At 67.2% G+C, this 213,651-nt stretch carries 185 protein-coding genes, 1 rRNA gene and 2 pseudogenes (1 of these 188 only partly in view); 97 read left to right on the top strand and 91 right to left on the bottom strand.

The window, feature by feature from the left end:
* The first annotated feature begins 3 nt into the window (after window positions 1–3).
* Window positions 4–116 (top strand): 5S ribosomal RNA (gene rrf / locus QWJ38_RS20595).
* Between the two features lie 63 nt (window positions 117–179).
* On the opposite strand, the gene QWJ38_RS20590 is transcribed toward rrf, so the two are convergent.
* The 4 genes from QWJ38_RS20590 to QWJ38_RS20575 form a co-directional block, all read right to left on the bottom strand.
* On the bottom strand, window positions 180–845 hold the full coding sequence (locus tag QWJ38_RS20590) for a 2'-5' RNA ligase family protein (protein ID WP_290360989.1): 666 nt from the start codon (window positions 843–845) through the stop codon (window positions 180–182).
* Window positions 846–866: 21 nt separating this feature from the next.
* Window positions 867–1,760 carry an MBL fold metallo-hydrolase gene (locus QWJ38_RS20585; RefSeq protein ID WP_290360988.1) on the bottom strand — a complete coding sequence of 298 codons (894 nt, stop codon included), beginning with the start codon at window positions 1,758–1,760 and terminating at the stop codon, window positions 867–869.
* A gap of 50 nt (window positions 1,761–1,810) precedes the next feature.
* Window positions 1,811–3,550 (bottom strand): long-chain-fatty-acid--CoA ligase, encoded by a 1,740-nt coding sequence (locus tag QWJ38_RS20580; RefSeq protein WP_290361015.1) that lies wholly within the window; start codon window positions 3,548–3,550, stop codon window positions 1,811–1,813.
* A gap of 97 nt (window positions 3,551–3,647) precedes the next feature.
* Window positions 3,648–4,370, bottom strand: a complete 723-nt coding sequence (locus QWJ38_RS20575; protein ID WP_290360987.1) for a DUF8198 family protein — start codon at window positions 4,368–4,370, stop codon at window positions 3,648–3,650.
* 65 nt (window positions 4,371–4,435) lie between these two features.
* Between QWJ38_RS20575 and QWJ38_RS20570 the strand changes: the two genes are divergently transcribed.
* Entirely contained in the window at window positions 4,436–5,314 is an 879-nt protein-coding gene (locus QWJ38_RS20570; RefSeq protein ID WP_290360986.1) for an esterase/lipase family protein, read from the top strand.
* A 10-nt stretch (window positions 5,315–5,324) separates the two neighbouring features.
* Here QWJ38_RS20570 and hppD (QWJ38_RS20565) read toward each other — a convergent pair whose 3' ends face one another.
* Window positions 5,325–6,455, bottom strand: coding sequence for a 4-hydroxyphenylpyruvate dioxygenase (gene hppD, locus QWJ38_RS20565; protein WP_290360985.1), 1,131 nt, complete (start codon window positions 6,453–6,455; stop codon window positions 5,325–5,327).
* 119 nt (window positions 6,456–6,574) lie between these two features.
* On the opposite strand from hppD (QWJ38_RS20565), the gene QWJ38_RS20560 reads away from it, so the two are divergent.
* Entirely contained in the window at window positions 6,575–7,057 is a 483-nt protein-coding gene (locus tag QWJ38_RS20560) for an Lrp/AsnC family transcriptional regulator (protein WP_290360984.1), read from the top strand.
* Between the two features lie 3 nt (window positions 7,058–7,060).
* On the opposite strand, the gene QWJ38_RS20555 is transcribed toward QWJ38_RS20560, so the two are convergent.
* From QWJ38_RS20555 to QWJ38_RS20540, 4 genes are all read right to left on the bottom strand, one after another.
* Entirely contained in the window at window positions 7,061–7,909 is an 849-nt protein-coding gene (locus QWJ38_RS20555; RefSeq protein ID WP_290360983.1) for an HDOD domain-containing protein, read from the bottom strand.
* 114 nt (window positions 7,910–8,023) lie between these two features.
* Complete coding sequence (locus QWJ38_RS20550) at window positions 8,024–8,275, bottom strand: hypothetical protein (protein WP_290360982.1); 252 nt, start codon at window positions 8,273–8,275, stop codon at window positions 8,024–8,026.
* 37 nt (window positions 8,276–8,312) lie between these two features.
* Entirely contained in the window at window positions 8,313–8,501 is a 189-nt protein-coding gene (locus QWJ38_RS20545) for a hypothetical protein (RefSeq protein WP_290360981.1), read from the bottom strand.
* Window positions 8,502–8,903: 402 nt separating this feature from the next.
* Window positions 8,904–9,491 carry a hypothetical protein gene (locus QWJ38_RS20540; RefSeq protein ID WP_290360980.1) on the bottom strand — a complete coding sequence of 196 codons (588 nt, stop codon included), beginning with the start codon at window positions 9,489–9,491 and terminating at the stop codon, window positions 8,904–8,906.
* A gap of 49 nt (window positions 9,492–9,540) precedes the next feature.
* Here QWJ38_RS20540 and QWJ38_RS20535 point away from each other — a divergent pair, with 49 nt between their 5' ends.
* Window positions 9,541–10,125 carry an SRPBCC family protein gene (locus tag QWJ38_RS20535; protein ID WP_290360979.1) on the top strand — a complete coding sequence of 195 codons (585 nt, stop codon included), beginning with the start codon at window positions 9,541–9,543 and terminating at the stop codon, window positions 10,123–10,125.
* 8 nt (window positions 10,126–10,133) lie between these two features.
* Here QWJ38_RS20535 and fusA read toward each other — a convergent pair whose 3' ends face one another.
* Both fusA and QWJ38_RS20525 read right to left on the bottom strand, forming a co-directional pair.
* Window positions 10,134–12,239, bottom strand: coding sequence for an elongation factor G (fusA, locus tag QWJ38_RS20530; RefSeq protein WP_290360978.1), 2,106 nt, complete (start codon window positions 12,237–12,239; stop codon window positions 10,134–10,136).
* A gap of 112 nt (window positions 12,240–12,351) precedes the next feature.
* Entirely contained in the window at window positions 12,352–13,287 is a 936-nt protein-coding gene (locus tag QWJ38_RS20525) for a TolB-like translocation protein (protein ID WP_290360977.1), read from the bottom strand.
* 74 nt (window positions 13,288–13,361) lie between these two features.
* Between QWJ38_RS20525 and QWJ38_RS20520 the strand changes: the two genes are divergently transcribed.
* Window positions 13,362–14,294, top strand: coding sequence for a quinone oxidoreductase family protein (locus QWJ38_RS20520; RefSeq protein WP_290360976.1), 933 nt, complete (start codon window positions 13,362–13,364; stop codon window positions 14,292–14,294).
* Between the two features lie 13 nt (window positions 14,295–14,307).
* On the opposite strand, the gene QWJ38_RS20515 is transcribed toward QWJ38_RS20520, so the two are convergent.
* Both QWJ38_RS20515 and QWJ38_RS20510 read right to left on the bottom strand, forming a co-directional pair.
* Complete coding sequence (locus tag QWJ38_RS20515) at window positions 14,308–16,695, bottom strand: DUF6351 family protein (RefSeq protein ID WP_290360975.1); 2,388 nt, start codon at window positions 16,693–16,695, stop codon at window positions 14,308–14,310.
* 179 nt (window positions 16,696–16,874) lie between these two features.
* Window positions 16,875–17,495, bottom strand: a complete 621-nt coding sequence (locus QWJ38_RS20510; protein ID WP_290360974.1) for a GNAT family N-acetyltransferase — start codon at window positions 17,493–17,495, stop codon at window positions 16,875–16,877.
* 133 nt (window positions 17,496–17,628) lie between these two features.
* On the opposite strand from QWJ38_RS20510, the gene QWJ38_RS20505 reads away from it, so the two are divergent.
* Window positions 17,629–19,047: an amidohydrolase family protein gene (locus tag QWJ38_RS20505; protein ID WP_290360973.1), complete on the top strand. Its 1,419-nt coding sequence runs from the start codon at window positions 17,629–17,631 to the stop codon at window positions 19,045–19,047.
* Window positions 19,048–19,328: 281 nt separating this feature from the next.
* Here the strand turns inward: QWJ38_RS20505 and QWJ38_RS20500 are convergent, their stop codons facing one another.
* From QWJ38_RS20500 to QWJ38_RS20480, 5 genes are read right to left on the bottom strand one after another with little or no spacing between them, the layout of a single operon-like run.
* Entirely contained in the window at window positions 19,329–20,861 is a 1,533-nt protein-coding gene (locus QWJ38_RS20500) for an AMP nucleosidase (protein WP_290360972.1), read from the bottom strand.
* 6 nt (window positions 20,862–20,867) lie between these two features.
* Window positions 20,868–21,362: a CreA family protein gene (locus tag QWJ38_RS20495; RefSeq protein ID WP_290361014.1), complete on the bottom strand. Its 495-nt coding sequence runs from the start codon at window positions 21,360–21,362 to the stop codon at window positions 20,868–20,870.
* Window positions 21,363–21,387: 25 nt separating this feature from the next.
* Window positions 21,388–21,906 (bottom strand): GNAT family N-acetyltransferase, encoded by a 519-nt coding sequence (locus QWJ38_RS20490; protein WP_290360971.1) that lies wholly within the window; start codon window positions 21,904–21,906, stop codon window positions 21,388–21,390.
* A 38-nt stretch (window positions 21,907–21,944) separates the two neighbouring features.
* Window positions 21,945–22,289: an antibiotic biosynthesis monooxygenase family protein gene (locus QWJ38_RS20485; RefSeq protein WP_290361013.1), complete on the bottom strand. Its 345-nt coding sequence runs from the start codon at window positions 22,287–22,289 to the stop codon at window positions 21,945–21,947.
* A gap of 2 nt (window positions 22,290–22,291) precedes the next feature.
* A complete protein-coding gene (locus QWJ38_RS20480; RefSeq protein ID WP_290360970.1) occupies window positions 22,292–23,269 on the bottom strand; it encodes a cytochrome P450 family protein in 978 nt (325 codons plus the stop codon).
* Window positions 23,270–23,320: 51 nt separating this feature from the next.
* Between QWJ38_RS20480 and QWJ38_RS20475 the strand changes: the two genes are divergently transcribed.
* From QWJ38_RS20475 to QWJ38_RS20460, 4 genes are all read left to right on the top strand, one after another.
* Window positions 23,321–23,995: an ArsR/SmtB family transcription factor gene (locus tag QWJ38_RS20475; protein WP_290360969.1), complete on the top strand. Its 675-nt coding sequence runs from the start codon at window positions 23,321–23,323 to the stop codon at window positions 23,993–23,995.
* A 78-nt stretch (window positions 23,996–24,073) separates the two neighbouring features.
* Complete coding sequence (locus tag QWJ38_RS20470; protein ID WP_290361012.1) at window positions 24,074–25,810, top strand: carboxyl transferase domain-containing protein; 1,737 nt, start codon at window positions 24,074–24,076, stop codon at window positions 25,808–25,810.
* 55 nt (window positions 25,811–25,865) lie between these two features.
* Window positions 25,866–27,071: a GGDEF domain-containing protein gene (locus tag QWJ38_RS20465; protein WP_290360968.1), complete on the top strand. Its 1,206-nt coding sequence runs from the start codon at window positions 25,866–25,868 to the stop codon at window positions 27,069–27,071.
* Between the two features lies 1 nt (window position 27,072).
* Complete coding sequence (locus QWJ38_RS20460; protein ID WP_290360967.1) at window positions 27,073–28,743, top strand: magnesium transporter CorA family protein; 1,671 nt, start codon at window positions 27,073–27,075, stop codon at window positions 28,741–28,743.
* Window positions 28,744–28,768: 25 nt separating this feature from the next.
* Here the strand turns inward: QWJ38_RS20460 and QWJ38_RS20455 are convergent, their stop codons facing one another.
* Window positions 28,769–29,383, bottom strand: a complete 615-nt coding sequence (locus QWJ38_RS20455) for a YdeI/OmpD-associated family protein (RefSeq protein ID WP_290360966.1) — start codon at window positions 29,381–29,383, stop codon at window positions 28,769–28,771.
* An 87-nt stretch (window positions 29,384–29,470) separates the two neighbouring features.
* Here QWJ38_RS20455 and QWJ38_RS20450 point away from each other — a divergent pair, with 87 nt between their 5' ends.
* The 3 genes from QWJ38_RS20450 to trxC all read left to right on the top strand — a co-directional run bounded on the left by QWJ38_RS20450 (window position 29,471) and on the right by trxC (window position 30,999).
* Window positions 29,471–30,043 carry a YceI family protein gene (locus QWJ38_RS20450; protein ID WP_290360965.1) on the top strand — a complete coding sequence of 191 codons (573 nt, stop codon included), beginning with the start codon at window positions 29,471–29,473 and terminating at the stop codon, window positions 30,041–30,043.
* An 84-nt stretch (window positions 30,044–30,127) separates the two neighbouring features.
* The gene (locus QWJ38_RS20445; protein WP_290360964.1) at window positions 30,128–30,556 is read left to right on the top strand and encodes a DoxX family protein; all 429 of its coding nucleotides are present in this window, start codon (window positions 30,128–30,130) and stop codon (window positions 30,554–30,556) included.
* Between the two features lie 20 nt (window positions 30,557–30,576).
* Window positions 30,577–30,999, top strand: coding sequence for a thioredoxin TrxC (gene trxC / locus QWJ38_RS20440; RefSeq protein WP_290360963.1), 423 nt, complete (start codon window positions 30,577–30,579; stop codon window positions 30,997–30,999).
* A gap of 13 nt (window positions 31,000–31,012) precedes the next feature.
* Here the strand turns inward: trxC and QWJ38_RS20435 are convergent, their stop codons facing one another.
* The 3 genes from QWJ38_RS20435 to QWJ38_RS20425 form a co-directional block, all read right to left on the bottom strand.
* A complete protein-coding gene (locus tag QWJ38_RS20435) occupies window positions 31,013–31,822 on the bottom strand; it encodes an SDR family oxidoreductase (RefSeq protein WP_290360962.1) in 810 nt (269 codons plus the stop codon).
* Window positions 31,823–31,903: 81 nt separating this feature from the next.
* A complete protein-coding gene (locus QWJ38_RS20430) occupies window positions 31,904–32,248 on the bottom strand; it encodes a rhodanese-like domain-containing protein (RefSeq protein ID WP_290360961.1) in 345 nt (114 codons plus the stop codon).
* Window positions 32,249–32,377: 129 nt separating this feature from the next.
* Complete coding sequence (locus tag QWJ38_RS20425) at window positions 32,378–33,049, bottom strand: glutathione S-transferase family protein (protein ID WP_290360960.1); 672 nt, start codon at window positions 33,047–33,049, stop codon at window positions 32,378–32,380.
* Between the two features lie 75 nt (window positions 33,050–33,124).
* Here QWJ38_RS20425 and QWJ38_RS20420 point away from each other — a divergent pair, with 75 nt between their 5' ends.
* Window positions 33,125–34,282 carry a hypothetical protein gene (locus tag QWJ38_RS20420; RefSeq protein ID WP_290360959.1) on the top strand — a complete coding sequence of 386 codons (1,158 nt, stop codon included), beginning with the start codon at window positions 33,125–33,127 and terminating at the stop codon, window positions 34,280–34,282.
* On the opposite strand, the gene icmF is transcribed toward QWJ38_RS20420, so the two are convergent.
* Window positions 34,283–37,573 (bottom strand): fused isobutyryl-CoA mutase/GTPase IcmF, encoded by a 3,291-nt coding sequence (icmF, locus tag QWJ38_RS20415; protein WP_290360958.1) that lies wholly within the window; start codon window positions 37,571–37,573, stop codon window positions 34,283–34,285.
* A 184-nt stretch (window positions 37,574–37,757) separates the two neighbouring features.
* On the opposite strand from icmF, the gene QWJ38_RS20410 reads away from it, so the two are divergent.
* The 11 genes from QWJ38_RS20410 (at window position 37,758) to QWJ38_RS20360 (ending at window position 54,938) form a co-directional block, all read left to right on the top strand.
* Window positions 37,758–38,510, top strand: a complete 753-nt coding sequence (locus QWJ38_RS20410) for a MerR family transcriptional regulator (protein WP_290360957.1) — start codon at window positions 37,758–37,760, stop codon at window positions 38,508–38,510.
* Window positions 38,507–39,784 carry an MFS transporter gene (locus QWJ38_RS20405; RefSeq protein ID WP_290360956.1) on the top strand — a complete coding sequence of 426 codons (1,278 nt, stop codon included), beginning with the start codon at window positions 38,507–38,509 and terminating at the stop codon, window positions 39,782–39,784. Before QWJ38_RS20410 ends, QWJ38_RS20405 begins: the two co-directional genes overlap by 4 nt.
* A 30-nt stretch (window positions 39,785–39,814) precedes the next feature.
* The gene (locus QWJ38_RS20400) at window positions 39,815–40,417 is read left to right on the top strand and encodes an ANTAR domain-containing response regulator (RefSeq protein ID WP_290360955.1); all 603 of its coding nucleotides are present in this window, start codon (window positions 39,815–39,817) and stop codon (window positions 40,415–40,417) included.
* A 278-nt stretch (window positions 40,418–40,695) separates the two neighbouring features.
* A complete protein-coding gene (locus QWJ38_RS20395; RefSeq protein WP_290360954.1) occupies window positions 40,696–41,916 on the top strand; it encodes a CmpA/NrtA family ABC transporter substrate-binding protein in 1,221 nt (406 codons plus the stop codon).
* A 13-nt stretch (window positions 41,917–41,929) separates the two neighbouring features.
* On the top strand, window positions 41,930–42,829 hold the full coding sequence (gene ntrB / locus QWJ38_RS20390; protein ID WP_290360953.1) for a nitrate ABC transporter permease: 900 nt from the start codon (window positions 41,930–41,932) through the stop codon (window positions 42,827–42,829).
* 3 nt (window positions 42,830–42,832) lie between these two features.
* A complete protein-coding gene (locus QWJ38_RS20385) occupies window positions 42,833–43,648 on the top strand; it encodes an ABC transporter ATP-binding protein (RefSeq protein ID WP_290360952.1) in 816 nt (271 codons plus the stop codon).
* A gap of 32 nt (window positions 43,649–43,680) precedes the next feature.
* Window positions 43,681–46,137, top strand: coding sequence for a nitrite reductase large subunit NirB (gene nirB, locus QWJ38_RS20380; protein WP_290360951.1), 2,457 nt, complete (start codon window positions 43,681–43,683; stop codon window positions 46,135–46,137).
* Window positions 46,138–46,150: 13 nt separating this feature from the next.
* Entirely contained in the window at window positions 46,151–46,534 is a 384-nt protein-coding gene (nirD, locus tag QWJ38_RS20375) for a nitrite reductase small subunit NirD (RefSeq protein ID WP_290360950.1), read from the top strand.
* Window positions 46,535–46,544: 10 nt separating this feature from the next.
* Window positions 46,545–49,307, top strand: a complete 2,763-nt coding sequence (locus tag QWJ38_RS20370; protein ID WP_290360949.1) for a nitrate reductase — start codon at window positions 46,545–46,547, stop codon at window positions 49,305–49,307.
* The gene (gene cobA, locus QWJ38_RS20365) at window positions 49,304–50,077 is read left to right on the top strand and encodes a uroporphyrinogen-III C-methyltransferase (RefSeq protein ID WP_290360948.1); all 774 of its coding nucleotides are present in this window, start codon (window positions 49,304–49,306) and stop codon (window positions 50,075–50,077) included. The genes QWJ38_RS20370 and cobA overlap by 4 nt, the downstream gene beginning before the upstream one ends.
* A gap of 70 nt (window positions 50,078–50,147) precedes the next feature.
* Window positions 50,148–54,938, top strand: coding sequence for an NAD-glutamate dehydrogenase (locus QWJ38_RS20360; RefSeq protein WP_290360947.1), 4,791 nt, complete (start codon window positions 50,148–50,150; stop codon window positions 54,936–54,938).
* Window positions 54,939–54,967: 29 nt separating this feature from the next.
* On the opposite strand, the gene QWJ38_RS20355 is transcribed toward QWJ38_RS20360, so the two are convergent.
* Together QWJ38_RS20355 and QWJ38_RS20350 are read right to left on the bottom strand one after the other, a co-directional pair.
* Window positions 54,968–56,530, bottom strand: coding sequence for a methyl-accepting chemotaxis protein (locus QWJ38_RS20355; RefSeq protein WP_290360946.1), 1,563 nt, complete (start codon window positions 56,528–56,530; stop codon window positions 54,968–54,970).
* Window positions 56,531–56,606: 76 nt separating this feature from the next.
* Window positions 56,607–58,358, bottom strand: a complete 1,752-nt coding sequence (locus tag QWJ38_RS20350) for a methyl-accepting chemotaxis protein (RefSeq protein ID WP_290360945.1) — start codon at window positions 58,356–58,358, stop codon at window positions 56,607–56,609.
* 187 nt (window positions 58,359–58,545) lie between these two features.
* On the opposite strand from QWJ38_RS20350, the gene QWJ38_RS20345 reads away from it, so the two are divergent.
* Window positions 58,546–59,313 carry a type III pantothenate kinase gene (locus QWJ38_RS20345; protein ID WP_290360944.1) on the top strand — a complete coding sequence of 256 codons (768 nt, stop codon included), beginning with the start codon at window positions 58,546–58,548 and terminating at the stop codon, window positions 59,311–59,313.
* A 7-nt stretch (window positions 59,314–59,320) separates the two neighbouring features.
* Here the strand turns inward: QWJ38_RS20345 and QWJ38_RS20340 are convergent, their stop codons facing one another.
* Genes QWJ38_RS20340 through QWJ38_RS20325 form a run of 4 tightly spaced genes read right to left on the bottom strand, consistent with a single transcriptional unit; the run spans window position 59,321 to window position 67,752 of the window.
* The gene (locus QWJ38_RS20340; RefSeq protein WP_290360943.1) at window positions 59,321–59,809 is read right to left on the bottom strand and encodes a hypothetical protein; all 489 of its coding nucleotides are present in this window, start codon (window positions 59,807–59,809) and stop codon (window positions 59,321–59,323) included.
* A 14-nt stretch (window positions 59,810–59,823) separates the two neighbouring features.
* A complete protein-coding gene (locus QWJ38_RS20335; RefSeq protein ID WP_290360942.1) occupies window positions 59,824–65,226 on the bottom strand; it encodes an alpha/beta fold hydrolase in 5,403 nt (1,800 codons plus the stop codon).
* 33 nt (window positions 65,227–65,259) lie between these two features.
* On the bottom strand, window positions 65,260–67,071 hold the full coding sequence (locus QWJ38_RS20330) for a hybrid sensor histidine kinase/response regulator (RefSeq protein ID WP_290360941.1): 1,812 nt from the start codon (window positions 67,069–67,071) through the stop codon (window positions 65,260–65,262).
* Between the two features lie 3 nt (window positions 67,072–67,074).
* Window positions 67,075–67,752: a response regulator gene (locus QWJ38_RS20325; protein WP_290360940.1), complete on the bottom strand. Its 678-nt coding sequence runs from the start codon at window positions 67,750–67,752 to the stop codon at window positions 67,075–67,077.
* A gap of 266 nt (window positions 67,753–68,018) precedes the next feature.
* Here QWJ38_RS20325 and QWJ38_RS20320 point away from each other — a divergent pair, with 266 nt between their 5' ends.
* Together QWJ38_RS20320 and QWJ38_RS20315 are read left to right on the top strand one after the other, a co-directional pair.
* Window positions 68,019–68,681, top strand: coding sequence for a helix-turn-helix transcriptional regulator (locus QWJ38_RS20320; RefSeq protein WP_290360939.1), 663 nt, complete (start codon window positions 68,019–68,021; stop codon window positions 68,679–68,681).
* A gap of 140 nt (window positions 68,682–68,821) precedes the next feature.
* Window positions 68,822–69,148, top strand: coding sequence for a hypothetical protein (locus QWJ38_RS20315; protein WP_290360938.1), 327 nt, complete (start codon window positions 68,822–68,824; stop codon window positions 69,146–69,148).
* Window positions 69,149–69,227: 79 nt separating this feature from the next.
* On the opposite strand, the gene chrA is transcribed toward QWJ38_RS20315, so the two are convergent.
* The 4 genes from chrA to QWJ38_RS20295 all read right to left on the bottom strand — a co-directional run bounded on the left by chrA (window position 69,228) and on the right by QWJ38_RS20295 (window position 71,990).
* Entirely contained in the window at window positions 69,228–70,586 is a 1,359-nt protein-coding gene (gene chrA, locus QWJ38_RS20310; RefSeq protein WP_290360937.1) for a chromate efflux transporter, read from the bottom strand.
* Between the two features lie 283 nt (window positions 70,587–70,869).
* Entirely contained in the window at window positions 70,870–71,103 is a 234-nt protein-coding gene (locus QWJ38_RS20305; protein ID WP_290360936.1) for a hypothetical protein, read from the bottom strand.
* Window positions 71,104–71,133: 30 nt separating this feature from the next.
* Window positions 71,134–71,430, bottom strand: a complete 297-nt coding sequence (locus QWJ38_RS20300; protein WP_290360935.1) for a DUF4148 domain-containing protein — start codon at window positions 71,428–71,430, stop codon at window positions 71,134–71,136.
* An 83-nt stretch (window positions 71,431–71,513) separates the two neighbouring features.
* The gene (locus QWJ38_RS20295) at window positions 71,514–71,990 is read right to left on the bottom strand and encodes a hypothetical protein (RefSeq protein WP_290360934.1); all 477 of its coding nucleotides are present in this window, start codon (window positions 71,988–71,990) and stop codon (window positions 71,514–71,516) included.
* 233 nt (window positions 71,991–72,223) lie between these two features.
* Between QWJ38_RS20295 and QWJ38_RS20290 the strand changes: the two genes are divergently transcribed.
* Entirely contained in the window at window positions 72,224–72,853 is a 630-nt protein-coding gene (locus QWJ38_RS20290; protein ID WP_290360933.1) for a hypothetical protein, read from the top strand.
* On the opposite strand, the gene QWJ38_RS20285 is transcribed toward QWJ38_RS20290, so the two are convergent.
* Window positions 72,850–73,332, bottom strand: coding sequence for a hypothetical protein (locus tag QWJ38_RS20285; RefSeq protein WP_290360932.1), 483 nt, complete (start codon window positions 73,330–73,332; stop codon window positions 72,850–72,852). The two genes, QWJ38_RS20290 and QWJ38_RS20285, sit on opposite strands and share 4 nt — an antisense overlap.
* A 312-nt stretch (window positions 73,333–73,644) precedes the next feature.
* On the opposite strand from QWJ38_RS20285, the pseudogene QWJ38_RS24040 reads away from it, so the two are divergent.
* Window positions 73,645–73,926 (top strand): annotated as a pseudogene (locus QWJ38_RS24040) (PEP-CTERM sorting domain-containing protein); the annotation flags it as partial.
* Between the two features lie 26 nt (window positions 73,927–73,952).
* Here QWJ38_RS24040 and hslU read toward each other — a convergent pair.
* The 5 genes from hslU to QWJ38_RS20260 all read right to left on the bottom strand — a co-directional run bounded on the left by hslU (window position 73,953) and on the right by QWJ38_RS20260 (window position 79,720).
* Window positions 73,953–75,263 (bottom strand): ATP-dependent protease ATPase subunit HslU, encoded by a 1,311-nt coding sequence (hslU, locus tag QWJ38_RS20280; RefSeq protein WP_290360931.1) that lies wholly within the window; start codon window positions 75,261–75,263, stop codon window positions 73,953–73,955.
* Window positions 75,260–75,826: an ATP-dependent protease subunit HslV gene (hslV, locus tag QWJ38_RS20275; RefSeq protein ID WP_290360930.1), complete on the bottom strand. Its 567-nt coding sequence runs from the start codon at window positions 75,824–75,826 to the stop codon at window positions 75,260–75,262. The genes hslU and hslV overlap by 4 nt, the downstream gene beginning before the upstream one ends.
* 158 nt (window positions 75,827–75,984) lie before the next feature.
* The gene (locus tag QWJ38_RS20270) at window positions 75,985–77,799 is read right to left on the bottom strand and encodes a hypothetical protein (protein ID WP_290360929.1); all 1,815 of its coding nucleotides are present in this window, start codon (window positions 77,797–77,799) and stop codon (window positions 75,985–75,987) included.
* A gap of 43 nt (window positions 77,800–77,842) precedes the next feature.
* The gene (gene dksA, locus QWJ38_RS20265) at window positions 77,843–78,529 is read right to left on the bottom strand and encodes an RNA polymerase-binding protein DksA (RefSeq protein ID WP_290360928.1); all 687 of its coding nucleotides are present in this window, start codon (window positions 78,527–78,529) and stop codon (window positions 77,843–77,845) included.
* 135 nt (window positions 78,530–78,664) lie between these two features.
* Window positions 78,665–79,720: a CobW family GTP-binding protein gene (locus QWJ38_RS20260; protein WP_290360927.1), complete on the bottom strand. Its 1,056-nt coding sequence runs from the start codon at window positions 79,718–79,720 to the stop codon at window positions 78,665–78,667.
* A 131-nt stretch (window positions 79,721–79,851) separates the two neighbouring features.
* Here QWJ38_RS20260 and QWJ38_RS20255 point away from each other — a divergent pair, with 131 nt between their 5' ends.
* The 7 genes from QWJ38_RS20255 (at window position 79,852) to QWJ38_RS20225 (ending at window position 87,540) form a co-directional block, all read left to right on the top strand.
* Window positions 79,852–80,733, top strand: a complete 882-nt coding sequence (locus tag QWJ38_RS20255) for a CorC family transporter (RefSeq protein WP_434064007.1) — start codon at window positions 79,852–79,854, stop codon at window positions 80,731–80,733.
* Complete coding sequence (gene lnt, locus QWJ38_RS20250; protein ID WP_290360926.1) at window positions 80,733–82,190, top strand: apolipoprotein N-acyltransferase; 1,458 nt, start codon at window positions 80,733–80,735, stop codon at window positions 82,188–82,190. Before QWJ38_RS20255 ends, lnt begins: the two co-directional genes overlap by 1 nt.
* A gap of 61 nt (window positions 82,191–82,251) precedes the next feature.
* Window positions 82,252–83,172: a glycine--tRNA ligase subunit alpha gene (glyQ, locus tag QWJ38_RS20245; protein ID WP_290360925.1), complete on the top strand. Its 921-nt coding sequence runs from the start codon at window positions 82,252–82,254 to the stop codon at window positions 83,170–83,172.
* Between the two features lie 2 nt (window positions 83,173–83,174).
* On the top strand, window positions 83,175–85,271 hold the full coding sequence (gene glyS / locus QWJ38_RS20240) for a glycine--tRNA ligase subunit beta (RefSeq protein ID WP_290360924.1): 2,097 nt from the start codon (window positions 83,175–83,177) through the stop codon (window positions 85,269–85,271).
* Between the two features lie 14 nt (window positions 85,272–85,285).
* Window positions 85,286–85,930, top strand: coding sequence for a D-glycero-beta-D-manno-heptose 1,7-bisphosphate 7-phosphatase (gene gmhB / locus QWJ38_RS20235; RefSeq protein WP_290360923.1), 645 nt, complete (start codon window positions 85,286–85,288; stop codon window positions 85,928–85,930).
* Complete coding sequence (locus QWJ38_RS20230; RefSeq protein WP_290360922.1) at window positions 85,930–86,712, top strand: lysophospholipid acyltransferase family protein; 783 nt, start codon at window positions 85,930–85,932, stop codon at window positions 86,710–86,712. Before gmhB ends, QWJ38_RS20230 begins: the two co-directional genes overlap by 1 nt.
* Window positions 86,713–86,727: 15 nt before the next feature.
* Window positions 86,728–87,540 (top strand): M48 family metallopeptidase, encoded by an 813-nt coding sequence (locus tag QWJ38_RS20225; RefSeq protein WP_434064006.1) that lies wholly within the window; start codon window positions 86,728–86,730, stop codon window positions 87,538–87,540.
* 254 nt (window positions 87,541–87,794) lie between these two features.
* Here QWJ38_RS20225 and QWJ38_RS20220 read toward each other — a convergent pair whose 3' ends face one another.
* Window positions 87,795–88,856: an MBL fold metallo-hydrolase gene (locus QWJ38_RS20220; RefSeq protein WP_290360921.1), complete on the bottom strand. Its 1,062-nt coding sequence runs from the start codon at window positions 88,854–88,856 to the stop codon at window positions 87,795–87,797.
* 54 nt (window positions 88,857–88,910) lie between these two features.
* On the opposite strand from QWJ38_RS20220, the gene QWJ38_RS20215 reads away from it, so the two are divergent.
* A complete protein-coding gene (locus tag QWJ38_RS20215; RefSeq protein WP_290360920.1) occupies window positions 88,911–89,336 on the top strand; it encodes a MerR family transcriptional regulator in 426 nt (141 codons plus the stop codon).
* Window positions 89,337–89,515: 179 nt separating this feature from the next.
* Window positions 89,516–90,211, top strand: coding sequence for a TonB family protein (locus QWJ38_RS20210; RefSeq protein WP_290360919.1), 696 nt, complete (start codon window positions 89,516–89,518; stop codon window positions 90,209–90,211).
* Here the strand turns inward: QWJ38_RS20210 and QWJ38_RS20205 are convergent.
* Entirely contained in the window at window positions 90,208–91,164 is a 957-nt protein-coding gene (locus QWJ38_RS20205; RefSeq protein WP_290360918.1) for a LysR family transcriptional regulator, read from the bottom strand. The two genes, QWJ38_RS20210 and QWJ38_RS20205, sit on opposite strands and share 4 nt — an antisense overlap.
* Window positions 91,165–91,281: 117 nt before the next feature.
* Between QWJ38_RS20205 and QWJ38_RS20200 the strand changes: the two genes are divergently transcribed.
* The 5 genes from QWJ38_RS20200 (at window position 91,282) to QWJ38_RS20180 (ending at window position 95,806) form a co-directional block, all read left to right on the top strand.
* Window positions 91,282–91,905 carry an FMN-dependent NADH-azoreductase gene (locus tag QWJ38_RS20200; RefSeq protein ID WP_290360917.1) on the top strand — a complete coding sequence of 208 codons (624 nt, stop codon included), beginning with the start codon at window positions 91,282–91,284 and terminating at the stop codon, window positions 91,903–91,905.
* A gap of 42 nt (window positions 91,906–91,947) precedes the next feature.
* Window positions 91,948–92,820, top strand: a complete 873-nt coding sequence (locus QWJ38_RS20195) for a pirin family protein (RefSeq protein WP_290360916.1) — start codon at window positions 91,948–91,950, stop codon at window positions 92,818–92,820.
* A gap of 193 nt (window positions 92,821–93,013) precedes the next feature.
* Window positions 93,014–93,241 carry a glycine zipper domain-containing protein gene (locus QWJ38_RS20190; protein ID WP_290360915.1) on the top strand — a complete coding sequence of 76 codons (228 nt, stop codon included), beginning with the start codon at window positions 93,014–93,016 and terminating at the stop codon, window positions 93,239–93,241.
* 232 nt (window positions 93,242–93,473) lie between these two features.
* A complete protein-coding gene (locus QWJ38_RS20185; protein WP_290360914.1) occupies window positions 93,474–95,528 on the top strand; it encodes an AsmA family protein in 2,055 nt (684 codons plus the stop codon).
* 20 nt (window positions 95,529–95,548) lie between these two features.
* The gene (locus QWJ38_RS20180) at window positions 95,549–95,806 is read left to right on the top strand and encodes a hypothetical protein (protein WP_290360913.1); all 258 of its coding nucleotides are present in this window, start codon (window positions 95,549–95,551) and stop codon (window positions 95,804–95,806) included.
* Between the two features lie 27 nt (window positions 95,807–95,833).
* Here the strand turns inward: QWJ38_RS20180 and QWJ38_RS20175 are convergent, their stop codons facing one another.
* The 4 genes from QWJ38_RS20175 to QWJ38_RS20160 all read right to left on the bottom strand — a co-directional run bounded on the left by QWJ38_RS20175 (window position 95,834) and on the right by QWJ38_RS20160 (window position 98,569).
* Window positions 95,834–96,307 carry a hypothetical protein gene (locus tag QWJ38_RS20175; RefSeq protein WP_290360912.1) on the bottom strand — a complete coding sequence of 158 codons (474 nt, stop codon included), beginning with the start codon at window positions 96,305–96,307 and terminating at the stop codon, window positions 95,834–95,836.
* Between the two features lie 10 nt (window positions 96,308–96,317).
* A complete protein-coding gene (locus QWJ38_RS20170) occupies window positions 96,318–96,512 on the bottom strand; it encodes a hypothetical protein (RefSeq protein WP_290360911.1) in 195 nt (64 codons plus the stop codon).
* Between the two features lie 28 nt (window positions 96,513–96,540).
* Window positions 96,541–97,002, bottom strand: a complete 462-nt coding sequence (locus QWJ38_RS20165) for a BON domain-containing protein (RefSeq protein WP_290360910.1) — start codon at window positions 97,000–97,002, stop codon at window positions 96,541–96,543.
* Window positions 97,003–97,144: 142 nt separating this feature from the next.
* Window positions 97,145–98,569 (bottom strand): CHASE3 domain-containing protein, encoded by a 1,425-nt coding sequence (locus QWJ38_RS20160; protein ID WP_290360909.1) that lies wholly within the window; start codon window positions 98,567–98,569, stop codon window positions 97,145–97,147.
* A gap of 42 nt (window positions 98,570–98,611) precedes the next feature.
* Here QWJ38_RS20160 and QWJ38_RS20155 point away from each other — a divergent pair, with 42 nt between their 5' ends.
* Entirely contained in the window at window positions 98,612–99,244 is a 633-nt protein-coding gene (locus tag QWJ38_RS20155) for a response regulator (protein WP_290360908.1), read from the top strand.
* On the opposite strand, the gene QWJ38_RS20150 is transcribed toward QWJ38_RS20155, so the two are convergent.
* From QWJ38_RS20150 to QWJ38_RS20125, 6 genes are all read right to left on the bottom strand, one after another.
* A complete protein-coding gene (locus QWJ38_RS20150; RefSeq protein ID WP_290360907.1) occupies window positions 99,234–100,139 on the bottom strand; it encodes a pirin family protein in 906 nt (301 codons plus the stop codon). The genes QWJ38_RS20155 and QWJ38_RS20150 overlap by 11 nt on opposite strands.
* Window positions 100,140–100,144: 5 nt before the next feature.
* Window positions 100,145–100,705: an NADPH-dependent FMN reductase gene (locus QWJ38_RS20145; protein WP_290360906.1), complete on the bottom strand. Its 561-nt coding sequence runs from the start codon at window positions 100,703–100,705 to the stop codon at window positions 100,145–100,147.
* Between the two features lie 83 nt (window positions 100,706–100,788).
* A complete protein-coding gene (locus QWJ38_RS20140; protein ID WP_290360905.1) occupies window positions 100,789–101,199 on the bottom strand; it encodes an Hsp20/alpha crystallin family protein in 411 nt (136 codons plus the stop codon).
* A 13-nt stretch (window positions 101,200–101,212) separates the two neighbouring features.
* On the bottom strand, window positions 101,213–101,665 hold the full coding sequence (locus tag QWJ38_RS20135; RefSeq protein ID WP_290360904.1) for an Hsp20/alpha crystallin family protein: 453 nt from the start codon (window positions 101,663–101,665) through the stop codon (window positions 101,213–101,215).
* A 128-nt stretch (window positions 101,666–101,793) separates the two neighbouring features.
* Window positions 101,794–102,189 (bottom strand): Cu(I)-responsive transcriptional regulator, encoded by a 396-nt coding sequence (gene cueR / locus QWJ38_RS20130; RefSeq protein ID WP_290360903.1) that lies wholly within the window; start codon window positions 102,187–102,189, stop codon window positions 101,794–101,796.
* Between the two features lie 19 nt (window positions 102,190–102,208).
* Complete coding sequence (locus tag QWJ38_RS20125) at window positions 102,209–104,581, bottom strand: heavy metal translocating P-type ATPase (RefSeq protein ID WP_290360902.1); 2,373 nt, start codon at window positions 104,579–104,581, stop codon at window positions 102,209–102,211.
* A gap of 136 nt (window positions 104,582–104,717) precedes the next feature.
* Between QWJ38_RS20125 and QWJ38_RS20120 the strand changes: the two genes are divergently transcribed.
* Window positions 104,718–104,939, top strand: coding sequence for a heavy-metal-associated domain-containing protein (locus tag QWJ38_RS20120; protein WP_290360901.1), 222 nt, complete (start codon window positions 104,718–104,720; stop codon window positions 104,937–104,939).
* A 7-nt stretch (window positions 104,940–104,946) separates the two neighbouring features.
* Here QWJ38_RS20120 and QWJ38_RS20115 read toward each other — a convergent pair whose 3' ends face one another.
* Both QWJ38_RS20115 and QWJ38_RS20110 read right to left on the bottom strand, forming a co-directional pair.
* Window positions 104,947–107,103: a xanthine dehydrogenase family protein molybdopterin-binding subunit gene (locus QWJ38_RS20115; RefSeq protein ID WP_290360900.1), complete on the bottom strand. Its 2,157-nt coding sequence runs from the start codon at window positions 107,101–107,103 to the stop codon at window positions 104,947–104,949.
* A 2-nt stretch (window positions 107,104–107,105) separates the two neighbouring features.
* A complete protein-coding gene (locus tag QWJ38_RS20110) occupies window positions 107,106–107,576 on the bottom strand; it encodes a (2Fe-2S)-binding protein (RefSeq protein WP_290360899.1) in 471 nt (156 codons plus the stop codon).
* Between the two features lie 150 nt (window positions 107,577–107,726).
* On the opposite strand from QWJ38_RS20110, the gene QWJ38_RS20105 reads away from it, so the two are divergent.
* Window positions 107,727–108,032, top strand: coding sequence for a hypothetical protein (locus tag QWJ38_RS20105; protein ID WP_290360898.1), 306 nt, complete (start codon window positions 107,727–107,729; stop codon window positions 108,030–108,032).
* 21 nt (window positions 108,033–108,053) lie between these two features.
* Here QWJ38_RS20105 and QWJ38_RS20100 read toward each other — a convergent pair whose 3' ends face one another.
* Window positions 108,054–108,779 carry a TetR/AcrR family transcriptional regulator gene (locus QWJ38_RS20100; protein WP_290360897.1) on the bottom strand — a complete coding sequence of 242 codons (726 nt, stop codon included), beginning with the start codon at window positions 108,777–108,779 and terminating at the stop codon, window positions 108,054–108,056.
* Window positions 108,780–108,903: 124 nt separating this feature from the next.
* Between QWJ38_RS20100 and QWJ38_RS20095 the strand changes: the two genes are divergently transcribed.
* The 11 genes from QWJ38_RS20095 to QWJ38_RS20045 are packed head-to-tail and all read left to right on the top strand — an operon-like array spanning window position 108,904 to window position 120,100.
* Complete coding sequence (locus QWJ38_RS20095; protein ID WP_290360896.1) at window positions 108,904–110,511, top strand: carboxyl transferase domain-containing protein; 1,608 nt, start codon at window positions 108,904–108,906, stop codon at window positions 110,509–110,511.
* Window positions 110,512–110,514: 3 nt separating this feature from the next.
* Window positions 110,515–111,051, top strand: coding sequence for a GNAT family N-acetyltransferase (locus QWJ38_RS20090; RefSeq protein ID WP_290360895.1), 537 nt, complete (start codon window positions 110,515–110,517; stop codon window positions 111,049–111,051).
* A complete protein-coding gene (locus QWJ38_RS20085; protein ID WP_290360894.1) occupies window positions 111,048–111,827 on the top strand; it encodes an enoyl-CoA hydratase/isomerase family protein in 780 nt (259 codons plus the stop codon). The genes QWJ38_RS20090 and QWJ38_RS20085 overlap by 4 nt, the downstream gene beginning before the upstream one ends.
* Window positions 111,818–112,438, top strand: a complete 621-nt coding sequence (locus QWJ38_RS20080; RefSeq protein WP_290360893.1) for a DUF4126 domain-containing protein — start codon at window positions 111,818–111,820, stop codon at window positions 112,436–112,438. The genes QWJ38_RS20085 and QWJ38_RS20080 overlap by 10 nt, the downstream gene beginning before the upstream one ends.
* 22 nt (window positions 112,439–112,460) lie before the next feature.
* Window positions 112,461–113,753: an adenosylmethionine--8-amino-7-oxononanoate transaminase gene (gene bioA / locus QWJ38_RS20075; protein ID WP_290361009.1), complete on the top strand. Its 1,293-nt coding sequence runs from the start codon at window positions 112,461–112,463 to the stop codon at window positions 113,751–113,753.
* A complete protein-coding gene (gene bioF, locus QWJ38_RS20070) occupies window positions 113,741–114,955 on the top strand; it encodes an 8-amino-7-oxononanoate synthase (protein WP_290360892.1) in 1,215 nt (404 codons plus the stop codon). The genes bioA and bioF overlap by 13 nt, the downstream gene beginning before the upstream one ends.
* Window positions 114,955–115,653: a dethiobiotin synthase gene (bioD, locus tag QWJ38_RS20065; protein ID WP_290360891.1), complete on the top strand. Its 699-nt coding sequence runs from the start codon at window positions 114,955–114,957 to the stop codon at window positions 115,651–115,653. Before bioF ends, bioD begins: the two co-directional genes overlap by 1 nt.
* A 5-nt stretch (window positions 115,654–115,658) precedes the next feature.
* Window positions 115,659–116,735: a biotin synthase BioB gene (bioB, locus tag QWJ38_RS20060; protein ID WP_290360890.1), complete on the top strand. Its 1,077-nt coding sequence runs from the start codon at window positions 115,659–115,661 to the stop codon at window positions 116,733–116,735.
* A gap of 32 nt (window positions 116,736–116,767) precedes the next feature.
* A complete protein-coding gene (locus QWJ38_RS20055; RefSeq protein WP_290360889.1) occupies window positions 116,768–118,762 on the top strand; it encodes an acetyl-CoA carboxylase biotin carboxylase subunit in 1,995 nt (664 codons plus the stop codon).
* Between the two features lies 1 nt (window position 118,763).
* The gene (locus QWJ38_RS20050) at window positions 118,764–119,672 is read left to right on the top strand and encodes a hydroxymethylglutaryl-CoA lyase (RefSeq protein WP_290360888.1); all 909 of its coding nucleotides are present in this window, start codon (window positions 118,764–118,766) and stop codon (window positions 119,670–119,672) included.
* A 17-nt stretch (window positions 119,673–119,689) separates the two neighbouring features.
* On the top strand, window positions 119,690–120,100 hold the full coding sequence (locus QWJ38_RS20045; RefSeq protein WP_290360887.1) for a DUF1801 domain-containing protein: 411 nt from the start codon (window positions 119,690–119,692) through the stop codon (window positions 120,098–120,100).
* 16 nt (window positions 120,101–120,116) lie between these two features.
* On the opposite strand, the gene QWJ38_RS20040 is transcribed toward QWJ38_RS20045, so the two are convergent.
* Both QWJ38_RS20040 and QWJ38_RS20035 read right to left on the bottom strand, forming a co-directional pair.
* Window positions 120,117–120,776, bottom strand: coding sequence for a dienelactone hydrolase family protein (locus QWJ38_RS20040; RefSeq protein ID WP_290360886.1), 660 nt, complete (start codon window positions 120,774–120,776; stop codon window positions 120,117–120,119).
* A 14-nt stretch (window positions 120,777–120,790) separates the two neighbouring features.
* Window positions 120,791–121,243: a VOC family protein gene (locus QWJ38_RS20035; RefSeq protein ID WP_290360885.1), complete on the bottom strand. Its 453-nt coding sequence runs from the start codon at window positions 121,241–121,243 to the stop codon at window positions 120,791–120,793.
* 18 nt (window positions 121,244–121,261) lie between these two features.
* Between QWJ38_RS20035 and QWJ38_RS20030 the strand changes: the two are divergent.
* Window positions 121,262–121,855, top strand: a pseudogene (locus QWJ38_RS20030) (HAD-IA family hydrolase); the annotation flags it as partial.
* Window positions 121,856–122,008: 153 nt separating this feature from the next.
* Here QWJ38_RS20030 and QWJ38_RS20025 read toward each other — a convergent pair.
* Entirely contained in the window at window positions 122,009–123,223 is a 1,215-nt protein-coding gene (locus QWJ38_RS20025) for a 6-phosphofructokinase (RefSeq protein ID WP_290360884.1), read from the bottom strand.
* Window positions 123,224–123,439: 216 nt separating this feature from the next.
* Here QWJ38_RS20025 and QWJ38_RS20020 point away from each other — a divergent pair, with 216 nt between their 5' ends.
* The 3 genes from QWJ38_RS20020 to QWJ38_RS20010 all read left to right on the top strand — a co-directional run bounded on the left by QWJ38_RS20020 (window position 123,440) and on the right by QWJ38_RS20010 (window position 126,574).
* Window positions 123,440–124,993, top strand: coding sequence for a methyl-accepting chemotaxis protein (locus QWJ38_RS20020; RefSeq protein WP_290360883.1), 1,554 nt, complete (start codon window positions 123,440–123,442; stop codon window positions 124,991–124,993).
* Between the two features lie 104 nt (window positions 124,994–125,097).
* Window positions 125,098–126,213, top strand: a complete 1,116-nt coding sequence (gene ald, locus QWJ38_RS20015) for an alanine dehydrogenase (protein WP_290360882.1) — start codon at window positions 125,098–125,100, stop codon at window positions 126,211–126,213.
* A gap of 49 nt (window positions 126,214–126,262) precedes the next feature.
* The gene (locus QWJ38_RS20010; RefSeq protein ID WP_290360881.1) at window positions 126,263–126,574 is read left to right on the top strand and encodes an ElaB/YgaM/YqjD family protein; all 312 of its coding nucleotides are present in this window, start codon (window positions 126,263–126,265) and stop codon (window positions 126,572–126,574) included.
* A gap of 7 nt (window positions 126,575–126,581) precedes the next feature.
* On the opposite strand, the gene QWJ38_RS20005 is transcribed toward QWJ38_RS20010, so the two are convergent.
* On the bottom strand, window positions 126,582–128,840 hold the full coding sequence (locus tag QWJ38_RS20005; RefSeq protein ID WP_290360880.1) for a GGDEF/EAL domain-containing response regulator: 2,259 nt from the start codon (window positions 128,838–128,840) through the stop codon (window positions 126,582–126,584).
* A gap of 189 nt (window positions 128,841–129,029) precedes the next feature.
* On the opposite strand from QWJ38_RS20005, the gene QWJ38_RS20000 reads away from it, so the two are divergent.
* Both QWJ38_RS20000 and QWJ38_RS19995 read left to right on the top strand, forming a co-directional pair.
* Complete coding sequence (locus QWJ38_RS20000; RefSeq protein ID WP_290360879.1) at window positions 129,030–129,431, top strand: phage holin family protein; 402 nt, start codon at window positions 129,030–129,032, stop codon at window positions 129,429–129,431.
* Window positions 129,431–129,694, top strand: a complete 264-nt coding sequence (locus QWJ38_RS19995) for a hypothetical protein (RefSeq protein ID WP_290360878.1) — start codon at window positions 129,431–129,433, stop codon at window positions 129,692–129,694. Before QWJ38_RS20000 ends, QWJ38_RS19995 begins: the two co-directional genes overlap by 1 nt.
* A 13-nt stretch (window positions 129,695–129,707) precedes the next feature.
* On the opposite strand, the gene QWJ38_RS19990 is transcribed toward QWJ38_RS19995, so the two are convergent.
* Entirely contained in the window at window positions 129,708–132,023 is a 2,316-nt protein-coding gene (locus QWJ38_RS19990) for a YgiQ family radical SAM protein (RefSeq protein WP_290360877.1), read from the bottom strand.
* 72 nt (window positions 132,024–132,095) lie between these two features.
* Window positions 132,096–132,845, bottom strand: a complete 750-nt coding sequence (locus QWJ38_RS19985; protein WP_290360876.1) for a TetR family transcriptional regulator — start codon at window positions 132,843–132,845, stop codon at window positions 132,096–132,098.
* A 198-nt stretch (window positions 132,846–133,043) separates the two neighbouring features.
* Here QWJ38_RS19985 and QWJ38_RS19980 point away from each other — a divergent pair, with 198 nt between their 5' ends.
* The 3 genes from QWJ38_RS19980 to QWJ38_RS19970 are packed head-to-tail and all read left to right on the top strand — an operon-like array spanning window position 133,044 to window position 138,892.
* Window positions 133,044–134,300 (top strand): efflux RND transporter periplasmic adaptor subunit, encoded by a 1,257-nt coding sequence (locus tag QWJ38_RS19980; protein WP_290360875.1) that lies wholly within the window; start codon window positions 133,044–133,046, stop codon window positions 134,298–134,300.
* 18 nt (window positions 134,301–134,318) lie between these two features.
* Window positions 134,319–137,489, top strand: coding sequence for an efflux RND transporter permease subunit (locus QWJ38_RS19975; RefSeq protein ID WP_290360874.1), 3,171 nt, complete (start codon window positions 134,319–134,321; stop codon window positions 137,487–137,489).
* The gene (locus QWJ38_RS19970) at window positions 137,486–138,892 is read left to right on the top strand and encodes an efflux transporter outer membrane subunit (RefSeq protein WP_290360873.1); all 1,407 of its coding nucleotides are present in this window, start codon (window positions 137,486–137,488) and stop codon (window positions 138,890–138,892) included. Before QWJ38_RS19975 ends, QWJ38_RS19970 begins: the two co-directional genes overlap by 4 nt.
* Before the next feature lie 71 nt (window positions 138,893–138,963).
* On the opposite strand, the gene QWJ38_RS19965 is transcribed toward QWJ38_RS19970, so the two are convergent.
* From QWJ38_RS19965 to QWJ38_RS19935, 7 genes are all read right to left on the bottom strand, one after another.
* Window positions 138,964–139,179 (bottom strand): hypothetical protein, encoded by a 216-nt coding sequence (locus QWJ38_RS19965; protein ID WP_290360872.1) that lies wholly within the window; start codon window positions 139,177–139,179, stop codon window positions 138,964–138,966.
* 307 nt (window positions 139,180–139,486) lie between these two features.
* Window positions 139,487–139,693 (bottom strand): cold-shock protein, encoded by a 207-nt coding sequence (locus QWJ38_RS19960; RefSeq protein WP_290361008.1) that lies wholly within the window; start codon window positions 139,691–139,693, stop codon window positions 139,487–139,489.
* Window positions 139,694–139,945: 252 nt separating this feature from the next.
* On the bottom strand, window positions 139,946–142,165 hold the full coding sequence (locus QWJ38_RS19955; protein ID WP_290360871.1) for a molybdopterin-dependent oxidoreductase: 2,220 nt from the start codon (window positions 142,163–142,165) through the stop codon (window positions 139,946–139,948).
* Between the two features lie 72 nt (window positions 142,166–142,237).
* Window positions 142,238–142,753: a protein tyrosine phosphatase family protein gene (locus tag QWJ38_RS19950; RefSeq protein ID WP_290360870.1), complete on the bottom strand. Its 516-nt coding sequence runs from the start codon at window positions 142,751–142,753 to the stop codon at window positions 142,238–142,240.
* Complete coding sequence (locus QWJ38_RS19945) at window positions 142,753–143,526, bottom strand: LytR/AlgR family response regulator transcription factor (protein WP_290360869.1); 774 nt, start codon at window positions 143,524–143,526, stop codon at window positions 142,753–142,755. The genes QWJ38_RS19950 and QWJ38_RS19945 overlap by 1 nt, the downstream gene beginning before the upstream one ends.
* A complete protein-coding gene (locus tag QWJ38_RS19940) occupies window positions 143,523–144,647 on the bottom strand; it encodes a histidine kinase (RefSeq protein ID WP_290360868.1) in 1,125 nt (374 codons plus the stop codon). The genes QWJ38_RS19945 and QWJ38_RS19940 overlap by 4 nt, the downstream gene beginning before the upstream one ends.
* A complete protein-coding gene (locus QWJ38_RS19935; RefSeq protein WP_290360867.1) occupies window positions 144,644–145,741 on the bottom strand; it encodes a sensor histidine kinase in 1,098 nt (365 codons plus the stop codon). Before QWJ38_RS19935 ends, QWJ38_RS19940 begins: the two co-directional genes overlap by 4 nt.
* 235 nt (window positions 145,742–145,976) lie before the next feature.
* Here QWJ38_RS19935 and QWJ38_RS19930 point away from each other — a divergent pair, with 235 nt between their 5' ends.
* Window positions 145,977–146,825 (top strand): alpha/beta fold hydrolase, encoded by an 849-nt coding sequence (locus QWJ38_RS19930; RefSeq protein ID WP_290360866.1) that lies wholly within the window; start codon window positions 145,977–145,979, stop codon window positions 146,823–146,825.
* Between the two features lie 23 nt (window positions 146,826–146,848).
* Here QWJ38_RS19930 and QWJ38_RS19925 read toward each other — a convergent pair whose 3' ends face one another.
* On the bottom strand, window positions 146,849–147,238 hold the full coding sequence (locus QWJ38_RS19925) for a PilZ domain-containing protein (RefSeq protein WP_290360865.1): 390 nt from the start codon (window positions 147,236–147,238) through the stop codon (window positions 146,849–146,851).
* Window positions 147,239–147,263: 25 nt separating this feature from the next.
* Window positions 147,264–147,716 (bottom strand): hypothetical protein, encoded by a 453-nt coding sequence (locus QWJ38_RS19920; RefSeq protein WP_290360864.1) that lies wholly within the window; start codon window positions 147,714–147,716, stop codon window positions 147,264–147,266.
* 196 nt (window positions 147,717–147,912) lie between these two features.
* Here QWJ38_RS19920 and QWJ38_RS19915 point away from each other — a divergent pair, with 196 nt between their 5' ends.
* The 3 genes from QWJ38_RS19915 to QWJ38_RS19905 all read left to right on the top strand — a co-directional run bounded on the left by QWJ38_RS19915 (window position 147,913) and on the right by QWJ38_RS19905 (window position 149,419).
* Entirely contained in the window at window positions 147,913–148,512 is a 600-nt protein-coding gene (locus QWJ38_RS19915) for a DUF1134 domain-containing protein (RefSeq protein ID WP_290360863.1), read from the top strand.
* A 127-nt stretch (window positions 148,513–148,639) separates the two neighbouring features.
* Window positions 148,640–148,816, top strand: a complete 177-nt coding sequence (locus QWJ38_RS19910) for a hypothetical protein (protein WP_290360862.1) — start codon at window positions 148,640–148,642, stop codon at window positions 148,814–148,816.
* Between the two features lie 165 nt (window positions 148,817–148,981).
* Window positions 148,982–149,419, top strand: coding sequence for a globin family protein (locus tag QWJ38_RS19905; protein ID WP_290360861.1), 438 nt, complete (start codon window positions 148,982–148,984; stop codon window positions 149,417–149,419).
* 21 nt (window positions 149,420–149,440) lie between these two features.
* On the opposite strand, the gene QWJ38_RS19900 is transcribed toward QWJ38_RS19905, so the two are convergent.
* From QWJ38_RS19900 to QWJ38_RS19885, 4 genes are all read right to left on the bottom strand, one after another.
* Window positions 149,441–152,224, bottom strand: a complete 2,784-nt coding sequence (locus QWJ38_RS19900; protein ID WP_290360860.1) for a hybrid sensor histidine kinase/response regulator — start codon at window positions 152,222–152,224, stop codon at window positions 149,441–149,443.
* Window positions 152,211–155,096 (bottom strand): ATP-binding protein, encoded by a 2,886-nt coding sequence (locus tag QWJ38_RS19895; protein ID WP_290360859.1) that lies wholly within the window; start codon window positions 155,094–155,096, stop codon window positions 152,211–152,213. Before QWJ38_RS19895 ends, QWJ38_RS19900 begins: the two co-directional genes overlap by 14 nt.
* Window positions 155,097–155,783, bottom strand: a complete 687-nt coding sequence (locus QWJ38_RS19890; protein ID WP_290361007.1) for a response regulator — start codon at window positions 155,781–155,783, stop codon at window positions 155,097–155,099.
* A 61-nt stretch (window positions 155,784–155,844) separates the two neighbouring features.
* Window positions 155,845–156,177 carry a hypothetical protein gene (locus tag QWJ38_RS19885; RefSeq protein WP_290360858.1) on the bottom strand — a complete coding sequence of 111 codons (333 nt, stop codon included), beginning with the start codon at window positions 156,175–156,177 and terminating at the stop codon, window positions 155,845–155,847.
* Window positions 156,178–156,373: 196 nt separating this feature from the next.
* Between QWJ38_RS19885 and QWJ38_RS19880 the strand changes: the two genes are divergently transcribed.
* Entirely contained in the window at window positions 156,374–159,349 is a 2,976-nt protein-coding gene (locus QWJ38_RS19880; protein ID WP_290360857.1) for an adenosylcobalamin-dependent ribonucleoside-diphosphate reductase, read from the top strand.
* A 308-nt stretch (window positions 159,350–159,657) separates the two neighbouring features.
* Here the strand turns inward: QWJ38_RS19880 and QWJ38_RS19875 are convergent, their stop codons facing one another.
* Window positions 159,658–160,518: a hypothetical protein gene (locus tag QWJ38_RS19875; RefSeq protein WP_290360856.1), complete on the bottom strand. Its 861-nt coding sequence runs from the start codon at window positions 160,516–160,518 to the stop codon at window positions 159,658–159,660.
* 131 nt (window positions 160,519–160,649) lie between these two features.
* On the opposite strand from QWJ38_RS19875, the gene QWJ38_RS19870 reads away from it, so the two are divergent.
* From QWJ38_RS19870 to QWJ38_RS19855, 4 genes are read left to right on the top strand one after another with little or no spacing between them, the layout of a single operon-like run.
* Window positions 160,650–161,459 carry a hypothetical protein gene (locus QWJ38_RS19870; RefSeq protein WP_290360855.1) on the top strand — a complete coding sequence of 270 codons (810 nt, stop codon included), beginning with the start codon at window positions 160,650–160,652 and terminating at the stop codon, window positions 161,457–161,459.
* A 1-nt stretch (window position 161,460) separates the two neighbouring features.
* On the top strand, window positions 161,461–163,521 hold the full coding sequence (locus QWJ38_RS19865) for a TnsB C-terminal domain-containing protein (RefSeq protein WP_290360854.1): 2,061 nt from the start codon (window positions 161,461–161,463) through the stop codon (window positions 163,519–163,521).
* A gap of 13 nt (window positions 163,522–163,534) precedes the next feature.
* The gene (locus QWJ38_RS19860) at window positions 163,535–164,554 is read left to right on the top strand and encodes a TniB family NTP-binding protein (RefSeq protein ID WP_290360853.1); all 1,020 of its coding nucleotides are present in this window, start codon (window positions 163,535–163,537) and stop codon (window positions 164,552–164,554) included.
* Window positions 164,555–166,456, top strand: coding sequence for a TniQ family protein (locus QWJ38_RS19855; RefSeq protein ID WP_290360852.1), 1,902 nt, complete (start codon window positions 164,555–164,557; stop codon window positions 166,454–166,456).
* 10 nt (window positions 166,457–166,466) lie between these two features.
* On the opposite strand, the gene QWJ38_RS19850 is transcribed toward QWJ38_RS19855, so the two are convergent.
* The 6 genes from QWJ38_RS19850 to QWJ38_RS19825 form a co-directional block, all read right to left on the bottom strand.
* Window positions 166,467–167,378, bottom strand: a complete 912-nt coding sequence (locus QWJ38_RS19850; protein ID WP_341850510.1) for an asparaginase — start codon at window positions 167,376–167,378, stop codon at window positions 166,467–166,469.
* A gap of 18 nt (window positions 167,379–167,396) precedes the next feature.
* Window positions 167,397–168,728: a fumarylacetoacetase gene (fahA, locus tag QWJ38_RS19845; RefSeq protein ID WP_290360850.1), complete on the bottom strand. Its 1,332-nt coding sequence runs from the start codon at window positions 168,726–168,728 to the stop codon at window positions 167,397–167,399.
* The gene (locus QWJ38_RS19840) at window positions 168,725–169,264 is read right to left on the bottom strand and encodes a VOC family protein (RefSeq protein ID WP_290360849.1); all 540 of its coding nucleotides are present in this window, start codon (window positions 169,262–169,264) and stop codon (window positions 168,725–168,727) included. The genes fahA and QWJ38_RS19840 overlap by 4 nt, the downstream gene beginning before the upstream one ends.
* A gap of 45 nt (window positions 169,265–169,309) precedes the next feature.
* Window positions 169,310–170,383, bottom strand: a complete 1,074-nt coding sequence (hppD, locus tag QWJ38_RS19835) for a 4-hydroxyphenylpyruvate dioxygenase (RefSeq protein ID WP_290360848.1) — start codon at window positions 170,381–170,383, stop codon at window positions 169,310–169,312.
* Between the two features lie 615 nt (window positions 170,384–170,998).
* The gene (locus tag QWJ38_RS19830) at window positions 170,999–171,193 is read right to left on the bottom strand and encodes a hypothetical protein (protein WP_290360847.1); all 195 of its coding nucleotides are present in this window, start codon (window positions 171,191–171,193) and stop codon (window positions 170,999–171,001) included.
* Window positions 171,194–171,204: 11 nt separating this feature from the next.
* Window positions 171,205–172,383, bottom strand: coding sequence for a mandelate racemase/muconate lactonizing enzyme family protein (locus tag QWJ38_RS19825; protein ID WP_290360846.1), 1,179 nt, complete (start codon window positions 172,381–172,383; stop codon window positions 171,205–171,207).
* 111 nt (window positions 172,384–172,494) lie between these two features.
* On the opposite strand from QWJ38_RS19825, the gene QWJ38_RS19820 reads away from it, so the two are divergent.
* The 9 genes from QWJ38_RS19820 (at window position 172,495) to maiA (ending at window position 184,312) form a co-directional block, all read left to right on the top strand.
* A complete protein-coding gene (locus QWJ38_RS19820; RefSeq protein ID WP_290360845.1) occupies window positions 172,495–173,076 on the top strand; it encodes a MarR family winged helix-turn-helix transcriptional regulator in 582 nt (193 codons plus the stop codon).
* A gap of 473 nt (window positions 173,077–173,549) precedes the next feature.
* Complete coding sequence (locus tag QWJ38_RS19815) at window positions 173,550–175,058, top strand: M61 metallopeptidase family protein (RefSeq protein WP_290360844.1); 1,509 nt, start codon at window positions 173,550–173,552, stop codon at window positions 175,056–175,058.
* A 29-nt stretch (window positions 175,059–175,087) separates the two neighbouring features.
* Window positions 175,088–176,599, top strand: a complete 1,512-nt coding sequence (locus tag QWJ38_RS19810; RefSeq protein ID WP_290360843.1) for a S10 family serine carboxypeptidase-like protein — start codon at window positions 175,088–175,090, stop codon at window positions 176,597–176,599.
* A 216-nt stretch (window positions 176,600–176,815) separates the two neighbouring features.
* Window positions 176,816–179,134 (top strand): TonB-dependent receptor, encoded by a 2,319-nt coding sequence (locus tag QWJ38_RS19805; protein ID WP_290360842.1) that lies wholly within the window; start codon window positions 176,816–176,818, stop codon window positions 179,132–179,134.
* A gap of 13 nt (window positions 179,135–179,147) precedes the next feature.
* On the top strand, window positions 179,148–180,683 hold the full coding sequence (locus QWJ38_RS19800; RefSeq protein ID WP_290360841.1) for a S10 family peptidase: 1,536 nt from the start codon (window positions 179,148–179,150) through the stop codon (window positions 180,681–180,683).
* 32 nt (window positions 180,684–180,715) lie between these two features.
* Window positions 180,716–182,014 carry a spinster family MFS transporter gene (locus QWJ38_RS19795; RefSeq protein WP_290360840.1) on the top strand — a complete coding sequence of 433 codons (1,299 nt, stop codon included), beginning with the start codon at window positions 180,716–180,718 and terminating at the stop codon, window positions 182,012–182,014.
* Window positions 182,015–182,133: 119 nt separating this feature from the next.
* On the top strand, window positions 182,134–182,997 hold the full coding sequence (locus QWJ38_RS19790) for a helix-turn-helix transcriptional regulator (RefSeq protein WP_290360839.1): 864 nt from the start codon (window positions 182,134–182,136) through the stop codon (window positions 182,995–182,997).
* A 159-nt stretch (window positions 182,998–183,156) separates the two neighbouring features.
* Window positions 183,157–183,642, top strand: a complete 486-nt coding sequence (locus tag QWJ38_RS19785; RefSeq protein WP_290361006.1) for a RidA family protein — start codon at window positions 183,157–183,159, stop codon at window positions 183,640–183,642.
* A 25-nt stretch (window positions 183,643–183,667) separates the two neighbouring features.
* The gene (gene maiA, locus QWJ38_RS19780) at window positions 183,668–184,312 is read left to right on the top strand and encodes a maleylacetoacetate isomerase (protein WP_290361005.1); all 645 of its coding nucleotides are present in this window, start codon (window positions 183,668–183,670) and stop codon (window positions 184,310–184,312) included.
* Between the two features lie 314 nt (window positions 184,313–184,626).
* On the opposite strand, the gene QWJ38_RS19775 is transcribed toward maiA, so the two are convergent.
* The gene (locus QWJ38_RS19775) at window positions 184,627–185,064 is read right to left on the bottom strand and encodes a MerR family transcriptional regulator (RefSeq protein ID WP_290360838.1); all 438 of its coding nucleotides are present in this window, start codon (window positions 185,062–185,064) and stop codon (window positions 184,627–184,629) included.
* 79 nt (window positions 185,065–185,143) lie between these two features.
* Between QWJ38_RS19775 and QWJ38_RS19770 the strand changes: the two genes are divergently transcribed.
* The 6 genes from QWJ38_RS19770 to QWJ38_RS19745 all read left to right on the top strand — a co-directional run bounded on the left by QWJ38_RS19770 (window position 185,144) and on the right by QWJ38_RS19745 (window position 192,598).
* Window positions 185,144–186,025 carry a type 1 glutamine amidotransferase domain-containing protein gene (locus tag QWJ38_RS19770; protein ID WP_290360837.1) on the top strand — a complete coding sequence of 294 codons (882 nt, stop codon included), beginning with the start codon at window positions 185,144–185,146 and terminating at the stop codon, window positions 186,023–186,025.
* Between the two features lie 78 nt (window positions 186,026–186,103).
* Entirely contained in the window at window positions 186,104–187,081 is a 978-nt protein-coding gene (locus tag QWJ38_RS19765) for an acetoacetate decarboxylase (ADC) (RefSeq protein ID WP_290360836.1), read from the top strand.
* A gap of 39 nt (window positions 187,082–187,120) precedes the next feature.
* On the top strand, window positions 187,121–188,053 hold the full coding sequence (locus QWJ38_RS19760; protein ID WP_290360835.1) for an NAD-dependent epimerase/dehydratase family protein: 933 nt from the start codon (window positions 187,121–187,123) through the stop codon (window positions 188,051–188,053).
* 63 nt (window positions 188,054–188,116) lie between these two features.
* Window positions 188,117–188,581, top strand: coding sequence for a (2Fe-2S)-binding protein (locus QWJ38_RS19755; RefSeq protein WP_290360834.1), 465 nt, complete (start codon window positions 188,117–188,119; stop codon window positions 188,579–188,581).
* Window positions 188,578–190,818: a xanthine dehydrogenase family protein molybdopterin-binding subunit gene (locus QWJ38_RS19750; protein WP_290360833.1), complete on the top strand. Its 2,241-nt coding sequence runs from the start codon at window positions 188,578–188,580 to the stop codon at window positions 190,816–190,818. Before QWJ38_RS19755 ends, QWJ38_RS19750 begins: the two co-directional genes overlap by 4 nt.
* Window positions 190,819–191,347: 529 nt before the next feature.
* Window positions 191,348–192,598, top strand: a complete 1,251-nt coding sequence (locus QWJ38_RS19745; RefSeq protein ID WP_290360832.1) for an aminotransferase class V-fold PLP-dependent enzyme — start codon at window positions 191,348–191,350, stop codon at window positions 192,596–192,598.
* Window positions 192,599–192,957: 359 nt separating this feature from the next.
* On the opposite strand, the gene QWJ38_RS19740 is transcribed toward QWJ38_RS19745, so the two are convergent.
* From QWJ38_RS19740 to QWJ38_RS19730, 3 genes are all read right to left on the bottom strand, one after another.
* Window positions 192,958–193,794 carry a porin gene (locus QWJ38_RS19740; protein ID WP_290360831.1) on the bottom strand — a complete coding sequence of 279 codons (837 nt, stop codon included), beginning with the start codon at window positions 193,792–193,794 and terminating at the stop codon, window positions 192,958–192,960.
* 71 nt (window positions 193,795–193,865) lie between these two features.
* Window positions 193,866–194,849: a D-2-hydroxyacid dehydrogenase gene (locus QWJ38_RS19735; protein ID WP_290360830.1), complete on the bottom strand. Its 984-nt coding sequence runs from the start codon at window positions 194,847–194,849 to the stop codon at window positions 193,866–193,868.
* A 583-nt stretch (window positions 194,850–195,432) separates the two neighbouring features.
* Window positions 195,433–195,753, bottom strand: a complete 321-nt coding sequence (locus tag QWJ38_RS19730) for a helix-turn-helix domain-containing protein (protein WP_290360829.1) — start codon at window positions 195,751–195,753, stop codon at window positions 195,433–195,435.
* A gap of 715 nt (window positions 195,754–196,468) precedes the next feature.
* On the opposite strand from QWJ38_RS19730, the gene QWJ38_RS19725 reads away from it, so the two are divergent.
* The gene (locus tag QWJ38_RS19725) at window positions 196,469–196,696 is read left to right on the top strand and encodes an MbcA/ParS/Xre antitoxin family protein (RefSeq protein ID WP_290360828.1); all 228 of its coding nucleotides are present in this window, start codon (window positions 196,469–196,471) and stop codon (window positions 196,694–196,696) included.
* 388 nt (window positions 196,697–197,084) lie between these two features.
* On the opposite strand, the gene QWJ38_RS19720 is transcribed toward QWJ38_RS19725, so the two are convergent.
* Window positions 197,085–198,875: a hypothetical protein gene (locus QWJ38_RS19720; protein ID WP_290360827.1), complete on the bottom strand. Its 1,791-nt coding sequence runs from the start codon at window positions 198,873–198,875 to the stop codon at window positions 197,085–197,087.
* Window positions 198,876–198,900: 25 nt separating this feature from the next.
* Window positions 198,901–199,941, bottom strand: a complete 1,041-nt coding sequence (locus QWJ38_RS19715; RefSeq protein ID WP_290360826.1) for a hypothetical protein — start codon at window positions 199,939–199,941, stop codon at window positions 198,901–198,903.
* Between the two features lie 68 nt (window positions 199,942–200,009).
* On the opposite strand from QWJ38_RS19715, the gene QWJ38_RS19710 reads away from it, so the two are divergent.
* Both QWJ38_RS19710 and QWJ38_RS19705 read left to right on the top strand, forming a co-directional pair.
* Window positions 200,010–202,850: a M57 family metalloprotease gene (locus QWJ38_RS19710; protein WP_290360825.1), complete on the top strand. Its 2,841-nt coding sequence runs from the start codon at window positions 200,010–200,012 to the stop codon at window positions 202,848–202,850.
* A gap of 89 nt (window positions 202,851–202,939) precedes the next feature.
* Window positions 202,940–204,016 (top strand): trypsin-like serine peptidase, encoded by a 1,077-nt coding sequence (locus QWJ38_RS19705; protein WP_290360824.1) that lies wholly within the window; start codon window positions 202,940–202,942, stop codon window positions 204,014–204,016.
* A gap of 500 nt (window positions 204,017–204,516) precedes the next feature.
* Here the strand turns inward: QWJ38_RS19705 and QWJ38_RS19700 are convergent, their stop codons facing one another.
* From QWJ38_RS19700 to QWJ38_RS19680, 5 genes are all read right to left on the bottom strand, one after another.
* Complete coding sequence (locus QWJ38_RS19700; protein WP_290360823.1) at window positions 204,517–205,044, bottom strand: hypothetical protein; 528 nt, start codon at window positions 205,042–205,044, stop codon at window positions 204,517–204,519.
* A gap of 56 nt (window positions 205,045–205,100) precedes the next feature.
* Entirely contained in the window at window positions 205,101–205,469 is a 369-nt protein-coding gene (locus QWJ38_RS19695; protein ID WP_290360822.1) for a helix-turn-helix domain-containing protein, read from the bottom strand.
* A gap of 939 nt (window positions 205,470–206,408) precedes the next feature.
* Window positions 206,409–207,206, bottom strand: coding sequence for an IS21-like element helper ATPase IstB (istB, locus tag QWJ38_RS19690; RefSeq protein ID WP_290360821.1), 798 nt, complete (start codon window positions 207,204–207,206; stop codon window positions 206,409–206,411).
* A 26-nt stretch (window positions 207,207–207,232) separates the two neighbouring features.
* Window positions 207,233–208,744 (bottom strand): IS21 family transposase, encoded by a 1,512-nt coding sequence (istA, locus tag QWJ38_RS19685; RefSeq protein WP_290360820.1) that lies wholly within the window; start codon window positions 208,742–208,744, stop codon window positions 207,233–207,235.
* A gap of 236 nt (window positions 208,745–208,980) precedes the next feature.
* Window positions 208,981–209,256 (bottom strand): helix-turn-helix domain-containing protein, encoded by a 276-nt coding sequence (locus QWJ38_RS19680; RefSeq protein WP_290360819.1) that lies wholly within the window; start codon window positions 209,254–209,256, stop codon window positions 208,981–208,983.
* Window positions 209,257–209,343: 87 nt separating this feature from the next.
* Here QWJ38_RS19680 and QWJ38_RS19675 point away from each other — a divergent pair, with 87 nt between their 5' ends.
* The 3 genes from QWJ38_RS19675 to QWJ38_RS19665 all read left to right on the top strand — a co-directional run.
* On the top strand, window positions 209,344–209,991 hold the full coding sequence (locus QWJ38_RS19675) for a helix-turn-helix domain-containing protein (protein WP_290360818.1): 648 nt from the start codon (window positions 209,344–209,346) through the stop codon (window positions 209,989–209,991).
* Between the two features lie 3 nt (window positions 209,992–209,994).
* Window positions 209,995–210,558: a hypothetical protein gene (locus tag QWJ38_RS19670; RefSeq protein ID WP_290360817.1), complete on the top strand. Its 564-nt coding sequence runs from the start codon at window positions 209,995–209,997 to the stop codon at window positions 210,556–210,558.
* A gap of 221 nt (window positions 210,559–210,779) precedes the next feature.
* On the top strand, window positions 210,780–213,651 hold the 5' portion of the coding sequence (locus tag QWJ38_RS19665) for an HTH domain-containing protein (protein ID WP_290360816.1). It continues 1,631 nt past the right edge of the window; only the first 2,872 of its 4,503 coding nucleotides appear in the window; it begins with the start codon at window positions 210,780–210,782; its stop codon lies beyond the right edge, outside the window.

Genomic DNA, 213,651 nt, shown 5'->3' with positions numbered 1-213,651 from the left:
AAGCCTGATGACCATAGCGAGTTGGTCCCACTCCTTCCCATCCCGAACAGGACAGTGAAATGACTCAGCGCCGATGATAGTGCGGATTCCCGTGTGAAAGTAGGTCATCGTCAGGCTATTATCCCCAGCTAACCCCTCGCATCTCACCGGTGCGAGGGGTTTTGCTTTTGGGCGCCGATTCAATGAAGTGGCCAGCTGACCAAATGATCGTGGCGATGAAGGCCCACATGGCTAAGAATCAATACCAGACGTTCGGCAGGATATTCGATCGCGTTCATCGGCAAATCACCGACGCTATGTGGCATTCGATAGTGCAGCGTCATGTGAGGGTCGCCATTGCTCAGCGGTCGCTGACCAACGCGGCGCAATAGCGCGGTGACCAATCGGCGCAACTCGATAAAGCGTTGGCGGCTCCGCGCTTCACAGCGCAGAGTAAAGGCTTGATCCCTAAACCCTCGCAATCGATCGAAGCGCAGCTGGAGCGCTCCGAATCGGATGCCGCTCAGCGCTGCAACGATGGCGTCGATGACGAGTTGCGGGGGCAATCCGTCCGCGCCGAGTCCTTGATTCAGATTCAAGACGGTGGCGTGCAGGCGATCGGCCGACTGCAAGCCTTGCAAAGGTATGCCAAGTTGCTGGCGCAGCGGTTTGGTGTCGACCAGGATCTTTCCCGCGTCGGCCAGCGATGTCAGCACGGCGAGGAACAAGTTGTAGCCAAGCGGCTGACGCCTGGGTTCGCCAAAGCCGGCGTTCTGGTACGGTGGTGAATCTCCTTCAAAGCCGTCGAGTAGGCCTTGCCGCGCGCAGTCGAAGGGAAAGAGATTGCTGCTGAGGTCAAGCGCCATCGATACACCTCATCGATTGCTTCAAGGACGGCTGATGGTATCGCCCTCCAGTTTCAGCGTGCCGCCTCGCGCCAGTTCCCCCAGCAGGGTCTCGGTCCATTCCTGCAGCGGAAGGTTCGCAAAGTGCCGCGCCCACATCGTTCGATGAATCGGCGTCTGCTCGAGCCAGTCATTCAATTCGGCACGCGAACAACGGCCGAGCTCGAGCAGGTGATAAACGAGCAACGCCTTTGCCGCATGCCGTGTATGGCGCTCCGGATTCCTGCGGAAGAAGTCCAGCCGCGAACGCGCCTCGGCCAGCGCCGCTTGCACGTCGGTGAACGCACTCCCATGCCCGGGCACGACCACACGGACCGGCAGCGTTTCGATCAGATCCAGCGTGCGCTCCACCTCGTGGAAGCCCGTCTCGCCCTCCAACTCGGGGAAGACGATGCCGAAGCCGTGCTCCCACAGCGCGTCGGCCGAGACCAGCACGCCGGACTCCGGCTCGAACAGGATCAGCGAATGCGGATCATGGCCGGGTGCGGCCAGCACCTTCCATCGGCGGCCGGCTTGCTCCAAGGTTTCGCCGGGATTCAATGCTCGCGTGGGCGCGAATCGCTCGCAGCGCTGCCCGGTCAAACGGTAGCTGAGCTGCGCCTCGTCCCAATCGCGCGCCGCCTCGAAATGGCCTGGCGGAATCCAGATCGGGCAGTTGCCAAAGGCGGCGGCCAGATGCGCATTGCCGCCGCAATGATCGGAATGCAGATGGGTGTTGACGATCAGGCGCAGCGCGCCGCCTGGCCCCAGGGCCTCGCGCAGCAGGGCCAGGGTCTGTTCCTTGTGCGTGCAGTAGCCGCTGTCGACCAGCACCGCGCCACGCGGGTCGCCTTGCAGCAAGAGCGAGTTCGAGGACAGCCAGCCGCGCTCGAGCATCCGCATATCGGGCGGCAGCAGCGTCGCGGCAGCGCCCGAGACGGGGCTCGTCATGTCGTGCTGCGCAGCTCCCGGCGCAGGATCTTGCCGACATTGCTCTTTGGCAGCTCATCGCGGAACTCGATGTACTTGGGCCGCTTGTAGGCGGTCAGCTGCTCGCTGCAATAGGCCAGCAAATCCTCCTCGGCCAGGGCGAGGTCGCTCTTGACGACATAGAGCTTGACCGCCTCGCCCGACTTCGCGTCCGGAATGCCGACGGCCGCGCATTCGAGCACGCCCGGGTGCATGCTGACGACCTGCTCGATCTCGGTCGGATAGACGTTGAAGCCCGAGACCAGGATCATGTCCTTCTTGCGGTCGACGATGCGCACATAGCCCTGCTCGTCCATCACGCCGATATCGCCGCTCTTGAAGAAGCCGTCGGCATACATCACGTGCGCGGTTTCCTCCGGCTTGTTCCAGTAGCCGGCCATCACCTGCGGGCCGCGGATGCAGATCTCGCCGCGCTCGCCGATGGCCAGATCGCGGCCCGCATCGTCGCGGATCGCGATATCGGTTGACGGCACCGGCAGGCCGATGCTGCCGTTGAAGCTCTTTAGATCGAGTCGATTGATCGTCGCCACCGGCGCCGTCTCCGACAGACCATAGCCCTCGACGACCGGGCAGCCGGTGATCTTCAGCCATTTCTCGGCCGTCGCCTGCTGCACGGCCATGCCGCCGCCGTTGGAGATCACCAGTTCACTGAAGTCCAGCCGCGCGAAGGCGGGGTCATTGGCCAGCGCATTGAACAAGGTGTTCACCGCCGGGAACATATTGACCTTGTACTGCTGCAGAGTCGCGATGAAGCCGGGGATGTCGCGCGGATTCGGGATCAAGAGATTCATCATCCCCTGGCGCGCGCCGAGCATATAGCAGGCCGTCAGCGCGAAGATGTGATACAGCGGCAGCGCGCAGACGGTGGTCAGCTGCTTGCCGCCGAGCTGGCTCAGCATCGGCTGGAACCAGGCCTCGGCCTGCAGGATGTTGGCGACCACATTGCGATGCAGCAAGGTCGCGCCCTTGGACAGGCCGGTCGTGCCGCCGGTGTACTGCAGGAAGGCCACGTCATTGGGGCCCAGCTCGACGCGCTTCAGCGTCATCCGGCCGCCGTCCTCCAGCGCCTTGTTGAAGCGGGTCACGCTGCGGCCGGCATCGAGCGGCAGGCGGAACTCCGGCACCATCTTCTTCAGATGGCGCACCGCGAAATTGATCAGCGGCCCGCGCCACCAGCCGAGCAGGTCGCCCAGCGAGGCCAGCACCACATGCTTGACCTCGGTCTTGGCGATCACCTCCTCCAAGGTCGCGGCAAAGTTCTCCAGCACGATGATGGCCTGCGCGCCCGAATCCTTCAGCTGATGCTCGAGCTCGCGCGGCGTGTACAGCGGATTGACGTTGACCACCGTGTAGCCGGCGCGCAGGATGGCCGCGATCGCGACCATGTACTGCAGCACATTGGGCATCATGATCGCGACGCGCGTGCCCTTGGCCAGGCCCTTGGCCTGCAGCCAGGCACCCAGCGCCTGCGACATCTGGTCGATCTCGCCAAAGCGCAGGCGGCGATCCATGCAGGCGGCGGCATCGCGCTGCGCGTACTTGCGGAACGACTCCTCCAGCAACTCGACCAGCGAGCCGTAGACGCTCACGTCGATCTCGGCCGGCACGCCGGCCGGGTAGCTTTGCAGCCAGGGCTTGGCGCCCGCGTTCTGTGTGCCTGCCGCGGCGGCCGCCGCCGGTGCGCGATCTTGTGCCAATACTTCCACGACCCTGTCTCCTGATCTCGTTCGGTGTCTGTCTGCACGCCGCTTCTTGCGGTCGATCTTCGATGGTCGCGGCTGACCCGGGTGCTAGCTAGGGTAATTGCCCTAGTGGATCGTCGCCTGTGGGACAGGCGGCGGGCGCGGCGGCGAACAGCGCCTGCGCCAGCGCCTCTTCGCGCCGGCGCACCGTCTGCAGGAATTCGCCGGCGCCGCGCATCTCGCGGAAGGTGTCGAAGCCGCTTTCCAGAAAACGCTGCAGCTCGCCCATGCCGGCCGCCGTTGCCGGCCCGCGCATCATCCGCAGCGCCTGACGCAGCAGCGGCTTGCGCGTCAGCTGCTCCAGCGACTCCCCGACCGCCAGGCAGAGATCGATCTGCTGCTGGCGCAGCGCAGCCTCCCCGCTGGCCTGCCAGGCGCGCCGGTAGCTGGCCGCATCGGGCTGGTCCCGGCCCAGCAGCTGGCCCATCCGCGTGTCCAGCCGCTCGGAGATTGCATGCAGCAGCGCAAGCCGGCCGACGGTGGCGACGACCTCGGCCGGGAACAGCCGGGTCAGGGTCGGCACGACGCGGGCGAACTGCGCGTCGCGGCGCGTGTAGTCGCCGGGGCCGTAGAGCTCCTCGAGGAAGAAGCGGGTCGCGGCCGCATAGCGCGGCGTCGCCAGCAGATCGGCATAGGTCCTTGCAAAGCGGCGCTGCTGGTAGGCCTTCAGCGCCTCCACCCGCGCGGCCAGGCCGGGCTCGGCCTCCCGCAGCGTGCGCTGGCGCTCGACCTCGCGCAGCTGGCTCAGGATCTCATCGGCGTTGGCGAAATCCATGGCTGATGGTTGGGGCGGTGGACAGGCTGCGATTGTGCCTGCGGGGCTGCTCCTACACTGGGCGCATGAACGGACGTCTGCAACGCTGGCAGCTGCTGCTGCGCCTGCTGCTCGCGCTGGCGATCGCCGTCGCCGGCTGGCGCGCCGGCTCGCCGGGGCTGGGCCTGTTGCTGGCGGCCCTGCTGTTCTGGTTCCATGGCCTGGTGATGCTGGGCATGTTCCTGAGCCTTCTGCGCATCAACCGCGGCGCCAATGGCATCGTGTCGCTGCTGCGCGCCTGGGCACGCGAGCTCTGGGTCTGCGAACGGGTGTTCGGCTGGCAGCAGCCCTTTGCCGAGCATCGCGAGCCCGACTTCGTGCCGGCGCATGGCGAGCGCCGCGGTGTGCTGCTGCTGCACGGCTATACCTGCAACCGCGGCTTGTGGAATGGCTGGATGCGCCGGCTGCGCCAGCGCGGCCATCCCTTCATCGCCCTCAGCCTGGAGCCGGCCTTCGGCTCGATCGATGCCTATGTCGAGGCGATCGAGGCGGCGGTGCAAAGGCTCACGGCCAGCAGCGGCCGGCCGCCGCTGATCGTCGCCCACAGCATGGGCGGGCTGGCCGCGCGTGCCTGGTGGCGGCGCCATGGCGCGCCGGGCCGCGTGCAGCGCGTGCTGACCCTGGGTTCGCCCCATGGCGGCACCCTCACGGCTCGCTTCTCGCCGGCGCTCAATGCGCGGCAGATGCGCCCTGGCAGCGCCTGGCTGGCCGAACTGGCCGGCAGCGAAGCCCGTGCGCCGGGCGCCGGCTTCGACTGCTATTACAGCGCCGCCGACCAGATCGTCTGTCCGGCACCGACGGCGGTGCTGGACGGCAGCCGCGCGGTCGCGCTGGCCGGCGTCGGCCATCTGGCGCTGGTGTTCGAGCGCCGGGTCTTCGAGGACGTGCTGCGGCTGCTGGACTGAGCTTGCCAGCTCAGTTTTTGGCGTCGCTCAGCACGCCGCGGCGGATCTGGTCGAGCTCGATCGATTCGAACAGGGCCTTGAAATTGCCCTCGCCGAAGCCCTCGTTGCCCTTGCGCTGGATCAGCTCGAAGAAGATCGGGCCGATCACTTCCTTGGTGAAGATCTGCAAGAGCAGCTCGTTCGGCGCGTCCAGATGGGCGGCGCCGTCGATCAGGATCTTCAGCCGGCGCAGCTCGGCCACATTCTCGCCATGGCCGGGCAGGCGCTTGTCGATCAAGTCGAAATAGGTGTCGATGGTGTCCTGGAACACCACGCCGTCGGTCTTCATGCCTTCGACGGTCGTGTAGATGTCGTCGGTGCCCAGGGCGACGTGCTGGATGCCCTCGCCGTGGTAGAGGTCCAGGTATTCGGCGATCTGGCTCTTGTCGTCGCTGCTCTCGTTGATCGGGATGCGGATCTTGCCGCAGGGGCTGGTCATGGCCTTGCTCTTCAGGCCGGTCAGCTTGCCCTCGATGTCGAAATAGCGCACCTCGCGGAAGTTGAACAGGCGCTCGTAGAAATCGGCCCATTCCTTCATCCGGCCGCGGAACACGTTGTGCGTCAGATGGTCGATATAGGTCAGGCCATGACCGGCCGGGTTCGGGTCGACCGGCTGGCCGTTCGCGTCGAGCAGGGGCACGAAGTCGACGTCGTAGATCGAAATATTGCCGATCTGGCCCGGCGCCGCGCCGTTCTTGCCCTGCCAGCGATCGACCAGATAGATCAGCGAATCGCCGATGCCCTTGATCGCCGGGATGTTCAGCTCCATCGGGCCCGTCTTGTTGTCGAAGCCCCAGGCGCCCAGCTCCAGCGCGCGCTGGTAGGCCAGCGCGGCGTCCTTGACGCGGAAGGCGATCGCGCAGATCGACGGGCCATGCAGGCGCGCGAAGCGCTGCGCGAAGGCATCGGTCTCGGCGTTGATGATGAAGTTGACGCCGCCCTGGCGGTACAGGGTCACGTTCTTGTGGCGGTGCTTGGCGACGGCCTTGAAGCCCATCGTCTCGAACAACCGGCCGAGCGCAGCCGGATCGGGCGCGGCGAATTCGATGAACTCGAAGCCGTCGGTGCCCATCGGATTGTCCCAGGGGGTGAAGGTGGCCATGGCAGTGATTCCAGCAAGTCTTGTCAGCACCGAACTTTAGGCGCTGCTCCCCGCAGGATTCATGCGAACTCAGGCGCAGCCTTTTCCGCAGACGCAGGAATCCTGCAAAAATATCGCGTATGGAAAGCGAAATCCAGCTCGATGCGATCGACCGGCGCATTCTGCGGGCGCTGCAGGTCGACGGCCGCCTGACCTATGACGCGCTGGCCGCCCAGGTCAATCTGTCCGCCTCGGCGGTGCTGCGGCGCGTGCGCCGGCTCGAGGAGGCCGGCGCGATCGCCGCCTATGTGGCCCTGGTGCCGCCCGAGCGGGTCGGCCTGGGCCTGACCGCCTATATCAATGTGCGGCTCGAGAAGCAGACCGAGAGCCATAAGCGCAACCCGATGGACCTGTTCCGCGCCGCCGTGCAGACCTGGCCCGAGGTCGTCGAATGCGCCGCGCTGACCGGTGAGATGGACTATCTGCTGCGTGTCGTCGTGCAGGACATGGCGCATTACGCCCGCTTCATCAGCGAGACCCTGTTGAAGCACCCAAGCGTGCAGGACTGCAAGACCAGCTTCGTGCTGGATCGCTTGAAGAACACCACCGCGCTGCCGCTCTAGGACCTAGTCGTCGTACTCGTGCAGCAGCTTCAGCGTGTGCTCGGGGCTGAGGTTCAGCAGTTCGCCGATCTCGCGCAGATCATCGGGGATGGCGGCATCGTCCCAGCCCTCGGCCGTGTGCCGGGCCAGGCGCACGGCCAGCTTCACGCACAGCACCTGCGGATCGTTGGCGCGCTTGTCATTGGTGATATGGGTCAGGAGTTCGGGCAGGCGCCAGGCCTTCATCAGCGCCTGTTCCAGATCGGCCAGCTCGATGTGTAGCAACTCGCGCTGCACGACGGCGCTGCGCAGCTGCCGGTCCGCCTGCTGGCGCTGGCGGATCTGCAGCGCCAGCTCCGGCGCATGCAGCCACAAGAGCATCTCGGCGAAGTCGTGCAGCAGCGCCGCGCTATGGATCACCGCCGCGTCGGGGTCGAGCCGGTGCGCGGCAAAGGCCAGCGCATAGCGCGAGGCCCGCTCGGCCCGGCGCAGCACGCGCTGCAGGCCGGCCAGCGCCTCGGGCTGCCGGGCCAGCCGGTCCTCGACCGTGGGCTGCGAGCCGAACTCGCGGAAGAAGGGCGTGATGCCCATCAGCACCAGCGCGGCCGTGACCGTCTCGGCGTCGGTCAGCAGCCGGCTGCTGCGGTGCGAGGCCGCGTAGGCCAGCACCTTCAGTGTCATCAGCGGATCGTTGGCGATCAGCTCGCCGAGGCGGTTCGCGTCGACCGCGTCCTCATTCTGGCGCAGCAGCTCAAGCGCCGCGGCGGTGTCCGCCAGCACCGGGATCTCGGCGTCGCGGAGGGCGGCCGTCCAGCCGGCCAGATCCTGCGGGATCTGGCGCGGCGGCATGGCGGTCGGGGGCGATGAGCTCATCGTGGCGCTGGCCGCAGTGGGCGGATGTCGATGTCCCATCGTATACCGGCGCCGCCGGGCCGGAGGTCGATGAAAGCATCAGCAGCGTGCCCAGCGCGAGCAGCAGCACCGGCATCACAGCCGCCGGACGCCCGGCAGCTTGCCGACCAGACGCCCGTCCATGTACAGCGCGCCTTCCGGTGCGCCGGCCTCGGCATAGAACTCCAGCTCGGGCCGGCGCCGGCGCAAGGCCTGCACCCGGGCCAGCGCATCGGCCAGGCGATCAAGCATCGCGCTGGCCCCGCGCAGCGCGGTGGCGGCGCGGCCGCGCCAGGCTTCGTGGACCAGGGCTTCGTCTCCAGGGCCCTTCAGTTCGCTCAGTCTCATGATGTTCTCCGCGCCGGCGCTCGGGCCGGCCTAGGGTTCAGGGGCTGCGGTCGGGCTGACCGAGCTGCTGGATCTGCTTGAGCAGATCGCGACGCGCCGCCTGGCGCGCATTGCCGTCGGCGTGGCGGCCGGCCTGGCGAAGCAGGCTGGGGCCGACCAGCGGGTTGCGCGGCTTGCTGGTGCGCAGCGACAGGCGCAGCGGACGGGGAGCGATGAACTTGGACATAAGACTCTCCTGCGCGAGGACCGGCCTCGCTGGCTCTTCGGGAATGCGGCGGCGCCACTGCGGCGCTGCAGCGTCTGGCTGGCCACGAGGGCCGTCGATCAACAAGGGGCGTATGGCCGGCGAGCCGGCGCGGTGGGAGCTGGGCCGACCCCGGCGGCCGCTCCACGAGGGAGCGATGCGAGGCGGGCGGCGCCCGGTCAAGGCGTTGAGAAGACTTGATTCATTGCGGTGAACAACGCCGCAACTTGCGCAAATGATAAACGATCAATTATCTTGCGCAAGCGCTTTTTATCGAAGCTGATAAACAATTTAGGGGGTGTGGCGCCGTCGCCTACGGGCGTGCGCCGGCCCGCGCCGGCGGCGCGGAGCCGCCGCGCGATCGACGAGCGGGCGCGCGCTCGATCAGTGCTTCGGCTTCTTGGCCTTCAGCGGCGCGACGCCCTGCTGCAGGCGGCGCCATTCGTCCAGCTGGTCGGCCGCGCCGGCCGGGGCAGGGGCCGCTGCCGCCGGCCGGGCCGCCATCGCAGGCGCCGGCTCGGGCGTCAGCACCTCGCCGAGCAGGTCCAGCAGGCGCGTGCGTGCGCGCTGCGGATGACGGCGGTAATAGGTCAGCACCAGGCCGACGATGAAGCGCTCGTCATCGTCCTGCGGCACGCTAGGCGCGTTGCCGGCCGCTGCTGCGGCGGCGGCCGGTGCGACGCTGCCGGCGGCCGCTGCCTGCGCGCTGTTGTGCTCATGGTCCATCCAGCCGGGCGGCTTGTGGAACAGCTGCTCGAACTGCCGCGCCAGGCGCTCGCCGATCTGGCGGCTGCGGCTCTTGATCTGGCTCCAATAGCTCGGCTGGATCTGCAGACGCTCCGCGAAACGCCTTTCCAGGCCCCGCAGGGTGGCGGCATCGGGATGCTTGACCGTCGCGCTGACGAATTCTTCAAACAGGAGCAGCGCGTTGTCCAGGCGGATCGTGGCGGTGTCCCGGATCGGGGGTGACATGGGCCGTATGATAAAGCCTCGTTCATCGCCGAAGCGCCGAGGAGCCGCCATGCAGATAAAGAAGCCCGTTCTTCCTGCCGTCCTGTGCCTGGCTCTGCTGGGCGGCGCCGCCGAGGCGGCCGAGCGCAGTCTTGATAAAGAAGTGATCATCAAGGCGACGCCGGAGCAGGCCTGGCAGAGCTGGACCACCCGCGAGGGCATCGTCGGCTTTTTCGCGCCGGACGCCAAGATCGAGCCCAAGGTCGGCGGCGCCTTCCAGATCTATATCGACCCGAACGGCAAGCCGGGCGAGAAGGGCGCAGACGACATGCGCTTCATGGCGCTGCAGCCCTACAAGATGCTCAGCTTCGACTGGAATGCGCCGCCCAGCCTGCCTGAGGCGCGGGCGCAGCGCACCTTTGTCGTGGTGCGCTTCGCGCCGGTCGATGCGGCCCACACCAAGGTCACGCTCCACCACAGCGGCTGGGGCGAGGGCGGCGAATGGGACAAGGCCTATGGCTACTTCGACCGCGCCTGGGGCAATGTCCTGAACAACCTGAAGCTGCGCTACGAGAGCGGGCCCAAGGACTGGAGCGAGTGGCTCAAGCAGCTGGAGCAGTACCGCGCGCAGCAGGCAGCCTCCGCGCCCAAATAGCCCTCAGCTCACTCCTCCTCGCGCACCTTGTAGGCCGAGATAAGCGCCGACTGCTGGTTGGGCGGCACCGGCTCGTAATGCGAGAGCACGACCGTGTAGCGGCCCTGGCCGCTGGTCATCGCATTGAGCCGGGTCTGGTAGCTGGCCAGCTCGGCCAGCGGCGCCTGGCCCTGCACGATGATGGAGCCCGGCATGGTCGTGCGCGTGCCGTTGACCTGGCCGCGCCGCGAGGCCAGATCGCCGGTGATGTCGCCGATCGAGGCGTCCGGCGTGCTGATCTCGACCAGCACGATGGGCTCCAGCACCAGCGGCCGCGCCTCCTTGACGGCTTCCATCAGCGCGCGCCGGCCGGCGGTGACGAAGGCGATCTCCTTGCTGTCCACCGAATGGTGCTTGCCGTCGTAGACGGTCACCTTCAGATCGACCAGCGGATAGCCGGCGACCACGCCGGTCTCCAGCGCCGAGCGCACGCCCTTCTCGACGGCCGGCATGAACTGGCCCGGGATGGTGCCGCCCTTGACCGCGTCCACGAACTCGAAGCCGGCGCCGCGCGGCAGCGGCTCGATGCGCAGATAGACCTCGCCGAACTGGCCGGCGCCGCCGCTCTGCTTCTTGTGGCGGTAATGGCCCTCGGCCGGGGCCGAGATCGTCTCGCGGTAGGCGATGCGCGGCGGCTGGGTCTGCAGCTCGAACTTGTAGCTCTCGCGCATGCGCTCCAGCAGCATGCGCAGATGCAGCTCGCCGAGGCCGTAGACCAGGGTCTCGTTGGTCTGCGCCGCGCGCTCAACCTTCAGGCAGGGGTCCTCATCGACCAGGCGCGACAGAATCTCCCACAGCCGCTGCTCGTCGCCGTGCCGCGCCGGGCTGATCGCCAGGCCATGCACCGGCACCGGGAAGTCCAGCGGCTTCAGATGGATGTGCTCGTCCTCGGGCGCGTCGTGCAGCACCGCGTCGTAGTGCAGCTCCTCGACCTTGGCGATCGCGCACAGATCGCCGGGCAGCGCCTGCTCGACCTCGACATGCTTGCCGCCCTGCAGCATGAACAGATGGCCGACCTTGAAGGGCTTGCGCGCATGGCCGACGAAGAGCTGGCTGTTGCGCGTCAGCGTGCCCTGGTGCACGCGCAGGATGCCCATCTTGCCGAGATAAGGGTCGGCATTGACCTTGAACACATGGGCCAGCACATGGGCGCCCGGGTCGGGGCTGGCCTGCAGCGGCTGGGCTTCGGCGCCTTCGCCGCGCAGGAACTGCGGCGGGTTGCCCTCGCTCGGGTTCGGCAGCAGGCGCTCGATCACGTCCAGCAGTTCGGCCACGCCGGCGCCGCTCTTGGCCGAGGTGAAGCAGACCGGGATCAGATGGCCCTCGCGCAGCGCCTGCTCCAGCGGCGCATGCAGCTCGCGCGGGTCGACATCGCCCTCGTTCAGATAGCGGTCGACAAAGGCCGCGTCGACCTCGACGACCTGCTCGACCAGCGCCTGGTGCGCCTGGCCGACCGAGGAGAAATCGGTCTGGCCGGTGATGTTGAAGAAGCAGTCCAGCACCTTGGCGCCGCCTTCGGCCGGCAGATTCAGCGGCAGGCATTCGCGGCCGAACAGTTCGCGGATCTGGGTCAGGAGGCCCGGCAGGTCCAGCTCGGGCAGATCGATCTTGTTGATGACGATCAGCCGGCACAGGCCGCGCTGGGCGGCCGCATCCAGCATGCGCGAGGCCATCAGCTCCAGGCCGTTCTGCGCATCGACGACGACGACGGCCGTGTCCGCCGCCTCCAGCGCCGGCAGCGACTGGCCGATGAAGTCCGGCGCCCCGGGCGTGTCGATCGCGTGGATGCGGATGCCGCCATGGTTCATATGGACCAGCGAGGCATGCAGCGAATGCTGGGCCTTGCGTTCGAGCGGATCGTGATCGCTGACGGTGCTGCCGCGTTCGATGCTGCCGGGCTGTGCGATCGCGCCCGCCTGGTGCAGCAGCGCCTCCAGCAATGTCGTCTTGCCGGCGCCGGCCGGTCCCACCAGGGCCAGGCTGCGTATCTTGGCAATCTCTGCCGCGATGCCCTGGGAGCTGGGGACGCCGGCGCCGTCTAGGCTGCCGGCGGGGCTGCTGCTGTTGCTGGCCATCGCGCACTCCTTTGGAGCTGGTGCCGGCTGTCTCGGACCGGCCTGGCCCCAGCGTAGGGCATGCGCGCCGGGCTCGCAAGAGGGGTGGCGCCCCGCTCTGCCGGGGCGGCGCTCAGGGCCCGCAAGATGGCGGCCACGACGGCGCCGGATGGGACTCGAGGTCCAGCCGGAAGATCTCCCCGGAGCGGCGGCCCAGCGACTGCGCGAACAGCAGGCGGTCGCCCGAGGGCGACAGCGCCGGGCCGACCTGGAACACCGTCGGCAGCGCAGGCAGGCGGCGCTGCTCCACCCAGCGATCCGAAACGCTGGCCCGGCCGAACAGGTACAGATGCGAGCGGTCGCCGCGATCGGCAACCAGCACCAGCCGGCGCCCGTCCAGCGACACCTCGGCCTCGTACTCGTTCATGGGCGTGTTGAGCTCGGCCACGGCCGACACCGTCCAGGCTTCGTCGTGCTCCTGCCTGGCCATGTAGATGTCCGAGCCGCCCTGGCCGCCCGGGCGGGAGGAGCCGAAATACAGCACGCCCTCGCGGGTCAGCCGGGGCAGCAGCTCGGAGCCCTCCGAATTGACGGGTTCCGGCAGGCGCCGGGGCGTCTTCGACCAGCCGCCGCCCGGGAGCCGATCGGCGACCCAGATGTCCAGATCCTCATTGCCGCGGCCAGCCTGATGGGCGTGGCGCGAGGAGATGAAGTAGAGCTGCCGGCCGTCCGGCGTCACGAAGGGATCGCCTTCCAGCACCGGCGCCGGTGCCGGGAACGGCGGCGGCACCGGACGGGACCAGCCGCCTCGTTCGCAGCGCGACCACAGCAGCCGGTAGTTCTGGAAGCTTTTGTCGGCGCGCATGAAGAACATCTCGCGGCCGTCGGGGGTGAAGGCCGGCGAGGACTCGTAGTCCTCGGACGCGATGGCGGTCGGCGTCCATAGCACCGGCTCCGCCGCGAAGGCGCCGACCATGCCGGCCAGCAGCAGGACCTGCGCGAACAGCCGCCCGGCGCGCGCGGCTGTTCGCCCTCGTTCTCGGCACGGGATGCACTCGCTGGTCTTCATCGCTTCATCGGGTCGGCGCGGTTTCGGCGGGAGGCCAGCCCGGATGCTAATCGTCGTGGCGCTAGCATGGCGCGATGAAAGCACTGACCTTCTCCCGTTTCGGCGGCCCCGACGTCCTCGAATACATCGAGGTGCCCGATCCGCGGCCCGCACCCGGCCAGGCGTTGTTGCGGCTGCAGGCGATCGGCCTGAACTTCGCCGACGTCTACCGCCGCCAGGGCCGCTACCACCTGCGCGGCGCCCCGCCCTATATCGCCGGCTACGAGGGCGCCGGCGTGATCGTCGAGGCGCCGCCGGGCAGCGGCTTCGCGGCCGGCGATCGGGTCGGCTTCGCCGACGCGCCCTTTGCCAATGCCGAGCTGGTGGCGGTCGATGTCGAGCGCCTGATCCGGCTGCCGGACGCGATCACGGCCGAGACCGCCGCGGCGCTGCTGCTGCAGGGCCTGACCGCGCAGTTCCTGGCCAGCGACAGCCACGCGCTGCAGGCCGGCGAGCGCGCCTTGGTCCATGCGGCGGCCGGCGGCGTCGGCGGCCTCCTGATGCAGCTGGGCCGCGCGCGCGGCGCGAGCATGCTGGGCCTGGTCTCCAGCGAGGCCAAGGCGCAGGGCTTGCGCGAGCAGGGCTTCGAGGTGCTCTTGCAGGCGCCCGCGGCCGGCGCCGATCTCGACGTGGTCTACGACTCGACCGGCACGACGGTGCTCGATTCGCTGCAGCAGCTGCGCAGCGGCGGCACGGTGGTGTTCTACGGCATGGCCGGCGGCCCGCCGCCGGCCGTCGATCCGCGGATCCTGATGGACGGCTCCAAGCGCCTGGTCGGCGGTGACCTGTGGAATGTGCTGAGCAGCGCCGAGCAGCGCCAGCGCCGCGCCGACGAGCTGTTCGCGCTGGTCGCGGCCGGCGCGCTGCGCGTGCCCATCGCCGCGCGCTTTACGCTGGCCGAGGGCGCGCGGGCCCATGCGCTGCTGGAGGCCCGCGGCACTGTCGGCAAGCTGCTGCTCTTGCCCTGAACGGGCTGTGCGTCTAGGGCTTGGCCCGGTCGGGTTTGCCGTAGTCGCAGACGCCGTCCGGGAAGGCCTTCTTCAGGCTCGCGATCTCGGCCGCGCCCGGCTGCCAGGGCGCATACGTGCCGTCGGCGACGGCCGTGTCCACCGACTTCAGCGCGCACTGGTAGATGCCGCCGGCCAGCGGCGCGCCGGCCACCGTGCGCGATGTTCCATAGAGCGGGAAGGCCTGGGTGCAGGCGCCCGGCGGCTTGTTGTCGAGGATGCCGTCCCAGGCGTCAGCGCCGGCATAGATCAGCTTGCCGCTGAGGTCGAAGCAGCTGTCGACCGCGCGCGCCGGCCGGTTCTGTGCCAGCGTCTTGTCCGGGTTGGCGCGGATATTGGCCATCCACTCGTCCATCACCGCGATCGCCTCCATGCTCTGGCTGGCCTTGGGCACGCCGGGCCGGGTGTCGGTGAACCAGATGACGATGTGATCGGCATTGCCCATCTTCTCGAGCGCGCGCTTGCGGATCGCGAACGATTGATGGCTGTTGTGCATGTCGAGCTCGCGCTCCATGTACTGCCGATGGTCGATGGTCGGCAGCGGCATGAGGCCGCTGAACACCATGCCCGAGCTGTAGGCGGCCCGGGTCGCGATCGGGTCGCCCTGGGTGCGCGGCGCGGCCTCGCCCGGCGCAGGGCTGAGCCGCATATTGCGCCGGCTCCAGGGGTCGAAAGTGGCCGGGCTCAGCGGGCCGAGGAAGGGGAAGCCCTCCTGCACCATCTCACTCGGATGCTTCCAGCCGCCGACCTTCAGATTGACGTCGAGGAACTCGGCCGGCGTGATCTTGCCGCTCTTCAGCGCGTTCAGGCCGTACTGCACGCCGACGTTGTCCCAGGTCGGCCGCGCCGCGCCGCTGGCATCGACGCCATAGATATTGCGCAGATCGTCGTAATGGGTCCAGCGGATCGCGGCGATGTCGCTCTGCGGCTCGAACAGCGCCTGGTTCGGTGCCTGGCCGTAGAGCGGGTTCATCGCCAGCGGGCTCAGGCCGCGCCAGGACTTCACGCATTCGGTCGAGCCCGGCGCCGTGCTGTAGCCCAGCGCGGTCTTGGCGGCGGCGAGCGGATCGGCCACCGCGTCCTCGGCGTTCAGGCCGACCAGCAGCGAGCGGTTCTTGGTGATCCGCCATTTCGGGTTGGCGCGGTCGGTCGCGTCCATATAGTGCTCGAGCAGCTCGCAGTCACCGACGTGGATGGTCTGCGTGACCATGTCCGGATAGCTCTGCACCGGCAGCGCCGCGTCGAGGATGCCGGGCTCGTTCTGCGCCAGGATGTACTGCTGGATCGCGCCGCCGGAGCCGCCCAGGCCATAGGTGTAGAGCGGCCGGCCATAGCGCTCGATGAAGCGCTCCTTGGTCATCATCGCCGTCTCGGCCGCCAGCTGCAGGTTGTAGTGCGTGCCGGTGTTGTTGCCGCTGGAATGGACGATGGCCGTGCCGGTGGCCAGGATGTCGGCATTCATCGCGCCGCCATGCAGGGTGCCCTGCGAATGGCCGATCGCGACACCGCCCTGGAACCAGTACTGCAGGCGCTTGTTCCACAGGCTCAGGTCCGGCGCCGTGCCGGCCGCGGCGCCGGCCTCGCCGCGCGGCGCCAGCATCGCGAAGCTGTAGAGGAAGCGGTTGATCGTGCCACGCTCCTGGCGCACGACGAAGTCGACCTGGCGGCCGTCGGCCAGGGTCGTGCGCGCCATATCGGCCGGCGCGGCGCCGCCGCTGGGCAGCAGCTTCCATTGCCCGGCCGTGCTGCGGTACCAGTAAGTGACGAAGGTATCGATCGCGCAGCTGAGCGTGTAGCCGATCTTGTTGCCATTGGCGTCGAAGACCGGATGGCCGGGCGGCGCCGTCGTCTCGACCTTGGGCTGCTTGCCGACCGCGCCCTGCGTCGTCGTGCAGACGAACGGGTATTGCTGCGGGCCGGAGAAGATCGGCCCGTTGATCGGGTAGTTCCTCAGCGCCAGGCTGTCCATCAGCGGGCCGCTGCGGTGGCGCAGCTGCAGCACGTTGTCGCCATTGACCAGGCCGCTGACGACGCCTTCCAGCTCCTCGCCGAGCAGGCTCTGCGCATCGCCGAGCCGGCGGCCGTTGAGCCAGAGCTCCAGCTTGTTGCGCAGACCCGGCGGCGACTGCACGGCGATGCGGGCATCGCCGCCGGAGACGCGCTGCGCCGAGCCGGACACGATGCTCAGCGAGGCGGCGGCCTCATGATCCAGCGATTCGCTGTCGACCTTGGCGCCCAGCGGCTTGGATATCGATTCGCTGCTCTCGCTGCTGCCGCCGCCACCGCAGGCGCTCAGCACGAGCGCGGCGGCCAGACAGCTCGCCCAGCGGGCGCAGCCGCGGGAGGGGTGATGCTTCATCATCGGCTTGTCTCCTTGCTCTGGTTGGGGCCAGGGCAGGCGCCGATAGGCGCGGCGGGCCCGAGGCCGGCTTCACCATAGCGAGAACGACAGGCCGGCGCCATCGGGCCGGCGCGGCTCACCCCTAGATTGCCGGGCGGCTGGCGCACGCTCGCAGCGTGCTAACCGGGCGGCTCAGCGCGCTAGACCAGGCGCGCCAGGCGCTTGTAATACAGCGCGCTGCCATGCAGCCGCCCCTCGGCGCAGGCGTCGTAATCGGGAATCTCGCCGGCGCGCTGCCAGCCCAGATGCGCATAGACCGCCTCGGCCTGCGAGCCGGCCGGCGTCTCCAGCACCAGCAGGCTGCGGCCCTGCTCGGCGGCCGCGTACTCGACCCGGTGCATCAGCTGGCTGGCGATGCCGCGGCCGCGCGCGCCGCTGTGCACCATCAGGCGCTGCACCTCGCCACGATGGTGCGCATTGACCCGCGGGCACAGCGAGAGCTGGACCGCGCCCTGCAGCGGCCCCTCGTCGCCCGCCTCCGTGGTCTCGCAGGCGATCCACAGGCTTTGGTGTGCCCCGAGCCGGGCGAACACGCCATGCCAGTGGTCCAGCGCCGCATAGCGCGACAGCGGCGCCAGGAAGCCAAGGCTGGCGCCATGGTGGACGCCATCGATCAGCAGATCGGCCAGCGCCGGCAGCCATTGCAGATCGCGCGAATTGAGCTGGCGCACGGCGATCGTCGACGGTTGGCGAGAGCTTGCGGGGTCGAGCGTCGGGCGGCGATGGAGTCGCGAGGTGGCGGTGCTGAAGGAGAGAAGCATCGTGGGTCCTGCTTTCGGATGAGGGCTCCCGCCTTGTGGACGGGTTCTGGTAAATCCCGATGCAAGCGCTATGCCAGCGCGGCGCTGCCGCTGGCGACAATCGCGCGCAACTGTTCATTCTTCACGTCCTGCCATGCGCCCGACCCTCCGCAAACTGCTGTCCCTGCTGCTCCTGTCCCTGCCGCCGCTGCCGGCCCTGGCGCAGGCCGAACTCGACAAGCTGACCCTGTTCCATGCGCCCGTGCTGCTGCTGCGCAATGTGCAGCTGTTCGACGGCAGCGGCGCCGCGCCGCAGCCGCAGCGCGCTATCCTGATCCGCGACGGCCGCATCGAGCGCATCGCCGCCGATGCCGAGCTGCAGGCGCCGGCCGGGGCGGTCGTGCGCGATCTGGGCGGCGCCGCGGTCGCGCCGGGCTTCGTGCTGATGCACGAGCACCAGTTCTACCCGGTCGAATCGGGCAGCTATGGCGCGATGTTCCGCAGCTTCCCGCTGCTCTATCTGGCCGGCGGCGTGACGACCCTGCGCACGGCCGGCAGCATGAGCCCCTATGCCGACCTGAACGCGCGCCGCGACATCGAATCCGGCGCCGCCGCCGGGCCGGACATGGACGTCACCGCGCCCTATCTGAACGGCGCCACGCCCTTCGTTGCCCAGGTGCCGCGCATCAAGAACGCGGCCGATGCCGAGCGCATGGTGCGTTACTGGGCCGACGAGGGCGCGAGCTCGTATAAGGGCTATATGCACCTGACGCGCGCGCAGCTGGCCGCGGCGGTGAGCGCCGCCCACGCGCGCCAGGCGAAAATGACCGCCCATCTGTGCGCGGTCAGCTACCGCGAGGCGGCCGATGCCGGCATCGACAATCTCGAGCATGGCTTCATGGTCGCCAGCGACTTCGTCAAGGACCGCAAGCCCGATGTCTGCCCGGCCGGCGACGCGGTCGGCCGCTCGCTCGACGCGCTGGCCGTCGACGATGCCGGCATGAAGGCCCTGCAGGCGCATCTGATCGCGAAGAAGGTTGCGATCACCTCGACCCTGACGATCTACGAGACCTTTGCCCAGGGCCGGCCGATGGCGCCCGCCGGCGCGCTGGACCTGCTGATCCCGCAGCTGCGCGAGCAGTACGTGAGCCGCTACACGACGATCCAGCGCGGCGCCCCGAATCTGTGGACCCGCCTGCTGCCCAAGGCCATGGCCTGGGAAAAGCAGTTCGTCGAGGCCGGCGGCCTGCTGCTGGCCGGCACGGACCCGACCGGCTACGGCGGCGTGGTGCCCGGCTATTCCTCGCTGCGCCAGCTGGAGCTGCTGATCGAGGCCGGCTTCGAGCCCGCGCAGGCGATCCGCATCATGACGCTGAACGGCGCCCGCTATCTGGGCCGCGAGGCCGAGATCGGCAGCCTGGCCGCCGGCAAGCGCGCCGACCTGGTCGTGTTCCAGCAGCCCATCGTCGCCGGACAGCCGCTGCCAGGACTTGCCTGGACCATGAAGGCCGGCCGGGCCTTCGACCGCGACAAGATCCTGGCGATCTGGAAGGGGCGGGTGGGGCTGCAGTAGCTTGTCCAGGTTTGCGGGTAGCGGGCTGGCGCCGGGACGCGGGCGCATGCCCTTGCTCCGTGTCCCCCGGGCCGCAAGCGGCCCTCCTCCTTGACCTGCGCAAGCGCATGCGCCCGCATCCCGGCTGATCCACCGCCGGACGGCTGCGGCTGAGTCATGGCGCGAGCAGGAGGGCGGGCAGGCCTGATGCGTAGGTAAAGGAGGAGGCCGAAGGCCGGGGGACACGGAGCATCAGGCCTGCCCGTCCTCCTGCGGTCTTGGCTGGCGTCCTGAACCAAGGCTTACTGAAACGCGACTTCCGCAAAGCTCCTCAGCTTGCGGCTGTGCAGCTGGCTCAGCGGCCCGCTGCGCAGCAGCTCGACCGCGCGCAGCCCGATCTGCAGGTGCTGGTCGACGCGGGCGCGGTAGAACTGGTCGGCCATGCCGGGCAGCTTGATCTCGCCGTGCAAGGGCTTGTCCGACACGCACAGCAAGGTGCCGTAGGGCACGCGGAAGCGGAAGCCGTTGGCGGCGATGGTCGCGCTCTCCATGTCCAGCGCGATCGCGCGGCTCTGGCTGAAGCGGCGCTCGGGGCCGCCGTCGCGGCTGTTGGGCAGCAGCTCCCAGTTGCGGTTGTCGGTCGAGGCGACGGTGCCGGTGCGCAGGATCTTCTTCAGCTCCAGGCCGGCTAGGCCGGTCACGTCGGCAACCGCGCGCTCCAGCGCCTGCTGGATCTCGGCCAGCGGCGGGATCGGCACCCACAGCGGCAACTCCTCGTCCAGCACATGGTCCTCGCGCACATAGGCATGGGCCAGCACATAGTCGCCCAGGCTCTGCGTCGTGCGCAGGCCGGCGCAATGGCCCAGCATCAACCAGGCATGCGGGCGCAGCACGGCGATGTGGTCGCTCATGGTCTTGGCATTGGCCGGGCCGACGCCGATATTGACCATGGTGATGCCGCTGCGGTCGCGCCGCAGCAGGTGGTAGGCCGGCATCTGCGGCAGCCGCGGCGGCACGCGGCCCAGGGCGTCGTCCGCCTCGGCCTCGCAGCCGACCCTGCGCGTCACGACGTCGCCCGGCTCGACGAAGGCGATGCAGTCGTCCAGCTCGTGCGGCCGCGCCGGATCGGGCGCGCGGCCCATCAGATCGTGGCCCAGGCGCTGGAACTCGTCGATGTAGAACTGGTAGTTGGTGAACAGCACGAAATTCTGGAAATGCGCGGTCGAGGTGCCGGTGTAGTGGCGCAGGCGCTGCAGCGAATAGTCGACCCGCGCGGCGGTGAACAGGGCCAGCGGCCGCGCCTCGCCGGGGGCCGGGTCATGCGTGCCGTTGGCGATGCCGTCGTCCATCGCCGCCAGGTCGGGCAGGTCGAACAGATCGCGCATCAGCAGGCGCCGCTCGGGGCTCAGGCTGCCCTCGATATGTTCGCGCTCGCCCAGGGCGAAGTGCAGCGGGATCGGCTCGTGGCTGCTGCCGACCTCCAGCGCGACGCGGTGGTTCTGCAGCAGCAGGCGGAACTGCTGCAGGTAGTAGTCATGGAACAGATCCGGCCGCGTCAGCGTCGTCTCGAAAGTGCCCGGGCCGGCGACGAAGCCATAGGCCAGGCGCAGGCCGCCGTCCGCCGGCTGCGGCGCGCGCGCGACCGTGTCGGTGCGCACGCGCAGCAGCGGATAGCAGGCGCGCACCAGCGGGCCGACATCGGCGCCGGCGACGAAGCGCTGCAGCGCCTCGCGCAGATGGGCGCAGCCGGCCGCATGGATCTCGGCGACGCGGGCCAGCGCCGCCTCGGCATCGTCGAAGTGGACCGGCGCAAAGAACGGGGCTGTCGCTTGCATGAGGGGCTATTTCTTCAGCGGGATGGGCTGCGCGCGATCGACCGGCACCGCGGTGACGCTGTTCTGCGGCGAGCCCTCGATCACGCGGTCCGAGTAGCTCAGATAGACCAGGGTATTGCGCTTGGCGTCGACCATGCGCACCGTGCGCAGTTTCTTGAACACCAGCGAGGTGCGTTCGCTGAACACCTCCTCCTGCTGCGGCAGCGCGCCGGCGATGGCGATCGGGCCGATCTGGCGGCAGGCGATCGAGGCCTCGGACTTGTCCTCGGCCAGGCCCAGGCCGCCCTTGATGCCGCCGGTCTTGGCGCGCGAGACATAGCAGGCAACGCCCTGCACCTTGGGGTCGTCATAGACCTCGACGACGATCTTGTGGTCGGGCCCCAGCCACTGGAACACCGTGTCGACCTCGCCGATCGCCTCCGAATCGGCGCGGCCGCAGCAGGCCAGCGCCACCGTGCTGACGGCCATCAGCACCGTCCTTCTGTTCATCGTCGTCTTCATCATGTGAGCCCCCTGTGGGAACAGTCTAGCCCCGGGCCTGAAAGCCCGGGTGATAGGCGACCGTGCCGCCGGGCAGCGGTCCGTCCGTGAGCAGCGCCTGGAAATACTCGCCGGGCACGCCGGGCAGGCGCAGGCCCGGCTCCTGCCGGAAGCCGAAGCGGCCGTAATAGGCCGGATCGCCCAGCAGCACGCAGCCGGCGGCGCCCAGCGTGCGCAGCCGGGCCAGGCCGCGGCGTACCAGCGCCTGGCCGATGCCGCGACGCTGCAGCGCCGGCGCCACCGAGAGCGGACCGAGGCCGTACCAATGCGGCGTGCCGTCGCTGATGGTCACCGGCGAGAAGGCGATATGGCCGACGATGCCGCCGTCCTTGTCTTCGGCCACCAGCGAGAGGCTCAAGGCACCGGCACGGCGCAGCGCGTCGACGATGAAGGCCTCGGTCTGGCTGCTATAGGGCTGGCCGGCAAAGGCGGCGCGGGTCAGCGCGGCGATCGGCGCCGCATCGGCGGGCGCTTCGGCGCGTATCGAGAGATCGCTGGGCGGCAAGACGGGCTCCTGGGACCGGATGCCCGATCCTAGGGCCTTCAGCCATGGCGCGCGCGGCTGTCGGCCGGCGCCTCGTCGCGCTCGGCCAGCCCGTAGTCGCGCAACACCGCGGCCACGCGCAGCCGGTAGTCGGCGAACACGCCGGCGCGGCCCTCGTTCTGCGCCGCGCGATGCGTTTCCAGCGTGCGCCAGCGCTGCACGGCCGCCTCGTCGCGCCAGAAGGACAGCGACAGCAGCTTGTCCGGCGCGCTGAGGCTCTGGAAGCGCTCGATGCTGATGAAGCCGTCGATGCGCTCCAGCTCGGGCCGCAGCGCGGCGGCCAGCTCCAGATAGCGGGCGCGGCCCTGCTGCGTCGGCCAGACCTCGAAGATCACGGCGATCATGCTCATGCGAAGGACTCCTCGTCGAAGATGGCGATGCGGGCATTGGGCAGGGTCAGATATTGCCAGCGCGTCGGCCAGCGGGGCGGCTGCCGCTCCAGCAGCCATTCCAGCGCCTCGGCGGCGATCGCCAGCGCCAGCGAGCGGCCCGGGCAGCGGTGCGGGCCCGCGCCGAAGCCCAGGGCCGCGCCCTCGCTGCCGGCCAGCCGCAGCAGCAGTCCGTCGCCGGTATTCAGCCTGAGCGCGCCGATGGCGAGCGGCTCGCGCGCATAGCGGCGCGTGTTCAGCACGACGCCAGGGGTGTCCTGCAGGCCGGGCAGCCAGGCGGCGACGTGGCCGGGCCGGCGGCGCCCGGCATCCTCGGCCAGCGCGACCAGGCCCCGGCCCAGCAGGGCGGCGCCGGCCTCGAAGCTCTGCCACAGCAGCGCCAGCCGGTTCGCCGGCTCGTCCTCGGCCGGCAGGCCCAGCGAGGGCGCCGGGCCCAAGGCCTGCAGCAGCGCCGCGCAGGCAGCGTCGGCGGCGTCGAGGCCGGCCGGCGTTGCGGCCGGGGCCAGGCCTTGCGCCAGCGCCCGCAGCTGCTCGAGCAGCCGCCGCTGTGCGGCCAGATTGGCCGGAGCCAGACCCAGCAGGCTGGCCATGCCGGCCAGCGGCAGCGCCCACAGTGCATGGTTCCAGCCGGCCGCAAAGGCGATCGCCGCCTGGCTGCGCGCCGCCGCCCGCGCCGCCGCGATCGGCAGCCGGTCCAGCGCCTCGACCAGCGAGCGCTTGCCCGCTGCATGGCCCTCATCGTCGCGCTGCCGCAGCCAGCGCGCGAACAGCTGTCCCAGCAGGCGGCCCTGCAGATGGGGCGGCAGCGGCTGCGCCGGCGGGCGCACGCCCAGCCGCCCATCCTGCAGCAGCGCGCGCACCAGCGCCGGGTCGCCGACTTCCCACAGTCCCGTCTGGGCGTTATGGGTCAGGGCATCGTCGGGTCGGGTATCCATGGCCGCACTGTGCGCCTGGTCCGGCGACAACGCTTCGTCTACGATCGAAGCATGAATGCAGATGCCGAAACCGCGCTGGCCCGGGTCGCCGCGCTGATCGCCGAGCCGGCCCGGGCGCGCATGCTGTGCAGCCTGCTGGACGGCCATGCGCGCACAGCCACCGAGCTGGCGGCCGTCGGCGAGATCGGCGCCTCGACGGCCAGCGCCCATCTGGCCAAGCTGCTCGAGCAGGGGCTGCTCGACTGCCTGGCCCAGGGCAAGCACCGCTACTACCGGCTGGCCGACGCCGAGGTCGGCCGTGCGCTGGAGGCGCTGCTGGTCGTCGCCGGCGTGGCGCGCCCGCCCTTCAGGCCCAGCACGCCGGACGGCCTGCGCGAGGCGCGGCGCTGCTACGACCACCTGGCCGGCGGCTGGGGCGTGCGCCTGCACGACCATGCGCAGGCACAGGGCTGGCTCGATACCGACTACGGGCTCAGCGAGGCCGGCGCCGCGGCGCTGCAGCGGCTGGGCGTCGACGTGGCCGCCGCGCGCCAGCGCCGGCGCCGGCTCGCCTGCCCCTGCATGGACTGGAGCGAGCGCCGCCCGCATCTGGGTGGCGCGCTCGGCGCGGCCTGGCTGGAGGCCCTGCTGCGCCAGCGCTGGCTGGAACCCGAGCTCGACAGCCGTGCGCTGCGGCCGACGCCGCGCGGGCGGCGCGCGCTGGCGGCGCTGTTGGCCGAGGGCTGAGCCGCTGTCATCTGGGCGGCAGCGCCGCGCCGACCGGCGGCCTACAGTCGAAGCAGGAGGATGGATCCAATGCTCGAATTGAAGGCTCCGATGACGGCGCTGGTGCAGCAGCTGGCCGTGGCGCCGGGCCAGCCGGTGCGCGCCGGCCAGGCCCTGCTGGTGCTGGAGGCGATGAAGATGGAGCACGAGCTGGTGGCGCCGGCCGATGGCATCGTCGCCGAACTGCTGTGCGCGATCGGCGAGACGGTGCGCGAGGGGGAATCGCTGCTGCGCCTGGCGCCGCAGCGGCTCGACGCGCCGGCACCCGGGCCTGCACACGCGGTGCCGGCCGGCGAGCGCCCCGCGCTGGCCGCCTGGCGCGAGCGGCAAGCCCTGACCCTGGATGCGGCGCGGCCGGAGGCGGTCGCCAAGCGCCATGCGCTGGGCCTGCGCAGCGCGCGCGAGAACATCGCCGATCTGCTCGACGCCGGCAGCTGGGTCGAATACGGGGCGCTCGCCTATGCCGCCCAGCGCGGCCGGCGCAGCCTGGAGGACTTGCGCGCGCAGACGCCGGCCGACGGCATCGTCTGCGGCATCGGCCGCGTCGATGGCGTCGAGCTGGTCGTGATGGCCTATGACGCGACGGTGCTGGCCGGCACCCAGGGCATGCGCAACCACCAGAAGAGCGACCGCATGCTGGAGATCGCCGCGCAGCGCCGGCTGCCGGTGCTGCTGTTCGCCGAGGGCGGCGGCGGGCGGCCCGGCGATTGCGATATGCCCATCGTCGCCGGCCTGCATGTGCCGACCTTTGCGTCCTTCGCGCGGCTGTCCGGCCAGGTGCCGCTGATCGGCATCGCGGCCGGGCGTTGCTTTGCCGGCAATGCGGCGCTGCTGGCCTGCTGCGATCTGATCATCGCGACGCGCGACAGCAATATCGGCATGGGCGGGCCGGCCATGGTCGAGGGCGGCGGCCTGGGCCGCTTCCCGCCCGAGCAGATCGGCCCGGCCGCGGTGCAGGCGGCCAATGGCGTCGTCGATCTGCTGGTCGAGGACGAGGCGGCCGCGGTGCGCGCGGCGCGCCACTATCTGGGCCTGCTGCAACCGGGGCGGCGCGCCGACTGGCAATGCGCCGAGCAGCAGGCGCTGCGCGAGGCCATCCCCGAGAACCGCCAGCGCGCCTATGCGGTGCGGCCGCTGGTCGAGGCGCTGGTCGATCGCGGCTCGCTGCTGGAGCTGCGGCCCGAGCATGGCGGCGCGCTGCTGACGATGCTGGCGCGCATCGAGGGGCGGCCGCTGGCGCTGCTGGTCAGCAATTGCGCGGTCAACGGCGGCGCGATCGATGCCGAGGCGGCGAGCAAGGCGGCGCAATGGTTCGAGCGCTGCGAGGCCGCCGGGCTGCCGCTCGTGAGCCTGATCGACACGCCCGGCTTCATGGTCGGCCCCGCGGCGGAGGCGCGCGGCCAGGTGCGCGCCTCGGGCCGGCTCTTCGTCGCGGCGGCGCGCCTGCGCGTGCCCGTCGTGAGCATCGTGCTGCGCCGCGCCTACGGCCTGGGCGCGATGGCGCTGGCCGGCGGCAGCCTGCACCGGCCGCTGATGAGCCTGGCCTGGCCCAGCGGCGAGTTCGGCGCGATGGGGCTGGAGGGCGCGGTGCGCCTGGGCTATCGCAAGGAGCTGCAGGCGCTGCCCGAGGGGCCCGAGCGGCAGGCGCTGTTCGACGAGCTGCTGGCGCGCCAGGTCGACAACGGCCGCGCGCTGCAGATGGCCGAGATGCTGGAGATCGACGCGGTGATCGACCCGGCCGAGACCCGCGCCGTCGTCGCGCGGCTGCTCGCTTGATGGCGCTGTGCCGGCCCCCACCGGCGCGGAGCGAAGCCGTACACTGCTGCGGCCCATGAAGATCGACGTCCCGACCCTGATGCTGGCGCTGCTGATCGGCTTCCTGCTGCTCTCGCTGCAGCTGGGGGTCGCGCAGCGCGGCGCGCTGCGTCAGCCGGAGCTGCGGATCTGGGCCCAGGGCTCCTGGGCGATGCTGGGCGGCTTCGCGATGCTGGCGCTGCGCCCCTGGATCCCGCTGGGCGCCTCGGTGCTGCTCGGCAACGGCCTGATGTATGTCGGCATCACGCTCTACGGCCAGGCCCTGCACCGCTATCTGCTCGATCAAGCGCTGCCGCGCTGGCGCTGGGGCGCGATGCTGCTGGCGATGGGGCTGCTGGCCCTGGTGCGCGACTGGCCGACCGGCCAGCGCGTCGGCACCGCCTCGCTGCTGCTGGTGCTGCTGCTGCTGCCCAGCACCTGGCTGGTGCTGACGCGCGGCTGGCGCAGCGAGGGCTCGATGCGCACCGTCGGCCTGACGCTGGGCGTCGCCTGTCTGGCGCTGTGCCTGCGCGGTGCCCATGCGATCGTGCAGCCCGAGCAGTATGCCGAGCTGATGCAGGACCGGCCGGGCCCGGGCCTGAGCTTTCTGGTCGGCTTCCTGAGCCTGCTGGGCGCCGGCTTCGGCTTCGTGCTGGCCTGCTTCGAGCGGGTGGCCAAGCGCATGGAGGAGATGGCGACGCTGGACGGCCTGACCGGCTGCGTCAACCGCAGCACCACCGACGCGCTGCTGCTGCACAGCCTGGAGCGCGGTCGCCGCGAGGGCTCGCCGGTCGCCTTCGCGCTGCTGGACCTCGACCACTTCAAGCAGATCAACGACCGCCATGGCCATGCGGCCGGCGACGCGGCGCTGCGCGCCTTTGCCGCCGAGGTGCGGGCGCGGCTGCGCAGCTCGGACGTGATCGGCCGCATGGGCGGCGAGGAATTCGGCCTGCTGCTGCCGGCCACCGATGCGCCCGGCGCGGCGCGCCTGGTCGAGCAGATCCGCGCGGCCGTCGAGGCGCTGGAGCTGAGCTGCCCGCAGGGCCAGCGCTTCCGGCTGACCGTGTCGGCCGGCGTCGTCGTCGCCGCCTCGGACAGCGGGATCAGCGCCGACCGCCTCTATATGCTGGCCGACAAGGCGCTGTACCGCGCCAAGGAGCAGGGGCGCAACCGGGTGCTGCTCGGCGACGAGCCCGCCCAGCCGCCGGCGGCCCGGCTCGTCGCGCTGCCGCCCGGAGCCTGAGATGGCCGCCGCGCCGACGGTCCAGCGCCTGCAGCAGATCCTGCTGTGGCCGCTGCGCCTGATGCCGGTCGGCGAGGACGAGACCGGTGCGCCGCGCCGGCCCTGGGAGCTGCTGCGCGCGCAGCCGGACAGCGCCTGGCGCGAGGTCATCGACGAGTACACCGGCGCGCCCGCCGGCTTCCACGAGCGGCATTACCAGGAGTTCGTCACCTTCCTGCCCTATGTGCAGCGCTTTCTCTATGGCGAGGGGCGCGGCGCACAGCGCGCGGGCGGCGATGCGCTCGACGAGGGCGGCGGCTCGGCGCTGAAGGTGTTCCGCCGCGACGACGTGCGCGGCCTGCGCCTGCGCACGCGGCCGCAGGACGAGCCGCTGCGCCTGGACATCGTCCATGTCGATCTCTACTTCTTCGTCGACGTGGACGTGGTGATGCTCAATGTCGAGGCCAGCCATGAAGCCGGCGGGCTGGCGCTGGCGCAGGCGCAGGAGCTGCTGTACCGCTTCGGCCGCGCCTATCCGTCGGGCTGGGACGCGCAGGGCGAGCCGCTGCACTGCCTGGCCGAGGCCGAATGGCTGGACGCCCAGGGCGCGGTGCTGGCCCGCTCGGACAGCATGGAGCGCGAGCGCTTCATCGCCCATGTGCATGCGCACCGCGCGCCCAAGATCGCCGCACACTGGGACTGGCTGCTGCGGCCGCTGATCAGCCACGACTCGGCCGAGCCTGGCGCGCTGCGCTACCGGCAGATCGAGTACTACCGGATGCCGCTGATGGCCTATCTGGCGCTGGACGATCCGCGCGCGCTGGGCCGCAGCGATTTCGTGCGCCTGGGCCTAATCACCGGCTCGGCCGAGGCTGCGGAGGAGGCGGCGGCCCTGCCCTATGCCGAGCAGCACCTGAGCGACTTCGAGCAGCGCCATTGCTACGACCGCTTCTGGCGCGCCGGCGGCGCCGCGCCGGACACCCGCTATCTGTGCAGCGGCCATGCGCTGGTGGTCGTCGGCCGCGCCGATGCCGAGTTCTTCCGCTGCCGCGACCGCGGCGTGCTGGCGCAGTTCCGCCATCCGCATTTCCTGATCTTTCTGATCGTGCATTTCCAGAAGGCCGCGCTGCTGATGTTCTCGGACCGGCTGGCCGAGGCGCTGCGCCGGCTCGACGTCGGCGATGCGCGCAGCGTCAAGCGCTTCAAGCGCGCGATCCGCGCCAGCTTCGAGGGCTTTCTGCGCTTCTCGCACCGCTACTGGTTCCAGGAGGTCGCCGAGCAGGCGCAGGCGCGCGCGCTGTTCCGGCTCAGCGCCGAGCATCTGCAGCTGCAGCCGCTGTACGCCGAGGTCAAGCAGCGCATCGGCGATATGAACAGCTATCTGGACACCGACAGCCTGCGCCGCCAGGCCAATACCGTTGTGCGCCTGACCGTGGTGACGATCTTCGGCATGGTGGGCACGATCACCACCGGCTTCCTCGGCATGAACCTGCTGGCCGAGGCCGAGGCGCCGCTGTCGAGCCGGCTCTGGCTGTTCGGCGCGGTGCTGCTGGCGACTATCGTCCTGACCGTCTACACGATGGCCAAGTCCAAGCGCCTGTCGGACTTCCTCGATGTGCTCTCCGACGAGCGGCTGAGCTGGCAGCAGAAGCTGAGCGCCTTTGTCGCCGTCTGGCGCGCCGGCAAGGAATGAACGCGCCGCAGTCTTTAAGCTGCCGTCAGCAGGCCTCGTACTTCCAGTGCCGGGCCTTGCCCTCGGCCAGCCACTCGACGCTCTGCGCCAGGCGCTTCGCACGCGTGTCCTCGCGCTTGGCCTCGGTGATCCATTCGATGTAGTCACGCTGCTTGCCGGGCGGAAAGGCCTCGAAGGTGGCGCGCGCCTTTGCGTCGGCGGCCAGTGCGGCCAGCAGGTCGGCGGGCGCCTCCAGCCGCGGGCGCGGCTTGCGCTCGAGGCTGGACTTGGCGCCGCTGCGGATCAGCGCGGCCGCCTGCTTGATCTGCCGCTGCAGCTCGCGCTGGGCCGGCAGGTCGGCGAGCTTCTCGATGCGGCCGTACTGGCCCATCGCCTCCGAGCGCTTGCCCTCGGCCGCCTCGTCGCCGGCCGCGCCGCGCTGCCAGAAGCCGAAGGTGCAATGCGCCTTGAAGGCGGCCATGCCGGCGAGGATCTTGCCGTCGAGCAGGAAATGCGGCATGCCCCATTTGATGGCCTCGACCGTCTCCGGGCAGGCCCGGTGCACCTGCTCGCGCAGCAGCTGCAGGATCGGCCGGGCGAAGTCCGCCGACTTCTCGATATAGGCGTCGATGCGCGGGTCGATGCGGAGGGCGTCGCTCATGCGCGGACTGTAATGTCGATCGCGGGCCGGCTCAATCGTCGTCCAGATGCGGGCATGATCGCCCCATCACCTTCTTGGAGCTTTTCGATGCGCGCATTGCTGTCCCTGTCCGCCGGTTTGTTGATGAGCGTTGCCGCCGTCGCGGCGCCGCAGAACTACGAGATCGATCCCGGCCACACCTATCCCAGCTTCGAGGCCGACCATATGGGCATCTCGGTATGGCGGGGCAAGATGAACAAGAGCAGCGGCACGGTGATCTACGACAAGAGCACGGGCACCGGCAGCGTGGACATCGCGATCGACTTGGACAGCATCGACTTCGGTCACGAGGCGCTCAATGCCTGGGGCCGCGGCGAACATTTCTTCGACACCGCCAAGTTCCCGCAGGCCCGCTACACGGGCCGCTTCGAGGGCGCCAGCAACGGCGTGCCGACGCGTCTGGTCGGCGAGCTGAAGCTGCATGGCGTCAGCCGGCCCCTGCAGTTGTCCATCCATTCGCTGAAATGCGTGCCGCATCCGCTCTACAAGCGCGAGCTCTGCGGCGCCGACGCCAGCGGCAGCTTCCGGCGCGACGAGTTCGGCCTCGATGCCGGCAAGGACTACGGCTTCAAGATGGACGTCGCCCTGCGCATCCAGGTCGAGGCGCTGGCCGCACCCTGAGCGGGAGATGCCTCGCCCAAGGTGGGCCTGGACCGCTACGATTAGGGCCGTGCGATCCCCGCCACCGAAAGGATGACGATGACCATGAACCGAAGCCCGAATGCCGCGCTGTCGGCCTCCAGCGACGCCGGCAAGCTGGTGCTGCGCGTCGCGCTGGGCCTGCTGATCCTGCTGCACGGCATCGCCAAGGTCAAAGGCGGCGTGGGGCCCATCGAGGTCATGCTGGGCAAGATGAATCTGCCCGCAGCGCTGGCCTATGGCGTCTATATCGGCGAGCTGCTGGCGCCCATCCTGCTGATCGTTGGCGTCTGGACGCGGCTGGCGGCCCTGATCGTCTTCGTCAACATGCTGTTCGCGGTCGCGCTGGCCCATATGGGCCAGCTGTTCACGCTGGGGCCGCAGGGGGGCTGGGCGCTGGAGCTGCAGGGCATGTTCCTGTTCGGCGCGCTGGCGGTGGCCCTGCTCGGTGCCGGCCGCTACAGCGTCGGCGGCCTGGGCGGCCGCTTCAACTGAAGGCGGCCCGGGAGGCGGCGATGCTGCTGGTCTGCCCCTTCTGCGGCGTCAAGAACCGCGTGCCCGAGCAGCGCCTGCACGAAGGCCCGGTCTGCGGCCATTGCGGCGGCGCGCTGATGGAGGCGGCGCCGGTCGACCTGGACGAGCGCGCCTTCGACGGCTTCATCCAGGGCACCGAGCTGCCGGTGCTGGTCGACTGCTGGGCCGCCTGGTGCGGGCCCTGCAAGACCATGGCGCCGCAGTTCGCCGCCGCGGCCGCGCAGCTGCCGCTGGTGCGCTTCGTCAAGCTGGACACCGATGCGGCGCCGACGCTGAGCGCGCGGCTGAACATCCGCAGCATCCCGACCCTGCTGCTGTTCAAGGGCGGGCGCGAGATCGCGCGCCAGGCCGGCGCGATGCCGGCCGCGGCGATCGTCGACTGGCTGCGCCGTCAGGGCGTCTGAGCCTGGCGACGCCTCAAAGACCGGAGCCGCCGCCCCGCGCGTGCGTCACGCCGCCGTCGACGGTCAGCGTGCTGCCCACCACATAGTCGCCGGCGCGCGAAGCCAGGTAGATCGCCGCGCCGGCCATGTCCTCGTCGACGCCGATGCGGCCGGCCGGTACGCGGGCCGCCACCTCGGCCTCGTGGTCGCGCGCCAGCTTGTTCATCTGCGAGGCGAAGGCGCCCGGCGCGATCGAGCTGACGACGATATTGTTCTCGATCAGGCGCAGCGCCATGCGCCGGGTCATGTGGATCAGGCCGGCCTTGCTGGCGGCGTAGGAGTAGGTCTCCTGCGGGTTCACCGAGATGCCGTCGATCGACACGATATTGATCACCTTGGCCGGCCGCAGCTCGGCCGCCTTGGCGAGGAGGCCGTGCAGCGCCTGGGTCAGGAAGAAGGGTGTCTTCAGGTTCAGGTCGACGACCTTGTCCCAGCCGCTCTCCGGAAACTCCAGAAAGGGCGCGCCCCAGGCGGCGCCGGCATTGTTGACCAGGATGTCCAGGCCGCCGCTCTCGCGCTCGGCGATCTGGCGGGCCAGTGCCTGCGCGCCCTCGACCGTCGCCACATCGGCCGGCAGCGAGAGGCAGTCGCCCAGCGCGGCCAGCTCGGCCGCCGTCGCATCGCAGGCCTCGGCCTTGCGCGCCGAGATATAGACCCGGGCGCCGGCGCGCAGAAAGCCGGCGGCGATCATGCGGCCAATGCCGCGCGAGCCGCCGGTCACCAGGGCGACGCGGCCCTGCAGCGAAAACAGCTCGCCGGTGTAGTTATTGTCTGCTCTGCCCATCGCCGTCTCCTGTGCTTTTGATCGCCACAGGCTAAGGCGAAAAGACGGCGACCGCAGTCGCCAAGGTGCCAGCCCAGCGGCTCAGAGGCCCTGGCGCAGCGGCACGCGCAGGCGCTGCGACAGCAGCACCGCGCCGCCGCCGTTGTGCGCATCGGCATAGCCCAGCTGCTGCAGCAGGCTCAGCGCCTGCTCGGCGCGTGCGCCGGTCGAGCAGTAGACGACGATGGGCTGGCGCGGGTCGGGCGCCTTGTGGACCAGCTCCTGCTCCAGCTGCGGCAGCGGCAGGCTCAGCGCTCCGGGGAGATGGCCCGACATGTACTCGGCATAGGAGCGCACGTCGATCAGCAAGGCATTGGCCGGCAGCGGCGCGCCCTCTTCGTCGATCGCGCCGGCCGAGGCCGGCTGTCCTTGGGCATGGAGGGTCATGGTGAAGAACTCCTTCGCGCTGATGCGGTGGCGCGCCACCGTGCTGACGCTGTTCTACACCAAGACGGCGGCCGACGCGAGCCTCATTGCCGAATGGAAAGCTGCCCGCCACATCGCTTCACACCGCGTTCAGGGCCGCAGATCGGGCGCCGCAACCAGGGGCAGGCCCTGCGCGCGCGCCTCGGCCCATTGGCGCTCCTGCGCGCGGCGGTAGGCCGGTCTCTGCTGCAGCCGCTGCCAGTAGGCGGCGACCTGCGGTGTGAACTGCTCGGCCAGGCCCAGGTGCTGGGCCAGCAGCAGCGCATAGCCGACCGAGATGTCGGCGGCGGTGAAGCGCCCCGCACAGAGAAAGGGCTGCGCGGCCAGCCGCGGTTCCAGCGTGCGCAGGCGCGCCAGGAACCAGCGCGCATAGTCCTCGGCGATCTGCGGCTGGCGGCGCTCGGCCGGCTCGAAGAAGCGGTAGCGCAAGACCAAGGTCTGCGGAAAGGTCAGCGTCGCCTCGCCGAAATGCAGCAGGTTCAGATAGGCGCCGAAGTCCGGCTCGGCGGCGGTGACGTCGAGCGTGCCGGCGCCATGCCGCGCCGCCAGGTACTGGCAGATCGCCGCCGATTCGCTCATCCGCGTCGGGCCATCGACCAGCAAGGGTACGGTGCCCAGCGGGTTCTGCTCCAGATAGCTTTTCTGCAGCGCACGCGGCGGAAACGGCAGCATCTGCAGCGCATAGGGCAGACCAAGTTCCTCCAGCGCCCATAAGGGACGGAAGGAGCGGGCGGACAGGCAGTGGTGGAGCGTGATCGGCATGGTGGCGGATCCTAACCAGGCTTGCCGGCGCTCACTCCCTACACTACGGGCCTGCTCGGGACGGAGGGCCAGACGATGCGCGAGGGATCGGGATTGCGGCCGCATGGCGGGGCGCCGGCGGCCTGGCTGACGACGGCGCTGCTGCTCGGCTTGATCGGCCGGCCGGCCGCGGCGGCGATCGATTGCTGGATCGATGCCGAGACGCCGAAGGTCGCCGATGGGCTGAGCCTCGCCGATCCGCGCGTCGCGCCGATGCGCCAGGCGCTGCAGCAGCTCAACGCGCTGCTGCACAAGCAGCCCGAATTGCACGACTTGCCACGCACGCGGCTGCGCAGCAGCTGGCAGGTCGGCGGCCAGTGGGCCGAGCCGGCGCGCGCGGGCAGCTTCCTGCTGCGCGACCACCGGGAGAAGGTATGGACGCCCGGGCGCTGCGACGTGATTGCGGGCGCCGACCGGCTCGGGCCCTGGGCCTCCATCGTGGCCACGATCAATGCGCCGGAGGCCTTCTTCGCCACGACCGCGCCGGAGATCGATGACGAGCAGCTGCGCGCCTGGCGCGAGCTGCCGCAGACCGGCACGATCCAGGGCCGGCCGCTGTACGCCGGCCACATGCTGGTCGTCACCCGCAACGGCCGCCTGCCCTGGGTGCCGGTGACGACGGCCGAGTACGTCGACTTCACCCTGCGCGATCTGCGCCGCAAGCTCAAGGAGGTCGAGGAAAGCCGGGCCAGGAACGCGCTGCCGCCGGCCGGCAGCGCCGACCGCGAGGCGGCCGACGAGGCGCAGGTGCAGAAGGTGGCCGAGGGCATGCGCAAGATCGATCCGAAGGCGGCCGACAAGATGGTCGTCGAATTGCGCGCCCAGCTGGCGGCCAACCGCGCGGCCGAACAGGCGGCCGAGGCGCGGCGGCGTGCGCGTCCCGGCATCGACGACGAATGGCACGCGACGATGATTGCGCGCGTCGAGGCCTGGCGCGCCAGCCTCAGCCCCGCGCAGCTGGCCGCCCAGGCGCGGCTGGGCATCAATGGGATGCAGCAGCCGGAGCCGGGCACGCTCGAGCGCTATCCGCTGCTCGCCAAGCCCGATCCGGCCTTTCCCTGGGACGCCAAGCAGCCGGCACGGCCGCAGATGATCAAGATCTCGGTGATGGGCGGCGAGGTCTTCGAGCAGCCGATGCAGCGCGTGCTGCAGACGCTGGATCTGCGCGCACTGCAGGGGCTGGTGCAGTGGTGACTACATGCTGCGCCGGTACTGCCCGCCGACCTCGAACAGCGCGCTGGTGATCTGGCCCAGCGAGCAGACGCGCACCGCGTCCATCAGCACCTCGAACACGTTCTTGTTGTCGATCACGGCCTGCTGCAGGCGCTGCAGCATCGCCGGCGCGGCGGCCGCGTTGCGGGCATGGAAGTCGGCTAGACGCGTCAGCTGGCTCTGCTTTTCCTCGTCGGTCGAGCGGGCCAGCTCGATATGCTCGGGCACCGGGTCGCCATGCGGGTTGCGGAAGGTGTTGACGCCGATCACCGGGTATTCGCCGGTGTGCTTCAGCATCTCGTAGTGCATCGACTCTTCCTGGATCTTGCTGCGCTGGTAGCCGGTCTCCATCGCGCCGAGCACGCCGCCGCGCTCGGAGATCTTCTCGAACTCGGCCAGCACCATTTCTTCGACCAGCTCGGTCAGCTCGTCGATGATGAAGGCGCCCTGCGAGGGGTTCTCGTTCTTGGCCAGGCCCCACTCGCGGTTGATGATCAGCTGGATCGCCATCGCGCGGCGCACCGACTCCTCGGTCGGCGTCGTGATCGCCTCGTCGTAGGCGTTGGTGTGCAGCGAGTTGCAGTTGTCGTAGATCGCGATCAGCGCCTGCAAGGTCGTGCGGATGTCGTTGAAGGCGATCTCCTGCGCATGCAGCGAGCGACCCGAGGTCTGGATGTGGTACTTGAGCTTCTGGCTGCGTTCGTTGGCGCCGTACTTGTCGCGCATCGCGACGGCCCAGATGCGGCGCGCCACCCGGCCCAGCACCGTGTACTCCGGGTCCATGCCGTTGCTGAAGAAGAAGCTCAGGTTCGGCGCGAAGTCGTCGATGTGCATGCCGCGGGCCAGATAGGCCTCGACAAAGGTGAAGCCATTGGAGAGCGTCAGCGCCAGCTGCGAGATCGGGTTCGCGCCGGCCTCGGCGATGTGATAGCCCGAGATCGAGACCGAATAGAAGTTGCGGACGTTGTGGTGGACGAAGTACTCGGCGATATCGCCCATCACCTTGAGCGAGAACTCGGTCGAGAAGATGCAGGTGTTCTGGCCCTGGTCTTCCTTCAGGATGTCGGCCTGCACGGTGCCGCGCACATTGGCCAGCACCCAGTCCTTGATCTTGGCGGCTTCATCGGCGGTCGGCTCGCGGCCGTTGTCGCTCTTGAACTTGGCCAGGTTCTGGTCGATCGCGGTGTTCATGAACATCGCCAGGATCGACGGTGCGGGGCCGTTGATCGTCATCGAGACGCTGGTGCTGGGATTGCACAGATCGAAGCCGTCGTACAGCGCCTTCATGTCGTCCAGCGTCGCGATCGACACGCCGGAGTTGCCGACCTTGCCGTAGATGTCCGGGCGCAAATCGGGATCGTTGCCGTACAGCGTGACCGAGTCGAAGGCGGTCGACAGGCGCTTGGCCGGCATGCCCTCGCTGACCAGCTTGAAGCGGCGATTGGTGCGGAAGGCGTCGCCCTCGCCGGCGAACATGCGCGTCGGATCCTCGCCCTCGCGCTTGAAGGCAAACACGCCGGCCGTGTAGGGGAAGCTGCCCGGCACGTTCTCCAGCAGCAGCCACTTGAGCAGCTCGCCATGGTCCTCGTAGCTGGGCAGCACGACCTTGCGGATCTTGCTGCCCGACAGGCTGGTCGATACCAGGGCGGTGCGGATCTCCTTGTCGCGGATCTTCACGACGTACTCGTCGCCGGCATAGGCTCGTCTCATGTCGGGCCACTGGGCCAGCAGCTTGGCGGCGGCGCCGTCCAGCTGGGCGCTGCGCGCGCCGGCCAGGTCCAGCAGCGCGTTCCTGGTCTCACCCTTGTCCGCATGGGCCTCGAGCAGCATGCGCGCCGATTCGTTCAGCTGCTGGATCTCGCGCGCCAGCTTGGCCTGCGCGCGGGCGCGCTTCTTGTAGCCGCGCACCGTGTCGCTGATCTCGGCCAGGTAGCGCACGCGCGCGCCCGGCACGATGGGGGTCTGGTGCGTGCTGTGGCGGGTGTCGACCTGCGGCAGCCGGCCTTCGGCCAAGGTCAGGCCCAGCTCGGCCAGGCGCGGCTTCAGCGCCTGGTACAGCGCCGTCACGCCATCGTCGTTGAAGCGGCTGGCCATGGTGCCGAAGACGGGCATGGTCTCCGGCTTCCGGTTGAACGCTTCCTTGTTGCGCTGCACCTGCTTGGCCACGTCGCGCAGCGCGTCGAGCGCGCCCTTGCGGTCGAACTTGTTGATCGCGACGAACTCGGCGAAGTCCAGCATGTCGATCTTCTCGAGCTGGCTGGCCGCCCCGAACTCGGGCGTCATCACATACATGGGCACGTCCACATGCGGGACGATGGCCGCGTCGCCCTGGCCGATGCCCGAGGTCTCGACGATCACCAGATCGAAGCCGGCCAGCTTGGCCGCGGCGATCACGTCGGGCAGGGCCTTGCTGATCTCGCTGCCGAAGTCACGCGTCGCCAGCGAGCGCATGAAAACCCGTTGACCTTGCTGCCAAGGTCCGATCGCGTTCATGCGGATGCGGTCGCCCAGCAGGGCGCCGCCGCTCTTGCGGCGCGAAGGGTCGATCGAGATCAAGGCGACGCGGAGCTGGTCGCCCTGGTCCAGGCGCAGCCGGCGGATCAGTTCGTCGGTGAGGCTGGACTTGCCGGCGCCGCCGGTGCCGGTGATGCCCAGCACCGGGGTCTTGATGCCCTTGGCCTGTTCCTGCAGCGCGGCGAGCAGCGAAGGGTCGGCCTTGCCGTTCTCCAGCGCCGTGATCAGCTGGGCCAGCGCGCGCCAGGCGGCCTCGGTATGGCCCTGGATCGCCTCCAGCGATTTCGGCGCATGGGCGCTGAAGTCCTGGTCGCTCTTCATGACCATCTCGCCGATCATGCCGGCCAGGCCCATGCGCTGGCCGTCCTCGGGCGAGAAGATGCGAACGCCGTGATCGGCCAGATCGCGGATCTCGGCCGGCACGATCACGCCGCCGCCGCCGCCGAAGACCTGGATGTCGGCGCCGCCGCGTGCTTTAAGCAGCTCGACCATGTACTTGAAGTACTCGACATGGCCGCCCTGGTAGGAGCTGATGGCGATGCCCTGCGCGTCCTCCTGCAGCGCCGCGGTGACGACCTCGTCGACCGAGCGGTTGTGGCCCAGGTGGATCACCTCGGCGCCCATGCTCTGCAGGATGCGCCGCATGATGTTGATCGCGGCATCGTGGCCGTCGAACAGGCTGGCGGCGGTGACGAAACGCACCTTGTTCGTGGGGCGGTACTCGGCCAGGGCCTTGTATTCGGCGGACAGATCGGTCATCGGTGTCTCCTGCGGCGGCCGGGGGCCAGCGCCGGTTCTATCAGCAAAGATGACCGGATTCTATGGGTTGATTGACGTTTACGTAAACGTCAATTCGCCAAGAGCCGGAGATTCGCCGTTTAGGCGCTTGACCCTGACGCAAGGTCAGGGTTCATCATGCGGGCCTCATCGCTGAGGGACACCCATGGAACTGACGGTTGGAGAGCTGGCCCGGCGCGCGGGGCTGACGGTCCGCACGCTGCATCACTACGAGGCGCTGGGCCTCTTGCGCGCCTCCGGCCGCAGCGAGGCCGGCTATCGCCGCTATGGCGAGGCCGATGTCTTGCGCCTGCATCGCGTGCTGGCCCTGCGCGATGCCGGCCTGTCGCTGAAGGAGATCGCGCCGCTGCTGGACGGCGAGGGGCCGCAGCCGCTGGCGGCCGTGCTGCAGGCCCAGATCGCGCAGATCGAGGCCCAGCTGCAGACCCAGGAGATGCTGCTGCAGACCTTGCGCAATGCGGCCCGGCGGCTCGAGTTGCATGGCGACGGCGGCGATGCGGTGCAGGTGCTGCTGGATGCGATGGCCGTGCGCGGCATCCAGGAGCGCCATCTGAGCGCCGAGCAGCTGCGCGAGCTGCGGCGCGGCTGGCAAGCCATGCCCGCGGCCCAGCGCGAGGCCGTCGAGGCCGAATGGCCGAGCCTGGTCGCGCGGGCAACGGCGGCGATGAACGCCGGCACCGAGCCGGCCGACCCGTCGGTGCAGGCAATCGTCAGTCGCTGGCTCGAACTGCAGCAGCAGTTCCTCCAGTTCGCGCCCGAGATGCGCGAAACGATGCAGCGCATGTATGCGGCCGAGCCCGAGCTGAGCCGTCAGACCGGCGTCACGCCGGCCCTGCTCGACTATCTGCGCCGCTCGAAGCAGACGCTGGCGGCACTGAACAAGGAGGAGAAGACATGAGTACGCCAGCACCCGCCGTCGCAAGCGCCGCGCGCCGCGCGCTGCTCGCCAATGCGAACTTCCGCTGGCTGATCGCCGGCGGCCTGCTGTCCATGCTGGGCGACCAGTTCACCCTGCTGGCCTTGCCCTGGCTGGTGATGGCCATCGACCGCGATCCCCTGGTGCTGGGCACGGTGCTGGCGCTGGGCAGTCTGCCGCGCGCGGGCTTCATCCTCGTCGGCGGCGCCATCGTCGACCGCCATTCGCCGAAGACGGTGCTGCTGCTGACCAAATGGATCAACGCCGCGCTGCTGGCCCTGCTGGCGGCGCTGGTGATCAGCGGCGCGGCCACGCTGCCGGCCGTCTATGCCCTGAGCCTGGCGATCGGCCTGGCCACCGCCTTCAGCTACCCGGCCGGCAGCGCGATCCTGCCGCAGGCCGTGCCGGCCGAACTCTTGCAGCCGGCCAATGGCCTGATGATGGCCGCGCGCCAGACGGTGCTGCTGCTGGGTCCGGTGCTGGCCGGCCTGCTGGTGGCCGGCGGCGGCGAACCGGGGCTGAGCGCTCGCGGCTTGGCGCTGGCCTTCGGCTTCGACGCGCTGAGCTTCGCGGTCTCGGCCTGGACGCTGATGCGCGTGCGCACGGCGTCTGCCGCGGCCAAGACGCGGCAGCCGGTCTTCGCGGCGATCGCCGAGGCCTTGCGCAGCTGCTGGGCCGATCGCGAGTTGCGCGCGCTGCTCCTGTATTTCGCGGCAATCGCCTTCTTCGTCGGCGGGCCCATCCAGGTCGCACTGCCGGTGCTGGCCAGCGAGCGCCTGCCCGGCGGCGCTGCCTCGCTGGGCCTGATGCTGGCGGTCCATGGTCTGGGCATGCTGGCCGGCATGGCCGTCTCGGGCCTGCGACCGCAGTGGCGGCTGTCCACGCTGGGCGGCACGCTGCTGCTGATCGACGCCGTCGCCGGCGGCGTGTTCCTGGTCTTCGGTCATGTTCATGCCGCCTGGCAGGGCGCGGCGCTCTTGCTGCCGCTGGGCGCCTTGGCCGGCTTCATGCAGGTGGCGGTGTTCAGCTGGCTGCAGCGCCGCATCGCCCCGGCCATGCTCGGCCGCAGCATGGCGCTGTTCATGTTCATCGTGATGGGCCTGGCGCCGCTGGCCGCGGCGGCGGCCGGCGCGGCGTTGCGCGTGCTGGACGTGACCGAGCTGTTCACGGCCGCGGCGCTGTGCCTGCTGGCCGTCGTCAGCATCGGTACGCTGTTCACGCCGATCCGGCGCATCGCCTACCTGGCCCAGCGCTAGTTACGGCACGCTTCTTGCGGCGACGCTGGCGTGAACCACGCCGATTCCCACCGCAGCCTGCGCATCCTGCTGATCGACGACGGCGCCCATCGTGTCGAGCTGATCCGGCAGGAGCTGGTGCGCCAGGGCTGCGAGGTCGTCGGCGTGATCGATTCGGCGACCCTGATCCATGACTGCGTGCTGCGGCTGCGACCCGATGTCGTCATCGTCGACGCGGAGTCGCCGACCCGCGACACGATGGAGAACCTGGCGCTGCTGAACAGCCAGATGCCGCGGCCGGTCGTCGTCTTCGCCGAGGACGGCGGCGACGATCCGATGCGCCGCGCGCTGAAGGCCGGCGTCAGCGCCTATGTGATCGCCGGTCTGCGGCCGGAGCGGCTGAGCCCCGTGCTGCAGGTGGCGATCGCGCGCTTCGAGCAGGACCTGGCCCTGCGCCAGGAGCTGAGCCAGGCCCAGGCCCAGCTGACGGCACGCAAGCGCGTCGAGCGGGCCAAGGGCATATTGATGAGCGAGCAGGGCCTGGACGAGGACGCCGCCTACAAGCGCCTGCGCCGGATGGCGATGGACCGCGGCGTGCCGCTGGCCGAACTGGCCGAACGCATCATCGACGCGCAGGATCTGCTGCGTTCCTGAGCCCGTTCGCAGCATCAATCGCACCAACTTGGGCGAGCGCTGCCGGCAAACGGTGCGCGAGCGGCCTGCCGCAGGCGCAAATGAGCGCCAATCCGCTGGCACGCTTTCTGCTCAATGTCCGATGTGGCCCGCAACGGCGTGGGCCTCGCTCTGCACAAGGTTCTAGGACAAAGGCGTCCGATCTGCTGTGCCCCGCTTGCGGGTGCGCTGCGATCGCGACGCCTTTTTTATTTATGTCTTCGGAGGTTGGCATGGGACAGGTGGCAAAGGAGGGTCTGATGAGTGAAGCGCGGCGCAAGCTCTTGGTCGGCGGCGCGGCCGCCGTCGGCGGCAGCCTGGTGGCCCCGCAGGTCTGGGCCGCCGGCTCGGACAAGCCGGAGAAGGAGGAGGTGCGGATCGGCTTCATCCCGCTGACCGACTGCGCCTCGGTCGTGATGGCCTCGGTGCTGGGCTTCGACAAGAAGTACGGCATCAAGATCGTGCCGACCAAGGAGGCCTCCTGGGCCGGCGTGCGCGACAAGCTGGTCAATGGCGAGCTGGACATGGCCCATGTGCTCTACGGCCTGGTCTACGGCGTGCACCTTGGCCTGGGCGGCCCGAAGAAGGACATGGCCGTGCTGATGACGCTGAACAACAACGGCCAGGCGATCACGCTGTCGAAGAAGCTGGCCGACAAGGGCGCCGTCGACGGCGCCTCGCTGGCCAAGGCGATGGCGGCCGAGAAGCGCGAATACACCTTCGCCCAGACCTTCCCGACCGGCACCCACGCGATGTGGCTGTACTACTGGCTGGCCAGCGTCGGCGTCAATCCGATGAAGGACGCGAAAGTCATCACCGTGCCGCCGCCGCAGATGGTGGCGAATATGCGGGTCGGCAATATGGACGGCTACTGCGTCGGCGAGCCCTGGGGCCACCGCGCGATCATGGACGGCATCGGCATCACCGCGGTGACGACGCAGGACATCTGGAAGGACCATCCGGAGAAGGTGCTCGGCTGCACGGCCGACTTCGTCAAGAAATACCCGAACACCGCGCGCGCCGTCGTGATGGCGGTGCTGGAGGCCGGCCGCTGGATCGACGCGGGCCTCACGAACAAGCTGAAGATGGCCGACACGATCGCCGAGAAAAGCTATGTCAACACCGGCGTCGACGCGATCAACCAGCGCATCCTCGGCCGCTACCAGAACGGTCTGGGCAAGACCTGGGACGACCCGAATCACATGAAGTTCTTCAATGACGGTTCGGTGAACTTCCCTTACCTGAGCGACGGCATGTGGTTCCTCACCCAGCACAAGCGCTGGGGCCTCTTGAAGGAGCATCCCGACTATCTGGGCGTCGCCAAGCAGATCAACCAGATCGATCTCTACAAGGAAGCCGCGGCCCAGCTGAAGGTGGCCGTGCCCAAGGACCCGCTGCGCAGTTCCAAGCTGATCGACGGCGTGGTCTGGGACGGCAAGGACCCCGCCAAGTACGCCGATTCGTTCAAGGTCAAGGCTTGATGAGGAGCATGAAATGGTCAGTGCAGTCTTTCATTCCCCCCGTGAGCACGCAGGCGCTGCGGCGCCGGTGAGCGTGGCTCTGCCGGCCGCGGAAGCAGTGGCTGCGGTCGCAGCCAAGCCCGTCAAGGCGCGGCGCCCGCTGGACATGAACAGTGTCTGGATGCGCGTGCTGCCGCCGCTGCTGGGCCTGGCCCTGCTGGTCGGCGTCTGGGCTTTGCTGACCCAAAAGGGCGGCAGCTTTCCCACGCCGGCCGCCACCTTGGCTGCCGCCCTCAAGCTGTTCGCCGACCCCTTCTACAGCAATGGGCCGAACGACCAGGGCATAGGCTGGAACATCCTGTTCTCGCTGCAGCGCGTGGGCCTGGGCTTCGGCCTCGCGGCCCTGGTCGGTATCCCGCTGGGCTTCGTCATCGGCCGCTTCGAGTTCGCCAGCCGCATGGTCTCGCCGCTGATTAGCCTCTTGAAACCGGTCTCGCCACTGGGCTGGTTGCCGATCGGCCTGCTGGTCTTCAAGAGCGCGAATCCGGCGGCGATCTGGACCATCTTCATCTGCTCGATCTGGCCCATGGTCGTCAACACGGCCGTCGGCGTGCAGCGGGTGCCGGAGGACTATCTGAACGTCGCCCGCGTGCTCAAGCTGAGCGAATGGAAGATCGTCAGCAAGATCCTCTTCCCCGCCGTGCTGCCCTATATGTTGACCGGCGTGCGGCTCTCGGTCGGCACCGCCTGGCTGGTGATCGTCGCGGCCGAGATGCTGACCGGCGGCGTCGGCATCGGTTTCTGGGTCTGGGACGAGTGGAACAACCTGAACGTCCAGCACATCATCATCGCGATCTTCGTCATCGGCATCGTCGGCCTGCTGCTCGAATGGGCGCTGATGAGCATCGCCAAGCACTTCTCGTACGAGGACTGAGCCATGAACGCGAGCAGCAACAAACCCTTCATCGAAGTGCAGGGCGCCGAGATGGTGTTCAACACCCGAAAGGGCTCCTTCCACGCCTTGCGCGACATCGATCTGCAGGTGCGCCAGGGCGAGTTCATGACCTTGATCGGCCATTCGGGCTGCGGCAAGAGCACGCTCTTGAATCTGATCGCCGGCCTGATCCGGCCGACGCGCGGCGTGCTGCTGTGCGAGAACCGCGAGATCACCGAGCCCGGTCCCGAGCGCGCCGTCGTGTTCCAGAACCATTCGCTGCTGCCCTGGCTCAGCAGCTTCGAGAACGTCTACCTCGGCGTCGAGTCGGTGTTCGGCAGGCATGAGATGAAGCGCAAGCTGGCCGAGCGCACCGACGCGGCGCTGGCCCTGGTCGGCATGAGCCACGCGATGTTCAAACGCCCGCACGAGATCTCGGGCGGCATGAAGCAGCGCGTCGGCATTGCCCGTGCGCTGGCGATGGAGCCCAAGGTGCTGCTGATGGACGAACCCTTCGGCGCGCTCGATGCGCTGACGCGCGCCAGGCTGCAGGACGAGCTGCTGAAGATCGTCGCGCGCACGCACAGCACCGTCGTCATGGTCACCCACGATGTCGACGAGGCGGTGCTGTTGTCCGATCGCATCGTGATGATGACCAACGGGCCGGCCGCGACTATCGGCGAGATCCTCGAGGTCGACATCCCGCGCCCGCGCGACCGCGTCGAGCTGGCCGAGGACCCGGCCTACGTCCACGCGCGCAAGGCGGTGATCGATTTCCTCTACACGCGCCACAGCCACGTCGAGAAACAGGCGGCCTGAGGCGGCGCGTCCTTGCCCGGAGATTGCAGATCATGAAGAAGATGAAGCTGGTGATGGTGGGCAACGGCATGGCCGGCGTGCGCACGCTGGAGGAACTGCTGAAGATCGCTCCGGACCTGTACGACATCACCGTATTCGGCGCCGAGCCGCACCCGAACTACAACCGCATCCTGCTCTCGCCGGTGCTGGCCGGCGAGCAGACGCTGGACGAGATCGTCTTGAACCCGCTCGACTGGTATGCGGACAACGGCATCACCCTGCACCTGGGCAAGCAGGTCACGCAGATCGACCGCCTGCGCCGCAAGGTGATCGCCGCCGACGGCACCGAGGCCGAGTACGACCGTCTGCTGATCGCCACCGGTTCCAGCCCCTTCATCCTGCCGGTGCCCGGCAAGGAGCTCGACGGCGTGATCGCCTACCGCGACATCGCCGATACCAATGCAATGATCGAGGCCGCGACGAAGTACCGCCATGCGGTCGTCATCGGCGGAGGACTCCTGGGCCTGGAGGCGGCCAACGGCCTGATGCTGCGCGGCATGCAGGTGACCGTTGTCCATATCGCCGGCTGGCTGATGGAGCGCCAGCTGGACGACCAGGCCGGCGACCTGCTGCGCAAGTCATTGGAACAGCGCGGCCTGCGCTTCCTGCTGGGCGCGCAGACGCAGGCCTTGATCGCTCGCAAGGACGGCCGCGAGGATGGGGACGACACGCCTAGCCGGCGTGTCGGGGCCGTGCAGTTCAAGGACGGCACGGAGATCCCGGCCGATCTGGTCGTGATGGCCGCCGGCATCCGCCCGAACACGGCGCTGGCCGAATCGGCCGGCCTCCACTGCAAGCGCGGCATCGTCGTCAGCGACACCTTGCAGACGGTCACCGACCCGCGCATCTACGCGGTCGGCGAATGCGCGGCGCATCGCGGCATCGCCTACGGCCTGGTCGCGCCGCTGTTCGAGCAGGGCAAGGTCTGCGCGACGCATCTGGCCGAGTTCGGCATCGGCCGTTACGTCGGCTCGCAGACCAGCACCAAGCTGAAGGTGACCGGCATCGACCTGTTCTCGGCCGGCAACTTCATGGGTGGCGAGGGCACGGAAGAGATCGTGATGAGCGACCCCTTCGCCGGCGTCTACAAGAAGCTGGTGATCAAGGACGACCGGCTGATCGGCGCCTGTCTCTACGGGGACACGGTCGACGGCAGCTGGTACTTCAAGCTCTTGCGCGACGGCCGCAAGATCGCCGACATCCGCGACAAGCTGATGTTCGGCGAGAGCAATATCGGCGACGTCGGCCACCAGGGCCATAACAAGGCCGCGGCCATGGCCGACAGCGACGAGGTCTGCGGCTGCAACGGCGTCTCCAAGGGCAAGATCTGCAAGACGATCAAGGACAAGGGCCTGTTCACCCTGGAGGAGGTGCGCAAGCACACCAAGGCCAGCGCGTCCTGCGGTTCCTGCACCGGCCTGGTCGAGCAGCTGATCATGTTCACGGCCGGCGGCGACTACTCGGCCGCGCCGAAGAAGAAGGCGATCTGCGCCTGCACCGACCTGAGCCACCAGGAGGTGCGCGACGCGATCTTCAAGGAGCACATCACCAGCCTGGACCAGCTCTACAAGCTGCTGGCCTGGAAGACGCCCAATGGCTGCGCGAGCTGCCGGCCGGCGCTGAACTACTACCTGATCTCGTCCTGGCCCAAGGAGGCGCAGGACGATCCGCAAAGCCGCTTCATCAACGAGCGCAGCCACGCGAACATCCAGAAGGACGGCACTTATTCTGTCGTCCCGCGCATGTGGGGTGGGGAGACAACGGCCGACGAATTGCGGCGCATCGCCGACGCGGTCGACAAATACAAGATCCCGACCGTCAAGGTCACTGGCGGCCAGCGCATCGACCTCTTGGGCGTCAAGAAGGAGGACCTGGTCCATGTCTGGAAGGACATCGGCATGCCCTCGGGCCATGCCTATGCCAAGGCCTTGCGCACGGTGAAGACCTGCGTCGGCAGCGAATGGTGCCGGATGGGCACGCAGGACTCGACTCGGATGGGCAAGGACCTCGAGCGGGCGATGTGGCGCATGTATGCGCCGCACAAGGTCAAGTTCGCCGTCAGCGGCTGCCCGCGCAACTGCGCCGAGGCAGGTATCAAGGACGTTGGCATCATCGGCGTCGACTCGGGCTGGGAGATGTATGTGGCCGGCAATGGCGGCATCAAGACCGAGGTCGCGCATTTCCTGACCAAGCTGAAGACGGCCGAGGAGGTGCTCGAGTACACCGGCGCCTTCATGCAGCTCTACCGCAAGGAGGGCTGGTACCTGGAGCGCACGGTGCACTACGTCTCGCGCGTGGGCCTGGACCACGTCAAGGCCAAGATCCTCGACGACCCCGAGGGCCGCAAGCAGCTCTGGGCCGAGCTGCAGTTCGCGCTCGACGGCGAACCCGATCCCTGGTTCGAGTTCGACAAGGCCAAGGTCGATCTGCGCCAGTTCGAGGCGGTCTGAGGAGCTAAGCGCCATGACGAATGAATGGAAAAGCATCTGCGCGGTGGCCGACATCCCGGTGCTCGGCTCGCGCCGCGTGCAGCGCGCGAAGGGCCCGCAGGTCGCCCTGTTCCGCACCGCCGACGATCAGGTCTTCGCCCTGCTGGACCGCTGCCCGCACCGGGCCGGCCCCCTGAGCCAGGGCATCGTCTTCGGCAAGGCGGTCGCCTGCCCGCTGCACAACTGGACCATCGGCCTGGACACCGGCTGCGCGCGCGAGCCCGACGAAGGCTCGACGCCGACCTTCACGGTGCGCGTCGAGGCGGGCCAGGTCTTGCTGAACCAGCAGGAGCTGGACACGATCGCGATCGATCTGCAGCCGGTCAAGGCCGGGCCCTGCACCCGCGCGCATTGCTGAGATCGCCGTGATGGCAGAGACCCGCTCGACCTGCCCCTACTGCGGCGTCGGCTGTGGCGTCATCATCGAAAGCGAGGGCGAGCAGATCACCGGCGTGCGCGGCGATCCGGCGCATCCGGCCAATTTCGGCAAGCTGTGCAGCAAGGGCTCGACCCTGCACCTGACGGCGACGCCCCTCGTTCTGCAGACGCGCCGGCTGCTGCAGCCGATGCTGCGCGAGGGGCGCGGCGCGCAGCCGCAGGCGATCGCTTGGGAGCGGGCCAACGAGATCGCCGCCGAGCGCCTGCTGGCGATCCGCGCTCAGCACGGCCCCGATGCGATCGGCTTCTACATCTCCGGCCAGCTGCTGACCGAGGACTACCACGCCTTCAACAAGCTGGCGCGGGCCGTGATCGGCACCAACAATATCGACAGCAACTCGCGGCTGTGCATGAGCTCGGCCGTCGTCGGCTACAAGCAGACGCTGGGCGCCGATGCGCCGCCGGCCTGCTACGAGGACCTGGACCACGCCGACTGCGTCTTCATCACCGGCGCCAATCCGGCCTGGGCGCATCCGATCCTGTTCCGTCGGCTCGAGGCCGCCAAGGCGGCCCGACCGGCGATGAAGATCATCGTCGTCGATCCGCGCCGCACCGAAAGCGCCGAGTTCGCCGATCTGCATCTGCAGATCCTGCCGGGCACCGATGTCGCACTGTGTCAGGGCCTGCTCCACGCGATGATCTGGGATGGCTGGGTCGATGCCGCCTACATCGCCGCGCACACCCAAGGCTTCGAGGCGCTGAAGGCGCTGGTGCGCGGCATGACGCCGCGCGAGGCGGCGCGGATCTGCGGCATCGAGGAGAAGGACCTGCTGCAGGCGGCCGAGTGGTTCGCGCGCTCGCCGGCGAGCTTGTCGCTGTACTGCCAAGGCCTGAACCAGAGCAGCAGTGGCACGGCCAAGAACACGGCGCTGATCAATCTGCATCTCGCGACCGGCCAGATCGGCCGGCCCGGCGCCGGCCCGCTGTCGCTGACCGGCCAGCCGAATGCGATGGGCGGGCGCGAGAGCGGCGGCATGGCGACGCTGCTGCCCGGCCACCGCGATCCGGGCAGCGCCGAGCACCGCGACGAGATCGCGCGGCTCTGGGGCTGCGACGCGCTGCCGACTGCGCCGGGCAAGACGGCCGTCGAGCTGTTCGAGGCGGCCGCGCGCGGCGAGATCAAGGCCTTGTGGATAGTCTGCACCAACCCGGCGCAGTCGCTGCCCGAGCAGGCCCTGGTGCGGCGCGCGCTGGAGGCCTGCGAGTTCGTCGTGCTGCAGGAGGCCTTTGCCGACACGGCCACGGCGGCTTATGCCGATCTGCTGCTGCCGGCCGCAAGCTGGGGCGAGAAAGAGGGCACGGTGACGAACAGCGAGCGCCGCATCAGCCGCGTCCGCGCCGCCGTGCCGCCGCCGGGCAGCGCGAGAGCCGACTGGCGCATCGTCCGCGATATCGCGCAGCGGCTGGAGGCGCGGCTGCGGCCGGGCCGGCCCGGCCTGTTCGACATCGATTCGGCTGAGCAGCTGTGGCTGGAGCACCGCGCCGCCACCGTCGGCCGCGACCTGGACATCGGCGGGCTCAGCTACGCGCTGCTGGACATGAAGGGGCCGCAGCAATGGCCGTATCCGGCCGGTGGCGCGCCACGCGCGCGGCTCTACGAGAACGGCCTGTTCGCGACGCCGAACGGCCGTGCCCGCTTTATCGCCAAGCCGTATCAGGCACCGCTGGACAAGCTCGATGCCCGCCACCCGCTGAGCCTGACGACCGGCCGCCTGCGCGACCAGTGGCATGGCATGAGCCGCAGCGGCACGGTCGCGCGCCTGTTCGGTCACGAGGGCGCGCCGGCGCTCTCGCTGCACCCGGCCGATCTGCCGCGCCGCGGCCTGGTTGAGGGCGATCTGGCCCGCATCCGCTCGGCCCATGGCGAGCTGGTGCTGACGGTGCGCGCCGATGCCGGCGTCGCGCCTGCCCAGGCCTATCTGCCCATGCATTGGGGCTCCGAGTTCATCGGCGGCTTCGGCATCAATGCGCTGACCCAACGCGGCTTCTGCCCCGACTCGAAGCAGCCGGAGCTGAAGTTCGCCGCCATCGATGTGCAGCGCCTGGACCTGCCCTGGCGCCTCAGCGCGGCCGCCTGGGTGACCGGCGGCGAAGGGGCGGCGATGCGCGAGCGGCTGCGCGCGCTGTTCGGCGAGTTCGGCTATGCGCATTGCGTGCCGGTGGCGGGCCCCGAGGGTCGCGAGGGCTGGCGCTTCGAGGCCGCCTGCGCCGAGCCGCCCGGCGCTGCGTTGGTCGAGCGCCTGGCCGAGGCCTTGGGCCTGCAGGGGCCAGGTCTTTTGCGCTATGCGGACAGCCGGCGCGGCCGCAGCCGCCTGCTGCGCCTGGAGGGCGAGGGCGCCGCGGCGCGCCTGCGCGCGCTGCTGCTGGTCGGCAATACCGAGGACGGCGCGGCGGCCGCCTGGCTGCTGCCGCTCTGGCGCGAGGTCGAGCCGGTCGCCCCCTATGGCCGGCAGCTGCTGGCGCCGGAGCCGCTGCAGGGCGGTGCCCGGCAGCCGGCGCGCAGCCCGCAGGTCTGCAACTGCTTCGATGTGTCCGAGGCCCGCATCCGCACACAGCTGCAATCGTGCAGCGGCACGCCGGTGCAGCGCCTGGCCGGCCTGCAATCGGCCTTGCGCTGCGGCACGCAATGCGGCTCCTGCCTGCCGGCGCTGCGCCGGCTGGTCGCCGAAACCGTTGAGGAGCTCACGCCATGACGATGACGAACCACATCCATCCGGTCAGCCTGGTCGGCGCCGGTCCCGGTGATCCGGAGCTGCTGACCCTGGGCGCGCTGCGCCGCCTGCAGCAGGCCGACGTGATCCTGGCCGACGAGCTGGCCGATGCGCGCGTGCTGGCCCTGGCCAATCCGGCCGCGCGCGTGCTCAATGTCGGCAAGCGCGGCGGCCGGCCCTCGACGAACCAGCGCTTCATCCACGAGCTGATGATCCGCGAGGCGCGCAGCGGTGCCCGGGTCGTGCGGCTGAAGGGCGGCGACCCCTTCGTCTTCGGACGCGGCGGCGAGGAGGCCGACGCGCTGCGCGAGGCCGGCATCCCGGTCGAGGTCGTCAACGGCATCACCTCGGGCCTGGCCGGGCCGGCCAGCATCGGCATCCCGGTCACCGACCGCCGCTGCACGCCCGGCGTCGCGCTGGTCACCGGGCATAACGGCGACGCTGGCATCGCACCCGACTGGGCGGCGCTGGTGCGCAGCCGGCTGACCCTGGTCGTCTACATGGGCGTGGCCCGCTGCGAGACCATCGTCGCCGCGCTGCGCGAGGCGGGCATGCGCGCCGACATGCCGGCCGCCGTCGTTGCCGCCGCGCACACGCCGCGGCAGCGCCAGGCGATCGGCTGCCTGGCCGAGCTGCCGGCAACGATCGCCCGCGAGGGCCTGGCCAGCCCGGCCATCCTGGTCATCGGCGAGGTCGTCGCGCTGGCGGCCGGCACCGAGAGCCTGCTGGAACGGCTGCGCGTCGGCGGCTGAGGGCGGCGCCCTTGCGGCGCGCCCCCAAATAGAGCACGATCGTCCGCCTGTGCGAGCCGAGGAGACGAGCGTGCCGAACGAACAGCAAAGCCTGCGCGACGAGCGCCTGGACGAGGTCTTCAAGCTGCTGCGCGCCAAGCTGCCGGCGCAGCAGGGCGAGACCCTGGCAGAATTCGTGCGCATCTATTTCGGCCAGGTCGATCCCGAGGAGCTGGCCGAGCGCCAGGTCGCCGATCTCTATGGCGCGGCGCTGTCGCACTGGAGCTTCGCCGCGCGGCGGGAGCCGGGTCATGCCAAGGTGCGGGTGTTCAACCCGACCATCGGCGAGCATGGCTGGCAGTCGACCCACACCATCATCGAGATCGTCAACGACGACATGCCCTTCCTGGTCGACTCGGTGACGATGGAGGTCAACCGCAACGGCCTGACCCTGCATCTGATCATCCACCCGCTGGTGCCGGTCGAGCGCGGCGCCGACGGCGCGCTGCAGGGCCTGGGCGGCGAGCGGCGCGAATCGTTCATCCATGTGGAGGTGGACCGGATGACCGATGCGGCGCGGCTGGAGGCGCTGGCCGCCGACGTCGCGCGCGTGCTCGGCGATGTGCGGGCGGCGGTGGCCGACTGGCAGGCGATGCGCCAGCGCCTGCTCGACGTGGTCGATGCACAGTCCGGCGCCGGCCTGCCGCTGGCCGCGGCCGAGCTGGCCGAGGCTCAGGCCTTTCTGCGCTGGCTGGCCGACGACCATTTCACCTTCCTGGGCTGCCGCCGCCACGAGTTGAGCCGCGGCCCCGATGGCGAGGACCAGCTGCGGGTCGTGCCCGACTCGGCGCTGGGCATTCTGCGCGAGCGCAGCGCGCAGGAGGCGGTGGCCTCCTTCGCCGCGCTGCCGGCCGAGGTGCGTGCGCAGGCGCGCCGGCCCGAGCTGCTGGTCCTTACCAAGTCGACCGCGCGCTCCACAGTGCACCGGCCCGGCTACCTGGACTACATCGCCGTCAAGCGCTTCGCCGCCGACGGCAGTGTCAGCGGCGAGGACCGCTTCCTGGGCCTGTTCACCTCGACCGCCTACAGCGCCAATCCGGCCGAGATCCCGCTCTTGCGGCGCAAGGTCGCCGACGTCGTCGCGCGCGCCGGCCTGGCGCCGGGCAGCCATGCCGGCAAGGCGATGATCAACATCCTGGAGACCTTTCCGCGCGACGAGCTGTTCCAGATCGGCAACGACGAGCTGCTGGCCACCGCCACCGGCATCCTGCACCTGGGCGACCGCCAGCGCTTTCGCCTGTTCGTGCGCCGCGATCCCTTCGAGCGCTTCCTGTCCTGCCTGATCTATGCGCCGCGCGAGCATTACACGACCGAGCTGCGCCAGCGCTGGCAGGAACTGCTGGTGCAGGCCTTCCAGGGCAGCGGCTCGGAGTTCAACGTCCATCTGTCCGAATCGGTGCTGGCGCGCATCCAGATCACCGTGCGCACGCAGCCGGGGCGCATCCCGCGCTTCGAGGTGCGCGAGCTGGAGCAGCGCCTGGTCGCCGCCGCGCGGCGCTGGGACGACGATCTGCAGGCCGCCCTGGTCGAGGCCTTCGGCGAGGCGCGCGGCATGCAGCTGCTGCACCAGTTCGGCGAGGCCTTTCCGGCCGGCTACCGCGAAGAGTTCGCCGCCCGCGCGGCCGTGCCCGACGTCGAGCTGATGACGCGGCTGGGCGACGGCCAGGCGCCGGGCATGAGCCTGTACCGGCCGCTGGAGGCGCCGGCCGGCAGCCTGCGCTTCAAGCTGGTGCGCCAGGGCGAGCCGCTGATCCTGTCCAGCAGCCTGCCCATGCTGGAGCACATGGGCATGAAGGTGCTGGACGAGCACCCGTACCGGATCACGCCGCGCGGCGCGGCGCCGATCTGGATTCACGACTTCGGCCTGGTCAGCAATGTCGGCGCGGCCGAGCTGGAGGTCGACGCGCTGCACCAGGTCTTCGAGGATGCCTTCGGCGCCGTGCTGTCCGGCGCGGTCGAGAACGACGACTTCAACCGCCTGGTGGTCGCCGCGCGGCTGCCGGCCGAGCAGATCGTCGTGCTGCGCGCCTATGCCAAGTACATGCGGCAGATCGGCTTCGCGCTGTCGCAGAGCTTCATCGAGCAGACCCTGGTCGCCCATGCGGCCATCGCGCGGCGGCTTCTGCGCCTGTTCGAGCTGCGCTTCGATCCGCAGGCTGGCGACGCGGCGGCGGCGCAGGCGGAGGCGGCGGCGATCGAGGCGGCGCTGGACGATGTCGCCAATCTGTCCGAGGACCGCGTCTTGCGGCAATACCTGGCCCTGATGCTGGCGACGACGCGGACCAACTTCTGGCGCCGGCGCTCCTATCTCTCCTTCAAGTTCGATTCATCGAAGGTGCCGGGCCTGCCGGCGCCCAAGCCCATGTTCGAGATCTTCGTCTACTCGCCGCGCTTCGAGGGCGTGCACCTGCGCGGCGGCCGGGTCGCGCGCGGCGGCCTGCGCTGGTCGGACCGGCCGGAGGATTTCCGCACCGAGGTGCTGGGCCTGGTGAAGGCGCAGATGGTCAAGAACACCGTCATCGTGCCGGTCGGCTCCAAGGGCGGCTTCGTCCTGAAGAAGGCGCCCCCGGCCAGCGACCGGGAGGCCTTCATGAGGGAGGGCGTGGCCTGCTACCAGGACTATCTGCGCGGGCTGCTGGACCTGACCGACAACCGCGTCGGCGACGCCATCGTGCCGCCGCCCGATGTGCGCCGCCACGACGGCGACGATCCCTATCTGGTCGTTGCCGCCGACAAGGGAACGGCGACCTTCTCGGACTACGCCAACGGCATCAGCAAGGAATACGGCTTCTGGCTCGGCGATGCCTTCGCCTCCGGCGGCTCGGTCGGCTACGACCACAAGGCCATGGGCATCACCGCGCGCGGCGCCTGGGAATCGGTCAAGCGCCATTTCCGCGAGATGGGCCGCAACACGCAGCAGAGCCCCTTCACCGTGGCCGGCATCGGCGATATGTCGGGCGATGTGTTCGGCAACGGCATGCTGCTGTCGCGCCATATCCTGCTGGTCGCGGCCTTCGACCACCGACACATCTTCCTGGATCCGACGCCGGACGCGGAGCGCTCCTTTGTCGAGCGCGAGCGCCTGTTCGCGCTGCCGCGCTCGTCCTGGGCCGACTACGACCAGACGCTGATCTCGGCCGGTGGTGGCGTCCATCCGCGCAGCGCCAAATCGATCGCGATCACGGCCGAGGTGCAGCGGGTGCTGGGCATCACGGCCGCCGCGCTGACGCCGACCGAACTGGTCAACGCGATCCTGAAGGCGCCGGTCGACCTGATCTACAACGGCGGCATCGGCACCTATGTGAAGGCGGCGCGCGAGACCCATGCGCAGGTGGGCGACCGGGCCAACGACACCCTGCGCGTCAACGGCGGCGAGCTGCGCTGCAAGGTCTTCGCCGAGGGCGGCAACCTGGGCTGCACGCAGCTGGGCCGGATCGAATATGCGCTGGCCGGCGGCCGCATCAACACCGATGCGATCGACAACTCGGCCGGCGTCGACACCTCGGACCACGAGGTCAATATCAAGATTCTGCTGGGCCTGGCCAGCGGCGACGGCGAGCTGACCGAGAAGCAGCGCAACACCCTGCTGCCCGAGATGACCGACGAGGTCGCCGCCCTGGTGCTGCGCGACAACATCTTCCAGACCCAGGTGCTGTCGGTGACCGGCCGCATCGCGCCGATGCTGATGGACGCGCAGACGCGCTTCATGCAGTTCCTGGAGAAGAGCGGCCGGCTCGATCGCGCGATCGAGTTCCTGCCCAGCGACGAGGAGATCGCCGAGCGGCGTGGCAAGAGCCAGGGCCTGACGAACCCCGAGCGCGCGGTGCTGCTGGCCTATTGCAAGATCTGGCTCTACGACGAGTTGCTGGACTCGACCCTGCCCGACGATCCCTGGGTGTCGACGGCGCTGCAGCGCTATTTCCCCAGCCTGCTGCAGCAGCGCTTCGCCGGCTATATGCCGCGCCATCCGCTGCGGCGCGAGATCATCGCCACCCATGTGACGAACAGCATGATCAACCGCGTCGGCAGCACCTTCGTGCACCGGCTGCAGGAGACGACCGGCGCGCGGCCCTTCGAGGTCGTGCGCGCCTATCTCTTGAGCCGCGAGATCTTCGGCATGGTGAGCCTCTGGCAGGGCATCGAGGCGCTGGACAACCAGGTCGCCGACGAGCTGCAGTCGCAGATGCTGATCGACACCAGCCGCCAGCTCGAACGTGGCACCAAATGGTTCCTGCGCTCGCGCCGGCTGATCGACGATATGGGCGAGACGATCGAGCACTTCACCTCGAACGTCGAGAAGCTCGGCGCGCGCCTGCCGCAATTGCTCGATGCCGACGAGCGCGCGCGGGTCGACGCGGCGGCCGCGCACTACATTGCCGGCGGGGTGCCGGCCGCGCTGGCCGAGCGGGTGGTCACCTTCGGCACCCTGTACGCGACCCTGGACATCGCCGAGATCGCCGGCAGCGCGCGCTGGCCGGTCGAACTGGTCGCGGCGATCTACTTCGACCTGGCCAACAAGCTGGGCATGCCCTGGCTGCGCGACAAGATCAATGCGCTGCCCGGCGACCAGCATTGGCAGATGCTGGCCAAGGGCGCGATGCTGGACGACCTCTGGGGCCTGCAGCGCGCGATCGCCAGCGCGGTGCTAGCCGGCAGCGGCGGCGATGGCGAATCGCCGGAGGCCCTGGTCGACGCCTGGCAGGCCAGCAACGGCCGCACGATCGAGCGCGCGGCGCAGCTGCTCGGCGAGCTGCGCGCGGTGCCGGCGCCGGATGCGGCCATGCTGTCGGTGGCGCTGCGCGAGCTGCGGGGGCTGGCCTAGCAGCGGCCCGCCCAGGGCGGCCGCCGGCCTCAGCCGAGCTGGAAGCGGCTCATCAGACCCGACAGCTTGACCGCCTGCTCTTTCAGCGATTGCGCGGCCGCGGCCGATTGCTCGACCAGGGCGGCGTTCTGCTGCGTCATCTGGTCCAGCTGGTTGACCGCGCCGTTGACGCGGCCGATGCCGATGCTCTGCTCGCTGGCCGAGGCGCTGATCTCGCCGATCGTGTCGGCGACGCGCTGCACCGAGGCGACGATCTCGCCCATGGTCTCGCCGGCGTTGTTGACCAGCGCGGTGCCGGCCTCCACCCGCTCGACGCTGGCGACGATCAGGTTCTTGATCTCCTTGGCCGCCTCGGCCGAGCGGCCGGCCAGCGAGCGCACCTCGCTGGCGACGACGGCAAAGCCGCGGCCCTGCTCGCCGGCGCGCGCGGCTTCGACCGCGGCGTTCAGCGCCAGGATATTGGTCTGGAAGGCGATGCCGTCGATGGTCGCGATGATGTCCGCGATCTTCTTGCTGGACTCGTTGATGTCGCCCATGGTCGTGACGACCCGCGAGACCACCTCGCCGCCGCGGCCGGCCGCCTCGGCGGCGCTGCCGGCCAGGGTCTTGGCCGTGCCCGCGGCCTCGGCGCTGTGGCCGACGGTGACGGTCAGCTCGCTCATCGAGCTGGCGGTCTGCTGAAGGTTGGAGGCCGTCTGCTCGGTGCGGCTGGACAGGTCCAGATTGCCGCTGGCGACCTCGCTGCTGGCGACCTGGATGCTCTCGGCCGACTCGCGCACCTGGCCGACGATCCCGGCCAGCGAAGCCTGCATGCTGGCCAGCGAGCGCATCATGGCCGCCGCCTCGTCCCGCTCCGCGCCATGGCCTCGCACCTGCGGCGCAGCGCGCAGATCGCCGGCGGCGATGCGCTCGGCGAACTGGGTCGCGTCGGCGACCGGCGCGACGATCGAGGCCGACACGCGCCAGGCCAGCAGCAGGCCGGCCGCGCAGCAGGCGGCGAAAGCCAGCAGCAGCACGACGAAGATGGTGTTGACGAGGCCGTTGACCTGGTCGAACACCGCCTCGCTGGTCTTGGCCAGGGTGGCCTCCAGGCCTTGCAGCATCGTGATGGCCGGCTCGTAGGCGGCGTCGGCCGACTTCATGTCGGCAAAGGCCTCCTGCGCATCGGCATAGCCGTTGTCCAGCAGCTTGGTAGCGACCGGTGCCACCGCCTTGCGGTAGCTGGCGATATGGGCGCGGAAGGCGTCCAGATCGGCTTTCTGCTTGTCGCTCTTGCTGAGCGTGCCGAACTGCTCCATTGCCCGGTCCAGCTCCTGCTGGGCCTTGTCCCAGGCGGCCTTGGCCCGCTTCATGTCCTCGTTGTTGAAGATCGAGGCGACCAGGGTCGAGGTGGCGGCGCGGCTCTCGATCAGCCGCGTGCGGCCGGCCGTCGTGATGTTGTTGGCCGGGATCAGCTCATGGGTGATGCCATGCAGCGCCTTTTGCGCGATGTTCAGGCCGAAGCCGCCGATGCCGGCCAGCACGGCGCTCATCAGCAGCATCAGGCCGAAACCCAGCAGCAGCCGGGGGCGGATATTCAGTTGGCGCAGCATGCGGCGCTCCCTCTCTTGAAACGATGAAAGCCTTCCGGCCGCGGAGCCGGAAGGTCGGGTGGTGGCGGGGCCAGAATCAGAACGTCTCCCAGTCCCCATCCGCGCTGGCCGGCACGGCCGCCAACGCCGGCTTGGCGGGGAGGGCGGGCTTCGCTGCCGCCACCGGCTTTGCCAGCGGCCGGGCCGGTGCCGGCTTGGCTGCGGCCTGGACCGCCGGCTTGGTCGAGGCGGGGGGGGAGGGCGGCCTCGATGTCGCCGCGACGACCGGCGTGACCGAGCCGACGGCCGCCCCCTGCAGCTTGAAGCCGCTGACCAGATGGGCCAGCTTGCCGGCCTGCTCGCGCAGCGACTCGGCCGCGGCGGCGCTCTGCTCGACCAGGGCGGCGTTCTGCTGGGTCATCTGGTCCAGCTGGCCGACGGCGCCGTTGACCGAGACGATGCCCTCGCTCTGCTCGACCGTGCTGGCGCGGATCTCGCCGATGATGTCGCCGACCTTGCCGACGCTGGCGACGATTTCGTCCATCGTGCTGCCGGCGTCCTGCACCAGGCGGGCGCCGACCTCGACCTTGTCGACGCTGCTGCCGATCAGGCCCTTGATCTCCTTGGCCGCCTCGGCCGAGCGCTGCGCCAGCGAGCGCACCTCGCCGGCGACGACCGCGAAGCCGCGGCCCTGCTCGCCGGCGCGCGCCGCCTCGACCGCGGCGTTCAGCGCCAGGATATTGGTCTGGAAGGCAATGCCGTCGATGACGCCGATGATGTCGTTGATCTTCTTCGAGCTGGCGTTGATCTCGTCCATGGTCGCGACGACCTGGCCGACGACCTCGCCGCCGCGCTGCGCGACCTGGGTCGCGCTGTCGGCCAGCTGCTTGGCGGTGGCGGCGCTGTCGGCGCTCTGCTTGACGGTGCCGGTCAGCTGCGTCATCGAGCTGGCCGTCTGCTGCAGATTGGAGGCGGTCTGCTCGGTGCGCTGCGACAGGTCCTGGTTGCCGGTGGCGATCTCGGCGCTGGCGGTCTGGATGCTGTCGGCGCTATGGCGGACCTCGCCGACGACGCGGTTCAGCGCGTCCTGCATCGCAGCCAGCGAGCGCTGCACGGTGCCGATCTCGTCGCCGCGGCCGGTGTCGATGCGGCCGCTGAGGTCGCCGCCGCCGATGCGGTCCGCCTGGCGCGCCAGCTCGGCCAGCGGCTGGCTGATCGAGCGGACCAGGAAGAAGGTGGCCGCGCTCAGGCCGGCGACGATCAGCACCATCAGCCCGCCGGCCAGCCAGACCGTGCGCATGCGCTCGGCGCCGGCCGCCACGCGCAGCTCGTCCGAATGCTGCTGCTGCAGCTTGACGAAGTCCTGCTGCGCGTCCAGATAGACGGCCACCGCCGGCTGCATCCTGGCCTTCAGCGCGGCCGCCGCGCCGGCCTGGTCGCCGCCGCTCTTCATCTTGACGATCTCGCCGCGCTGCGCGATATAGGCCGCGCGCGTTTGCGCGATCTTGGCCATCGCCGCTTTCTCGGCCTCGCTGGTGGCCAGTGCCTCCAGTTCCTTCTGCAGCTCGGAGATTCTGGCCGAGGTCGCGTCGATCTCGGGCTTGAAGGTCTCGCCCACGCCGGCATCGGCGCTCAGGATGCTGGCGACGGTGCGGGTCGCGTTGGTCTCGGTCAGGCCGCGCCAGCGCAAAGAGAGCTCGAACTTGCGCTGTTGCTCCTGCTGTTCGACGGTGGCCTTGGCCTGCAGCGCCTGCGTGCGCGTGGCCGAGGCGGTCGTCATCAGCACGACGACCACCGCCAGCGCAATGACCGGCAGCCACAGCTTGGTGGATATGGACAGTGATTTCATGGGCCTTGTACCGCTCGTTTCCCCGGCGCGTGCAGCTTGTTGCTCAGAGGCGTTTTGCGCTTGCTTGGCACCGGAGCAAAGGCTCCTCCATCTGCGATATCGGCCGCCCGCGCCGCAACTTGAGGCCCTGCGCGCGGCGCCGGAACTGGTAGGCTGGCGGCGTTGACGACAAGCGCCGCCTCCCACCATGAGCTTTCTGGCCATCGATATCGGTAATACCCGCCTGAAATGGGCGCTGTATGCATCGCCCCAGCCGGGGGCGGTACTGCTGGCCCATGGCGCGGTGTTTCTGGAAAACATCGAGCAGCTCGGCGAGGGCGATTGGCAGCGCCTGCCGGTGCCGCACAGCGTGCTGGGCTGCAATGTGGCCGGCGACGCGGTGCGTCGCCGCGTCGAGGAGCAGCTGGAGCTGTGGGATGTGACGCCGCGCTGGATCGTCTCCAGCGCCCAGGGCGGCGGCATCAGCAATGGCTACGACCACCCGGGCCGGCTCGGCACCGACCGTTTCGTCGCCTTGGTCGGTGCGCGCTCACATAGCCTCCGGCGCGGGCCGGCGCGTGCCTGCCTGGTCGTGATGGTGGGTACCGCGGTGACCGTCGACGCGCTCGAGGCGGACGGCCATTTCATCGGCGGCCTGATCCTGCCCGGCCACGGCATCATGCTGCGCGCGCTGGAGGGCGGCACGGCCGGTCTGCGCGTGCCGACGGGCGAGGTGCGCGAATTCCCGACCAACACCTCGGACGCGCTGACCAGCGGCGGCAACTACGCGATCACCGGCGCGATCGAGCGCATGCACCGCCACCTGAAGCAACGCGCCGGCCACGAGCCCTTGACCCTGATGACCGGCGGCGCCGGCTGGAAGGTCTCGCCGGCGCTGGACATCGAGCATGAGCTGATCGACAGCCTGATCTTCGACGGCATCCTGACCCTGCAGTCGCACCATCTGGCGCTGTAGGCGGGACTCAGGCCCAGGGGTTGGGCGTGAATTTGCCGCTCAGCAGCACACCGGACTTGGCCGAGACCAGGCCAAAGGCCGCCTTCAGCTTGCCCTTGCCGACCATGGTGATCTGGCCGCTTGCCGTGTCCAGCGGCAGCCCCTTCAGCGTCTTGTTCTTGTCGGGGCCGGCCGGCACGAGGAAGCTGGCCGCGGTGTCGAAACTCAGGTCCAGGCTCGCGTGCACGCCTTCCTGGGTGACGATGCTGAAGACGACCTTCACCGCCGCCGTTTTGGCCGTGCGGCTGGACTGGCCCTCGGCCCGGCTCTTCAGCGTCACCGCCAGCTCGCTGACATTGTTGGCGTCGGTGGGCGCGTGGCCGCTGAAGTCGCTGGGCTCTATGGTCCAGCGGCCCTGGGCGTCGAAGCTGGCCTCGAAGCTGATCTCGTTGACATAGGGACCGAAGTTGCCGTTGCGGTCCGTGTAGGTCGTCGTCTTGCCGGTGAAGGTGGGCATGGCGGGGCTCCTGGTCAAAAATGGAATTCGCAGTCGCTGTTGCTGCTGCCATCGGCCGAGCGCAGGCTCACCGTCAGCAGGCCGGCCTGGGCATCGGCGCGCAGCAGGGCATAGCCGTTGGCCGCGGACATCGCATGCAGCCTGACGCTGCCCACGCAGGGCGTGCCGGGCGGGCCGAGGTCGACGGGCGGGCCGCCGAGGACCAGTTCGTCGGGCCGCTGGTTCGCGAAGGGCCAGGGCGCGTACAGCGCCGAGGACACGATGCCGATCACGCGGCCGCTGCCCAGCGGCTCGAACTCGAACTCGCACACCGAGGACAGATGGCTGTCGCCGCTGAGCAGCACGACGCGCTCGATCGCGTTGGCGTGGATGAAGTTCAGCAGCGTGGCGGTCCAGCAGGGAAAGCCGCTGCCGGTGTCGCTGTGCAGGCGCTCGGCCACCCGGTCCTTGTTGAAGCGCTCGGGCGGCAGCAGCGGCGAGGGCGAGAGGATGAACTTGATGCTTTGCGCCGGCGCGCTTTTCAGGCCGGCCAGCAGGGCCGCCATCACGTCCGCCCGCAGCAGGCTGGCGCGGCCGACGGTGGCGGCACTGCGCGCCTCGCGGTGGATGCGGGTGTCCAGCACAAAGACCGGATGGCCGGCCGGATGGAAGACATAGCTCTGCGAACCCTCGCCGCCCAGCCTTGTGCGCTCGCCATAGGGGCCCAGCGCGCGCTGGAAATGCCCGAAGGCCTGCAGCGCCGCACCGACGTCCACCTGCGGCAATTCGGGCGCGCCGGCCAGGCCCGGCCAGTCATTGCCGACCTCATGATCGTCCAGCATCGCGAAGCTGGGCAGCCGCGCCGTCGTGCGGCGCATCGCCGGCAGGCCGTAGCTCAGCTCGTAGGAGCGGGCGATCATCGCGCTGTCCTTGGGCAGCAGGGCCGAGGGCGAGCTGGCGCCGCTGAACACGCCGCCGCCGGCGTCGATATAGACCTGGTCGCCGGCCAGCAGCAGCAGCTGGGGCCCATCGGCGCGCTGGGCGTCCTCGGCGAGCCGCGCGTAGGAGGCGCCGGCGAGCTGCTCGTCGATCAGGGTCGGCGGGTACTGGCAGCTGGCGAGCGCGAAGCTCAGCGGCGCCGAAGTGTCGGCGCCACCGCGGTCGGCCGCGGCGGCAACGCGGGCCGTCAGCGTGAACACGCTGCGCTGCGCCTCGGCGCTCATGTCCTGACGGTCCCCCAGCAGCGTCAGGCGCAGCGCGGCGATCGTGCCCGCGTCGGCGGCGCTGCTGTGGGCCAGCCAGGCCGCGGGCTCGGCCTCGGCCAGCGTCGGCGCCTGGTCGGCATGCAGGGTCAGCAGGGCATGGTTGGCGGGCCGGCCCTCGGCATCGAGCAGCTGCAGCGTCAGCACCTGGCCATAGTCGCCGGGCCAGGGCAGCAGGCGGGCCTGCTCCAACTGGGGCGCGCCCTCGAGCACCGGCACGACCGCCACCGCATAGCAGCGCGGCGCCTGCGGTGCCGGATGGACCAGCAGCTGGAACTGCAGCCAGCGCTGCCCCTGCACCTCCAGCGGCCGCAGCCAGCCCAGCATCGGGCCCAGCGCCGGCAGCTGCGCCAGCGGTGGCAGGGGCTTGAGCGCGCGGCCCGGGCGCGGCAGCTTGGGGTCGTCGAGAAAGTCGCGCAAGCTCGGGTAGATGTCCCGGCGGATGTCCTTGCCGAAGATGCAGTCCAGGTGGCCATAGCGCTCGAACACGGCCAGCTGCGTGGCGCCTTCGCCATACAGGCGCCGGCCGGCCTGCGAGCGGTCGGCCGCGGTGGAGACCGGCTCGCCGCGGATCTTCTGCAGCAGCTGCAGGCTGTTGAGGCTGCCCTGCCAGTCGAACACCCGGTTGCGCTGGCCATGGATGAACAGCACCGGGAAGCCGAAGCCCTCGGCCAGATTCGCTTCATGGACGAAGCGGTTGCGGCCCTCGCTGTCGGTCAGCAGCTGGTAGCGGGTGAACTGGATCGCCTGCAGGAGGATGGGCACCTTGACCCAGCCGAACAGCGCGTCCAGGCAGGCCAAGGTCGAATCGGCCACATTGGGCAGCTCGAACAGCTGGCCGAAGATGCCGTCCGCGCGGTGGCGGATGCGCAGGAAGTCCGATTCGCTGACCGGCGAGTTGCGCTGTCGCATCGCTTCGCTGTCCTCGCCGCTCTCGTTGTCCGGATAGGGAAAGAGGGCCAGCATCGCGTCGGCCAGGTCGAGCCGGGACGGCCGCGGCGTGATGCGCTGCCAGACCGGGCGGCCATCGGTGCCGAGCGTGGCCTGGTAGTCGGGGCAGGCATCGAGCTCGTCGATCTCGAACATCTGCTCCAGCGCGCCGACGACAAAGGCGCGGAAGCGGTTGTAGGGACTCAGCCGTGGCAGCGGACCGGTCTGCGACAGCACGGCGGCACGGATCTTCGGCGCCAGCCGCAGATCGTTCAAGGTCGCCATGCAGAACATCAGCCCGCCCATGCAGTGCGCGAACACGTCGAGCCGCGGCTGGCCGCTGCGGGCCAGCACGCAGTCGATCGCCGCCGGAATCTCGACCTGGGCGATGCGATGCGTCGACCAGTGCTGCGGCTCCAGCTTCTGGCGTCCCCATTCGTTGCCGATGCTGCTGCTGAGGTCGAGGATCCAGACATCGCGCCGGTCTTCGTGAAGGCAGCTCAGCAGGCTGTGCGGAATGCTCGGATGGCTGAAGATGCTGCCGGAGACGCCCAGGCCATGGATCAGCAGCAGCGGCGCGCCGCAAGGGGCGGCGATCTTGTAATGCGTCAGCCGCGCACCGCGGCCGTCGAGCTCGATCACCTCAGGCTCGGCGCCGGCAACCGGCCCCGGGTAGCGCTCGTCCAGGTGCTGGGCCTGGCCCTCGCCGGGCGGATCGCCGAGGTCGGCAATCGTCTTGATCCAGGACATCAGCAGGCGCCGCAGCACGAAGACCCCGCTGCTGCCGAGGTCGACCAGCGCATCGACGAGATTGGAGGCCCGCAGCAGCGACAGCAGGGGCTCGCGCTGTGCGGCCAGGAAGGCCAGGTCTATCGTCAGCCGGCCGATCGGCTGGCGCTCATGGCGCAGCGTCAGCTCGCTGAGCTGGCGCAAGGGGTTGGGGGCGACGAAGGGCTGGTCCTCGTCGTCGGGTTCGGGCGGCAGGCCCAGCAGCTTGATGCCCTCCAGGCGGTCGTTGATCCGCAGCGGGCCGCCCCGGTCCACGCCGATGCCCTGCACGCTCAGCCGGTAGACCAGGGTGCTCATCCGCTCCTTGCAGCCGGCCGGGCCGGGGGCGAAGAACAGCATCTGGCCGCCCAGCTCGGCGCTGCAGACCAGGGTGTCGGCGCTGGGGGCGATGCTGAACTCGTCATCGTCGGGCCCTGCCTCGTGCAGCGTCAGCGTGCCGCGGCGCAGCTTCAGCACGCCATCGGGCTGCTGCAGCGCGCGGTGCAGGCCCGGAATCGTCTCGAACTCGATCTCCAGGCCGGCCCAGAAATGGGTCCGGCCCGCGTCGAAGCTGACCCGGCCCTGCAGGCGCTCGCTGAGCTGCCAGTCGGCCCGTGGCGGCGGGATGCGCCGCGGCGCCGCGCGCGGCCGGTCCGGCAGGTCGGCCTCGATCGATGCTTGCGCGAGGCCCCAGTGCTCGCGCAGCTGCGGCGCCGCGTGCTCGGCCAGCGCGGTGATCGTGAAGGCCGGATTGATGCCCAGCGCGGTGGGAACGATGGAGCCGTCGAGCACGGCCAGGCCCTCGTGGACATCGCCGGTCGGATCGAAGACTCGGCCGCAGCGATCGACGACGCCGCTGCCGGCGTCGTCGCCCATGCGGCAGCCGCCCAGCGGATGGACGGTGACCGAGACATTGACGAGGTTGCGCCGGCCGATATTGAAGCCGGTCGTCGACACGGCCGTGCCGCCGCCTCCGCCGACCTGATCGAGCCGCTGCTGCAGCCAGCCGCGCAGGCGCTCGGGCAGCTCCGCCGCAATCGGTTCGGCCCAGTCGATCCGCAGCCCGGCCTCGACGGCCGCCCGTCGTCCGGGTGGCGCCGGCAGGCGCAGGGTGCCGGCCGCGGCATCGGGGCCGACGAAGGCATACAGGCTCATGCGGTCGATGTCGGCCTCGGTGAGCGCCGCGGCGACCGGATCGTCGCTGTCGCCCATCGTCTCGTCGCGGCGTTCCGGCGACTGCAGCAGGCGCGCAAGCAGGAACACGATCTCGCCGAACAGCGGCCGCAGCGCACCGGGCACGGACAGGTCTTCGAGCACATAGCCGGGCGCGGCCTCGTCCGGCAGATTGACGATGCCGAGGATGGTCGGGCCGGCGTCGCGTTCCTCGGCCGGATCGGTCTGCGGATCGGCGGCGGCGCGGATCCGCTCGCCGTTGCCATAGGCCGCGGCAATGCGGTCGCCATTGCAGGAGAAAGCGCTGCCGAGCCGGGCGGACAGCGGCAGGCCGCGCTCGCGCGAGCGCAGCAGGATCTCGGTCGAGCCCAGGGTGCCGGCGGCTAGCACGACGCGCCGGGCCCGCAGCTTGAAAGCATGGCCATCGGCCGGACGCAGGCGCGTGTCGGTGTAATGCCAGTGCACGATCCAGCCGCCGGGGCACTTCTCCAGGTATTCGACGGCGCCGCCGCAGAACAGCCGCGCGCCTGCCTGGCGGGCCTGGCGCAGATAGTTGAGGTCCAGCGAGAGCTTGGCGCCCTGGTTGCAGCCGGTCATGCAGTCGCCGCAGAGCGTGCAGGGCGGCAGCTCGTCGGTCTTGGAGCCGGGCTCGAAGTGCACGGTCAGCGGCAGCCGGGCGGCGCGCGGCGGCGGCGCTTCGTTCGCGGCCGCGCCGGCCCGGCCGGCGAGCGTTTCGCGCGGCCCGAGCCGGGCCATATGGTCCAGCTTGGGCACGCTGCGGCCCTCGGGCAGCATGCGCGGGTTCAGCATGGTTTTCGCGGCGCGGAAGGCCTCGCGCAGGCTGGCCAGTCGCAGGCCCTCGGGCCAGCCCTGGCGGAACACCGTCGCCGGCGGCATCCGCATCACGCCCGCATTGATCAGCGAGCCGCCGCCGAGCCCGTTGGCCAGCAGGGCCGACACATCGGCGCCGATGCGCAGGTCGAACAGGCCCAGATCCATGCCGTGCGGGGCGCCGCCATCCTGCAGGCTGAAGCGCACCTGGCCGGGCAGCTCGGCCCATTGCGAGGGGAAGCTGCCGGGCAGATGCTCGCTGCCGCGCTCGAGCAGCCAGACCTTGCAGCAGCGCTCCCGCTTCGGCTCGTAGCTGCCGGCCAGCCGGGCTGCGGCGACGGCCCCGCCATAGCCGCTGCCGACGATCAGGATGTCGCAGTCGAACTCGCCATCCTGTTTGGCGCCGCCGGTTTCCAGCTCGGCCGCCAATTGCTCGGCGCCTTCCGATAACCATGTGTTGGCCGTTGTTTGCATGGTCGCCGTCCTTCCCTGGCGCTGTGACCGGGATCAAGCCGCCGTGTCGCCGTCGTGCCTGTCCCGCAAACCGTCGTCGATGGCCGCCGCCAGCATCGCCTCGCTGGCCGGCTTGCGCAGCATCGGCACGCCGACGCGGGCGGCCTGCTCGCGCAAGGCGGCCGAGCTGTCGGCCGAGACGATGACTGCCGCCAGGCCGGGGCGCTCGGCGCGCAGCCGCGTGATCGCTTCGAAGCCGTCTTGAGCCTCGGCCAGGCGGTAGTCGACGAGGGCGATCTCGGGCTCGTGCTGCGGCAGCGCGGCCAGCGCCTCGGCCAGGCTGGCGCTGCAGCAGACCTCGCAACCGAGGCCTTGCAGCGCATGAGCGTAGGCCGATCGCACGGCAGGATCATCATCAAGAACAAGCACGCGCCGCCGCGCCAGCGAGGGTCCGGCGGCGCGCAGCGCATCGGCCGATGGCGCCGGCGCGGCGTCGCCGCGCGGCAGGCGCAGATGAAAGCGCGTGCCCTCGCCGAGCCGCGATTCGATCGAGTACTCGATGCCCAGCAGTTGCGCGAGCCGGCGCACGATGCCCAGGCCCAGGCCATGGCCGCAGCTGCGGTCGCGCTGCGGATTGCCGAGCTGCACCAGATCCTCGAAGACGCGCTGCTGGTCGGCCTCGGCGATGCCGATGCCGCTGTCCTGCACGGTCAGCAGCAGATGCGTCGGCTGCGCCTGCACCGACAGCCGCACGCCGCCCTGGGCGGTGAACTTGATCGCGTTGTCGATCAGGTTGGACAGCAGGCGCTGCAGCATGCCGACGTCGCTGCTGACCACCAGGCCCTCGGGGCAGTCGGCGCTCAGCAGCAGGCCGCGCGCCTCGGCGGCCGGCCGGAAGCGCCCGCACAAGGCCTGCAGCAGCCGGTCCAGCGGAATCGGCCGCAGCAGCGGCGTGACCACGCCGGCGTCGAGCTTGGAGACATCGAGCAGCGCATCCAGCATCTGGCGCAAGGCCTCGATGCCGGCGCCGATCTCGCCGGCGATCGCGCGGCTTTCGGCATCGAGCGCGCGCCGCGATAGCGCGCTGCTGTTCAGCGACAGGCTTTGCAGCGGCTGGCGCAGATCGTGGCTGGCGGCGGCCAGGAAGCCGCTCTTCGAGCGGTTCGCCTGCACGGCCGCATCGCGGGCGCGCGCCAGCTGGCGGCGTTCCTCGGTCAGCTGCTGCAGCAGGGTCATGTTCTCGAGCCGCATCCGGTAGGACTCGTCGAACAGCTGCATGTTCTGCCGCGCGAAGCGGATCTGCACCGCCATGAACAGCAGCACCAGGGCGGCGATGCTGATGCTCAGCGAGTCTGCGCGCAGCAGCCACATCGTCGCCGCCGGCAGCGCGATGCCGCCGACATAGGCGACGAAGGCGGCCGGCACCGTGTAGGTCGTCGACACCGCGCCGGCGCTCAGCGACAGCAGCACCATCGTCAGCAGCGCCGCGAAGCCGATCTCCAGCTGCAGCATCAGCAGCGCCGAGCTGCCCTGCGCCAGGCCCAGCGCCAGGGTCATCCAGGCGACCTGGCGCATGCGCGGTGCGATCGGACGCGCATGCTGCTGGCCCAGGCGCTTGATCGCCGCGGCGCGCGCCTCGCGCACGGCCAGCACCAGCAGCAGCCAGACCAGCACCAGGCGGGGCTGCGCGCCGCCGATCCAGGCCAGCGCCGCGATGACGAAGGCGACCAGGGTCATCTGCAGGCGCAGCGCGGCGCTGAAGCGCACCAGCACGTCGAGCCGGCGGCTGTCGTAGCGCGCCGCGTCATCGGACGAGGCCGCGAGCGCGCCCGCGCCGTCCGCTTCGGCCAGGGTGGCGGCGCCCATTGCCTATTCCAGCGCGCCGGCCGCGTCGGCCTGCAAGACCCGGCACAGCGCGCCGACGCGGTTCTTCACGCCCAGCGCCTTGTAGACCATGGACAGATGGACCTTGACGGTGCCCTCGGCGATCTGCAGGCGCCGCGCGATCGTCTTGTTGGGCAGGCCCTGCAGCGCCAGGCCCAGCACCTCGCGCTGGCGGCCCGACAGCTCGCTGCGCAGGAAGGCAACCAGGTCCTCGCTGCGCACCTCGTCGGCCTCGCGGCCGCGCACGATCTCCTCGGCAAACAGGAACTCGGCCGGCGCATAGACCTTCTGCCGCAGCACCAGGCGCAGCGCGGCGGCCATATCGGCCTCGCCATAGGATTTGGGGATGAAGCCGGCCGCGCCGGCATCCAGCACCGCGCGGATGTGCTCGGCCCCGCTCTCGGCCGAGACCATGCAGATGATGGCCCCGTCGAAGGCCGCCTGGATCAGCTTCAGCGCCTGCAGGCCCTCGATGCCGGGCAGGTGGTAGTCGAGCAGGATCAGGTCGAACTTCTCGGCCGCCAGCGCGCAGGCGGCATCGAGGTCGCGCACCGCGCGGAAGTGCAGGTCCGCGGCCCAGTCGAAGTCGTCGGCCACCTTCTCGAGCAGCCGGCGCGTGCCGTTCCATACCAGCTCATGGTCGTCGACCAGCAGCACTCGCATCGCCGGACCCCCTTCTTGTGGCGCCGGCCGGGGCCGACGCAGCGTTGTTGGGAAGCGCAGGCAGCGTAACCGAAGTCGCCCGATCGCGGACCTAAACCAAGGGCCTAGTTCGAAGGGCCAGTCCTTCGTTCGGCCCGTTCGGCCACTGGGTCTAGGCCGCCCGCGGGGCGGCGGCTAGGCCTTCATGTGAATAGATTTGGCCCCCGCCGCCGCCCAGACTTCAGCTCAGCAGCAAGCTGTTTCTGCTGCGTTTCAGGGGGTAGCAAATGCAGTTCACGTCCACCACCACCTTCCCGCAAGCGAGCCAATCGGCGCAGCTGCTGTTTCCGGCCCTGGTCGCCGGCAGCAGCCGGGCCGAGCAGGTGCTCAACGGTCTGCCGCAGCCCTTGCTGGTCTGCCAGGCGGATCGCCGCCTGCTGTTCGTCAACCGCGGCGCCGAGCGCCTGTTCGCCGACACGCTGGCCCGTCAGGCCGGCCAGCGGCTGATGGCGATCGGCCAGCTCGAGGCCGTCAAGCTCGAGGAGTTGCTGCGCCTGGCCTGCGCCGACAGCGCGACCCAGGCCGGCCTGTGGTTCAGCCCCAATCTGCAGACCGGCTGGCTGCATGTGTGCACGCTGTCGCCCGCCATTGCGCGGGCGGCGGACTGGCCCGGCGGCTGCCTGCTGCTGACGGTGCAACTGGACCGGCCCGGCCTGGCGCAGAGCGCGCGCATCGATGCGCTGTGCCAGCAATGCCGGCTGACCAACACCGAGCGCTATGTGCTGATGCTGCTGGCCGATGGCCAGGCGGTCAATGCGGCCGCGCATCAGCTGGGCCTGCAGGTCAGCACCCTGCGCACCCATGTGCGCAATCTGCTGGGCAAGACGCAGGCGCGCTCGCTGATGCAGCTGCTGCGCTGGCTGGGCAGCGCCGGACCGATCTTCGGCTGAGGCGCGGGCCGCAGGGCGGAAAGACGTAAAGGGCGGGGCCTCCCGCCCTTTCTCTTGCGTGGGCGCCGCAGAATACGGTGATCGCGGGGGTCGCCGCGGCAAGGACGTACAAGACGTAGCAGCACGCACAGGGAGTTACCGTGGAAAGTGTCTACATGCCGCTTCAGCTGGCGCCGACTTCGCTCACTCAACCGATTCTTTCGAACTGGTCCTTCAATCTCTTCAGCATCGACCTGGGCGCCACGTCCAACGCGAAGGTGGAGCAGCAGGCGCTCGAGCAGGTCGGAAGCTACGGCAAGCAGATCGGCCACCTGGCCGAAGCGCTTGAAGTCGTGATTCGGAAGCTGCAGCTGCTCGATAGCGCGCACCTGGCTCAGAGTGAAAGAGATGCGCTGCTGGTCTTCTTGGGCGATGTCGCTGCGGTGCGCAAGCTCAAGACCAGGTACGACTCCCTCGCGGCGTCCTAGGTCGGCGCACTCGACGGCCGAAGGCGACGAGCTTCGCCGTGTGCCCTGGACGAGATGGCGGAGCTTAAGCGGGGCGCGGTCAGCCGCTTGCCAGCCGGAACAGGAGCCCGGCGACGCCGGAGCCGAGCACGACCGGGATCACGCCCAGCTTGTAGCGAAGCAGTGCGAGCGCCGCCGCCGAACCGATGATCGCCGAAGCCCATTCGAAGCGGCCATCGAAGCCCTTTGGCCAGAGGACGTGATACGCAAAGAACAGCGCCAGGTTGACGATGACGCCGACGACCGCGGCGGTGATGCCGGCCAGCGGCGCGGTGAACTGCAGCTTGCCATGCGTGGATTCGATGAATGGAGCGCCGAGCAGAATGAAGAAGAAGGAGGGCAGGAAGGTGAAGAAGCTCACCACGCAGGCGGCGGTCGCGCCCGCCAGCAGCAAGGCCTCGGGGCCGAACAGCGCTTGATTCCAGGCGCCGACGAAGCCGACGAAGGCCACCACCATGATGAGCGGACCGGGCGTGGTCTCGCCCAGCGCCAGCCCGTCGATCATCTGAGGCGCCGTGAGCCAATGGAATTGCTCGACCGCGCCCTGATAGACATAGGGCAAGACGGCGTAAGCGCCGCCAAATGTGAGCAGCGCGGCCTTGGTAAAGAACCAGCCCATTTGGGTCAGCGCGCCGGACCACCCGAACAGGGCGATCAGCCCGCCCATGACCGCAGCCCAAAGCCCCAGGCCGACGGCGATGACCGTGCGCAACCGGGCCCAGCTGAAGCGCGCATGCGCAGGCGTCGGCGTGTCGTCGTCGATCAGCGCCGGGCCGTAAGCCTGCTGGGCGGCGCCGTGTCCGCCGCCGCTCCTGAACTTGTCCGGCGCGTACTTTCCACCGGCATAGCCGACGATGCCGGCCATCAGCACGATCAGTGGAAAGGGCAGATTCAGCAGGAAGATCGCTCCAAACGCACCCAGCGCGATGCCCCAGAGCCAGCGGTTCTTGAGCGCGCGTGAGCCGATGCGCCAGGCGGCATGCACGACCAGGGCCGTGACCGCAGGCTTGATGCCGTAGAAGAGGGCCGCGATGGCGGGTACGTGGCCGTAGGCCATGTAGACCCACGACAGGGCGATCAGGATGATGAGCGAGGGCAGCACGAACAGCGCGCCGGCCACGATCCCGCCCCAGCTCCGGTGCATCAGCCAGCCGATGTAGGTGGCCAGCTGCTGGGCCTCGGGGCCCGGCAGCAGCATGCAGTAGTTCAGCGCATGCAGAAACCGGTTTTCCGAGATCCAGCGCCGCCGCTCCACCAGTTCCTCATGCATCAGGGCGATCTGCCCGGCCGGGCCGCCAAAGCTGATGAAGCCGAGCCTGAGCCAGTAGCGAAACGCTTGCGCGCGGGTCAAGCTGGGCGGCGACAGGGCTGCCGTACCGGCATCGGGCTCAACGGTCATTGAATGCTTCCATGGCGGCGTAGATCCTGTCGCAGCGGCGCGGCATCGTCCGCATGAGCGGATGAGGATACGTCAAAGGCCGCGGGGGACTCGACCAAGGGCAAGCGCTGTCGGCTTCTGTCGCAATCGGGTGGGCGCTCTGCCTCTTTGGCCCTCGAAAACGGCCGGCCCGAAAGAAAAGGGCCGGATGCTCGATGCTCCGGCCCTCCGATATGGGCTGGCGACCGTCTTGTCTTTGCTCTGGCAGGCGCTGCGACGCGTGTCGGGTCTCACCAGGCGGGCCTCAATGGTTGACCCAATCCATCTCGCCGGCGGCGCGGGCGCGCAGCATTTCGCGGGTCACGTCTTCACGCGTCAGCGGCATGGCGCCGGCCGAGCTGGGATCGGCCTGCAGCAGCGCTTCGGGCGCGTATTCGTCGCTGGCATAGGCGATGGTGCCGGGGGAGGTCTGCGCGCAGGCGGCCAGCGCCAGCAGCGCGGGGACGAGCAGGAGGCTCGGAGTCGAGGGCTTGTTCATGATGCTTCCTTCGATGCAGGGGGATTGGGCTCACAGCTCGCCGGCCGCGCGCGTGCGCTTGGCTTCGGCGCTCAAGTCGGCGCGGCCGGCCTTGGCGTTCGCCTGGCCGCCATTGCGCGCGCTCATCGTCAGCGGCGGCGCGAGCTGGTAGCCGTTGACGCCGATCTCCGAATGCAGCAGGGCCAGTTCGCCGCTTTCGCGCGCCTGCTGCAGCTCGGCGATCACCTCGGCGCGGGTCTTGGCCGGGGTCGGGTCTTGCGCCCGCGCGGCGCCGGCGAGGGCGATCGTGGCGAGGACGGCGATCAGAGGAATATGGGTGGTCTTCATGATGAACTCCTGGGGTTGGGGCCGCGCGGCGCGCGGCCGGCTTCGATCGGAGACCGCCGGGGCGGCCTCCGGATTTCATGGATTCAGTCCTTGCGCGCCAGGGTCAGCGGCTCGGCGCTGCGCACGGCCATCTGCTGCTCGCGGCCGCTGCCGTCGTCCGGCTTGAACACGACCATGAACATGTAGCGCTGGTTCTCCTGGCCGTCGTTGACGCAGCTGATCGAGCGGACGGCGCGCTTGAGCGGCCGGCGCTGCTCCCAGTAGCCGCCCTCGGTCTGCACCGAGTCGACCGCGTGGCCCTTCAGCTGGAAGCTGACCCTGACCTCGCTGCTGCCGTCGATATAGGGCAGCGAGCGCGCCAGCGAGGCCTTCACCTCTTCGGCGTAGTCGGGGCAGGCGCGCTGCACGTCGAAGCGCGGCGTATCGCGGTTGCCGGTCACCTCGACCGGCTGCAGCCGGTTCTCGACCATGTCCTGCGCCGAGGCTTGCAGATGAGCCGCCAGCGCGGCGCCGGCCACGAACAGCAGGCCCAGTGCGCGATGCATAGCATTCGGTTCCATGATGAAAGCTCCTTGTTGGCCCGAGACGGACGACCGGATGGCCGCCCTGTCAGCAACTTAGGAGTGCGCCCTCAGGGCCTCAACGACGGCGCGCGCAGCGCTCCGCACAGCTGTGGAGTTACGCGCCAGAACGGTGCGCGGGCCCGGCGCCGGCGGCAGTGGTAAGCACTTGTTCCGCCGCCGCCGTCGCGACGGCGAAGGAGTAAGCTGCCTGCAACGACAGGAGGACGGTCATGAAGTGCTTCGCCCCAGCCCTTGCCTCAGCTTGTGCTCTCGCCGCCGGCGCCGCGCTGGCGCTGCTGGCCGGCTGCGCCTCGACGCAGGTCGGCGCGCAATGGTCGGATCCGAGTTTTCGCGGCCAGTCGCTGCGCGGCGCGCGCCTGCTGGTCGTCTGCGAGGCGCCCGATCCGGCCACGCAGCGGATCTGCCAGGACGAGCTGGCCGCGCGCGTGCAGGACCTGGGCGCGACGCCGGTGCAGGCGCCCGATGGCGCCGCGCGTGCTCCGGCCGCCGAGCAGTTGCTGGCGGCCGCGCGGGTGGCGGGCGCGCGGGCCGTGTTCAGCGCCTCGGTGCAGCCGGACGCGACCATCGTCAACCCGGGGCCGACCTTCAGCTTCGGCATCGGCGGCTTCAACAGCGGCGGTTATGGCAGCGGCACCAGCGGCGGTGTCGGCGTCACCGTGCCGACCGGCGGCCAGGTCAGCACCGGCTATGCGGCCAACGGCATGCTGACCGATGTGGCCAGCGGCCGCATGATGTGGACGGCCAAGGCGACCACGCCACCGCAGGCCAATCTGAATGCGCAGTTGGCCGAGCTGGCCAAGGCCGTCGTCGGCGCCGCGCAGCAGGCCGGCTTGTTCTAGTGCTTGGGTCCCGGGGGCGGCGGCGTCACCGGCACGATCTCCCAGCCGCCCGGGCATTCGCTCGCGTGCGGATAGAACATCTGCGACTCGCGGCAGTAATGCCACTGCGCCGGGGCCTGCTGCTGGTATTGAGCGTTGGCCGCCGGGGCCGGCTGGATGACGGTCGGATAGGCATAGGCGGCCGGCGGATAGGCATAGGCGTAGGGATAGCCATAGCCATAGGGGTAGCCGTACCAGCCATAGGGGTAGCCATACCAGCCGCCCCAATAGCCGGGCCAATAGCCGCCGACCCAGATGCCGCCGCCATGGTAGTGGCCGCCGCCGCCGTGGTAATGACCGCCCCCGCCGCCGTGATGACCGCCACCGCCACCGCGCCCGCCGGCCTCGGCAGCGCCGGTGGCCAGCAGCAGGCCGGTGGCGACCAGGGCGAGCAAGCGCGGTGCGGTCCTGGCCATCGACTGGGTGAATTGGCGCAGCATGGCAGGGTCCTCCTCGACAAGCGCCGCCGCCCCGGCCGGGGCCCGGCAATGGCGGCATGGGGCTAGCTTAGCGCTGCCCGGCAACCCGGTCCACGATGGAGGTATTCGAGGGTGGCGGCCGCCGCAAGCCCGGGTTTGCGATCAATCGATCGCTGGAGGGGCTGCCGATGAAGACCACCAAGACCGCCGGGCCCGTACCCAGCCCGATCCGCCTGGCGCTGGCCGCGGGCCTGATGAGCTTGCTGAGCAGTCCGGCCGGCCGGACAGGGCGGCTTCAAGACCGACCAGCTGGTCTTTGCCGAGGCGAGCAAGATGGACCTGAGCGGGCTGGCGATCAGCTTCCGCTTCCTCGGCAGCACCGATCCGAACGCGTTCAAGGCCCAGGGCGGCTTCGCGATCGAGCGCTTCTTCGAACTGCAGGGCGGGGGCGAGCTCGAGCATGGCAAATTCGCCGCGGTCAGCTTCAGCGCCAGCTCCGATGCCTACCAGATCAGCAATTTCAGCTACAGCGTCGATGGCGGCGCGAGCTTCGGCGCGACGCCGGTGCCGGAGCCGGGCACGATGCTGTTGATGCTGGCCGGGCTGGCCGGCCTGCCCGGGGCTGCGGCGCGCGGCCCGCCTCAGAGGATAAAGCGCGACAGGTCCTCGTTGCGCGCCAGTTCACCGAGCTTGGCATCGACGTCGGCGGCGCCCAGCGCGACGGTCTGGCCGCCGAGATTGGGCGCGTCGAAGCTGAGCTGGTCCAGCAGGCGCTCCATCACCGTCGACAGCCGGCGTGCGCCGATGTTCTCGGTGCGCTCGTTGACCTCGTAGGCGATCTGGGCGATGCGGCGGATGCCGTCGTCGCGCAGCTCCAGTGCCAGGCCCTCGGTGGCCAGCAGCGCCTGGTACTGCTTGACCAGGCTGGCATGGGTGCTCTTCAGGATCGCCTCGAAATCGTCGACCGACAGCGAGTCCAGCTCGACGCGGATCGGGAAGCGGCCCTGCAGCTCGGGGATCAGATCGCTGGGCTTGCTCAGGTGGAAGGCGCCCGAGGCGATGAAGAGGATGTGGTCGGTCTTGACCATGCCGTACTTGGTGTTGACCGTCGTGCCCTCGACCAGCGGCAGCAGATCGCGCTGCACGCCTTGGCGCGAGACGTCGGCACCGCCATGCTCGGAGCGGCCGGCCACCTTGTCGATCTCGTCGATGAAGACGATGCCCATCTCCTGCGCCGATTGCAGCGCGGCGGTCTTGATCTCGTCCTCGTTGAGCAGCTTGCCGGCCTCTTCCTCGATCAGCAGCTTCATCGCCTCGCCGATCTTGAGCTTGCGCGGCTTGCGCTTGTTGCCGCCGAACTGGGCGAACATGCCCTTCAGCTGCTCGGCCATGTCCTCCATGCCCTGGCCGCCCATGGGGCTCAGGATCTCCATGGTCGGCTTGGGCTCCAGCAGCTCGAGCTCGATGTCCTTGTCGTCCATCTGGCCTTCGCGCAGGCGCTTGCGCATCGCCTGGCGGGTCGGGTTCTCGGTGTCGCTTCCCGGCACCAGCAGATCGAGCACGCGCTCCTCGGCGGCGTCCTCGGCGCGGGTGCGCTGGCGGCGCATCTGCAGCTCGCGCTCCTGCTTGACGGCCGTGTCGACCAGGTCGCGCACGATCGAGTCCACGTCCTTGCCGACATAGCCGACCTCGGTGAACTTGGTCGCTTCTACCTTGATGAAGGGCGCGCCGGCCAGCTTGGCCAGGCGGCGGGCGATCTCGGTCTTGCCGACGCCGGTGGGACCGATCATCAGGATGTTTTTCGGCGTGATCTCGCCGCGCAGCTTCTCGTCGACGCGCTGGCGGCGCCAGCGGTTGCGCATCGCGATCGCGACCGCGCGCTTGGCGGCGTTCTGGCCGACGATGTGGCGGTCCAGCTCCGACACGATCTCCTGAGGGGTCATGCTGCTCATTCCAACACCTCGATCGTGTGGTTCAGATTGGTGTAGATGCAGATCTCGCCGGCGATCACCAGCGACTGCTTGACGATGTCCTGCGCGCTCAGCTCGCTGTGGTTCAGGAGCGCCTTGGCAGCGGCCTGCGCATAGGCGCCGCCGGAGCCGATCGCGACGACGCCCTGCTCGGGCTCCAGCACATCGCCGTTGCCGGTGATGATGAGGGACGCCGTGCGGTCGGCGACGGCCAGCATGGCCTCCAGCCGGCGCAGCACGCGGTCGGTGCGCCAGTCGCGCGTCAGCTCGACGGCGGCGCGCACCAGATGGCCCTGGTGCTTTTCCAGCTTGGCCTCGAAGCGCTCGAACAGGGTGAAGGCATCGGCGGTGGCGCCGGCAAAACCGGCCAGCACCTTGTCGTGATAGAGCTTGCGCACCTTGCGCGCGCTGGCCTTGACGACGATATTGCCCAGCGTCACCTGGCCGTCGCCGCCGATGGCGACCTGCACGCGGCCATCGGGCAGGGCGCGGCGCACGCTGACGATGGTCGTGCCGTGATAGACGGAATGTTGAGGGGTGTCCATGGGAACTCCAGCTTGGGACAGAGGCCTGTATTTCAATCGCGGCGCGCGCAATGGGCAGCGAAGCGGTGCTGGCTAGGCGCCGAAGCGAAGACAGTAGCACCGCTACGGCGAGCGCCGGCAACGACGCCAGCAGCCCATTTCGCGTGCCGTTCTCAGACCTAGACCTGGCGGACCTTGATCTTCGCGTGCTCGTTGATGCCCATCGCACCGAAGAACAGCGCCACCAGGCGGTGCGCATCGCCGAAGACGACGCTGCGGTTCTCGCTGCGCCGGGCGAGCACCCAGTTCAGCAGATCGCCGGCGGCCATGAAGTCCAGCCGGATCAGCTTGGGGCAGGCCACGTTGACGATGGTCGCCGCGCCGAGCTCGGCCGTCATCAGGCGCAGGGTCTCGGAGATGTCGCCGACCAGCTGGCCGCTGAGCTCCAGCTGCACGCTGGGCACCATCTGCGTCTGCTCGGTGATCGTCGACTCCAGGAAGCTGGTCGACAGCTCGGAGGCCGAGGCGGTCGTCGATGCCGGCCCGCTGGTCGACAGGCTGGCGCCGCTGACGCGCACGCGGCAGCTGGCGCGCTCCCAGGACGGCGGCGACACCTCGTAGGTGACGCAGTAGTCGATCGCCGTCTCGTCGAACTGGTCCGGCCGGTTGACCAGGCGCAGCGCCTCCAGCCGCAGCATCCACAGCGCCGGATCGACGTCGCGCACGGCCACCGGCGCCTGCTCCTTCAGCAGTTGCAGGAAATGGTCGCCCGACAGCCAGCGCATATCGAGCTGCTGCTTGGCCCAGACGCGGAACAGCTGGCGCAGCTGCTCGGCCGCCTCGGCGTCGAGCTGGCGCAGCGGCGCCCAGTCCAGCACCCAGGGCATCGGCAGGTTCTGACAGCGCTGCTGCAGCTGCTGCACCGACTCGGCCAGCAGGTACTCGGGCGCCGTCCAGCCGACGCCGCCGGAGCTGCCCATCGGCGCGCGCACGCTCTTGGCGGCCTCGGCCACCAGCTTGGGCATCGAGAACCATTGCGGTGCCGACAGGCCGAACTGCTGCGCATAGTCGACCGCCAGCGCCTCGAACTTGGCCTGGGCGCCGGTCGCGCGGTAATGGTCGAACAGCACCAGCCAGGTCTCGCCATGCAGATTGCGCAGGCCGCCCGGCTTGATCAGCTCGGACAGGATGCGCTCGGTCGTCTCGTAATCGGCGTTGGCGAAGGCGATCACCGCCTCGTCGAGCTCGGGATCGTGCACCAGCTCCTGCGCCGCATGGGAGGCGGCCTCGGCGATGCCGAAGCTCAGCGGCGGCCCGGCCGGTGGCATCTCCAGCGGCGGCAGATCTCTCAGCTCGGGCAGGCGGCTGGGCTTGGCGTCGGACAGCGGCGACATGCCGGCGCCCATGGTCACCGCGGCCGGCGGCGGCAGGGCCTCCAGCCGCTCGGCCTCTTCCGGCGAGGCGAACTGGCTGACCCGCGCGATCGGGGCATGCTGGGAATTGGGGGCCTGGGCGGCATTCGGTGCGCCGCCGGGCGTCGGCTCGGTCGTCAGCGTGCTGGCGAAATGGACCGGCCGCGTGCTGGTCTCGAAGAAACCGGGCGGATGGCCGCCGGCCAGCTGCGTCGGCGCGAAGCTCTCGCCGACCATCTGCTGCTCGATCTCGTTGATCTTGTCCTTGACGCGCGGATCGATCTTCGAGTTCATCTCGCTGATCCGCTCGACCTCGTCCAGCCGGGAGCTCGAGGAGCCCAGCGCGGCCAGCTGCTCGGGGCTCAGGCCCTCCCGGCGGATGCGGCGCAGCATGTCGAGCTCGCGCTTGCGCACGAAGTCGTTGCGGCGCTTGCGCTCGACCATCGCCCGCAACTCGGCCTTGGCCATATCGCCCTCGGGATCGTCCTGGCGCGAATTGATCTCGGCCCAGTCGGTCGTCGGATTGGCCACGAAACGCGCGACCTTGCGGAAGAAGCTTTCGCCGTCTTTCGGTTCTGTCATGCGCGCGGAGTCATTGCTGGCGGAACGGGCGGCGCGGGGCCGCTCAGTCCCCGAACATCTTCTGCTTGAGCTCGCGGCGCTGCTGCGCCTCCAGCGACAGGGTCGCCGTCGGGCGCGCGATCAGCCGGCCCAGGCCGATCGGCTCGCCGGTCTCGTCGCAATAGCCGTAGTCGCCGCTGTCCAGGCGGGTCAGCGACTGCATGATCTTCTTCAGGAGCTTGCGCTCACGGTCGCGCGTGCGCAGCTCCAGCGCATGCTCTTCCTCGATCGTCGCCCGGTCGGCCGGATCGGGCACGATGGAGGTGTCCTCGCGCAGATGTTCGGTCGTCTCGCCGGCGTTGGACAGCACGCCGTTTTTCAGCTCGGTCAGCTTGGCGCGGAAGAACTCGATCTGCTTGGCGTTCATGTACTCCGAGTCGGGCATCGCCAGCACCTCGGCATCGGTCAGCTCGTGACCGGGCTTGGTCTTCCAGGCGTTGGCCAGCTTGGGGTCGGCCTTGGCCGTGCTACGGGGGCTTTCAATCACGGGACTGCTCATTTGTCGGGTGGGCGGCTTGGGAGGGGCGAAGCGGTCGGCGAAACGACTGCTGCCGGTCGCGGGCGAGGGACTGGCCTCCAGCGTGGCGACGGAACTCGCCTCCATCGCCTCGTCGGCCTTGGCCTTGGTCACCTTCGGCGACTTGGCAGCCGCCGTCGGGGTGCTGGATTTTGGGGCCTGTGTCTTACTCACGTTTCGCTCCTCGCTAGGCAGTTAGTTATACCTGCTCTAGATTGCAATCGGGACCAGCTGTCGCCTTAATGTCGCCATTTTGGGCGCCGCGGATTGTAGCCACGATACAAGCGCTGCCAATCCGCTAGTGTGTCACTAGGCCAGGCAGCCTTCCAGCCCCTGCATCAGGATGTCCTTGGGCAGGTCGATGCCGATGAAGACCAGCTTGCTGGTCTTCTTCTCGCCGGCCGCCCATTTCGGGCCCAGATCGGAGCCCATCAGCTGGTGCACGCCCTGGAAGATCACCTTCTTGTCGGTGCCCTTCATATTCAGCACGCCCTTGTAGCGCAGCATCTTGGGGCCGTAGACCTGCACGATCGCACCGAGGAAATCCTCCAGCTTGGCCGGGTTGAAGGCGCGGTCCGAGCGGAATACAAAGGACTTCACGTCGTCCTCGTGCGCATGGTGGTGCGGATGGTCGCAATGTTCGCCATGCTCGTGGTCATGGTCGTGATGATGGTGGTGATCGTGCTCGTCGGCCTTCAGGAAGTCCGGGTCGATCTCCAGCTTGGCGTTCAGATTGAAGCCGCGCAGATCGAAGACCTTGGCCAGGGCCACCTCGCCGAAATGCGCGGTCTGCACCGGCGCCCGCGGGTTCATGTGCTTGATCCGGTGCGTCAGCGCCTCGACGCCGGCCGGCTCGACCAGATCGGCCTTGCTGATGAAGATCTGGTCGGCAAAGCCGACCTGCATGCGCGCCTCCTGGCGCGTGTTCAGCTGCTCGTCGGCATGCTTGGCGTCGACCAGGGTCAGGATGGAGTCCAGCAGATAGCTCTCGGCGATCTCGTCGTCCATGAAGAAGGTCTGCGCCACCGGGCCCGGATCGGCCAGCCCGGTGGTCTCGATGATGACGCGATCGAAATCGAGCTCGCCCTTGCGGCGCTTGGCGGCCAGATCGCTCAGCGTCGAGCGCAGATCCTCGCGGATCGTGCAGCAGACGCAGCCATTGTTCATCTGGATGATCTGTTCCTGGGTGTCCGAGACGAGGATGGAGGTGTCGATGTCCTCCTCGCCGAACTCGTTCTCGATGACGGCGATCTTCTGCCCATGGGCCTCGGTCAGCACCCGCTTGAGCAGGGTTGTCTTGCCGGAGCCGAGAAAGCCGGTCAGGATGGTGGCGGGGATCAGCCCCGGGGACGTGGTCGATGACATGATGGTGCGGCGCCGCTGGGCGCACGTTGGGAAACTTGGCTCCCTAGATAAGGGCGGCTGACTTTGTTGCAAGAGCCGCCCGGTGTCAATCGGTTATTCTGTAAGCCTTGCAACTTCGACACGCATCTCCTGTGTCTGAACCCCAGCCTAGTCGGCCCTCACAGCGTGGGGGCCAGAAACCTGCCGCCGCAGCCCAGGCGCGCGGCCTCCTGAATCGCATGCTGGAGTTCCTCCATCCGGGACCGGACTCCAAGACCGAACTGATCCGGACCCTGGCCAGCGCCGAGCAGCGCGAGCTGATCGAGCCCGAGTCGCGCCAGATGCTCGAGGGCGTGCTGCGCATGGCCGAGCTCAGCGCCGGCGACGTGATGGTCGCCGCGCCACGCATGGATCTGCTCGACATCGAGGCGCCCTACGAGGAACTGCTGGCGACGGTAATCGATTCCGGCCATTCGCGCTTTCCGGTCTTCGAGAGCCAGCGCGACAACATCATCGGCATCCTGCTTGCCAAGGACCTGCTGAAGATCCAGCGCGCGCCGGAGCTGAACCTGCGCGCGCTCTTGCGCCCGACCATTTTCGTGCCCGAGAGCAAGGGCCTGAACGAGCTGCTGCGCGATTTCCGCTCGAACCGCAATCACCTGGCCATCGTCATCGACGAGTTCGGCAACACCGCCGGCCTGATCACGATCGAGGACGTGCTGGAGGAGATCGTCGGCGAGATCGAGGACGAGTTTGACGAGAAGGACGGCGACTCCGGCATCTACACGCTGGCCGATGGCAGCCAGCGCGTCGCCGGCGACACCGACATCTCGGCCGTCAACGAGAGCTTCGGCGTGCAACTGGCCGAGGGCGAGTTCGACACCATCGGCGGCCTGGTCGCGCATGAGCATGGCCGTGTGCCGCGCCGCGGCGAGTTCGTCGAGATCGAGGGCCTGCGCTTCGCGGTGATGCTGACGCGCGGCGGCTCGGTGCGCTGGTTCAAGGTCACCCGCGCCGAGGAATCCGAGGGCTGATGCGGCTCGGGCTTGCCCTGCCGGCCGCGCTGCTCGCGGGCCTTGCACACACGGCGGCCTTCGCGCCGACCGGGGCCTGGTGGTTGCAGATCCTCGCGCTGGCCGCGCTGATCGCCCTGGTGGCCGATGCGCCGCCGCGCCGCGCCGCGCTGCTGGGCGCCGCCTTCGGCAGCGCCTGGCTGGCCTCGGGCCTGTGGTGGCTGTACATCAGCATGCACGAGTTCGGCCATATCCCCGCGCTGCTGGCGGCGCTGGCCGTGCTGCTGCTGGCCCTGTTCCTGAGCCTCTATTACGCCGGCGCGGCGGCACTGGCGGCCCGGCTGAAGCTCGGCTTCAGCGCGCCGCCGTGGGCCGCCTGCTGGTTGCTGGCCGAGCTGGCACGCGCCAGCTGGTTCAGCGGTTTTCCCTGGCTGGCCAGCGGCTATGCGCACAGCGTCGGGCCGCTGGCGCTCTGGGCGCCCTGGATCGGCGTCTACGGCATCTGCGCACTGGCGGCGGCCTGCGCGGCGGCGCTGGCCGGCCTCCTCGCGGCGCGGCGCTGGAAGCCGGCACTGGCGCTGCTGGGGCTGCTCGTGCTCGGCGCGCTGCTGCCGCGCGACTTCACCGAGAGCGGCGGCCACCTGCGCGTGTCGCTCCTCCAGCCGAACGTGCCGCAGGACCAGAAGTTCGACCAGGCGCTGATGGTGGCGAATCTGGAGCGGCTGGCGCGGCAGATCGAATCGGCGCGCGGCCAGCTGGTCGTCACACCGGAATCGGTCGTGCCGCTGCCGCTCGACTATCTGCCCGCCGACTATCTGCAGCGCCTGCAGCGCAGCGCGGTCGAGCGGCCGCTGCTGCTGGGCGTCTTCCTCGGCAACGAGCGCGAGGGCTTCGTCAACTCGCTGATCGCCATCGGCGGCGAGCAGGGCTATTCCTATGGCAAGCGCCATCTGCTGCCCTTCGGTGAATTCGTGCCGCCGGGCTTCCACTGGTTCGTGCGCGCTATGGGCATCCCGATGGAAGACCAGGCCCGCGGCCAGCATCAGCGCGCCTACGAGTTGGCCGGCCAGCGCCTGCGGCCGCTGATCTGCTACGAGGATCTGTTCGGCGAGGACTTCGTCGACAGCGTCGTCGGCCCCGCCGCGGCCAGCGTGCTGGTCAATGTCAGCAATCTGGCCTGGTTCGGCGAGCTGATGGTGCAGGACCAGCATCTGCAGTTCTCGCAGATGCGCGCGCTGGAGTTCCAGCGCCCCTTCATCCGCTCGACCAATACCGGCGCCACCGCCGTGCTCGACCATCGCGGCCGGCTGACCGCCGCGCTGCCGCCGGCGCAGGCCGGCGTGCTCGAGGCCGAGGTCGAGGGCCGCAGCGGCAGCACGCCCTACGCGCGCTGGCTGGCTGCCTGCGGACTCTGGCCGCTGTGGGCGCTGGCTTTGCTGGCGCTGGGCCTGGCCGGGTGGCGTCGGCGGGCCCCGTAGAATCGGCGGCTGCGATCGTGTATCGCCACTCTCCTCCACCACCGAGCGACCCTATTCATCCATGCTGAGCTTCCAGCAAATCATTCTGACCCTGCAGGACTACTGGTCCAAGCAGGGCTGCGCGCTGCTGCAACCCTATGACATGGAAGTCGGCGCCGGCACCAGCCACACGGCGACCTTTCTGCGCGCGCTCGGTCCCGAGCCCTGGAAGGCCGCCTATGTGCAGCCGAGCCGCCGCCCCAAGGACGGCCGCTACGGCGAGAACCCGAACCGCCTGCAGCATTACTACCAGTTCCAGGTCGTGCTGAAGCCGGCGCCGGCCAACATCCTCGAGCTCTACCTGGGCTCGCTGGAGGCGCTGGGCTTCGACCTGAAGAAGAACGATGTGCGCTTCGTCGAGGACGACTGGGAGAACCCGACGCTGGGCTGCTGGGGCCTGGGTTGGGAGGTCTGGCTGAACGGCATGGAGGTGACGCAGTTCACCTACTTCCAGCAGGTCGGCGGCATCGACTGCAAGCCCATCACCGGCGAGATCACCTATGGCCTGGAGCGTCTGGCCATGTATCTGCAGGGCAAGGAGTCGGTCTACGACCTGGTCTACACCGATGGCCTCACTTATGGCGATGTGTTCCACCAGAACGAGGTCGAGCAGTCGACCTACAATTTCGAGCACAGCGATGTCGACTTCCTGCTGCAGGCCTTTGCCGCGCACGAGAAGAAGAGCCAGCAGCTGATGGCCGAGCAACTGGCGCTGCCGGCCTACGAGCAGCTGCTGAAGGCCGGCCACACCTTCAATCTGCTCGATGCGCGCGGCGCGATCAGCGTGACCGAGCGTGCCGCCTATATCGGCCGCATCCGCAATCTGGCGCGCGCGGTCGCGCAGAGCTATGTGGACAGCCGCGCGCGGCTCGGCTTCCCGATGGCCCCGAAGGCCTGGGCCGATGAAGTGATTGCACAGATCGAAAAGAAGAAGGCGGCCTGAAGATGTCCTCGAACCTGCTCGTTGAACTGTTCGTCGAGGAACTGCCGCCGAAGGCGCTGAAGAAGCTCGGCGAGGCCTTTGCCGCGGTGCTGGCCGACAGCCTGAAGGCGCAGGGCCTGGTCGCAGCCGATGCGGTGGTGACGCCCTTCGCCTCGCCGCGCCGCCTGGCCGTCCATATCGCGGCGGTGGCGGCCAAGGCTGCCGATCGCGCGGAGACCAAGAAGCTGGTGCCGGTCGCCGTGGGCCTGGATGCCGCCGGCCAGCCGACGCCGGCGCTGGTCAAGAAGCTGGCCGCGCTGGGCCTGCCGGCCGAAGCCGCCGCCCAGACCTATCGCGAGCTCGACGGCAAGGCCGAGGCGCTGTTCATCAAGACCACCGTCGCCGGCGCCAGCCTGGCCGAGGGCCTGCAAAAGGCGCTCGACGAGAGCCTGGCCAAGCTGCCGATCCCGAAGGTGATGAGCTACCAGCTGGCCGATGGCTGGAGCGACGTCAAGTTCGTGCGCCCGGCCCACGGCCTCGTCGCGCTGCATGGCGCCGCGCTGGTCGGCGTGCAGGCGCTGGGCCTGGTCTCGGGCCGCGAGACGCGCGGCCACCGCTTCGAGTCGCAATCGCCGACGCTCGCCATCGAGAGCGCGGACAGCTATGCCAGCCAGCTGCGCGAGCAGGGCGCCGTGATCGCCTCGTTCGCGGAGCGCCGCGCCGAGATCGTGCGCCAGCTGGAGGAGCGTGCCGGCGGCTTGAAGGCGATCGACGACGAGGCCCTGCTGGATGAGGTGACGGCCCTGGTCGAGCGCCCGAACGTGCTGGCCTGTCAGTTCGAGCCCGAGTTCCTGGCCGTGCCGCAGGAATGCCTGATCCTGACGATGAAGGCGAACCAGAAGTACTTCCCGCTGCTCGATGCCGCCGGCAAGCTGACGAACAAGTTCCTCGTCGTCTCCAACATCCGCCCGGCCGATGCCTCGGCCGTCATCGGCGGCAACGAGCGCGTCGTGCGCCCGCGCCTGGCCGATGCCAAGTTCTTCTTCGACCAGGACCGCAAGAAGTCGCTGGAGGATCGGGTGACGGGGCTCAACAAAGTCGTCTACCACGGCAAGCTGGGCACCCAGGGGCAGCGCGTCGAACGCGTGCGCGCGATTGCCAAGGCGATCGCCGTCCAATTGGGCGGCAATGCCGCGCTGGTGGCCGATGTCAGCCTCGCCGCGCGCCTGGCCAAGGCCGATCTGCTGACCGATATGGTCGGCGAGTTCCCCGAGCTGCAGGGCATCATGGGCGGCTACTACGCGCGTCATGACGGCCTCGGCGAGGCGGTCGCCTTCGCGATCGAAGACCACTACAAGCCGCGCTTCGCCGGCGACGAGCTGCCGCGCAACGAGGTCGGCCTGGTCGTGGCGCTGGCGGACAAGCTGGAGACCCTGGTCGGCCTGTTCGGCATCGGCCAACTGCCGACCGGCGACAAGGATCCGTTCGCGCTGCGCCGCCATGCGCTGGGCGTCGTGCGCATGCTGTCCGAGCGCGCCGGCGGCCTGAGCCTGGACGCGATCATCAAGGCGGCGGTCCCGGCCTTCGGCGCGCTGATCAAGGACCCGAGCGAAGCGCTCGCCGAATTCGTTTTCGACCGACTGGCCGGCGCGCTGCGCGAGCAGGGCTTCAGCGCCCAGGAAGTCGATGCGGTCCTGGCCCTGCGCCCGCAGCGACTGGCCGACGTCGCCGAGCGCCTGAAGGCCGTTCGCGCCTTCGCGGAACTGCCCGAGGCGGCCTCGCTGGCCGCGGCCAACAAGCGCATCGGCAATATCCTGAAGAAGAGCGAGCAGGCGGTCGAGGCCAGGGTCGATGCCGGCCTGCTGCAGGAAGCGGCCGAGAAGGAGCTCGCCGCCGCGCTGCACGGCGTTGCGCCCAGGGCCGAGGGCCTGTTCCGCGACGGCCGCTATGCCGACTCGCTGCGCGAACTGGCGGCGCTGAAGGCCCCGGTCGATGCCTTCTTCGACGGCGTGATGGTGAATGCCGAGGACCCGGCGCTGCGCGCCAACCGGCTGGGCCTGCTGAAGACCTTGCACGAGGCGATGAACCGCGTCGCCGATCTGTCGCGGCTGGCGAGCTAAGAAGGCGATCGCAGATGCGCTCCGATCACAGCCACGGCATGAAGCTGGTCATCCTGGGCCGTGACGGGACGCTCAACCATTACCGCGACGACCATGTGAAGTCGATCGACGAGCTGCAGCCACTGCCCGGCGCGCTGGAGGCGGTCGCGCGGCTCAACCATGCCGGCTGGCACACGGTGATGGCGACCAACCAGCCCGGCATCGGCCGCGGCCTGATCGACATGGCCTCGCTGAACGCGGTGCATATGCACCTGAACCAGCTGCTGGCCGAGAAGGGCGGGCGGCTCGATGCGGTGTTCTTCTGCCCGCACACGCCGGAGGAGGGCTGCAGCTGCCGCAAGCCCTTGCCCGGTCTGGTCCAGCAGATCGGCCAGCGCTTCGGCGTCGATCTGCAGCAGGTGCATATGGTCGGCGCCTCGCTGCGCGATCTGCAGACGGCGCAGGCCGCCGGCTGCGTGCCGCATCTGCTGCGCAGCGACCGCCTCGGCGCGCTCGACGAGGCGCAGCTGGCGGCCCTGGTGGCCCAGGTGCCGGGCGCGACCGTGCACGACAACCTGAGCGCCTTTGCCGAAGACCTGATCCTGCGCGAGCGTCGCGCCCGCGCCGATGCGCGCGGCGAGTCGCTGGCCCCCGATACCAGTCCCGGAGACCTGAACTGATGTTGTTGTTCGCGGCCCTGCGCTCTGCGCTGTTCCTCGTCTGGATGGCGATCACCGTCATCCCGGTCGCGATTGCGGCCATGCTGATCTCGCTGTTCGTGCGCGGCACGCCGGTCTACTGGACCTGCATCTTCTTCCTGCGCCTGGCGATCTGGGGCGCGCGCTTCATCTGCGGCGTGCGCTGGCGCATTCAGGGCATGGACAACCTGCCCAGCGAAGCCGATGCGAAGAAGGCCGTGATCCTGCTGTCCAAGCACCAGAGCACCTGGGAGACCTTCGCCTACCCGACGCTGATGTCGCATCCGCTGGCCTATGTGTTCAAGCGCGAGCTGCTCTACATCCCCTTCTTCGGCTGGGCGATGGCGCGGCTGGACATGATCCATATCGACCGCAGCAAGCGCGCCCAGGCCTGGACCAAGGTGGCCGAGCAGGGCCGGCGCCTGGCGGCCAAGGGCATCTGGGTGATCATGTTCCCGGAAGGCACGCGCATCGCGCGCGGCCGCAAGGGCGAGTACAAGACCGGCGGCACGCGGCTGGCGATCGAGACCGGCGTGCCGGTCGTGCCGATCGCGGCCACCTCGGCGCGCTGCTGGCCGCGCAAGAGCTTTCTGCTGCGCCCCGGCGTCATCGACATCTCGATCGGCCGGCCGATCAGCCCCGAGGGCCGCGAGCCGGCCGAGATGATGCGCGAGGTCGAAGGCTGGATCGAGGCCGAGATGCACCGCCTCGATCCCAATGCCTATCTTGCCCCGGCGCGTTCCAGCGCGGCCGCTCGCGCCTGACCAGAAGCGCAAGCGATGCTGAAGCGCCTGGCCAATCTGCTGCAGGACAACAAGCAGCTGTCGCTGTTCGACGAGGAGGCCGGCGCGGTCGAGTCGCCGGTGCCGGCCAATCCGCGCGCGCAGCGCGAGATGCGGCTCGGCGAGCACAAGGTCGCCTACGAACTGAAGCGCGCGCGCCGGCGCAGCATCGGCTTCGTGGTCGGCGCCGAGGGCCTGCGGGTCAGCGCGCCGCGCTGGCTGCCGCAGGCCGATATCGAGCGCGCGCTGCAGCAGAAGTCCGACTGGATCCTGCGCAAGCTGGTCGAGCAGCGCGAGCGCGCGCGTCGCGTGCAGGCCGCCCGCATCGAGTGGCGCGATGGCGCCAGCCTGCCCTATCTGGGCGAGCCGCTGCGCCTGTGCCTGAGCCCGGCGCAGGATGGCGTCCTGCTCGACGAGGCCGAGCGCGTGCTGCACGTCGGCCTCCCGCTGGGCGCCGGCGAGGAGCAGATCCGCGACACGGTGCAGGCCTGGCTGCAGCGCCGGGCGCGCGCGGTGTTCGAGCCGCGCTGCGCGCATTTCGCCGCCGCCCTGGGCGTGACGATGAAGCAGCTGCGCCTGTCCTCGGCGCAGACGCGCTGGGGCAGCGCCAGCGCCGACGGGTCCATCCGCCTGCATTGGCGGCTGATCCATTTCGCGCCGTCCATCATCGACTACGTCGTCGCGCACGAGCTGGCCCATCTGCGCGAGATGAACCACAGCCCGCGCTTCTGGGATGTGGTGCGCTCGGTGCTGCCCGATTACGAGCAGGCGCGCGGCCGCCTGCGCGAGGAATCGATCGTCGCCTCCTGATCCGGCGGCGGCATTTCCCCCTTCAGGGGGGCTTGGCGGCGCCAGCGCCGGCGGGCAAACTTTCTTCACAAGCTGTCATCACCGGCATCCCGATTCCCTTCAGGAAGGAATCACCCGCAGCCAGGGCTCTCGGGGCGCCTAACACGCCAAGCGGGCGGATGCATAAAGAGGCCATGTCCCGCCGCCGTCCGGCTCACGCCGGGTGGCGGCGGAGGCATCCCACCGCTTCACTCAAGCCATCACCAAGCCCGACTTCAGCAGGCGCTGAAGCGGTAGATGCCGTCGGCCGGATCGCGCCGCCGCGTCAGCCGGCCGGCCAGCCACAGCGCGTTCAGATGCGCGACCGACTCGCCCATCGCGAAGGTCGTCTGGTGCAGATCGAGCTGGCGCTTGAACAGCAGGTCGAGCAGCTCGGCCGCATGGCAGGGCTTGGCGCGGCAGGCGGCCAGCACATCGGCCAGGCGCTCCTCGTGATGGGCCTGCAACTGGTCGACGCGCGCATGCAGGCCGCGGAAGGGCTTGCCATGCGAGGGCAGCACCAGCGTATCGGCCGGCAGCGCCAGCATCCGCGACAGCGAGTCCAGGTACAGGCTCAGCGGATCAGCCTCGGGCTCGACGTCGACGACCGAGACATTGGTGGAGATGCGCGGCAGCACCATATCGCCCGAGATCAGCAGCCCCAGTGCCTCGCAATGCAGGCTCATATGCTCGGGCGCATGGCCATAGCCGGCGATGCAGGTCCAGGCGTGGCCGCCGATCTCCAGGCGCTGGCCGTTCATCAGGCGGCGGAAGCTCGAGGGCACGGCCGGCACCATGCTGGGGTAGTAGCTGGCGCGGCCGCGGATCTTGGCCAGCGATTCCTCGTCGCTCAGGCCGTGGCCGGCGAAGAAGGCGGCCGCCGTCTCGCCGCCCATGCCGACCGTCGAGCCGCTGGCCAGGCGGGCCAGATTGAAGTCGGTCGCGCTGATCCAGAGCCGGCAGTTCCAGCGCTCGGTCAGCCAATGCGCCAGGCCCATATGGTCCGGATGGAAGTGCGTGACGATCAGGCGCAGCACCGGCAGGCCGTCCAGATGCGAGGCGAAGACCTGCTCCCAGGCGGCCTTGGTCGCGTCGTTGCAGATGCCGCTGTCGACCAGGGTCCAGCCGGGCTGGCCGTCGATCTCGTCGCGCAGCATCCAGAGGTTGATGTGGTCCAGCGCAAAGGGCAGGCCCATGCGGACCCAGCGCAGGCCCGGCGCCAGCTCCAGCACGCCGCCCGGGGCCGGCAGCGCCTCGCCCAGCGGATAGCTCAGTTCGGATTCGCGTGCATTGGCCATTTGCGCTGCCTTAGACTTACGTTTACGTTAACGTAATTAGAAGCCAAATCAGCGATGAGCTCCGACACGAACGCGACAACCCCGGCCGAGGGCGGCGGCCGCCTGTTCACGATCACCGAGCTGGCGAGCGAATTCGACATCACGCCGCGGGCGATCCGCTTCTATGAGGACATGGGCCTGCTGGAGCCCAGCCGCGCCGGGCGCAACCGCGTCTACACCCACCGCGATCGCACGCGGCTGAAGCTGACCCTGCGCGGCAAGCGCCTGGGCCTGTCCTTGCAGGAGGTCAAGCAGCTGGTCGATATGTACGACTCCGAATCGGACGCGGCGCCCCAGCTGAAGGCCTTTCTCGAGGTGCTGCGCCAGCACCGCCGCCAGCTGCAGCAGCAGCTCGACGATATCGAGGTCACCCTGGCCGAGATCAGCCAGCATGAGGAGCGCTGCGAGGCGCTGCTGGCCGAGGCGAGCACCGGGCGCTGAGCGCCTTTTCCGCTGCTGTTTTCCCCCGTCTGCGGTCGGATTGCACATCCGGCCGGCGCACCCGCGGGCAAACCCGCTGCCGGGGCGCTGATCGCCCGCCTAAATTGCGCGCGCAACAGGCCCCGATGAGGGCCTGCCGACGCCCCGATGCCAGGGTAGGGAAGGAGGGAGGAGGAGTGGTGCCTAAGCCGAACCAGGAGCCGCGCAGGCCGTCGTTCTACGCCCGCGGCCTGCTGGCTTGTGCCGCAGGCCTGCTGCTGCTGCCGGCCGCGGCGCAGACGCCGGCGGCCAAGCCGCTGAGCGAGATGACGCCGGCCGAGCGCGCGCAGCGCGACGCCGACAAGGTCTTCCAGTGGATTCTGAAGGCAGACCGCATCCAGCCGAGCAAGCCGGCCGCCGCGCCGGCTGCTGCGCCGGTCGCCGCGGCGGCGCGCAAGGCGCCCAGCAATGGGGCGGCAAGCAGCCGCCCCGCAGCCCCCACCGCACCGTCGCCGGAGGCCACGCCGGTACTGGCCGAGGCGGGCGCCGTCGAGCCGCCGACCCAGGTGGCTCTGGCCGCGCCCAGCGTGGCGGCGCCGCGCCCCGAGCCAGCGGCGGCTCCCGCACCGGCCGCGCCGGAGCCCGAGCTGCCGCTGAAGCTGCTGGTCAAGGTGGAGCCGGTGCTGCCGCGCCAGCTGATGGCCAGCCTCGATTCGGCGACCGTGCAGGTGCGCTTCAGCGTGCAGCCCGATGGCAGCGTGCAGCAGGTCGAGGCCCTGCACAGCAGCAACCGGCGCCTGACGCCGGCCGTGCTCGCCGCGGTCTCGCAATGGCGCTTCGAGCCGATCCCGCGGGCGCGCGATGCGAGCGTGGAGCTGGCCTTCGGCAAGGACTAAGGGCGGCTGAGCGGCGCCGGCGCATCGCCCGGGCGCTGGACGCTGCAGCCGCTCAGCGCGGCCGCCAGCGCGTCGAGGAAAACGCGGGTGCGCAGCGGCATCAGTCGCCGCTCCGGAAAGACGGCCCAGCAGGGGGCCGGCGGCAGACACCAGCCGGGCAGCACCCGTACCAGCTCGCCGCTGTCCACATGCGGGCGGGCGAAGTGGTCGTCGACGGCGGTGATGCCGACGCCGGCCCGCGCCAGGCGCAACAGCATATTCGGCCCGTTGACCAGGGTGCGCTGTGCCGGCACGCCGCTCCAGCGCTGCGGCTCGGCGCCGTCGCCGCGCTGCAGCTGCCAGGGCTGCGGTTCGCCCGAGCGGCTCAGGATCATCAGCCCATGCATCGCCGCCAGCGCCTCGGGCAGCTGCGGCTCGCCATGCAGCTGCAGATAGGCCGGCGCGGCATACAGGCCGATGCTCAAGAGTGCCAGCCGGCGTGCGGCCAGCTGGCTGTCCTGCGCCAGCTCGCCCATGCGCACGGCCAGATCGAAGCCCTCGGCGATCAGATCGACGCGGCGCGGCGAGAGGTCCAGCTCCAGCTGTACCTCCGGATAGTCGAGGGTGAAGCGGCTCAGCATCTCGGTCAACAGCGCCTGATGCGCAAAGTCACCCGGCATCGACACGCGCAGCCGCCCGCTGGGGCGCTGCTGGCGGTGCAGGGCCAGGGCCAGCGCGCCATCGACCTCGGCCGCCAGCGCCCGCGCATGCTCGAGGATGCCGCTGCCGAACTCGGTCAGGGTCAGGCGGCGGGTGCTGCGCTGCAGCAGCTTCTCGCCCAGGCGCTGCTCCAGCGCGGCGATGCGGCGCGAGACGGTGGACTTGGGCAGGCGCAGGCGCTCGGCCGCGCGGCTGAAGGAGCCGGCTTCGATCACGCGGCCAAATAAAAGCAGGTCGTCGGCGTCCAGGCTCATGACTGTTCCGTTGGTGGAACAATCATATCCAGATCGATGGCTTCTGTCGTCGATAGGGGATCAATACAGTGAGGCCATCGTCAATCACGACGAAGCAACCCCAAGCGGAGTCCCTGTATGAACATCCTGCAAATCAATTCCAGCGCCCGCCGCGTTCAGAACGGCCAGGGTTCCTTCTCCACCCGTCTGGCCAGCGAGTTGGTCGAGGCGCTGCGCGCCGGACAGCCCGACGCCCGGCTACAGGTGCGTGACCTGGGCCTGAACCCGCATCCGGCGCTGGACGAGGCCGGCCTGGCCGCGCTGTTCACCCCGGCCGAGCAGCGCAGCGCCGAGCAGGCCGCCCGCGTCGCCGCCAATGACGCGCTGATTGCCGAGCTGCAGGCGCAGGACGTGATCGTCATCGCGACGCCGATGATCAACTTCGCCGTGCCCACGCAGCTGAAGAACTGGATCGACGCGGTGGCCCGCGCCGGCACCACCTTCCGCTACACGGCCAACGGCCCCGAGGGCCTGGTCAAGGGCAAGAAGGTCTATGTCGTCGTCGCCTCCGGCGGCAAGCATGCCGGCCAGGCCACCGACGGCATCACGCCCTATCTGCGCACGGTGCTGGGCTTCCTGGGCATGAGCGATGTGAACTTCGTCTACGCCGAGGGACTGGGCATGGGCCCCGAGGCCGAGGCCGCCGGCGTGGCCGCCGCGCGGGCGCAGATTGCCGAGCTGTTCAGCCCGGCCACGGTATGAGGCCATCGAACGAGTATTGAAACGCTAGGAAAGGAAACGACCATGAGCACCACCCCCCTGCAGCAGTTGCAACAGCCGCGCGCCGTGGAGCGCCTGGTCGCGGGCCAAGCGACCAGCGACGGCGCCGGCGTCAAGCTGACCCGCGTGCTGACCCAGCCGCTGCAGCGCCGGCTCGATCCCTTCCTGATGCTGGATGCCTTCGGCTCGGACCAGGCCGACGACTACATCGCCGGCTTCCCCGACCATCCGCACCGCGGCTTCGAGACCGTCACCTATATGCTCGAGGGCCGCATGCGGCACCGCGACTCGGCCGGCAACGAGGGTCTGCTGGGCAATGGCGGCGTGCAATGGATGACGGCCGGCCGCGGCGTGATCCACAGCGAGCTGCCCGAGCAGGAAGAGGGCCGGATGGAAGGCTTTCAGCTCTGGCTGAACCTGCCGGCCCGCGACAAGCTGCGCGCGCCCTGGTACCGCGACATCCCCAGCGCCGAAATTCCGGAGTACGAGCGCGAGGGCGTCAAGGTGCGGGTGATCGCCGGCGAGAGCGGGGGCGTGGCCGGCGCGGTGCAGCGCGAGCTGACCGAGCCGCTGTACCTGGACCTGCACCTGGCGCCCGGCGCGAGCTTCGAGCAGGCGCTGCCGGACACGCACAACGCCTTCGTCTATGTCTACCGCGGCGCGCTGAAGTTCGACTCCGGCTGCACCGTGCCGCAGCAGCGCATGGCCATCCTGGCCAACACGCCCGGCAGCGACGGTGTGCGCCTGACAGCGGGCGAGGAGCCGACCCGCGCGATCCTGATCGCCGGCCGGCCGCTGAACGAGCCGATCGCGCAGTACGGCCCCTTCGTGATGAACACCCAGGCCGAGCTGATGCAGGCGGTGCGCGACTTCCAGACCGGCAAGCTGCTCGCCTGAAGTCCCCGCGGCCGCGCTGCCCCATCAGCCCGCCGGTGCCACCGGCGGGCTTTTTTCTTGGCGGATGTTTCGGGATGCATCGACTGTCGGAGCAATCCGACGCCGCTTCGCGGTCGCTGCCGATTCTGTTGTCGCGATCGGCTGGCCAAACTGTGTTCATGCTCAACGACCAGTGAGAACCACCATGAACCCAATGCTTCATCGTAGTCACGTCACCCGTCTGCTCGGCGCCGCCCTGGCCGCGAGCTTGACCTTGGGCCTCGGCGCCTGCGGCAGCATGAGCCACCAGGAAAAGAGCGCCGTGATCGGTACCGCCGTTGGCGGCGCCGTGGGCGCGGCGGCGACCGGCAGCACTCTGGGTGCGGTCGGCGGCGCGGTGGTCGGCGGCGTCGTCGGCAACGAGGTCGGCAAGAAGAAGTAAGCACCACATCTTCAGCCGACCGAAGCGTTCGACGAGCGAGCTTGCCATGTCCATCCCATCCCCCGTCCCTCCGGTCGCCAGCCTGCTGGTGTCGCCCGAGTTCGCCGGCCAGACCGGCGATGAGGCGTCGCCCGGTGCCGAATCCCTGGACTTCGGTTACGAAGGCGCGTTTCCGTATCTCTTGACCACTACGGGGGCTGCGCCGCCGGAGGGTCTCGGGGCTTGAACCGCGATGAGCATCGCCAGCCTCTCGTCAAGCCCGCCACTGCGGCTGCTGTCCCGGCACCCGCATCTGGCGGGCTTTCTTTTTGTCCTGCTGCTGCTCCTTGCCGGCTTCGCCTTCGGCGAGCTGGCGGGCTGGCCCTGGCTGGCCGGGCCGCTGGAGCGGGCGCTGGGCGAGCGCCTGGGGCGCACCGTCGAACTGGTGGAGACGCCGGGTGGCGAGCGCATGCGCGTCTCGCTGCTCGGGGAGGTCGATGTGCATGCGGCGCGCCTGCGCATCGGCGGGCCGGACTGGCGCAACCAGGCCAATACACTGGACGCCGGCAACGTCACCCTGCGCCTGCGCTACCGCGATCTCTGGGCCTGGAAGCGCGAGGACAAGCCGCTGCGCATCAAGGAGCTGTCGGCCGAGAGCCTGGACGCCGATCTCCTGCGCCGTGCCGATGGTTCGGCGACCTGGCAACTGGGCCGCGTCCAGTCCGCCGACGGCCGCGCCGCCGCCGCGCCGCCCTTGCTGCGCTTCGATCGCCTGCTGCTGAACCGCGCCAGTCTGGCCTTCGACGATGCGCCGCTGCAGCTGAAGGCGCATATCGAGGCCAGCCTGAGCGACAAGCCCTCGCCGCTGCGCCAGCGCCAGGAGGTCGGCCTGACGGCGCACGCCGAGGGGCGCTACCGCGGCAAGCCGATGACGGCCGCTGCCGAGACCGGCTCGCCGCTGCCCTGGGTCGGCGCCAGCGACGATCTGCGGCCGGTGCCGCTGGCCTTGCGCCTGGAGGCCGGCGCGGTGAAATTCGGCTTCGAGGGCGTGGTCCGCGATCTGCTGGGCCTGCGCGGCCTGGACGGCCGCCTGAAGCTGGCCGGTCCCTCGCTGGCCGCGATCGGCGATCCGCTCGGCGTGACCCTGCCCACCACGCCGGCCTTCGATGCCGAGGGGCGGCTGAGTCGCCCCGGCGACCAGCTCTGGCATGTCGACGTCGAGCGCGCGCTGCTGGGCCGCAGCCGCCTCAACGGCAGCTTCGACTTCCGTCCCGCTGACGCCGGCCGCCGGCAGCGGCCGCTGCTAAGCGGCCGGCTCGGCGGCGATTCGCTCTGGTTCGCCGATCTGGCGCCGACCATAGGCGCGCCGGCGCCCGAGCAGCCGGCCGCCGCCGACGGCCGTCTGCTGCCCGACCGCCGCTTCGATCTGCCCTCGCTGCGCGCGATGGACGCCAACGTGGAGGTGGCGCTGCGCCGCGTCGACCTGGGTCGTTACTTCGCCGTGCCGATCGCACCGCTGAATGCGCGCATTGTCCTCAACGACGGTGTGCTGACCCTGTCCGACATCGATGCGCGCAGCGCCAGCGGCCGCATCGCCGGCAGGCTCAGCCTGGACGGCCGCGAGGACGTGGCGCTGTGGCAGGCGCGGCTGCGCTGGGCCGGCGTGCGGCTGGAGCAATGGATACGCCAGGGACGCCGCCCCGATCAGCCGCCCTATGTCAGCGGCCTGCTGAACGGCCGGCTGGCGCTGGACGGCCGCGGCCGCTCGACGGCCGAGCTGCTCGCCTCGGCCAGCGGCCGCGCGCAGCTGCATTTGCCCAGCGGCAAGATCTCGCACCTGGCCGTCGAGGCGGCCGGCATCGACATCGCCCAGGGCCTGGGCATCCTCGTGCGCGGCGACGATTCGCTGGCGATGCAATGCGCGGTCGCCGATCTGAACGTGCGGCGCGGCAAGGTCGTGCCGACGGTGATGCTGGTCGACACGCGCGATTCGACCCTGTTCGTCGACGGCCAGATCGCGCTGGACACCGAGAAGATCGATCTGCGCCTGAAGGTGCTGCCCAAGGACTTCAGCCCGCTGAGTCTGCGCACACCGGTGCTGGTGCGCGGCAGCCTGGCCGATCCCGACGTCTCGCTGGAGCCCAAGCCGCTGATGGTCAAGCTGCTGCCGGCCGCCCTGCTGGCGGCCATCCATCCGCTCGCGGCGCTGCTGCCGCTGATCGACGACGGCGAAGACAAGGACGGCCATGAACGCGCGCTGCTGCAGTCCTGCCAGCGTCTCAATGCGGTGGCCGTGGCCAAGGGTTGATGATTGAGGAGAGAGCGATCATGCCGATGCCCGCTGCTTCGATGAGCGAAGTCCGGATGGCGCCGCGCCAGCAGAAGCTGGTGATCGGCGGCCTGCTGCTGGCTCAGCTGCTGGTCGTGCTGCTCTATCTGGTCGTCGCCGACGGCGTCGAGCAGGCGCAGCGCCGGCATCTGGCCCAGCAACAGCAGGCGCGCGAACAGCACCGCTGCGGCATGCTGGCGCTGCGCGGCGAGCGCGAGCAGTGTCGCAAGGCCTTGCTGCTGGTCGCCCAGCATTGAGGGAGCCGGAAGAAGAAGCGAGGAGATTTATTCGAGCGGTGCGAACACCAGCATCGGGCAGGGCATCACGCAGTGCAGCCGGCTCGACTGCCCGTGCAGGGTCAGCACCGCATAACGGCGCGGGCCGATGCAGACCTGGCTGAGCCGGTGCTCGGCCGGCGGCGTCGGCAGCTGCAGCTGGCGATCGCAGCCATGCATCAGCCGCAGCTGGCGGGCCAGCGCGCTCTGGATGTCCAGATCCGGGGCCAGCTGGCCGAACAGCGCGATCAGGCCCAGCAGCGAGCCGCCGCCTTGGGCCTGCTGGCGCAGGTCGCGGTCGAGCGCCTGCGCGCTGGCCATATCGCCCAGGCGCAGGTAGAGATGGATGCGGAACCAGGGCGTGGGCGGCAGGCCTTCGCTTTGCAGGCGTTGGCGCACGCAGTCGCGCAGATAGGCCTGCAGCGCCGGGCTCAGGCACTGGTCGGCCGGCGAGGAGCAGGGCAGGGTGGCGGCGGCCAGCATGGGTGGCCCGTCAGCCGCCGCCGCTGGCCAGCAGCGTGATCGAGGAGCCGACCAGGCCCTGCGCGATCTGCGCCGCGAAGTGCAGCGGATGGTCGTCCGGCTGCAGCGGCAGGAACAGCAGCGACAGCAGGCACAGCAGCGGGTAGACGGCACGGCGGCGCAGATTGCGCAGCCGCGGCGTCAGGTGCAGTTGCAGCGAGCTCATGGGCAGACTCCTGGTCTCGCGCCGCGCCTCAGCTGCGGGCGTCGACGGTCAGACGGTTGTCCACGCTGAGCACGCCCTTGACGCCGGCGGCCAGCTCGGTGGCGCGCTGGCGCGCCTGCTCGTCGGGCGCGCTGCCGCTGAGCGCGACGCGGCCGCCCTGGGTGTCGACATTGATCTTCAGCGCGCTCAGGCGCGAATCCTTGGCCAGCTCGGCATTGATGCTGGCGGTGATCGAGGCGTCGCTGACGTTCGCCTCCATCTTGTCGGCGGTGCGGGCGCCGGCGTTCTTGGCGTCCTGCGCGGCCTCCTTGATATCGGCCTTGGCCTCGCGGGCGCCTTCCTTGGTCTCGGCAACGGCCTTGTCGACGCGCTGGCCCAGGGTCGGGTCATCGCTGCGCTGCTGGCAGGCGGCCAGACCCAGGCCGGCGCCGAGCAGCAGACCGGCCAGGCGCAGCGCGCGGATCGAAGCGGTGGGAGCGTGGGATGGCATGGCGAACTCCTTGCGGTGGGTGCGGTAGCGGCGAAAAGCGGCCTTGCGATGAGCTCAATGTACGCAGCCACCCGCCGCGCCTGCATGGGCGCAATCCGCATCGACGTGTGGGCCACTGCTGTGGCGGGCTGTAGGCGCCGGCCTACAGCGGCTCGGTCGATTCCGGCGCCATGGACGGCGGCGCCGGGGCCGGCTCCGCAGCGGGCAGCTGCGGCAGCAAGGCCGTCAGGACCGTGCCCTGGCCGGGGCTGGAGCTCAGCTTCAGCGAGCCGCCCTCGGCGGCGACGCGGTAGCGCATGCCGACCAGGCCATGGGAGCTGCGCGCCTGGGCCTGCGGATCGAAGCCCTGGCCGTCGTCGCGGACCTCGACCCGCGCCTGTCCATCGGCCGTGGAGACGAGTCGCACCCGCACCTCGCGCGCCTTCGCGTATTTGGCGATATTGGTCAGCGCCTCCTGCACCAGACGGTAGACGGTCAGCTCGGCGCGCGGCGACAGGCGCACCGGCTGCAGCTCGGTATGGACCGGGATCTCCAGCCGCTCGCCGAACTCGCGCGCCTGGATCTCCAGCGCCGGCAGCAGGCCCAGATTGGACAGCGAGGAGGGCCGCAGGTCCTCGATGATGCGGCGCTTCAGCGCGATACCGCTGTTCAGCGTCTCGGTCAGATGCGCCAGGCGCTCCAGCAGGTCCGGCGCCAGCTCGGCCAGCCGCGGCTTCAGCCGCGCGGTCTCGAGCTTGGCCGCGGTCAGGAGCGCGCCGAGTTCATCATGCAGCTCGCGCGCCAGGTGGTTGCGCTCGTCCTCGCGCGCCGACTGCAAGTGGGTGGCCAGCTCGGTCAGCTCGGCCGTGCGCTTGCCGACCTCCCATTCGAGCTGGTCGCGTTCGGCCGCGATCGCGCGCGCCTGCTCGTCGCGCTGCGCCGCCAGCGCGCGGCTCTGGCGCAGGAACATCGCCAACGCCAGCAGGCTGATCGCCGTCATCGCGGCGACGCCGATGCGGTTCAGCAGCAGCGCGTCATAGACCTGGCTGCGGCCGCTGGCGACCCGCTGGTTCTGCAGGTGCAGCAACTCCTCCGAGCGGCTGCGGATCAGGTCCATCTGGTCGCGACCCAGCCCGGCCTGCACCAGCTCCAGCGCCGCGTCGGGCCGGCCGGCGCGCTGGCGCTGCACCGCCTCGGCCAGCTCGCCCATCTTGGTGATGACCGCCTCCTCCAATTGCCGGTGCAGGCGCTGCGCGCTGAGGTCGCCGCGTTCGGCGTAATGGTTCTTCAGGTCCTTGAGCGCGCGCGACAGGTCATCGGCGGCCTCCTCATAGGGGGCCAGGTATTCGGGCTTGCCGGTCAGCAGAAAGCCCCGCTGCGCCGTCTCGGCATCGGCCGAGCGTGCCATGATGCTGTACAGCAGCAGCCGCGCGCGGCCCATCTGCACCAGGTCGGCCAGCGTATCCTGGGCGCGGCTGTAGCTGGCCTCGCTGATCACCAGCATGGCGGCGGCGGCGAGCACCGCCAGCGGAAAGGCGAAGGTGCTCTTCTGCAGCCGTTCCAGCAGGGCCGAGAGCCGATTCTTCATGGCCTAAACTCCTGAAATCGAACACAAGGGGGCTGATTCATCATGATTCGCGTTGGCATCGTCGACGATCACGCCATTGTTCGTGCCGGACTGCGCCAGTATCTGTCCGAACAGGTGGATCTGCGCGTGACCGGCGAGGCGGCCAATGGCCGCGAGGCGCTGGACCTGGTGCGCGGGGGCGAGGTCGATGTGCTGCTGATGGACATCTCCATGCCCGAGCATGGCGGCGTCGACGCGCTGGCCGCGATCAAGGCGCGCGCGCCCGATCTGCCGGTGCTGATCCTGAGCGGTTTTCCGGAGGCGCATTACGCGACGACCCTGCTGCGCCAGGGCGCGTCCGGCTACCTGAACAAGGAATGCGAGCCCGAGGAGATCATCAAGGCGATCCGCACCGTTGCGCTGGGCCGGCGCTACATCACGCCGACGGTGGCCGAGCTGCTGGTCGACGGCCTCGGCGGCGAGGGCGAGCAACTGCCCCACGAACTGCTGTCCGAGCGCGAGCTGCAGGTCTTTCTGCGCCTGGCCAAGGGCGAGACGATCAGCCATATGGCCGAGCTGATGTGCCTGAGCGTCAAGACGGTCAGCACCTACCGCGCGCGGGTGATGGAGAAGATGAAGCTGGAGTCGAACAGCGATCTGACCTATTACGCGCTCAAGAACGGGCTCATTCAGTAGTCCTGAGGCGCAGCTGCGAGGCGTCCGGCGCCAGCAGGCGCGGGCCGTCGAAGCCCTGCACCTCGACGCCGGCGAAGGCGCCGCTGCCGGCATTCCAGTCGGCGGCGAACTGGTGGATTTCCTCGCCGCTGCGGCCGACGAAGTTCCACCACAGCAGCGGCTGCTCGGTGAGCGGCTCGCCGCCCAGCAGCAGCAGCCGGCAGGCGGCCTCGGCGCGCAGCGCCAGCGCGTCGAAGCCCGGTGCCAGATAGAGCAGGCTGCCCGGCTCCAGCCGCTGCGCCGGCTCGCCGGCCGGGCTCAGCTCGACGCTGCCCTCCAGCACCATCAGCCCATGCTCGAAGCCGGGCCGCAGCGCCAGCACGGTCTCGGCCGCGCCGGCGCTGGCCAGGTCCAGCCCCAGCAGCGGCGTGTGCTGCGGCACCGGCGAGCGCGCACCGCCATGTTCGCCGGCCAGCAGGGTCAGCGCGAAGCCGCCGGCCGCGAGCCGCGGCAGCGTCGCGAAATGCTCGAAGGCCGGTGCGCAGAAGCGCTGCGCATCGGGCAGCGCGATCCACAGCTGGGCCAGCTGCAGCCGTGCCGACAGCGATTCCTCCGAATGCGCGATGCCGCGACCGGCCGTCATCAGATTGACCTGGCCGGGGCGCAGCACCTGCTCGCTGCCCAGGCTGTCGCGGTGCAGGATCTCGCCCTCGATCATCCAGCTGAAGGTCTGCAGGCCGGTGTGCGGATGCGGCGCGACACGCATGCCGCCATCGGGCGCCAGATCGGCCGGGCCGGCATGATCCAGAAAGCACCAGGCGCCGACCAGACGGCGGCGCGCGGTCGGCAGCGCGCGGTTGATCGGCAGGCCGCCGACATCGCCGGGATGGCCGGGAATCTTTTCGACCAGAGGCATGAGGCTTACTCCTTGCGGCGTTGAGCGATGAAGCGGGAAAAGCCCTGCAGGAAGCCGGCCAGCTGGCTCTTCAGCTTCTCGTCCTGCAGCGCACCGTCGGCGGCAAACAGCTGGTCGGCATGCGAGACCAGCAGCTGGCCGCCGAACCAGAAGTCGACCCCGAAGGCGCGCAGCACGCCCAGCATCGCCTGCTGGCTCAGCTGGGTGCCGAAGCCGCCCGGCGTCGCGCCGATCAGCGCGGTCGGCTTGCCGGCAAAGGTCTTGCGGCCCTCGGCCGGCGGGCGCGAGATCCAGTCCAGGCCGTTCTTCAGCACGCCGGGGATCGAGTGGTTGTACTCCGGCGTGCAGATCAAGAGGCCGTCGGCCGCGCGGATCGCCTCGCGCAGCGCTGTCACCGCCGCCGGCGTGCCCTGTGCCTCGACATCGGCGTCGTAAAGCGGGATGCCGTGCAAGGTGTGCAGCTCCAGCTTCAGCTCCGGCGGCGCCAGCGGCTGGGCGGCGCGCAGCAGCGCGGTGTTGTAGGAGGCCTGGCGCAGGCTGCCGGACAGGGCGACGATGGTAGGCATGCCGATGGGAGTGAAGTGACGCAGAGGATCGATTCACCCCCATCATGGCACGAGGGCCGGCCGGCCCTCGCGCGCCCGCGCAATCAGCCGGCCGCGACCTCGATGCGCCGCGGCTGCGCATGCGCCTGCTTCGGGATGCGCAGGCGCAGCACGCCGTCCTTCAGCTGCGCGTCGATCTGGCCGCTGTCGAGCTCGCGGCTCAGCGTGAAGCTGCGCCGGTAGCAGGGCGTGCGCAATTCGGCATAGATGGCCTCCAGCCCCTCGGGCGTGCTCGGCTGCACCTGGCCCTCGATCCACAGCGTGTTGGACTCGATGCGGATGTCCAGCTGATCGCGCGGCACACCCGGCATATCGGCCAGCAGGGTGATGCCGGACTCGTCCTCGTAGACATCGACCGCCGGCGCGATCGCCGCCCGGCGCTCCTGCTCGTTGCGGCCGCGCGAGAGCGCGCTGCCGGCCTGTTGCGGCTGCTCGTTCTGACGTTCCTGGTTCATGATGCTTGCCTCCTTACTGCACATTGATACGCTGCGGCTGCGCCGCCTGCTGGCGCGCCAGGCTGACCTGCAGCACGCCGTCGCGGTAGCGCGCGTCGACCTGGCTCGTGTCCACGTCGTCGGGCAGGGCGATCGCGCGCAGGAAGCGGCCGGCGCTGCGCTCGCGGCTGTAGACATTGATCCGGGCGTCCTCCTGCGGCAGATCGGCGACGCGTTCGCCGGCCAGGCGCAGCACGCCGCGCTCGACCGTCACGTCGATCTTGGCGGGATCAAGGCCGGGCGCGAACAGATAGACCTCGACCTTGTCGGGCGTGCGGCCGACATTGACCGGCGGCAGCGTGCCGGCGGCCGCCGAGCGGATGCTGCTGGGCAGGCCCGGCGTGCCGAAGACATCGTCCAGCTCGCGGCGCAGGCGCTCGAACTGACCGAACCAGATGCCCGGCTGACTCCACAAGGATGCGTACATGGTGACCTCCTGTCGATGGGTGGTGGGCACCGACCGGCAAGAACCCGACCGGCCGGCTTGCCCGCAACACTTAGGGGTCGCCCGCGGGCTTTCAAGAGGGCTGTCGAAGGCGCTGCACGCGCCGGCGCTCAGACCTCTTCCAGGCCGTCCAGGATCGGGCAGTCGGGCCGCTCGTCGCCATGGCAGCAGCCGACCAGCGCCTCCAGCGTGCGCTTCATCGCCTGCATCTCGGCCAGGCGGCGCTCGAGGTCGGCCACATGGGCCTGGGCGATGCGCTTGACGTCGGCGCTGCTGCGGCGGCGGTTCTGCCACAGGCGCAGCAGCTCGCCGATCTCGGCGATCGAGAAGCCCAGGTCGCGCGCGCGGCGTATGAAGCGCAGCGTGTGCACCTCCCTGTCGCCGTAGCGGCGGTAGCCCGCCTCGCTGCGCGCCACCGGCGGCAGCAGGCCCAGGGACTCGTAGTGCCGCAGCATCTTGGGCGAGATGCCGGAGCGCTTGGCCGCCTCGCTGATGTTCACGTCCATGCCCGGTTCCTCGTCTCGTTCAGGCGGCGCGGCCCTGCCAGCGCGTCAGCAGCAGCGCATTGCCCACCACCGACACGCTGGACAGCGCCATCGCCGCGCCGGCCAGCATCGGGTTCAGCAGGCCCAGGGCGGCCAGCGGGATGCCGACCAGGTTGTAGAAGAAGGCCCAGAACAGGTTCTGGCGGATCTTCGCGTAGCTGCGGCGCGAGATCGCGATCGCATCCGCCACCAGGGCGGGGTTGCCGCGCATCAGCGTGACGCCGGCCGCGGCCATGGCCACCTCGGTGCCGGTGGCCATGGCCAGGCCCACGTCGGCGGCGGCCAGGGCCGGCGCGTCGTTGATGCCGTCGCCGACCATGGCCACGACGCGGCCGCCGGCCCGCAGCTCGCCGACGATGCGCGCCTTGTCCTGCGGCAGCACCTCGGCGCGTACCTCGTCGATGCCCAGCTCGCGCGCCACCCGCTCGGCCGCGCCGCGGTTGTCGCCGCTGATGAGGGCGGTGCGTATGCCCTGCGCGTGCAGCTCGGCCACGGCCGCCGCCGCCTCGGGCTTGAGCGCGTCGCCGAAGGCCAGCAGGCCGATCAGGCGCGGGACTTCACCGGGCGCCGCCAGCCAGGAGACGCTGCGGCCCTCGTCCTGCAGCGCCTGCGCGCGCGCCTGCAAGGCCGCCAGGTCCACGCCCAGCTCCTGCATATAGCGGCTGCTTCCCAGCGCCAGGTCTTGCCCTTCGACCTGCCCGCGCAGGCCGCGGCCCGGTACGGCCTGCAGCCCGGTCACGGCGGGCACGGCGAGGTCGGCGCGCTGCTGTGCCGCCTCGCGCACCGCCCGGGCCAGCGGGTGTTCGCTGCCGGCCTGCAGCGCGGCGGCCAGGCGCAGCAGCGCCGGCTCGCCCTCGAGCGCCAGCAGGCGCGGCCGGCCCTCGGTCAGCGTGCCGGTCTTGTCGAAGGCGACCAGGCTCACCCGGTGGGCCCGTTCCAGCGCCTCGGCGTCCTTGATCAGGATGCCCCGGCGTGCCGCCACGCCGGTGCCGGCCATGATGGCGGCCGGGGTGGCCAGGCCCAGCGCGCAGGGACAGGCGATCACCAGCACCGCCACCGCATTGAGCAGGGCGCGCTCCCAGTCGCCGCCGCCGATGCCCCAGCCCAGCAGGGTGAGGGTGGCGATGACGATCACCACCGGCACGAACACCGCGCTGACCCGGTCGACCAGGCGCTGGATCGGCGCCTTGTGGCCCTGCGCCTGCTCGACCATGCGGGCGATGCGCGCCAGGGTCGACTCGGCGCCCAGCGCCGTGCAGCGCAGGCGCAGCAGGCCCTCGCCGTTGACGCTGCCGCCGACCAGGCGGCTGCCCGGCGCCTTGTCCACCGGCAGGCTTTCGCCGGTGATCAGCGACTCGTCCACCTGGCTATGGCCCTCCAGCAGCTCGCCGTCCACCGGGATGCGCTCGCCCGGCCGCACCAGCACGGTGTCGCCCAGGCGCAGCGCGGCCAGCGGCAGCTCCTGTTCGGCGCCATCGCGCAGCACGCGGGCCCTGTCCGGCTGCAGCGCCTGCAGCGCGCGGATGGCGGCCGTGGTCTGGCGCTTGGCGCGCGCCTCCAGCCACTTGCCCAGCAGCACCAGGGTGATGACGACGGCGGCCGATTCGAAATAGAGCGCATGGGCGCCATGGCCGCGCAGCATCAGCCACAGGCTCAGGCCGTAGGCCGCGCTGGTGCCCAGGGCCACCAGCAGATCCATATTGCCGCTGCCGGCGCGCAGCGCGGCCCAGCCGGCGCGGTAGAAGCGCGCCCCCAGCCAGAACTGCACCGGCGTGGCCAGCGCCAGCTGCAGCCAGGCCGGCAGCATCGCGTGCAGGCCGAAGGGCTGGGCCAGCATGGGCAGCAGCAGGGGCAGCGACAGCAGCGCCGCCGCCAGCACCGGCCAGCCGCTGCTGTGCCAGGCCGGGCGGGCGGCGTCAGCACCGTCGGCGTGCTGCGGCCGGGCCTGGTAGCCGGCCCGGGCCACGGCCTCCAGCAGGGCGGCCGGCCCGGTGCCGGCCAGCAGGCGCAGCCGGGCGGTCTCGGTGGCCAGGTTGACCTCGGCCTCCAGCACGCCCGGCACTTTCTTAAGCGCCTTCTCGACGCGGCCGACGCAGGAGGCGCAAGTCATCCCCTCGACGGCGAGGGTCAGATCCTGCTGGCGCAGCGCGAAACCGGCCTTCTCGATGGCGGCATTCAGCGCCGGCAGCGCGGCGGGGCCGGCCACGCTGGCGGCCTCGGTGGCCAGGTTGACGTTGGCCTGCTGCACGCCCGGCACGGCCTTGAGCGCCTTTTCCACGCGCTTGACGCAGGAGGCGCAGGTCATGCCGTCGATCGGCAGGGTCAGGAGGGGATGGGTGGTGCTGCTGCTCATGGCCTCATGGTCCAGCTTGACATGATGGCAAGGTCAAGCCTTCTTCGGTCGATGCGCCGCGCTTGACCTTGCCATCATGGCAGGGATTAAGCTGCCCGCAGCATCGTTGACCCGATCCAGATCCAAGGAGCCCGCAGTGACCGAGCACTACCAATTCCATCTGCCCGATATGAGCTGCGGCCACTGCGTGGCCGCGATCACCGAGGCGGTGCAGGCCGCCGACGCGGCCGCCACCCTGCAGTTCGACCGCGAGCAGCGCCGGGTCCAGATCGCCAGCGGCGCGCTCGACCAGCAGGCGCTGGCCGAGCTGCTGAGCGAGGCCGGCTATCCGCCGGCGTCGCCAGCCTCGGCAGCCTGAGCGCGAATCAGGCCTTCTTCAGCAGGGCCGTGTCGATCGGCAGCTTGCGCAGGCGCACGCCGGTGGCGGCGTAGATCGCATTGCAGACGGCCGGCGCGATCGGCGGCGTGCCGGGCTCGCCAATGCCGCCGGGCGCTTCGCTGCTCGGCAGGATCAGCACCTCGACCTTGGGCATCTCGCTCATGCGCAGCACCGGGTAGTCGTGGAAATTGCCCTGCTCGACCTTGCCGTCCTTGAAGCTGATCTGGCCGTAGAGCGCGGCGGAGAGGCCATAGCAGATCGCGCTTTCGATCTGGCGCTGGATGGTCTGCGGGTTGACGGTCTGGCCGCAGTCGACGGCGGCGACGACGCGGTGCACCTTGGGCACGCCGTCCTTGTTCACCGACACCTCGGCGACCTCGGCCACATAGCTGCCGAAGCTCTCGGCCACCGCGATGCCGCGCTTGACGCCGGCCGGCAGCGGCTTGCCCCAGCCGGCCTTGTCGGCGGCGGCCTGCAGCACCGCACGGTGGCGTGGGTGCTTGGCCAGCAGATTCAGGCGGAACTGCAGCGGATCGGCCTGGGCCGCGGCGGCCATCTCGTCGATGAAGCTCTCGATGAAGAAGGCATTCTGCGAATGGCCGACCGAGCGCCAGAACCAGACCTGCGGGCCCGGCTCGGCGCGGCCATAGGCGATGCGCTGGTTGGCGATGTCGTAGGGCTGGTCGGCCAGGCCCTCGACGGCCATCGCATCCACGCCGTTGTCGGGGATCTTCATGAAACCCGAGGCGGCCATGATGGAGGGCGAGCCGATGTCGGCGCGCAGCATCGTCGCCTGGCCCTTGGCATCGAGCGCGCCCTCGAACTTGACCAGGGAGGCCGGGCGGTAGTAGCCGGCGGCCATATCGTCCTCGCGGGTGTAGATCAGCTTGACCGGGCTGCCGCTGAGCTTGCTCAAGAGCGTCGCGTCGATGGTGAAGTCGGGCGCGAAGCGGCGGCCGAAACCGCCGCCCAGCAGCAAGGTGTTGATCTTGACCTTCGCCGGCGTCGCCTGCGCGACCTGACTGAGGATGCCCTGGGCGGGGCCCTGGCTCTGCGTGCCGGCCCAGATCGTCACCTCGTCGCCCTTGACCCAGGCCAGGCAGTTCAGCGGCTCCATGCAGGCATGGGCCAGATAGGGCACCTCGTACTGGGCCGCCAGCACCTTGTCGGCATTGGCCGAGGCGTCCTTCAGATTGCCGTTGTCGACCGCGACCGCGCTGGCGTTGGCCGCGCCCTCGGCCAGCAGGCTGGCGACCTTGGCGCTGTTCAGACCGGCGTGCTCGCCCAGATCCCATTGCACATCCAGCGCGTCGCGGCCCTGCTTGGCGGCCCAGTAACCATCGGCCAGCACGGCCACGCCGCCGGGGATGGTGATGATCTTCTGCACACCCTTGACCTGGCGCGCCTTGGCCTCGTTCATGCCCTTGGGCTTGGCGCCGGCGATCGGCGCGCGCGCCATCACCGCGACCAGCATGCCGTCCACCTGGGCGTCGATGCCGAACTTGGCCGTGCCGTTGAGCTTGGCCGGCGTGTCCAGGCGCCGGGTCGGCTTGCCCAGGATCTTGAAGTCCTTGGCGGCCTTCAGCGTCGGCTTGGCCGGCACCGCCTGCTTGGACGCGTCGGCGACCAGGGCGCCATAGGCGATCTTCTTGCCGCCGGGGGCGAGCACATGACCCTTCTCGGTGCGCAACTGGGCCGCGTCGAGCTTCAGCTGGGCCGCGGCTGCCGCGACCAGCATTTGCCGCGCCGCCGCGCCCGCCTCGCGCACCGGCTGCCAATGCGCGCGCACCGTCGTGCTGCCGCCGGTGGCCTGCATGCCGAACATCGGGTTGTTGTAGGCGGTGTCGACCGGCGCCTGCTCGACGCTGACCAGGGCCCAGTCGGCATCGAGCTCCTCGGCCAAGAGCATCGGGATCGCGGTCAGCACGCCCTGGCCCATCTCGGCCGAGCCGCAGACGACGGTGACCCTGTTGTCCGGCGTGATGCGCAGCCAGGCGTTCGGCGCGAAGGTGTTGGTGTTGCTATTGGCCTGCGCCCGGGCGCGCTGGGCCGCCAGCGGCAGCGCGAAGCCGATCACGAGGGCCGAGCCGGCGCTGGTCTTCAGGAAGGCGCGACGGCTGGCTTGTTGAAGGCTGTCGTCCATGCTCAGGCTCCCTTCAGGCTGCCGGCCGCGTCGTGGATGGCCGCGCGGATCTGGTTGTAGGTGCCGCAGCGGCAGATGTTGCCGCTCATTGCCGCATCGATGTCGGCATCGCTGGGCGACTTCTTGCCGGCCAAGAGCGCGCAGGCGCTCATGATCTGGCCGCTCTGACAGTAGCCGCATTGCGGCACGTCGATCTTCAGCCAAGCGGCCTGCACGGCCTTGCCGGTCTTGCTGGCGCCGATGCCCTCGATCGTCGTCACCTTCTTGCCGGCGGCGGCCGACAGCGGCGTCTGGCAGGAGCGCACCGCCTGCCCGTCCAGATGCACGGTGCAGGCGCCGCACAGCGCCATGCCGCAGCCGAACTTGGTGCCGGTCAGCTGCAGGTCCTCGCGCAGCGCCCACAACAGCGGTTCGTTGGGATCGGCGTCGGGAAGCGACACCGGCTTGCCATTGACCGTCAGCTTGATCGTCATCGACCTTCTCCTCGTCGGGATATTGGAATTCCAGAACGGCGGCAAGCCTACACCGAAAGCCGGCCTGCCGCTCGACGCGGTGACGGGTGTTTCGTTCCGCCGCCTGGCGCGCTACGCTGAAAGGGCTGCCCAAACCCGCAGGAGCTCCTCATGGCCACATCGCCACCCAGCCCCTCCAGACTCGCGGCCTGGCTGGCGGCGCATGCGCCGGCCTGTTTCCTGCTGATGAGCGCGGCCTTCATCGTCTTCGGCCTGCTCTCGCTCGATCTGGTGCGCCTGGTCGCGGCCAATGCCGGCTTTCTATGGCGCTCCGGCTGGGACGGCCTCATCGCCGACGGCGGCTGGCTGCAGCTGCTGGAGCTGATGCTGGGCGTCTTGGCGGCGATCGCCGCCTACCTGGTCTTCAAGCTCTGCGAGCATGTGCTGGTGCAGCGCCTGGCCTTTGGCCGGCGCTGAGCGGCAGTGGCGGCCATGTCCTCAGCTGCGGCTCAGCGCGTCCTGCAGCTCGCCGCGCAGCCGGCGCAGCGACTGCAGCTCCTGCTCGGGCGCCTGCAGGGCCGGCCAGAGCAGGGCGACCAGGTCGCGCGCGCTCTGATCGACGTCGATCTGACGGCCGGCGATGATGACCTCCCAGAGCATGTGCTCCATCGGCCCGAAGACCAGCGAGCGCAGCATGCGCAGCGGGATGTCCTGGCGCACCTGCCCCAGCGCCTGGCCGCGCGCCAGCAGCTCCATCAGCGGGGCGGTGTAGCGGCGCTGCAGCTCGATGAAGGCCTCGCCGAACTCGCTGCCGCTGACCATCTCGGCCTCGCGCTTGCGGCCCTCGGACAGCACCAGCTCGCACAGGCCGGTGCCCTGGATCAGGAACAGGCGCAGATGGGTGTGGACGATGAATTCCAGCTGCTCGCGCACGCCGGCCTCGCGCGGCAGGCCGCCCTCGATCGCCGCGATGATCTCGTCGTACCAGTCGGCGATCACCCGCATGCAGAGCTCGCGCTTGCCGCGGAAATAGGTGAACACGGTGGCCTCGGAGACACCCAGCTGGCGCGCGATCTCGGTCGTCGTCGTGCGCTCGTAGCCGCGGCTGGCGAAGACCTGGCGCCCGACGCGCAGAATGTCGCGCACCCGCTGCTCCGCCTTGGCGCCGGCGGGCGCCCGGCGCGAAGCCGGCGGGGCGGCCGGGGCAAGGTTTTTTTCGTTCACGGGGCCGATTCTGCGCAATAATTGAGTAAAGCTCAAGTCCTGCTTGAGCGGTGTTGATCGCCGGCTTGTTCCGCACGGTTGGCGCCGACGTACGAATAAATTGAGTCGAACTCACGGAGACTTCATGGCTGCTCTCACCACCAAGCTCAATGCCCGCTCGGCGGACTTCCGGGCCAATGCCGAGGCGATGCGCGGCCTGATCGAGGACCTGAATGCGCGGCTGGAGAAGATCGCCGAGGGCGGTGGCGAGGCCGCGCGCGCCAAGCACACCGCCCGCGGCAAGCTGCTGCCGCGCGAGCGGGTCGAGCTGCTCTTGGATCCCGGCACGCCCTTCCTGGAACTGGCCCCGCTGGCCGGGCTGAATATGTATGACAACGCCGCGCCGGGCGGCGGCATGATCGCCGGCATCGGCCGCGTCGCCGGCGTCGACTGCATGATCGTCTGCAACGACGCGACGGTGAAGGGCGGCACCTACTACCCGGTCACCGTCAAGAAGCATCTGCGCGCGCAGGAGATCGCCGAGCAGAACCGCCTGCCCTGCGTCTACCTGGTCGACTCCGGCGGCGCCAATCTGCCGAACCAGGACGAGGTCTTCCCCGACCGCGACCACTTCGGCCGCATCTTCTACAACCAGGCCAATCTGTCGGCCAAGGGCATTCCGCAGCTGGCCGTCGTGATGGGCAGCTGCACGGCCGGCGGCGCCTATGTGCCGGCGATGAGCGACGAGACCATCATCGTCAAGAACCAGGGCACGATCTTCCTCGGCGGCCCGCCGCTGGTGAAGGCCGCCACCGGCGAAGTGGTCTCGGCCGAAGATCTCGGCGGTGGCGATGTGCACACGCGCCTGTCCGGCGTGGCCGACCACCTGGCCAATGACGACACCCATGCGCTGGCGATCGCGCGGCAGTCGATCGGCAAGCTGAACTGGCGCAAGCAAGGCCAGCTCTTGACCCAGGCACCGAAGGCACCGCTGTTCGACCCGGCCGAGCTGCACGGCGTCATCCCGACCGACACGCGCAAGCCCTTCGATGTGCGCGAGGTGATCGCCCGCATCGTCGACGGCTCGGAATTCGACGAGTTCAAGGCCCGCTACGGCGCGACCCTGGTCTGCGGCTTCGCCCATATCGAGGGCATGCCGGTGGGCATCGTCGCCAACAACGGCATCCTCTTCGCCGAGAGCGCCAACAAGGGCGCGCATTTCATCGAGCTGTGCTGCCAGCGCAAGATCCCGCTGGTCTTCCTGCAGAACATCACCGGCTTCATGGTCGGCCGCAAGTACGAGAACGAGGGCATCGCCCGCGCCGGCGCCAAGATGGTGACGGCCGTCGCCTGTGCCCAGGTGCCCAAGTTCACCATCATCATCGGCGGCTCCTTCGGCGCCGGCAACTACGGCATGTGCGGCCGCGCCTACTCGCCGCGCTTCCTCTGGATGTGGCCCAACGCGCGCATCAGCGTGATGGGCGGCGAGCAGGCGGCCAGCGTGCTGGCCACCGTCAAGCGCGACGGTATCGAGGCCAAGGGCGGCGCCTGGAGCGCCGACGAGGAACAGGCCTTCAAGGCTCCGATCCTGCAGCAGTACGAGGAGCAAGGCCATCCGTACTACGCCAGCGCGCGGCTATGGGACGACGGCGTCATCGACCCGGCCGACACGCGCCGCGTGCTGGCGCTGGGGCTCTCGGCGTCGCTGAACGCGCCGATTCCCGAGACCAAGTTCGGCGTGTTCCGGATGTAAGCCGTGACGGTCGCTATCCGCCCGCTGCGCGCCGACGACTCGCTAGAGGCGCTGACCGCCTTGCTGCACGCGGCCTATGCCTCGCTGGCCGCCCGCGGGATGAACTTCACCGCCGTCGACCAGAGCGTGGCGACGACGCGCGAGCGCGTTGCCAAGGGCCAGGCCTTCGTCGCCGAGCTGGACGGCCGCTTCGTCGGCACGGTGGCCGTTTCCGGTCCGCGCGCGGCCGAGGAGCGCTATCTGAACGATCCGGTGCCGGCGGTCTATGCGCGGCCGGGCACGGCCATCCTGGCCCAGCTGGCGGTCCATCCGGCGCAGCGCGGCCAGGGCCTGGCCGAAAAGCTGATGGACGCCGCCGAAGCCTGGGCCGGCGCGCAAGGCTACAGCCATGTCGCGCTGGACACGGCCCAGCCGGCCGAGGACCTGCAGCGCCGCTATGCGCGGCGCGGCTATGTCGAGGTCGATGCCGTGCAATGGGCCGGCAAGAGCTACCGCAGCGTCGTGATGCTCAAGGAACTGACGAAGGAAGCACAAGCATGAGCGCCACCCTGAAGATCGAACGCGCCGGTCACATCGCCCGCGTCACCCTGAACCGACCCGAGGTCCGCAATGCCTTCAACGATGCGGTGATCGCCGAGCTGACGGCCGCCTTCGCCGAGCTGGGGCAAGACCCGGCCCTGCGGGCGATCGTGCTGGCCGCCGAGGGCAAGGCCTTCTGCGCCGGTGCCGACCTGAACTGGATGAAGGCGATGGCAGGCTACTCCTGGGACGAGAACCATGCCGACGCCGGCAAGCTGGCCCAAATGCTGTGGACGATCTACAGCTGCCCGGTGCCGGTGATCGCCCGCGTGCAGGGCGATGTCTATGCCGGCGGCGTCGGCCTGGTCTCGGTCTGTGACATCGTCGTTGCCGTCGACACGGCCGGCTTCTGCCTGTCCGAGGCCAAGCTGGGGCTGCTGCCGGCCACGATCGGGCCCTATGTCGTGCGCGCGCTGGGCGAGCAGGCCTCGCGCCGCTATTTCGTCACCGCCGAGCGTTTCCCGGCGGCCGACGCGCATCGGCTGGGCCTGGTCCATGAGCTGGCAACGGCCGAGACGCTGGATCAGAAGGTCGACGCGCTGACCTCGGCAATCGCCGCCAACGGCCCGGCCGCCGTGCGTGCCTGCAAGAAGCTGGTGCAGGACGTCGCCCACGCGGCCATCACGCCCGCGCTGCGCGACGACACCGCGCGGCGCATCGCGGACATCCGCGCGAGCGACGAAGGCCGCGCCGGCGTGCAGAGCTTCCTGAACAAGAGCGCGGTGCCGTGGCTCTGAACGAGATCGGCCTGCCGCATCTGTTCGCCCTGGCCGCCGCGCTCGGCTGGGCCAGCGGCATGCGCCTGTACGCGACGGTGCTGATCGTCGGCCTGGGCGGGCGCCTGGGCTGGCTGCCGCTGCCGGCGGGCCTGGAGGTGCTGACGCATGGCGGCGTGCTGATCGCGGCCGGCGTGCTGGCGGCGGTCGAGTTCCTGGCCGACAAGATCCCGGCGGTCGATTCGCTGTGGGACATGGTGCACACGGTGATCCGCATTCCGGCCGGCGCCGCGCTGGCCGCCGGCGCGCTGAGCGCGCAGGGCGTGGGCGGCGAGGCCTGGACCGTGATCGCGGCGCTGCTCGGCGGCACCTTGGCCGCCACCGCCCATGCGGCCAAGACCGGCACGCGCGCGGCGGCCAACACCTCGCCCGAGCCCTTCTCCAACATCGCGCTGTCGCTCAGCGGCGACCTGCTGGTGCCGGCGCTGCTGTGGCTGGCCTGGAACCATCCGCTGGCCTCTGCCGTGTTGCTGGTGCTGCTGCTGATCGTGGCCGTGCTGCTGATCCGCCTGACCTTCAGGCTGCTGCGCGGTTTGGCGAGCAAGCTGCGCGGCGGCGCGCGGGCCGCCTGATGAATGGATGGTGATGACGACGATGATGAACGAACTCGCCCGCCGCAGCCTCGATGCCGTCTGGCACCCGTGCACGCAGATGGCGCGCGCGGAACAGCTGCCACCGCTGCCGATCGCGCGCGGCGAGGGCGCCTGGCTTTACGACTTCGAGGGCCGGCGCTATTTCGATGCGAACGGCAGCTGGTGGGTCAATCTGTTCGGCCATGCGGACCGCGGTCTCAACGAGGCGATCAAGCGCCAGCTCGACACCTTGCCGCATGTGATGCTGGCCGGCTGCACGCACGAGCCGGCCGTGCGCCTGGCCGAGCGCCTGTCGGCGCGCACCGGCGGCGCGCTGGGCCATTGCTTCTTCGGCAGCGACGGCGCCAGCGCCGTCGAGATCGCCTTGAAGCAGAGCTTCCACAGCTGGCGCAATCGGGGCCGCGGCGACAAGCGCGAGTTTGTCTGCCTGAAGAACGGCTATCACGGCGAGACCATTGGCGCGCTGGCCGTCACCGATGTGGCGATCTTCCGCGATGCCTACGACCCGCTGCTGATGCGCGCGCATATCGTCGAGTCGCCGGACTCGCGGCTGGGTAACGAGGCGCAGGCGCTGGCCGCGATGCGCGCGCTGCTGGCCGAGCGCCACGCGCAGATTGCCGCCGTCATCGTCGAGCCGCTGGTGCAGGGCGCCGCCGGCATGGTGATGCATGCGCCCTCGTATCTGAAAGCCCTGCGCGAACTGACACGCGAGTTCGGCGTGCACCTGATCGCCGACGAGATCGCGGTCGGCTGCGGTCGGACCGGGACCTTCTTCGCCTGGGAGCAGGCCGGGACGGAATGGCCGGACTTCATCCTGCTCAGCAAGGGCATCACCGGCGGCACGCTGCCGCTGTCGCTGGTGCTGACGACCGACGAGGTCTATCGCGCCTTCTGGTCCGAGGACGTGACGCGCGGCTTCCTGCATTCGCACAGCTATACCGGCAACGCGCTGGCCTGCGCGGCGGCGAACGCGGTGCTCGATCGCTTCGATGCCGGCCAGTTGGAGGCCAATGTCCAGCAGTCGGCGCTACTGGCCGAAGCGTTCGCGCCGCTGGCCGACGATGCGCGCATCGTCAAGCTCCGCCAGCGCGGCATGATCCTGGCCTTCGACCTGAAGAATCCCGGCGAGCGCTTCGCCGAACGCTTCCACCTGGCCGCGCGCACCCACGAGCTGCTGATCCGCCCGATAGGCGCGACCGTCTACCTGATGCCGCCGTACCTGATCGATGCCGCGACGGCGGCGTTTCTCTTCAAGGCCGTGCTGGCCACACTGGACGATGTATGTCCTCGCTGATTGAGCACCTCGACGCCAAGCTGCGCGCGATCGCCGCGCAGGACCTGACGCGCTCGCTGCGCGCCGCCGAAGGGCCGACCGGACCCCGCCAGCGCGTGCGCGGGGCCGACGGCCTGGCGCGCGAGCTCTTGATGTTCTGCTCGAACGACTATCTGGGCCTGGCCGCCCATCCGCGCCTGGCCCATGCGCTGGCCGAGGGCGCGGCCGCCTATGGCGGCGGCTCCGGCGCCTCGCACCTGATCAGCGGCCATTCGGTCGCCCACGAGCGGCTGGAGGACACGCTGGCCGCCTGGTATGCGCCGCACATCCCGCGCGCCCGGGCCCTGAGCTTTAGCACCGGCTATATGGCGAACCTGGCCGTGCTGGGCGCGCTCGGCGATGCGGAGGCCGAGATCTTTTCCGAGGCGCTGAACCATGCCTCGCTGATCGACGGCTGCCGGCTGGCCAAGGCCAAGCTGAGCCGCTACGGCCATTGCGATCTGGTCCAGTTGCGCGGCTTGCTGCAGGCGAGCCAAGCCAGGATCAAGCTGATCGTCACCGACGCGGTGTTCAGCATGGACGGCGATATCGCGCCCTTGCCCGAACTGCTGGCGCTGGCCGAGGAATTCGACGCCTGGCTGATCGTCGACGATGCCCATGGCTTCGGCGTGCTGGGCGCCAAGGGCCGCGGCGCGCTGGAGTTGTTCGATCTGAAGAGCGAGCGCCTGGTGCTGATCGGCACCTTGGGCAAGGCGGCCGGCCTCTCGGGCGCGTTCGTCGTCGCCGAGGCGACCATCACCGATTACCTCGTGCAGGCGGCGCGCAGCTATATCTTCACCACCGCCTCGCTGCCCGCCGTCGCGCATGCGCTCTTGACGAGCCTGGAGCTGATCGAGAACGAGCTCGGCCAGCAGCGCCGCGCGCGGCTGCGGGCCTTGCAGCGCCGGCTGCGCACGGGTATCGCCGCGCTGCTGCAGCGCCGGCCGGAGCTGGGCTGGAAGCTGGCGCCGTCCGAGACCCCGGTGCAGCCGCTGATCATCGGCGGCAATGCCGAGGTGATGCGCCTGGCCGCCGCGCTGGAGCAGGAGGGCCTGCGCGTGCCGGGCATCCGCCCGCCGACGGTGCCCAAGGGCGAGGCGCGGCTGCGCATCACGCTCTGCGCGACGCATGAGGACGCCGACGTCGATCGCCTGCTGGCCGTGCTGGAAAGGGCGGTCTCGTGATGATCAAGGGTTTTTTCATCACCGGCACCGACACCGAGATCGGCAAGACCGCCGTCACCGCCGGCCTGACCGCGCTGGCGATCGCGCAGGGCGTGAACGCCGTGCCGATCAAGCCGCTGGCCGCCGGCCAGGAACTCGTCGACGGCCAATGGCTCAACGACGATGTGCAGCGCCTGCATGCCGCCTGTGGTGGCCGCTTCACGCCGGCCCAGATCGGCCCGCTGCAGCTGCGCACGCCCTGCGCGCCGCATATCGCGGCGAAACTCGAAGGCGTCGCCATAGCGCGCGAGCCGCTGCTGGCGGCGATCCGCGCGACGGCGGCGCTGGCCGATATCGCTTTTGTCGAGGGCGTCGGCGGTTTCCGCGTGCCGCTCACCGAAGGCTGGGACACGGCCGACCTGGCCGTCGACCTGGCCCTGCCGGTGATCCTGGTCGTCGGCCTGCGCCTGGGCTGCATCAACCATGCGCTCTTGACGGCCGAGGCGGTGCGCGGGCGCGGCCTCACGATCGCCGGCTGGGTCGCCAACCAGGTCGACCCCGCCATGCCCCATGTGGCGGACAATCTGGCCGCATTGCGGGCCGCCTTCGACGGCGAATTTTCTGCCCCTTGCCTGGGCCATGTGCCCCGGCTTTGCTATCCCTCTTCGGCGGCCGTGGCCGCGCATCTGCGGCTGCCGCCGTCCCTGGAATTGAAGTGACCACCATGAATCAGATCCAAACCCTGACCCCTACCACCGACGCCGACCGCCGCAATGCCAAGGCCTGGACCGTCAACGAGGTCGCCGCGCTGTTCGAGCTGCCCTTCAACGACCTGATGTTCCGCGCCCAGCAGGTGCACCGCGAGCACTTCGATGCGAACGCGGTGCAGCTGTCCACGCTCTTGTCGATCAAGACCGGCGGCTGCGAGGAGGACTGCAAGTACTGCCCGCAGTCGGCCCATTTCGACACCGGCCTGAAGGCCGAGAAGCTGATCCCGCTGCAGGAGGTGCTGGAGGCCGCGCGCGCCGCCAAGGCCAATGGCGCGACCCGCTTCTGCATGGGCGCCGCCTGGCGCAGCCCGAAGGATCGCCATCTGGAGCAGATCGGCGAGATGATCTCCGAGGTCAAGGCCATGGGCCTGGAGACCTGCCTGACAGCCGGCATGCTCGGCGAAGGCCAGGCCGAGAAGCTGAAGGACGCGGGCCTCGACTACTACAACCACAACCTCGACACCGCGCCCGAGTTCTACGGCCAGATCATCACCACCCGCACCTATCAGGACCGCCTGGACACGCTGGACCGCGTGCGTGCGCAAGGCCTCAAGGTCTGCTCGGGCGGCATCGTCGGCATGGGCGAGACGCGCCGCCAGCGCGCCGGCCTGATCGTGCAGCTGGCCAATCTGGACCCGTATCCGGAGTCGGTGCCGATCAACAACCTGGTGCAGGTCGAGGGCACGCCGCTGGCCGGCACGGCCGCGCTGGACCCGTTCGAGTTCGTGCGCACGATCGCGGTCGCCCGCATCACGATGCCGCGCGCCATGGTGCGCCTGTCGGCCGGCCGCGAGGAGATGCCGGAGGCGATGCAGTCGCTTTGTTTCCTGGCCGGCGCCAACTCGATGTTCTATGGCGACAAGCTGCTGACGACCAGCAACCCGCAGGCCGAAAAGGACCGCGCGCTGCTGGACCGCCTGGGCATGCATTGCGCGACCGAGGCGCAGCTGTCGGAAGGCAAGGAGGCCAAGATCACGCTGAATGCCTCTTCCTCGGCCGAGGCGCAGAGCAGCGCCTGCCGCGCTCACTGAAAAAGAGAAGCCAGGAAAGCGGAGACCGAGCGATGTTCAAGAAGATCCTGATCGCGAACCGGGGCGAGATCGCCTGCCGCGTCGCCGCCACCGCGCGCCGCCTGGGCGTCAAGACCGTGGCCGTCTATTCCGAGGCCGACGCGCGGGCCAAGCATGTGCAGGCCTGCGACGAGGCGGTGCTGATCGGCGGCCCGGCGCCGCGCGACTCCTACCTGCAATGGCAGCGCATCCTCGATGCGGCGAAGGCGAGCGGCGCCGAGGCCGTGCATCCGGGCTATGGCTTCCTCAGCGAGAACGAGGAATTCGCCCAGGCCTGCGCCGAGGCGGGCCTGGTGTTCATCGGCCCGCCGGCGTCGGCGATCAAGGCGATGGGCCTGAAGGCCGAGTCGAAGCGGCTGATGGAAGCGGCCGGCGTGCCGCTAGTGCCCGGCTATCACGGCGCCGAGCAGGACCCGGCGCTGCTGAAGGCCGAGGCCGAGCGCATCGGCTATCCGGTGCTGATCAAGGCCAGCGCCGGCGGCGGCGGCAAGGGCATGCGGGCGGTGATGAAGGCCGAGGACTTCGAGGCCGCGCTGGCTTCCTGCAAGCGCGAGGCGATCAACAGCTTCGGCGACGACGCCGTGCTGATCGAGCGCTATGTGCAGAAGCCTCGCCATATCGAGATCCAGGTCTTCGGCGACACGCAGGGCGATTGCGTCTACCTGTTCGAGCGCGACTGCTCGGTGCAGCGCCGCCATCAGAAGGTGCTGGAGGAAGCGCCGGCGCCGGGCATGACGGCAGAGCGCCGCCGCGAGATGGGCGAGGCCGCCGTTGCCGCGGCTCAGGCCGTCGGCTATGTCGGCGCCGGCACGGTCGAGTTCATTGCCGAGCAGGACGGCCGCTTCTATTTCATGGAGATGAACACGCGGCTGCAGGTCGAGCATCCGGTCACCGAGGCGATCACCGGCCAGGACCTGGTCGAGTGGCAGCTGCGCGTCGCCGCCGGCCAGCCGCTGCCGCTCAAGCAGGACGAGCTGCGCATGAGCGGCCACGCGATCGAGGCCCGCATCTGCGCCGAGAATCCCGAGGCCGGCTTCCTGCCGGCGACCGGCAGCCTGCATATCGCGCGCTGGCCGCAGCATGTCAGCTTCGAGCGCGGCGACGTGCGCCTCGACGCTGGCGTCGGCGAGGGCGACGAGATCAGCCCGTACTACGACTCGATGGTCGCCAAGCTGATCGTCTGGGGCGAGGACCGCGCCCAGGCGCTGGCCCGGCTCGACGCGGCGCTGCGCGACACGCATATCGTCGGCCTGCAGACCAATGTGGCCTTCCTGCGCCGCTGCGCGGCGACGAAGTCCTTCAGCGAGGCCGATCTGGACACCGGCCTGATCGAGCGCGAGCGCGCCGCGCTGTTCGAGACGCCGGGCCTGCCCTTCACGATCACGGCCGCCGCCGTCGTCGCCCACACGCTGGCCGTCGAGGCGCTGCAGCAGACGGACGACCCCTGGAGCCGTCGTGACGGCTGGCGCCTGTACGGCGCGGCGATCCGCCGCTTCGATCTGGAGTTGGCCGGCACGCACCACGAGGTGAAGCTGGCGCGTCGCCACCAGGGCGGCATGCAGCTGACGGTCGAAGGTCAACAGCTGCCATTCGCCGTCAACTCGGTCGGCACCGAATCGCACGAGCTGATCCTCGGCGAGGGTCTCGCCCAGAAGCGGGTGATGGTCAAGGTCTATGCCCAGGGCGAGAAGATGGCCGTGTTTGCCGAGCAGGGCTCGGCGATCGTCACCGAGATCGATCCGATCGCCCATGCCGGCGAAGGGTCGGCCGAGGCCGGCCGGCTGACCGCCCCGATGCCGGGCAAGATGGTGTCCTTCCTGGCCCAGCCGGGCGACAAGGTCACGAAGGGCCAGGCCCTGGCCGTGATGGAGGCGATGAAGATGGAACACACGATCAGCGCGCCGCGCGACGGCATCGTCGCCGAACTGCTGTTCGCCGTCGGCGATCAGGTCGGCGATGGCGCGGAACTCTTGCGCTTGGAAGCTTGATATGAGCCTGCCCAGTCGAGTCACCCTGGTCGACGTCGGTCCTCGCGACGGCCTGCAGAACGAGAAGCAGCCGGTCGCGACCGAGCACAAGGCGCGTCTGGTCGCGCTGCTGCAGGACGCCGGCCTGAAGGAGATCGAGGTCACCAGCTTCGTCAGCCCCAAGTGGGTGCCGCAGATGGCCGACAACGTCGACGTGATGACCGCGATCGAGCGCCGCCCCGGTGTACGCTATTCGGTGCTGACGCCGAATATGAAGGGCCTGGAGGCGGCGCTGCCGACCAAGCCCGACGAGATCGTCGTATTCGCTGCGGCCTCCGAGGCCTTCAGCCAGAGGAACATCAACTGCTCGATCGCCGAGAGCATAGCCCGCTTCGCGCCCGTCGTCGCCGCCGCGCACGAGGCCGGCATCAAGGTGCGCGGCGCGCTGTCCTGCGCGGTCGGCTGCCCCTACCAGGGCGAGGTCTCGCCGGACGAGGTCGAGCGCGTCGTCAAGCTGATGCAAGGCATCGGCGTCGACCATATGGGCGTGGCGGACACGATCGGCGTCGGCACGCCGAAGAAGGTCCAGGCGGCGATGGAGCGTGCGCTCAAGCATTACCCGCTGGTCGAGGTCAGCGGCCATTTCCACGACACCTATGGCCAGGCGCTGACCAATATCTATGCCTGCCTCGAAATGGGTGTCCACCATTTCGACGCCAGCGTTTCGGGTCTCGGCGGCTGCCCCTATGCCAAGGGCGCCACCGGCAATGTGGCGACCGAGGACGTGGTCTTCATGCTCAACGGCCTGGGCATCGACACCGGCATCGACATCGACAAGCTGGTCGACGCCGGCGCCTTCATCTCGAACGTGCTGGGCCGCTCGCCGGTCTCGCGCGTCGGGCGGGCGCTGCTGGCCAAGCGGGCCGCCTGAGCCACCGGCTGCCGGCCATGGCGAAGCCCAAGGCGCTCGGCCCGGCGGATTCGACCGCCGCGGTCGACGCCTTCATGCAGGCGCTGGCGCATCCGCTGAAGCGCGAGATCGAGGCGCTGCGCGCGGCCCTGCTCGGCGCCGCGCCGAGCATCGCCGAAGGCATCAAGTGGAATGCGCCGAGCTTTCGTACCGGCGAATATTTCGCGACCACGCATCTGCGCGAGAAGCGCGGCCTCGGGCTGGTCCTGCATCTGGGCGCCAAGCCGCGCGAACTGCCGGCCGGCGGCCTCGCGATCGACGACCCCGCACGGCTGCTGAAGTGGCTGGCGCCCGACCGGGCGATGATCGTGTTCGCCGATCTGGCGGCCATCGAGGCGAACCAGGCCGCGCTGCAGGCGCTCGTGCGCCAATGGATCACCTACGTCTGAAGGCCGCCGCGGCTCACTACTGACGCAGCGTGCGTCCGAAGAAGTCCAGCGTCCGCTGCCAGGCCAGCGCTGCCGCCCCGGCGTCGTAGACCTCGGGCCGGCTGTTGTTGAAGAAGGCGTGCTGCGCCGCATAGCGGTGGATCTCGGCCGGCCGCGTCAGCGCGGCCTCGAAGGCGTCGACGACGGCGGGCGTGCACCAGTCGTCCTGTTGAGCGAAATGGCCTTGGAACGGAATCGCTATCTTGGCCGGGTCGGCCAGCTGTTTCGGCGGGATGCCGTAGAAGCAGCTGGCGGCGGCCAGGCCGGGCAGGCGCACCGCGGCGGCCACGGTCAGCGCGCCGCCCATGCAGAAGCCCATCACACCGACCTTGGGGCAGCTGCGCTTCAGATGCACCAGCGCGCCGGCCAGGTCCTGGTCGCAGGCGTCCACGAAATTGAGGCCATTCATCATGTGGCTGGCTTCGTCGGCATCGCTGGCGATGCGGCCGCGGTACAGGTCCGGCGCCAGTACCGTGTAGCCCTGGGCCGCAAAGCGGTCGACCAGCTCCAGGATATGGGCTTTAAGGCCCCACCATTCCTGGATCAGGATCAGGCCGGGACCACCTGCCGGGCCCTCGGCCAGATAGCCGGCGCTGCTGGCGCCGTCGGGGCGCTGGAATTCGATCATCGTGCCCATGCTTGCTTGCCTCCTCAGCTTTGCGGGTTGCGCACGCGTTCGGTGAACCACCACATATGGCCGTCGCAGTCGAGCGCGCCATAGCTGCGATCGGCCCAGTACTCGGGGCCGTAGTCGTGCAGCGAGGGCTCCGAGATGATGGTCGCGCCAGCCGCGCGGGCGCGCTCGCAATGGGCGTCGACATCGTCGACGAAGAGCATGAGGGACTGGCTGTTGGCGCCACCGAGCTGGCGCGGGCTGCGCATCTTCACGCCGAACTTGGGCGCGCGCGCGCCGCCGCCTTCGCCGACCATGATCAGCGCCTCGCCGTAGACCAGCTGGCTGTGGACCACGCTGCCGTCCTCGCCGTCGACCTTCAGCTGCAACTCGAAGCCGAAGGCCTTGACCAGCCAGGCGATCGCTTCGGCGGCGTTCTCGTAGAACAGCGAACTGGACAGCCGCGGCCAGCCCTTCGGTGTCGGCTTCATGGGCGCTCCTTGCAGGCGATGGAGATGGCGAGCTTAGGGCCGGCGCCGTCCATGCACAATGGCCCATCGTTTCGCGGAGGGGCCATGCCCAAGGTTCTGCTCTTCGATGTGTTCGGCACCCTGGTGGACTGGCGCGGCGCCATCGCGCTCGAAATGCAGCCGCTGCTGGGCAAGCCGCGTGCCGAGGCCTTTGCCGACGCCTGGCGCGCGCAGTACCAGCCGGCAATGGAGGAGGTCCGGGCCGGGCGCATCGCCTTCTGCAAGCTCGATGTCCTGCACCGCCGCAATCTCGACATCGTGCTGCGCGACTTCGGTCTCGACCATCTGGACGAGGCGGCGCGGCGCGAACTCAATCTGGCCTGGCACCGGCTCTCCGCCTGGCCCGATGTCGGCCCGGGTCTGCAGCGCCTGCGCAAGCGCTTCCTGCTGGCCCCCTGCTCGAACGGCAATATCTCCTTGATGGCGGCGCTGGCGCGGCTCAACGGCTGGCACTGGGACGCGATCACCGGCGCCGAGCTGGCGCGCGACTACAAGCCCAAGGCCATCGTCTACCGGACCGCCGCCGAGGCCTTCGACGCGGCGCCCGGGGACGCCTTGATGGTGGCGGCCCACAGCGGCGATCTGGCCGCCGCCAAGGCCGCCGGCCTGGCCACCGCCTTTGTCGGGGCCCGACGAGCAGGGCCCGGGCCGCGGCGAAAGCCGCGCGGCGCTGCCGGTCGACTACGAGGCGGGCAGCCTCACCGAGCTGGCCCAGTTGCTGGGCTGCTAGCGCTTCAGGACCTTGGCCACGCGATTGGGTCGCAGCCGGAACGCATCCGGCATGCCCGAGCCCAGCAGCGGCCGCAAATACATGCGGAAGGCATCGGTGACGTCGGTGCCCTCGGGCGTGATGAACTCGTCTTCCATCACCCGCGTCTTGCCGGCGACGGCCGCCAGCGGCAGCAGTTCGTAGTCGACCGAATAGAAGCCGCGCCGCTTGATCGCGACGGAGCCGTCGCGGTCGCCGTGGAAGGCGAACTGCACCGCCTTTTCGCCGACCTCGCGCGCCTCGCGCTGGTCGACGTCGGACACGCAGCCGATGAACGAGCGCTGCAGATAGCCGAAGGTGTCGCCGCGCACGCGCTTGATGCCCAGCTTGTTCTTGATCTCCTCGCACAGCAGATCGGCCAGCGCGCCGGTGCCCGAGAGCTGCACATTGCCGTGCGCATCGCGCTCCAGATCGCCGGCCAGGCGCGAGAGGATGGGCGTGCCGGCCGCGTCGTGGATGCCCTCCGACACGGCGATCACGCAGCGGCCGTGGCGCTCGTGCATGGTCTTCACATCGGCCAGGAAGCGCTCCAGCTCGAACACACGCTCGGGCAGGTAGATCAGGTGCGGGCCGTCGTCGGCGAACTTCTTGCCCAGGGCGCTGGCCGCGGTCAGAAAGCCGGCATGCCGGCCCATCACCACGCCCAGGTAGACGCCGGGCAGGGCGGCGTTGTCGAGGTTGGCGCCGGCAAAGGCCTGGGCGACGAAGCGCGCGGCCGAGGGAAAGCCCGGCGTGTGGTCGTTCTCGACCAGGTCGTTGTCGATGGTCTTCGGGATATGGATGCAGCGCAGGCCGTAGTTCGCCGCGGCGGCCTCCTCGGCGACTATGCGCACGGTGTCGGAGGAGTCGTTGCCGCCGATGTAGAAGAAATGGGTGATGCCGTGGGCCTGCAGCACCTTGAAGATCTCGTGGCAGTACTTGGCATCGGGCTTGTCGCGCGTCGAGCCCAGGGCCGAGGACGGCGTCTGCGCGACCAGCTCGAGGTTGTGGCTGGTCTCCTGCGTCAGGTCGACGAAGTCCTCGTTGACGATGCCGCGCACGCCGTGGCGCGCGCCATAGACCCGCTGCACGCTGGCATGGCGGCGCGCCTCGAGCACGACGCCGACCAGCGACTGGTTGATCACGGCGGTGGGCCCGCCGCCCTGGGCGACGAGGATCTTTTCAGCGGTCATGTCCAGGCTCCGGGTAAAGGGGGCCGGGCCATTGTGGCCCAGCGCCGCCCTGCGGGCGAGCCCCGGCCGATCGGGGCGACAGGCGCCCAAGCCGCGCCCGGATCGACAGAAGGCCGCGCGAGCGGTCTTTTTCCGCGGATCGCGCGGCGCCGGCGGTCGCCTAATCAGGGATGAAGCGGGGCCAGTCCGGCCTGCAAGCCTTGTGGAGACAAGCGGATGTTCAAGCTGAACGAGATGAAGATATCGACCCGGCTGGGCCTGGGCTTCGGCGTCATGGCCTTGCTGATCCTGCTCCTGGGCGCGCTGGCCTGGAGCCGGCTCAGCGCCATGGACGAGCAGTTCAAGCTGGCGATGGGCGACCGCTATCCCAAGGTCAAGGCCTTCCAGTCGATCAAGGACACCAACAACCAGGTCGCGCGCTCGCTGCGCAATCTGGTGATCATGACGGACAAGGCCGAGATCGAGGCCGAGTTCGCCACCATCGACGCCGCCTCCAAGTCGACCGCCGCGACGCTGGACGAGCTGACCAAGATCATGAGCACGCCGGGCGGCAAGGCCGGCATGGCCAAGCTGAACGAGGCGCGCGCCGCCTATCGCGTCGAGCGCGACAAGGTCACCAAGGCGATCCGCGCCGGCGACCTGGAGACGGCCCGCACGGTGCTGCTGAACGATATGCGGCCCAAGCAGCTGGCCTATATGGCGGCCGTCGACGAGCTGATCACCCTGGGCGGCAAGCTGATGGACCAGGCGGCCGAGCAGGCCGCGCAGGAGGCGCGCAGCGCCAAGCTGCAGATGAGCGTACTGGTGCTCGCGGCGCTGGCGCTGTCGGCGCTCCTGGCCTGGTGGCTGATCCGCTCCATCATCGGCCCGCTGAACGCTGCCGTGCAGGTGGCCAGCGGGGTCGCTGCCGGCGATCTGTCCACGCGCATCGCCACCGGCGCTGCCAACGAGACCGGCCGCCTGCTGAACGCGCTGCGCGAGATGCAGGCGCGGCTGTCGGCGATCGTGCGCGAGGTGCGCGAGGGCGCCGAGAGCGTCGCCACCGCCTCGGCGCAGATTTCGTCCGGCAACAACGATCTGTCGGGCCGCACCGAGCAGCAGGCCTCGGCGCTGGAGGAGACGGCGGCCTCGATGGAGGAGCTGGGCAGCACCGTGCGCGGCAATGCCGACAATGCGCAGCGGGCCAATCAGCTGGCACTGGCGGCGTCCAGCGTCGCCGGCCGCGGCGGCGAGGCGGTCGGTCAGGTCGTCGAGACCATGCGTGAGATCAGCGCCAGCTCGCAGAAGATCGCCGACATCATCGGCACCATCGACGGCATCGCCTTCCAGACCAATATCCTGGCGCTGAACGCGGCCGTCGAGGCGGCACGCGCCGGCGAGCAGGGCCGCGGCTTTGCCGTCGTTGCCAGCGAGGTGCGCGCGCTGGCCCAGCGCTCGGCCGCCGCCGCCAAGGAGATCAAGACCCTGATCCAGGCCAGCGTCGAGCGGGTCGAACTGGGCTCCAGCCAGGTCGGCCGCGCCGGCGAGACGATCGCCGAGGTCGTGGCCTCGATCCAGCGCGTCACCGACATCATGGGTGAGATCAGCGCCGCCAGCCGCGAACAGAGCTCGGGCGTGGCCCAGGTCGGCGAGGCCGTCGCTCAGATGGACCGCGCGACGCAGGAGAACGCCGCCCTGGTCGAGCAATCGGCGGCCGCGGCCGAGAGCCTGAAGACGCAGGCGCGCCAGCTGGTCGAGGCGGTGGCGGTGTTCCGGCTCGGCTCGGCCTGAGGGCGGCATAAGCGGCGCTAATGCCGCTGTAGCGCGGCGAATCTCGCTTCACAGCCGCGGCGGGCGGGCATACAAAGGGCTTTTCCAACGCCGGAGCCCGGTCCATGCGCATCGCCTGTCCGAAGGAAATCAAGAACCATGAGTACCGCGTCGGCCTGACGCCGGCCAGCGTGCGCGAGTTGGTGGCGCGCGGCCATGAGTTGATCGTGCAAAGTGCTGCCGGCAGCGCGATCGGCCTGAGCGACGAGCAGTACCTGGCCGCCGGCGCGCAGATCGTGCCCGAGGCGGCCGAGCTGTTCGCGCGCGCCGACATGATCGTCAAGGTCAAGGAGCCGCAGCCGGCCGAATGCGCGCTGCTGCGGCCCGGCCAGATCCTCTACACCTATCTGCACCTGGCACCGGATCCCGAGCAGACCGCGGCGTTGATCCGCTCCGGCGCGATCTGCATCGCCTACGAGACCGTCACCGGCCCCGGCGGCGGCCTGCCGCTGCTGGCGCCGATGAGCGAGGTGGCCGGCCGCATGGCCGTGCAGGCCGGTGCCGCCCATCTGGAGAAGAGCAAGGGCGGCATGGGTGTGCTGCTCGGCGGCGTGCCGGGCGTGGCGGCGGCCCAGGTGGTGATCCTCGGCGCCGGCGTCGTCGGCACCCATGCGCTGCAGATGGCCGTGGGCCTGGGCGCGCGGGTGACGGTGCTGGACAAGAACGTCGACCGGCTGCGCCAGCTGGACCTGATCTTCGGCAATCGCATCACGACGCTGTACTCGAGCGCGCAAAGCGTCGAGGAGGCGGTGCTGGCCGCCGATCTGGTGATCGGCGGCGTGCTGATCCCCGGCGCGGCGGCGCCCAAGCTGGTGACGCGCGCGATGGTGGCACGGATGAAAAAGGGCGCCGTCGTCGTCGACGTCGCGATCGACCAGGGCGGCTGCTTCGAAACCTCGCACCCGACCACCCATGCCGAGCCGACCTTTGTCGTCGACGGCGTCGTCCACTACTGCGTCGCGAACATGCCGGGCGCGGTCGCCCGCACCTCGACCTTCGCCCTGAACAACGCGACCATCGGCCACGCGCTGGCCCTGGCCGACAAGGGCTGGCGCCAGGCCTTGCGTGACGACGTCCATCTGCGGGCCGGCCTCAATGTGGCGGCCGGCCAGGTCACTTACGAGGCGGTGGCGCGGGCGCTTGGCCATCCCTATGTTCCGGCCGCCACGCTGCTGGCTTGAGCAGCCGCCGCGTTCGGCGTAGGCTAAGGCCACGCTGAAGGAGTTTGCGATGCCCGATACGACCCAAGCCCAGAAGGACCGGCTGATCCGCGACCTGCACTCGGTGGTGGCCGAGGCCGAGGCGCTGCTGAAGGCGACGGCCGGCCAGGCCAGCGAAGGCTCGGCCGAGCTGCGCGCCAAGGTGCAGGACAGCCTGGACCGCGCGCGCCGCCATCTGCACGATCTGCAGGACGCCGCCATCGAGAAGGCCCGCGCCGCCGGCCGCGCGACCGACGACTATGTGCACGAGAACCCTTGGCAGATGATGGGCGTCGCCGCCGCGGTCGGGCTGCTGCTCGGGATGCTGATCTCGCGCCGCTAGCGGCCTGTCAGGCGCCGCGCGGCTGGCCGTCGCTCATCCAGCGCTCCAGCATCTCCGCCTGCATCGGCCGGGCGAACAGATAGCCCTGGCCCTCGTGGCAGCCCAGGGCCAGCAGTTGCTGGCGCTGCTCCTCGGTCTCGATACCCTCGGCGATGACGGTCAGGCCCAGGCCGCGGCCGAGGTTGATGACCATCTGCGCGATCGTCGAGCCGGCGCTGGAACTCTGCGCCTCGCGCACGAAGGCGCGGTCGATCTTGAGCCGGTCGACGTCGAGCTGGCGCAGATGGCTCAGCGAGGAGAAGCCAGTGCCGAAGTCGTCGATGGCGACGGTGACGCCGCTGCGCTTGATGTCGGCCAGCAGGTGCATCACCAGCTCGGTGTCGCCCATGGCCATGGACTCGGTGATCTCCAGCTCGATATTGCGACCCTCGACGCCGGCGTCGCGCAGCGCCAGGCTGAGCACGTTCATGAAGCCCGGGTGGCGGAACTGCGCCAGCGAGATATTGATGCACATGCGGAAATCGGCATGGCCCTGCTCCAGCATGCGCTTGAGCTGGTGGCAGGCGGTGCGCAGCACGAATTCGCCGATGCTGATGATCAGGCCGCTCTGCTCGGCCAGCGGGATGAACTGATCGGGCGGCACGAACTTGCCGTCCTCGGTGCGCCAGCGCAAGAGCGCCTCGGCGCCGATCGCGCGGCCGCTGCTCAGGTCCATCTGCGGCTGGTAGACGACGAAGAGGCGGTTTTCCTCGAAGCCGGCGCGCAGACCCTTCAGGAGCTTGAAACGCTCGCGCGCGTCGATGCCCATCTCGGGCGAGAAGTACTGCGAGGAACCGCGGTGCTGCTGCTTGGCGCGCTTCAGGGCGATCTGGGCGTCGAGCAGCAGCTCGGAGCCGACGGCGGTCGAATCGCCCAGGCGTACCAGGCCGGTCGTTGCCGACAGCTGCAGGCGCTCGCCGACCACCTCGAAGGGTTCGACGAAGACCTGCTGGATGGTCTCGGCGCTGACCAGCGCTTGCGGGCCCAGCAGGCCGAACACATCGGAGCCGACGCGGGCCATCGAGGTGCTCAGGCCCAGCCGGTCGCCGAGCCGGGAAACCACCGCGCGCAGCACCTGGTCGCCGAACTGGTGGCCGAAGGCGTCGTTGATGTCGGAGAAGTCGTCGATGTCGATCAGGGCCAGGGTGATGCCGGCCGGATCCTTCAGGTTCTGGTCCAGCAGATCGACGAAGCGGTTGCGGTTGGGCAGGCGCAGCAACTGGTCGTTGTAGGCCTGGTCCAGCAGCTGGCCGTAGAGCACGACGTTCTCGAAGCCGACCGCGATATTCGAGCAGAAGGCACGCAGCAGCTGCTGCTCCAGATCCGCCAGCGGCCGACCGACGTCGACCAGGGCCGCCATGGCGCGGCCGTTGCTGAGGCCGAAATAGAGGCAGGTGCCGTGATCGTAGAAGCTCTCGCGCGCGCTCAGGCAGCGCTGCAGGCGCTCGCGCACGGTTGCGATCTGCACGGCCGACAGCGGGCGGTCGATCAGGCTGCTGTACTGGCCGGCGGCGGCGACGATGCGCACATCGCCGTCGCTGCCCTCGGCACCGGCGCCCTGGGCGCAGACCAGGCCCTCGGGCAGGATGCCCAGCAGCGCGCACAGCTGGGTGACGACGCCCTCGGCGAAGCGGTGCAGGCCGCGCAGCTGCGACAGGCCGGCGCTGGCCTCGACCACCATCTCCAGGCCGCGGCGGCTGGCTTCCAGCGCGCAGATCTGGCGGTAGGAGCGGATCGCCGCCGTCAGCACCGTGTACAGCCGCGTGCGGGTCAGCTCCGACTTGGTCTTGTAGTCGTTGATGTCATAGGCCTGCACCGTCTCGATCTCGGGGGCATAGCCGGGCTGGCCGGTGCGCAGCACGATGCGCACCGCACGCTGCTTGAGCTCGTCGCGGATGTAGCGCACCAGGCGCAGGCCGGCGTCTTCGGACTCCATCACGACGTCCAGCAGCACGATGGCCAGGTCCGACTCGCTGCTCAGCAGCTGGCGCGCTTCGGCGGCCGAGCTTGCGTGCAGGAAGCTCAAGGGCTGACCCTCGACGCGCAGGCCCTGCATGGCCAGCTCGGTGGCCTTGTGCACATCGCCGTCGTCGTCGACGATCAGGATCCGCCACGGGCGCGCGTCTGCATCCAGCGGCGTGTCGTCGAGCTCCCCGCCATCCAGAAACTGCAGCAAATCGTCGTCGTCCGTCGCGCCGTCGCCAGCCGGACTGTTGTTCTCGCGCATGGGGTGTCCCGTCTCCAGGGCCTTGTTCGACAATAGATGTGCGAGGGTAGGTGATTCCATTCCCTCGTGCCATGGCGCAAGCTCGCTTGACGCGGCGCTGGCGCAACGCAATAAACGTGGTTATAGACGATTTGCCGGCCGGCTCCTGGGATCAGACGTGCAGGAACCCGCGGCTTGGGGAGTTTTCATATGAGCAGCGAGCGGCCCGAGGCGACGATCGGCGCGCCCCCCGACGGGGTGCTGGCGACGCTGCGCCGCATCGCGACGCAGGCGCTTGAGCTGCTGCAGACGCGGCTGGAGCTGCTGTCCACCGAGCTGGAGGCCGAGAAGCTGCGCCTGCTGGCCGCGCTGACCCAGGGCCTGGTGGCGGTGCTGCTGGGCATCGCCGCCATCGCGATGCTCAGCATCGCGCTGCTGCTGCTGGCGCCCGAGCGCCTGCGCTGGCTGGCCGCGCTGGCGCTGGGCCTGCTCTATCTGGCCGGGGCTGCCTGGTGCTGGCTGCGCACGCGGGCGCTGCTGAGCCAAGGCGGCGGCCTGTTCGCCGCCAGCGCCGCCGAGCTGCAGCGCGACCGCGAGGCGCTGGAGCGCTGATGGGCGGGCTGGCGCGCCGGCAGGCCGAGCTGCAGCAGCGTCAGCTGGCGCTGCGCCTGCGCAATCTGGAATTGCGCGCCGGCCTGCGCAGCGATCTGCGCCGGCTGGCGCGGCCGCTGGGCTGGTTCGGCGCGGCCGGGGCCGGCGCCGGCATCGCCGTGCTGCTGGCCGGCGCGCGCCGCCCGGGCAGCCTGCTGCGCGCGCTGGGCATCGCCCGCCTGGGCCTGCGGATCGCGCGGCTGCTGCGCAGCCTCCGCGCCTGACTCCGAGCTTGGTTCAGCGCTTGATCTTGGTCGCGGCCGACTTGCGTGCCGCCGGCTTGGACGCGGGCGGCCGCGCGCCGGTCACCCGCGGTGGCAGGCCGGTGTGCTGGGTCAGGATCTGACCCTTGCGCGGCGTGCCCGGGCCGCCCGCGGCGCTGCGGGTCGCCACCGTGGGCTTGGCGCCGGGCTTGGCCGCGACGGTCGAGTTCTTGCGCCGCGCGCTCTCGTAGCTGCCGTCGGTGACCGGCTGGAACGTCGGGATCAGGTGGTGCTTGCCGTTGCCGATCAGGTCGGCCCGGCCCATCGCCTTCAGTGCCTCGCGCAGCATCGGCCAGTTGTTGGCATCGTGGTAGCGCAGGAAGGCCTTGTGCAGGCGGCGCCGGCGCTCGCCGCGGACGATGTCGACCTCCTCGCTGTCGCGCGTGACCTTCTTCAGCGGGTTCTTGTTCGTGTGGTACATGGCCGTGGCGGTGGCCATGGGGCTCGGGTAGAAGGTCTGCACCTGGTCGGCGCGGAAGCCGTTCTGCTTCAACCAGATCGCCAGATTCATCATGTCCTCGTCCGAGGTGCCCGGATGGGCGGCGATGAAGTAGGGGATCAGGTACTGCTTCTTGCCGGCCTCGGCGCTGGCCTTCTCGAACAGCTGCTTGAAGCGGTCGTAGGTGCCGATGCCCGGCTTCATCATCTTGGACAGCGGGCCGTCCTCGGTGTGCTCGGGCGCGATCTTCAGGTAGCCGCCGACATGGTGGGTGACCAGTTCCTTGATGTACTCGGGCGACTGGATCGCCAGGTCGTAGCGCAGGCCCGAGCCGATCAGGATCTTCTTGACGCCCTTCAAGGCCCGCGCCCGGCGGTACATCTTGATCAGCGGATCGTGGTTGGTGTTCAGGTTCGGGCAGATGCCCGGGTAGACGCAGCTGGGCTTGCGGCAGGCGGCCTCGATCTCGGGCGACTTGCAGCCGATCCGGTACATATTGGCCGTCGGGCCGCCGAGGTCGGAGACGATGCCGGTGAAGCCCTTGACCTTGTCGCGCATCTCCTCGATCTCGCGGATCACGCTGTCTTCCGAGCGGCTCTGGATGATGCGGCCCTCGTGCTCGGTGATCGAGCAGAAGGTGCAGCCGCCGAAGCAGCCGCGCATGATGTTGACCGAGAAGCGGATCATCTCCCAGGCCGGGATCTTGGTCGCGTGCTCGTGGCTGCCGTTCTCGTCCGCATAGCGCGGGTGCGGCGAGCGGGCATAGGGCAGGTCGAACACATGGTCCATCTCGGCCGTCGTCAGCGGGATCGGCGGCGGATTGATCCACAGATCGCGGTCGCCATGGGCCTGGACCAGGGCGCGGGCATTGCCGGGATTGGTCTCCAGATGCAGCACGCGGTTGGCGTGGGCGTAGAGCACCGGATCGCTCTTCACCTGCTCGTAGGCGGGCAGGCGGATCACCGTGTGTTCGCGCGGCGGCAGGGCGATCTTGCCCGTGCGGTGGATCGTGATCGGCTTGGGCGCGTCGGGCGCCGTCGCCGTGTCGCAGACCTCCTGCTTGATCTCCTGATAGGGGCTGATCAGCTCGTCGACGCGGCCCGGCTGGTCGACCGAGGTCGAGTCGAGCTGGAACCAGTCGCTCGTGTCGTGCTCGTCGCGGCGCATGAAGGCGGTACCGCGCACATCGGTGATCTGCGTCACCGGCTCGCGGCGGGCCAGTCGGTGCGCGATCTCGACGATCGCGCGCTCGGCATTGCCGTACACCAGCAGATCGGCCTTGGCATCGACGAGGATGGAGCGGCGCACCTTGTCGCTCCAGTAGTCGTAATGGGCGATGCGGCGCAGCGAGGCCTCGATGCCGCCGATGACGACCGGCACCTCGTTCCAGGCTTCCTTGCAGCGCTGCGTGTAGACCAGGGTCGCGCGATCGGGCCGCGCGCCGCCGGCGCCGCCGGGCGTGTAGGCATCGTCGCTGCGGATCTTCCGGTCCGCCGTGTAGCGGTTGATCATCGAATCCATATTGCCGGCGGCGACGCCGAAGAACAGATTCGGCTTGCCCAGCGCCTTGAACGGTTCGGCGCTTTGCCAGTCCGGCTGCGCGATGATGCCGACGCGGAAACCCTGCGCCTCCAGCGTGCGGCCTATCACCGCCATGCCGAAGCTCGGATGGTCGACATAGGCGTCGCCGGTGACGATGATGATGTCGCAGGAGTCCCAGCCGAGCTCGTCCATCTCCTTGCGGCTCATCGGCAGGAAGGGCGCGGGCCCGAAGCGCTTGGCCCAGAACGGGCGGTAGCCGGTCAGGGCCTTGTTGGCTTTCGGCGGGGCGATGGCGGGATGGGCGGACACGGCGGCACTCTGAAAGAGATTAACCCGCGATTGTCCCAGGATTGGGGCAAACCCGGGCGTCATGACCGCAAATCAGTCGGCCGGGCCGTGGTTTTCTGACGCCGTGGCCGCGGGGGAGGGCGGCGCCGTGCCCAGGCTGCAGACCGCCTGCTGGCCCAGCCGGGCCAGCTCGGCCGCGCTCATCGGCGGCAAGAGCGAGGGGCCGGCGGCGCGACCGAGGCTGGTCAGGAAGTTGTCGACGACGGTCGAGCCGACGGCCAGCAGGTCGAAGGAATCGGGGTCGCTGATCCACTGGTGCAACAGGCCGTCGACCATGCTGACCAGCGCGATCGCCGCACCCTGGGTGTCCAGGCCGGTCGGCAACTGGCCCTGCGCCACCGCGCGATCGAAGGCCGCCTTGTTCTGCTCGCGCCAGGTGCGCCGGGCCCCCTGCTTGCGCTCGTGCAGCGCCTGCATCTCGCCGGTGTACTCGACCTTCTGCATCGCGATCTCGAACACCCGGCGGGTGCGCTCGTTGTGCATCGCGCAGTAGAAGACGTTGACCAGGCCCCAGCGCAGCTCGGCCAGGCTCAGCGCCTCGGCGGGCGGGGCGTGCAGGCTCACGCCTTCCTCCAGCGGCATGGTGCCGCGCTGCATCATCGCGTCGAACAGCTCGGCCTTGTCCTTGAAATGCCAGTAGATCGCGCCGCGCGTGACCTCGGCCTGCTGGGCCACGTCCTGCAAGGAGGTGCGCGATACGCCGCGACGCTGGAACAGCGTCTCCGCCGCATCCAGGATCCGTTCGCGCGTCTCCAGCGCCTCTTGCTTGGTCTTTCGGGCCATCGTGTGTGGATTTTATGCCGAAACATACATGCACGGATGTATGTATGGCTATACTCAGGGTCAACCCGAGGCCGAAAGCACAATTCGTCTCGTTTCTTGCGCCCCGTCAAAAAGGAGCGCAGGAATTGCTCGATCCGTCCAAGATTCAACAAATCCAACCCGACTGGCGAGGTTTCCATCGTGATCTGCCGCTCCGCAATGAAGAAAGAACAACATCCCCCTGGCCGTGAGGCCGCAACGCTGAGCCGCAGCGCCCGCGCGCTGTACCTGCTGCCGCTGGCGATCTCGGTCGCCGCCGTGCTGGCCGGTTGCGGCGCCAAGGACGGCGCCGCCGCGGGCGGCGGTCCGGGCGGCGGCATGCCGCCACCGGCGGTCGGCGTGGTCACGACGGTGCTGCAGCCGGTGACCCTGCAGACCGAGCTGCCCGGCCGCGTCGAGGCCTTCCGCACGGCCCAGGTGCGCGCCCGCGTCAACGGCATCGTGCAGAAGCGCCTGTTCGTCGAGGGCAGCGAGGTCAAGGCCGGCCAGCCGCTGTTCCAGATCGACCCGGCGCCCTACCAGGCCGCGCTGGACAGCGCCAAGGCCACGCTGGCCAAGGCCCAGGCCAATCTGGCCCAGGCTTCGGCGCTGGCCGAGCGCAACAAGCCCCTGGTCGAAGCCAAGGCGATCAGCCAGCAGGAATTCCTGGTCGCCGAGGCGGCCGCCAAGCAGGCGGAGGCCGATGTGGCGGCCGCCAAGTCGGCGATCACCAATGCCAAGCTGAATCTGGACTACGCGGCCGTCACCGCGCCGATCTCGGGGCGCATCGGCCGCGCGCTGGTGACCGAGGGCGCGCTGGCCAGCGCCGCCGAGGCGACCCAGCTGGCGCTGATCCAGCAGACCTCGACCGTCTACGTCAACTTCACCCAGTCGGCCACCGAGGTGCAGCAGCTGCGCCGCGCGCTGGCCAGCGGCAAGCTGCAGTCGGCCGGCGCGAATGCCGCGCTGGTGCGCATCGTGCTCGACGATGGCAGCGAGTACGAGAAGCCCGGCCGCCTGCTGTTCACCGACCTGAGCGTCGACGCGACCTCGGGCCAGGTGACCCTGCGCGCCGAGGTGCCCAACGAGAAGCTGGCCCTGATGCCGGGCCAGTATGTGCGCGTGCGCCTGAACCAGGTGCAACTGCCCTCGGCCATCGTGCTGCCGCAGCAGGCGGTGACGCGCGCGGCCAGCGGCGACACGGTGCTGGTCGTCGGCGCCGACAAGAAGCCGGCGCCGCGCGTCGTCAAGATCGACACAGCCAAGGGCAACCAGTGGGTCGTCACGGACGGGCTGAAGCCGGGCGAGCAGGTCATCGTCGACGGCTTCCAGAAGATGTTCGTGCCGGGCGCGCCGGTCAACCCGGTGCCCTGGACGCCGGGCGCCTCGGCGCCCGCGGCGGGCGCTTCCGCCCCGGCCTCGGCGGCCAGCCACTAAGCGAGCGGGGTTCACACGATGGCTCGCTTCTTCATCGATCGCCCGGTTTTTGCCTGGGTGATCGCCCTCTTCATCCTGGTCTTCGGCGCGGTCGCCACGCTGAAGCTGCCGGTTGCGCAATATCCGACCGTCGCGCCGCCCTCGCTGGTCATCAGCGCGGTCTATCCGGGTGCCTCGGCCAAGACGCTGGAGGAAAGCGTCGTCTCCGTCATCGAGCAGGAGATCAACGGCGCGCCGGGCCTGGCCTATATGGAGTCCGTGACCCAGGCCAATGGCACCGGCGCGATCACCGTCACCTTCGAGCCCGGCACCAATATCGACCTGGCCCAGGTCGAGGTGCAGAACCGGCTCTCGCGCGCGACGCCGCGCTTGCCGGCGGCGGTGACGCAGCAGGGCGTGCGCGTCGACAAGTCGCGCAACAACTTCCTGCTCTTCGTCACGCTCTCCAGCAAGTACGGCTCCATGGATCCGGTGGCGCTGGGTGACTATGCCTCGCGCAACATCATCCCGGAGATCCAGCGCATCCCCGGCATCGGCCAGGCCCAGCTTTTCGGCACCGAGCGCGCGATGCGCATCTGGCTCGATCCCGCCAAGCTGCTGAGCTTCAATGTCTCGCCGGCCGAGGTCAATGCGGCGATCCGCGCGCAGAACGCGCTGGTGCCGGCCGGCGTGATCGGCGATCTGCCCAACCTGTCCAGCCAGACCATGTCGGCCACCGTCGTCGTCAAGGGCCAGCTGGAGAGCACCGAGCAGTTCGGCAACATCGTGCTGCGCGCCAATCCGGACGGCTCGACCGTGCGCCTGCGCGACGTCGCCCGCATCGAGCTGGGCGGCCAGAGCTATGGCTCCTACTCGCGCCTGAACGGCAAGCCCTCGACCGGCATCGGCGTGCAGCTGTCGCCGACCGGCAATGCGCTGGCGGCCGCCACCGCGGTCAAGGAGCGGATGGAGGAACTGCGCCGCTTCTTTCCCGAGGGCGTGATCTACGAGATCCCCTACGACTCGTCCAAGTTCGTCAAGATCTCGATCGCCCAGGTGGCCGAGACCCTGGTCGAGGCCATCATCCTGGTGTTCCTGGTGATGTTCCTGTTCCTGCAGAACTGGCGCTACACCCTGATCCCGACCCTGGTCGTGCCGGTGGCCCTGCTGGGCACCTTCGCCATCATGCTGGCCATGGGCTACAGCATCAATGTGCTGACGCTGTTCGGCATGGTGCTGGCGATCGGCATCCTGGTCGACGACGCGATCGTCGTGGTCGAGAACGTCGAACGCATCATGAGCGAGGAGGGCTTGAGTCCCCGCGAGGCGACCAAGAAGGCGATGGGCCAGATCTCGGGCGCCATCATCGGCATCACCGTCGTGCTCGTCTCGGTCTTCGTGCCGATGGCCTTCTTCGCCGGCTCGGTCGGCAATATCTATCGCCAGTTCTCGCTGGCGATGGTGTCCTCGATGCTGCTGTCCGCGCTGATGGCGCTGAGCCTGACGCCGGCGCTGTGCGCGACTCTCTTGAAGCCGGTCGAGGCCGGCCACCACCATGCCAAGAGCGGCTTCTTCGGCTGGTTTAACCGCGGCTTCGCCCGCACGGCCAAGGGCTACGAGGGCTGGGTCGCCAAGCTGCTCAAGCGCAGCGGCCGCATGATGATCGCCTATGTGGCGGTGATCGCGGCGGTGGGCTGGCTGTACATGCGCATGCCGACCTCCTTCCTGCCCAACGAGGACCAGGGCTATCTGATCGTCAACGTGCAGCTGCCGCCGGGCGCGACGGCCAACCGCACCGAGGCGGCCGTCAAGGCGGTCGAGGACTTCATGCTCAAGCAGCCCGAGGTCGAGGCGACCATCGGCGTGATCGGCTTCTCCTTCTCGGGCCAGGGCCAGAACGCCGCCCTGGTGTTCGTGCCGCTGAAGCCCTGGGAAGAGCGCAAGGGCCCCGAGCATGCGTCCAGCGCCGTCGCCCAGCGGGCCTTCGGCGCGATGATGGGCGGCGTGCGCGACGCCTTCATCTACCCGCTGTCGCCGCCGCCGATTCCGGAGCTCGGTACCGCCACCGGCTTCGCCCTGCGCCTGCAGGACCGCGCCGGCCTCGGCCACGAGGCGCTCTTGAATGCGCGCAACCAGCTGATGGGCATGGCCTCCCAGAGCAAGATCATCACCGGCATGCGCCCCGATGGTCTGGAGGATGCGCCGCAGCTGCAGATCGACATCGATCGCGACAAGGCCAATGCCCTGGGCGTCAGCTATGACAGCATCGCCAGCGTGCTGGGCACCCAGCTCGGCTCGGCCTATATCAACGACTTCCCGAACCAGGGCCGCCTGCAGCGCGTGGTCGTGCAGGCCGATGCGAAGAGCCGCATGCAGCCCGAGGACCTCTTGCGCCTGAACGTCAACAACAACCGCGGCGTGGCGGTGCCGGTCTCGGCCTTTGCCAGCACGCACTGGATCAAGGGCCAGATGCAGGCGGTGCGCTACAACGGCTATCCGGCGATGCGCCTGGCCGGCGATGCGGCACCGGGCTATTCGACCGGCGACGCGATGACCGAGCTCGAGCAGATGGTGGCCAAGCTGCCGCCGGGCATCGGCTACGAGTGGACCGGCCTGTCGCGCGAGGAGAAGCTCTCGGGCTCGCAGGCGACCATCCTGCTCGCCTTCTCGCTGCTGGCCGTGTTCCTGTGCCTGGGCGCGCTGTACGAGAGCTGGTCGATCCCGATCTCGGTGCTCCTGGTCGTGCCGCTGGGCCTGCTGGGCGCGGTGATGGGTGCCACCTTCCGCGGCATGCCCAACGACGTCTACTTCAAGGTCGGCCTGATCACCATCATCGGCCTGTCGGCGAAGAACGCGATCCTGATCATCGAGTTCGCCAAGGACCTGCAGGCGCAGGGCAAGGGCCTGGTCGAGGCGATCCTGGAAGCCTGCCATCTGCGCTTCCGCCCGATCATCATGACCTCCGTGGCCTTCATCCTGGGCGTTGCGCCGCTGTTCTTCGCCACCGGCGCCGGCTCGGCCAGCCAGCGCGCGATCGGCACCGGCGTGCTGTCCGGCATGATCACCGCCACCCTGCTGGCCGTGCTCTTCGTGCCGATTTTCTTCCTGGTCGTGCGCCGCATCTTCAAGGGCAGCGAACGCCAGCAGCGCCTCTATGCGCATGAGCTGGAAGGCAAGCCGCAGGCGCCCGGCTCGGAGGAAGCCGTATGAAAACAATCACCATCAAGCAAAAAATCACCGCCCTGACGGCCGCGGCCGGCGCCCTGCTGCTGGCCGGCTGCGTCAACCTGGCGCCCGAGCACCAGCGCCCGGCGGCGCCGGTGGCGGCCGACTGGCCTGCGCCGGCGGCGAGTACCGGACAGGCCGCGGCTGAGCTGAGCTGGCAGAACTTCTACGCCGGCGATGCGCGCCTGCGCGAGCTGATCGGGCTGGCCTTGCGCAACAACCGCGATCTGCGCACGGCGCTGCTGAACGTCGAGCAGGCGCGGGCGCTGGCCCGCGTTGCCGACGCCAACCGCTATCCGACCGTCGGCGTCGGTTTCACCAGCAGCCGCACGCCGGGCGCCAAGGACACGATCAACAGCAGCTACCAGGCCGGCCTGCAGGTTGCCGCCTACGAGCTGGACCTGTTCGGCAAGCTGCGCAATTACAGCGACGCGGCCGCGGCCCGCTACCTGGCCACGGCCGAGGGCAGCCGCGCCGCGCAGATCGCCCTGGTCGCCGGCGTCGCCTCCACCCATCTGGCCCTGCAGGCCGATACCGAGATGCTGGAGCTGAGCCGCCAGACGGTCGAGTCGCGCGAGGACAGCCTGCGCCTGATCCGGCTCAAGTACGACGCCGGCTCCGCCTCGCTGCTGGACCTGAACAGCGCCGAATCGGCTGCGGCCGGCGCGCGCGCGACCCTGGCTCAGAACCAGCGCCAGCGCGCGCAGGACGAGAACGCGCTGGTGCTCTTGATCGGCCAGCCGCTGCCGGCCGATCTGCCGCCGGGCCGCCCGCTCGCCGCGCAGGCGCTGCCCGACGTGCCGGCCGGCCTGCCCTCCGAGGTGCTGGTCGGCCGCCCCGACGTGCTGCAGGCCGAGCAGCAGCTGATCGCCGCCAACGCCAATATCGGCGCGGCGCGCGCGGCCTTCTTCCCCAGTATTTCGCTGACGGCCAGCGCCGGCACGGCCAGCACCCAGCTGTCCGAGCTGTTCAGCAACACGGTCTGGAGCTTCGGCTCGCAGATCCTCTTGCCGATCTTCGACGCCGGCCGCAACCAGGCGAATCTGGACGCGGCCCGGGCGGCGCAGGGTGCGGCGGTCGCGCAGTACGAGAAGGCGGTGCAGACGGCCTTCCGCGAGGTGGCCGACGCGCTGGCCGGCCGCGCCACCTTCGGCGAGCAGCTGCGCGCGCAGGCCGAACTGGCGCGCGCCGAGAACGAGCGCTTGCGCCTGATCGAGCTGCGCTACCAGCAGGGCGTCTCGAACAGCCTCGATCTGCGCGATGCGCAGCGCTCCGCCTTCCTGGCCCAGCAGGCGCTGGTGCAGGTGCGCCTGGCGCAGTTGCTGAACAGCGTGCAGCTGTACAAGGCGCTGGGCGGTGGTCTGGTGGAGGCGAACGGCAAGGGCTGATCGGGTCCTGGCGCCAGCAAAAAGGGGTCCCGCGGGACCCCTTTGCGCTTTCTATTCGGCCGGATGCTTGTTCAATGCGCGCGCGCCCAAGCCAAACCTTCGGCCGTCGCGTAGCGGATCGCCGCACGATGGCTCTGGAAGCTCGGCGTGAAGCGCATGACGCGGTCATGGCTGGCCATGCCGCGGCCGGAACGAATCGAGACGGAGGCGGCGAAGCTGCCATCGTCCTGCGGTTTGGTCATCGGTGAGACAAGATATTTGCCCACCTCAATGCTGTTCTTCTGCATTTTCGATATCGAGGTGTGCGCCGGGACAAAGACGAGTCTCAGCGCGATTGGAATGAACGAAGGCCAGAGCGCCATTTCGCGGCCATCAGGCAGCGGGCGATCGGGATTTCAATGGGTTTGGACGACCTTGTGAGCGAGGTCATTCGGGTGGCATCGGCTGGGAAGGCCGATTGCAACTTGCCGGGTCTTCTTCTGATCTAGGCAAGCTGTTGATGGCGGCGCTGCGGGAACACCCGTGGCGCCGCGCTGTTCGTCCCGAGAAACTCGGGACCGGTGACGCTCACGCGTCACCGTTTTGGCGGCTGAATTACAGCGCGCGGATGTTCGAGGCCTGCAGACCCTTGGGGCCTTGCTTGACTTCGAATTCCACCTGGGCGCCTTCGGCCAGCGTGCGGAAGCCGCCGTTGTTCTTGATCTCGCTGTGGTGGGCGAACAGATCCTTGCCACCGTCGGTGGGGGTGATGAAGCCGAAGCCCTTGCCGTCGTCAAACCACTTGACGATGCCAGTTTGCATGCCGCTCATGATGTGTTCCTTGGAAAAACAATGAATAAGAGAAAACCTCGCGACCCCATGGTCGGCGAGGACAGAAACACTCAAGAACAGTCAATGGGGGAGTTGAAACTGAAGCGAGCCGACGGCCGGAGGCCGTGAGGGCTGCAGATTGAAGACCTTGAATAAACGGTCTTGTGCGGTTCTATGGAGGCGGAATGTAGCACAGAATTCATGGCCTTTTGTTTTCTGCGCCCTTCATGCCGCCGATTCCCCTCAGGCGGGCGCGATCTGCACCGCCACGCCGCTGAGCACCGCGTTGCCGGACAGCGGATCGCGCGCGCCGTCGTCGAGCAGCGCATTCATATTGAGGCCGGGCCGTTCGGCCGCCTGCCGCAGTCGGGCGCCGGGCAGATCATGGCCCCAGCCATGCGGCAGGCTGACGACGCCGGGCATCAAGGTCTCGCTCAGCTCGACGCGCACCAGGCCGGCGCCGGTGGTCGTGGCCAGCCGGGCCCGGCCGCCGTCGCTGAGGCCCAGGCGCGCGGCATCGGCCGGGTGGACCAGCAGCGTGCAGCGCTCGGGTCCCTTGGCCAGCACCGGCAGGTTGTGCATCCAGCTATTGCCGGAGCGCATGTCCCGGCGGCCGATCAGCAGCATGCCCTCGACCGGCGGCGCGTCCAGCGCCGCGGCGACCTGGGGCAGATCGCCGAGCAGCAGCGGCGGCGCCAGCTCGATGCGGCCGGTCGGGGTGCGCAGCATCTCGGGGATACGCGGCTGCAGCGGCCCGAGGTCGATGCCGCCATCGGCCGCCTTGATCTTGGTCAGGCTGAGGCCTTCGGGCTTCAGGCCGAAGCGGTCGCCATAGGGGCCGCTGCGCAGTGCCAGATCGATCAGGCGCTCGGGACCGCGCTGCTCGCCCAGCGCCGCCAGCACCGCGCCGGCCTGCTCGCCGGCAAACTTCTGCACATCGGCGGCGATCGCCGCATCGTCGAGCGCGGCAATGTCGACATGGCGGCCGCGGCCCTCGACCAGGGCGGCCAGGCGCAGGATGGTCTCCCATTCCTCCGGCGTGCCGGCCGGCCGCTCGAACACGGGGCCGGAGAAGCGCGCATGGTTGCGGAAGGAGAACTGCGGGAAGGCCATGTCGAAATGCAGGTCCTCCAGCGGCGACAGGCCGGGCAGGATCACATCGGCATGGCGGCTGGTCTCGTTCAGATAGATGTCCAGGCTCAGCATGAAGTCCAGGCCCTCGAGCGCGCGCGCCAGCCGCGGGCCGTTCGGCGCCGACAGCACCGGATTGGCGGCGATGGCGATCAGCGCGCGCACCTGGACCCCGTCCGGTCCATCGGCGGTCTCGATCTCCTCGGCCAGGCAGGTGATCGGCAGTTCGCCGAAGACCTCGGGCGCGCCGGAGACCCGGCTGGCGCGCCGGCCGGTGGCCACGCCCTTGCCGCTGCCCGGCTTGCCCAGCGTGTTGGCGGCGAAGGCGGCCGCCTTCGGGAACATCGCGCCGCCCGCGGCGTCGAGATGGCCGGTCAGCACGTTCAGCACATCGACCAGCCAGCTGTTCAGGCTGCCGAAGCGCTGCGTGCAGGTGCCCAGGCGGCCGTAGACGCAGGCGCGCGGCGCGGCGGCCAACTCGCGCGCGAGCCGGCGCTGGGTGGCGGCATCGATGCCGCAGCCGGCGGCGGTGCGCTCGGGCGGGTAGGCCGCGACGGCCTGCTGCACGGCCTCGACGCCGTTCGTCCATTCGGCCAGGCGGCCCAGCCGGACCAGGCCCTCGTCGAACAAGGTGTGCACCAGCCCCAGCAGCAGGAACACATCGCCGCCGGGGCGGATCGCCAGATGCTCATCGGCCTGGGCGGCGGTCTCGGTGCGGCGCGGATCGATGACGACGATGCGACCGCCGCGCTCGCGCATGGCCTTGGACTTGCCGCGGTAGTCGGGCACGGTCCACAGGCTGCCGTTGCTGACCATCGGATTGGCGCCCAGCATCAGCAGATAGTCGCAGCGCTCGATATCGGGCACCGGGATGGACAGCCAGTGGCCGAACATCAGGCCCGCGCTCAGCTGCTTGGGCATCTGGTCCAGGGTCGAGGCGGAGAAGATATTGCGCGTGCCGATCGCCTTGACCAGGCGCGGGATGTAGCTGAGCAGGCTGATCTTGTGCGCGCTTGGATTGCCGAAGACGGTGGCGACCGCATCGCCGCCATGCGCGGCGATCAGCGGCAGCAGGCGCCGCTCGATCTCGGCAAAGGCCTCGTCCCAGCTGGCCTCGACAAAGACGCCGTCGCGCTTGATCAGCGGCGCGCGCAGACGGTCCGGGTCCTCGTGCAGATCCTTCAGCGACACGCCCTTGGGGCAGATGAAGCCGCGGCTGAACACATCCTGCTCGGCGCCGCGGATGCTCAAGACCTGCTTGCCCTCGCTGCGGACCTCAAGGCCGCAGCAGGCCTCGCACAAGGGGCAGATGCGGTAATGGCTTTGCGGCATGGCGGCGTCTCCTGTTTGTCGCCGATTGTGCGGCGGCGGACGCCGCCGCGGCGGTCATCTTGGCGACAGGCCCTAGAACGGATCGAAGGCGATGCCCCGCCGGCGCAGCTGATCCAGCATCAGCCGGCGCCACGGCCCCTGCGGAGTCCAGACGCGCGCGACCGCTTCCCAGGCCTCATGCGGATCGACGCCTTCGACCAAGACGCGGTACAGAAAGGTCAGGCTCGAGGCGCGCATATTGACCTGGCAGTGCACCAGCAGCTTGCGCTCGCGCAGCTCGGCGAGTTGGCGGACGAATTCTTCGTAGTGCGCGGCCGTCGGCGCGCCGAAGGGGATGGGGATGTGGCGCCAGATCAGGCCCTGGGCCGCGACCAGCTGCGGCTCCTCCCGCACGGCGTCCGACACCGTGGCCGGCGCCAGATAGAGGACCGCCTCGTAGCCCTGCTCCTTCAGCGTCGCCAGCCATTCGGCCGAGGGTTGGCCGGCGGTGCTGAGCCGCGCGTCGATCACGACCAGATTCGGTGGCGGCGCCGGGGCGGCCAGCGCGCTGCCGCAGAGCAGCGCGAGGGCGAGAATGCCGCCACGCATCACATCTGCCGGAACAGATGCGCGTAGCTTTCGGCCACCAGCAGGGTGTCCGCATGCTCCTTCAGCCGCACCTGCATGCGGCCGCGGAAGTCGCGCGTCACCGCGGCAACGGCCATCGCATTGACCAGGGTCGAGCGATGGATCTGCCAGAACTGCTGCGGATCGAGCTCGTCGACCAGCTCCTTCAGCGGCTTGCGGATCAGCGCCTCGCCCTCGCGCGTCGCGACCTTGGTGTATTTGTTGTCGGACTGGAAGTACAGCACCTCGTCGACGGTGATCAGCTTCAGGGTCTGGCCGATCGAGGCATTGATCCAGCGCAGGAAGCCGCGCGGCGCGGCCGCGCCGCCGGGCCGCGCGGCCAGCTGGTCCAGCAAGGGGCCCAGCTCCACCGGCGGGCCGGCCAGGCGCTGCTTGACCCGGCCGATAGCGGTGAACAGGCGCGCGCTGTTCAAGGGCTTCAACACATAGTCGACCGCGCCCTGGTCGAAGGCGGCCACCGCGTACTGGTCGTAGGCGGTGACGAAGACCACATGGCTGCGCCCGCCGACCTGGCGCGCGACATCGAGGCCGGTGGCGCCGGGCATCTGGATGTCCAGGAACAGCACGTCGGGCCGGTGCTCGTCCAAGAGGCGCAGCGCCTGCACGCCGTCGGCCGCCTCGCCGACGATGGACAGCTCGGGCCAGAGCTTGCCGAGCTGCTCGACCAGCTCGTGGCGCAGGGTCTCCTCGTCCTCGGCCACGACGGCCGTCGCCGCACTGAGCGTTCTCATCATCGATTCAGTTCCAGGGTGAACAGGGTCGTGCCGGCCAGGCTGCGGCAGGCCAGCCGCGCCGGGCCGCCGGACAGCACGCGCAGCCGCTCGGCCAGCGACTGCAGCTCGGCATCGTCGCCGCACAGGCCGGGCCGGTCGAACTCGAGCAGCACGCGCAGGCCGCCCTCATGCGTCTCGGCGCTGAGGCTGCAACAGCTGGGGGTCAGCTCGGCCAGGCGCAGCGCGCGCTGCAGCAGCGGCAGCAGCAGCATCGGCGGCACGCTGGCGCCGCGCAGCTCGGCCGGCCAGCGCGCTTCGAAGCGCGGCGTCGCCTGGCCCAGGCCCTGCAGCACGCCCAGATAGCTTTCCAGCAGATCGGCCTCGGCCTCCAGACTGGAGCCCGATTCGCGCAGCCGCGGCAGGGCAACGCGCAGGTGGCGGATCAGCTGCTCCATGCGCGCCGGGGCGCGCGCGTCGGCGCGGCCATAGGCCTGCTCGATATCGACCAGCGCGTCGAACAGCAGCTGCGGCTCGACCTGGGCCTGCAGCGCGGCCAGCCGCGCCGCCATCGCGCGGCGCTTGATCTGGCTGTGCTCGTGCAGCATCTTCTGCACCGATTCCTCGTAGTGGCGGCGCCGGCGCAGCAGTTCGACGACGGCGATCATCATCGCCGAGGGCATGAAGACCCACAGCGTGTCGCCCAGCATGCCGGCGACATTGAGGCTGGGCATCGGCGGCAGGCCCTTCTTGGCCCGCATCAGATCGGAGACCGAGGGCCAGGGCAGCAGCTTCTCGACGCCGGCGCTGATCAGCATGGCCAGCGCCGAGCCGATCAGCACGGCCAGCGCCAGCCGCAGAGGGCGCTTCGGATGCTGGCGCTCGCTGCGGTCGGCCGGCAGCCAGACGGCCAGCAGCGCCAGGCAGGCGACCACCGGCAGCAGCAGATGGCGCATCACCACCGGCGCCAGCTGCGTGCCGACATCGATCTCCAGCAGCGAGCTGAGGTCGATCAGGCCGAACAGCAGGCCGGCCAGCGCGAAGGCGGCCAGCTCCTGCCAGTGCAGCGAACGCCAGGCCCGCAGCAGATGGCCGAGCAGCGCCGCCGGCTGGCCGCTGCGCGGCGGGTGCAGCACGGCGCTCATGGGGCCGCCGCCGCCAGCGCCTGCATGGGCATGCGCACCCGGGCCACCACGCCGCGCGGCTGCGCCGCTTCCAGCTCCAGCGCCGCACCGGCGCCGAACAGCGCGGCCAGGCGTGCGCGGGTGTTGGCCAGGCCCACCCCGCTGCCGCCGCTGCTGGCAAAGCCCTGGCCGTTGTCGCGCACCTCGACGGCCATTTGCTCGACGCCGTCGGCGCCGCTGCTGGCATGGGCGTGGATCTCGATGCGGCCGCCCTCGGGCAGGGGGCTGAGCCCATGCTTGATCGCGTTCTCGACCAGGGTCGGCAGCACCATCGGCGGCAGCCGCGCCTCGAGCAGGCGCGCATCGGCCTCGATGCCGAAGCTCAGGCGTTCGCCCATGCGCATCTGCAGGATGGTCAGGTAGTTGCGCACCAGTTCCAGCTCCTGGCCCAGGGTCGAATCCTGGCGCCGCATGCTGGGCAGGGCCGCGCGCAGATAGGCGATCAGGCTGACCAGCATGTCGCGGCCGCGATCCGGCGTGGTCTCGTACAGGCGCTTGACGTTGGCCAGGGTGTTGAACAGGAAATGCGGCTCGATCTGCGCATTCAGCGCCGAGACCTGGGCCTCCAGCTGCTGCGCCTCCAGCGCCGCGCGCTCGCGCGCCACCTGGCGCAGGCGGTCGCGCGCCGCGTGGTCGGCGCGCAGCACGCGCAGCACCGCGTACGCCATGCAGCCGAGCAGGGTCCACAGCGCCACCGTCGAGTAGAACCAGCCCCACATGAACTTGACGCCCGTCATGCCGTAGTTGGCGACGTAGTGCCGCGCCAGCGCGCCCAGCAGCGCGCCGCAGGCGACCGCCGCGCCCTGCAGCGCCAGCACCCGGCGGCCCGACCAGCGCTGCGCCGCCGGTGTCGCCAGCAGCGCCTCGACCAGGGCCACGGCCAGCAGGATGCTCAGGCCGGTCAGCAGCGACTGGCGGCTGAAGCGGATCAGGCTGTACAGCCATTCGTCGAAGCGCATCGGCTCGCCGTCGTACCAGGCCAGCGCGCGCGAGGTCGCATGCAGCAGGCAGAAGTAATAGACGGCGGCGATCATCCGCAGATTGAAGACCTGCAAGAACGCCGATCGTGCGGCCCATGGTGATGACGATGGGGCGGCTGACGGCGGCACCGGCGCAGCGGTGCTTCCTGGCTTTTGGCTCATGGGCTGCATTGTGTCGCCGCCGGCCCGGCCGCGTACAGGCTTGCGACGAAATCGCCCAGGGCGGGACGAAACAGCCCGGCGGCCGCCCAGGCCCGGCCATGCATACTGCGGCCAGCGAAGCGCGAATGATCAGGAAAGGAAGACCGCGATGCGTATCGATATTGGCCAGGGCGTGCGCCTGTTTGTCGACGTCGAGGGCCCGGGCCTGGTGCCCGACGGGCCGACGATGCGGGAGAAGCCGACGCTGATCTGCATGCACGGCGGGCCGGGCTTCGACCACTCGGCCTACAAGCCGGCCTTCTCGCAGCTGGCCGACATCGCCCAGATCGTCTACTACGACCACCGCGGCCACGGCCGCAGCGACCCCCGGCCCAGCAGCGAATGGACCTTGGACATCTGGGCCGACGACATCGTGCGGCTTTGCGACGCGCTTGGCATCGCAAAGCCCATCGTGCTGGGCCAGTCCTTCGGCGGCTTTGTCGCCCAGCGCTACATCGCCCGCCATCCGGGCCATGCGTCCAAGGTGATCCTGTCCAGCACCTCGCACCATATGGGCATGGAGCGCAAGCTGGCGATGTTCGAGAAGCTCGGCGGGCCGCTGGCGCGCGCGCTGGCCGAGGCCTTCTGGAGCGACCCGACGCCGGCCAGCTGGGCGGCCTACTGGGCCGGCTGCCGCAAGCTCTACAACACGCGCGAGCCGCGCGATCCCGAGGCCGGCCTGCGCACCCTGGTGCGCGAGGAGATCCTGCTGCACTTCGTCGCCGGCGAGAAGCAGGGCCTGAACCTGCTGCCGGGCCTGGCGCGGGCGCAATGCCCGGTGCTGGTGCTGGCCGGCGAGGACGATCCGGTCTGCCCGCTGGAGGATGCGCAGGAGATCGCGGCGGCGCTGCCGGCGCCATGCTCGCGCCTGGTCAGCTTCCCGGGCGTCGGCCATGGCGCCTGGCGGGACGATCCCGAGCGGGCCTTCCCGGTGCTGCGCGAGTTCATCCTCTCCTGAGAAGAGGGGCTCCCAGGGGCCCCTCAGCCGGCGATCAGCGCCTTCAGATCGCGCTCCAGCAGCGCGTGGTCGCCCAGATTGATCTCGACCAGGCGGCGCAGATGGGTGATGCTCTCGATGTCGATGCTGCGGCACAGCATGCCGGCCCGCTCGCCCTCGACATGGGCCAGCTCGCCGGCCATCGAGATCACGGTCTGCTGGTCGGCCAGCAGCAGCTTCAGCAGGCAGGGCGTGCCCGCACCGACCAGCGCGCCCGCGGGCAGCTGCAACAGCGCGCCCTTCAGCGACAGATCGAGCACCTGCGCCTGCAGACGCTCCTGCGTGGTGATCAGCTCGGCGCCGGTCGCGAAGGCGACGCGGTTGAACTGGCGGCGGTCGGTCTCGATGGCGGGCTCCCGGTGGCTGTGAACCATGCTAGCAGAGCACCGGCTCCCTGCCTCAGGCCTGCGCGGCGGCCGAGGCGCAGATCGTGCTGTGGTCGACCGCGCGCTGCAGGCGCAGCGGGATCACCGCCTCCAGTCCCATCGATTCCAGCATGAACCAGCAGGCGCGCAGATAGGCCGCGGTCGCGCGGCGTGCCTCGCCACCGGGCAGGCCGGCCAGCTCGCCGGCGCGCTGCACGGCCGTCTGCTGCTGGCGCGCCTGCGCATGGCCGCGCGGCTCGATCAGCGGCGCCTGGTAGCGCAGCGCGATGCGGGTCAGCAGGCTCTGCACCTCGTCGTCGTCCACATGCCCGCCCAGCAGCCGGGCCAGATCGCCCAGCAGTTGCTCGGCACCGGCGGCCAGCAGCCGGGCCGCGTGCTCGCTGCCGCCGGCCAGATAAAGGGCCGCGGCCAGATCGGCGTACTCCAGCGCCATTGCCAGCTTGGGCAGATCGTCCTGTGTGCTCAAGGGCTCCTCCTGCGGGCTTGCTTGTCGTCTTGTGTTCTATCGCGAGCGCGGCCCAGTGTAGGCGGGCGAGCTGCGCACGGCTTGCGACAAAGATCACGCCGCTGGCATTTGTCCTACAGCGTGCTGCCGCTTCCACCCGCTGCGGGGCGCCCGTCCATTCGTTAAGCTCGGGTTCTCCCCAATCCCGACAAGAACAATGACGAACGCTTTCATCCGCTCCCCGCTCGACCGCCGCCAGGTGCTGGGCCGGCTCGGCGCCCTGCTGGGCGCCGGCCTGCCCGCCGGCATGGCGCTGGCCGCCGACAACGATGACGCCACCTATGACCAGGACTCGGTGCTGAAGGCGGCCACCGATTTCTTCGGCAGCACGACCGAGGGCCTGGCCAAGGTGATCGAGAAGGCCTTCAAGGAGCAGGGGCGGCCCAACGCCTATATCAAGGGCCAGGAGGCCAGCGGCGCCCTGACCCTGGGTCTGCGCTATGGCGAGGGCCAGCTGATGATGAAGAACGGTGGCGCCAGCCCCGTGTTCTGGGCCGGCCCCTCGATCGGCTTCGACGCCGGCGCCAATGCGTCCAAGGTCTTCACCCTGGTCTACAAGCTGCCGCGTGCCTCGGCGATCTACCAGCGCTTCCCCGGCGTCGACGGCAGCTTCTACTACGTCGGTGGCGCCGGCATCAACTACCAGCGCCTGAACGGCATCACCTTGGCGCCGATCCGCCTGGGCGTCGGCCTGCGTGCCGGCGCGAGCATCGGCTATCTGCACTACCGGCCCGAGAAGTCGTACAACCCCTTCTGAGCGTTCGCGGCGACACCAATGAAACCCTGCTGATACAAGGTGGAAAGCGGCGCGCAACAATTGGCCCCGAAACTGCAGCGAAAACACCCGCCAAGGGAATCGCCGGCCGTTTCCAGGAGAGGACGCCATGAAGTTGTTGACGCGCCTGAACCGCTCCGCTCATCACCACTTGCCGACCGGCCTGCATCTGCTGCCCTGGCAGCTGCCGCAGGAGGGCTCCAGCGATCCCGAGGCGAGCAGCTTCGTGCTGGCGGTCGCCCTGGTCAGCGTGGCCGCCGCCCTCGTGCTGGTGCTGGCACCCTGAGCGGGCATCTGCTTTCTTTTCTTGCTGGCTGCCTTGCCGGCCCGCGCAACAAACGCAACCAAGCCGCGCGCCGCCTGCAACAAGCCTGATACCGGACGCCTTCACAGTTCGATGCCAAGGCCCGCCACCCGGTGGCGCCGCCCATCGAATCGAGAAGGAAGCTTCATGTCCGCTGTCATCTCCACGCAAGAAGTCGCCCTGGTCCGCCGCAGCTTTGCCCTGGTCGAGCCGATCGCCGATACGGCCGCCGCGCTGTTCTACGGCCATCTGTTCGAGGCCGCGCCCTCGCTGCGCCGCCTGTTCCGCGGCGATATGGCGCAGCAGGGCCATCAACTGATGCAGATGATGGGAGCCGCGATGCGCCTGCTGGACCAGCCCGAGCAACTGCTGCCGGTGCTGCGCCAGCTGGGTGCCCGCCATGTCGGCTATGGCGTGCAGGACGCCCATTACGCGCTGGTCGGCGCGGCGCTGATCAAGACCCTTGAGCAGGGCCTGGGCGACGCCTTTGATGCCGACACCCGCGCCGCCTGGCTGGCCGTCTACGGCCTGATCAGCCGCACGATGATGGATGCGGCCAAGCCGGAGCTGGCGCTGGCGGCCTGAGAAGCCGAGCCGGCCCGGTCCTCATGCCTCGGTCAGCGCGCGCACGCGCTCGACCATCTCGGCAGGTGCGAAGGGCTTTTCGAGCAGCGCGCAGCCGGCCTCGCGCAGGAAGTCGGTGGCACCGGGGCTCAGGGTGTCGCCGGTGATGATCAGCATCCGGGTCGCCAGCAGCGGCTGGCGCTCGCGCACCGCCCGCCACAGCGCCGCGCCATCCATGCCGGGCATGCGCAGATCGCTGACGATGGCGTCGAAGCGCGCCTCGGCCAGCAGTTCCAGCGCGACCAGGCCCGATTCGGCCGTCGCCACCTCGAAGCCGGCGCCCTCCAGCGCCTCGCGCAGCAGGCCGGCCAGTTCGGTCTCGTCGTCGACCACCAGCACGCGCAGCTGACGCCGCGCCGCGTCGGCGATCGGCGCCGGCGCCGCCTGGGCCGGCTGCGGGCCGGCCACCAGCGGCAGCTTGAGCAGGAAGCTGGCGCCGCCGGCCGTGTCCTCCAGCTGCAGCTCGCCGCCATGCTCGCGCGCGACGCTGCGCGCGACGGCCAGGCCCAGGCCGGTGCCCTTGCTGCCGCCGTTGTCGACGCCGTTTGCCTCGCCGTCGCCCTTGGTGGTGAAGAAGGGCGCGAACACGCGCTCGCGCAGCTCGGGCGCGACGCCGGGGCCGTTGTCGGCCACGCGCAGCCACAGGCGCTGGCCGTCGGGATCCAGCCCGCTGGCGATGCTCAGCCGCCGCTCGCCGGCCTGGGCCGACAGCGCCTGCTGCGCATTGACGATCAGATTCATCACCAGCTGGCCCAGCCGATCGGGGTCGGCCTGCAGCTCGGGCAGATCAGGCGCGAGCGCCAGCTCCAGCGTGATGCCGCCCGAGCGCAGCGAATAGCCGAGCAGCTCGACCGCCGCCCGCACCAGCTCGTTCAGCGGCACCGCCTGGCGCGTCTGCGGCTTGGCGCGCGCCATGTTCAGAAAGGTGCGCACGATGCGGCCGCAGCGCTCGGCCGCCTCGCGGATGCGCCGCACATCGTCGGCAAGCCCGCCGCCGGCCGCCTTGCCCTCCAGCAGCGCCGCGCGACCCAGCACGATGGACAGCGGGTTGTTCAGCTCGTGCGCGACGCCGGCCAGCAGGCTGCCCATCGCGGTCAGCTTCTCGCTCTGGCGCAGCGCCTCGCGCTGGCGCTCGATCTCCTGCTGCGCCTGGCGCTTGGCGCTGATGTCGTTGATGAAGGCGGTGAAATGGTGGCTGCCGTCGACGTCGGTGCGCGCCAGCACCATCTCGATCGGGAATTCGCTGCCGTCGCTGCGCAGCCCGCTCATCTCCAGGCGCTGGCCGGCCAGGCGCATGTCGCCGCTGCTGCGCGCGCGCAGCATGCCGGCCTCGTGGGCGGCGCGCAGCCGCGCCGGGATGATCAGCTCGCCGACCGGCCGGCCCAGCGCCGCCGCGCGCGCCAGGCCGAACATCGCGGCCGCGGCCGGGTTCCATTCGGCCACGCGGCCCTGCTCGTCGGTGGTGATGATGGCGGCCAGCGCATGGTCGACGATGGCCGACTTGGTCGCCTCGCTGCGGCGCTCGCGCTCGCGCGCCTCGCGCTGCGCGGCGAAGGTGGCGCTGATCACGCGGATCCAGGGCTGCCAGCGCGGCGTCAGCCGCGGCTCCGCCGCCGCCTCGTCGCGCGAGCGCTCGGACAGAAAGCGCATCACCGCCAGCACCGGCTCGATCACCCGGTGGCGCAGCATCCACTGGCCCAGCAGCAGCAGGCCCATCAGGCCGGCGCCGATCAAGGCATAGGGCAGCAGCTCCGGCACGATCTGCGCCAGGAGGCCGGCCTCCGGGCGCGCGACGACCAGTGTCCAGGGCGCGCTGCGCAGCGGCAGCGCGACGACGCGCAGGCCCCCGGCGGCAATGCCGCGGCCCTCGGCCGCGCGGGCGTTCGCCAGCACCGCCTCCTCCGGATGTTGCGCCAGCTCGCCGGCGCGCGCCAGCACATCGCCGCGCGGGCCGATCAGCCACCAGGAGGCCGGCGATTCGCTGGCCGCCGCACGCGCCAGGCTTTGCAGTCGCAGCTCGGTCGCGACCAGGCCGCGGAAGCGCTCGCCGGCATAGACCGGTGCGCCATGCACGACGCTGGCCTGGCCCGGCACCCAGTGCCAGAAGGCGCCCTGCGAGGGATTGCCGGCGCTGGCGCTGCCGAACTCGGGCCGCTCGTACCAGCGCTGCACCGCCGTCGCCAGATCGCCGCCGCCCAGGCCCTGCAGCAGCTGGCTGCTGGGCAGCCAGGGATAGAGCAGCACATGGCGCTGCGGCCAGGCCAGGTAGTAGGAGCGGGCCAGCTCGGCATGGCGGTCATGGGCACGCTCGGCCAGCGCGGCAAAGGCCTGCAGCCGCCAGAGCACCGCCTCGTCGGGCCGCTCGTCGGCCGGCCACAGCAGCTGGGCCAGGCCCGGCTGCAGCAGCTGCGGCAACTCGTCCAGCGTGTAGCCGCGGCCGGGGCCGCCCTGCAGCGCGGCGGCCAGGATCGCGTCGGGCGCGCGCGCCGCGGTGATCAGCTCGCGCTCGGCGAAGCGGCGCAGGTCCTCGACATGCTGCTCGGCCTCGCGCGCCAGCTGCTGCAGCGCGTCGCGCTGGCGGGCCGCCTCATGCTCGAGCCCGCCCAGCGCATTGCGATGCGCGGCCAGGCCCTGGCCCAGCGCCAGCAGGGCGACCAGCAGGAACAGCGGCAGGCTGACCAGCCACAGCAGGCGGCGGTAGCGGCGCACGATGGCTGCCGCCGCGCTGGCATGCAGTTCGGTGGACGGCGATTCAGCGCTGGGCATCGTGGTGATCCTCCTCCGGGGCGGACAGCGGCAGCCGCCGCACGGCGGCCAGCAGGTCCTGCGGCTTGAATGGTTTTTCCAGCGCCGGACAGCCGCTGTCGCGCAGGAATTCGGCGGCCGCCGGCGACAGGATGTCGCCGGTGACGAATAGCATGCGCCGCGCCAGCGCCGGATGCAGGGCCTGCACCGCGCGCCAGAGCTCGGCGCCGTCGACCTCGGGCATGCGCAGATCGCTGATGATGGCGTCGAAGCGCGCCTCCAGCAGCAGGGCCAGGGCGACCGCGCCCGACTCGGCGGTTGCGACCTCGTAGCCGGCGCCCTCCAGCGCCTCGCGCATCAGCGCCGCCAGCTCGGCCTCGTCGTCGACCACCAGCAGGCGCAGCGGCGCCCGCTCGGCCGCCGGCTGGGCATCGCTGTCGTCGGCCTGCGGCTCGGGCACGCCGCTGATCGGCAGGCTGAGGCGGAAGCTGGCGCCGCGGCGGCCCGGCTCGCCGCCCTCCAGATGCAGGTCGCCGCCATGCTCGCGCAGCAGCGAGCGCGAGACCGACAGGCCCAGGCCGGTGCCCAGGCCCTCGTCCTTGGTGGTGAAGAAGGGCTCGAACAGCTTGTCGCGCACCTCGGCCGGCACGCCGGGGCCGTTGTCCTGCACGCGCAGCCAGATCCGCGGCTCGCGCCCGCCGGGCCGGCGCGCCTCGACGCCGGTGGCGACGACGATGCGGCGCGGCTCCTCGCCGGCGCTCTTCTCGGCCAGCGCATGCTGGGCATTGATCAGCAGGTTAAGCAGCACCTGGCCCAGCTGGTCGGCATCGCCCATCAGCGGCGGCAGGTCCGGGTCGAGCTGCAGCTCCAGCGCGATGCCGTGGCTGCGCAAGGTATAGGCCAGCATGTCGGCGGCGGCGCGGACGATATCGTTCAGCGCCACCGGCGCGCGCTGCGGCGCGCGTGCCCGCGCCATATTGAGGAAGGTGCGCACGATGCGGCCGCAGCGCTCGGCCGCCTCGCGGATGCGCTGGGCATCGGCCTGCAGCGGGCTGCCCTGCAGCTTGTCGTCGAGCAGGCCGGCGCGGCCCATCACGATGGCCAGCGGATTGTTCAGCTCGTGCGCGACGCCGGCCAGCAGGCTGCCCATGGCCGACAGCTTCTCGGCCTGGCGCAGCGACTCGCGCTGGCGCTCGATCTGCTGGCGCGCCTGCTGGCGCTCGGACACGTCGACCAGCGAGGCGGTGTAGTTGGTCTCGCCGTCGAGCTCGCTGCGCCACAGCACCATCTCGACGGCGAACTCGCTGCCGTCGCGGCGCAGCGCATGCATCTCCAGCCGCCGCCCGAGCAGGCTGGGCGCGGCGCCGGCGGCCAGGCGCTCGAGGCCGGCGCGATGGCGCGCGCGGTAGCGCGGCGGAATCAGCAGCTCGGCGACATCGGCGCCGCGCACCTCGTCCAGCCGGCGCTCGAACATCTGTTCGGCCGCCGGGTTGAATTCGACGATATGGCCGGCCGCGTCGGTGGAGACCATCGCCTCCAGCGCATGGTCGAGGATGGCCGATTTGCGCGCCTCGCTGCCGCGCTCGCGCTGCAGCAGATGGAACTGGTGGGCGAAGGTGGCGCCCAGGCTGTCGACCCAGACCTGCCAGCGCCGCCCCAGCCGCGGCGCCGGTGCCCGGTGGTCGGCCGACAGCGCGCGCAGATAGGCCAGCAGCTGCATCGCCGGCTGCACGAAGTGGCGCGCCAGCAGCCATTGCGCGGCGACCAGGCCCAGCAGCAGGGCCAGCGCGATCGCCGCGTTGGGCAGCAGGCTGGGCAGGATGCGCGCGCGCAGCTCGGCGCGCGGCACCGCGCTGACATAGGTCCAGGGCGAGCCGGGCCGGGTCGCAGCGACCAGCAGCCAGTCGCCGACGCTTTGCGGCCCCTGGTCCAGCGCCGCGCGCAGATGCGGCTCGGCCAGGCCATCCGGCGCCCGCGAGGCCCAGCCGGTCAGCGCCTGCTGCTCGCCGGGCGGGCCCTGCTCGGTATCGGCCAGCACCTGGCGCGCGGCGTCGACGATCCAGTCGCGCTCGCCCGGCAGGGCCCAGGCGCGCAGCCGCGCCTGCAGATCGTCGAGGCGGAAGTCCAGCGAGACCTCGCCGACGATCTGCGCGCCGACACGCACCGGCGCCATATGCGAGACGACCAGATGGCCGGCCAGCTGGCTGCGATAGGGCGGGCCCCAGTGCGAGGCGCCCGCGTCCTCGATCGCCGGTGGCTGGGCCGCCAGCCGTGCGCGCGTCCTGGCCGCTGCGGCGGCGCGCAGCGGCGCCAGCTCGCGAAGCGCGGCAACGCCCATGCTCTGCAGAATCGTCGCCGGCTCGATCCAGGGATAGCCGAAGGAGCTGTTCAGATCCATGGCGGCGAACCAGGTCGCCTCGAAGCCGGGCGCGCGCGCATGGGCGACGCGCGCCTGGTTGACGAAGGCGGCGGCGCGGCGCAGCCAGAGCGGATCGAAGGGCCGGCCGTCCGGCTCCGCCCACCAGACCTGACCCCAGCGCAGGCCGGCGGCCGGGTCGGCGATGGCCCAGCCGTCGGCGCGGCCGCCGACCTCGCGCGGCGCCAGCTGGGCGGCCAGCGCCGGGCCCGGATCGGGCGGCTGTAGCCAGAGCTCCTCCATCAGCCGGCGCAGGTCCTGCACATGGTCCATCGCCGGGCGTGCCAGCAATTGCAGGTCCTGTGCATGCTGCTCGGCCAGGCGCTGCTGCTGTGCCTCGACCTCCGCCATGCGCTGCCGGTACTGCAGGCTGCTGAGGATCAGCAGCAGCACGAAGACCGGGGCCAGGAACCAGGCCATCAGGCGGCGCGTCGCCACCAGGTTGCGCAGGACGGGATCCGGCTGCGCGGCGGGCATTTAGCGGCTGACGAAGACGTAGCCGACGTTGCGTACCGTCTTCAGCACCTCGGGCTTGTCGGGGTTGCGCTCGACCTTGCGGCGCAGCCGCATGATGCGCAGATCGATCGAGCGGTCGAACACGTCCCAGCCGCGGTTGTGCGCCTGTTCCATGATCTGGTCGCGGTTCAAGGGCCGGTTCGGATGGCGGGCGAACAGGGCCAGCAGATCGAACTCGGCCGCCGTCAGGGGCAGCTCCTGACCCTGGCCGTCGAACAGCCGGCGCTGCTCCAGATCGAGCAGGCACATGCCGAAGGGCACGCGCTGCGCTGTCTGGGCCTCGCTGGCGGCCGGTGCTGGCGCCGGCGCGACCGCCACGGCCGCCGCCGCCGCCTGCGTGCGGCGCAGCACCGCGCGCACCCTGGCCAGCAGCTCGCGCAGATCGAAGGGCTTGGAGACATAGTCGTCGGCGCCCAGCTCGAGCCCGACGACGCGGTCGACCGCGTCGCTGGCCGTGGTCAGCATCATGATGGCGACCTGCGGATGCTGCTCGCGCAGCCAGCGCGCCAGCGACAGCCCGTTCTCGCCGGGCATATTGAGGTCGAGCAGGGCCAGATCCGGCCGCTGCTCGGCCAGCAGCGCGCGCGCCTGGCCCGCATCGGCGGCGGCGCGGACGGCAAAACCCTGGCGTGTGAAGTACTCGGCCAGCAGCTCGCGCAGCTCGGCTTCGTCGTCGACCAGCAGCAGTGAGGGCAGGTTGGCGCTTATATCAGACGCTCCATGCGGACAGGACCGAACCGAGCATGATGATGCCAGTCATGTACTGGCTTGCGAACCCGGCCAAACCCCGCATCAGGCCGGCCGGCGGCGGCGCGCCGGCCTCGGCCAGGTCTTCGACGAAGGCCTCGCTGCGGTACAGCGGCGGGCGGGTGTCGACGAACTCCAGCTGCTGCAGCCGTTCGGCCGCGCGCGCCTCGGCACGGGCCAGCAGGGCCTGGCGTTCGGCGCTGGCGCTGTGGGCGATAAGCTCGTGAGTCAGTGTGCGCTCACCCGTCGCGGACGGCTGGCGGCTTTGGGCGGACAGGGCGGACAGGGTGGACATGGGGAACTCCTGGACTGCGGAACGGTTCCTACTGTGCGCCGCGGTGGTATCAGCCGGGTTTCGCTGTCGCGCGGCTTTTGTTTCAAATATTTTCCGGTCGCCGCGACTTCCAAATTCCACGCGGCGCAAGAGGGCTTCGTCGGGTTGTCGGTCGGCGGCGAGGCGCTAGAGTGCTTGCATCGTCATGGAGATCCGAATGTCGTCCCCCACCCAAGCCACGCAGACCAGCCTGATTCCCGACAGCGCCGAACCCGGCGGCGGCCGGCTGAGCCCCGCGACCCTGCCGGCGCAGGCAATCAGCGCCGAGGTGCTGCAGGAGAAATACGCGAAGGGCGAGGAGAAGACGCTGGACGAGCTGCGCACGCGCGTCGCCACGGCGCTGGCCGCCGCCGAGGCGCCCGAGCGCCGGGCCGAGTGGAGCGCCCGCTTCCTGGAGGCGCAACGGCGCGGCTTCATCCCGGCCGGCCGCATCCTCTCGGCCGCCGGCACCGAGCTCTCGGCCACCCTGATCAACTGCTTCGTGCAGCCGGTCGGCGACTCGATCGCCACGCCGGAGGACGGCTATCCGGGCATCTACACGGCCCTGACCGAGGCGGCCGAGACCATGCGCCGCGGCGGCGGCGTCGGCTACGACTTCTCGCGCATCCGGCCCAAGGGCGCCTGGGTCGGCTCCACGCAAAGCCATGCCTCCGGCCCGGTCAGCTATATGCGCGTGTTCGACCGTTCCTGCGAGACGGTCGAGAGCGCCGGCAGCCGGCGCGGCGCGCAGATGGGCGTCTTGCGTTGCGATCATCCGGATGTCGAGGAGTTCATCCACGCCAAGGACCAGGGCGATCTGAAGAACTTCAATATCTCGGTCGGCGTCACCGATGCCTTCATGGAGGCGGTGCAGGCCGATGCCCAGGTCGAGCTGGTGCACCGTGCCGAGCCGGGCGAGCAGCAGCGCGAGCAGGGCGCCTACCAGCGCGGCGACGGGCTCTGGGTCTACCGCAAGCTGCCGGCGCGCAGCCTCTGGGACCAGATCATGCGCTCCACCTACAACCATGCCGAGCCCGGCGTGCTGTTCCTGGACCGCATCAACAACGACAACAACCTTTATTACTGCGAGTCGATCACCGCGACCAATCCCTGCGCCGAACAGCCGCTGCCCTCCTATGGCTGCTGCTGCCTGGGGTCGATCGACCTGACCCGCTTCGTGCGCGATCCCTTCGGTGCCAAGGCCCGCTTCGACGAGGCCGGCTTCACCGAGGTCTGCGCGGTCGCTACCCGCATGCTCGACAACGTGCTGGACGTGACGCCCTGGCCGCTGCCGGCGCAGCGCCAGGAGGCCAGCAACAAGCGCCGCGTCGGCCTGGGCTTCACCGGCCTCGGCGACACCCTGGTGATGCTGAACCTGCGCTACGACAGCGAGGCCGCGCGCGAGATGGCGCGCCGCATCTCGGAGGTGATGCGCGACGCCGCCTATGCCGCCTCCAGCGACATCGCCGCCGAGAAGGGCGCCTTCCCGCTCTTCAATGCCGATCTGTACCTGAGCGGCGGCAGCTTTGCCTCGCGCCTGCCGCAGGCACTGAAGGACAAGATCCGCGCCCAGGGCTTGCGCAACTCGCACCTCTTGTCGATCGCGCCGACCGGCACGATCAGCCTGGCCTTTGCCGACAACGCATCGAACGGCATCGAGCCGGCCTTCAGCTGGAGCTACACGCGCAAGAAGCGGCTCTCGCAGATCGAGGGCGGCGGCTTCAAGGAATACTCGGTCGAGGATCATGCCTGGCGCCTGTACCGCCATCTGTTCGGCGAGGACGCGCCGCTGTCCGAGGCCTTCGTCACCGCGCTGGAGCTGAGCGCGGCCGACCATGCCTCGATGGTGGCGGCCGTCGCGCCCTATATCGACACCTCGATCTCGAAGACGGTCAATGTGCCGGCCGACTATGCCTATGCCGATTTCCAGGACCTGTACCTGCAGGCCTGGAAGGCCAACCTGAAGGGCCTGGCGACCTATAGGCCCAACACGGTGCTGGGCTCGGTTCTCAGCGTCGACAGCCCGGCGGTCAAGGAGCCCGAGCCGCTGCGCCCGGTCGTCAACGAGGGCGGCGCCAACCAGCGCCTCCTGGTCAAGACGCTGCCGAACGCGGTCCTGGCCTCGCTGCGCTGGCCCAGCCGGCCCGAGATGCCCGGCGGCAATCCGGCCTGGAGCTACATGATCCAGCACCCGCATGGCGACTTCGCGCTCTTCGTCGGCGAACTGCCGGCCGAGGGCCCCGAGGCCGGCCTGTTCGGCCGGACCTTGCCCTTCGAGGTCTGGGTCAACGGCGCCGAGCAGCCGCGCGGCCTGTCGGCCCTGGCCAAGACCCTGTCGATGGACCTGCGCACCAATGACGCGGCCTGGCTGAAGCTCAAGCTCGACGCGCTGGCCACGGTGGCCGAGGAGCGCGCCTTCGAGATGCCGATGCCGCCGGGCGGCGACAAGCGGCTCTTCCCCGGCGTCGTCGCCGCGACGGCCGCGGTGATCCGCTGGCGCTGCGAGCAGCTGGGCGCGCTGCAGGAGGGCGGGCCGACGCCGGTGCTGGACGCGATGTTCAGCCGCGAGGAGCCGCGCACCACCGTCTCCGGCACGCTGGCCTGGGCCGTCGACGTCGACAACCCGGCCACCAACGAGCAGTTCACCCTGACCCTGAAGGAGGTCAGCCTGCCGACGCCGGACGGTGGCTTCGTCACCCGCCCCTGCGCGATGGGCTTCTCGGGCAATTACCCGAAGGCGCTGGATGGCATGGCGCGACTGCTCTCGCTGGACATGCGGGTGATGGACCCGGGCTGGATCGGCATGAAGCTGAGGAAGCTGCTCAATGTCGGCGAGCCGCTGGGCCACTTCATGGCGCCGGTGCCAAGTCTTGCCGGCGAGCGTCGTCAGCAGATATGGCCCTCGACGGTCGCCTATGTCGCGCGGCTGATCATCCACCGCTATGCGATGCTGGGCGTGCTGGACGAGCAGGGCATGCCGCTGGTCGAGATGGGCCTCTTGCAGGCGCCCAAGGCGAAGACGGCGGCCGGCGCCGCGGCCGAGCTGCCGACCATGGCCGGCCGGCCCTGCCCGGAATGCGGCAACCACACGATGATCCACAAGGACGGCTGCGATTTCTGCACCGCCTGCGGCTATGTCGGACAGTGCGGCTGACAAGGTCGCCGGCGCGGTGCTGCAACTGTGTGCGGTACCCCATAACGTGCTAATGGAACCGCATAAGCTGCAAGTCGGCACCCCATAACATGCTAACGGGCACGCCATATGCTGCAAGTCGATCCCCATAACTTGCAAGCTCGGCCCCAATAGAACGGCAGGTCTGATGCAAAGGCCCCAGAGATCAGACGATCTCCGGGGCCTTTCTTTTTTGACCTGCGCCTCAGGGGTTGGCTATTGGGAACTCAGGATTGGTCAGAGTTGCCGGGATGAGGTGGCCTTCACGGCGTGCCGGCCAGGCCTGTGTCCTAGTCGCCCGCGGGGAATAGGTCGATCAGTTTGCATGCCGCCCAGAAGGCTTTGCGCTCTTCTTCACCGCGTTGGTCCAGTCGCGGCTTTTCCCTTGCGAAGGCGAGCGGTCGTTGCTGTTGCAGCCACGGCGGATGTGGGCCTTCCTCAACCGATCGAAGCAAGGCCATCTTTTCTCGAATCTCTGGGTCGCGGTATTCCGTCTTCAGCCACGAGCCAAAGATGAAGGCTTCAAGCCTCCACGCCAGCGGAACCCCTGGGCCGAGCGCGTATCCACGCGCCTTGTGGGCGATAGCAATGTAGGTCTCGAAGTGCTGCCGCTCCAACTGCCGAAGCAAGGCATCGTGAGCAACGGTCAGCAGCGCCGCCACAACCTCAAAGTGGCCGATCTGCCTCGCATCGAACAAGTCGCAAACCGCCACGATGACGGAGCGGTGGTTGAAATCCTGCCGGAGCCAAAAAGGTGAAGTTGCAGAGGCTTGGGGATCCAAGAACAGGGTGGATACCTCCTGAGGAAGCCGACCTGCCATCGCGCGCAGGTCGCCGGCACTGGTCGAAGGGGTGCCTGCCAAGTCCCAGACGACATGGTCGTAGGCCGCGAGCGTTTTGGGAAACCGCTGGTCAACCCTCTCCAGCAACGATCGAGCTGGGCTTGTCCGCCCGAACTTGTACTTGTTCCACCTGGTACCGCGATGCCGATCCCGGGCGGCTTGGTCGCGCTCATCGAAGTGCTTCTCCAGTCTTGAGCCAGTCCAGCCGGAAATGATCCTCACGAACTCGAACCAGGCCGCTGTTCGTGCCACTTCAAGCGGCGACCTTTTTGGGCGACCGGCGGCGCGCGGTGCATTTGACACCGTCATTTGGACCTTTAGTGTCTGAAAAATAGTCGATTTTAATCCGCGTACTTAGACAGCCTCTTCGATTAGGCAATTTGGCGACGCACCCGACGTGGGTGTGTCGGGCGAAAGCCCTTGATGGAGAGATTGCTGCGATGCAACAAAACCTGAGCGAGAACGTGGCCGAGGTGTCGAATGACGCAGTACGGCCCGATCAAATCCTTGAACTCATCCTCCCCGAGCCAGATGAACTCCGAGCCCGAACGGTGGTGTCGCGATCGAAGGCCCGCGGGACCGGCAAGTACCCGAGCTGGAAGAACGGGCGAATGCTGGAGTGGGAGTCGCCGCATGAGCTGAATGCGTTTCGACTGCTTGACGTTGATCCGTCGGTTACTCGATTCAACGAACAGCCCCTGGTGATCAAGTACTTGCAGGATGACGAAGAGCGCCTCCACGTCCCGGACATCAAGGTGGTGCGGGGAGCAAGGAAAGAACTCTGGGAAGTCAAAACCTTGCGGGACGCCCAGGATGAAAAGGTTGTGCGTCGAACGCACCTGATGACCGCCGGCCTCCGCACGTATGGCTACACCTACCGCGTCGTCATTGCCGAAGATCCAGCGGCCAAACCGCGGATGAACAACGCGTTGACGGTGCTCAAGTTCGGGCGCGCCGAAATCCCCCTTGTTGACCGTGAGCGACTGCGCCGGACGCTGACCAACTGCGGTTGTCTGACCTGGGGAGCCGTTGTGGCGGGTGACCTCGGGCCGCGAGGCCGCCAATACATCTGCCGTCTGATTCTGGAGGGGGGGCTCCAGTTCGACATGGATCGGTGCCTGAACTCCACAACGGCAATTTCGGTTCTCCCGCTTGCGGCTTCACGTGATCCGGCGCCAGGTGCGCCGGCGGCGACGCCGGGCGAATCCGGCGAGAGCTGCGAACTCGCGATGAGTGGGGAGGAGGTCTGACATGGGCGCCATGGCATTCCAACAGGGGACTCTCGTTCGCTTTACACGAAAAGTCTATCGAATGGTCCGCAAGGTCAGCACCGACCCCAATGACAGCCATGAGCGCGATGAGCGCGATGTCGTTTGGCAACTGGAGGATGAAAAGACCAAGCGCGTGATCGAGAAGTCAGATTCAGACCTTCGATTGATGTACGTCGCTCGCGAACTCGACTTCGCTCGTGACGATGAAAAGCGAAGCGACGAGAAACGGGGTGGCGATAGGACGGACTTCGGCAAGCCATATCTTGACGTGCCAGAGAAGCGGTTCGACAGAGCCAAGCTCAAGCGCACCTATGCGCTCGCGGTGATGGGTCTCAGCACCACGAAGGACACCATCATGAACACTGTCCAGGAGACCTGGCTCAAGCTAGACAAGCAACCTCCAGTCGCTCCTCATTGGACCACTGTCTATCGCTGGCGGAAACAGCTCATCAATGCCGGCTTGGATGTCCATGCGGTCGTAGACAAGGTAGACAAGCGAGGCAACCGCACTGAGCGGTATCCGGAGAAAGTTATCGAGATTGCAGAACAGGCCATTGATACGGTCTATCTGCAACGAGAGCGCAAGACGATTCAGGACACCGTAGACAAGGCCCAGCATGAGGTCAATCTGGAAAACACAAATCGAGTCGAGGGATTCAAGCTTCCGAGCCCAACCCGTCGCCTAATCGAAAGATTGATCGGAAAGATTCCCGCATTCGACATCTGCGTGTCGCGATATGGGCGCACCGTCGCCGCCAAGCGGTTCAGGTCCGTGCTTGGTCACCGGACGACCGAAGCTCCGTTGCAGCGCGCCGAGATCGACCACACGCTGATGGACCTCATGGTCATCGACGATGACTCAGGACTACCACTCGGACGGCCGGTACTGACTGCATGCATCGATGACTACTCGCGATGCGTCCTGGGCATCAACATCGGCTTCGAGCCTGCGAGCTTCCTCACCGTCGCGAGGTGCCTGAAGAACGCCTTCATGCCCAAGACGAACTTGAAGGCGCTCTATCCGAAGGTCCAGAACGACTGGGATGCTCATGGCGTGATGCGCGAACTGTCGATGGACAACGGTCTGGAATTTCACAGCAACAGCTTGGAGGAAGGCTGCTATTCGCTGGGCATCGAAATTCACTACTCGCCACGGAAGTCACCTTGGTGCAAAGGGAAGATCGAGCGCTACCTGGGAACGATGAATGCGGAGGTTGCGCACATTGCGCCGGGGACGACGTTCTCCAACATCTTTGAGAAAGACGATTACGACCCGGCAAAGCACGCCGTCGTGCGACTGAGCACCTTGCAACACGTCGCCCGAATCTGGATCTGTGATGTCTACCACCAGCGCCCTCACCGCACGCTCAAGGTCCCACCGGTTCAGATGTGGAAGTCGGGCATCAATGTCGAAGACATCTTGTTGCCAGAGGACCCGGAAAGGCTCGACGCCATTCTGGGACGTCGCGAGCAGCGGGTCCTTACGCACAAGGGGATCGAGTTCGAAGGCCTGCTCTACAACTCCCCGGACATGACGACGCTACGCATGCGGCACGGCGAAAAGCTGGACGTTGAGATCAGTATCGACGACGGAGATATTGGCAAGGTCGTCGTCTTATCTCCCGACAAGAAGCGCATGTTCGTCGTGCCGGCACTTGCCCAGACCTATGCCAAGGGGCTTACCGCCTGGCAGCACAAGGTATGCAAGCGGTACGCAGCGCGGGAATGGGAGAAGTACGACTCATCTGCGTGGTTGAAGGCGAAGGAGACCATCGCCGAAATGATTCGGGCGGAGATGAGTCACAAGAAGGGCAAGAACAAGAAGAACAAGCCACGAAACCGCATGGGTCGTTGGACCGAGGGGAAAAGCCTGCCACCGGCACCTCCTAGTCCTGCATCTGCACCGGCACCAGCACCAGCACCAGCACCAGCACTACCTCCCCCGCCAGCGGCAGCGCAGCCCGCATCAGCGCCTGAGGCGCCGCGCTTCGGACACGTCATGCGATCGCGCACGCCGCCGACCAACCCCACTTCTAGCTGATCGGAGTATTGATATGGAAGCTCGATATGTCATCGAGAACACGCTGGTGCCTCACACCGCCTTCGAGGGCGCGATGAAGCGAATCAAGCAATGCCTCGCTCACGGCAAGATGTCCCCGGAGCCAACCTGCCTTGCGCTAGTCGGTGAGTCCGGCACGGGGAAAAGCCGTGCTCTGGAAGAAACGGAAAGTCTGATGCCTCGCAGCCGCAATGCTGAAGGTGCCATTGTTCCTATTCTGCGTGTGAGGGCGCCGGCGCGGCCGACTGTCAAAGGGGTTGCTGGGCTGCTTCTGCAGGAACTGGGTGATCCAAAGTCCGAGGTCGGGACCGAGATCAGCCGGACAAAAAGGCTGTTTGACAAACTGAACGATTGCGGGACCCAGATCATCATGTTGGACGAGTTCCAGCACTTCTTCGACAAGGGAACACGCAAGATCTTCCACGACGCCGCCGACTGGCTCAAGATCCTCGTAGACCAGACGAAGGTGGCGCTGGTTGTGAGCGGTTTGGAATCGTGCCTGCCTGTGATCAGGACCAATGAACAGCTCTCTCGGAGATTCACAGCACCGGTGTTCATGCGCCGGTTCAACTGGCTTGTCGAGTCCGAGCGAGCCGAATTCATCGGCATTCTCGAAGCCTTCAACGCGTCGATCTCCGAGCACTTTCGGGTGCCTGAACTGAATAGCGAGGAAATGGCCTTCCGCTTCTGGTGCGCATCTGGAGGCCTCATCGGCTATCTGACGAAGCACCTTCGTCAGGCTGTGTGGGATGTCTGCGATGCCGAAGAGTCCGACATCACGTTTGAGCATCTCGGCGCCGCATATGACGACGCGATCTGGTCTGCTCACGGCACAGAAGAGACGGTGTCACCCTTCAGTCGATCCTTCGTGGTCGACGCTACCCAGGAGAACATTCTTGCGGCGCTGAAGGTCGGCACGCGCGAGGTCGATCAGGATCCGGCGCCCCGCAGTCGTCGCAGGGCCGCCTCCGCCGGGCCTAGCGTGAGCCACGCATTGAAGTCGCGAGGTGCCTAAATGCCAATTCAACTCTTGCTTCGAACGCCGGATCCGATCCCGGGCGAAGGCATTTTTGGATATGTCTTACGCCTGTCCGAAAGAAACGGCTACGACTCGCCCTGGCACGTTTTCCAGCATGCCGGCTATTTGCAGCAAGAAATGATCGCCCCCGGGTTCGAACCTCGTCGGCTTGCCGCCATTGTCGGCAAAGAAGCCGATCTCCTCGAGAGGTATTGCTATTCGCGGCTAACCGATGATGGTCAACGGGAGTTCCAACTCAATGGACATAGCCTTGGCAGAAGGTTGGGCAAGACGCTTCGGGTTCGTCGTCCGGCGATTTGCACGGCATGCATTGAGGCGGATGGGTTCGCGGACGCTTGCTGGGACGCGCAGGCATTCGTAGCTTGTCCCAAGCACGGAAGGCTTTTGTTGCTGAACTGCCCGGCATGCGAATCGCATTTGAAGTGGTTCAGGCCTGGCCTGCTCCAGTGCCACTGCGGTGCGTCGCTGGCCGGTGTGGTTGCGGATACCGCTTCAGCGGCGACACAGGGATTGATGGCCGTTCTTCGATCGACGATCAGGAGGGAAGCTCTGCCGCCAGATCAAGGCGTTCACCTGAGTCTTCCTCATCGGGAACTGTCGGCCGTGCCCCTGCGAGGATTGCTGCATGTGCTGTCGGTGTTAGAGAAACTGGACACGGAGGCCAAGGTGTCGGACGGTCCCGATACGACCGCGGCCGATGTGTTCTTCGACTGGCCGAACGGATTCCACGCCTATCTCCGCCGGATGGCGAGTACGGGCATAGCGTCCGGAGTCGAGACCGTGGGTCTCCGGAAGCGGTTTCACAGACTCTACGAGGGACTCTTCAAGCGATGCCGCATGGTCAACGGCATGGAGTTCATGCGCGAAGAATTCGTTCGCTTCGGTCGCGACGAGTGGGGCGATGGCGTTGTTGACTTCAAGCTGATGGGCTCCGAACCTACCAAATCAAGGTTCACTTCCGCATCAGCGCTGGCGTCTGAACTAGGTGTTATGCACATTACGGTTCGTCGTTGGATGGAAGTCGGAGCTATTCCCTTTAAGACGGTGGAAGTCGGCCAAGGCAGCCGATTTGTGGCGGATTCGGCAGCGGTGTCCCAAGTTGCTGCGTACAAGGAGAATCGTGTGCATGGGCGTGAGGCCGCGAAGCTGTCGGGCCTTCCCGTGAGCGCTCTTCGAGAGCTCAAGAAGTCTGGGCATTACTCCACCAACGCCATCGCGAACTGCAGGGCTGGCTTCTGGCCCGTAGACCTGCAGCAGCTGAACGATCGACTGCTTGCTACTGCGGGCGACGCTTCTGGGAAAGCTGACGAAGTCGAATGCAGTCGGGAGGCGCTGGTATCTCTGGGCCGGATCCTCGGATTCTGGAAGTTGGGAGCCGTTCGAGCCAAGGGAGCTTTCCTAGCGGAAGTGCTGGATGGCGAACTCGTTCCTGTGCGGCGATCAGGCGACCATGCGAATGACCTGTTGTTTCGAATTGGCGACGTCGAATCTTTCAGGGTTAGGTTTGCCCTAGGAACCGGGCGAGAGTACATCAGCGCCAAGACTGCGGCTCATATGCTCGGCGCAAGTACAACGATTGTTGCCGCCCTGGTCGAGGCCGGGCATTTTCTCCCCGCCGGCGATCATGGTGTCCGCCTTAGCCGGTGTTCCGTCGATAAGTTCATGGAATCCTGGAAACCGCTGAACGCGCTCGCCAAGGAGTTGAATACCTCTTCTATGGCCCTGAGACTGAGCGCGGATGCATTGGACATCAAGGTAATGCGAGTGCCCTATAGCGCCGGACGGCAAGCACCCTTCGTAGCCACCGCAGATGCGGTGGTCCTCCGGCAGGCTTTCGCTAACCGGCGATCCAAGCGACGCAGCGGTGAACTCGTCTGACCCTGACTGCTCAGTCAAGCAGCAAGTCGAGCAGCATCTCAATGCGTGCTTTGACCGGGCTCAATGCACCGGCGCTGGGCAGGGCTTCGTTCGAGGCCGTCACCGGGCCGGCGTCGCAGCGGGTGCTGCGCAGCACGCGCACGCCCCGCGCCTGCGCCTCGCGCAGCGCCTGCTCCAGCGCGGCGGACAAGCTGCCGTTGCCGGTGCCGGCGACGATCAGGCCGTCGACGCCCTGGGCCAGCAGCGCGCGCACGATGGAGCCGTCGGCGCCGACGTGGTTGAGCACGATCTGCACCCGCGGCCAGTCGGCCGTCGGCCGCGCGAGCCGCGCCAGGCCCAGGGCCTCGTTGACCATCGCCTGCGCCCACCAACGCACCCGCCCCTCTTCGACGACGCCGAGCTGGCCGCCGTCGGCCGAGGCGAAGGCATCGACGCGGTAGCTGTGCACCTTGCGCACCTGCTCGGCCGTGTGGATCGCGCCGGCGAAAACGACGAGCACGCCGCGCGCCAGCACATCGCCGGCCACATTGACGGCATCGAGCAGATTCTGCGGCCCGTCGCTCTGCAGCGCCGTCGCCGGACGCATCGCGGCGGTGATCACGACCGGCTTGCTCGGCGCCAGCACCCGTTGCAGGAAGTAGGCGGTCTCCTCCAACGTATCGGTGCCATGCGTGATGACGATGCCGCGCACCTCGGGCCGCGCCAGCTGCGCCGCGACGCGCTGCGCCAGCCGTTGCCAAGTCGCGAAGTCCATGTCCTTGCTGTCGAGCTGGGCGACCTGCTCGGTCTCGAGCCGGCGCGCGGCCAGCGGCGGCACCGCCCTCACCAGCTGGGCCACGCCCACCTGGGCGGCGGTGTAGCCGACGTTGTCGGCCGCATCGACGGCCGTGCCGGCGATCGTCCCGCCGGTGCCCAGAATCACGATCAAGTTGCGTTGCCCCTAGCCGCCTGCCATCTGACCAACCCCGGTCGAGGTGCCCTGAGACGCTGCCGGTTGCCATGCGGAATCAGCTACGGAGGCTATACACGGTCCGAAGCCGATGCTTCGGAAGCCTTCTTTCCGGCAGCGTCCTGCTAGTTCGATAGAGTCGCCATCAAGAAGGAACAGTCGGTTCTCGCCGCTGCTCAACCGCAAGATCCTCTTGCCACCGTCTGTGAGCTCTAGCAGCGAGCCGGCCTGGCTTCCAATTGGCCCAGAAAGAGTCCCCGTACCGAGCAAGTCACCTGCATTGAGCTCGCAGCCGTTGACGGTGTGGTGCGCAATAAGCTGGGCCATCGTCCAGTACGCCGCATCGGCGTAGTTTGACCTGCTGATGACCTCGCCGCGCTGGCCCCAGTCGCGCATGCGCTGCGTTTGAAGACGAACTTCAAGGTCAATGTCGATCGCCCCTTGAATCGCATTCCTGGCAGACGTCAGATAGCCAAGCGGCTGTGGATCTTCCTCTGGGCGCGAGAACGCCTTTCGGAACGGCATCAGAGCTTCTAGGGTGACGATCCATGGGGATACGGTGCTGGCGAAGTTCTTTGAGAGAAACGGGCCGAGAGGTTGGTACTCCCAGGCCTGGAAATCTCTCGCGCTCCAGTCGTTGAACAAGCCAAGGCCGAACACATGGTCTTCTGCGGACTCCATGGATATCGACGTGCCCATTTCGTTGGGCTTCCCTACGAAGATCCCGAGTTCAAGCTCAAAATCTAGCCGCTGCGAAAGCGACAGCCGCGGATCTTCACCCGTCGGTCCCTTCACTTGTCCCTTCGGCCTCGGGAAACTGTGACCGCTGGGCCTGATGGTCGAAGCACGGCCGTGATAGCCGATCGGTACCCATTTGTAGTTTGGCAGCAGCGGATTGTCTGGTCGGAACAAGCGGCCTACAGAGCTTGCGTGGTGAATGCCGACATAGAAGTCGGTGTAGTCGCCAATGTGGCAGGGCAACCCCAGTTCCACTGCAGCGATTGGCGTAACGGCGGGTCGCCAGGCCTTTTCGACGGGCGATCCCTGCATCAAGCCTTCGAACAGCGCCCGGCGCAATGCCTTACGCGCGACGGGTCCTCTCGCCATGAGACTGTTCATGTCGATCTCATCGACGAGGCCGGTGCGGGCTAGGTCAAGCACCATATCGCCGATAGCGACGCCAATACGCCAGGCGTCCCCGCTATTGCGCCTGAACCTGCCGAAAGGCAGGTTTTGAATGGGGAAATCAGAACTGGCCTCGTTCGCGGATTCAACCCAACTTCGGGCGCGCGGATCGTGGGTTTCGTCGAGGTCCAGATTCATTGCTGGAACTCCCGCTGGTGAAGGAAGGCCGCATGCTTAGGGGCACGCTTCGTGGTATTCCATTCCTCCAACATTTCCCACTTGACGGCATCCAGTTTCTTAAGCATCAGTGCCTCGTCCGGGTCGGGGCATGCCAGTTCGACGCGATGGCCATTCGGATCGAAGAAATAGATCGAATGGAAAGCGCCGTGGTCGGTCACTCCCAGGACTTCGACGCCGTTGCTTTCCAGGTGCTCCTTGTACCGAAGCAGGGTCTCGCGATTGGCGACACGCAGGGCGATGTGCTGAACCCAAGTGGGCGTATTCAGGTCGCGGCTCATACTCGGCTGCGTCGGCAGCTCGAAGAACGCCAGAACGTTGCCACCGCCGGCATCCAGAAAGATGTGCATGTAGGGGTCAGGTGCCTTCGTCGAGGGGACTTGATCCTCGGCAATGGCGAGCATGAAATCCATGTTCAACATTTGCTGGTACCAGCACACCGTCTCCTTGGCGTCTTTGCATCGATACGCGACGTGATGAATTCTGTCGATTTTCATGATCTGCCTTTGTTGTGCTGGTGTCCGTGCGAGGCACCGGGCCTTTTAAGGCTTCAGCACGCCGCGTCGAATCTGATCTCTCTCCATCGACTGGAACAACGCCTTGAAGTTGCCTTCGCCGAAACCGTCGTCGCCCTTGCGCTGGATGAACTCGAAGAAGACCGGTCCGAGCAGCGGTTGCGAAAAAATCTGCAGCAGCAGGCGCTTCGAGCCTTTGTCCGTATTGCCGTCGAGAAGGATGCCGCGGCATTGCAACTCGCTAACGGTCTCACCATGGTCAGGCAGCCGCTCTTCGAGCATCTCGTAGTAGATGTCATTCGGCGCCGTCATCACCGGAATGCCGGCCATCTGCAGAGAGTCGACGCTCTTGAAGATGTCGTTGGTTAGCAGCGCGATGTGCTGAATGCCTTCGCCGTTGAACTGCATGAGGAACTCTTCGATCTGACCCGATCCGCCCTTGGACTCCTCGTTTAACGGAATGCGGATCTTGCCGTCCGGCGCTGTCATTGCCTTGGAGGTCAGGCCGGTGTACTCGCCTTGGATATCGAAGTAGCGAATCTCACGGAAGTTGAAGAGCTTCTCGTAGAAGCTCGCCCAGTAGCTCATGCGACCGCGATAGACGTTGTGCGTCAGGTGGTCGACGATACTGAGTCCGTGACCGACCGGGTGCCGGTCGATGCCTTCGATGAACTCGAAGTCGATGTCGTAAATGGACTTGCCCTCTTCGAATCTGTCGATGAGGTACAGCGGTGCGCCTCCGATGCCCTTGATCGCCGGCAGGCGCAATTCCATCGGCCCCGTCGGAATGTCGAGAGGCTGGGCGCCACGCTCCAGCGCCGTGGCATAGGCCATATGAGCGTCTCGCACGCGGAAAGCAAGGCCGCAGGCCGACGGTCCGTGCTCGGCGGCGAAGTACGATGCAGCGCTGTTTGGCTCGTTGTTGATGATGAAGTTGATGCCGCCTTGGCGCCATAGCTGGACGTTCTTGCTGCGATGCTGGGCGATCATTGTGAAACCCAGCTTCTCGAAGATCGACTCGATGACACCCGGTGTTGGCGAAGCGAACTCGACAAACTGGAAACCCATCAACCCCATCGGGTTGTCAAACAAATCGCTCATATCGTCTCGTCGTCCTGTCAAAAAAAATGGCTGCTTAGTGGCGGTTGGTCAGCGCTCGTTGGCTGCTGAGGTGACGGTCCTGAACTCACGAGGAGTTCGAATCCTCCAAGCGATAAGCTGAGCGCCTTGCCGGAGTACGTGCCCTCCTGCATCCCCGATCGTTCGCGACGATTGGATCAACATGCAAGCTCGTCCTTGATCGGTATAGATGGTCGTTGACAGCGTCGGCACACAGAAGCGAGCAATCTGACTCGAGTGAAGGCAGATCCCGAGGCGCCGCAGCACGACGCTTCTATGCGCGGCGCCCACACCCCATACCTCAGGAAACACATCACTCCCGAGGAGCCACGATCGGAGCAGAGCTTGTGATTCGGCGTTTGCCGCAGTGACCGCGCAGCAGTCGAGCCCAACCAGAGTCTCTAGGATCTTGGAGGCACGCATGGCACTGATGTCCACTGGGCGTTGGACGGGTGTCGAGTCCGGGAAGGTCCGAAAACTGCCGATGGCGAACTGGGACGGGTACATGTTGGGGCTGCCTTCTTGTGCTGGCGCAGCAAGTGTAATCAACAAACAGTTGAAATTCAACAGATAGTTGATCCCCCCCGTACCACCGTTCTAAAGAGGCGAAGCCAAGGTGCCTTGACCGACGCAACGGCTCACTTGCTCAAGGCCAATCAAGGTCCGTTGGGCGGCGGAAAGTTGCCTAGCCGAGGAAGGATCGGCCTTGTGGTGGTAGACGCTGAACAAACTGTTGAAGTGATCGCCTAAAGGGACGATGCTTCGCCCATAGACATGGGTGCCGATGGACATCGCACTGATGCTTAGGTTTTTGCGATCGCATGCTGCCGAAGGGCCTCCTCGTTGGGTTCTATTCCCCAGCCCGGGCCAGCAGGCACAGCAAGAGTGCCGTCCGAGATCTGTAGACTTTGGAAGAAGAGGCCAGCCACCCAGGGTGGCGCATCGACATCCACCTCCATTAGATGGAAGTTAGGAGCGATCGCACAGAGGTGGGCTCCCATTGCCGCTGCTAAAGGGCTGCTGAAAACGTGGGAATTGATGTTGACGTCATATGCGCCTGCAAGCGCGGCCAGGCGAACAGATTCACCCATGCCGGCCCACATGACGTCGATGATTGCGTAGTCCACGGCGTCCGCTGCAAGATATGGCAAGGCACTACGCCGGTGAACGACGGTCTCAAGCGAAGCCATCGGCGTGCGTGTGGCCTGCCGAATTGCTGCCATGGACTTCGCATCAGGAAGATCGGATTCAAGCCAGGCCAGTTTGTAGGGCTCCAAAGCTTGCGCGATGCGCCTTACACCTGCGGGCTTGAAGTTGAAGTTCAGATCCAGTGCGAGCCCAAACGCGGGTCCGACGGCGTCGCGGAGCGTAGAGATTTGCAACTCAATCGCTTCGAGCAGAACGCCATCTAGGTTGAGCTCCGGCCCTCCCAAATCGCGGCCGAATCCGGGCATGTAGACACGCGGCCCCTCAGCGCCGAATAGCAGCACATTGGTTTTTAGGAATCGAAAGCCGCGGGAGGTGGCTTCATGCGCCATGGCTGCCAAATCTGCAAGTTGGCGTAGCGGGGCAACTCCGAGATGGTGGGCTGCGCGAACTCGGTACATGCCGAAGTGCGACCAGTAGCAAGGAAGCCGATCGCGGACAGCGCCGCCAAACATTTCGTAGACAGGGATTCCCAACGCCTTGCCTTTGATGTCCAGACAAGCGTTCTCGATAGCAGCGGCGGCCTGCGCATTCAGCCCGCCAGACGCGCTCCGGGCGAGTCCTTCTAGCCTCTGTGCTACGCGCGCCGAGTCTCGCGGGTCGACGTGCATCACACTGGCGCACATCTGCTCAACGATGTGCCCCAGTCCTGCGCCACCAAGGATCTCGCTGTACTCAGACCAACCGGCTAAGCCGCTATCAGTTGTCAACTTCAGGAAGCAAAGCGGCTTAATGCCGCCGTCCACTAGGAAGCGTTCGGCTTTGACTATCTGCATAAGACGGCTATGCTGATCAATAACCGTTGTAATGTCAATGCTTGTGCATCAATGAAGTCGTAGGGTTTGCTTAAATGCGCGCGATGCTCGCAATGTGCTTTACTCGCATGCATGAAAGACTTTCCGAACGCCATGCCTGCAACTAAGTTTGAGCTTCCGGATAGCTGGAACCGGCCTGCGCCGGACGGTGCGACGCTTGCAATGGTCGACTTTCCAAGCGTTTTGCTGGTGGGCGCCGTGACAATGATTCAGCGTCATCTGACGCGGCCGGCACTTGAGCCATATGAGCTGGGCGTGCCTGAATGGCGGTTGATCGCCTTTCTGCATGAGAACGGGCGCAGCGTCGCCGGCGAGATCGCCAGTCGAACCTGGATGGATAAGGCGCAGATCAGCCGCGTCCTGGATGCATTGATCGATCGTGGATTGGTCTCTCGTGACAGCGATCCAAAGCATCGCCAGCGGTTCTTGGTTGAGCTCACGGCAAAAGGGCGGCGACTTCACGGCCAGGTGTTTGAGGCCACGCGCCAATTGCAATCTCAGCTGCTGCTGGCGCTGTCTGCTGCCGAGCGCAAGGGGCTCTACACAGCGCTAAAGAAGATGCAGTCCTTTGCTGCAGATGCTGGGGCGCATGCAATGCAGGATGTGTCCGAAGCTCCATTGCCGAAGACGCGCCGCGCGCGGTCGCCCCGCTAGCTACAGGCGCCACTTCTACGTATCAGACAGCGACTCGGAAGCGATCGCTGCGGGCACCCTTGTGCAGGTCAAGTATTTCCGATTGGGGCTGACAAGCGCTTCGATTTGCGCCATCATACAGTTGACATATCAACGCTTTTGGGGAGAACCCCAATACAGCCTTCGACTCTTGTTGCATAGAGTTCAACAAAATGTTGATGCCTGCAACGTGTTGGTTGACCGGGCTGGACGTTCGTTACAACTGTTTGTCGAGGATGACGATGCGCGGTGGTTTACGCGAAGTGCGGGCAATGAGTCGAGCGGCAGTGGCGCTCGTTGCGTGGGGAGCATTGAGTTTTGCTTGGGCGGGGCGGCCGCCAAGGTCGCTGGAGGTCGTGTTGACGCCGGTCGCCACAGAAGGGCGGATCCAACGGCTTGACGTGGCCATGCGCCTACAGGCGCCTGATGCTGCCGCGGGCTCCACGCTACTTCGTATGCCGACATTCGTTGTGGGAGTTCCCACGGCTGCGTACGACGCCAAGGCGATTTCGGCGCGTGACGATCTCGGCGAGCTGCAACTCACGACTGAGGACGAGCCGCCGACACCAACTGGAAAGTACCGTCGGTGGCTTCCAGTCCGCGCTACGGCTGGCGACGTTCGTTTTCACTATGGCGCCGCACCGCGTATCGTTGACGCGCAGACTCGCAACGGGCCCCTCTTTGATCTTCGTAGCGAAGCGGGCGGCGTAATTGGTTCCGGGGTGTACTTCATTGCAGCGCCGCCGGGCGACGAAACCTACCGACTCTCGCTTGCGTGGGATTTGTCAAAGGTTCCGGCCGGATGGCGAGGCGTATCCAGCTTCGGCGAAGGCCGAAAGTCTGAGCTCGTAACCTCTGAGACGCTGGCATTCAGCTATTACGCGGCGGGGCCGATAAATAGCGTTCCCGAGAAGGCTGACGCGGCCTTTGCTCTGTATTGGCTTGCGACGCCACCCTTCGAGCCGATCGGGCTATCGCGGGACATCCAGCAACTCTACACGTACATGTCGCGTTTCTTTGAAGACGAGGGTGCGCCCTACCGAATCTTCGTCCGAGGCAATCCATATCCAGCCGGAGGCGGCACGGCGCTGAACCGTTCGTTCATGCTCGGCTATGGAACTGACGGCCAGACCAGCAGTGGCGGGGACACACAAATGATCCTTGCACATGAGGTCACGCACAACTGGCTGCGCTTCAATCGCGGCGAGCATGCCGACACGGCTTGGTACTCGGAGGGAATGGCCGAGTTCTATGCGGTGCTACTGGCGCGTCGAGCCGGGGTGATTAGTCTGGATAAGTTCGAACGTGTCGTTAGCGAGCACGCGTCTGACTACTACACCAATCCATACGTCGGGCTGCCAAATCCCGAGGTTGGAAAAAAGTTCTGGCAGGACCCCCGCGCCCAGCGTGTTCCATACGGTCGGGGTTTTATGTACCTGGCACGCGTCGACGCCCTAGTGCGCGCCCAGACGAACAACAAGCGCAGCCTTGATGACCTCGCTCTTGAAGTGCTGAGGCGACAGCGCTCGGGTGCCAAGGTTGGAAACGAAGAGTGGGTCCAGATGGTCGCGGAGACGCTGGGGCCGGCGGCGAAGAAAGACTTCGACGCGATGGTTGGCGGTGAACGAATTGAGATCCCTGGCAACAGCTTTGGACCCTGCTTCGCGCCTCAGACGGTCACCGAGCGGCCTTTCGAACTTGGGTTTGATGAGTACAAGCTCGCAGCCGTCACTGGTCTGCGCCCCGATACCGAGGCAGCAAAGTCCGGTCTAGCGAATGCCGACGAAATCGTTTCAATGTCGCCGATCCGTCAGTCAAAAGAGGACCCAGCGAAGTCAATGACTATCACGTTCCGAAGGGCCGGTGCCGAGCATACGGTTTCCTACCTCCCGCGAGGCGCCGAGGTGGTCAGCGCACGTTGGCGTCGTGTGCCGGGCGTCCCAGATGCCGAGTGCAATCTTTGATGAAGCGGCCTCGAAGAATTGGAACTCCTATGAATCGGCCCATCTCAATCCCAGGTCGCTTGGTCGCCGGAATTTTCTCTTCCATGGTGCTTGTAATCGCGCCTGTCGTTGCGCAAGCGCAGGCGTTGACGGCAGCAGCCTCACCGGACAATGCGTCTTTGATCGCAGGTCCCATCGTTACTCGACACCAGATGGCCTTGAATGGCCGCGCGATCTCCTATGTCGCGACCTATACGGAGTTGCCACTGCCAGAAGGATCGGCGGAACCGCTCGCTACGATCTCAGCGACGTCGTACACCTTAACGACGGACGGTCCTAGCGCGCGCCCCGTCCTGTTCCTGTTCAATGGTGGGCCGGGCGCGTCTTCATCGCCGCTTCACTTCAATGCCTTTGGACCGCTGCGTTTCTTCGAGCGCGAGGGGAGAGAGCCTAAGCGGCAACTTGAATCGAACCCGGACACCTTGCTAGACGTAGCCGACCTTGTATTCGTGGACCCGGTCGGAACTGGTTACAGCCGGGTGTTGAAGGGTGACGGCCCGAGTCCCTATCTCGGCATAGATGGCGATGCGCGCGCTGCGGTTTCCATCATCCGACACTGGCTGAGCACACATGCACGTCAAGGCTCTCCGCTCTTCATCGGTGGGCAGAGCTATGGCGGGTTCCGCGTTGCTTCGATGATGCGATACGCCAAGGACCTGCCGCCCGTGTCCGGACTGCTGCTGGTGTCGCCGCTGTTGGACGCAAGTTTGTCGACTCCGGCCGTTGGCAACGAACTTGTGTTCGCCATGGACCTTCCTTCGATGGCCGTTGCTGCGTGGTTGCACGGACGAGGAAACCGCGAGGTGCAAGGCCGGTCCGCTGCGGAAGTATTTGATCGGGCGCAGGCTTTCGTGCGAAACGACTACCTACCGGCCTTGCTGCAAGGATCCAAGTTGCCGAACGATCACCTGGGCTCCCTAGCGTCCAGAATGTCCGGCCTGATCGGCATCGACGCGGCCGAGCTCAAAAATCGAAGACTGCGGATTGAGAGCGAATACTTCTTAACGCATGTACTGAACGAGGCCGGGAAGCGACTCGGACGATTGGACACAAGGGTGATCGGCTCAAGCAGCCCGCCTGCGGCGGGGCGACCAACCAATGACCCTTCTCTGACAGTTAGCGCTGGGCTGGGTCCCATCGACAAATACTTCCGGGAAGTGCTGAAGGTGCCGGTTGAGCGCAAGTACGTGACGCTCTCCTTCGACGTCAACGGAAAGTGGAACTGGCATGACGTGGGCGGGCAAGAAACGCTCTACATGAACCCTGCCAAATACATCGCCGCTGCAATGCGCGACCGAGACACGTTGCGCTTGCTGTACGTCGGTGGCCTGTTTGACATGGCGACCACTGTCGCAGCGTCCGAGTACGCCCTTGATCATGCGGGGCTGCCGATGGAGCGCGTTCGCTTTGAGCGCTTCGCTTCACCACATTCGCCGTATGACGACGCTGCCAATCTTGAGCGGTTCTCGGCCGAAGTGCGCCGCTTGCTTGTCGGGCGATAGCTCCCCGGAATCGCAAAAGGGCGCTTGCATGACTCAACGCAAATTCAACTGTTTGTGTAAATTCAGGCAATAGTTCTGGTTTTCTCCTACATAAAACAGAGTAGTTGTCATCATAATTTCAACACAATGTTGAAAGTTAGCGCAAAGACTGATTCAGCATTCACCTCTCCCCACATCAATTACCAGGTCGATTGCATCGACCGTTCGAGGCAGAACATGAAGCATCCGATCCGCACCGCACCCTCTCGTCGTCTCCACACTGCTCGCCCACCCGTCGAACTCCATCGGTTGGCCGACGCAGCGCTACGGGCGCTGCTGGGTGGCGCGTTGACGCTCGGTGCAGCCGGAGCTATTGGCCAAGAGACCGACAAAGTTGGCGCAGACAAGTCGGAAGCTGAGACGCGCAAACTGGAGACCGTCGTCGTCACAGCTCAGAAGCGGACACAGAGCCTTAAGGAGGTGCCGATGTCCGTCGAGGCTATCGACACCGAACGCCTGAGCGCCCAAGGCATGGTGAAGCTGTCTGACTTCTACTCCCAAGTGCCTGGCTTGAGCTACAGCCCGAGCAGCATGAGCAGCTTGATCGTGATGCGCGGCATCGCAACCAACAGCGGCATCAATGTTCGGCCGACGTCGGGCGTGGTGATTGATGACGTTCCGTACGGTTCGGCGACCAACACCGGTGTGGTCCCAGACCTCGATCCCTCGGATATTCGCCAGATCGAGGTGCTGCGCGGTCCGCAGGGGACGCTTTACGGCGCAAGCAGCATGGGCGGCTTGTTGAAGTACAACATGGCTGACCCAGATACGGTGCGGGCTACCCGGCGCATCGAGATTGGGGGCAGTACCGTTACCGACGGCGGAAACGGGTACCAAGGCCGTTTCTCCATTAACCAACCGATCTCTGACTCGATGGCTGTTCGCGTCAGCGGGTTTAAGCGTCATGATCCCAGCTACGTCGAGAACCTGCACTCCGACGAAAACAATGCCGCCGATGTCTATGGTGGCCGCTTCGCGGCGATCTTGAAACTGACGCCGACCTTCACGGTGCGGGCCTCGACACTGCTTCAGGACACATCGACAAATGCCAGTTCCTCAGTTGACGTCGGCTATGACCTAGTGCCGAAGTTCGGTGAGGGTGTGCATGACCGCATGCCGGGTGCCGACAACTATCACTCGCGCAGCAGCGTCAGCTCGCTGAAGTTCTCGGCGGACCTAGGTTTTGCGAGCTTCGACGCCATTACCGGTTACAACGAAAGCCGACAGAAGGCGCTTCAGGACGCCTCCTACACGGCCATTGGCGCGGCCGCGATTGGCATCAATGCTGCGCTGGGCCTCGGGCTCTCTGCTCCGGGCGTTGCTATCGATAACCGGTTCGACAGCACGACGACGTCGCAGGAGCTTCGCCTGACATCGAAGGACGGACTGGATCTGCAATGGCTGGTCGGCGGTTTCTACAGCCTCGAAAAAGTCAACAGTGTGCAGAACTTCTATCTTGGAGAACGGAAGTCCCACAACATCATCACGACGATGCCGCTGCTCATCGCGACGAACGAAAGTGAGTACAAGTCGACGGCTCTTTTTGGCGACGCCACGTACAAGTTCACCGAGCGATTCGACGTCGCGGTTGGCGCGCGGGTGGCTCGTGGCAAGAACCGCGGTACCTCGGTTGCTGGAGGAATTCTGACGCCACCGACGACAACGCCTAGCGGCAACGACGATGACGACACCACCTATCAGTTCTCGCCTCGCTATCGCATCGACAAGAATCTCATGACCTACTTCCGCGCTGCGTCGGGTTTCCGCGCGGGCGGCAGCAACATCGTTGTGCCGGGCTCCAGCATTCCGCCCAGCTTCAAATCTGACAAACTGAACAGCTATGAGCTGGGCGCTAAAGGTACCTTCCTCGACCGCGAGCTGAGTCTGGACGCAGCGCTGTACCGGATCAATTGGAATGATCTGCAGGTCAACCAGGTCGACACCACGTTTGGAGGAGCCTATACGACCAATGCGGGCAAGGCGCGCAGCCAGGGCCTTGAGCTCAGTGGCGTCTACCTTCCCACGCCCGATTGGCGCGTACAGGCAACCTACACATACAGCGACGCTACGCTGACCGAGGATATTCCAGGATTCGTCGAAGGACAGACCGCTTACGGTAAGTCTGGTGATGTGCTCCCCTATTCGGCGCGCTCGACGATCTTCGCAGCGGTGACGCGATACTTCGGCATGAGCAACGGGCTGGACCTGTTCGTTGGCGCAAATGCGAACTACGTCGGTGCGCGCGATATGGAGTTTGTCCAGTCGGCAACGGTTCCTCGTGTCCACCTCCCCAGCTATACGCTTCTGGGATTGAATGCCGGCGTGCAAGGGACCGGTTGGACGGTAACCGCCTACATCCGAAATTTGACCGATGAGACCGGTTACATCACTGCAGGCCGCCGAGCCGCTTCCATGGCAAGCGGCACCAACGCGACGGTTGCCGCAACGCCGGTCCAGCCGCGGACATTCGGCGTGACCGCGTCCTGGGACCTCTAAGAGAAGGCCCGTGATGTTTCGACACTATTTGAGGCAGATCGGCCTCGCTGGTTTCGCTATCGGCGCAGTCATGCTCGCAACTCTTACCGCCCACGCCGACTCTGGTGTGGAAGAGGTGAGTCGGACGCAGCACAAGGGCACCTTTGGCGGAAAATCCGTGAGCTACTCAGCCGTGGTGGAGCGTACGCGCATCGCCCTGGCGGACAGAGGGCCCTTCGGCCAAGTTGTCTCGACGGCTTACCTTGCTGAAGGTGGGCACGACGCGGCCAGTCGGCCAGTGATCTTTCTCTTCAATGGTGGACCCGTCGTGCCTTCGGTCTACCTGCACATGTTGGCCTTCGGTCCCAAACGGCTGTCGGTACCTGATGATGTGCGGGCTGATCCGGCTACGTTTCGGGTTGTCGACAATGTCGACACGGTCATCGATCAAGCGGACTTGGTCTTCTTCGACCCGATAGGGACAGGATTCAGCCGCGCGCAATCGCCGAGCACCGCACGGGACTTCTTTTCCGTCGATGCAGATGCGCAGGAGCTGAGTAACTTCATCACGCAGTGGTCGGAAGCCCATGGGCGTACGGCGTCGCCGAAGTTCCTATTCGGCGAAAGCTACGGGACGGTTCGCGCAGCCGCAACGGCTCGCCGCTTGACTACGACAGCGCCGCAGGTGCGGTTCGACGGTGTCTTCATGTTGGGGCAAGGTCTCAATATCGTGGAGACGGTGCAGCGGCCGGCGAACATCATGAGCTACGTCGTATCGCTGCCAACCCTCTCGGCGCTGGGCTGGCACCACGGCAAGGTAAGACGTGACGGGCGCAATTTTGAGCAGTTCATCGAGGAGTCGCGCAGATTCGCGCGCGACGAGTACCTTCCGGCTTTGTACCTCGGCTCGGCGTTGCCGGCCGAGCAACGGGCGCGACTCTCGAGGCGGCTCGAGGAGTTGACCGGCTTGCCGGCTGCGCGCTTTGACAGCACCAATCTTCGTGTGTCGAAGATGCGCTATCGCGCCGAGCTGCTTGCGGACCAGCAACTAGTGCTAGGCATGTATGACGGTCGCTACACCGCCCCGGCGGCGACCAGGCCCGGGCCGCTTCCCGACGGCTCGGAGGTGCTGATGAAAGCTGCGCACTCGGCGTTTGCCGATTACGCAAGGCGGGATTTGTCGATCACGCTGCCTGATCCATACGTCACCGATTCGGCAGTGAAGTCCTTCAGCGAGTGGGGGTGGGGAGGTAGTGCACCGTTTGACGACTGGCCCTTCATGGCCTGGATGAACGAGGCGATGAGCAAGAATCCTCGATTGAGGCTTGTGCTGGGCAACGGCTACGCAGATACGCTGACTACCGTTGGGGCGACAGAGCATGCAATCGCCCAGTCCGGATGGCCGAAGGATAGGTTGAGCGTGCACTACTACGAGGGAGGGCACATGCTCTACTCAGTGCAGCGCAGCCATCAAAAGCTGATGCAAGACGTGCGCTCGATGCTGCGAGCGACAGTAACCGCCGCCAATGCCGACACTGGCGAGCAGACCAAGCCGGTGGCAACCCCATGACAACTGATTCAATCAAGAGTGCCAATCATTCGATGACAGGTTCGAAGGCGCGCCTGGTCGAGTCGCCAGCCTTCTACGCGATCCTGATTTTCGGCGCGATGACGCTGAACTATCTCGACCGCTCTATCCTGTCGGTCCTCATCATTCCGATGAAGTCCGAGCTCCATCTGACCGACACCGATATCGGTTGGCTCTTGGGCTTTGGGTTTGCGCTCGTCTATGCGCTGCTCGGGATTCCTCTCGCGCGCCTCGCGGACCGCGTTGGCCGACCACTGGTGGTCGGTACGGGCTTGGTCGTGTGGAGCGCTGCAACGGTCGCATGCGGCTTTGCTGGCGCTTTCATGCCACTGCTCCTGGCTCGAATAGGCGTAGGAGTGGGTGAAGCCGCTGGCACTGCGCCGGCATTGGCGCTTGTGGGCGACCAGTATCCCAAAGCTCGCCGCCCGTTCATTCTCGGCGTGGTTAATGCCGGTGCATCTCTAGGAACGTCGGTAGGGCTGGCCCTCGGTGGTTTGATCGCCCACCATTACGGTTGGCGTGTTGCCTTCTTCAGTGCAGGGCTCCCTGGGGTACTTCTTGGAATCTTGATCATTACTACGCTGAAGGAACGGCGTCTATCCGAAGGTGGAGTGGCAGCTAACTCGGCTTCGAGCGCCCCTGCGCGCATGCCGTCGATCCTTGAGTCAGCAAAGTTCGTGCTGACCCAAAGTTCAATACTCATGACGCTGGCCGGAAGCGTCTTCATTGGCTTTATCCTGATGGCGCTTATCGCGTGGTCTCCCAGCTACTTTGCGCGAGTACACAAGATTGAGCTTTCCAAGATCGGATACACGCTTGGAATCATCAAAGGTGTGGCCGGAGTCGGCGGCGCCTTGATGGGAGGATGGCTCGCGTCCCGCTTGGCGAAACGTGATGATCGTTGGCAGTCTCTAATGCCAGGGATGGCAGCGCTTTTGCTTGCGCCGGTGTTCGCCATATTCCTCTCGGCCAGCAACGCGGTCGTCGCCTTCGGAGCGCTTGGCGTTGGAATGTTCCTGGTGTCGGCGACGCTGGGACCCATCTATGCTGTCTACCAATGCACGGCACCTGCTCTTCTGCGCTCTCAGGTTTGTGCGCTCCATGTGCTCGTTGCTAGTCTGGGACTTGGGGCGGGTCCATTGATCATCGGGTATCTCAATGAGACCGTCTACGCGACGCGAGGACAGCTGGCCCTCCAGTCTTCTCTGTGGGTGCTGGTTGGCGCTGCGCTGATAGCGGCAGCATGCCTGAGCCTAGCTGCTTTGTTCATCCGAGCCGATATTGCACGCGCTGAGCTTCACGACGGGAAGTGAAGGGCGATGGGCGCCTCCATGTCTGATGTCCTTCCGAGCTGAGGCAGAATGCATCGGCAAACGCCCTCGCAGGCAATGGCAATTTCGGCCGTACAGGCCAAGAACGGATCCCGGAACCGATGACGAAGAAGCGCAAGTCCCTGCCGACCGTCGATCACTTTCAGCCAGCATCCTTGCCTCCTGAGATCGTCGCGGAGCGACAGGTGCTCATGAAGGCCCTGGTGCCCATCGTGAAGATGCTGGGGACTATCGTCGGCCCGAACATCGAGATCGTGCTGCACGATTTGATGCAGCCGGAGCATTCGATCATCGCTATCGCGAATGGCCACATCTCGAATCGGACGTTGGGCGGATCGATCATTTCCGGTCCTAAAGGTGATATGGCGTTCCTCGAGACCAAAAAGCAGTTGGTCGAACGGGGTGAGGCGAAGCACTCGATCATCGACAACTACGCAACGGAAACTGAGGGTGGGCTACGGTTGCGGTCCTCAACAGTGGTCTTCCGCGACGCAAACGGCGATCCCTTTGTGGCCCTGTGCCTTAACGCCGATATGACGATGCACCAGGCTGTTCATGACTGGCTTGGTCAGTTCCTGATGCCAATGATGCCGAAGCGGGAAAACGAGGCGGGGTCGAGGCCGGCGATGGATACGCTGATGTCGGAAATCATCGACGAGGCCGTGCGGCGTTTGGGTAAGCCCGTCAGGCTGATGAACAAGGATGAAAAGACGCAGGCAGTTCAGACCATGCTGGAGCGCGGGCTCTTCATCGTGAAGGGTGGTGTCGAGCGCGCGGCGTCTGCGTTGGGTGTCACGCGCTTTTCGATTTACAACTATCTTGAGGCAATCCGGCAAAAAAACGGTGGCGCTACGCCAGAGCAATTGGCAGCTGAAACCGTTGCGGGATCAAAGGCCTCTAAAGAGGTCAAGGCCCGACCTGCGTTGAAGTCGGAGGCACGGCCGTCAAGGCGGAAGGCGGCCTGATATGGTCCGTTCGCGACTCTTGATCGATTCGTCCTCATAGGCTAGTTCTGCCGCACGCCACCGGGTCGCGGAAGCGCCAATCAGAAATCAACAAACTGTTGATACAATGACAAAACGTTGAATTTCCCCGTGCGCTTCGCGCGGGCTTGCATTCCAGTCATGCCATCAATCGAAGACCGACTAAGCATGCGGGGCCTTGTCCTACCCGCTCCGATCCGTTCTCCCGATCGAGTTGAACTGCCCTTCCCATTCGTTCAGATTCAGGGTACGCGTGTGTTGATCTCTGGACATGGACCATTGAATGCAGATGGCTCGATCGCAATGCCATTGGGAAAGGTCGGGAGAGATTTGACGATCGAGCAGGGCTATCGCGCCGCGGAGCAGACTGCGTTGACGATTCTGGGTAGTCTGAAGCGGGCGCTTGGCGACCTGGACCGAATCAAGGCCTGGTCTCGTGTCTTCGGAATGGTGAACTCCGCACCAGGCTTTCACCAGCAGCCGGCAGTGATCAATGGCTTCTCACAGTTGATCTTGGATCTCTTTGGACCTCAGCGTGGTAGCCATGTGCGAAGCGCGGTTGGAATGGCAGAGTTGCCTTTCAACATTCCCGTGGAGATCGAGGGAGAAGTTCTGCTGTTCGAATGAGCTTTCGCGTCATAGCTGCCTGATGTTGACATTGTTCACCTACTTCCGGAGCTCAGCTTCGTATCGTGTGCGGATTGCACTCGCGCTGAAGCGACTGCCTCACGGCGCCATTCCGATCCATCTGGTTCGAAATGGCGGTGAACAGCATTCGGCTGAGTTCGCGTCGCTGAATCCAGCCCATCTTGTTCCTGTCCTCATGGACGGCCCACACACGATGAGCCAATCGCTGGCGATTCTGGAGTACTTGGAGGAGCGGTACCCCGAAGTACCACTGCTACCTACCGAAACAGTTGGACGGGCTCGCGTCCGAGGCTTGGCACAATCCATCGCATGCGAGATTCATCCGCTCAACAACCTGCGGGTGCTGCAGTATATGGAGCGGGATCTGCATATTGACGAAGAGGCACGGGCCCGCTGGTATCGACACTGGGTGGCGTTAGGCTTTGAAGCCATTGAGCACGAGCTGAGGACGAGTCCCCGCACCGGAGCTTTCTGTCACGGCGATGCTCCAACTATCGCAGATTGCTGCCTTGTGCCGCAGGTGTACAACGCAAGGCGATTCAATGTTTCCTTGGACAGCTATCCGACGATTGTGGAAATCGTCGAGCGCTGTGACGCCTTGCCTGCGTTTCGGGCCGCAGCACCGGCTGTCCAAGCCGATGCCGCTTAGCGAAGTGCTTGGGAGATCCCCGACGCTAGTTGACTCAGAATTAGCATCGTCCCTTCGCTGCCGATGCGGCAGCGACAGTGCCTTGGCTGGCTTCAGATAGCTTGAGGATCGCCAACCTCCATCCTTTGACGGCGCTCTTGCGGGTGCTGATCACGATTGACCATCATGCCGGTTGGAGTTGACACATTGCTGGTCCTGACCTGATGCCGCCGATCGCTCAGCAGCGATTGCTGTCCGCCGCTCGAATGATGCTGACGGTCAGGTCCCGCGGGAAGCGGTCACTGACCCAAAAGACTGTTTCTTTGGCCTTACGCTCATTCGGCTGTCTGCCCAGCCAATGCTGGCCCGGAACTTTCTTTTAGCTTGTCCAGCACCCACTGCGCGCGATCCGTGCAGGCAAGCGCGTCGGGGCGGTTCTTGACGCTGTCGATGGCAACCAAGAGTTGCGCCTTGTTCTGCTCCAGACGCTTCTGCAGAACTTCGATTTCCGCGACCTTGCGTTCCAGGCTCCCCAGCAACTCGGCGTGCTGCCAACGGGCTTGGTCGTTGGGGAGAAGGTTGCGAATCTCATCGAGCGAGAACCCCGCGCTCTGCGCGCTGGTGATGATGTCCAGTGTCCACAAGGCCTCCGGCCCGTATTCGCGGTAACCGTTCTCCTTGCGCTCGACCCCTCGGATAAGCCCGCTCGCCTCATAGAAGCGGATGCGCGAGGGTGCCAACCCGCTGTGCTTGGCCAGTTCGCCGATTTTCATGGTGGACCTCAAATTACCGCTTGACCCTCAAGTTGACTTTAACCTTAAAGTTTCGTCATCGTCAAGCGAGGACCCAGCCATGAAGGCAAGCGCAGAGCATCCATTTCCCCAAAGCCGAGGCCCCGTGGCCAGGCTCAGCACGACGGTCATGACGTTCATTTGGAACAGCCTGGCTGCGCTCACGGCGGCGGCTTGGCTGGCGGCCCCTGGGCCGGCCCAAGCCCAAACACAGGCCCCGGAATCAGCACCTGCTAAGCGAGTCCTCATCGTGGTGACCAATCACGCGGACTATCCGAGCCGGGAAGACAAGACCGGCCTGTGGCTGACCGAGCTGACCCACTTCTGGGACGTGCTTCAGGAGGCCGGGATCGCCATGCATATTGCAAGTCCCGCCGGCGGCAAGAGCCCTTTGGACGAACGGAGTCTGAGCGCGTTCTATCTCGACGACGCAGCACGCTCCCATCTGCGGGACCCGGCGTTCATGGACCGGCTACAGCACACGCTGCGCGCTGCGGACCTGGACCCGCCCAACTACTCGGCCATCTACTTCACCGGCGGTCACGGGACGATGTGGGACTTTCGGGATGCGCCCGACCTGAAACAGCTGTCCGAGGCCATCTACAGCCAGGGCGGCATCGTTTCGGCTGTCTGTCACGGCAACGCAGCCCTGGTGCAACTCCGCGGCCCCGACGGACAGCCGCTCATCGCAGGGCGTCGGGTCACCGGCTTCTCGAACTTCGAAGAGCGCTTGGCCGGCGTGCGGGACCAAGTCCCCTTCCTGCTTGAAGACGCGCTGGTGGCTGCTGGCGCGAAATACGAGAAAGCCTGGATTCCTTTCACCTCGTTCGCGCTGACCGATGGGCGGATCGTCACCGGCCAGAACCCTCAGTCCGGCAAGGCTGTCGGTCTGCAAGTGCTAACGCTGCTTCGGGCCCAGCAATCGAAATCCGACAACAAGTAGCCCACTTTTAACCAGCCGGGTGCCTTGCACGCTGCCAGCGCTCCGGCCAGATCACTCCACTCCACCAGGAATACCGCCATGAATCATCGAGCTTTCATCGCATCTACCCTCGTCGCCCTGAGCACAGCCACCAGCGCCGCATGGGCCGCTGAGGCGGCAGCGCCTGAAATCACGACCATCAATCTGGCTGGGCGCGAAGTGCCTGTCGTCAAGGGCGGCCTCTACGACCGTTTCCGCTCCAACCCTCCGCTTTCCGTCATCGCCGCCGAGGCGCCGGACGTCGACCTGAGCTGGTTCAAGCAGCTCAAGAAGGAGAAGGTCGACATCGGCTTCGAGTCCTATTCACCGAACTTCTACTACAAGAACAGCCGAGTCACGGCCATCTTCACGGCCGATCTGGCGAAGCTGAAGGAGCTGATGCCGGCCAAAGTCCGCGAGCAGGTCCAGCCCCTGCAGGTCTGGCCGGGCCGCGGCCTCATTGCGCTGACGGCTTATACCTATCGCTACTGCGACAACGACAGCTACAACGAAATCGGGCTGTCCGTTGTCACCAACCGGCCTGGCTCGACCAGCTTCGGGCCGTTCACGCTGATGCGTCAGTCCATGTCGGACGATTTCTGGGGCTACGTGCTCAAGCTGCCCGTGAACACCGAGCTGGCGCGCGTGCGGGGCGTCGTGGGCTACAACCTGCCAAAGTGGCTAACCGACATCACGTTCAAGGAGACCGACAAGTCCGTCGTCGTCGAAATCTTCGACAGCGAAACGAAGAAGCTCGACGTGACGCTCGAGACGCAAAAGCTGACGGACCTGTCCAGCAAGGAGACGCTGGTGACCAACAGCTTTACCAACGTCGATCAGAAGGGACAGCTGACAACCGGCTATTCGGTGTCGCGTCAGCTCAGCCATGCCAGCAGCTCCAGCGCCGAGTCCGTCCATCTGACGCTGACCGACGGAAGCTTGTCGGCGTACATCAAGGCGCTGAAACTGGGCAAGTTGGTGAAGTACGAATACGTGCCAGATTTCCAGGGCGCGCTGTACTCGCCCAAGCCACTTTGAGCTCCTGGTCCATCTGAATCCGAATTGGGAAGGAAAACTATGCAAACCATCCTGGGCGCGACAGGCCAGATCGCCGTCGAATTGGCCCGAGAGTTAAACCGGAACTACACGCGCGACCTGCGACTCGTGAGCCGCAATCCGCGCAAGGTCAACGAGACCGACGTGCTGGTATCGGCGAACCTGCTGGATGCGAAGCAGACAGCGGAGGCGGTCAAGGGCAGCGAGGTCGTGTATTTCACGGCCGGCTTGCCGCCGGACACGCAGCTGTGGGAGTCACAGTTCCCAACCATGCTGAAGAACTCTCTCGACGCCGCCCGAGCCGCGCGTGCGAAGTTCGTCTACTTCGACAACACCTACATGTATCCGCAGGACGACCGACTGTTGACGGAGGAGGCCCCGTTCGAACCAGTCGGCCGCAAGGGAAAGGTCCGCGCGGCGATGGCCTCCATGGTGTTGAAGGAGATGGCACGAGGGGAGATTCCGGTGCTCATTGGCCGCGCCCCTGAGTTCTACGGCCCGGGAAAGACGCAGAGCTTCACAAACGCCCTGGTCATCGACAAGCTCAAGCTCGGCAGGAAGCCGAAGGTGCCGGTGCGCGACGACACGCGCAGGACCTTGATCTGGACGCCCGACGCCAGCCGGGCCCTGGCCGCACTGGGCAATGCGCCGGATGCCTATGGACAGACCTGGCATCTCCCCTGCGACGACGACCGACCGACCTACAAGCAGTTCGTGGCTATGGCCACCGAGGTCTTTGGCCGGCCCGCCGGGTACGGAGTCATCAGCAGCATGGCGATGACCGTGGCGGGTCTTTTTGCGAAGGAGGTTCGTGAAATCCGGGAACTGCTGCCACGCTACAAGCAGGACAACCTGTTCGACTCGAGCAAGTTCAAGCGCCGTTTTCCCGATTTCGTCGTGACCACCTACCGGGAAGGCTTGCGTCTAATTCGGCAGGAAGCAAAGAGCGCCTAGAGACGGACGGCCAGAGCTCGTCTCTCGCGCCGAGCATTGGCACTTACGTGCCAAGGAGAATTCATGCAACTGAACGTCAACGGACAAAGTCACGAACTTGATGTCGAACCCGAGATGCCACTGCTCTGGGTGCTCCGGGACGAGCTGGGCATCACCGGCCCCAAGTACGGATGCGGCATGGGCCTGTGCGGTGCCTGCACGGTGCACATGGACGGCGTCGCCATTCGCTCCTGCCTGACGCCTGCCGGGCAGGTGCAGGGGAAGGTCACGACGATTGAAGGTCTCGGCAACCCTGCTGAGCTTCATTTCGTCCAGCAGGCGTGGGTAGAACATCAAGTTGCGCAATGCGGCTACTGCCAGTCCGGGCAGATCATGACGGCGGCCGCCCTGCTTGCGAGCAAACCTGCGCCCACCGACGCGGAGATTGACGCGGCGATGTCGGGAAACCTCTGTCGTTGCGGGACCTACCCGCGCATCCGTGAAGCCGTCAAGGCAGCGTCCAAGGCCCTGGTCGGAGGTGCGAAATGAGTCGCGGTGGGAGCATCGCGCGTCGGGCTTTCCTGATCGGTTCAGCTGCCATCGCGGGCGGCGTTGCCTTTGGGACCTACCTCGTGCGCAGAACGCCATCGAACCCCTTGCTTGGCGACCAGCGAGAAGGCGAGGCCGTCTTCAACGCCTGGGTCAAGGTCGATGCGCAGGGCATCACGCTCATCGCACCGCATACCGACCTCGGGCAAGGCGTTCGCTCGGTTCAGGCGGCGCTGATTGCGGAGGAGCTCGATCTTGAGTGGGGCCAGTTCCGTGTCGAGTCCGGCCCGCCCAGCGCGGCCTACTACAACACGGCTCTGGCCAGCGAGCAGGTGCCTTTCATGTCGACGGACACCAGCTCCACGGCAGAGGCACTGCGGTCCACCATGGGTGCCGCGTTCAAGGTGCTGGGACTTCAACTCACCGGCGGCTCCAGCAGTGTGCCGGACAGCTTCGTCAAGCTGCGCCTGGCCGGCGCCGTCGCGCGCGAGACGCTCAAGCTGGCGGCCTCGCGGCAGACTGGTCTGGGCATCGAGCAGTTGAAAACAGACAAGGGCCACATCGTTACGCCGGACGGCCGGCGTCTGGCCTACACGTCGTTGGCCAAGGACGCGAGCACCCTGGAGCCCGTGCAGGACGTCAGGCTGCGCGAGCCCTCGCAATGGCGCTTGATTGGCAAGCCGATGCAAAGGTTGGACATCGTGCCCAAGTCGACCGGCACGCTGAAGTTCGGCATCGACCTGCGCATGGATGGCCTGCTCCATGCCGCGGCAAAGATGAACCCGCGCCAGGGCGGACGAATGCTTGGCTTCGACGATAAAGCCGCATCAGGCATGCGCGGGGTGAAGAAGATCATTCCCGTGAGCAACGGCGTCGCCGCGGTCGCCGACAACACTTGGCGCGCCTTCCAGGCCGTCAACGCCATCAAGGTTGAGTGGGGACCAGCCCCGTATCCCGCGGAGCAGGCGGATCACTGGCGAGCCGTGTCAGAGTCCTTCGTTCCCGAGCGCCTCGACAAGGTATGGCGCAATGATGGCAATGTCGAGGCTGCCCTCGACGGCAGAGCCATCAGTGCGGAATACAAGGCGCCGTATCTGGCCCATGCGCCGATGGAGCCGCTGACCGCGATTGCCAGGTACACGCCGGAGCGCGTGGACGTCTGGGTCAGCACTCAGGTGCCGCGGTTTGCGCAGGAGAAGATCGCCACGATCACCGGCGTGGCCGTTGAGGCTGTCCACCTACACAACCAGTATTGCGGAGGTAGCTTCGGCCATCGCCTGGAGTCCGAGAACATCACGCTCGTGGCAGAAATCGCCAGGCAGATGCCGGGTGTGCCGATTCAGCTGACCTTTAGCCGCGAGGAGGACTTCGCCCATGACTTCCCGCGGCAAATCACCATGAGCCGGGCGCGCGGCAGCGTGAAGGATGGCCGAGTCGAGGCGCTGGCGCTCGACATCGCCTCGGTCTCTGCCAGTGCCTCGCAGATGAAGCGCCTGGGGCAGTCCGTACCCGGGCCCGATGGCCAGATTCCGGCGGGCGCCTGGAACTTGCCCTATGCGTTCCCGCATTTCCGCATGCGTGCCTATCGGGTGCCCGAACTGGCTCCCACCAGTTCCTGGCGTTCGGTTGGTGCGTCGTCGGCCGGCTTCTTTGCCGATGGATTCCTGGACGAGCTGACCTACGCCGCTGGGGCCGACCCGCTGCATGAGCGCCTGCGCCTGATGAACGACCCCGTCGCCCGCCAGGTGCTGGAAGCCGTGGCAGCGATGTCGAATTGGAAAGGCCCCAAACTGGGAGAAGGACGGGGGCGTGGCGTCGCCTTCGTGGAGTCGTTCGGGGTTCCCTGCGCCCAGGTGGTCGAAGTCACGAAGACGGAGCAAGGCATCCGCATCGACAAGGTGTGGGTGGCACTCGACGTCGGCAAGGTCGTCGATCCCATCAACTTCGACAACCAGGTCAAGGGGGCTGTCATTTGGGGGCTCGGGCACGCGATGAACTGCGAGCTGACCTATGCCGATGGCATGGCCCAGCAGACCAACTTCCATGCATACCAAGGCATGCGCATCTATCAGTGTCCGGAGATTCAAGTGCGAGGCCTGGAGAACGGGTCGAAGGTACGCGGAGCCGGCGAGCCACCTGTACCGCCCGCTGCGCCGGCACTTGCAAATGCGATCTTCGCCGCGACCGGAACTCGCCTGCGGGAGATGCCGTTCTCAAAGTATGTCAGCTTCCTCTAAGGGAGCCACGGCCTCGCCCTCAGCGACCGCTTGTCCAGATTAAGTAGTCGCTCGACCGCCCAAGGCGACCGGCTGCAATCAGCCTTAAGCGGAAACCTGTGCGGTCAGTCTCAATCAGCGAACTGCACTGCTGCCGTCAATTCTTATCGGCACAAGTGGTCAACTTGGCAGGAATCCGCCCCCCTCTCGGAGACAGCGCTTCGCCGATGTGCATGATGGCGAGTGGCGTCAACGTTCCCCCGATGACTCGCCGAACATCTGTGACGCTTGGCTGTGGTGACGGCTCCGGCTGCGACCGGCATTGTGGTTGTTTGCAGCGGTACCTTCCTACTGCCCCGCGTGGAAGTACACAGGTTTCAATCGCAGTGTTCACCATGGCTTTAGCGCACGACTTCGCCGTTAGCGCCAGGAGAACCCGGATGACGAAATAGCGATCCGTTGATAAATTCAACATGTTGTTCAATAGAATCAACATGGTGTTTAATTTCGGGGCTGAGGCCTCAATCAAGCAAAAGACGGAGCAACTTGCATGAACAGACGTGAGATGTTGGCGGCATCCATCGTCCAAGGGACGATGATTGGCGGCGCATTCGCTGCTACAGCAGATGCGGGGCGTACCGAGTCGGGTCCATCCGCGCTAGGCTTTCCTGCGAAGTCAGAGTTCTCTGTTGGGGAGGGGTGCTACCTCGATTCGGGGTCGATGCATCCGATCGGGAAAGGAGCTCGGAGCGCACTCGATAGCTATCTCAAGTTCCGCTCCTTTTCGCCTGATGCGCCGCCCCGTAAGGGATTCGAGGAGGATGAGGTGCGGGCAAAGTTCGCGCGATTGATCAACGCCTCGCCGGATGAAATCGCGTTCGTTCAGAGCACGACCACCGGCGAGAATTTGGTCCTTCAGGTCTTGGGTTTGCCAGCCAAGGGTGCGCACGTCGTCACCGACACACTCCATTTCTTTGGCTCGCTGCCGATTTATTCCGAAATGGAGAAGGCCGGAGTTGAGGTCACCTGGATCGTACCTAGGGACGGGAAAATCTTGCTGGACGACATCGAGAAAGCCGTCCGCAAGGGAACTCGTTTGGTTGCGCTTTCACAGGTCTCAACTATCAATGGCTTCGAGCATGATCTCAAGAAGGTCTGCGAGATCGCGCATGCAAAAGGGGCGCTCGTCTATGCCGACATCGTGCACGCTGCGGGATGCGTGCCGGTAGACGTACGGGCTACTGGTGTCGATTTCGCCGCTTGCGCGAGCTACAAATGGCTGATGGGGGACTTTGGGCTCGGATTCCTCTATGTGCGTAAAGACCGTCAGGCCCTACTGCAGCCGCCGTACATGGGCTATCACCAGATCAAGTCATTCACGCCACATTATTTGCCTTTTGATCCGCCGGGCAACGGGGTCGCCGACTACGCACGATTTGAAGGCGCTACAGGTCTCTTCGGGCAAGGAACATTCTCGTTCGCGACTGCTGCGCTCCTGAATCATTCCTTGGACTACATCCAAAATCTAGGCGTCAAGGCAATCCAGGCGCACGCGCAGACGATGATCGAGCGGCTAAAGGCGGAACTTCCTCGAAAAGGCTACTCCGTGTATACCCCGCCGGATGCGCGGACCCCAATGGTCGCTTGCTTGATGCCGAACGCGCGTCAGGTTTTGAGTCCAATCATGGCCCAGGAAAAGATTCGGATCACGACCTCAGCGAACAGGTTCCGGGTGTCCGTATCCGTGTTCAACGATATGAACGACGTTGAGCGACTGCTTGCAGTACTACCGAGCCGATGATCCGATGAACTGGTCAAGATGACAAAGGGCCAGTTGGCCCTTTGTCATTGGACAGCAGTGCCTTACCAGCTATGCCGCATGGCCAAGGTCATGCCGGTTCTGGCGGTGAACCCGTTGAAGCTCATGCCTGTTCCCGTGATGCCTTGGCTAGCGCTCCTGTCGTTGTAGTGGCCATAGTCGATTTCTGCGTAAATGTCCGTACGTTTGGACAAAAAGTACTGTGCGATGGCGTACCCGGCGTCCTTGGTCGCTGAAACCTTTTGACCGCCGGCGCCCACAATGTCACCCGTGATGCTGTCGTGGTAGAGACCGACTATGAAGTTGTAGCGAGCACTGGGTGCCCAGGTAAAGCCGCTGAGCTAGAGACGATCGTTTCGATTGGCCTTAAGCGTTCCTGTAACACCTGAGGCGCCTAGCGAATTGAATGCGCTCTGAAGGTTGGTGTTCGCAAGCGGCGTTCCCGACAAGTTCGAACCGGCAGCAAATCCTGCATCACGGTCGCCATCTATGTAGCCGAGAAAAAGCTTGAACGGGGCGACGTTGTAGGCGCCGCCGACAGTGAAGCTTCGGGCGTCCCTTCCGGTGAGATCAGTGCTGCGTTGAATAGCGCCGCCAAATTCGAGGGTGTCAGAGCTGCGATAGAAGTACGCACCGACAGTCCGCCCCTGAGAGCTATTTGTCTGCTCCCCGAGCGAGTACATTGCGCCAAGACTGACGTTGCCGATCTTTGTTCCGTAGGTAACGCTGTTGTCGAAGCGAGTTCCCTCGATCAGCACGGGGGCCGCGGTTTCAAGAATGTTGCCAATCCCCAGCGGATCGTAGTTCGAGACGGTTCGATGCATCACACCGTACAGACGTCCTGCGGCTATGGTTCCCCATTGACCTGAAATCCCTACCCAGGCCTGGCGACCCCACATCTGTCCTTGTTGCTCGATGCCGCCGGTATCGACCGCCATGCCATGCTCAAGTACGAACATAGCTTTGGTCCCGCCTCCAAGATCTTCGGTTCCTCGGATGCCCAGTCGATTTCCGGTCATCGGTCCATCGCCAAGCGTTGTGAGCGAGTCACCTCCTGCTGTGGCATGGTTGACGTGGCGCACCCCAATATCGATAAGGCCGTACATCGTCACGGACGTCTGAGCTGATGCAGTTGCACCGATGAGCAGCAGCGCGCCCGACAGTACTGAGAGTTTCATAGGTCTCCATAATTCTTTGATTGACTGACCCGGAATGGCATCGTCGACTCGAGCGCTGGAGTGGGTCTCCTCTAGCGTTCGTTCTCAAGCGGTCGACCTGCCAGGTAGTTGCCGAGATTTCGGATGAAGAGTTCAGACTCGCGTCGCGTGTTTTCGGCCGAGGCGGCAGCGTTGTGAGGCGAGATCCAGACATTGGGAAGCGACCAGAGAGGAGAGTCGGCGGGCAGCGGTTCTCGCTCAAAGACGTCGAGGTAGGCAGAGCCCACACGGCCATTCATCAGAGCTTCCTGAAGTGCGAGCTGATCAATCACCGCTCCGCGGCTGACGTTCACAACTCCGGCTCGTGCCGGTAGAGCTCCTATCACTTGTCGCCCGATGAGGCCCTCGGTACGTGGAGAAAGCGGGCAGCAGACAATGAGCCAATCTGCCGTTTGGACGACGTCCGCGAGCTCTTCGTACGTAACGGTGTGGTCGACACTAGGTAGCGGCTCTGCTCGGCTGCGTACACCTGTCACTCGCAATCCCAGGGTTCTGAGCAACCGAGAAACCTCTAGGCCGATCGGCCCCAAACCCACAACAACGGCGTGCTGGCCCGGCAAGTCACGCGGCAAGCGGTCCTGCGGGATCTTCGACCAGGTTCTGTGCCGTTGGGCGGAGAGCCAGTGTCCAAACCCTCGTGAGAGAGCCATTACGGCTGCAACGGTGCTGTGGGCAACAGGCTCTGACGCAATGCCTGAGCCTGATGAGATCTGCACACCACGTTGGATGACCGGCCTATAGAGAGGCAGGTCAGTTCCTGCCGACATGACCTGCAGCCAGCGGAGCTTTGGGCAGGCTTCGATCAGGCGAAAGAAGCGCACGGATGAGGGCCCTGTCGGAGCCCCGGCGTTCAAAAGATCCAACGAGTACCAAGCTGCCTCGATGTCGCTTAGCACGGCTGGAAAGTGCTCTGCTTCCTCCATGCCGACCAAACGCAGATCAGCGGCATTCGCCATGGATTTCAGGGCGGAGCCATGCTCAAGCAGTCTGGCTGTTGAAAGGAGCAGGGAGGCCACCATTACTCCTTATCGGGGCGTGACGTTGCCATCAATTGGCTCAGCGCCCCGGAGGCAATTGATGGATCGTCCCCGAAAGCGCATGCGTCGGCTGCAGGCTGACTGTCTTGTGCCGGGGGGAACCACAAGGGTCCGGCTGGTGGGTTTGCTGCATATTCCAGAAAACCCCAGCCAGGTGATCCGGCGCAAACCGGCCGGGCGTTCCGGCCCAAAGGAGGCCGGCTGCAGCGGCGCAATGCAGACCAAACAGTCTGATGCATGCCGGCCGCTCGGCAAACTACTCCATCGATTCCGTGCAGTGGGCGACCACGCTCTCCGGCGGAAAGTAGGCCACTCATTCCAGAAGGTGTCGCCGCGCTGCGGCCAATCACGCGGGCGGCCAGAACAATCTGCAGCCCAACTGCCTACTCCGGCAAACTAGCCCACCATTTCCGAGCAAAAGGTGTCCACCATCTCCAGTGGAAAGTAGGCCACGCATTCCACGTCGGCCGCGATGGTGCAATTCGTCAAATTATTCCGAGGGACATCCACCGTGAAGGCGCAAAAGACGCGCCCAGCCGCACTCACGCTCCTGGGTGCTCGCCTACTTCGCCTTCATTGCCGTCTTTCGATTTGGCCGTCGAAGTGCAGATTCAACCAAACCCACGATGGTTCCACAGTCGGCTCCAAGAGCTGAGCAAATCTTCAGTACAACGAACAAGGTCGGCTGACTTTCTCCTCGCTCGATGCGTCCGTAGTACGACCGTTCGACGTTGGCCATGTGTGCCATGGCTTCCTGAGAGATTCCAGCTGCCAGACGGCCTTCGCGCACTATTGAACCGAATGCAGCTGCAACGTCAGCATCAAAACTAGTTGCGCCGCGCGGACGCCCTCGACGAGGGGATGGATTTGGACGGGAAGGCATTAGCCCAAGCGTCCCGTAGTCGTCCCTCTGGAGCCACGTTATTTATAACGCAGGACGGATCCATGGCGATTGCCTGGCTTAGGTCACCTACTACGTCTGCAAAGCGGTCAAGCGGCCTTTGTCTGCTTGTGCTGGCTAGCGCTACGCGCAACTTAGACGCAGCCGGTTTGGGCTTACCAATACATTGCTGCGGGTTTAGGCTGGTCTGAGACATTGGCCTACGGGCGGCCAATGTCGGCGGACGCAACAAGCGGTCACGCGGGTCAGCGCCGACTCGGTGCCGGCCCGTATGTCCAGCGGCTCGACCGCCGGCCATACAGCGTCGATGCGGATCACCGCAACTACTCGCGCGTCCAGACGGCGAACTCGGCCGCCGCCGATGCAGGCCAGTTGATCGTCATGGCGAAGGCACCACGGCGCAGCTCAACTCGGATGTCGGCGCCGGTCACAGGCCCCGTTATGGCAGGTGCCGAGGCAAGTGACAGCGGGACGAACCCGCTTGAGATCGCGAGAACTTCATGCTTACATTCACGCACCAGTTGCCGCCAGGATCGAGTGCCAAGCTCAGGTCGCATTGCCATGCCGGCGCTGCTTGGCTGACTTCGTTCAGCCTGAGAACGGGCCCAGTCACAGGTGCTGAAGTGCTAGCGATTGCTTGGGCGGCATATCGCGGGGAAAATGGATTCGCCAGAACCAGATCGTAGCGGGGCACGATATGCAAATCGACACAACGCAGCACCTGCTTCGCTTCTTGGCCCGGCTGATCGAGGAGAGTGGGGGCGTTGCAGATCACGCGGATCTCGCGGCTTGGCTCGACGAATGGCTTGCCACGCCATTGCCCGAGTTCCTAGGTATGACGCCAGCCCAGGCGATGGTCGATGAGTCTGGCCTTCGCCAAGTTGAAACGTTGCTCGAACGCATGCGCGGCGGCCTACCCGCATGAGGCGACACGATCGCTCGCGCCGGCTCCATCTATCCATTACCGTGTTAGTCGGTTGCCCTCAAGTGCAGTAGCGCCCGGTGCAGGGTATCGCCATGGAGCGCCAACTTGAGGCCGCGAGGGATGCGCAAGGCGCAGTGGACATCTGCCTTGCACGCAACCCACGTCCCCCATCTCGACAGCCATATCGCTGTGTTCTGCCGGGATACTTCAAGTACGACGGCGGCTTAAGGCTGGTCAGAGACATTAGCCGAGGGGCGGCCAATGTCCGCGGCCGCAACAAGCGGTCTGTGGGACAGGCTGGCGACGAGCGACGGGTGTTCAACCCCGATCTACTCAAACCGGGTGTCAACTGATCCTATGTCCAGAGTGAGCTGCCGATGCAGTCCCTCTAGTGAGGCCGGCGAAATGGCATCACTGCGCCGGGCTTCACCTCGTCGGCGGTCCGCGCTTGATTCCTCACCTTGTCGAGGCTTTCTGTAGGCGTGGCCGAGGGGTTGACTAGTCCCGCTGCTTGCGGCCGCAACACATCCTCCGACAATGCTGCAACGCGCGCCCTTCGCTGGGCTGTTTGAAAGGGATCGACGAGGGCGGCGTTGGCTGCACCCGTGTTGCTTGCAGCGCAAAGTGCGCCAGGATCTTTGTCACTCAGCACGCTCGTGAGGACGCGCATGCGGTGAGGAATGAAAACGTCACGCAAGGTGTTGGAGATTACCTGACGATTGCTGGCTGGCTCCTTCTCCTCTGAGATGTGGACGAAGAAGAAGTTGCCTGTCGGATCTGCCTTTGGGCGGGGGAAAGTAACGGCCGTGCCGTTGAGGGTGCCCAACTGCTTGTCCACTGAGAACTGGTGGCAGCCGCCGCAGGTGATGACGCCCGCTCGGTTCAGGATCTCATCGCGAGATACGGATCGACCACCCGCAGGTGCCTGCCAAGTGGCGGGCAGCGAGGCGCGAAACTGAGCGCCGGCGACAGTGGCGGGATTGTCTTCGTTGCCTTGGGACACGCTCTGAAATTCGTTATCGCGCGCTGCTATTGGTGCGCCGATGCAGTTCAGCAGGCCTTGGTTGAACATCTCAGGGGGCAGGGTCGGTGAAGCCTTTTCGTCAAAGTGGCGCAACGCAGCCATGTAGGTGGCGCGGAACTGCTCTTGGAAGCGGACTCGTTCTTGTTGTTCTTCAGCGCTGCTGCTTGGTTTATTGTCGCTGTAGAACTGAGCCCAGGGATTGGACTGCACTGGGGCTGAAACGAAGGCCAGAGTCGCTGCTGCAATTGGAGTGATGCGGAACTCGCGAAGTTGCCATGGATTTGCCTGCGGGTTGTTGCTGACGAAGAGATTTGCGCGGACCTGACCAAGGAACCCACCGTAGTTCAGGTAGTGAACGACCGGTGCGTGACCGGGTAGCCCTTGAAAGTAGAGAGCTTTCAAAAGCGCAAGACGTTCGGTCGGGGTGGTTGCAGCACCGATCTTCTGCCATTGCGCGGCCACGGCCTGGCATCCCTGGAGTCCGCGCTCTGGCTGTGGATTAGGTAGTTTGGCCTCAAAGATCAGGAGAAAGCGTTTGGACGGGGCATTCTCCTTTGTCGAGTAGACGATGCGGTGCTCGCCGCAATCACTCCAGTCTGCTGGGGCCAGATCGAGCCTGTTGAAGAAGCCGATGGGGATAAGCCCATCCGGCCCATTGGCGTCGAGCAGAGCCTGTGCAACGAGTGCAGCTTCGCGGGGGCGCTGGTCGGTGACCATCGCAAGCCCGCTGATTGGATTCGCCCTGTCTTTGACGTTAAACGTTCCGCGCATCGTATCGACCAGCGCCACTCTGTTTGCCAGTGTGTCTTGCAACATTGCTGAACGCAGAATTGCTCCGATGGTCTGGCCGAAGGAGAACTCATCCTGCAAGCCCGTCATATCGCGTACGACGATCGCTGCTTCGGGGACGGTCACTGCCGGTGATGCAGGTGATTCAAGCGCGGCCATCGAGGCCCCGGACGATGGGCGATTTTCGCGGTCGGCTTGCATCGCGCAGGCTGCCAACAGCGCAGACACAGCCGTCGCGACGGCAAGAAGAGTCTTTACGGACAGTTGTGTGCGTGGTTGATCCATTGAGACCTCCTGGTTGGTGCTGTTGAGGATGCGTTGCGGCGATCCATCAGGTAGGTTGGACGATGCGAGTTCGACATACACCCGTCCTCACCGCTTGAAAAGAAGGTTATTTGCCACACTCTAGAGAGAGAATGAGCTTGTCATCCTTGGCCTGGATGGCTTTGGCGCAAGCGGCGTATTTGATTTTCGCCAACTCGAGCTGCGTTTCTGCTGCGAGGACGCTGGCTTGACCTTCGTCTTTTCCCTTGAAGCTGGTGAAGATCTTGCCCATCGCCTCAAAGTAAGCACCAATGACGTCCGCTGGGAGCTTCAACAGCCCGATCAGTTCGCCATCGGCATTTTGGTCGTACTTTGTCGGCATGCCATCGGTAAAGGCGAACTCCGCCTCGTTCGATGCAAACAGCGTCTTGGCGATGGGCAGGAAGCGGGTTGTCGCTTGAGAAGGTGAAAACTTGATCGCTGATGCACTAATCTTGCTCGGCTCAGACGTGCTGACGACCTGCACCAGGTACGGCTCTTCTTGGCGGTAGAAGATCCCGGTGCCCTGGCGCCCTTTGCTCAATTCATCCTTCGTGACCGGCTTTGACTCCGTCTCTGCGGGCCAACGCAGGGGTTCGAAGACTACGCTCAGGCCACACGCAAGTTTTCTATCTTTTTCCACACGACTCTTGAGCTGCACGACATAGGTAAATGAACCCTTCGGGCACGGGCCTTCCTTTGTGGGGTCGGTCATCGCAGCCGCGGCGCCGAAGCTTGCAGCCAAGTTCTTCAGGACGTCGCTGATGCCGCTTGTGGTCGTGGATTTGGCGGAGGTCAACAGGCCGCTTGCGCCTACACCCACCTTGATCTCGTTCTTGCCGATCCAGTTGCGATTGAAGTTCAGGACGTATGGCTGGCTCAGATCGGGATAGGCTGCAGAGCTTTCGATGCTGGCGCTGACTCCACTGTCGTTGTTGACCACCGTGACGATGAAGTCCTTGTTCGGCATGTAGTACACCAGGCCATCCCCCGGAGCATCACTCTGGATGGAGTCAATGCTCGCGCATGCAAGAAGCATGGGCGAACAGATGGCGAGCACGACATACTTTTTCATTTCTTCCCCTGTAGAGAGCTGGGCATCCTCCGACTTGGGGCGCGGAAACGTCATCCTCAGTCGTGTGTATGGACTTTCATTCGTCTCCGCGTTAAATCACAATTCTCATCGATGGAGTACCAATGCTTGGCCGACTAACTCTTTTTCTCAGCGTCATCGCGGCGCTGTTGATCGCTTCGTCTTCCGGTGCGCAACCGTCGCCTGGAATCTCGGGCAAAGCGTTGCGCGAAGCGATAGAGGCTGCGAGGGCAACGCCTTTCGATGAACCGACGCTCGATCGCCTCATTGCCTTGCTGCCCACCTTCGTGGCGCCAGACAACACGCGCCTGTTTGTGGTTGAAGGCGACTTGCCCATGACACGCGAAGAAGTCCGTCTGCACATGGCACAAACGGGCAAATTGCAGGCCAGCAAGGAAAAGTCCTCAGAGCTGATCGCCAATATGGTGGACGGCAGGCCGGACCGGTGGGACGAGAACCGTAAGGGCAAACTGACTTACGCTGTACAGCGGTCGAGTTTTTCGACGCAGGCCGCGTACGACGAAGTGGTAACGAACATGGCGCTGGCGACCAAAGCCTGGGAGGATGCCTGCGATAGCTGTGCGGTGCGTTTCTCGTATCTGTCGCAGTTCGATGCCAACCCGTCGCACGACAATGTGCTGTTCATCGTCCGGGCGGTGGATGCTGAAGGACCCTACATCGCAACCGGCTTCTTTCCCTCCTGGCCCAAGTTCCGGCGGTACGTGAACATCTACCCGGCCTACCACACGACAACGGTGGACCGCATCGGGGTGCTCAGGCATGAGTTGGGGCACGTTCTTGGGTACAGGCACGAACACATCCGAGATGTGCAGGGTTGCGCATCTGAAGACGGCGAATGGCGTGCGCTGACCGAGTATGACCGCGGCTCCGCGATGCACTATTTCTGTGGCAACGGCGGGTCGTTCACCTTTCAACTGACCGACCTTGATCGTGAAGGGCATCGACTGCAGTACCAGCCTACACAGCAGGCCAATGCGCTGGAAGCGCCGCCACAGACCGGAGCATCCAGTTCCGGTGCTCCGACGCTCGTGGTGCGTTTCGAGGGTGGTGAGGTCGCGGACAACATTGTGAGCGTCGCACAGATTCTTGTAAAGGCGGGATTGGTCCGCACTCGGAGCGTTCAGGTTCAGCCTGGCCATGTGATCTGCAATCTCTATCGTGAGGCAATTAACTTCCCTTCCCGTGTGAGATGCCCTGAACGCAAAATGACCGAGTTAGCGCAGATGCTCAACCCCGATCTGCGCGGAATCGACAAGGGTTTGCAGGTTGGAACGCTCATTGAAGTGCCGAAGGACCTTGAGCTTCGAGCCTATGAGTATCCGCAGGTGTACTCGAGCCTGAAAGACGCGGCCCGGCTGAAGGCCGACCTGTCTCGGTGGCATCTCGTTTCGAAATCGAGCTTCAACGCACAGTCAGCCACAGTCAGACTGAATTTCGAGGGGTTCGAGTTGCGCGTTTCAAGTCCGGAGGGTTCGAGGCTGGAGCGGGTTGCGCGTGAGATCGTCAGGCTTGATTCAGCCAACATCTATGCTGACACGACGACGCGGACCTTGGCGCAGCGCATTCATTCGCTGCCGATCGATCTGATCAAGCAATGCCGTGCGGGCGCACCGGAACCAGGGGAGGCGAGTTACGCGAGCATGCTGGGCGTCGATGAGGTTGCCTCCTGCGCCAGGACATGCACGGCCCCGGGATGCACGCCAAGCCGCATTTACTTGATCGATCGCCCGGTCGCCTCCAACGGGGACATCGTCAAGGCCTTGAAGGGGAGTCCTCCAGCTGCGTCTGATCTTTCGGGACGCAAATTTTGCAGGGAGATCAACGAGTCTGAGTCATTCCATGGGACGCACCTGGCGGGGATCATGGTCAGTCAGCCCAATGGTTATGGCTTTGTCGGCCTGTCGCCTTCATCCGTCTTGGAAAACTGGGACACGGTGACCGTGCCGTTGGCAGATACAGACCTTGAGCAGCGAATACGCGAGGAAGCGAATGAGAACGTTCCGCAAGTCTTCGTGTTTGCGAGCGAGTTTCCACAGTATGACCCTGCGTTTGTGCAGGCAGGGGAGCTGACCGACGGCGAAAGGATGCGATTTCAACTGAGCCAAGCTGCGAGGCGCATTAAGGGGACCAAGGTGCTTTGGATCACCGCCGCGGGACAGGGACTCAAAGGACAGAAGGGGGTCGAACTGTCTGCTCAATCCGCGCTTTCCCCCATGAACCTGGGTGATCTCCCCAACGTCATCGTTGTCACGGCATGCACGGACTGCTCGAATGACCAAGCGGCACTATTGGCGGAGGCTCGCTATTCGCAAACGATGGTGACGATCGCAGCGCCGGGTATGGACATTCCGGGTTGGGCGGACGGCTCTTCGGTCACGATGATGAGCGGTACGTCTCAAGCTACCGCCTTCGTGGGCGGTGTTGCGGCCGCCATGCTCAATTGCAGTGCGCGCCGACCAGAGGAGGTCAAGAAGCGCCTGATCCTCACAGCCCGGCCAGCGTTTGGCCGAGCGGATTACCAGAAGTTGCAATCCGGGATTGTGGATGTTGATCTGGCGCTGCGCAGCCCTGAGGTGACTTGGCTGAAGACCATTGGCTCTCCGCTTGCTGAAGCCAAAGTCTCTGCTTGGTGTGCGCGGAGTGGAGGTGCCCTGCAGTTGAAGAACTTGTTCGACGACGTGGCCGAGGAGCGCGCCGTGCGCCTCCCGGACATCCTGAGAATTACTCGCTATCACCGCGGACCGCCCAAATGGGTTGTCTTTGAGAGAGACCTTGACGACATCGACAAGGTGAAGCGATCGGCGCCGGGGCGCATCTCGGACGGTCCTCTCCTCAAGCTGGAGGGCGGGCGCGTCGTGCGATCCTCCGAAGTCGAAGAATTACTCCTCGCCAACCGGGTGACAAAGGTTGAATCATGCAGTTAAGGGCCAACTGCAGTCGGGCTGTCCTCTTGCTGTTCGGCGCGATGCTATCGACATCGGCTGCGTCCCAGCAATGTGATGCACAGCCTGCAATGCTCACCAGCTTCGGTTATGCATCCAACGATGGCATCGTGGTAGAGCCGGGCATCATGAGCACACGCGACTACCGGGATGGCGCGCTCAAGGTTCGGTATGTGCGATTTCTGATCAACGTCAAAAACACGAACGGGGCGCGGTGGCAGTTGATCGTGAGGGATGCCGATCTGCGGCCGGTGGAGTCGATCACGAGTGCCGCCGTTCCCCCTAATGGATCGCTCTGGACGCGCCGTATCTACACGGAAGGAATGGTGACGTTCCATTTCACTTCTTCCGATCCGAACTCACGGCTGGAAATCCCGACGACCGTCGTCATGCCTGAAGACTCTAAGCGGCCTTACTACTCCATTCAGACCCAGCCCGCGAAGTTCATGGACCTCTACAAAGAGGCCTCCTCGGAGAAACGCATCGCTGGCGATCACATTGGCATGCTCTCGGCTATTTGGGGCTCCGCATCATGGTGCTGCAGCGCCGTCGCTGTCACGGAGGACTTGGTCCTGACCAACTGGCACTGCGGCGGCAACGAGAAGATCCTCGGGAACGAATCTGGTGTGTGGTCTCAGGCTATTTGCGATAGAACCATCATCGATTTTTCCTGGGACCAAGACGGGACTGACCGTGAGTTCGCATGCATGGAGGTTGTGGACATGGATCCGGCTGCCGACTTCGCACTATTGCGAGTGGCTCCCATTCATCGACTCGATACGCTTCGACCAGCAAAATTGCGCAGTCAGGGCCCAGGTGTCGGCGAAGAATTGCGCCTCATACACCATCCGGCTTGCCGCCCCAAGAATGTCACGGACGGCTGTCGGGTTGGTGCTGTCAACGTGCGAAGCTGGCGAGGCGCACTGTCGAGCGATTTCCAGTACCCATGCGACTCCGAAAATGGCAGCTCCGGCGCCCCTCTGCTTGACAAGAACGATCAGGTGGTGGGAATTCACCACCTGGGCTTCGAGAAGATGGAGGACGGTACCTGCGATCGTTTGAACAAGGGTGTGGCGCTTCCAGCCATCCTCGGCGCTATGAAGCCCACAATCGCGGACCGCATTCGGAAAAACAACCCGCTGCGCTAACTTGCTTCATAACGCCTCAGCGCGGACTGCTGGCCTCCAGCTCCTGCTTGGTCAGAGCCTCCCGTACTACTGCATCGATCAGACGGATGTTACGCGGGGCGGCCTGCACTTTGATGGGTTCAAATGCTCCGGCTGTAGTTTTAGGTAAATGAGGCTCTCAGCCTTTGCGCAGGCTCCTGGCCTTCAGATGGGCGTCGTTAGCGATGACTCCGATGTTGCACACCTTAGGCATGAGTGCCTTGGCACGAGCGGGGGCAGCGAGCCCGCCTTCTCCGAGCAACAGCTAGCCGCGGAGACGCCTTCGACCGTAGCACTCCGCGAAGCTGCCCTTCGCCCCAGCGTCTATCGCTGGGTCGTACGACTGCTTGAAGCCAGATAGCGTGAGTACGCCCTTCGCCCGCCAACGACCGCACCCGCTGCGGAGCCGACGGCCGGTTCAGGTTGCCATTGCTCCGGCGCCCATGCAGTCGTTGTCGGCCGCACCGGATCTGCGCTGAGCGTCATGAGCCACAAACGGCCCGCCATGCAGCCCGCAGTGCCAGTGCATCGGCCAACGCATGGTGGCGCTCAAGTCCTCGATATAGAGAGGACTCGAGCCAACTTGCCTCAGCGGCTAGCTCGCCTTCGACGCGGCCAGTGATGCTATGGATGTTCTCGGGCGCCAGCAGGGACCGAACTCGATCCCAGATGCATGCCTCCATCATTGCGTCCTTCAGTAGAGCGAAGTCGTCGTCGAAGTCATAGGCCACGGTGATCTGACCGCCGGCGACAGCGGCTCGTGCGATCAACCACTCTCCAGCTCTATTGCCCAATTCCCGCGCCGAGCACTTCGATTTGGGCATTCGGCCGAATTGAGGAATCACTGTGTGGCGGGTGAACTCGCTGGAGGCGCGAAGCCTCTTGTGGCCGACAGGGTCCAGAACCAGGTCGAGCTCCGCATAAATCTCGGGCCCGTCGCGCGAGACCATTGAAAAGCTCAGCAGAGCTGGAGAAATTAGGTCGGTGAATTCGGTGTCAAGGAAGACCATTGCAGGTTGGCTTACGTCGAGAAGTAGGCAACGTTTTGTGGGAGTAAGCGGGCAGCTCAGTCGGAATCTGGCGTTACTTGCAATTTGTTCGGGCCCTCAGCGTCTGACTCCCGCCCTATGCCCCGCTTTCCGGGGGCAGCTGTATACCGAGATGCACGAAATCTCGCGTCAGGAACAGGGTGAGCCTTCAGCCGCTGATCGAGTTCCCTCACAAACGCTACGAAGTCAATGTCCAGGGCGTTCAACCAAGCCCAAAGTTCCAAAACGTCCAGGCGACGCGTGCCGCTTTCAACCTTGCTTACGGTCGCCTGTCCTCGCCCAAGGCGTGTCGCCAAGTCGAGCTGGCGGAGTCGCTGCGTTTCGCGCCGACTACGCAATAAGTGTAGGAAAACATCGTTGTGTCGACTGTGTAGAGACTTGAGCATGGGGCACCTTGAGCCGACACCGTAGCCCAACACGCCACGTATTCGGAAAAGGAATCTATCGCCTGTCAGGGGCACGGTTCATCTGCAAATCTAGACAACCTATTACGTGCTGCGCAGAATAGTTGCGTTTTAAATAACGCAACTTGTATCCCTCAATGCTAAGCAATATTCAAGGCCTCTGACCCATGTTTGCCACTTTGCCCCAGCTAGCTTTCCCGATGCCGCCAGACCTTGGTCCGCCAGGCGCCCGCTTCTGGTCCGCCTTTCATTTCACCTACCCCCACCCTTGGTTTATCGCCACGTTCAGCTTGGGTTCGGGTCGCGACGAAATGCATCGGACCTGGGGCATTGCTTCAGACCTTCACCTGGTGCAGCGAATTGAGCATCCTCCCACGGGAAAACTGATTGAGCTGCTCTGCATCCTGCCCCCTAGAGACTCACCTACGCGCCGCTGGTCAAGTCGCGAAGTGGCCTCTGTTTGGCGAGTACGAGATCCTGTGGACGGGAGGGAGGCCGTCGTGTTCCGAGATACCTTGGGGCTCGATTTCATCGCGGGCCTACAAGACGAGGCCGCCGTGAACTTTCCGGATCGACAACTCGTGGTTGCGATCCCGCAGAAGGGCTCACGATCTGCAAGAACTCGAGCTCAATGAATGCTAGGCGCCGCCGGTGCCGGGCGAGCTATGCCGAGGGATGGACTTCGACCATTCGGCGCGGTAGTTGCGTCGACCTCCCACCGACACTTCACCTATTCCAACTTGGGCAGCGGGTGTATTTCTCTAGACCCAAAACGGGTGGCGTGCTGATGTCTATTCGGCCAAAGCTATCTATCTCTGGACGATTCGTATCCGCGCGAGTTCGCCGAGCAACTCGTAGCCTCGCGTCATACGGTCCCCGCCGAGCCAGCCTGGACAAGAGGTGGACATCACTCAATTCCATCTATGGCTTCTCGGATGAGTCTTTGGAACCTTTCTGACCAGCCTTCGTGCTCTTCCTCAAGGAATCGCCTCGCAAATCAAGACGGTGACTACCGCTCACCAGGCGATCCAGGATCGCGTCGGCCTGCGTCGCGTTCCCCCCGGCGCCGGACTTACCCCCCGTGGTCAGGTAGTCGTGCCAGCGATCAATAGGCAGCTGGCTGGTGATCAGGACCGACTTCGAGCCGGCCCGCTGTTCAATAACTTCCAACAAGTCAGCGCGTCCCATCGAATTGATGGGCGAAATACCGAGATCGTCAAGGATCAGCAGATCGGGCCTGCCCAATTGAGCGAGCTGCTTGCGGAACGTGCCGTCAGAATGCGACATCGCCAGATCTTCAAGCAGTAGCGGAACGCGCTTGAAAAGGACGCTCATCCCGAACCGGCACGCTTGGTTTCCCAGCGCGCACCCCATCCAGGTCTTGCCGCTGCCGGTGACACCTGTGAAGAGAAGATTCTGCCCAGACCGAATCCAGTTGCAATGCGTCAGCGATGCAAGCCGAGATCGATCGATGCCGCGCTCCGCCCCGTAGTAGATGTCCTCGACGCACGCCGTGGGCTCTCGGAATTTCGCCGCCTTCAGCAAGCGGCTGAGCCTCTTGTTGTCCCGAAAGCTGCTTTCCTGGTCGACGACCATGCCAAAGCGCTCCTCGAAACTCAGGTCCGAGACTGCGGCGGTAGTGGCCTGCACTTCCACAGCTGACGCCATGCCGTAGAGCTTCATGGCATGGAGCTTTCGAATGGTCTCGTTGTTCATCATGTTCGGTCTCCTTCGGGATGATTGGGTCAGCGGTAGTAGTCAGCGCCGCGAATGTTCTCGTGGTCGATGTGGTCTTCGTCATCGTGATCTGCGTTCGGCAACCGATCCAAGTTGCTCCGCAAGATGAACCTGAGCGTGCTTAGTGACGCAGGTGGCGTGCGCAAGGCGACTGCGCATGCCGCATCCATCCGGTCTGCGCCGAACTCGGTCACCATCTTGCGCAGCCCGATGGTTGCTCGATAGCCCAGCTCTTTCACAGTGATGCCCTCAAGGAGGCGCAGCATGAAGGTGCCGACGTGCTCACCAAACTCTGATGCCGTGGCAATTGCAGAATCCGATGACCAGGATGCAAAGTAACGATGTGCAGACGTCATATGCAGCGGATCGATGGTTGGCGGCGCGCCCGGTGAGGCGCGCACATGACTGGCTACGCGCTTGGATTGATGCAACAGTTCGACCGTCGCTGAACTCGCCCGGATATCGATTTCCTTATTGCACAGCGCAAAAGGAGCGCTATAGATACAGTCCTGGTACGTGAAACGACCGTCTGGACCGACGCGGACGCGAGCGAACTCGGCGTACTCGAAGCGTTGATCGGGAAGCGGCCGCATCGCCGGTCGATCTATGGCCTCGAACCAACTGCGCCGGGAGCCGCCCGTCTTTTGGAAAGTCGCTTGATTCAGCGTCTCGAGCAACGGACGAATCGCAGCATTCAGTTGTTCAAGCGACGAGAACGTTTCATGGCGCAGCTTGAAGAGGATCCAGCGTTGAATGAGGCGGACGCCGTTTTCAACCTTGGCCTTGTCTTTAGGCTTCCGGGCTCGCGTCGGCAGCACCGTCATCGAGTAGTGCCTTGCAAGATGCTGGTATGTGTCGTTGATCTGGGGTTCCGTCCGGCTAGCTTTGGTGACGGCCGCCTTCAAGTTGTCGCAAACGACAACCTTAGGTGTGCATCCAAAATATTCGAACATCCGAACGTGTGCCGCGATCCAATCAGGCAAACGCTGACTCCAGTGCGCCTCGACGTAGGTCAGCGAAGAGGCACCGAGTACTCCGACGAAGATCTGTGCGCTGCGCTGTTCACCATCTGGGCCCGTGATCTGCATCAGCATCCCGGAGTAGTCCACAGCCACTCGCTCACCGGCGACGTGCGTCTGGCGCATGTAGCTTCTGAGGCCTTGCCTCCATTCGGCATAGCACTGGCAGAAATAGCTGCGCGCCATTCCATCCGGATGCTGGGCCAGATACTCTTCATGCAGCGCGGTCAGGGTGGCACCTGACTTCTGCATCGCCTTGTGTACTTCAGCCCAATCGGGCATCGGCTTACGGTGGACGACGGTGGTCTCTACCGGAAAGAGCAGCGCTTTTAAGGCCGCGTCATCGGCGTCGACGGGCAAGGGCCACGTGATGCCCGCGAATCGAGCTCGCATTAGGTAGTCTGCAACCGTGTCCCTCGACATACCGAGGCTCTCTGCGATGCGACGACCGCTTGCCCCTTCTTCGAAATGCAGTCGAAGCAGGTCGTAGACCATGCGCATTTGAAGTCTCCTGTTCGCCATTCCCGAGCCGCCGTATGGCGGATCCATGCGCGCAGGTCACCGCAAATTGGCACCCTGCACGGATTACCGAAAACAGGCGGTCCGAGCGCTTGACACGCTCAAACACGAAGCTCAGAATGCGCAGCAGAAAGTCCCCACTTTCGAAAACGCTACAAGATGGCCTGCGGCTGGTACCTGCAGGCCATTTTTCATTCTGGCGCTGACCTGTTGGTTGTTTAGCCTTTAGGCAAATCCTTCCCATCACTTCCGTCGGCTGTCCCGTGACCGCGTCGGGCGGACGCCCCGCGCGGCTTGAAGACATACCGTTGCGGCCAAAGCTCCTGCACCGACACGCCAATCTTTTGAGCGATGAACGTCGCTACGGCATGGGCCGTCACTCGGTCGTGGATCACGTTGCCAACTACAGAGATCGAGACGTTCAACTCGGTCGCAACTGCACGCTGGGTGTACCCCGATCTCCGCAGGCGATAGCAGATCTCGATAGCATCCATGTGAGGTGACTGTGTCATTGGAAAAGCGTAGGATGTCTCTGATGCGCAGTAAATATCTCAATTGAGAGAAATATAATCTACCCAGAAATGAGTGAGCAAGCGATTTTTGACGACGACATCCTGATGATTGCTGCTCGGCTCCGCGCGGTTCTCGCGCATATGGGGGTCAGTCAGACGGATCTCGCCCGCAAGATGGGGATGAGTACCGGCTACGTGAGCGAGGTTGCTCGGGGGCTGAAGCGCCCTGGTACCGATCTGCTTCTCGCATTGAAGCGGGAGTTCGAGGTATCTATTGACTGGCTCCTTACGGGAGCCGGCTCCATGTTCGGCGGCGTCGGGATACGGCATGACTTGCTGCGAGCAATCCTCATTCAGATAGCTGTAGCTCGCGCTGCGGTGGTGGACGGAGACCCTGTCGCCAAAGACTTCCTCCGGCTAATTGCCGACGGGCAGCTCGGGCTAGCCAACGAACAGCCGCTCTTTCGTGAGCTGCTGGAACGGATTGCCCCAGATGATCGGTACATTGACCTCGCAGTAGAGCTGTACAACGGGCATGCTTGGACGTCGGACCCAAACGAGCAGAGGAGAAACATCCTCGCTTCGGCCATCGCACACTTTCAGGCCCGCAAGCCCGTCGACAAAATGACTGCCTTACTGGGCGAGACCAACCGGAACGTCCAGATCAATATCGGCAAGAAGCAGCGCGTTGCCGGCAGGGACTACAACGAGAAGTGACCTATGAGCGGGAACCAGGAACTAGGCCAACAATTCAATCTTGGGCAAGGCCAAAAAGTGGCTATGCGTGACTATGTGGAAGTCGCAATGCCGCAGCCTTTGGACCTACTGCTCGCCACGACGCCCGATTCTGAGCTAGATGTGTGGTGTACGGAGCGGGGCCGGCTGTTTCGGGCCAGATTTGGTTTCGATGCTCCACAGCCCGCCCGTGCGGAGATTGTCGAAATCAGGAAGGCCTACGGTTTCACGGACCTTCAGATCAAGCAGCTCTTCAAGGCCGGTGTTCTTCGCGTTCGTGGGTTGACAGCGACGTTGAAGCCATCAGTTTCCGTCTTGTGGATTGGATACGTGCAGATCACCTGTTTCGCTGTTTGGACGGCCATGTGGTGCGCTTTGGTCCTGAGCCAACCTGGTTTCGACGGGCGGCACATGGCAGCGATATCGGTTTATCTAGCGTGCTTTTTCCTTGCTGGCTATCCGGCATATCTATCAATGATTCGGCCCAACCGCATCGTTCACGTACATCGTGCACAGACCACAGGACAGACTGGCGCACAAACGTCGTGATCTCACGGGTCGGTTACGGGCCTATTGGGCATGCGTGAACATCACGTAGGATTGCGCCAAATAGGGACCAAGGGGGGCGTACTCTGGCTGAACTCCAAGCTATCGCCGGCAACCATGCTGACGCCACAACCCATGTCATTTTTGTACATGGACTTTCTGGCGACATAAGGACGACTTGGACCTCCACGGCCTCAAAGCCTCCGGTGCTTTGGCCAGGCTGGTTGTCTGAAGACATTGCTGGGCTGGGCATATGGCTTGTTGGCTATCCTGCCCCGAAGACCAATTGGGGCGGCATCGCGCTGGCGCTGCCCGATCGGGCGGACAACGTCCTTGCCAGACTGCTTGTTGAGCCCCGGCTGGCGAATGGCAATGTCATCTTTGTCGTGCACAGCCTTGGCGGACTCGTCGTGGAACAGTTGCTCCGGAGCGCCGATCGTGATGCCGAGAGCAATGGTAGGGCCCAGGATTTTCTCGCGCGCGTTAGGCGCATAGCCTTCTTAGGTACGCCGCATCGTGGCGCGATCCTGGCCAACCTCGCAGTTGCACTGCGGATGCTCTTGCTTCGGCCTTCCGCCGCAACGCGGGATCTTCTTTTAGGCAGTCCGCAGCTGAAAGACCTCAACCGCTGGTATCGAAAGAAAAGCCAGGCCAGCGGTATTGAGCATCTGCTGTTAGCCGAAGGCCGCCCCGAACGCGTTTTGGGGATCAACCTCCATGAAACCTTCGGAAAGGTCGTTTGGTCGGATAGTGCTGATCCAGGATTGCCCGAGCTGCCCATCACGGTGGATGAAAGTCACACAACCATTTGCAAGCCCGATAGCCGGGAAACAGATGTCTATGTTCTCTTGAAGGAGTTCATCGCGCGCCCTTTTGCCGTTCCGCGCCTAGCGCGGATGGCAGAGGCGCTTGAAAGCAATACCAGCCAACTCAGGCAACTTACGACGCAGAGCCAGGAGCAAACTCTAGCGCTCGAAGCCGTCAAGCGAACAGTCGAGGCCAGATCACTTGTGCCGGCCATGGACACGGCAATTGTTGACGCCGAGGTTGCGCGGCAAACAGAGCGCTTGCGCAGATGTCGGTTTTTTGCAGGCGTCAATACGATCGAGGACGCGCGACGCTTGACGGTCAGCTTGGACAACGGTGTCCTTGCACTGGCTAGCAGCGCCACTAAAGGCGAGGCGCTCGCCTGGTGCGCAAGGTTCCTAGCGACTACTGCGCCTGACGAAGCGCAGTCGGCACTGGATCGCATCACAAGTCCTAGCCAGGAACTGATCTCGATTGCCCGGGCTTTCATAAAGCAGGGCAGCGGCAACCTTGCGGATAGTCTCGGATTGCTGGCTGCTATTGACATGCCGATGGCGCGCGGCGCCGCGTACATCTGTGTTCAGAAGACTAAAGGGTTTGAAGAGGCCGAGACTTGGCTTCAGCACGCCGGCTTGACTGGCGCCGATCTCGACAGCGATGCAAAGCTGTTTCGGCTTGGATCTGCATTGGACGCAGGATCATGGGACATCGCGTATGAGCTTGTGACCGCGCTGACAACAGCCGATTTCGAACGAACGCCCGCGATTCTCAGGTTCGCAGCGGATGCATATCTCATACAAGCGGTGCCGGATGAATTGCGGATGCTGCCGCGACAATACATTCCTAGCAATGCTGCGACATTTCCACTGCGCAGCGAGCCTGACAGCCTCGGCCACAGAAGAAGAGCTGTGGAACTCTACGAGCGCCTGGCATCGGTCGCCGCTGAACTCGGAATGTCGGTAAGCGCAGGAGACGCAAGTGATCGAGCGCTCTGGCTTCGGCTTCGGGACCCCGAGCACGAAGCGTCTGCCCGAAGTGAAATGACCGCCAGCCTGAGGGACCCGACGGTACTCCTTCGACGCCTTAATCTAGCTGTGCAGTTTGGTATCGAGATTGATCTACCGCAGGTCGAAAAGGAAGTCGATCGCCAGACGGCCCTGAGCGGCGGGACCTCGCCTGATGCCGCAGTGGCGCGCTTTTCGCTTGCGTTCGTTCAAGGAAGCCACGCTGCTGCTGCCTCGTATGTTGACAAGCATCGTGCGCAGCTATTGGACCATCTCGAATGGAAGGGCGTCTATTTCTTCGAGATCGAGACGCTCGCCAAATCTGGGCAAGTCGCACAAGCAGAAGTTCTCCTCCGGGAGGCGATAGGCAAAGGTATTACGCCGAACGAGGAAGATCGGCTGCGCCGCCTGCTTGAAGAGGTTGCTGGCAATGATCCTATCGGTGGCCGACTCGCGACCTATGAAAAGAGTAGGTCCATTGTGGATCTGCGCCTCCTTGTCGATGCCTATGAGGGTACGAGAAATTGGGCAAAAACTGCGGAGTACGGCAAGTCTCTATTGGCCTTGACTGGCGATATTGCCGACGCACATCGATACGCGGTCGCGCTATACAACCAGGAGCGCTTAGAAGAAGTGCTGGCCGTATTTGCTGAATACGCTGATCTATCCGTTCGGTACGACCAGGCACGTCTCCTCTATGCCCGCACTCTTTGCGAGCAAGGCCGCCTCAATGAAGCGCGCTTGGCGTTGGATGCATTGCGCCAAACTGCCGATTCAGCCGGCGCCCGCCAATTGCAAGTCAGCCTTGCCGTCACCTCAGGAGACTGGGAATCGCTGCAAGGATTTGTCGAGAGCGAATGGAGCAACCGCGTGGAGCGAGCGCCCACGGAGTTGCTCCGTGCGGGACAGATTGCACAGCTCATTGGCGTTGCGCGAGGAAGGGATCTTGTGCGCGAGGCGGCGCAGCGAGCCGCAGGGGACTCGGCAACCCTCCTCGGTTGCTATCACGCCGCAGTTTCTGCCGGTTGGGAAGAAAGCCGCGAAGTGTTTCAATGGTTCGAGCAAAGCGCTGCGTTATCGGAGCAGGCGGGCGATGGACTTGTTCAGAGGTTTTCGATCGAAGACATCGTTGAGCGGAAACCAGCTTGGGATAAGCGTGAAGCCGATGCTTGGAGTCTACTCACCAAGGGAGAGATTCCCCAATTCACGTTCGGTCGGATCCTGAACCGGTCGCTTCTGAACTTATTCCTGTTGCCGGCGCTCAGCAATGTCGATGAGCCGGACG

Origin of the sequence: Roseateles violae (assembly GCF_030410485.1) — a bacterium.
Classification (GTDB): Bacteria; Pseudomonadota; Gammaproteobacteria; order Burkholderiales; family Burkholderiaceae_C; genus Roseateles_D; species Roseateles_D violae.
This window is presented reverse-complemented; position numbering and strand designations above follow the sequence as displayed.

Bases quoted from the DNA above. Each gene is read 5' to 3' on its own strand.
- QWJ38_RS19795 (WP_290360840.1), top strand. From the start codon at position 180,716: ATGACAGGTTCGAAGGCGCGCCTGGTCGAGTCGCCAGCCTTCTACGCG.
- QWJ38_RS20320 (WP_290360939.1), top strand. From the start codon at position 68,019: ATGCAGTTCACGTCCACCACCACCTTCCCGCAAGCGAGCCAATCGGCG.
- QWJ38_RS19955 (WP_290360871.1), bottom strand. From the start codon at position 142,165: ATGCCGCAAAGCCATTACCGCATCTGCCCCTTGTGCGAGGCCTGCTGC.
- QWJ38_RS20145 (WP_290360906.1), bottom strand. From the start codon at position 100,705: ATGCCTACCATCGTCGCCCTGTCCGGCAGCCTGCGCCAGGCCTCCTAC.
- gmhB (WP_290360923.1), top strand. From the start codon at position 85,286: ATGCGCTCCGATCACAGCCACGGCATGAAGCTGGTCATCCTGGGCCGT.
- QWJ38_RS19700 (WP_290360823.1), bottom strand. From the start codon at position 205,044: ATGGTCTTCCTTGACACCGAATTCACCGACCTAATTTCTCCAGCTCTG.
- QWJ38_RS20105 (WP_290360898.1), top strand. From the start codon at position 107,727: ATGGCCACATCGCCACCCAGCCCCTCCAGACTCGCGGCCTGGCTGGCG.
- QWJ38_RS19870 (WP_290360855.1), top strand. From the start codon at position 160,650: ATGCAACAAAACCTGAGCGAGAACGTGGCCGAGGTGTCGAATGACGCA.
- QWJ38_RS20135 (WP_290360904.1), bottom strand. From the start codon at position 101,665: ATGTACGCATCCTTGTGGAGTCAGCCGGGCATCTGGTTCGGTCAGTTC.
- bioA (WP_290361009.1), top strand. From the start codon at position 112,461: ATGATGAACGAACTCGCCCGCCGCAGCCTCGATGCCGTCTGGCACCCG.
- QWJ38_RS20570 (WP_290360986.1), top strand. From the start codon at position 4,436: ATGAACGGACGTCTGCAACGCTGGCAGCTGCTGCTGCGCCTGCTGCTC.
- QWJ38_RS20455 (WP_290360966.1), bottom strand. From the start codon at position 29,383: ATGAGCGACGCCCTCCGCATCGACCCGCGCATCGACGCCTATATCGAG.
- ald (WP_290360882.1), top strand. From the start codon at position 125,098: ATGCGCATCGCCTGTCCGAAGGAAATCAAGAACCATGAGTACCGCGTC.
- QWJ38_RS19915 (WP_290360863.1), top strand. From the start codon at position 147,913: ATGACGAACGCTTTCATCCGCTCCCCGCTCGACCGCCGCCAGGTGCTG.
- QWJ38_RS20510 (WP_290360974.1), bottom strand. From the start codon at position 17,495: ATGCTTCTCTCCTTCAGCACCGCCACCTCGCGACTCCATCGCCGCCCG.
- QWJ38_RS20140 (WP_290360905.1), bottom strand. From the start codon at position 101,199: ATGAACCAGGAACGTCAGAACGAGCAGCCGCAACAGGCCGGCAGCGCG.
- QWJ38_RS20385 (WP_290360952.1), top strand. From the start codon at position 42,833: ATGAACGCGAGCAGCAACAAACCCTTCATCGAAGTGCAGGGCGCCGAG.
- QWJ38_RS19760 (WP_290360835.1), top strand. From the start codon at position 187,121: ATGCAAACCATCCTGGGCGCGACAGGCCAGATCGCCGTCGAATTGGCC.
- QWJ38_RS19875 (WP_290360856.1), bottom strand. From the start codon at position 160,518: ATGACGGTGTCAAATGCACCGCGCGCCGCCGGTCGCCCAAAAAGGTCG.
- glyS (WP_290360924.1), top strand. From the start codon at position 83,175: ATGTCCTCGAACCTGCTCGTTGAACTGTTCGTCGAGGAACTGCCGCCG.
- QWJ38_RS20345 (WP_290360944.1), top strand. From the start codon at position 58,546: ATGAGCTTTCTGGCCATCGATATCGGTAATACCCGCCTGAAATGGGCG.
- QWJ38_RS20420 (WP_290360959.1), top strand. From the start codon at position 33,125: ATGCGCGAGGGATCGGGATTGCGGCCGCATGGCGGGGCGCCGGCGGCC.
- QWJ38_RS19980 (WP_290360875.1), top strand. From the start codon at position 133,044: ATGAAGAAAGAACAACATCCCCCTGGCCGTGAGGCCGCAACGCTGAGC.
- QWJ38_RS19775 (WP_290360838.1), bottom strand. From the start codon at position 185,064: ATGAAAATCGGCGAACTGGCCAAGCACAGCGGGTTGGCACCCTCGCGC.
- QWJ38_RS20180 (WP_290360913.1), top strand. From the start codon at position 95,549: ATGCCGATGCCCGCTGCTTCGATGAGCGAAGTCCGGATGGCGCCGCGC.
- QWJ38_RS19880 (WP_290360857.1), top strand. From the start codon at position 156,374: ATGTCGTCCCCCACCCAAGCCACGCAGACCAGCCTGATTCCCGACAGC.
- hslV (WP_290360930.1), bottom strand. From the start codon at position 75,826: ATGGACACCCCTCAACATTCCGTCTATCACGGCACGACCATCGTCAGC.
- chrA (WP_290360937.1), bottom strand. From the start codon at position 70,586: ATGACCGTTGAGCCCGATGCCGGTACGGCAGCCCTGTCGCCGCCCAGC.
- QWJ38_RS19740 (WP_290360831.1), bottom strand. From the start codon at position 193,794: ATGAAACTCTCAGTACTGTCGGGCGCGCTGCTGCTCATCGGTGCAACT.
- trxC (WP_290360963.1), top strand. From the start codon at position 30,577: ATGCTGCTGGTCTGCCCCTTCTGCGGCGTCAAGAACCGCGTGCCCGAG.
- QWJ38_RS19805 (WP_290360842.1), top strand. From the start codon at position 176,816: ATGAAGCATCCGATCCGCACCGCACCCTCTCGTCGTCTCCACACTGCT.
- QWJ38_RS20340 (WP_290360943.1), bottom strand. From the start codon at position 59,809: ATGCCCACCTTCACCGGCAAGACGACGACCTACACGGACCGCAACGGC.
- QWJ38_RS19770 (WP_290360837.1), top strand. From the start codon at position 185,144: ATGAAGGCAAGCGCAGAGCATCCATTTCCCCAAAGCCGAGGCCCCGTG.
- QWJ38_RS19785 (WP_290361006.1), top strand. From the start codon at position 183,157: ATGCCATCAATCGAAGACCGACTAAGCATGCGGGGCCTTGTCCTACCC.
- QWJ38_RS19965 (WP_290360872.1), bottom strand. From the start codon at position 139,179: ATGCAGAAGAACAGCATTGAGGTGGGCAAATATCTTGTCTCACCGATG.
- QWJ38_RS19860 (WP_290360853.1), top strand. From the start codon at position 163,535: ATGGAAGCTCGATATGTCATCGAGAACACGCTGGTGCCTCACACCGCC.
- hslU (WP_290360931.1), bottom strand. From the start codon at position 75,263: ATGAGCAGCATGACCCCTCAGGAGATCGTGTCGGAGCTGGACCGCCAC.
- QWJ38_RS20230 (WP_290360922.1), top strand. From the start codon at position 85,930: ATGTTGTTGTTCGCGGCCCTGCGCTCTGCGCTGTTCCTCGTCTGGATG.
- QWJ38_RS20270 (WP_290360929.1), bottom strand. From the start codon at position 77,799: ATGACAGAACCGAAAGACGGCGAAAGCTTCTTCCGCAAGGTCGCGCGT.
- QWJ38_RS19885 (WP_290360858.1), bottom strand. From the start codon at position 156,177: ATGTCCACCCTGTCCGCCCTGTCCGCCCAAAGCCGCCAGCCGTCCGCG.
- nirB (WP_290360951.1), top strand. From the start codon at position 43,681: ATGAAGAAGATGAAGCTGGTGATGGTGGGCAACGGCATGGCCGGCGTG.
- glyQ (WP_290360925.1), top strand. From the start codon at position 82,252: ATGCTGAGCTTCCAGCAAATCATTCTGACCCTGCAGGACTACTGGTCC.
- QWJ38_RS19800 (WP_290360841.1), top strand. From the start codon at position 179,148: ATGTTTCGACACTATTTGAGGCAGATCGGCCTCGCTGGTTTCGCTATC.
- QWJ38_RS20085 (WP_290360894.1), top strand. From the start codon at position 111,048: ATGAGCGCCACCCTGAAGATCGAACGCGCCGGTCACATCGCCCGCGTC.
- QWJ38_RS19765 (WP_290360836.1), top strand. From the start codon at position 186,104: ATGAATCATCGAGCTTTCATCGCATCTACCCTCGTCGCCCTGAGCACA.
- QWJ38_RS19930 (WP_290360866.1), top strand. From the start codon at position 145,977: ATGCGTATCGATATTGGCCAGGGCGTGCGCCTGTTTGTCGACGTCGAG.
- QWJ38_RS20460 (WP_290360967.1), top strand. From the start codon at position 27,073: ATGGCCGCCGCGCCGACGGTCCAGCGCCTGCAGCAGATCCTGCTGTGG.
- QWJ38_RS19675 (WP_290360818.1), top strand. From the start codon at position 209,344: ATGAGTGAGCAAGCGATTTTTGACGACGACATCCTGATGATTGCTGCT.
- QWJ38_RS20550 (WP_290360982.1), bottom strand. From the start codon at position 8,275: ATGAGACTGAGCGAACTGAAGGGCCCTGGAGACGAAGCCCTGGTCCAC.
- QWJ38_RS19810 (WP_290360843.1), top strand. From the start codon at position 175,088: ATGAATCGGCCCATCTCAATCCCAGGTCGCTTGGTCGCCGGAATTTTC.
- QWJ38_RS20545 (WP_290360981.1), bottom strand. From the start codon at position 8,501: ATGTCCAAGTTCATCGCTCCCCGTCCGCTGCGCCTGTCGCTGCGCACC.
- QWJ38_RS20465 (WP_290360968.1), top strand. From the start codon at position 25,866: ATGAAGATCGACGTCCCGACCCTGATGCTGGCGCTGCTGATCGGCTTC.
- bioD (WP_290360891.1), top strand. From the start codon at position 114,955: ATGATCAAGGGTTTTTTCATCACCGGCACCGACACCGAGATCGGCAAG.
- QWJ38_RS19995 (WP_290360878.1), top strand. From the start codon at position 129,431: ATGGGCGGGCTGGCGCGCCGGCAGGCCGAGCTGCAGCAGCGTCAGCTG.
- QWJ38_RS19970 (WP_290360873.1), top strand. From the start codon at position 137,486: ATGAAAACAATCACCATCAAGCAAAAAATCACCGCCCTGACGGCCGCG.
- QWJ38_RS20555 (WP_290360983.1), bottom strand. From the start codon at position 7,909: ATGAGCTCATCGCCCCCGACCGCCATGCCGCCGCGCCAGATCCCGCAG.
- QWJ38_RS19670 (WP_290360817.1), top strand. From the start codon at position 209,995: ATGAGCGGGAACCAGGAACTAGGCCAACAATTCAATCTTGGGCAAGGC.
- QWJ38_RS20220 (WP_290360921.1), bottom strand. From the start codon at position 88,856: ATGGCCAATGCACGCGAATCCGAACTGAGCTATCCGCTGGGCGAGGCG.
- QWJ38_RS20425 (WP_290360960.1), bottom strand. From the start codon at position 33,049: ATGCCGATCACGCTCCACCACTGCCTGTCCGCCCGCTCCTTCCGTCCC.
- QWJ38_RS20020 (WP_290360883.1), top strand. From the start codon at position 123,440: ATGTTCAAGCTGAACGAGATGAAGATATCGACCCGGCTGGGCCTGGGC.
- QWJ38_RS20450 (WP_290360965.1), top strand. From the start codon at position 29,471: ATGCGCGCATTGCTGTCCCTGTCCGCCGGTTTGTTGATGAGCGTTGCC.
- QWJ38_RS20495 (WP_290361014.1), bottom strand. From the start codon at position 21,362: ATGAAGACGACGATGAACAGAAGGACGGTGCTGATGGCCGTCAGCACG.
- bioB (WP_290360890.1), top strand. From the start codon at position 115,659: ATGAATCAGATCCAAACCCTGACCCCTACCACCGACGCCGACCGCCGC.
- QWJ38_RS20445 (WP_290360964.1), top strand. From the start codon at position 30,128: ATGAACCGAAGCCCGAATGCCGCGCTGTCGGCCTCCAGCGACGCCGGC.
- QWJ38_RS20290 (WP_290360933.1), top strand. From the start codon at position 72,224: ATGAAGTGCTTCGCCCCAGCCCTTGCCTCAGCTTGTGCTCTCGCCGCC.
- QWJ38_RS19695 (WP_290360822.1), bottom strand. From the start codon at position 205,469: ATGCTCAAGTCTCTACACAGTCGACACAACGATGTTTTCCTACACTTA.
- ntrB (WP_290360953.1), top strand. From the start codon at position 41,930: ATGGTCAGTGCAGTCTTTCATTCCCCCCGTGAGCACGCAGGCGCTGCG.
- QWJ38_RS20055 (WP_290360889.1), top strand. From the start codon at position 116,768: ATGTTCAAGAAGATCCTGATCGCGAACCGGGGCGAGATCGCCTGCCGC.
- lnt (WP_290360926.1), top strand. From the start codon at position 80,733: ATGCGGCTCGGGCTTGCCCTGCCGGCCGCGCTGCTCGCGGGCCTTGCA.
- QWJ38_RS20435 (WP_290360962.1), bottom strand. From the start codon at position 31,822: ATGGGCAGAGCAGACAATAACTACACCGGCGAGCTGTTTTCGCTGCAG.
- QWJ38_RS20295 (WP_290360934.1), bottom strand. From the start codon at position 71,990: ATGGAACCGAATGCTATGCATCGCGCACTGGGCCTGCTGTTCGTGGCC.
- istA (WP_290360820.1), bottom strand. From the start codon at position 208,744: ATGCGCATGGTCTACGACCTGCTTCGACTGCATTTCGAAGAAGGGGCA.
- QWJ38_RS20560 (WP_290360984.1), top strand. From the start codon at position 6,575: ATGGAAAGCGAAATCCAGCTCGATGCGATCGACCGGCGCATTCTGCGG.
- QWJ38_RS20260 (WP_290360927.1), bottom strand. From the start codon at position 79,720: ATGTCATCGACCACGTCCCCGGGGCTGATCCCCGCCACCATCCTGACC.
- cobA (WP_290360948.1), top strand. From the start codon at position 49,304: ATGACGATGACGAACCACATCCATCCGGTCAGCCTGGTCGGCGCCGGT.
- QWJ38_RS20155 (WP_290360908.1), top strand. From the start codon at position 98,612: ATGATTCGCGTTGGCATCGTCGACGATCACGCCATTGTTCGTGCCGGA.
- QWJ38_RS20225 (WP_434064006.1), top strand. From the start codon at position 86,728: ATGCTGAAGCGCCTGGCCAATCTGCTGCAGGACAACAAGCAGCTGTCG.
- QWJ38_RS19705 (WP_290360824.1), top strand. From the start codon at position 202,940: ATGCTCACCAGCTTCGGTTATGCATCCAACGATGGCATCGTGGTAGAG.
- QWJ38_RS20355 (WP_290360946.1), bottom strand. From the start codon at position 56,530: ATGCTGCGCCAACTGAATATCCGCCCCCGGCTGCTGCTGGGTTTCGGC.
- QWJ38_RS20520 (WP_290360976.1), top strand. From the start codon at position 13,362: ATGAAAGCACTGACCTTCTCCCGTTTCGGCGGCCCCGACGTCCTCGAA.
- QWJ38_RS19975 (WP_290360874.1), top strand. From the start codon at position 134,319: ATGGCTCGCTTCTTCATCGATCGCCCGGTTTTTGCCTGGGTGATCGCC.
- QWJ38_RS20540 (WP_290360980.1), bottom strand. From the start codon at position 9,491: ATGTCACCCCCGATCCGGGACACCGCCACGATCCGCCTGGACAACGCG.
- QWJ38_RS20585 (WP_290360988.1), bottom strand. From the start codon at position 1,760: ATGCTCGAGCGCGGCTGGCTGTCCTCGAACTCGCTCTTGCTGCAAGGC.
- QWJ38_RS20500 (WP_290360972.1), bottom strand. From the start codon at position 20,861: ATGCAAGCGACAGCCCCGTTCTTTGCGCCGGTCCACTTCGACGATGCC.
- QWJ38_RS20170 (WP_290360911.1), bottom strand. From the start codon at position 96,512: ATGAGCTCGCTGCAACTGCACCTGACGCCGCGGCTGCGCAATCTGCGC.
- QWJ38_RS20160 (WP_290360909.1), bottom strand. From the start codon at position 98,569: ATGAAGAATCGGCTCTCGGCCCTGCTGGAACGGCTGCAGAAGAGCACC.
- QWJ38_RS20590 (WP_290360989.1), bottom strand. From the start codon at position 845: ATGGCGCTTGACCTCAGCAGCAATCTCTTTCCCTTCGACTGCGCGCGG.
- QWJ38_RS20325 (WP_290360940.1), bottom strand. From the start codon at position 67,752: ATGCGAGTGCTGCTGGTCGACGACCATGAGCTGGTATGGAACGGCACG.
- icmF (WP_290360958.1), bottom strand. From the start codon at position 37,573: ATGACCGATCTGTCCGCCGAATACAAGGCCCTGGCCGAGTACCGCCCC.
- QWJ38_RS19950 (WP_290360870.1), bottom strand. From the start codon at position 142,753: ATGCGTGGCGGCATTCTCGCCCTCGCGCTGCTCTGCGGCAGCGCGCTG.
- QWJ38_RS19790 (WP_290360839.1), top strand. From the start codon at position 182,134: ATGACGAAGAAGCGCAAGTCCCTGCCGACCGTCGATCACTTTCAGCCA.
- QWJ38_RS20125 (WP_290360902.1), bottom strand. From the start codon at position 104,581: ATGAGCAGCAGCACCACCCATCCCCTCCTGACCCTGCCGATCGACGGC.
- QWJ38_RS19840 (WP_290360849.1), bottom strand. From the start codon at position 169,264: ATGAAAATCGACAGAATTCATCACGTCGCGTATCGATGCAAAGACGCC.
- QWJ38_RS19710 (WP_290360825.1), top strand. From the start codon at position 200,010: ATGCTTGGCCGACTAACTCTTTTTCTCAGCGTCATCGCGGCGCTGTTG.
- QWJ38_RS19825 (WP_290360846.1), bottom strand. From the start codon at position 172,383: ATGCAGATAGTCAAAGCCGAACGCTTCCTAGTGGACGGCGGCATTAAG.
- QWJ38_RS20185 (WP_290360914.1), top strand. From the start codon at position 93,474: ATGAGCATCGCCAGCCTCTCGTCAAGCCCGCCACTGCGGCTGCTGTCC.
- QWJ38_RS20005 (WP_290360880.1), bottom strand. From the start codon at position 128,840: ATGCGCGAGAACAACAGTCCGGCTGGCGACGGCGCGACGGACGACGAC.
- QWJ38_RS20040 (WP_290360886.1), bottom strand. From the start codon at position 120,776: ATGGGCACGATGATCGAATTCCAGCGCCCCGACGGCGCCAGCAGCGCC.
- QWJ38_RS20045 (WP_290360887.1), top strand. From the start codon at position 119,690: ATGGCGAAGCCCAAGGCGCTCGGCCCGGCGGATTCGACCGCCGCGGTC.
- fahA (WP_290360850.1), bottom strand. From the start codon at position 168,728: ATGAATCTGGACCTCGACGAAACCCACGATCCGCGCGCCCGAAGTTGG.
- QWJ38_RS19730 (WP_290360829.1), bottom strand. From the start codon at position 195,753: ATGCCTTCCCGTCCAAATCCATCCCCTCGTCGAGGGCGTCCGCGCGGC.
- QWJ38_RS20195 (WP_290360916.1), top strand. From the start codon at position 91,948: ATGAGCACCACCCCCCTGCAGCAGTTGCAACAGCCGCGCGCCGTGGAG.
- QWJ38_RS19960 (WP_290361008.1), bottom strand. From the start codon at position 139,693: ATGCAAACTGGCATCGTCAAGTGGTTTGACGACGGCAAGGGCTTCGGC.
- QWJ38_RS20485 (WP_290361013.1), bottom strand. From the start codon at position 22,289: ATGATCGCCGTGATCTTCGAGGTCTGGCCGACGCAGCAGGGCCGCGCC.
- QWJ38_RS20575 (WP_290360987.1), bottom strand. From the start codon at position 4,370: ATGGATTTCGCCAACGCCGATGAGATCCTGAGCCAGCTGCGCGAGGTC.
- QWJ38_RS19910 (WP_290360862.1), top strand. From the start codon at position 148,640: ATGAAGTTGTTGACGCGCCTGAACCGCTCCGCTCATCACCACTTGCCG.
- QWJ38_RS20395 (WP_290360954.1), top strand. From the start codon at position 40,696: ATGAGTGAAGCGCGGCGCAAGCTCTTGGTCGGCGGCGCGGCCGCCGTC.
- QWJ38_RS20350 (WP_290360945.1), bottom strand. From the start codon at position 58,358: ATGAAATCACTGTCCATATCCACCAAGCTGTGGCTGCCGGTCATTGCG.
- QWJ38_RS19750 (WP_290360833.1), top strand. From the start codon at position 188,578: ATGAGTCGCGGTGGGAGCATCGCGCGTCGGGCTTTCCTGATCGGTTCA.
- QWJ38_RS20480 (WP_290360970.1), bottom strand. From the start codon at position 23,269: ATGGATACCCGACCCGACGATGCCCTGACCCATAACGCCCAGACGGGA.
- QWJ38_RS20150 (WP_290360907.1), bottom strand. From the start codon at position 100,139: ATGCCTCTGGTCGAAAAGATTCCCGGCCATCCCGGCGATGTCGGCGGC.
- QWJ38_RS20035 (WP_290360885.1), bottom strand. From the start codon at position 121,243: ATGAAGCCGACACCGAAGGGCTGGCCGCGGCTGTCCAGTTCGCTGTTC.
- QWJ38_RS20165 (WP_290360910.1), bottom strand. From the start codon at position 97,002: ATGCCATCCCACGCTCCCACCGCTTCGATCCGCGCGCTGCGCCTGGCC.
- QWJ38_RS19755 (WP_290360834.1), top strand. From the start codon at position 188,117: ATGCAACTGAACGTCAACGGACAAAGTCACGAACTTGATGTCGAACCC.
- QWJ38_RS19820 (WP_290360845.1), top strand. From the start codon at position 172,495: ATGAAAGACTTTCCGAACGCCATGCCTGCAACTAAGTTTGAGCTTCCG.
- QWJ38_RS20190 (WP_290360915.1), top strand. From the start codon at position 93,014: ATGCTTCATCGTAGTCACGTCACCCGTCTGCTCGGCGCCGCCCTGGCC.
- QWJ38_RS20515 (WP_290360975.1), bottom strand. From the start codon at position 16,695: ATGATGAAGCATCACCCCTCCCGCGGCTGCGCCCGCTGGGCGAGCTGT.
- QWJ38_RS20010 (WP_290360881.1), top strand. From the start codon at position 126,263: ATGCCCGATACGACCCAAGCCCAGAAGGACCGGCTGATCCGCGACCTG.
- hppD (WP_290360848.1), bottom strand. From the start codon at position 170,383: ATGAGCGATTTGTTTGACAACCCGATGGGGTTGATGGGTTTCCAGTTT.
- QWJ38_RS19925 (WP_290360865.1), bottom strand. From the start codon at position 147,238: ATGGTTCACAGCCACCGGGAGCCCGCCATCGAGACCGACCGCCGCCAG.
- QWJ38_RS19715 (WP_290360826.1), bottom strand. From the start codon at position 199,941: ATGACGTTTCCGCGCCCCAAGTCGGAGGATGCCCAGCTCTCTACAGGG.
- QWJ38_RS19855 (WP_290360852.1), top strand. From the start codon at position 164,555: ATGCCAATTCAACTCTTGCTTCGAACGCCGGATCCGATCCCGGGCGAA.
- QWJ38_RS20410 (WP_290360957.1), top strand. From the start codon at position 37,758: ATGGAACTGACGGTTGGAGAGCTGGCCCGGCGCGCGGGGCTGACGGTC.
- cueR (WP_290360903.1), bottom strand. From the start codon at position 102,189: ATGGACGTGAACATCAGCGAGGCGGCCAAGCGCTCCGGCATCTCGCCC.
- fusA (WP_290360978.1), bottom strand. From the start codon at position 12,239: ATGGCCAGCAACAGCAGCAGCCCCGCCGGCAGCCTAGACGGCGCCGGC.
- QWJ38_RS20175 (WP_290360912.1), bottom strand. From the start codon at position 96,307: ATGCTGGCCGCCGCCACCCTGCCCTGCTCCTCGCCGGCCGACCAGTGC.
- QWJ38_RS19725 (WP_290360828.1), top strand. From the start codon at position 196,469: ATGCAAATCGACACAACGCAGCACCTGCTTCGCTTCTTGGCCCGGCTG.
- QWJ38_RS20200 (WP_290360917.1), top strand. From the start codon at position 91,282: ATGAACATCCTGCAAATCAATTCCAGCGCCCGCCGCGTTCAGAACGGC.
- QWJ38_RS20205 (WP_290360918.1), bottom strand. From the start codon at position 91,164: ATGAGCCTGGACGCCGACGACCTGCTTTTATTTGGCCGCGTGATCGAA.
- QWJ38_RS19945 (WP_290360869.1), bottom strand. From the start codon at position 143,526: ATGATGAGAACGCTCAGTGCGGCGACGGCCGTCGTGGCCGAGGACGAG.
- QWJ38_RS20215 (WP_290360920.1), top strand. From the start codon at position 88,911: ATGAGCTCCGACACGAACGCGACAACCCCGGCCGAGGGCGGCGGCCGC.
- QWJ38_RS20300 (WP_290360935.1), bottom strand. From the start codon at position 71,430: ATGAAGACCACCCATATTCCTCTGATCGCCGTCCTCGCCACGATCGCC.
- QWJ38_RS20025 (WP_290360884.1), bottom strand. From the start codon at position 123,223: ATGACCGCTGAAAAGATCCTCGTCGCCCAGGGCGGCGGGCCCACCGCC.
- QWJ38_RS20050 (WP_290360888.1), top strand. From the start codon at position 118,764: ATGAGCCTGCCCAGTCGAGTCACCCTGGTCGACGTCGGTCCTCGCGAC.
- QWJ38_RS20430 (WP_290360961.1), bottom strand. From the start codon at position 32,248: ATGACCCTCCATGCCCAAGGACAGCCGGCCTCGGCCGGCGCGATCGAC.
- QWJ38_RS19815 (WP_290360844.1), top strand. From the start codon at position 173,550: ATGCCGACATTCGTTGTGGGAGTTCCCACGGCTGCGTACGACGCCAAG.
- QWJ38_RS19900 (WP_290360860.1), bottom strand. From the start codon at position 152,224: ATGCCCAGCGCTGAATCGCCGTCCACCGAACTGCATGCCAGCGCGGCG.
- bioF (WP_290360892.1), top strand. From the start codon at position 113,741: ATGTCCTCGCTGATTGAGCACCTCGACGCCAAGCTGCGCGCGATCGCC.
- QWJ38_RS19940 (WP_290360868.1), bottom strand. From the start codon at position 144,647: ATGAGCGCCGTGCTGCACCCGCCGCGCAGCGGCCAGCCGGCGGCGCTG.
- istB (WP_290360821.1), bottom strand. From the start codon at position 207,206: ATGATGAACAACGAGACCATTCGAAAGCTCCATGCCATGAAGCTCTAC.
- QWJ38_RS20000 (WP_290360879.1), top strand. From the start codon at position 129,030: ATGAGCAGCGAGCGGCCCGAGGCGACGATCGGCGCGCCCCCCGACGGG.
- QWJ38_RS20095 (WP_290360896.1), top strand. From the start codon at position 108,904: ATGGCTGCTCTCACCACCAAGCTCAATGCCCGCTCGGCGGACTTCCGG.
- nirD (WP_290360950.1), top strand. From the start codon at position 46,151: ATGACGAATGAATGGAAAAGCATCTGCGCGGTGGCCGACATCCCGGTG.
- QWJ38_RS20335 (WP_290360942.1), bottom strand. From the start codon at position 65,226: ATGCAAACAACGGCCAACACATGGTTATCGGAAGGCGCCGAGCAATTG.
- QWJ38_RS20505 (WP_290360973.1), top strand. From the start codon at position 17,629: ATGCGCCCGACCCTCCGCAAACTGCTGTCCCTGCTGCTCCTGTCCCTG.
- QWJ38_RS20405 (WP_290360956.1), top strand. From the start codon at position 38,507: ATGAGTACGCCAGCACCCGCCGTCGCAAGCGCCGCGCGCCGCGCGCTG.
- QWJ38_RS19905 (WP_290360861.1), top strand. From the start codon at position 148,982: ATGTCCGCTGTCATCTCCACGCAAGAAGTCGCCCTGGTCCGCCGCAGC.
- QWJ38_RS20330 (WP_290360941.1), bottom strand. From the start codon at position 67,071: ATGGGCGCCGCCACCCTGGCCGAAGCGGACGGCGCGGGCGCGCTCGCG.
- QWJ38_RS20115 (WP_290360900.1), bottom strand. From the start codon at position 107,103: ATGGACGACAGCCTTCAACAAGCCAGCCGTCGCGCCTTCCTGAAGACC.
- QWJ38_RS20110 (WP_290360899.1), bottom strand. From the start codon at position 107,576: ATGACGATCAAGCTGACGGTCAATGGCAAGCCGGTGTCGCTTCCCGAC.
- QWJ38_RS20370 (WP_290360949.1), top strand. From the start codon at position 46,545: ATGGCAGAGACCCGCTCGACCTGCCCCTACTGCGGCGTCGGCTGTGGC.
- QWJ38_RS19865 (WP_290360854.1), top strand. From the start codon at position 161,461: ATGGGCGCCATGGCATTCCAACAGGGGACTCTCGTTCGCTTTACACGA.
- QWJ38_RS19830 (WP_290360847.1), bottom strand. From the start codon at position 171,193: ATGTCCATCGGCACCCATGTCTATGGGCGAAGCATCGTCCCTTTAGGC.
- QWJ38_RS19680 (WP_290360819.1), bottom strand. From the start codon at position 209,256: ATGGATGCTATCGAGATCTGCTATCGCCTGCGGAGATCGGGGTACACC.
- QWJ38_RS20535 (WP_290360979.1), top strand. From the start codon at position 9,541: ATGCAGATAAAGAAGCCCGTTCTTCCTGCCGTCCTGTGCCTGGCTCTG.
- QWJ38_RS19745 (WP_290360832.1), top strand. From the start codon at position 191,348: ATGAACAGACGTGAGATGTTGGCGGCATCCATCGTCCAAGGGACGATG.
- hppD (WP_290360985.1), bottom strand. From the start codon at position 6,455: ATGGCCACCTTCACCCCCTGGGACAATCCGATGGGCACCGACGGCTTC.
- QWJ38_RS20285 (WP_290360932.1), bottom strand. From the start codon at position 73,332: ATGCTGCGCCAATTCACCCAGTCGATGGCCAGGACCGCACCGCGCTTG.
- QWJ38_RS19985 (WP_290360876.1), bottom strand. From the start codon at position 132,845: ATGGCCCGAAAGACCAAGCAAGAGGCGCTGGAGACGCGCGAACGGATC.
- QWJ38_RS19895 (WP_290360859.1), bottom strand. From the start codon at position 155,096: ATGCCCGCCGCGCAGCCGGATCCCGTCCTGCGCAACCTGGTGGCGACG.
- QWJ38_RS20475 (WP_290360969.1), top strand. From the start codon at position 23,321: ATGAATGCAGATGCCGAAACCGCGCTGGCCCGGGTCGCCGCGCTGATC.
- QWJ38_RS20525 (WP_290360977.1), bottom strand. From the start codon at position 13,287: ATGAAGACCAGCGAGTGCATCCCGTGCCGAGAACGAGGGCGAACAGCC.
- QWJ38_RS20305 (WP_290360936.1), bottom strand. From the start codon at position 71,103: ATGAACAAGCCCTCGACTCCGAGCCTCCTGCTCGTCCCCGCGCTGCTG.